The sequence below is a fragment of the Flavonifractor sp. AGMB03687 genome, from assembly GCF_017811815.1.
Lineage (GTDB): Bacteria > Bacillota > Clostridia > Oscillospirales > Oscillospiraceae > Flavonifractor.
Genome location: NZ_JADKZI010000003.1, coordinates 1 through 228,408 on the forward strand (window position 1 = coordinate 1; position 228,408 = coordinate 228,408).

Here is a 228,408-nt window from a genome sequence, read left to right on the forward strand (position 1 = left end):
AAATTAAATCAAGAGCCTTCTTTCAAGCTTTGCTTGTCAGAAGGACTTCTCGTCCTTTCTGGTGCTTCGTGTTTCTTTCACGTTGTTTAATTTACAAGGTACACGCTCCGTTCAGCCGATCGGCTGACGTGCTATTTATTTTAGCACTTCCGGATTCGTTTGTCAAGAACTTTTTTCAAGTTTTTTCAGAGCTTTTTAGCTCCAATCCCTTGATTTCAGTCCTTTTTAAACTCGTTCAGGCCTCTCGGCTCGAACTCGTTTATTTTATCACGCACACTCGCGATTGTCAAGCACTTTTTTCTAATCTTTTTCGTGAGGCCGTCCGGCGTTCCGCTCGGTTTCTCCCGTTTTTGATCAGATTTTCATGCCCTCTCGCAAGGCGCTCAGATAGGATACCACTCTAACCCCCACTTGTCAACATCTTTTTTCATTTTCCGCCGTCTTTTTTCTCAGACGTCAGATTCTGGACCGCGTCGGCCAGTTCCTCATAGGAAAACAGGGCGTTCAGAACCTCCAGCATGGCATTGGGCGACAGATGTTTGGGCAGCTTCAACTGCTCCATCAGCATCTGTCTACGGTCAGCCGCTCCCATACCGCCAGACAGTCCCAGCACCATCAGGTCTGCCTTGGTGATCGGCCGCCCCTGCCGTACCGGCGGAGCATTTTCATCCAGGAAGGTGGCTCCTGCCCGGCGGAGCGCCTGCTCCAGGATCTGAGGACGCATACCCTCCACACCCAGCTTACCCTCTTTCCCCGGAGTACGCTTCCGCCGTTCCTTCCCCAGGATATCGGGCACATAGGCGTGCTTTACCTGTTCCGGCGGAATGCTTCCCTTGAGGAAATTGCGGATGACAAAGCCCGCTCCGTCCGGATCGGTAAGGATAATGAGGCCCCGCTCCGCCGCCAGACGGCGGAACAGGGCCAGTTTTTCACTGTTTTTAAAGACGCCAAAACCGGCAGTCTCTACAATAATGGTATCTACCATCTGAGAGAGGGTATTTTTATCGTACCGCCCCTCCACTACAATTGCCTCTTTGATCCGCAGCATACTCAGCTCCAGTGCAAGCAGGCGTAGCCGGCGTACCAGCCGTCACCCAGGTTCTCGGTGTAGAGCACGCCAGGGCGGGCAGTGCCGTGCCAGGGCTGATGATAGACGTCCAGCCGGTCCAGAGGCTGATTGGACAGCCAGACCCGGGCCTGCCCATTGTACAGGCACACCGTCAGAGCACCCTCCTCCAACCGGACGGACTCCACCTCCAGCCCCTCCATGGGCTCTCCGCTGAGCGCATTGGTGGCCAGCTCATCGTTCTCCGCCGCCTTGCGCAGAGCCTGCAGCTCATCCCGCCGCACAGCCAGCATCCGCAGCAGCTGCTCCCGGATGGTTTCCACCTGATTCTTTCTGCGACTGGCAGTCAGATACCAGCCCACCGCACCGGCGGTTGCCGCCACAGCCATTCCAACGATCGTACGCTTTTTCATTGCCATCAGGCTCCTTTCTTCACGGCCAGCTCCATCAGCAGGCCAGTCAACAGTTCTTCTCCATCGGCTCCGGTGGACTTCATCGCCAGATCGGTCTCACCGCAGCGGATCACCGCTTTGCGGCACCAGGCCAGCGAAAACCGGCGAGCCGACTGCATGAGCCGCTCCGCCGGATAGGCGGAACGCATGCCCCACAGCTCCATCAGATAGCGGCTGCCCTTCCGATTTTCAATGGCCAGCCGGGCCGTATAAAGCTGCCGCAGCTGCTTGCCCAGAACGGCCAGCAGCTTGATGGGGGCCTCCTGCATGTGGTACAGATCCCCCAGCACGGAGGCCGCCTTGTCAAAGTCGCCGGAGGAAATGGCGTCCGTCATCTGGAACACCACCGCGTCCAGCTGCGGAGTGGCCACCGCGTCAATGTCTTCCCGGGTCACCCGACGGTGGGATGCATAGGCCCCGATCTTCCCAATCTCCGAGATCAGGGTATTCATTAAATCTCCGCACAGGAAGATCAGGTATTTGGCGTCCTCACTGCCGATGTCGTGATCCATGGCCCTGAAGCGGCGGGCGATCCAGTCCACCAGGTCCCCCTGCTCCTGCCGGTTGAAGGGGACCACGCTGCCCTTCTCTTTGATCACACCTGCCAGTTTGGTACGGGCATCCGACTTATATTCAATGAGGTCATAGACAAAGACCAGGCAAACATAGTCCGGCAGATCCTTCAGCAGAGCGGTCAGTCCGTCCTTGTCTCCTTTAAACAGATCGTAGTCATTGACCACGATGAGGGTGCGCTGGCTCATCATGGGCAGACAGTCCACCGTCTGGGACAAGGTCTTCAGATCAAACTCTTTGCCGTTGATGGTATGGTAGTTGAAGGCCTCCATCCCCGGCGGCAGCAGCTTTTTCTTCATCTCACCCAGATAGTAGTCCCGCAGGTAGGCCTCCTCTCCGTGGAAGATGTAGAGGCTGCCCAGCGTGCCGCTTTTCAGATCCTGTTTTAGTTTCTGATAGGCGGCGGTATCCGGTTTTCCCTTTGGCGGCATGATATCTTCTCCTTATTCGGCAGTAATGGTAACGGTCCCCGACCAGTCGGTGCGGTAAATATCGCACCCGTACCGAGCTAACCGGCCTAGAGTCTCCTCCGCCGGGTGACCGTAGGTATTATATCCAACAGAAATGACAGCCAACTCCGGCTGGATGGCCTGGAGCAGCTCCTCCGAAGCAGCATATCGGGAGCCGTGGTGGCCCACCACCAGCAGCTCCGTGTCCGGTAGATTACCGTACTTGACCAGCCTGCCCTCCACGGTGGTATCCATATCTCCTGTCACCAGGAAATCAAAGTCCCCGGCGCTGCCCAGCACCGACAGCCCTTCCTCGTTGCTGTCGCCGCTGCCCAGAGGGGGATAGATGGTCAGCTCCACCTCTCCCAACTGAGCCGTGGCGCCGTCGGTGACCAGCAAGGTCTCCACACCGGCAGCCTGAGCCGCCTTCTGGATCTCCGCCCGCAGGGCGCTGTCCGGCTCCACGTCCGGCAGAACCAGCAGACCTACATCCATCCGCTCCAGCAGTTGGGGAATCCCGGCGGCATGATCGTCATGGTAGTGGGTCAGGATCACCAGATCGATGTGGCTCAGGCCCATGGACTGAAAGTGATCCGCAGCCGTATTCCCGGCATCGTAACCGCCGCAGTCGATGAGGGCAGTCTGTCCCTTGGAGTAGAGCGCCACGCTGAGCCCCTGCCCCACATCCAGCACCGAGACGGTAAGGCTTCCGCCGGTCAGGGCAGCGGTCTGGAGGATCAGGGCCCCACACAAAGTAGAGGTGCTGAGGCAAACCGGTACCACTACCCTTCCTTTTGGTCCCCGCCACAGCACCCACAGAGCGATGAGTCCATAGGTCAGCGCCATGCACAGGATGAGATAGATAGAGTGGACAGACACCGACGCAAAGGGCAGGCCAGCCAGAGCGGCACTCACCCATTGCAGGTACCATACAGGCAGCGCCGCCACCCAGGCCAGAAGCCCGGCCAAGGCAGGCAGAAATACACCCAGCACCGCGACCGCCAGACCGCCCAGGAAGGCCAGCGATACCGCCCACAGCGCCAGCAGATTGGCAAGGGGTGATATAAGGGAGATGCTGTCAAAATAGAGGGTCATCAGGGGCGTGGTGAATACAATGGCGCCCAGAGTGGTGGCCACACTGTCGATCACCACCCGAGCCGTCCGGCAGCCCAGCTTGATCCAGAAGCTCTTGGGCTTGCGGGGCAGCTTCCGCCCCCACTTCTCACACAGTGGGCCAGTAAAGAGGAAAATACCCGCCACAGCGGCAAAGGACAGCTGAAGGGATACGCTGGCCGCGGCATATGGGTTAACCACCAACAGCACCATCAGCACCGTACTGAGGGCGGTGGGCGGATCGTTCTCCCGGTCGGCCAGAGGCGCAATGAGCAGCATGGCCTGCATAAAGGCAGCCCGCTGCACCGATGGTGTATTACCCGCCACGGCAGCGAAAAAGAAGAGCAGGCAGATGCCCACCACCGCCGACAGCCGTCTCCGGCGGCCCAGCAGCGTGGTAATCAGTCCCGCCAGGAAGGAGACATGAAGGCCGGAGACGGCGATCACATGGGCCAGCCCCGACCGCCGGAGGGCACTGTAGACCCCATCCGGCAGTTGGGTTTTGTCTCCGGTAATAAGGGCAGTAACCAAGGGCGCGGCGCTGTCCCGAAAGGCCCGGGCAACACTGTCCTTTAAAACTCTGCTCACCATGGCGGGCCAGTATTTCACAGGCACCCGTTCCGGCCGCTCCACGGTCCACTCCTCACAGCTGCCCATGAGAAGAATCCCTTTGGCGTAATAGTAGTCGGTCTCCTCCCCCGCCATGGTGTCCGCCATACGGAAGGAGGCCGTTATCGTCAGCCGGTCGCCGGGACGGAGGTCGTCCGCCCCTTCCCCACTGAGATAAAGCAGTGTTTTGACCGTGCCGCCCTTCTCTGTCCAAATCTCTGCCAACACGGAAGTGCTGTAGTGGTTCTCCTGAGGCCAGTCAGCCACCACAGCCTCCACCTGGGTCTCTGTGTCTGCCAGCTGGAGGGCAGGGGCTCGCACGATTCCGCTGTATGCCCCTGTCCAGCACAGTCCGGCCGCCAGGCCGAAGCAGACCAACAGCATCCGCAGGCGGGCCTTTCCCCGCAGCAGCAGCCCGGTCAGGGCCGCTAGGGCGCAAACGGCCCCGGCCGGCACCAGAATTTGCTCCGGCAGCAGATAGACTGCCAGAAAAACCGCCAGGGAAAAGGCGGCGGCAAACCAGGCCAGCTTACGCATAGGGCATCCCAGCCAGGCAGCGGATGGACGGAACATACATGGTCATCACCTTTTTTATGATACCAAACTGAGCCATACAGCGCAAGACAGGACTCCATGCACGGCCGCAAAAAATAGAGAACAGCCCCCGCCCATCCGGGCAGGGGCTGTGGTTTGGTTGAAGTCTTATTTCTTCCGCAGGAAGGAAAACTTGGTCTCGGAGCAGATCACGCCCAGGAAGATGAGGCCAAAGCCCACCAGCATCAGAGCGGTAGGCTGCTCGCTGGCAAAGATCATGGAGAAGAGCACGCCGAAGGGGGCTTCCAGAGAGAGCAGCACAGCGGCGGTGGAGGGGGCGGTATATTTTTGGCCGATATTCTGGAAAAGCAGGGCGCCGCAGGAGGCGAAAACCACCAGATAGGCCAGACCGAAGATCAGATCTCCGGTAAATACCTCAGGGGAAACCGTGGTCTGGGTCACCAGCACGCCGATCCAGGAGAAAATAGCAAAGCTGGCAAACTGGAGGGTGGTCAGGATAAAGATATCCCGCCCCTCGGAGAACTTGGACACCGCCACGATGTGGGCGGCAAAGAAGAAACCACCGATGAGGGTGAGCACGTCGCCCATGTTGAAAGCGGAGGCGTTCTTGCCGGTGGCCGACACCAGGCCGATGCCGATGATACACAGCAGGGCGGCAATGACGTTGAACTTGTCCGGCCGGCGCTTGGCCACGATCCAGTACAGGAAGGGCACGATGACGCAGTAGACCGCGGTGAGGAAGGCGTTCTTGCCGGGGGTGGTCTGCTCCAGGCCGTAGGTCTGGAATGCGTAGGCCACAAACAGGCAGAAGCCCATTACGGTGCCGCCGATGAGATAGTGGCGGTCCAGTACCTTCCACCGTTTGATGAAGACGATGGCCAGCACCAGGGCCGCGAAGCTGAACCGGATGGCCAGCAGCCAGAAGGTTGGCAGCACATCCACGCTGTTCTTCATCACCACGAAGGAGCTGCCCCAGATGATGGTGGCGAGGATGATCAGCGGGGTCGCGAACTTGGCCAGGACACTGTTTTCTTTGGTTTGGCTCATGGTTGTACCTCTCCTTTACCTATGGTAAAATGTGATTTGATCCCGACAAAGGGGGGTATCCTTATGAAAAAGCTGGAACGGCAATTCTTTGACCGGGACACCCTGGAGGTGGCCCGGGACCTGCTGGGAAAATATCTGGTGCGCATGTGGCAGGGGCAGGCGCTGGTGGGGCGCATCACCGAGACTGAGGCCTACATCGGCCGGTGCGACAAGGCCTGTCACGCCTACGGCTACCGGCGTACCGCCCGGACCGAGACGCTGTTTGCCCCGCCGGGCACCGCCTATATCTACCTGATCTACGGGATGTACCACTGTCTCAACTTCGTCACCGAGGCGGAAGGGGAACCTGCCGCCGTGCTGCTGCGGGGCTTGGAGCCGGTGGATGGGTTGGTCCCCATGAGCCTCAACCGGTTCGGCAAGACGCCCGGGGAGCTTACCCCCTATCAAAAGAAACATTTTCTGGACGGCCCCGGCAAGGTGTGCAAGGCGCTGGCCCTCACCCGCGCCCAGAACGGGCTGGACCTGTGCGGGGAGGAGCTCTTCCTCTGTGACGGCGGCGAAGCGCCGCCAACCTTCCACACCGGTCCCCGGGTGGGCATTGACTACGCCCAGGAGGCCGTCCACTTCCCCTGGAGGTTTTATGTATGATTCTGTTTGACTTTGACGGTACCCTGGTGGACTCCAACGGCGTGTGGGAGGTGGTGGACAACACCTTTCTGGCCCGCCGGGGTCTGACGCCCACTCAGGAGTACAGCGAGACGGTGGGGCACTCCATCTTCCCCCTGGCCGCCCAGTTCACCATTGATTACTACCATCTGGACATGGAGCCCCAGGCCATCATGGACGAGTGGACCCAGCTGGGCCGGGAGGCCTATCTGTCCCAGGTCCCCGCCAAGCCGGGAGCACTGGCTTTTCTGGAGCAGTGCCGGCAGCAGAGGCAGACCATGGTCCTGCTCACCGCCTGCGTGCCCGAGTTCTGCCGGGCCGCCCTGAAGCGGCTGCACATGGAGGAATACTTCTCCAAGCTCATCTTCGTCCAGGAGCTGGGTATGCTGAAAAAGGACCCGGCCACCTTCGCCCACGTGCTGAAGGAGCTGGGGGCCACTCCTGAGGAAAGCACCCTGTACGAGGACTCCCCCGGCGCCTGCGCCGCCGCCAAGGAGGCGGGACTCACCGTGGTAGGGGTGTACGACCCCTTCTACGCCCGGTTCGAGGACGAATTAAAGGGACTGTGCCACCAATACATTTACAGTTTTACGGAATTGCTCCAGCCATAGCATCTCTCCGGGCCGCCTTTCGGCGGCCCGGTTTTCTTATACCTTGGTCATATACTGGGAGGCCGATTTCAGCATCAGCTTCTTGGTGCCCACGCTGTCGAAGGCGATCTCCACCAGGGCGTCGCCCCCCATGGGGGTCACCTTGGTGATGAGGCCCTGACCGAAGGCCTTGTGACGCACCATGTCGCCCATGCGGAATCCTCCGCCGGCGGGGGCAGCCTGTCCCTCAGCCGAGGGGGCAGAGGCCGCCGGGGCGGAATGGCCCAGAGAGAAGCCGGGGTCGAAGAGGCGGCGCACCGGGGCGGTCTTGCGGGCGGGCCGCTCTCCCTCACCCCGCTCGCCATAGGGCAGACGGCCGGACTTCTCCACCAGCTCCGGCGGGATCTCGCCCAGGAAGCGGGAGGGGCGGTTGGAGTTGGTGCGGCCGAAGAGCATGCGCTGGGAGGCGCAGGTCATATACAGCTTCTCCTTGGCACGGGTCATGGCCACATAGCACAGGCGGCGCTCCTCCTCCATCTCCTCCGGCTCGCCGATGGCCCGGATGCCGGGGAAGATGCCCTCTTCCACGCCCACCACAAAGACCACCGGGAACTCCAGGCCCTTGGCGGAGTGCATGGTCATCATCACCGCGCAGTCCTCGCTGGGGTCGTGGCTGTCAATGTCGGTGTACAGGGCAATCTCATCCAGGAAGCCGGACAGGGAGGTCTCCTCCACTGCGTTGTCCAGATAGTTCTGGATGGAGGTGGCCAGCTCCTTTACGTTCTCCAGGCGGGTGCGGTCCTCTACCGTCTTCTTCTGCTCCAGCATAACGGCGTAGCCGGTACGGGCCACTACCTCTTCATAAAACTCGGGCAGCGGCAGCTCCCGGGACAGCTTGCGCAGATCGTCCATCAGTTCGGTGAACTGGCCCAGCTTGGGAGCCGCCTTCTGCAGCTCCGGCCAGTCCCTGGCGTGGCTGATCACGTCCCACAGGGAGCGACCCTCCGCCTGAGCGATGCTCTGGGCCCGGTCCACGGTGGTGGCGCCGATGCCCCGGGGCGGGTTGTTGATAATGCGGGAGAGGCGCAGATCGTCGCCAGGATTGTTCACGGCGCTCAGATAGGCCAGCATGTCCTTGACCTCAGCGCGGTCAAAGAAGCGGATGCCGCCGATGATGCGGTAGGGGATGCCGTTGCGCTTGAAGGCTTGCTCAATCTGGTTGGACTGGGCGTTCATGCGGTAGAGCACCGCGTGGTCCTTCCAGCTGCGCCCGGCGGAATAGCCCGCCAGGATCTGGGCCGCCACATACTGGGCCTCGTCGTGCTCGTTCATGGCGGTGTAGCACTGGACCTTGTCCCCCTCCTCGTGCTGGGTCCACAGTTCCTTGCCCTTGCGGCCCTCGTTGTTCTTGATGACCGCGTTGGAAGCCTCCAGAATGTTCTTGGTGGAGCGATAGTTCTGCTCCAGCCGGATCACCCGGGCCCCCTTGTACTGGTTTTCAAAGGAGAGGATGTTCTCGATGGTGGCGCCCCGGAAGCGGTAGATGGACTGATCGTCGTCACCCACCACACAGATGTTCTCATAGCCCCCCGCCAGGGTGGCGGCCAGCTGATACTGCAGGTTGTTGGTGTCCTGATACTCGTCGATGAGGACGTAGCGGAACTTCTTCTGGTAGTAGGTCCGCACCTCCTCAAACTGCTGAAGCAGGCGCACGGTGTCCAGAATGATGTCGTCGAAGTCCAGGGCGTTGGCCTCCTTCAGCCGCCGCTCGTACTCCACATAGATCTTGGCGATCTTCACCAGGCGGAAGTCTCCCGCCTTCTCGCACTGGGCCAGATAGTCCGCCCCCGACTGCATGGCGTCCTTGGCCCGGGACAGGTAGCCCAGCACCGTGCGGGCGGAGAAGGTCTTGTCGTCCAGATTAAAGTCCTTCACAATGTCCTTAATGACCCGCTCGGAGTCGGCGGTGTCATAGATGGTGAAGGAGCTGGTGAAACCCAGCCGGTCGATGTCCCGCCGCAGGATGCGTACGCAGGCGGAGTGGAAGGTGGAGGCCCACACGTCATTGGCGGCGGGGCCCAGCATCCGCTCCAGCCGCTCCTTCAGCTCGCCGGCGGCCTTGTTGGTAAACGTGATAGCCAGAATGGACCAGGGCACCGCCGGGTCCAGGCGGCACAGCCGCTCCTGCTCACTCTTTTTCTCCGGGTCGGGGTTGGCCACGTAGTTTTCCAGGAAGGCCAGATCCTCCGGCGTGACCCAGGCGGGCACCTCGTCGGAATCCGCCCCCCGGCCGTACTTCATCAGGTTGGCAATGCGGTGGATGAGCACCGTGGTCTTTCCGCTGCCCGCGCCCGCCAGCAGCAGCAGGGGGCCTTCAGTGGCCAGGGCGGCCTTCCGCTGCTCCGGATTCAGATTGCCGAACTCCAGCTCAATGGCGGCCCGCCGGGCTTTACAAAAGCGCAGTTCCTCTTGGGTGTTCAACATAGGTTCTCATTTCTCCCTTGGCAATGGGAGAGCCGCCCACAGGTGGACGGCTCCCTTTCTGGTATCCTTATTGTATCGAAAAGCGGCGGCAAGGTCAACCACCGGGAGGGGATTCTTTTTGCCCCTCCTGTGCTCTTTAAAGTGCTACAACTTCATAGTGCAAAAGCCGCCGGGATGTGCTATAATGTGCCACGCATGCAGATGTGAGAGGAGTGAGCGCCATGCGCCGTTTTGTTTTTCGCTCCCCCAGACTGGTCTTTCTTGCCGCTGATCCCGCCCTGGCCGACGCGGCAGCCGCCTTTTATCGCCGCAACCGGGAGGCCTTCGCCCCCTTTGACCCCATCCAGCCGGAGGAGTTCTTTACCACGGAGGGACAGGAGGAACGGCTCACCTGGGATCTGGAGCAGGCCGAAGCGGGCCGCAGCTTCCGTTTCCTGCTGGTCCAGCCCCGGCACCCCGGCAAAATCATCGGACTGGCAGGCCTTAACGAGATCATCGGCGGCGCCTTCCACTCCTGCTTTATCTCCTATAAAATCGACCATACCCTGTGGGGCAGGGGCTACGGCTCCGAGGCTATCGATGCCCTGACCCAGTGGGGCTTCCGCAACCTGGGGCTCCACCGGGTGGAGGCCAATATCATGCCCCGCAACCTGGCCTCCCGCCGGGCGGCGGCCAAGGCCGGTTTTGAGGAGGAGGGACTGGCCAGGCGCTACCTGAAGATCAACGGCGTCTGGGAGGATCATCTGCACATGGTGCGCAGAAACGACGAGGAGGATCTCTGAATGGAACACAACAAATCCGGCGGTAAATTTACCAGCTCGCTGGGCTTCGTGCTGGCGGCGGTAGGCTCCGCCGTAGGTATGGGCAACATCTGGCTCTTCCCCTACCGAGTGGGACAGTACGGCGGCGGCGCCTTTCTGATTCCCTATTTTATTTTCGTGGCCCTGTTCAGCTACGTGGGTCTGTCCGGCGAGTTCGCCCTGGGCCGGCTCACCGGCACCGGCGCCATGGGCTCCCTGGACTACGTGCTCAAGTCCCGGGGCAAGAAGGGCGGCAAGCTGTTGGGCATCATCCCCCTGCTGGGCGTGCTGGGCATCGCCATCGGCTACTCCGTAGTGGTGGGCTGGGTGCTACGCTACACCGCCGGCTCCATCACCGGCTCCATCCTGGCCGGCGACTCCCAGAGCTTCTTTGACGCTCTGGCCGTGAACTTCGGCTCCATCCCCTGGCATCTGGCAGCGGTGGCCCTGACGGTGGTCATCCTGATCTTCGGCGTGGCCGCCGGCATCGAGAAGCTGAGCAAATTCATGATGCCCGCCTTCTTTATTCTGTTTCTCATCATCGCCGTCCGGGTGGCTTTCCTGCCCGGCGCGGTGGAGGGCTACCTCTACCTGCTCCAACCCGACTGGAGCTACCTGCTCAAGCCGGAGACCTGGGTCATGGCCATGGGGCAGGCCTTCTTCTCCCTGTCCATCAACGGCGCGGGCATGCTGATCTACGGCAGCTATATGAAGAAGAGCGAGAGCATCCTGCGCCACGCGGGCACCACCGCTCTGCTGGACACGCTGGCCGCTCTGCTAGCGGGCTTCGCCATCATCCCCGCCGTCTTTGCCTTCGGCATCGACCCCACCAGCGGCCCGTCCCTCATGTTCGTCACTCTTCCCCAGGTGTTCCAGCAGATGCCCGGCGGACAGATTTTCGCCTTCCTGTTTTTCCTGTCGGTGTTCTTCGCGGGCATCACCTCCCTGATGAACATGCTGGAGGCCTGCGGCGAGGCCCTCAGCTCCACCGTCAAGTTGTCCCGCCGCACCGCCACCCTGATCATGGGCGTGGTGGCCTTTGTGCCCGGCCTGTTCCTGGAGTCCCTGGCCGGTATGGGCAGCTGGATGGATCTCATCACCATCTATGTGTCCCCCTTCGGCGCCCTGCTGGTGGCTGTTTGCATCTACTTTGTTCTGCGCATGGACACCATCAAGGACGAGCTGGCTCTGGGCGGCAACGGCCGGCCCGGCAAGTTCTTCACCGTCACCGCCCGGTTCTATGTACTGGTGGCGGCGGCCGTTTGGGTGCTGGGCATCTACTACGGCGGCATCGGCTGATTTTCCTGCAAAAGGCAGGTCCGGTTCTTTCCCGGACCTGCCTTTTTATGTGCCGCTGAGCCAGTGCTGGAATTCCTCCCACAGCTCGATGGCCTTGAATTTGACCACATAGCCCTGGTCCTCTCCGGTAATGAGAGACACCTGATCCTGAGAAAAGCCGCCGCTGAGGGCCGTCTGGGCGGCGGTCTCACTAACCGAGCCCAGACACAGGGGCGGGAACACCACGCACCACCAGTTCTGACCGCCTCCCTCGCCGATGACCACCCGCAGGGCGGTGTAGTTGCCGGCGGGCAGGGCAAAGTCTGTGTACTCCTTGGTGGGAAACCAGTAGTTGTCCTCCAGCGAAACCGTCACCGGATACCGGTACCCCTCCTCCGCCACCTGGTCGGCGGCGGCAGCGGCCAGGTCGGCCAGATGGTCTGTCAGGGTCTCCCTGGTCTCCTCCAGGGTGGCACCCGGCACGAAATACTCCGAGGCCTCCCCCAGCACCCGGTCCCGCACCTTCAGCTTCAGGGCCTGGTCGGTCTCCGAGTCTGAGTTGGCCAGTACATGCAGCCGGATCACCTGGTCGGAGAGGGCCGCCTGACTTCGGTCCAGCCACACCCCGGCCAGGGCGGCAATGGCCACCCCCAGCAGGAGGGCCAGCTCCCACCGGCGCAGGGTCTTGCTCTGTGTCATAAAAAATCACCGTCCACAATGGTTTGGCTCCATTGTGGACGGTGTTTGGTTCTTTTATACCTGCTCCAGCAGATTTCCCATGCTCTCCGCCAGGAAGGTCTCCGGATACTGCTCCTTCAGCGCCGTCCAGGCACCCTGGGCCGCTTCCCGCTGGATGAACAGGCCGAATACCGTGGGGCCGGTGCCGCTCATGGAGGCCCCCAGTGCTCCATGTTGGATCATCACGTTCTTGATGGCGTCGATCTCCTGAGCCCGGCGGGCCGGGAGGGCATCCTCAAAGACGTTGTACATCCGCCGGGCCACGCCGGGCAGATCGCCGCTCTCCAGGGCGGCCAGCAGGCCGGCGGTGTCGGGCCGCCGGCGGATGCGGCAGCCGTCCAGGCTGCGGAACAGCTCCGGTGTGGACACCGAAAAGGCGGGCTTGCACAGCACCACCAGGCAGTCGGGCAGAGGGGGCAGGTCAGTGAGGATCTCCCCCCGCCCCTCCGCCAGGGCGGTGCCGCCCCGGACGCAGTAGGGCACGTCGGAACCCACCAGGGCCCCGATCTCCTCCAGCCGCTCCCCGGGCAGTCCCAGGTCCAGCAGCTTGTTCAGCCCCCGGAGTACGGCAGCAGCGTCGGCACTGCCCCCCGCCAGCCCGGCGCACACCGGGATGGTCTTCTCCAGGTCGATGGACAGCCCGCCGGCGTCCACTCCCGTGGCCTCGCACAGCCGCAGGGCGGCGGCGGCAGCCAGGTTGCTCTCGTTGGCTGGCAAAAAGCCCAGATTGCTCCCCATATGCAGGGGCTGTCCGGTGCCGATCTCCAGACGGATGGCGTCGGTCAGGTTCACGGTCTGCATCACCATGCGCATGTCATGGTAGCCGTCAGGCCGCTTTCCCAGCACATCCAGGGACAGATTCAGTTTGGCATAGGCCTTGACCTCCAGGACCGCCATGGGACCCCTCCTTATCGGATCTTGCGTGCCTCCAGGTAGAAGCGCTTGTCATGGGCCTCGCCCATGGAGAAGGTCTTGCGGGGCAGCGCGCCGTCGTGGATCACCGTGGGGAAGAGCTGGTCCTTCCCCATGGCAGGCAGCAGGAAGGCCAGATTCCCCGGCCGGGCTGCCAGCGCGCGGGCCACGTCCGCCCCGTGGATGTAGTCGATGCGTCCGCCGTGCTCCTTCACATAGGCGTCCAGGAAGGGCTGGAGGGTACCCACCTCCAGCTGGGCGGTGGGATGGGGCACCGTCACGGCTCCCTGCCCGTCGGCGGAAAGGTAGCGCAGGACATGGCCGTCCCCCTCGCCCCGGAAGGCGTCGGGGAAGGCCCTCAGCAGAGCCTCCACTACCTGCTCCGGCTCCACGCCGAAGAGCACCCGGTGGATGGCCTCAAACTCCATGGCCGGGTCGTGGAGGTTCACCAGTTCGCACAGGGCAAAGCGGGCGGGCAGGCTGTCCCAGTGCTCCTTGGGGGTCAGCTTCTTCTGCCGCTCGTAGCACTCCTTGGCGGTGGCCAGGGAGTGGTTGCCGTCGCCCACGGCGAAGGCCATCACGTTGTCCGAGCCGTATTTGGCGCGGAAGGCATCAGGCTGGGCCAGGGCGGACAGGGCGTCGGCCACCAGGGCCATGCTCTCCTCGTCCAGCAGCCAGCCGGCAATGTGTCCGCCCCGCTCCATCAGATCAAAGTCATAGACCTTCTGCATCTTGTCCTTGCGGGCAGCCAGAGGCTCGATCACCGTCTTGCCGGGATCGTCGGCCAGCAGCATCACGTGGGGCAGCTCCAGGGGGGCGTTCTTGCGCACCGCCACCCGGGGCGGGATGCGGGACATGACCGTCCCCTCGGTGGCACGCACAGCGGCGCCGGAGCCCGGCTCATAGTCATACTGCTCCAGATCCACCATGCCCACCAGGCCCCGGCGCACCTTCAGGTTGTCCAGCCGTCGCTCCACATAGATGAGGGCGTTGGGGTACTCCTCAAAGCGCTCCTCCCGCAGGTAGCGGGTCATGGTGTTGTTCACATCCATGATGTCGGTCTCCACATTGGGGCCGTCCAGGCAGCTCTCCGGCAGGATGAGCCGCAGAGATGAGGGGGCGGAGCCCACATACTCCTCCACCCGCTGCCAGTAATCCGGCTGGGAGGTATACTGATCGCAGGCTACCACCGACCACTTGCGGTATTCGCAGTCCCGGGGCAGCAGGATATCCGCCGGTCGAAAGGCCAGATCGTCAAATTGCCGCAGCATATCGCTCACTCTTTTCAGGCATGAAGTTGGGGATGCGCTTAGTCCATCGCCTTGCGGATGGCGGCCAGCAGGTCGCCGAACTCCTCATAGGCGGGCAGTTCCGGGTGGTCGGCCTTGATCTGGGCGGTGCTCTTAAACAGGAAGCCCGCCTTGCTGGCCTGGATCATGCCCAGGTCGTTGAAGCTGTCCCCGGCGGCAATGGTGTCATAGCCGATGGACTGAAGGGCCTTTACCGTGGTCAGCTTGGACTGGGGGCAGCGCATCTTGAAACCGGTGATGGTTCCGTCGTCGGCCACCTCCAGGGTGTTGCAGAACAGGGTGGGCCAGCCCAGCTTCTTCATCAGGGGCTGGGCAAACTGCTCAAAGGTATCGCTGAGGATGATCACCTGGCTGAAAGAGCGCAGCTCGTCCAGAAATTCCTTGGCCCCGGGCAGGGGATCGATGCCCGCGATGGTCTGCTGGATCTCCTTCAGGCCCAGGCCGTGCTCCTTCAGGATGCCCAGGCGGAAATTCATCAGCTTGTTGTAATCAGGCTCATCCCGGGTGGTGCGCTTCAGCTCCGGGATGCCGGTGGCTTCTGCAAAGGCGATCCAGATCTCAGGGACCAGGACGCCCTCCATGTCCAGACAGGTGATGTACATATCCTCTCCTCCTTAGTCTTCCTGAGCTCTGCCCTGCTTCTTGCGCAGGTTGGTCAGGAAGTTATCCATACGGGTGAGTGCCTCGGCAATATCCTTCATGGAGGTGGCGTAGCAGCAGCGGACGAAGCCCTCGCCGCCGGGGCCGAAGGCGGAACCGGCAATGACGGCCACCTTCTCCTCCATCAGGAAGCGCTCGCAGAACTCGTCGGAGCTCAGGCCGGTGCCCCGGATGTCGGGGAACACATAGAAGGCGCCTCTGGGCTCAAAGCAGGGCAGGCCGATGCGGCGCAGGCCCTCCACCAGGTAGCGGCGGCGGCCGTCGTACTCGTCCCGCATGTGCTCGATGTCCTTGTCGCCGTTGCGCATGGCCTCGATGGCGGCGTACTGGCTGACGGTGGGGGCGGACATGATGCCGAACTGGTGCAGCTTGAGCATCTGCTTGATGATGGGGGCGGGCCCGCAGACGTAGCCCATACGCCAGCCGGTCATGGCATGGCTCTTAGAGAAGCCGTTGACCACCACGGTGCGCTCATACATGTCGGGCAGATTGGCCATGGACACGTGGTGCTGTCCGTAGGTCAGCTCGGCGTAGATCTCGTCGGAGAGCACCATGATGTTGGTACCCCGCAGCACCTCGGCAATGGCCTCCAGGTCCTCCCGGCCCATGATGCCGCCGGTGGGGTTGGAGGGGAAGGGCAGCACCAGCACCTTGGTGCGGGGGGTGATGGCGGCCTTCAGCTGCTCGGGGGTGAGGCGGAACTCGTTCTCCGCCTTCAGCTCCACATAGACGGGGGTGCCGCCGGCCATGGAGGCCAGGGGCCCGTAGCACACGAAGGACGGCACGGGGATGATGACCTCGTCGCCGGGGTTGAGCAGGCAGCGCAGGGTCAGGTCGATGGCCTCACTGCCGCCCACGGTGACCACGATCTGGCTGGCGAAATCATAGTGCAGATCAAAGCGGCGGGCCAGATAGGCGGCGATCTCACGCCGCAGCTCCGCCATACCGGCGTTGCCGGTGTACTTGGTGAAGCCCTTCTCCAGGGAGTAGATGCCGGCGTCCCGGATGTGCCAGGGGGTAACGAAGTCGGGCTCGCCGATGCCCAGGGAGATGGCGTCCTTCATCTCCTCCAGAATGTCAAAAAAGCGCCGGATGCCGGAGGGCTTTACATCCACGATGCGCTTACACAGTATCTCGTCGTAGTTCATGAGAAAATCCACTCCTTCGGCTGCTTCTCCTGCTTTTCAAAGATCAGGTGCTTTTCCTTATATTTATGCAGGATAAAATGGGTCGCGGTGCCGGTCACGTCCTCCAGAGTGGACAGGCGCTCACCCACGAACTGGGCCACTTCCTTCAGAGTACGGCCAGAGATGATGACGGTCAGGTCAAAGGCGCCGCTCATCAGGTAGACGCTCTCCACCTCGTCATACTGGTAGATCCGCTCGGCCACCCGGTCAAAGCCCTCGCCCCGCTGGGGGGTCACCTTGACCTCGATGAGGGCGGTGACCGCCTCACGGTCGGTGCGGTCCCAGTCTACGATAGCCTTGTAGCCCAGAATGATCTTCTCATCCTCATAGCGCTTAATGGCAGCCTTGACTTCTTCCACGGTCATATCTGCCATGGAGGCCAGCTGCTCCGGAGTCAGGGTACAATCTTGTTCCAAAAGCTGGAGCAATTTCATAGCTGTGCTCCCTCCTTTATAGATTCAGCAATTCACACAGGTCTGTAAAAAAGGCCTATTATAAAGTATTATATACTTGCAGGTTCCGAAATACAAGAGTGGATACATATTCTTCCCCTCCCTGCCGTCTTCAGAAACTTGAAAGAGTTTTGCCGGGATTTCGACAGCCCGGCGAAAGGAAAAGGAAAAACAGTGTGCGCCCTGTTCTGATACCATTGGGTCATCAGAACAAGGCGCTTTGCCTTTTGGGAGGATTTTGGTATGAAAACAATTCTGGTTCTTTTCGGCGGACGCTCCACGGAATACGGCGTCTCCCTGCAATCGGCCCACGCGGTCCTGTCCAACCTGGACCGGTCCCGCTACCGCCCCCTGATGGTGGGCATCACCCGGGAGGGCCGCTGGCTCCACTACTCCGGTCCTCTGGACCGGCTGGAGGATGATACCTGGCATCAGGAGCACTGCGTCAGCTGCGCTCTGTCCCCGGACTTCGGTACGCCCCAGCTTCTGCTGCTGGACGGCTCCAACCGGCGGCTGGACTTTGACGCCGCCTTCCCGGTGCTCCACGGCAAAAATGGGGAGGACGGCACGGTCCAGGGCCTGCTGGAGCTGACCGGCGCCCCTCTCATCGGCTGCGGCTGTCTGTCCAGCGCCCTGTGCATGGACAAGGACCGGGCCCACAAGCTGGCCCAGCTGGCCGGTGTTTCCGTCCCCCGCAGCGCACTCTTCCGCCAGGGCGCGCCCCTGAGCGCCATCGAGGAGGCCGCCGCCGGGCTGGGCTACCCCCTCTTTGTCAAGCCGGTGCGGGCAGGCTCCTCCTTCGGCGTCACCCGGGTCACCGCCCCGGAGCAGTTGGCCAATGCAGTGGCCGACGCCTTTGCCAATGACCGGGAGCTGCTGCTGGAGGAGGCCATCGACGGTTTTGAGGTGGGCTGCGCGGTTCTGGGGGATGAAGTCCTCACCGTAGGTCTGGTGGACGAGATCGAGCTGACCCAGGGCTTTTTCGACTTTGAGGAAAAATATACCCTGAAAACCTCAGCCATCCATTGCCCCGCCCGCATCACACCGGAGCAGGCCGCCCGCATCCAGGAGACCGCCCGCACCATCTACCGGGCCCTGGACTGCCGGGTCTTTGCCCGGGTGGACCTGTTCCTTACCCCCGAAGGCAAGGTGGTATTCAACGAGGTCAACACCATCCCCGGCTTCACCTCCCACAGCCGCTACCCCAATATGATGAAGGGCATCGGCCTGGATTTTCCCACCCTGCTCACCCGGATCATTGAGACGGGGGTGGGGGCATGAGGACGGTTACCCTCCACCCCGACCAGATCTACACCGGTCCCCTGATCCTGGTCAACGCCCGGCACCCCCTCCGTGATCCGGTCCAGCCCTACCTGGTCCCCCCGGACTCCCGCTATCCTCAGATCACCATGGAGCGGCAGGCCGCCCGTCTACTGTCCGCCGCCCTCCAGGCGGCTGACCCTGACGGCGCCATCGTGCCGGTCTCCGGCTGGCGCAGTCAGGCCCAGCAGCAGGCCATCTGGGATGATACCCTAAAGACCGAGGGAGAGGTATTTACCCGGCAGTATGTGGCCCTTCCCGGATGCAGCGAGCACCAGACCGGCCTGGCCATGGATCTGGCCCTCGCCGCCCCCGAGATCGACTTCATCCGCCCCCACTTTCCCCAGGACGGCGTATGCGGCCTCTTCCGGCAGCTGGCCGCCCGGTACGGCTTTGTCCAGCGCTACCGGCGGCACAAGGAACCCCTTACCGGTATCGCCGAGGAGCCCTGGCATTTCCGCTATGTGGGGGTGCCCCACGCCCGCCTGATGGAGGAAAATGACCTCTGTCTGGAGGAGTATCGGGATTTTGTCCGGGGAAATCGTCCGGTGTGCCGCCTGGAAAACGGGCAGACCGCCCAGGTCACCTATCTGCTCTGCCCCCAGGAGCCCTGGGATATCCCCCTGCCTGATGGCCGCTGCCAGATCTCCGGCGACAATGTAGCAGGCTTTTTCCTGACCGTCTGGAGGGATATACCGTGAAGACCTGCCTGCGCGGGCCGGTGCTGGACCGCTTCCGCCTGATCGCCGCCCTTCTTGTAGTGTGCATCCACACCTCGCCCCTGGATTCGATCTCGCCTCTGGGGGATTTTGTGCTCACCCGCATCTTCTGCCGGGTGGCCGTTCCCTTCTTTCTCATGATCAGCGGCCACTTTCTGGCGGCAGGCCAGTGGCGCTCCCTGGGCCGCTTCTGGCGCAAAACCCTGCTGCTCTATGGCCTGGCCATCCTGCTCTACCTGCCTCTGAACTGGTACACCGGCAGTCCCTCGGGCTGGGGATGGATCAAAGCCCTGCTCACCGACGGCACTTTTTACCACCTGTGGTACTTCCCCGCCCTGCTGCTGGGGGTACTCCTGGCCCGCCTGCTGGCCCGGCTGGGTATGCCCGCCGCCCTGACCCTGGCCGGTGTGCTCTATCTGATCGGCCTGGGAGGAGACAGCTATTACGGACTGACCGCTCAGGTCCCCGCCTTGGCGCAGTGCTACGACGGCCTGTTTGTCCTCAGCTCCTACACTCGAAACGGCCTGTTTTTCGTCCCCCTCTTTGTGCTGCTGGGGGTGGTGGATATGCGTCTGAGCCGCCGGACCGCCGTGGTTGGCTTCCTGCTCTCCCTGGCCGCCATGACGGCGGAGGGGCTGCTGCTCCACACTCTGGGTACTCAACGCCACGACAGCATGTACCTGACCCTGCCCTTCTGCATCCTCTTCCTCTTTAGCCTTTTGCAGTCGGCCAATCAAGGCCGGGACCTGCGGGCCCGGCAGCTCTCCCTGCTGATCTACCTGCTCCACCCCTGGTCCATCGTGGCAGTGCGGGGCGAAGCGGAGCTGCTCCATCTGGAGAGCCTGCTGATCCATAACAGCGTGGGCCATTTTTGCGCCGTGGTTGTGGTCACCCTCTGCGCCGCACTGGTGCTGGACCGGCTGCGCCCCCTGCGCCCATCTCCCACCGCCCGTGCCTGGCGGGAGGTGGATCGAAACGCCCTGATCCACAACGCCCAGGTGCTGAGGCAGGCTCTGCCCCCCGGCTGCTCGTTGATGGCGGTGGTGAAAGCGGAAGCCTACGGCCACGGTGGAGCCAGCACCGCCCGCATCCTACGGCGGGCCGGGGTGGGCGCCTTTGCGGTGGCCTGCCTTGCAGAGGGGATCGCCCTGCGCCGCCACGGGGTGAGCGGTACCATCCTGATTTTGGGCTATACCCCGCCGGAGGAGGCGCCCCTGCTCCGCCGCTGGCGGCTGACCCAGACGGTGGCAGACGAGGCCCACGGCCTGGCCCTGGCTGCCCAGGGAGTACCGGTGCGGGTCCACCTGGCACTGGACACCGGCATGCACCGTCTGGGCATCCCCGCCGAGGATCACGAAGCCATCGCCCGGCTGTACGCCCTGCCCATCCTCCGCATCGGTGGTGTGTTCTCCCACCTGTGTGTCTCCGACAGTCCCGCCCCGGCGGACATTGCCTTCACCCAGGGGCAACTGGACCGCTTCTATGCCGCCGTCGGCTGGATGAAGGAGCAGGGCTACGACCCCGGTGCCATCCACATCCAGGCCAGCTACGGCCTCTGGAATCTGCCGCCCCAGCCCTGCCGCTATGTCCGGGCGGGCATTGCCCTCTACGGCGTGTCCAGTGATCAAAACCCCGTTCTCCACCCCCTGGATCTCCGTCCCGCCCTTTCTCTACGGGCCAAGGTGGCCTCGGTGCGCACCATCCCCGCCGGCCAGGGAGCAGGCTATGGTCTGGCTTTTCGCGCAGAGCAAGACACCCGCCTGGCAGTAGTCACCATCGGCTATGCCGACGGGCTGCCCCGGTCCCTCTCCCAGCAGGGCGGCCGGGTCATCATCCGGGGCGTGTCCTGTCCCATGGTAGGCCGGATGTGCATGGACCAGCTGCTGGTGGACGTCACCCACCTGCCCCAGGCCGTTCCCGGTGATATGGTCACCCTCATCGGTACCGACGGGGAGGCCGTCCTGAAGGCAGAGGAAGTAGCCGTCCAGAGCGGCACCATCGCCAATGAGCTGCTCTCCCGGCTGGGCTCCCGATTACCTGTTGTTCGAACATAAAACGCACGCCGCAGAGCTCTGCGGCGTGCGTTTTTTCTTTAAACATTTTCCGTTGTCTTTCCCTTGCGTTTGATCTTAAACTCAGACAAGAACAGGCCGCCCAGGGTCAGCAGAGCGCCCACACCGGTGGCCCAGGTCAGGGGCTCGTGGAGGATGAGCACCGAGGCCACCACGGTGATGACAGGCACCATGTAGATGTACACGCTGGTCTTCACCGGCCCCAGCATCTTCACCGCAAAATTCCAGGTCACAAAGCAGAGAGCGCATGCCCCCAGCCCCAGGAACAGGAAGTTGCCCAGATACACCGGATTGGCAAAGCGCTCTGGGGCCCACTGCAGGTCAAAGAAGAAAAGGGCGGGCACCATAAAGAGGATGCCATACAGGAAGATGCGCCGGGTGACCAGCACCGTGGGGTAGCCGTAGCCGCCGATCTTCTGCATCAGGATGGAGTAGAACGCCCAGATGATGGAGGCCAGCAGGGCCAGTAGATCGCCCACCGGGCTGATGTGGACCTCCGCCCCGCCGGTGCTGATCAGGAAGATACCAGCCATAGCCAGCACGAAGCCCAGGAAGAAGTTGACCCGCAGCTTCTCCTGCCCCTTAAACACGATATGGGATAGAAGAGCAATAAAGAAGGGAGCCACCGAGACGATTACGCTGACATTGGAGGCCAACGTCTGGGTTAATGCAATATTTTCCAGCAGGTAGTAGAGACACACGCCGCACAGGCCCGCCGCCGCGAAGGTCAGCTCCTGTTTGCCTGTCGTCCCCTTCAGCCGCCGGGGATATACCACACAGAGCGCCAGCAGACCCATGACAAACCGGTAGAACAAAATCTCCACCGGCTCAAAATCCACCAGCAGCACCTTGGTTGAAATAAAGGTCGTACCCCAGATCACGATGGTGAGCAGCGCCGCCAGATGCCCTGCGCTCTCCTTCCGTTCCATCTTGTCCGCCTCCCATCTCTTCTTTTTCTCTCTCATTTTACCGTAAAAAAGAGGCAGGCTAATAGCTTACCTCTCCCCGCCCTTCCTTTGCTCCACACCACGCATCGGAACGGCTTTGTGGATATGATAGTACATCACACCCGATTCCGTCAAATAGAAATTGCATGCCCGAGCCTACACATACAGACAGACCGGGCGGATCCATCCGAATCCGCCCGGTCTGTCTCTTTTTATGCTTTCTTACAGGTCCAGAGTCGCCGCCACCTGCTTCAGGGTCTCAGCCGAGCGCTGGAGCTGCTCCCGCTCCTCCTCATCCAGTACGATGGGCACGTGGGTCTCCACGCCCTCCAGGCCCACGATGGCGGGCATGCTCAGGGCAATGCCCTCAATGCCGTACTCGCCGTGCATCATGGTGGACACCGGCAGGATGGACTTCTCATTGCGGACGATGACCTCACAGATCCGCTTCACCGACATGGCGATACCGTAGTAGGTGGCGTGCTTCTTGGCAATGATCTCGTAGGCGCTGGTCTTCACCTGCTCGGCGATCTTCTTCATGGAGGCCACATGGTCGTAGTGGCCCCGCATCTCGCAGAAGTCGTTGAGAGGGATGCCCGACACGTTGGAGCTGCTCCACACGGCGATCTCGCTGTCGCCGTGCTCGCCGATGATGAAGGCGTGGACACTTCGGCTGTCCACACTCAAGTGCTGCCCCAGCTGATACTTGAGGCGGGCGGTATCCAGCACGGTACCCGAGCCGATAACCCGGTTCTCCGGCAGGCCACTGAGCTTGAGGGCGGCGTAGGTCAGGATATCCACCGGGTTGGACACGATGAGCAGGATCCCCTGAAAATTGCGCTTGGCAATCTCCGGGATAATGCTCTTGAAAATATCCACATTCTTGTGGACCAGGTCCAGCCGGGTCTCGTTGGGCTTCTGGTTGGCGCCCGCCGTCACAATGACCACGGCGGCGTCCGCTACATCGTCATAGGTACCGGCGTAGACCTTCATGGCCCCGGCAAAGGGAATGCCGTGGGCGATATCCTTGGCCTCGCCGTCGGCCTTGTCAAAATTCACGTCCAGCAGCACCAGCTCGGAAAAGAGATGGCTCTGCATCAGGGCAAACGCGGTAGTCGAGCCTACAAAGCCGCAGCCTACCACCACTGCCTTACGGGGATTGATGATGGGAGTCGTCATAACATTCACCTCTTATTTCTCCGTGGGAAAGACCACGGTCAGCAGCATTTTAAAATTCTCCGGCGCGTAGACCGCATGGGGCTTCTTGGCCGGCATCACCAAGCTCTCTCCGGCCTGGAGCACATAGTCCCGGCCATCCACGGTAAACCGGCCGGTACCCTCCAGCACCAACACCATGGCATCCCCCTCCGAGTCGTGGGTGCCGATCTCCTCGCCCTTGGCAAAAGCAAAGAGCGTCACACTTACATAGGGATTTTGAGCCAGGGTACGGCTCACGATCTGTCCGGGATTCACACTCACCTGACCGGCCAGGCTGACCACCTGTTCCGGTTCCATATTTTTAATATAAGCCATGGTTTTCTCCTTTCCGGCTATGCCGCAGCGGCGGCTCTTGCACCTCTGCCGCGGCTTCCTTTCCTTTTGTGTTTATATCATAGCATTTTTATAGGTTTTTGTCTGTTGCTTTTGCAACGTATCGGCATATTTTTTATCTGTTATGGGCAATTCTTAAAATTTTTTAAGGCCCTGATTTTTTGCATCGGCAGCCTTTTCCACCGGTCTGTCCTCTGATACAATAAGGTCTATGAAAGAAGTATCAAAGGAGGGATAACCCATGACGCCTCTGATCCTCATTGCGGAGGATGACGCCGACATCCGTGGCCTGCTGCGGCTCTATCTGGAGGGGGACGGCTTCAAGGTCCTGGAGGCGGAGGACGGTGCCAAAGCGCTGGAGCTGGCCCGGACCCACAGCCCGGACATGGCCATTCTGGACATCATGATGCCCGGCCTCAACGGCTTTGAGCTGACCCGGGCCCTGCGCCAGTACAGCGAGCTGCCCATTCTCATTCTGTCCGCCAAGAGCCAGGATAACGACAAGATCCTGGGCCTCAATCTGGGGGCTGACGACTATATCGCCAAGCCCTTCAACCCGGTGGAGATCGTGGCCCGGGTAAAGGCCCAGCTGCGCCGGGTGGGGCGGACAGGCCGGGACGTGCTGTCCGTCCGGGACCTGAATCTGGACACCGTCACCTGCCAGCTCACCAAGCGAGGGGTCTCTATCCCCCTGACTCCCATGGAGTACAAGATCCTGGCCCTGCTCATGCGCTCCCCCGGCCGCATTTTTACCAAGATCCAGCTGTACGAGGGGGCGGTTGGCCCCTATTTTGAGGGTGACGACAACACGATGATGGTCCACATCTCCAAGCTGCGGGACAAGCTGGAGGCCGACCCGAAGAACCCCCGCTATATCATTACCGTGAGAGGACTGGGGTATAAGCTTGAAAAGTAAACCGGTTCCCGGCAGTCTGTTCGGCCTGCTGGTGCGCAACTACCTGCTCTTCACCCTCACCCTGCTGCTCATTGCCGGCGGGATCTTCCTGCTGTGGAACACCTGGCTGGACCGGCTTTTCCGTCCGGCGGACTGGTCCGGCCTGATGGCCGACCCGGCCCTGGCCGCCGGGAGCTATGAGCGTCTGGACCGCTATACCGGCAATACCGGCAGTGCCTTCGCCGTCTATGACGGGGACTCCATGCTGATCTACACCTCCGCTTCCGGTTTTGATCCCATCTGCACCGCCGACGAGCTGGCCTGCGTTCCCGCCTGGGATGAAGACACCATGGTCAGCACCTTTGAGCAGACCGGAGTCGACGGCACGCCCCGCTACCTGGTGCTCCGGCAATCCATATCCACCGGCAAGGTGGAAACCGTGGTGCTGGACGAGTATTATCAAGTGATTTTCGGCGAGCCCGCCGACGGAAGGATGGACTATACTCCTCGGGAGTTTGCCTACCTGTCCGGGCGGCGGTTTCCCGGCTGCACCCTCTTCCGGGGAAGCTATCTCAGCCAGGACGGCACACCCATGACCGTGCTGATGCGGGAGGCCTCCCTCAGCGACGCCGACTACACCCGGCGGCTGCAAAGCTCCTGGCGGATCTGGCTGCTCTTTCTGCCGCTGTATCTGCTCAGCGCCGGGCTGTTCATCACCTGGCTGAGCCGCCGGATCGGCCGTCCCCTGCAGCGGCTCAACGAGGCGGTAGTCTCCCAGTCGGAGGGCCGCATGGTCCGGGTGGGGGATTGCGGCGGCACCCGGGAGATCCGCCGCATCGGCGAGAGCTTTGACCGCTTCTCCGACCGGCTGGCGGAGAGCGAGGCGGAGCGGCGGCGGCTGGATCAGGGCCGCCAGAAGCTGATCGCCGACATCTCCCACGACCTCAAGACCCCCATCACCGTCATCGCCGGGTACATCGATGCCATTCAGGATGGAAAGGTGCCGCCCGAGGAGCAGGGACGCTACCTGCAGGCCATCCAGGGCAAGGCAGCCGCCCTCACCGAGCTGGTCAACGCCTTCCACGAGTACAGCAAGGTGGAGCATCCGGAGTTCGTGCTCCACACCCAGCCCACCGACCTGTGTGAGTTCCTGCGGGCCTATCTGGCGGAAAAATACGATGAGATCGATCTGGCAGGCTTTGGCCTAGACATCGACCTGCCCGACCACCCCCTGCGCTGTGAGCTGGATCCGCTGCAATTCCGCCGGGTGCTGGACAATCTGCTGTCCAACGCCCTGCGTCACAACCGGCTGGGCACCATGCTCTTCTTTACCGTGACTGCCCGGGAGGACCAGGCGGTCCTCACCGTGGCAGACAACGGGACCGGCATCCCGCCCCAGCGGGCCAAGGATATCTTTGAGCCCTTTGTGGTGGGCAGCGACGCCCGCTCCGGCCAGGGCAGCGGCCTGGGACTGGCCATCACCCGCCGTATCCTGGAGCTCCACGGCGGGGCCATCATTCTCTCCCCCCGTCCCGCCCGGGGCACCGGTACTGAATTTGTCCTCACTCTGCCCCTGTGCCACCCCGACTCCTCCGATTGAGCCAAGACGCTCCGGACCCTTTGGTCCAGAGCGTCTTTTTTCTTTCTTCTGTCTTTAGGAATCTTAACAAAACGCACACGGGGAATAAAGTTTCCCCCGATATACTCTCCCTTCGAAAGGGGGCAACACCTATGAATGGGCCTGACCTGCGCAGCCGCCCCATTATTGAAGTTAAAGACGTCCGCAAGGAGTACCCCATCGGCGACGAGACGGTGGTGGCGCTCAAGCGCATCAATCTCAATGTATCCCGAGGGGAGATCTGCTGTATCTTCGGCACCTCCGGCTCGGGCAAAAGTACCCTGCTCAACCAGTTGGCGGGCATGGAAAAGCCCACCCGGGGAGAGGTCCGCATCGGCGGCGTACCCATCTCCCGGCTGAACGAAAACCAGCTGGCCGCTTTCCGGCAGCGGCACCCAGGCTTTGTGTTCCAGTCCTACAACCTGCTGCCCAACCTGACCGCCACCGAAAACGTGGCCCTTCCCCTGATGTTCCGGGGGGTCCCCAAGGCCCAGCGGGAGGCAGCAGCCCGCAAGCTGCTCACCCGGGTAGGCCTGGCCCACCGGCTGGACCACTTTCCCCGGCAGATGTCGGGCGGCCAGCAGCAGCGGGCGGGCATTGCCCGGGCCTTCATCGCCCGGCCAGACGTGGTCTTTGCCGATGAGCCCACCGGCAACCTGGACTCCAAAACCACGGTGGAGATCATGGACATGATCTGTACCTTCGCCCGGGACTACCATCAGACCATCATTCTGGTCACCCACGATCCGGAGATGGCCTCTTACGCCCACCGGATCGTCACCCTCATCGACGGCGAGATCGTAAGCAACGAAGTCAATCAAAAGGAGAGATTTCCCCATGAAGCATAGCATACTGCGCACAGGCCTGTCTGTGCTCCTGCTGCTGGCCATACTGGCAGCCAGCCTGCCGGCGGTCTTTGCCGCCGAGGGCAGCAACCTGTATATCACCGGCTACCGGGTAACCAACTCCGCCGGCACCACGGTCTACAGCATCACCAAAGGCAGCGTGGTGGACATCACGGTCTCCATCAAGGACACCGGCGACGGCACCGGCCAAAACGACCCCAAGGCCCTGGACATCACCAAGCTGGACGACAGCTTCACCGGCGGCGTGCTGTTTGTGGAGAAGACCTCCGCACCTGACGCCCCCCTGGTGTACGCCGTCCACCTCACCGGTCTGACCTACAAGGGCGTGGGCCAGAATCTGAAGCTCCAGGTGGGCACCGCCGGTCAGCCGGACAGCTACCAGACCCTGGAGCTCACCATCACCGAGGCGGTGGTGTACGAGGCCCCCCAACCCACCCCCGAGCCAGTCCCCACACCGCCGGAACCCATCCCCGCCCCCACCGTGCTGGTGTCCCGCAGCGCCATGGACAAGCCCATCGAGGCCGGCCAGTCCATTCCGGTTACGATCATCTTTGAAAATCTGAGCCGCACCCGTCTCACCTCCCCGGTGGTCACCTTCACCCCCACCGACGGCATCAGCATCGCCGGAGGATCTTCCTCCTTCCCTCTGCCCGATATCGCCGGGAAAAAGAGCGTCAGCCTGACCGTCATGGTGCAGGCCTCCAGTACCATCCCCTCCCCCGCCCAGTCCCTGGGTGTGGACCTGAAGTTCAACTACTTCAATAACGTCTCCACCGTGCAGGGCACCATGACCGACAAGATCAACATCCCCGCCCTGGGCCGGGACAGCGTGCCCCAGCCGGTGGTCCTCATCACCCGCTCGCCGCTGGAGCGCCCTCTGGCCCCTGAGGAGAGCGCCACCATCACCATGCAGTTCCAGAACACCAGCTCCACCCGTCTGGTGAAGCCGGTGGTGGCCATCACCCCCTCTGAGTCCCTGATGGTGCTCAACGACGCCGCCACCTTCCTGCTGCCCGACATCGACCCCGGCAAGACGGTCAGCATCGCCGTGCGGGTCCAGGCGGCCCGTGGCAACACCACCACCAGCCAGTCCCTCAGCGCCGAGCTGAAATTCGGCTATGACAACGGCGGCATGCTGACCCAGGCCACCTCCTCCGACAAGGTCAACCTGTCCACCAACGTACCCTCCAAGGCGGACGCCTCGGTGCCCAATGTGGTAGTGCGCAGCTTCTCCTTCGGAGAGGGCTCCGTAGCTGCCGGCAGCGCCTTCCCCCTGGGCATTACCTTTGAGAACACCGGCGCCGTGCGCATTGAGAATGTGGTACTCACCGTGGACGGCGGAGACACCTTCACCATGGACGCGGGCACCAATACCTTCTTCTACAAGGCCATCGGCCCCGGCGGCAATCAGGCTCAGACCATCCCCATGCGGGTCATTCCCACCGGAAAAACCGGCGCCCAGAGCATCTCCCTCTCCTTCAAGTATGAGTATATGGACGGCGAGAAGCGGTCCCAGACCACCTCCGACATCAAGCTGTCCCTGCCCGTCTATCAGCCCGACCGTTTCCAGATCAATGCCCCTGCCGTCCCCGAGTCGGTGAACGTGGGTGAGGAGACCGAGCTGCTGCTGGCCTATGTCAACAAGGGCAAGGACGACCTGGCCAACCTGGAGGCCACCGTGGTGGGTGACGACGTGGAGACCCCCGCCCGCACCCAGTACCTGGGCAATGTCACCGCCGGTGCCAACGGCAACATCGGCTTTGCCCTCACCCCCATGACCGAGGGCGACATCAACGTGGTTCTGAAGATCAGCTACGAGAACGCCGACCAGCAGGTCCAGACCCGGGAATTCCCCGTCACTCTTCATGTGACCGCTGCTCCTCCTCCGGAGGATTTCCCAGACGACTTCGATCCCGCTGCCGAGGAGGGTGGCTTCCCCTGGCTGCCGGTGGGTCTGGCTGCCGGCGGCGCGGTCCTGGCCGGCGGAGCCGGCTTCCTGATCTGGAAGAAGAAGCGGGACAGCAAAGCTGCCGGTACCGACAGCTGGGACGACTGGGACGACACTTCCTCCAACGGGGAGGCCTGAGCCATGAAGCGGAAGGATATGCTGCGCATCTGCCTGCAAAACCTGATGCGCCGGAAATCCCGTACCTTTCTCACCGTGCTGGGCGTGCTCATCGGCTGCTGTTCCATCGTGATTATGGTGTCTCTGGGCATCGGCATGAAGGAGGCCCAGGAACGCACCTTGGCCCAGATGGGCGACCTGACCATCATCACCGTCAATGCCCCCCAGGGCGGCCGGGGCAAGGTCAAGCTGGACGACCCGCTGCTGCGGCGCATCCGGAGTCTCCCCGGTGTGGAGGCTCTCACCCCCAAGCTGAACCTGGAGGCCGAGTCCATTTCCCTCATCGCGGGAGCCGGCAGGCGCTATGTGGCCGACTGGACCTCCGTGGTGGGCGTGGATACCAACGCCCTGGAGCAGATGGGCTACCGCCTGGTGGAGGGCACCCCGCCCAAGCGGGAGGGCGAGGTGCTCATCGGCCAGTATCTGGCCTACAACTTCAAGGATACCCTGCGCCCCGAGGGCCGCAATACCATCGACCGCTGGAGCGCCGAATTTGACGACAGCGGCAAACCCGTAGAACTGCCCCCACCCTACTTCAATCCCCTGAAGGGTCAGCTGACCATGGAAGTGGAGACCCAGAACGGCAAGGTCACCCTCCCCCTCACCCCGGTTGGGGTGGTGAAGGAGGACTACTCCAAGGGCAGCGAGACCTCCGAGGGCCTGCTCTTCAACATGACCGACCTGCAGAAGCTGATCGAAAAGACCCAGGGCCGCAAGGGCAAGAAGCCCGCCTATGAGTCCATCATGGTCAAGGTCAAAGGCATTGAACAGGTAGAGCCGGTGGAGCGGGAGATCAAGGCCATGGGCTACCCCACCGAATCCATGGAGAGCATCCGCAAGCCCATGGAGAAGGAGGCCCGGCAGAAGCAGCTGATGCTGGGCGGCCTGGGCGCCATCTCCCTCTTTGTTGCCGCCCTGGGCATCACCAACACCATGATCATGTCCATCTCTGAGCGCACCCGGGAGATCGGCATCATGAAGTCCCTGGGCTGTTATGTCAGCGATATCCGCATCATGTTCCTGTCCGAGGCAGGGGCCATCGGCCTCATCGGCGGGCTCATCGGCTGCGTCATCAGTTTCGGGGCCATGATCGCCATCAACCTGGTCTCACTGGGGCCATCCATCGAAAATCTGATCCCCGCCATTGTAGGCGGCGAGTCGGTGACCCGGGTCTCCATCATTCCGCCCTGGCTGCTGCTCTTCGCCGTGGCCTTCTCCATCCTCATCGGCCTGGGCTCGGGCTACTACCCTGCCAATAAGGCGGTGCGCATTCCCGCTCTGGAGGCCATCAAAAGCGAATAACACCCGTCGCCGCATATTTTTTCTTCCCCGGCATATGCTATCCCCGGGTGATTTCAGATGAAAGAACGCAAATGGATTCCCTATGTTCTGTGGATCCTCTTTACCGAGGCGGTGGGCTTTCTGTCCGGATGGCTGACCCGACAGGGTTCTGAGCTTTACAGTGAGACCATCGTAAAGCCGCCCCTCTCCCCGCCCGCCATGGTCTTTCCCATCGTCTGGGGCATCCTCTTTGTCCTGATGGGCATTGGGGCGGCCCGGATCTATCTGGCGGAGTCATCCCCCGCCCGCACCAGAAGTCTGCGCATCTTTCTGCTCCAGCTGGCCTTCAACTTCTTCTGGAGCATCCTGTTCTTCAACTTCTAGGCCTTCGGCCTCGCGCTGATCTGGCTGCTCATCCTGTGGGGGCTGATCCTGTGGATGATCTTCTCCTTCCGGCAGGTGGACCCACCCGCCGCCTGGCTGCAGGTTCCCTATCTGCTGTGGGTGACCTTCGCCGCCTATCTGAATTTCGGTGTGTGGCGGCTCAACTGAACAAGAAAACGGACCGGCAGGGTTTCCTGCCGGTCCGTTTGTTGTTTAAGCCTGCTCGCCGAAGAAGAGCTTCATGTCCTCCTCCACGGTGCCGATCCCGGCAATGCCGAAGTTGTCCACCAGCACCTTGGCCACGTTGGGGCTGAGGAAGGCGGGGAGGGTGGGACCCAGATGGATGTTCTTCACCCCCAGGTAGAGTAGAGCCAGCAGCACGATGACTGCCTTCTGCTCATACCAGGCGATGTTGTATACGATGGGCAGGTCGTTGATGTCCTCCAGGCCGAAGACCTCCTTCAGCTTGAGGGCAATGACCGCCAGAGAGTAGGAGTCGTTGCACTGACCGGCGTCCAGCACCCGGGGAATGCCGCCGATATCGCCCAGATCCAGCTTGTTGTACTTATACTTGGCGCAGCCGGCGGTGAGGATCACCGCATCCTTGGGCAGGGCCTTGGCAAACTCGGTGTAGTAGTCCCGGCTCTTGGCACGGCCGTCGCAGCCCGCCATGACCACAAACTTCTTGATGGCGCCGGATTTCACCGCCTCCACCACCTGGTCGGCCAGGGCCAGCACCTGGGCATGGGCAAAGCCGCCGATGATCTCGCCGGTCTCGATCTCCTGAGGCGGGGCACAGTGCTTTGCATGCTCGATGAGGGCGGAGAAGTCCTTCTTCTCCCCGATCTCACCGGGGATGTGCTTGCAGCCGGGGAAACCCGCCGCACCGGTGGTATACAGCCGGTCCTTGTAGCTGTCCTTTGGGGGCACGATGCAATTGGTGGTCATGAGGATGGGACCATGGAAGGACTCGAACTCCTCCTTCTGCTTCCACCAGGCGTTGCCGTAGTTACCCACAAAATTGGGGTACTTCTTAAAAGCGGGGTAGTAGTGGGCGGGCAACATCTCGGAGTGGGTGTACACGTCCACGCCGGTTCCCTGGGTCTGCTCCAGCAGCTGCTCCAGATCCCGCAGGTCGTGGCCGGACACCAGGATGCCGGGGTTCTTGCCCACACCGATGTTGACCTTGGTGATCTCCGGGTTGCCGTAGGCGCCGGTGTTGGCCTTGTCCAGCAGGGCCATGCCGGAGACACCGTACTTGCCGGTCTCCAGGGTGAGGGCCACCAGGTCGTCGGCGGTGAGGCTGTCGTCCAGGGTGGCAGCCAGGGCTTTCTGGAGGAAGGCATCCACCTCGCCGTCGTCCTGCAACAGGGCGTTGGCGTGCTTGGAGTAGGCGGACAGGCCCTTGAGGCCATAGGTGATGAGCTCCCGCAGGGAGCGGATATCCTCATTCTCAGTGGAGAGCACGCCCACGGTCTTGGCCTTGGCCTCCCAGTCGCCGGAGCCGTCCCACAGGGCGGCCTCAGGCAGGCCGGCGGTGTCGCTGATCTGACCCAGCAGCTCCTTCTTGGTATCCAGCGTCATGCGAATACGTTCTTCGATGGCGGCCTTGTCAAAATTGGCGTTGGTGATGGTGGTAAACAGATTGAGGGTGATCAGGTGGTTGACCGCCGTCTCCACCGCCTTGCCCTGAGCCCGCAGAGCGGTGGTAACCGCGGACAGGCCCTTCGTCACATAAACCAGCAGATCCTGCATGGCAGCCACATCGGGCCCCTTGCCGCATACGCCCACCCGGGTGCAGCCCTTGCAGCCGGCGGTCTCCTGGCACTGATAGCAAAACATGTTGTGTTCCATGGGTGTTCCTCCTTGGGGATGGGGTGTTTGTCGTTCTGGCCGTAGTATACGACACCTGCCCCACACTATTCCGTTGCAGAAGCAACAGAATTCGGAGGTTTTTCGCCACAAATTAAAAGAGGTTCGGCTGCTCTACCAGGTAATGGTGGATCAGATCAATGAACCAGCGCACTGCCGGGTTGTCCGACTGCCTGCGCCAGGCCACCCCCACCTCAATGACGGGGCTGGTGCCATCCAGCGGCAAAAAAACCAGATCGGTATGCATGTACTCCCGGATGTGGTAGGGCAGGATAGCCAGGGCCTGTCCGCACTCCACTGCAAACAGCACGTCCTCCATGGCCGGGTACTCCGCCGCCACCCGCGGGGTGAAGCCCATGTCCCGGCAGATATCCCGGAACTGCTTGTACATATAGCTGCCGCCCTCCCGGGAGAGGCAGACAAAGGGCTCGGTAGCCAGCCTGCCGTAGTCAATGGCGGTGTTGTCCAGGCAGGAGTGATTCGGTGGGCACACCAGGCAGTAAAAGTCGGCCACCAACCGGCGGCAGTGGTACTGGCTCATGCCCTGCAAATCGGACAGTACAGAGAAGGCCACGTCATAGGCCGCCTCCTCACAGCCCTTCTGCAGATCCTCCGCCACGCCGCGCACCAGCTCCACCCGCACCTGGGGATAGCGGCTGCGGTACTCCCGCATTAGCTTGGGCAGAAAATGGCGGCAGGGGCTGTTGAGGTAGCCGATCTTCAGGGATAGGTTGTCTGTCTGCTCCGCCTGGCGCAGACGGTCCATAGCCCGCTCCTCCAGGTCCAGCATCCGCTTGGCGTCCTCCAGAAAGAGCTCTCCCGCCCGGGTCAGGGACACGTTCCGGGTGGTGCGCAGGAAGAGCTTGGCCCCCAGCTCCCGCTCCAGGGCGGAAATCTGATGGGTAATGGCGGGCTGGGTCATGTAAAACTCTCTGGCCGCCTCGGTAAAGTTCCGGTGGCGGGCTACGGAGAGAAAATAGCGCAGCTGCTCCAAATGCATGGCGGTATCCGCTCCTTTCCGGATTCCATTATATATTGATAAAAGTATTTTATCAATGGTCCAGAAAACCTGAATTTCTCTTTTTTGCACCAAGGTGTTACCATATTCAGCGTAAATTATTGTATGAAGGAGCAAGAAACATGGGTTTTCAAGTCATGGGCGTTACTGCCGGCCGTAAAGACAGCAACTGCGAGATCCTGCTCAAGGAGGCCCTGCTGGCCTGTCAGGAGATGGGCGCCGAGGTCCGTATGATCAACCTGAAGGACTACGAGCTGCTGGACTGCAACGGCTGCACCTCCTGTACCATCGGTATGTCTATGGGAAAGAATACCGGCTGCTCTCTGGCGGACAAAGATGACAAGCAGAAGATCATGGACGTGATGCTGGAGCAGGACGCGGTGATCTTCTCCGCCCCCACCTACGATCTGATGCCTTCCTCCCTGTTCCTCAAGTTCATGCACCGCAACCTGGCCTATGAATCGGCCTTCCTGACCAAGATCGGCGCCATTGCCCCCCGGGATCGGGTAGGCGGCCTGATCGCGGTGGGCGGCTCCACCCGCTCCTGGCAGTCCATGGCCCTGGAGTGCATGCAGGCCACCACCTTCACCAACAGCTTCAAGATCGTGGACATGTACATGGCTACCCAGGTCCCCGCTCCCGCCCAGGTGCTTCTCTATGAGGAGAAGCTGGCCCGGGCCCATGAGATGGGCCAGAACATCATGAAGGCCCTGAACACCCCCGTTGCCGAGCGCAAGTGGCTGGGCGATCCCGACTACGGCTGGTGCCCCAACTGCCACTCCAATGCCCTCTGCCTGGGCGAGCCCCAGTGGAAGGGCCTGCACTACCCCATCGAGTGCGTGGTGTGCGGCGCCGGCGGCACTCTGGAGCAGACCGAGGACGGCCGCTGGAAGTTCGTCATCGCGGAAAACGGTCTGGAGCGCGACCGCACCACTGAGGAGGGCCGCGGCGTCCACTGCGATGAGATCGCCGAGACCCAGGGTGGCTTTTTCATGGACCCCGCCAAGCGCCAGCTGGTGGCCGAGCGTCTGCCCAAGTACAGAAACATCCAGTTTCCCGGTATTTAACGAAAGGAGTCCTGTTTCCATGAAATTCGAGCATCTGTTTGCCCCCATGCAGGTGGGCAAGGTAACCTACCGTAACCGCATCGTCAGCGCCCCCATGGCCTTCGGCCTCATCGTCCAGAATCCCGAGGCCCGGGACTTCACCTACCGCAAGCTGGAGGCCAGCGCCAAGGGCGGCAACGGCTGCGTCATCGTGGGTGAGACCGACGTCAATTTCACCGACGCCGTCCGCATCCCCGGCTTCCGCCCCTTCGACTTCGCCAAGCCCGAGGAGGACATGGAGACCTTCAACGCCGTGGGTGAGTACGCCCGCCGCATCAAGCGCCACGGTGCTGTTGCTCTGGCCGAGCTGGTCCACTGCGGCAAGGAGAAGGTGCCCTTCGGCCCCGGACAGGAGGCCATTGGCCCCATCGAGACCACCAACCTGGCCGGTGTGAAGGTCCGTCCCATGAACGAGGACGACATGGCCCGCATCGCCAACGACTTTGCGATTGCCGCCACCTACATGCAGAAGGCCGGCTTTGACGGCATCCTGATCCACGGCGGCCACGGCTTCATCTTCACCCAGTTCCTCTCCCCCCTGATGAACACCCGTACCGACAACTACGGCGGCTCTCTGGAGAACCGCGCCCGCTTCCCCCTCCAGATCCTGAAGGCCGTCCGCGAGGCGGTGGGCCCCGACTTCCTGGTGGAGCTGCGCATCGACGGCACCGACCATCAGCCCGGCGGCATCACCCCCGAGGAGACCGGCGAGTTCATCGCTATGGCCGAGCCCTACATCACCTCCGTCCATGTGACCTGCGGCATCTATGAGGAGTCCGTCAAGTCCGGCACCGAGAGCTCCATGTTCCACGCCCACGGTCTGAACATCGACAACGCCGCCATCATCAAGAAGTATACCAAGCTGCCCGTGGGCGCCGTGGGTGGCATCAACTCCCCCGAGATGTGCGACCAGGCCATCGCCGAGGGCAAGATCAACTTCGCTATCCTGGGCCGCCAGATGCTGGCCGACCCCGAGTTTGCCAACAAGGCCCGTGAGGGCAAGGAGGATCAGATCCGCCGCTGCCTGCGCTGCTACAAGTGCTTCCCCGGCTCCCCCGAGGAGGGCTACGACGATCTGCCCTTCACCAGCGAGGAGCTGGCCCTCTACGTGGGCCACTGCACCATCAACCCCCTGGCTCACCTGCCCTTCGACCCCGACGCTCTGGCTCCCGCCTCCAAGTGTGAGACCGTTCTCATCGTGGGCGGCGGCGTGGCCGGTATGCAGGCCGCCATCACCGCCTGTGACCGGGGCCAGAAGGTGATCCTGGCTGAGCAGGCCGACTATCTGGGCGGTCTGCTGCGGTTCACCGACGTGGACACCGACAAGCCCGACCTGCACAACTTCAAGGATCTGCTGGTCCGCGAGGTGGAGCGCCGCGACATCGACGTGCGCTTTAACACCACCGTCACCGCCGACAACATCGGCTCCTTCGGCGCCGACGGCGTCATCTTCGCCACCGGCTCCCTGCCCACCTGTCCTCCCGTGCCCGGCATCGAGCACGCCCACAAGGCCATGGACATGTACGACGGCAAAGTGAAGCCCGGCCACAAGATCGTCATGGTGGGCGGCGGCCTGGTGGGCTGCGAGGCCGGCCTGTTCCTCCAGAAGACCGGTCACGAGGTCACTGTGGTGGAGATGCTGGACCGGCTAGCCAATGAGTCCTTCGGTATGTACCGTGAGGCCCTCATCCTGGAGATGGAGAAGTGCGGCATGGGCATGATGCCCAAGACCCGCTGCCTGGAGATCACCCCCACCAGCGTGAAGGTGGAGAACGCCGACGGCGTCCAGACTCTGGAGGCCGACACCGTCCTCTTCGCCCTGGGCATGAAGAGCGTGGACATCTCCGCCCTGAAGGAGGCCGCCGAGGCCAAGGGTATGAAGACCTGGGTCATCGGCGACGCCATCCAGCCCGGCAAGGTGGATCAGGCCACCCGCAGCGGCTATCTGGCCGGTATCGAAGTCGGCAAGTAATTTCTCTTATCATCTTGTTTTCCCTTGAAAGGCAAGCCTTTCAAGGGAAAACCTTTTATCCTGTATTCCAAGAAAGGAAGCGATCATTATGCCTGAACGCGCCCCGCTGACCGCGGAAGAGCGGGCTCTGCCCTATTCCAAATTCTATGATCTGCCCATCACCCCCATCCCGGAGGAGAAGCTGGCCGTGCTGGCCGGCGGTCCCATTGACCCCTCCCTGGCCCTGAAGATCGAGGACCGCAACGACCTGTTCCTCCCCGGCGATCTGCCCTGCGAGATTGGCTACTGTGTGATGGAGAACGGCGCCGGTTTCCTGGCCAACAGCACCTTCATGCCCGGAGTCACTCCCGAGATGTTTGACTGGTGGTTCGCCTGGCACAGCCTGGAGGACCTGCGCTATCGGATCTGGGATCCCGAGGACCACTTCTACGCCCGTCAGCAGAACCGGGAAAAGACCCTGGACCAGTCCCTCCCCATGCGGGAGCGCACCTGGGGCACCCAGCACGTGGTGCTGGAGGACATCGGCGGCGGTCCTGATCCCCTGATCCTCAACTTCCGCTACCCACACGAGATGGGCTACGATGAGTCCAAGGTGGGCACCGAGGCCTGCGCCACCATGATGTGCGCCAACGGGCACGGCCCCGTCCCCGGTGAAGGTGTGGCCGCCATCATGACTCACTTCGTCCGCGAGGTGGAGGGCGGCATCGTGCTCCGCTCCCGGTTCTGGATCGGCTACGGCCTGGTGGACGGCCAGCTGGTGAAGCTGGTGCCCGACGGCGTGTCCGTCCCCCTGGAGATCGTCCAGGGCCTGTTCGCCCACAACCTGAAGGAGTTCGGCCATCTGGCCGCCATCCTGCCTCAGGTCTACGCCGAGAACAAGGACAACTGGTAATCACAAAGGGCGTGCTGCCATGCAGCACGCCCTTTCTTTATTCTGCCATCAACGCAGCCATATCCCCCGGCAGGGGTACCTGCCAGTGCATGGGCTCCCCTGTGATGGGATGGGTCAGGAACAGCTCCGCCGAATGGAGTGCGGGCCGACCGATCAGGTTTTTGTCCTCTCGCCCATAGAGGAAATCCCCGGTCAGGGGACAGCCCAGATGGGCCATGTGGACCCGGATCTGGTGGGTGCGCCCGGTCTCCAGCTCCAGTTCCACCAGAGCCCGGCCATCGGCGGTCTGGACCACCCGGTAGCGGGTAGCGGCCTGCTGCCCCGCCGGGTCCACCTGCCGCTCCACCAGAGAGCCCGGCACACGGCCGATAGGGGCGTCCACCCGCCCCTGCCGCGGCTGGGGTACCCCGTCACACACTGCCAGATAGATCCGCCGGAATTGGGGGGTGTGGAGCTGCCCCTTCAGCTTCTCCTGGGCCACCGGATGCTTGGCGATCACCAGCAGACCGGAGGTCCCCTTGTCCAGCCGCTGCACCGGGTGGACACCGCTGCTGTCCCCCCGCTGCTGAAGATACCAGGCGATGTGGTTGCACAGGGTATCCGTCCCGTTGCCCGGCCCCGGATGGACCAGCACACCAGGGACCTTGTTGACCACCAGCAGATCCCCGTCCTCATAGACTACATCCACCGGTCCCAGTGTGGGGGTGGGCCGCTCTGTGTGCGCCGGGTCGGCCACCCGGACGGTGAGGGTCTGGCCCGCCGTCACCCGCTGGCCGGTAATGGCCCGGACGCCGTCCAGCAGGATGCCGTCCTCCAGCCACTTGATCCGCTTGATGACGGTGCCCGACAACCCCAGCTCCCGCCGCAGCAGGGTGTCGATCTTTTCGCCCTCCCACGCCGCTGCTACCGTCAGCGTCAGCCGTCTGCCCTCTTTTCCGGTCATAGTCCGCCCTCCTTTTCTGTTTTTCAGTATAGCATGGCCATCTGTGCTTTTCAAACCACGGATTTTGTTGTATAATAAGGGTTACTGTTTTAGCTGAGGCTCAATCGCGGATGCCTTTGTATCCCGATTGCCGTACCCTTCAGGAAGCGAGGCACCGTCTATGGCAGATAAGCTGGGCATCTACATCCACATTCCCTTTTGCCGCAGCAAGTGCGACTACTGCGACTTTTACTCTCTGGCCGGTCAGGAGGGGCGGATGGACGACTACCAGAAGGCCTTAATCACCCACATGAAGGAAACCGCCCCCCAGACCCGGGGCTTGCAGATCGACACCGTCTATTTCGGCGGCGGTACCCCCAGCTTCTATGGGGAGAAGCGTTTGCGGGAGCTGCTGCGGCTCATTTCCAAGCGGTTTGATCTGGCCAAGGACGCTGAGATCACCGTGGAGTGCAACCCGGACAGCGTGGACCTGAAAATGCTCCAGGCCCTCCGGCGGGCGGGTGTGAACCGGCTGTCCCTGGGAGTCCAGTCGGCCTGCGACCAGGAGCTGCAGTGCCTGCACCGGCCCCATACCTTTGAACAGGCCGTGGAGGCGGTAAAGGCCGCCCGGGCGGCCAAGTTCCAGAACATCAGCCTGGATCTGATCTACGGCCTGCCCGGCCAGACCATGGAGGGCTGGCAGAACACGGTAGAGCAGGTGCTGGCCCTAAAGCCGGAGCACCTGAGCTGCTATGGGCTGAAGGTGGAGCCGGGCACACTCCTGGACTACCGGGTCTCCCGGGGCGAGCAACTGCCTGACGACGACGACCAGGCCGACATGTACCTGTGGACGGTGGACCGCCTGGCCCAGGAGGGCTACCGCCAGTATGAGATCTCCAATTTCGCCCGCTCGGGCTTCCAGTCCCGCCACAACCTGAAATACTGGATGGGGCACCCCTATATCAGCTTCGGCCCCGGGGCCCACTCCGACTTCGGCGGCCGCCGTTACTCTTTTGTCCAGGACCTGGAGGGCTATATCTCCGGCGTGCTGGGAGGCGGCGCCGTCATCGACGCTTCCGACCTGATCCCCAGCCGGGAGCGGGGCAGCGAATATCTGATGCTCCGCCTGCGCACCACCCGCGGCATCGAGGAGTGGGAATACCGGCGGGAGTTCTTCCTCAACTTTGACCCCATCGAGCAGAAGCTGGAGGAATATGAGCGCCAGGGCTGGGCGGAGCGGCACGACCGCCGCTGGCACCTGACCCCCAAGGGCTTCCTGGTGTCCAATCAGCTCATCGGAGATCTGCTTGCCATTCAGGAGGAGGCCACGCTGGAAAAGACCCTGCCCCGTCTGCGGCAGGGCCGCCCGGAAGAAGCCTAATCATTGCTGTATCCACAGGAAAAGCCGCCGCTGGTTTACAAGCGGCGGCTTTTGTGTTAACATAACGTATGTATCTACCCGTAAACCGACTTGACTTCAGGAGGACGATCATGAAGCATTTTATCCGGCGAGGCGCCGCACTGGGTCTGGCTCTGGCCCTGACCGTTACCGCGGCGTCCGCCTCCTATGCCCTGGGCTGGGACGTGCACACCGGCCAGGTCCCGCTGTCTCAGGGCGCCACCCTGGGCAAAAATATTTTCTGGAGTGACAGCTACTCCGATTTGCGCCATGAGTACTACATATCCTACAGCCCCAATGAGAATGTGGTACCTACTGTGGCCTACGGCGACAAGGTACTCAACCGCCAGTCCCTGTCTACCATGGCCAAGAGCCTGGAAAATCAGGGCAAGCGGGTGGTCTCCGGCATCAACGGCGACTGGTATGTGCTGAGCACCGGCTCCACCGTGGGCCTGCTGGTCACCGACGGCGTGGTGCGGGCCACCCCCTACTACAACAACGCCTGGGCTGTGGGTTTCAATGAGGACGGCACCGCCTTCATCGGCCAGCCCGCCCTCTCCACCACCGTCACCTTCGGCGGCCAGACCTTCAAGCTCAGCGGCGCCATCAACAAGGTGCGCAAGACCACCGCCAGCGATGCCAGCGGCGGTTTGACCCTGCTCACCTCCGACTTTGCCACCACCACCCAGAACACCGAAGCCGGTGTGGACGTGATCCTGGCCCCGGTGGACGACGGGGTCAGCGCCACCCAGCCCACCATCGGTCAGCAGGTCCAGTACCAGGTGGAGCAGGTGCTGGAATCCACCGGCAGCATCGCCATTCCCGAGGGGAAGGCGGTGCTCACCATGAACGCCAAGGATAACGCCGACACTCTGGCTAAGCTCCGGGCACTCCAGCCCGGCGACACCGTGACCCTGTCCATCACCAGCACCGACGAGCGCTGGAACAACGTGGACCAGGCCATCGGCGGCACCTACAAGATCGTCTCTGACGGCCAAGTCAACTCCGGCCTGCCCTCAGAGCGTACCGCCTGGACAGCGGTGGGCGTCAAAGCTGACAGCTCCGCCATCTTCTACACCATCGACGGCAAGCAGTCCGGCTACAGCGTGGGCTGCACCCTGACCCAGGTGGCCCAGCGGCTCATTGAGTTGGGCTGTGTGGATGCGGTGGCCATGGACGGCGGCGGCTCCACCACCATCGGCGTCACCTATCCGGAGACCGACGGCATGCAGGTCATCAACCGCCCCTCCGATGGTTCCCAGCGGGCCAACAGCACCGCCATCTTCCTGACCACCACCCTCCAGCCCACCGGCCAGCTGGACAGCTACTATGTGACGCCCACCGACTCCATGCTGCTCTCCGGCGCCACCGTCCAGCTCTCCGCTTCCGGTCTGGACACCAGCTACTACCCCACCACCGGCAATGAGGTCACCTGGTCCGTATCGGAGGGCGGCGGCACCGTGGATCAGAACGGTCTGTTCACCGCCGGCAGCCAGAGCGGCTTCTCCCAGGTCACCGCTTCCGACAGCAGAGCCTCGGGCACCGCCTACCTGACCACCGTCTCCACCCCGGACTCCATTACCATCACCAACGAGTCCACCGGAGCCAAGGTAAGCTCCCTCAGCCTGGACCCCGGCCAGCAGATCAATCTGAAGGCCACCGCCATCTACCGCTCTCTGTCCCTCTCCGCCCAGGATACCTGCTTCACCTGGTCCCTGGACCCCTCTCTGGGCACTGTGGACGCCAACGGCGTGCTCACCGCCGCCTCCACCAGCGGCAGCGGCACCCTGACCGTGTCCGCCGGCGGCAAGAGCGTCTCCATCCCCGTGACCATCGCCGGTCACGTCAAGACTCTGGACAACTGCGAGGGCAATCTGTCCGCCTTCACCAGCACGTCTACCGCCACCGTCTCCGGGGAGACCTCCTCCGACTACATCCACAACGGCAAGCAGAGCCTGAAGCTGTCCTATAACGCCGCCAGCGGCACCGCCTCCCTGTCCACCTCCCTGTCCATCCCCTCCGGCGAGAGCTGGCTGGGCATGTGGGTATACGGCGACGGCTCGGGCAACACCCTGATGGCCAGCACCCTGGATTCCAGCTACCAGGTCCAGCAGTTCCTGCTCACCAGCCTGGACTTCACCGGCTGGAAATACGTGATGGTCCAGCTGCCCACCGGCGCCACCTCCCTGCTGAGCCTGGATGTGATCTACGGCGGCAGCAAGACCTCCGGCGCCATCTGGCTGGATCAGCTGGTCACCGCCAACCAGAAGGTCACCGACACCACCGCTTCCACGGTGAAGGTCTCCGTGAAGGGCACCCAGCTCACCGCCACCGTGCAGGATGATGTGGACGCCACCATTCCCCAGAGCCAGGTGACTCTCACCTACGACGGCACCGTCATCACCGGCTCCTGGAATGAGGCCGCCGGTACCCTGACCGCCACCCTCCCTTCCGCTGACAACGGCTATCACCGTGCCACCGTCACCGTCTCCGACGCCAGCGGCAACCTGGGCCGGGCCTCGGCGGACATCAAGCCCGCCTCCAGCCGGACCAGCCCCTTCGCCGACATGACCGGCCACTGGGCAGAGCCCTACGCCACCTTCCTGTACGATCAGGGCGTGTCCCAGGGTACCGGCGGTTCCACTCCTCTGTATCAGCCAGACAAGAACATCACCCGGGCCGAGTTCTTCGCCCTGGTGGCCCGGTGGATGGACCTGGACCTGGCCAATTACGCCAGCGTGCAGCTGCCCTTCGCCGACACCGCCAGCATCCCCTCCTGGGCTCTGACCGAGGTCAAGGCTATGTACAGCCTGGGCATCCTCCAGGGTGCTTCCAGCGGCGGCCAGCTGCTGGCCAACCCCTCGGCCACCATTACCCGTGCCGAGGCCATGACCATCCTGGGCCGCACCCAGGCCAAGGGCTTCGCCCAGACCGATCTGACCTTCAGCGACGCCGGGCAGGTGCCCTCCTGGTCCCTCCCCTACGTCAAGACCCTGGTGGCCCAGGGCGTGGTCAGCGGCAACAACAACCAGATCCGCCCCTCCGACTCCATCACCCGCGGCGAGGTAGCCAAGCTGCTGTACGCCATGCTGTGAGTTGAATTTGAGTAAGAAAAAAGTGCGCCTTCCGCTACTCCTGATAGGGGTATCTTGAGGCGTGTCCTCGGATTAGGCAGGCAGTGCAGTTGCACTGTCTGCCTTTTCTGTTGTCTCTCCGCGGAGAATCACATCGTCTGTCTCGTTAAGGTTGAAGTCCCGGAAACAGATTTGGATTTTCTGCGGTGCGTGCTTGGAGTATTTGACCTCTTTTTCATACACGATGATCTTCGCTACGAAGGTACGGAGCAATTCCGGGGTCAGTTCTGTCATGTCGGTAAACTTTCTGGCTTTGGCGATGAAGTTCTTGGCATTGGCCATGCTGCTGCGTAGTTTCTCCAAGCACTCCTCCGTGTCAGGGATGGTTTCGGCCAGCTGCGCTTTCTCCTTGGAGTATGCCTCAGACAGCAAGCGGAACTGCTCATTGCTCACCCGTCCCAGGGCACTGTCCTCGTACATTCGCTTGAACACCATATCCAGTTCCCCATCCCGTTTCCGCATGGCGGACAGCTCTCGCTCTAAGCCCCGGATCTCCTTTGCCACCTCAGTGGATTGTTTCTGCTGGATGTAGGCTGCAAACCGCTCCGGATCGCTCCGGGCAAACTGTGTGGCTCTGCGGATCGTTTCCAGCACGATTTCCTTCAGTGCCACTTCCCGGACATAGTGAGCACTGCATACATCAGACCCATCCTTCTTGTAGGTGCGGCAGGTGAAATTGTTCTGTTCCGGCTTCATGGTGTGCGCCCGGTGCAGCACCATGGGCATACCGCAGTCCGCACAGTACACTAATCCAGAGAACATATTCTGCTCATCCATATTTGTCCGGCGGCGTTTATGGGATCGTACCTCCTGTACGATATCCCAGGTTTCCTGATCCACCAGCGCTTCATGCGTGTGCTCAAAGATCAGCCACTCGGATTTGGGGCGTTCGTACCTCTTTTTGTCCTTGTAGGACTTGGTGCTGTAGCGGAGGTTGACCGTGTGTCCAAGGTAGACCATGTTCTGAAGCATATCCGCCACCATGTCGCCGGTCCAGTTATAGGGACGCTCCGTATTCAGCCCGGAATGGGATGTGCCGAATTTCGTATAGGCGTACATGGATGGACTGTAGATATGCTCTTTCTTAAGCTGCTTTGCGATCTGGGACGGTCCCATTCCACCGGCGCACATGGCGAAAATGCGTTTGACGACAGCTGCCGCTTCCTCGTCCACCAGCAGAGAAGAGTCTTTTGTTGCGCCCTTACGGTAGCCATAGGGAGCTCGTGTCCCTACCCGGATTCCCCTCTGTGCCTTGGCATTCACCACATTCCGCACCTTGCGGCTGCAGTCTCGCACATGCCACTCGTTGAACAAATTCTTGAAGGGCATTAGTTCGTTGCTGTTTTCATACTTGGTGTCCACATTGTCGTTGACAGCGATGTAGCGCACATCGTTGGATGGGAAGATCTCCTCAATATAAAGACCGGTGTGAAGCTGGTTTCTGCCAAGACGAGAGAGATCCTTTGTGATGATGACGGCGATGTCGCCGTTGTTCATATCATCCATCATCTGCTCAAAGGCCGGGCGATTGAAGCTTGCTCCGGAATAGCCATCGTCCACATAAAATCTGGTATTCTGGAATCCATTCTCATCTGCGTACTTCTGCAGGATGAGTTTTTGGTTCTGGATGCTATTAGAGTCGCCCTCCAGATTATCGTCTCGGGACAGACGGCAATAGAGTGCCGTGATCTTTTGGTTTGGCTGTAACACATTGACCTCCTTCATAAAATGCCAAACCGATTGAGAGATTGCAACCATACAATACCCTCAATCGGTTTGTTTGTCTATGGGAACACACTTTTCAGGCGGAAATATTTTTTGCGTCTTCTTCCAGATCAATGACTTGCTTCAGAAGTTCGACCGTAGACTGCGTTCCTCCGAAACCAAATTCCGCAAGCACAATGTACTCTCTTCCGCACACACTTTGCCGGCGGCTTTTTATGATCTTGCCGTCTCTTTCTTCCACTGCGGTATCCCGCACCGCCTTGGCGGAGGGAATGTCCTCAACCCCTTGCAGTTCCTCATGATCGAAGTGGGGACGCTCGTTGTATTTGAATTGATACTCCATATCGTTCCTTTCTCCTGACCTGCGGTCAGGCAACAAAAATAGCAGACCGTTACATGGTCTGCTGCCAAGTCTGTTCTTCTTCGTGGTCGTCCTCCTTGTGACCGAGGGCGATTTTTATTTGCCGTTCCCGACGGAGCGTTTTTCGGTCCGTGTGTTGGTGCATGGTTGTGGCATCCCTTATGGGATCAGCAGCTTGATCACGCTCCAGAGAGCGGCCAAGCCGGACCAGATCACCTGCAAGACCACCATCCCCACCATAGTCCCCAGCAAAATCAGAGCCAGCCATACTATGACCGATATTGCCGTTCCCAGACTGGGCGGAGAAACAGAAATCTCTTTCTTCTTCCCAGCCTGTTGCAGCAGCCGCTGTACTTCCGCCACATCCCGCGTCAGTGCCTCCATCTGCGCCTGGGTGGGGCACGGCTCCCTCCAGCTGGAAGCCTCCCGCAGAAGGGATGTGTGTGCCGCTGTGTGCCGCTCCAGCTCGTCCAGCCGATGGAGCAGCTCCTGCCACTCCTCCTTGCCGGGACAGTTTTGCGGTATCATAGTCTGCGGAGCATTCCTCCGCTTCAATTCCTCCATGGGCAAGCGCTGCCCGGATTCTGAACTCATGTTCCATAACCTCCTTTGCGTACTTTTCCTCGTGGAGCCGGTCGTCCCGACACTTCATTCCCTTGGGTGTGGTGTAGGTGATGTTCTTCCGGCTGTCCGTCCAGCGCACCTGATACCCCTCGCTCTCCATCAGAGAGATGAATTCCTCCTTGCTGGCAGCGTACCGCATGCACTGGTCAATGGTGTTCATGAGGCGGAACTTCCAGCTCTCGCCCTTCGCGGCGGAGCGGTACTCTCTGGTGCTCATCCGCTTTTGCTTGACCTGCTTCTGCGGTGGCGGAAGGATCTCCAGACCGTGGGCAACGCAGATTTCATCGTTGGCTATCCGGTGGGTCTGCAGGTCGGCGGCACTTTGATGGAGTTTCTTGCCGCTCTGGAAGCTCACACTGTTCACCACCAGGTGATTGTGGAGATGCTCTGTGTCCATATGGGTGGCCACTAACACCTCAAAGTTTGGAAACTCACGCTGGGCTAGTTCCAGCCCAATAGCGTGAACTTCCTGTGGGGACAGGTCATCCTGCTTGTCAAAGGACTGCACGAAATGATAGTACTGTCTGCCATCTGTCTTATGGAACCGCTCCTTGGTGAGCTGCATTTCGGAGCAGACACTTTGGGCGGTGCAGTTCCAGCCGGAGACCAGCCGACGATCTTCCCATGTGGTTTTCTCTTCCTGCTGGACATAGCGCAGCACACCACCCAGAGCACCTCTGCCACCGCCACGATTTTTGATTGCGGTGAAGGTTGCCATCTCAAGTCACCTCCCGTAACAGCTCTCGGAGCTGTTCATAGATTTTTCCATAGTTTTCTGCCAGCGTTTCACCTTTGACTACAGATACTCTCCCCATGTTGGCCAGGGTGGTGAGCTGATTTAGATTTCTCCCCTGGGCTTTCAGTTCAGACAGCACCTGTTCTAACCCTTCCACCCGCACGATCTCTTTTCCCAGTCCGCTGTAGCACAGGTAATCGGTGACCGTCAGGCCAGCGGCCTTGGCTCGTTCCCGGATAGCTTCTTTCACACGGGGCGTCACCCGCAGGGTGATGATCTCACTCTTTTTTACTCTCTGCATTGCTCCTCCTCCCCCTCAGGGGCCGGGTACGGGGCAGCGCCCCGAAACTGTGCGCGGCGTATAGCCGGGCGCGATGCTTGCCCTCCCCGAAGGGAGGAATCCGTCTCCACGGCCCCCGCCGCGCCCTCTCCAGACGGTTGGTCAACGGCAGCAGGGTCGATAGGGACGATTTCTCCGGCACCCTCCAAATCGACACTATCGGCACGATTCAGCTCAATTACACGCTTGCCGTTGCTTCGGCGGACCACTGCAGCAATTCCGTTCTTCCTTAGGGCCTCAACGCTTTGCAGGATCAGTCTTGAAATCTTTTTGGGCGTTACTCCTTCGGCCTTATCAGGGTCGATCTTTTCGGAGAGCTCCGTGGGAGTGCCGATAAATACTGTTCTGGTGCTCATAAATGCAGAGAGGAGAACGACGATCCGATCCTCATGAAACACGGGTTCTTCTCTGCTGTCTGAAACCAACTCCCACACATTTTCCTCGCCGCGTCGAAGCTCCAGCTCGCGGTATTCGATGTCCCGGCCCACGCAGGTCAGTCTGGCCCTGCCGCTGCCCCGCTTTTCTTCCACCAGCGTGAAGCTGGAATCCACCGCGCCGCTGATGGCAGTGGTCCCGGAGATCCGGTGGAACACATCTTCCGCCTTTTCTTTCCGCAGGTGGTGGATGAGCAGGATGGCAATGCCATGCTTGTCCGCCAACCGCTTGAGCACAGACAGATCCCGGTAGTCGTTGGCGTAGGTGGCGTCGTGGATCGGACGGATCATCTGCAGGGTGTCGATGATGACCAGCACGGTATCGGGGTGGGCGTTGAGGAATGTTTCCACCTGTTCCTCCAGTCCCTGACCGATGAGGTCGCACTCGGTGCAGAAGTGGACGCTGCTTGGTGCGTCCTCCGTGATCTCAAACAGCCGATTCTGGATACGGAGGACGGAATCTTCCAGACAGAGATAGAGGGTGGTGCCCTGCCTGGTGGTCATGTTCCACACCGGTTCTCCCTTGGCCACTGTCACGGCCAGCCACAGAGCCAGCCAGGATTTGCCCACCTTCGGGGAGCCTGCCAGGATGTGCAGGCCCTGCGCAAGCAGGGTGTCCACCACAAAATTGGGCGAGTGCAATGGCTGGCTCATCAAGGTTGCTCCATCCACTGTGCGGAGCGGTGCGTTGTTTTTTCTCACGGTCAATTCCTCCTTATTTTGAATATGAAAAGCGCCCACCTCAGTGAGCGCTTCCGGGAAAGGTATTTTTCCTTTCACTTGATTATTCTGGGAGTTTTGATAAAATGAGAATATCACAAGACAGGGCCAAAATGGATATAGGACAGGAGGGGGACACATGCCGCTGGGGATCAAGCAGAACAACAACCTGCTGTACCTCACACTGGACGTGTGGCAGGATTTAGTTTTTCTGAACGAGCAAGCCTATCCCGCCGGATATTTTGCGGCCAATATCATGAATCAGGATCAGGCAACCCTTCAGGCTCTGATCCATTACGGCGGTGCCATCAGCAAAGAGGCGGAAGCACTCCTGGACGCAGATCGGGACACCTTTGCCCGTCTGCTCCCACAGGTGCGCTCGGATGTCTCCGCCCTGCTGGATGTGCTGTGGACATACCCGCCCTTCTGCTTCCTGGACAAGTCTGGAGAACTGGAGGTGCTGGACCAATATTGCCGCGAGAGCATGGTGGATGCCCTGATGTCGACCGAGGCCCCGTATCGGGATTTTTTCTTGCACTACCTGGCCGCCGCGTTTGCCATCCCCCTGGGGATTTATCATTTTGTTTTAGCGGCGGACTACTTTGAGCGGGGATACCTCTACCGGCTCAAGGAGCGGAACGAGACCTTCTTTGCCATTGCCGCCCACGACTGTTTTACCAGCGACGATTTCTGGCATGTGATGGACGCCCTCCCCTTGCCGGATATTGAAAAATTTACGGTGTCCCCAGTCATGGAGTCCACATATATCTTTGCAAGGAACCCTACCCAGAAAGAAAAGATGGTGTTTGTCCAGCGCGTCCGTTTTCACAGGATCATGTCGTTTTACTGCTTCGACCTGATGAACGGGCTGCATCATGGCCACGCTCCCTGCGTGTGTCAGAACTGTGAGCGGTATTTTCTTACCCGCAGCGGACATAAACCAAAATACTGCAGCGGCGTGGCCCCCCAGGACAGCCGCCTGACCTGCCGACAGTACGGTGCCATGATGCACCAGAAGGAGCAGAACAAGCAGCATCCCGTCTACCGCCTGTTCAATACCCGCACCAACACCATCCGCAAGCATCATCAGAGAGGAAAAATCTCCGACGAGTTGCGGCGGGAAGCGCTGTATCTCGCGGAGACCTATCGGGACCGGGCACTTATGGACAACGACTACGCTGCTGGAGACTACGCCCACGACATGGAGCAGGAGACGCTTTATGCTCAGGCGAGAGCACGCCTTGCCCAGGAGGACAAGCCATGAGTATGTACCTCTGTGACACACCCTGTCCCAGCAACGAGCAACTTGCCCAGCGCATACAGGACGGTGATCCAGAGGCCGCTTCGTGTCTGCTTTCCCAGAACGAGGGATACCTGACCATGCTGGCCGCAAGCTACTGCGAACAATTTTCTCAAGATTTTCTGGTGGACGATTTGAAGCAAGAGGGTGCGCTGGCACTGCTGGACGCGGCACAGCGGTTCGATGTGTCCATGGGAACCAGGCTGCTGACCTACGCCACGCCCGCCATTGAAACGGCCATGAAGGACTGTGCCGCCCAAAGTTCTTTTTCTCTGTCCCTCCCGCTGGATCGCTACTACCAGCTGCGCCAGGTGGCGTTCCTCTATGCCGCACACGAGCAGGACACCGAAGCAAATCTTCTGACCGCCATTCAAGCCAAGTTGGAAGTCTCCGCCAAAGTAGCCAAGCGTCTGCTGGAGGAATACCGCACCGTGTTCCAGATTGAGTCCCTGGGTGAGCGTGTCTTTGATATTAGTTTTGGCGGTGATCCCGCCAAGGCCTATGACCGTTTTATGCGCCGGACGCTGCTTCTCCAGCTCATGGAGGAGGTACTCAAGCCCAGAGAGTTGAACTTGGTGCGCTGTTATCTGGGGATTGGCCAGCCCAATGAGCAGGGCATGACCTTTCAGGAACTGGCCATCCGTCTCAACTACAACGGCCCCAGCGGAGCGGAGAAGGCGTATAAGAGCGCCATCCGGAAGCTGAGAAAGCAACGAAACGGCGGCGTTTACGGTCATTGGCTCTCCATCCAGAAAGCGATTCAAGCCGCACGCCGGGAGGCCAGCACAGAGACAGGATACAGTTCACCCCAGTCCACATGGCTGGATGAACAGGAGTTGATTCGGGGATTTTTGCGTAAGACAGCGGCTTTGCGTCATGTGTATCATATTCTGCACACAGCAAGTGTGGAGGACCAAAAAGGGTAGTCTAAAATATAGTATGGGGCAAGTGACAACGTTTCCACTGTCACTTGCCCCGTATTTTTGTATCCGTGCAACTAAAATTCCAGGTTGTGATCGTCTCCCTTGGAAAACAGGTGTACCACATTGCCGCCAAAGGTAAACGAAATGGGAGTGCCGCTTTCCATAGGGACATGTCTGACCCCCTCCATACCGGAGGTCTGGGCAATAATAATGCTGTCCCGGCCATAGGCGTCCACATGGAGATGAACGGCGCTGCCCATCATCTCTGTGACCTCCACCTTGCCCTGCAGCCCTGGTTCGCCATGCTCCAGCAGCATGATATGCTCAGGCCGGACACCGAGGATGATCGCCTGGGGCCCCACACCCGCTTTGCGCAGCCGTTCCTGCTTTTCGTCGGTCGGAACCACACGAATGCCATTCATCATAACGGCATATGTACCGTCTTTGTCAAGCACCAACTCCGCATCGTAGAAGTTCATCTGGGGGACCCCGATGAAGCCCGCCACAAAGAGGTTGGCCGGGTGGTCAAAGACCTCCTGGGGCGTTCCGATCTGCTGGATCACACCGTCTTTCATGATAACGATGCGGTCGCCCAGGGTCATGGCCTCGGTCTGGTCATGGGTGACATAGATAAAGGTGGTGTTGATGCGCTGACGCAGTTTGATGATCTCGGCGCGCATCTGGTTGCGCAGCTTGGCATCCAGGTTGGACAGCGGTTCGTCCATCAAAAGCACCTTGGGTTCCCGGACAATGGCACGGCCAATGGCCACGCGCTGCCGCTGGCCGCCGGACAGCGCCTTGGGCTTGCGATCCAGATATTCCGTGATTCCCAGTATCTCCGCCGCCTGGTTCACCCGGCGCTCAATCTCATCTTTCGGCATCTTGCGGAGCTTCAGGGGGAACTCCATATTCCCCCGCACCGTCATGTGGGGATAGAGGGCGTAACTTTGGAACACCATGGCAATGTCCCGGTCCTTGGGCTCCACATCGTTGACCAGCTTCCCGTCGATATAGAGCTCACCCCGGGTGATCTCCTCCAGGCCGGCCACCATCCGCAGGGTGGTGGATTTTCCGCAGCCGGAGGGGCCGACCAGAACGATGAATTCCCGGTCACGGATGTCCAGATTGAAGTCCTGCACCGCCAGGACGCCTTCGTCCGTCACCTTGAGATTGCTCTTCTTTTTGCCGCTGTGCGGATATACTTTTTCAATATGCTGTAAACTGACTTCAGACATAATAATCACACCTTTCTGTCACGGCACTATTTCAAATGCCAGATGTCCCGGTTATATTCCGTGATGGTGCGGTCGGAGGAGAAGAAGCCGGAGCGGGCAATGTTGACCAGCATCCTGCGGCTCCAGGCAGCCCGGTCCTCATAGTCAGCCAGGCACCGCTCCTTCACCGCGATGTAGTCCTCCAGATCCAGCAGCGCCATAAAGTAGTCCTTGGCGATGAAATCCTTATAGAGTCGGCTCAGGCTCCCGGCATCGCCGAGGGCCAGCAGTTCCGGACTGAGAATGAAGTCCACAAGCCGCTCCAGTTCCGGCTTCTGCCAGTAATCACTGCTGTGATAGGCGCCGTTTTGGTAGAGGGAAATGACCTCGTCGGCCGAGCGGCCGAACAAATAGATGTTTTCCTCCCCCACCAGCCGAGCAATCTCCACATTTGCCCCGTCCAGAGTGCCCAAGGTGACGGCGCCGTTGGCCATCAGCTTCATGTTTCCGGTGCCGCTGGCTTCTTTGGAAGCCAGGGAGATCTGCTCGGAGATGTCGCAGGCAGGGACCAGCCGCTCGGCGGCGGAGACATTGTAGTTCTCCACCATCACCAGCTTCAGCCAAGGGAAGACCTGCGGGTCCCGTTCGATCAGTTTGCTCAGACACAGGAGCAGATGGATGGTGTCCTTGGCCAGGGTATAGGCCGGGGCCGCCTTGGCGCCGAATACCATGGTCACTGGCCGGGGCGGGATGTGCCCCTCCTTGATTTGAAAATACTTCCAAACGGCGTACAGAGCATTCATCTGCTGACGCTTATACTGGTGCAGCCGCTTGATCTGGATGTCCAATACGCTGTTGGGATTGATGGTCGTCCCCCGTTCCTCCAGCCACTGGGCCAGCACGGACTTGTTTTCCGCTTTGACATCCAGCAGCTTTTCCAGGAATGCGCTGTCATCCTTATGGTCCAGCAGTCTTTCCAACTGCCCGGCATCCCGTTTCCAATCAGAGCCAATGGTCTGCGTGATCAGGTCGGTCAAAGCGGGGTTGCAGCCCATCAGCCACCGGCGGAAGGTAATGCCGTTGGTCTTGTTGTTGAACTTCTCTGGATACAGCACATAAAAGGGGTGCAGCTCGGTGTTCTTCAGGATCTCCGTGTGCAGCTCCGCCACACCGTTGACCTTTGCGCTGCTGTGGATGTCCATATGGGCCATATGGATCACATCATGTTCATCCCAGATAGCCGTGTTCGGGTCGTCACAGCGCTGCCGCGCCCGCTGATCCAGCGCGCGAATAAACGGAAGCAGCTGGGGCGCCACCCGTTCCAAGTAGGCGGCGGGCCACTTTTCCAGTGCTTCTGCCAGAATGGTATGGTTGGTGTAGGCACAGGTACGCTCCACCAGGTCCATGGCCTGCTCCAACTCCACGCCCCGTCCAGTCAGCAACCGGAGCAGCTCGGGGATCACCATGGAAGGATGGGTGTCGTTGATGTGGACCACGGCATATTTGTCCAGTTCCAGTAGAGAATGGCCCTGCTCCTCCAATTCCCGCAGAATCAGTTGAGCGCCGGCCGAGACCATGAAATACTGCTGATAGAGCCGCAGCAGACGGCCGGCCTCGTCACTGTCATCAGGATATAAGAAGAAGGTCAGGTGACCGGCGATGTCTGTTTTATCAAATCGGATACCGTCCGTGGGAGCATCTGCCGGCCGCTCCACATCAAAAAGATGCAGCCGGTTGCATTTGTCGTTCTCATAGCCGGGGATCTCCAGGTCGTACTGTTTGGCCCTCAGGGAGAAACCGCCGAAGTCCACCTGGTAAGAGAATCCCGTATCCAGCAGCCAGGACTCCGGGGCAATCCAGGGGTCCGGCTCCTCCGTCTGCCGCCCGGTGTCCAGCCGCTGGCGGAACAGGCCGTAGTGGTAGTTAAGACCCACGCCGTCCCCATTGAGGCCCAGGGAGGCGATAGAATCCAGGAAGCAGGCGGCCAGCCGGCCCAGGCCGCCGTTCCCCAGGGAGGGTTCCGGCTCCTGATCTTCGATCTGAGCCAGGGAGCGGCCGTGGGCGGCCAGAAAAGCCTCCACTTCTTCCAACAGCCCTAGGTTGATCAAATTGGCCCGGAGCAACCGCCCTACCAAAAATTCTGCGGAGAAGTAATACAGTTTGCGCTTCCCCTGAGCGTGGGACATGGGCTGTTGCAGTTCCCGTACCGCGGCGGTCAAGGCATACATCAATTCCTGATCAGAACTGGTATCCAAATCAATGCCGCGGTGCGACAGAAATGTCTCCAAATAAGGCTGAATGCTCATACCTGTTCTCCCTTCCTGCCCTGAGGCAGCCGTTCATAGAGTTCCATCTGCCGCCGCAGCCGCTTTGCCAGAGCCGGGCTGTCAAAGTCGGGCAAGGCCCGCCACTTCCAGTTTCCTCCCAGCGTGGAGGGGGTATTCATCCGCCCCTCTGTCCCCAGGCCCAGCAGATCCTGCATCTGAACGATGGCGCAGTCAGCAGTGCTGCTCCAAATGGCCCGCATCATGCCCCAGTTTTCGCCTTCAGCAGCGTCCAGGTGCAGATACTCCCGCGCCAAAGCGACATCTTCCGGGGCGGCGGTACTGAGCCAGCCCAGTGCAGTATCGTTATCGTGGGTACCCACATATGCCACGCAGTTGGTGGGGTAATTGTGGGGCTGATACACCCGCCCCCCACCGTCCCGGCTGTCGAAGGCGAATTCCAATACCTTCATGCCGGGATAGCCGGTGTCTGCCAGGAGCTGCTGAACAGAAGGGGTAAGAAAGCCCAGGTCCTCCGCGATAATGGAACGCCGTCCCACCGCCTGTTCCATTGCCCGGAAAAAGGCCAGGCCGGGGCCGGGTTCCCATGTTCCGTCCTTGGCATTTTCTGCCGAAGCGGAAATGGCGTAATAGGCGTCAAAGCCCCGGAAGTGGTCGATGCGAAGTACATCATAAAACCGGAACTGGAATGAAATGCGGCGCATCCACCAGCGATAGCCGTCCGTTCGCATCCGCTCCCAGTGAAAGAGCGGATTGCCCCACAACTGCCCATCCGCAGAAAAGCCATCCGGCGGACAGCCTGCCACCCGGATGGGATGCAGATCGTCGTCCATCTGGAACTGCTCCGGATGGGCCCACACATCGGCGCTGTCCTCCGCCACATAGATGGGGAGATCCCCAATGATAGAGACACCCTTTTCCACCGCCAGGCGTTTCAGACGATCCCACTGCTCAAAGAACAGGAACTGGACCCCCTTCCAGAACTGAATGTCGTGCTCCAGTTGATTACGGGTCCGTTCCAATGCTTTTGTTTGTCGGCGGCGCAGGTCGTCGGGCCAATCCTGCCACGGTTTTCCGTTAAAATGATCCTTCAGGGACATAAAGAGAGCGTAGTCATCCAGCCAATCCTTTTCTTTTTCACAAAAAGACTGTACGCTTTTTTCCTCCCTGGCCCAGAGGCGAGCCACTGCTCTTTCAAGGACCTGAAACCTGCTTTGATAGAGCAGCCCATAGTCCACACAAGCGGGGTCCTCACTCCAGTCCAAGTTCTGATATTCCTCAGGCAGCAGCAGTCCCATCTTGGCCAAATCATCAAAATCAATAAAATAAGGGTTCCCAGCATAGGAGGAGAAAGGCTGGTATGGGGAGTCGCCGTAGCCGGTGGGGCCAATGGGCAGCAACTGCCAGTAGGTCTGGCCGCTCTCCACCAAAAAATCCAAAAACGATCTGGCGGACATACCAAGTGTCCCTATGCCCCACGGTGAGGGCAGCGCGGCGATCGGCATCAGAATACCGGCACTTCGCATATAAAACACCAGCCTTTCTGCTGTGAATATTACTGAGATTCTACTGAGCGGACGCTCTCAAGTTCCATAAGTTCAAATCCTATGGTTTCGTAAATCGGGGGATTTTTATAGTGAATGGCCTGGAGCAGCGTCTGAACGCCGCGCGTCGCCAGTTGGGCCACGTCCTGCCGGATGGTCGTCAGCCGGGGAATACAGAAATGGGCGGCAGCAAGTCCGTCATATCCGACAACTGAGACGTCATTGGGCACATGCAGTCCCAAATCACAGATCGCCCGCATCGCTCCAAGGGCGATCACATCGCCAAGTGCGAAAATCGCGGTCAGGTCAGGTTCCCGCTCCAACAGTGTCCTTGCTGCATCGTAGCCGTCCCCCATGGAGAAACGGCATGGGACATGATGGGTCTTGGTGTCAAATGGCAGCCCCAACTCTCTCATGCTGCGCTGGGCGCCCTGAAGCCGCTTGAAACTGATCTGCTCGCTGGCAAGATTACCGCCCAGTATTCCGATCTTTCGGTGCCCGTGACGGTAGAGATACTCGATCACAGCACTTGCTGCCGCGGTGTCATCCGTGGTAAAGCTGGACAGGTTCCCGAAGCCCAGGGACTTGGCATCGTTGGTCAGCAGAACGCAAGGAGCCGTGATCTGCTGAAACTCGCTCCGGAAACATTCCAGGTCGCCGCCCAGAAAGAGAAATCCCTTTGGACGGCGGAGCTTGACCAACTGAACGGCATACTGTACCTCGTCGGCATCTTCATCCAGGTAAGCGACATAAACCTCTTCGCCGCTTTCCTGCAGCAGGGCCTGCACCCGCTCCAAAATATCTGCAAATAGCAGGTTCTGCGTGCCCTTCACCAAAACGGCAATGGCCGACTGCGCTTGCATTTTCAGGAGTTTTGCGTTGGCGTTTGGCTCAAAGCCCTGCTCCTGCACCACCGCCATGACCCGTTCCCGGGCCTTGTCACTGACATCCGGGTGGTTGTTCAACACCCGGGATACCGTGCCCAGGCTGTATCCGGACAGGCGGGCAATATCCTTGATCGTCATCGTCTCACTTCCAATACCTCATGGGATAGGATCAGTTTAACCCTTGACGGCGCCGGCGGCAACACCCTTGATGATGTACTTCTGACAGCTCAGGTAGAAGACGACCACAGGGATCACGGCCATGATGAGGGCGGCCATGATTGCGCCCATATCCACCCGGCCGTAGGAGCCCTTCATATACTGAATGACAATGGAGATGGTCTTGTACTTCTTGATGTCCAGGGTCAGATAGGGCAGCAGGAAGTCGTTCCAGATCCACATGGTCTCCAGAATGCCCACCGAGATATAGGTTGGCTTCATGATGGGCAGCACCACAGAAAAAAACATCCTCAGTGGGGAGCATCCGTCAATGAGGGCTGCCTCTTCGATCTCGATTGGGATGGATTTGACAAATCCGCAGAACATGAACACTGCCAGCCCGGCGCCAAAGCCCAGATAGATGATGATCAGGCCCCAGGGAGTGCCAAGGCCCAGCCGGTCGGTGACCAGGGACAAGGTAAACATGACCATCTGGAAGGGCACCACCATAGAGAACACACACAGCAGATAGATGCCTTTTGTAAAACGGTTCTGGACCCGGGTAATAAACCAGGCGCACATGGAGGTGCAGATCAGTATGACCAGAACGGAACCCACGGTGATGAACACCGTCCAGCCCACCGCCTCCAGGAAGCCGTACTGGTCGATGGCAGTGGTATAGTTGTCCAGGCCGGTAAGCGTGGTACTGTCCGGCAGCTTAAAAGGTTCCAGATTGATGTAGGACTTCTTCTTGAAGGAGTTGAACAGTACCACCACAATGGGCAGCACATAGAAAATGCTGATGAAGGTGAACAGTCCGGTTCCCAGCTTGCTCAGATGTTCTTTCCGTTTCATTACTGCTGCACCTCCTTGGAACGAGTAGCTCTCAGCTGGAACAGGCCGATGATGACCACCAGCACAAAGAAAATGACTGCCTTGGCCTGGCCCACGCCCTCCCAGCCGGTGCGGCCGTAAAAGGTGTTGTAGATGTTCAATGCCAGCATCTCAGACATCTTGGAGGGCTCGCCGGCGGTAAGGGACAGGTTCTGGTCGAAGAGTTTGAAGCCGTTGACCACGGACAGGAAGGTGCAGATGGTGATGGAGGGCATCATCATAGGGATGGTGACCTTGAACAAACGCTGGGGACCAGTGGCTCCATCAATGGCGGCGGCCTCCATCACATCACCTGGAATAGATTGTAGTCCGGCGATGTAAATGATCATCATATAGCCGATCTGCTGCCAGGATACCAGGATCACCAGCCCGGCAAAGCCGTACCACTCGTTGAGGTTTAGGGCGGTGGAGTAGGCGGCCAGAATGCCGTTGAAAATGAGCTGCCAGATGTAGCCCAGCACGATGCCGCCGATCAGATTGGGCATGAAGAACACCGTACGGAAGATGTTGGTACCCCGCATCTTCTGGGTAAGAGCCAGGGCAATGGAAAAGGCGATGATGTTGATGACCACCAGGGATACCACCGCAAACAGTGCCGTATACCAGAAGGCGTGGCGGAAGATGGTATCCTCCAATGCCTTGACATAGTTGCTCAGGCCGGTAAAGGTGGCATCCGTAACGGTAGTAAAGTCACAGAAAGACAGCCAGATTCCCATGAGAAATGGCACAACGAAACCGATCATAAAAGCCGCAAGAGTGGGGAGCAGAAAAATGGGGAAATATCGCTTGATGGCTTTTTCCATAGAGATAACCTCCTTTCTCGGAGTTCCAATAAAAAGAGGCAGCGGGCGGGCGCTCTGCCCGCCCGCTACTCAGGTCAGCGTTTCTTAAATCTGATTTAACCGTTGACAGCAGCAGCCTCGGAGGCCCAGCCGTCCACGAAAGCGGTCACCACGGCGTTCCAGTTGGCGTTACTCTGATCGGCGGCATAGGTGGTGAGGGCGGAGCCCACGCCGTTCTTCCACTCCTCGGAGGGCATGGTGGAGAAGTTCCAGGACACAGACTCATAGCCGTCAGCCACATACTGGTTGCCGATATTTACCAGCAGGTTGCTGGACTCCAGGTTGCCCTTGAAGGGGATCACGAAGCCCATGCCGGCGTTGCCGGAAGGCATGGCGCCCTCGCCGCCGCACATAGCCTTGGTGCCGGTCTCGGAAGTCACGCACCAATACATGAAGTCCAGGGTGGCCTGGATATCGGCCTCGGAGGCCTTGGCGTTAACGCACCAATAGTTCTCAGTACCGGTGCACAGGCCCTGCTTTTCCTCGCCGTCCACGCCGATGTAGATGGGCAGCATACCCAGGTTCTCGTCGCCCAGCTCAGCCACGTCGTTATAGGCCCAGGTGCCGTTTTGATAGAACACGGCCTTACCGGTCACAAACTCGGCCACAGCGTCATCGCCCGTCTTGGTGGACAGCAGGCTGGGCTCACAGGTGGCGTTGTTGATGTAGAGATCCCAAATCTGGCGATAGTTGTCCAGATAGGTGCCCTTGATGGCGTCGGTGTTGTCGATGCCGTCGGCCTTGTACTCATAGTAGATGGGCAGGTTGGCCAGGTGGGTCTTGAAGCGCCAGTCGGAGGAACCATCCATACCGGCGGAGGTGAAGGCGGAGAAGCCCAGCTCGTCCTTGCGGGCGGTGATGTCCTCAGCCACCTTCTTCAGGTCGGCAAAGCTCTTGATGTCATCGGCGGAATAACCGGCCTTATCCAGAAGAGCCTTGTTGTAGATGATGCCATAGGTCTCCAGCACATAGCCGATACCGGCCATCTTGTCTCCGTCCATCAGAGCGAACTCGTCGCTGGTCAGCTCACCAGCCACTTTGGAGCCGGACAGATCATAGCAGTAATCCTTCCAGGAAGCCAAACCCACCGGGCCGTTCACCTGGAACAGAGTGGGGGCGTCGGTCTTGGCCATCTCGGACTTCAGGGTAGTCTCGTAGTTGCCGGAGGCGGCGGTCAGCACGGTGACCTCCACACCGGTCTCCTTCGTGTAGATCTCCGCCAGTTCCTGCCACTGGGCATCGGACTCGGGCTTGAAGTTCATGAAATAGACCTTGCCGCCGGAAGGCGTGTCGCCGTTGCCGGAAGGAGTAGAACCGCCGGGATTGGTAGTGTTTCCGCCGCAGCCGCTCAAAAGGGACAGGGACAGGGCTGCTGCCAGGCCGAGCGCAAAGAGCTTCCGTTTCATTTCCAATGACCTCCTAAATTTTATATTTCGTCTGTTCTTGGAAACGTTACTGGAAACGTTTCCGGTTTTGACGATGTTATTATACATTTTTTGTGTAATAATAGCAATACTGATTTTTATTTATCTGTATTTTTTGTATAAATGCTAAAATTACAATTTCGATATTTGTTTATAATAAACATACTGCATCGTAATTTTCGATATTCCAGAAATCATCTTTTCTGTTTTATATTACTTAATAAATTTTTACACTTAGATTTGTTCCTGTGCTCATTGATAATTCTTTTAAGAGGCTTTCCCATTAGAACTATATCGCCACCGAAAGACGATTCAGAAGTCCAGAGAATGTTGCTGCTCAAAATGGAGAAGATCAGAGATGAAGAAATTGCAATACGCCCAAAAGCATTGTACGCCTGACCGCATAAAAATCAGGCATCTCTCTCCGCTTCTTCCGCTGGAAAGGGATGCCTGTCCGTTTCAAAGTGATTCAGTTCGTATGCCAGTTCCCATGCCAATTTGAACCTGCAGAAAAAACTGTCCATGGAGCGTCCTTCCGCAATCAGACTCTGGTTATCCATGATCCGCAGCACCAATTTTCTCTCTGTCTTTTCCAACCGCTCGATGAGCTTGCTTGTGACAATCTTCAATTTTCTGCTCAGCCTCTGTCATGGGAAGTGGCGTGTAAAATCTGTTGTAGAGCTGTTTCAGAGTGTCGTTCATGTGTCCTGCCTCCTTTATAGCAAGACACCATACCACAGGTTAGTTGAAAAAGCCACTAAAATATTTGAATGGTTCCTAATCGTTTGGACGCTTTGAAACATAGACATAAAAATAGCCGCAAGCCACTTTTCGTGGCCTGCGGCTATTTCCCCATTTTCGTCTGGGGTGACACCCCAGGGCCTCTCTCAATCGGTCATTCTTGGGTTCATCGCAAGATGTCCTTATAAGGAGTAGCCCTTACGGCGCACTTTTTTCTTGTCTGTTATTTTGGTATGGTTTTCAACAATTCCAGCAGCTTCTCCCTCCGGTTATCCTCTGGATGGGCCAGCACGTGGAGGGCCAGTCTGCGCTGAGCGGCGCCGATCTCCCTCCCCTGCAGCCCCATGGCCGCCAGTTCTCCACCGGACAGGGCCAGACGGTGCAAAACTTCCTCCTCCGGATGGCGCACCCCCCGGCGGAGGGCCCGCTCCACCGGCAGCTTTTCCAGCGGAAAGCCCGTTTCCTCACAAAAAGCCCGCCACCGGGGGATAGGCTCAGGAGATACGGACCTTAATTTGTCCAGATTTGGACAATCCGTCACCGGCCACAGGTGGGTCAGCAGACCCCAACGGATCAGATCCCCCGCCCGCTCTGGGTGGGGAGACAGCAGGGTCTTCTCCAGCTCCGCCTTGATCCGCTCTCCGGACACCTGGCTCAGCCGTCCGGCGTTTCGCCGGATGGCCTGCTCGGTCTCCGACTCGATGGCAAAACCCAGCTGGGCGGCAAACCGTACCGCCCGCAGCATCCGCAGGGCGTCCTCGGCAAAGCGCCGGTCAGGTTCCCCCACGCACCGGATCAGCCCGGCCTTCAGGTCCTCCTGCCCGCCGAAACGATCGATAACTGCCCCGTCCGCCCCAAGCGCCATGGCATTGATGGTAAAATCCCGGCGGGCCAGGTCCTCGCTCAGCCCCACGTCAAAGGTCACCGCGTCGGGGTGCCGGCCGTCGGCATAGCCCCCCTCCCGGCGGAAGGTGGTCACCTCCACCGGCCCGTCCTCGGTCAGGACGGTAACCATTCCATGCTGGATCCCGGTGGGGATGGCGCGCTCAAACAGGGCCATGACCTGCTCCGGCCGGGCGGAGGTACACACGTCATAATCCCCCGGCGTCCGCCCCAGCAGTAGGTCCCGGACACAACCTCCCACCGGATGGGCGGCCTGTCCCGCCTGACGCAGAACCACCAGACAGCGGGCTACCCCCGCCGGTATGGGCCATTTCCCCATTTTCTCCACCTCCTCCGGTATGTTTGGCTTGCCATTTACCTATAATGGATTATAATATAGTGTTGACCTTTTATCATTATAATCTGTAGAAAAGGGTGTGTAAACCCATGAGCAATCCCAATATTCACGACTATCTGACTCCCGGCCATACCGCCCATCTGGTGGGCATCGGCGGCGTCTCCATGTCGCCCCTGGCTGAAGTACTCCACAAGATGGGGGTCACCATCACCGGCTCCGATATGAACGACAGCGCCACCGTGGAGCATCTCCGCTCCCTGGGTATCCCCGTGGCCATCGGCCACCGGGCCGAGAACGTCCAGGGCGCCGACCTGATCATCCGCACCGCCGCCGTCCACGACGATAACCCTGAGATCGCCCAGGCTCACGCCCAGGGCATCCCCGTTTTTGAGCGCGCCCAGGCCTGGGGCTCCATCATGCGGGGCTATAAAAACGCCCTGTGCATCTCGGGCACCCACGGCAAGACCACGACTACCTCCATGTGCACCCACATCATCATGGCGGCCCAGATGGACCCCACCGTTATGATCGGCGGCACCCTGCCCCTGCTGGGCTCCGGCTACCGGGTGGGCCACGGGGACACCATCATTCTGGAGAGCTGCGAGTACTGCAACTCCTTCCTCTCCTTCTTCCCCACGGTGGCCGTCATCCTCAACATTGAGGCCGACCACCTGGACTTCTTCAAGGACCTGGACGACGTGGAGCATTCCTTCCGTGCCTTCGCCGACCGGGTGCCGGAAAACGGCGTGATCGTGGCCAACGCTGACGACGCCAACACCATGCACACCCTGGAGGGAGAGACCCGGCCGGTCCTCACCTTCGGTCTGGAGGAGGGCGACGTCCACGCCGCCAACCTGACCTGGAACCGGGGTCTGCCCACCTTCGATATCATCTACCGGGGCGAGGTCTTCACCCGGGTGGGCCTGCGGGTCCCCGGCGAGCACAATGTGAAAAACGCTCTGGCTGCCGCCGCTGCCGCCATCTCCCTGGCGGTCTCCCCCAAGGCAGTGAGCGAGGGCCTCAATGCCTTCCGGGGCGCCGGCCGCCGCTTCGAGCACAAGGGCACCTACAACGGCGCCGAGGTCTTTGACGACTACGCCCACCATCCCGGCGAGCTCCAGGCCCTGCTGTCCGCCGCCCGCACTCTGGGCTATGAGCGGATCATCTGCGCCTTCCAGCCCCACACCTATACCCGCACCAAGGCCCTGTTCGACGACTTCGTCAAGGTCCTCCGCCAGCCCGACATCACCCTGCTGGCCGAGATCTACGCCGCCCGTGAGACCGATAATCTGGGCATCTCCTCGCAGAATCTGGCCGACCAGATCCCCGGCAGCATCTACTGCCCCACCCTGGAGGATGTGACCGCCAGACTGAAGGAGCTGGCCCAGCCCGGCGATCTGATCCTCACCGTTGGCGCAGGCAACATCTATACCGCCGGCGAGGCTCTGCTTCGGAAGTAACGCTCTCTTTCTCTCGCTAAAGCGAAAGAGAAAGTTATACCACAAATTTCCGCTGTTGACAAGGCTGTTAAATCGACGTACAATGTCTATAGTATCCTGTCCCTTTTGTCCTCTTTTCACAAATATGAACAAGGAGTGGAATCGACATGGAAGAGAAGAAGTACACCTCGATGATCCGCCTGCGGATGTCCGCCAAGGACGCTCACTACGGCGGAAACCTGGTGGATGGCGCCCATATGGTACATCTGTTTGGCGACGTGGCCACCGAGCTGCTGATCCAGTGTGACGGCGACGAGGGCCTGTTCTGCGCCTACAACAACATTGAGTTCAAGGCGCCTGTTTACGCCGGCGATTTTATCGAGGCGTATGGTGAGATCACTCACATCGGCAACACCTCCCGCAAGATGAAGTTCGAGGCCCGCAAGGTGGCGGTGCCCCGCCCCGACATCAGCGACTCCGCTGCCGATTTCCTGGATGAGCCCATCGTGGTGGCCATCGCTGAGGGCACCTGCGTGACCCCCAAGAAGTGCCAGCGCAAGGAGCATTGATTCCTTTCTCAAGGCAAAAAAAGTCCGCCGTGAAGCGTTGCTTCACGGCGGACTTTCTTTTTCTTTATTGGGCCGCGGGCGTCCCGCTCCGCTCCGCCAGAATCCGTGGGAAGAATCGGAGGAACAGGATGGTGGTAACGGTGGCCGCTACCGCGTCGGCAATGGGCTCGGACAGGAAGGTGGCTTCCGCCGACACCAGGGCGGGCAGCAGCAGCAGACAGGCCAGAAAAACGGTTTTGCGGAACAGGGAACAGAACAGGGCCAGCCGCACATGGCCCAGGGCAGTGGTCTCATCCACCAGGGGGTACTGGATGGCCAGGGGCAGAATCATGGCGGTAAAGACCTTGATATACCGCACCGACCGGTCAATGAGCTCCGGATTCTGGGTGAACAGCCCCACAAACACCGGCGACAGGGTGTAGGTAAACACCGTCATCAGGCCGCAGAAGGTGAGGCACAGCCCCACAATGGACTTCATGGCCCGCTTGATGCGGGCGGCGTTGCCGGCGCCGTAGTTGAAGCTGATCACCGGCTGGGTGCCCAAGGTCAGGCCGCCCATGGGCATGGTGATGAGCAGCAGATAGCTCTGTACAATGGTGGCGCAGGTCACCAGGGTGTCGCCCAGCTCCGGGCCGCCGTAGCGCTGGAGCACGGTGTTGAGCACGATGAGCAGCACACTGTCGGTGGCGATGATCAGGAAGGGCGACAGGCCGAAGGCCACAATGCGCATCATGATGCGCTTGTCAAAGCCGCCCCACTTCAGGCGCACCGGCATCTTTTTGCGCAGCAGCGAGCAGAGCACAAAGGCACAGGAGGCCATCTGGGAGATCACCGTGGCCAGAGCGGCTCCGGCCACGTCCAGCTCCAGGACAAAGATAAAGATGGGGTCCAGTACAATGTTGAGCACCGCGCCCAGCATAACGGTGGCCATGCCCAATCCGGAAAAGCCCTGGGCAATCAAAAAGCTGTTCATACCGGTGGCCATCAGGGCAAAGAAGGTACCGGCGGTGTAGATGGTCAAATAGGTATCGGCGTAGCCGAAGGTGGCCGGGCTGGCGCCGAACCACTGGAGCAAATGCCCCTTCAGCAGCAGGAACAGCCCCGTCAGCCCCACCGACAGCACCAGCAGCATGAAAAAGCTGTTGGACAGGACCCGGCTGGCCTCCTTCCGGTTGCCCTCTCCCATACGCATGGCCAGAATGGGCGAACCGCCCAGGCCTACCAGGGAAGCAAAGGAGCTGAGCAGGGTGACAATGGGGCCGCACACGCCCACGCCTGCCAGAGCCAGATCCCCGATCTCCGGGATATTTCCGATGTAAATGCGGTCGACGATGCTGTACAATACGCTGACCAGCTGGGCCAGCATGGTGGGAATGGCCAGCTTGCATACCAGGCGAAAAACCGGATCATTCCCCAAATCGTTGGTCCGTTTCATGTCTCTCCTCCTCCAGGCAGTCCACGGCATTATACCTCTTTTTTCCCCGCTCGTAAAGGGGGTGAACGCAGGGGATCTCTCCCTGACGCGAAGGGTTTAGCACTCTCATAAGATGAGTGCTAAAAATTCACACTCCGTTCATGATTTTTGGGTTGCAGGGGACTATACTGAGGACAAACAAAAAGCTGCCCCTTGAAAGGAGTGTTTTTTATGAATGCACAGAAATATACCCAGAAGTCTCTGGAGGCCGTTCAGACCGCCCAGAGCCTGGCTACCGAATATGGCAACCAGCAGATCGAGCAGCCCCATCTGCTGCTGGCCCTGCTCAGCGACGAATCCGGCCTGATCCCCCAGCTGCTGGGGAACATGGGCCTCACCGTCCCCTCCTTCACCGCCGCCACCAAGGCGGAGGTGGAGAAGCTGCCCCGGGTCTCCGGCTCCGGCCGTGAGCAGGGCAAGATCTATGTGGCCCAGGATGTGGACAAGTGCCTGAACACCGCAGAGTCCATCGCCTCCTCCATGAAGGACGAGTATGTCTCGGTGGAGCACCTGCTGCTCTCCCTCATCGACACCGCCAACCGGGAGCTGAAGGAGCTCTTCCGCACCTACAACGTCACCAAGGAGGGCGTGCTTCAGGCCCTCACCGCCGTGCGCGGCAACCAGCGAGTCACCTCCGACAACCCCGAGGAGACCTACAACGCCCTGAAGAAGTACGGCTCCGACCTGGTGGAGCGGGCCCGTCAGAACAAGCTGGACCCGGTCATCGGCCGTGACGACGAGATCCGCAACGTGATCCGTATTCTGAGCCGCAAGAGCAAGAACAACCCCGTCCTCATCGGCGAGCCCGGTGTCGGTAAAACCGCCATTGCCGAGGGCCTAGCCCAGCGGATCGTCAAGGGCGATGTGCCCGGCTCCCTGAAGGACAAGACCATTTTCGCTCTGGATATGGGCTCCCTGATCGCGGGCGCCAAGTACCGGGGCGAGTTTGAGGAGCGTCTGAAGGCCGTCCTCAACGAGGTCAAGAAGAGCGAGGGCCGCATCATCCTCTTCATCGATGAGCTGCACACCATCGTGGGCGCCGGCAAGACCGAGGGCGCCATGGATGCCGGCAACCTGCTGAAACCCATGCTGGCCCGTGGTGAGCTGCACTGCATCGGCGCCACCACCCTCAACGAGTACCGCCAGTATATCGAGAAGGACGCCGCTCTGGAGCGGCGGTTCCAGCCCGTCATGGTCAACGAGCCCACGGTGGAGGACACCATTGCCATCCTCCGTGGCCTGAAGGAGCGCTATGAGGTGTTCCACGGCGTGAAGATCCAGGACGGTGCCATCATCGCCGCCGCCACCCTGTCTGACCGCTATATCACCGACCGTTTCCTGCCCGACAAGGCCATCGACCTCATCGACGAGGCCTGTGCCATGATCCGCACCGAGATCGACTCCATGCCCACCGAGCTGGACATTATCCAGCGTAAGATCATCCAGCACGAGATCGAGGAGGCTGCCCTGAAGAAGGAGGACGACGCCCTGTCCCGTGAGCATCTGGCCGAGATCCAGAAGGAACTGGCTGAGATGCGGGACGAGTTCAACGCCAAGAAGGCCCAGTGGGAGAACGAGAAGAACGCCATCGGCAAGGTCCAGAAGCTGCGTGAGGACCTGGAGGCCGCCAACGCCGAGCTGGAGAAGGCCCAGCGGCAGTACGACCTGAATAAGGCCGCCGAGCTGCAGTACGGCCGCATCCCCGAGCTGCGCAAGCAGCTGGAGGCGGAGGAGGCCATCGCCAACGAGAGCAAGGCCCGCTCCCTGCTGCGGGATAAGGTCACCGAGGAGGAGATCGCCCGCATCATTGAGCGCTGGACCGGCATCCCCGTGGCCAAGCTGATGGAGGGCGAGCGCGAGAAGCTGCTCCACCTGGAGGACATTCTCCACCAGCGTGTGGTGGGCCAGGACGAGGCCGTGCGCCTTGTCAGTGAGGCCATCCTGCGCAGCCGGGCCGGCATTGCCGATCCCGACCGGCCCATCGGCTCCTTCCTGTTCCTGGGCCCCACCGGCGTGGGCAAGACCGAGCTGGCCAAGACCCTGGCCGAGGCCCTGTTCGACAGCGAGAAAAATATGGTACGCATCGACATGAGCGAATACATGGAGAAGTTCTCCGTGTCCCGCCTCATCGGCGCCCCTCCGGGATATGTGGGCTATGAGGAGGGCGGTCAGCTTACCGAGGCCGTCCGCCGTCACCCCTACTCCGTGGTCCTCTTCGATGAGGTGGAGAAAGCCCATCCCGACGTGTTCAACATCCTGCTCCAGGTGCTGGACGATGGCCGCATCACCGACAGCCAGGGCCGCACCGTGGACTTCAAGAACACCATTATCATCCTGACCTCCAACCTGGGCTCCCAGTACCTGCTGGACGGTATCGACGCTAATGGCGAGATCACCGAGGAGGCCAAGAGCTCCGTGCAGGAGCTGCTGCGCCACTCCTTCCGGCCCGAGTTCCTCAACCGCCTGGACGAGATCGTGTTCTACAAGCCCCTGACGAAGGACAACATCACCCACATCATCGACCTGCTGGTGGAGGAGCTGAACCGCCGCCTGTCTGAAAAGCAGCTGAAGGTGGTGCTAACCGAGCAGGCCAAGCGCTTCATCATCGACAGCGCCTATGACCCCGCCTTCGGCGCCCGGCCCCTGCGCCGCTTCGTGCAGCACAGCGTGGAGACCCTCATCAGCCGGAAGATCATCGCCGACCAGGTCCAGCCCGGCGACACCCTCACCGTGGACTGCGTCAATGGCGAGCTGACCGTGGAGGCCAAGAGCGTCCTCGCCGGCCAGGTGGTTGACCAGGCGTAAGCATAATAAAAAGCCGGGGCCGTGCAAAAGCACGGCCCCGGCTTTTTTGTACTCACAGCAGCGCCAGTCCGTTGATCACCAGCTTGAACTGCAGTCCCAGATATTCCGCCGCCCGGCGGCACAGGAGCATCCGCTCCAGAAAGATCTCAAAGTAATCCATCACCGCACAGAACTCGGTGTTGATGGTGAGCGTCAGGGTAATGGTCCCGGCGGCCCGGTCCAGGGCCAGGTCGGAGCGCTCGGCGGCGTAATTGACCCGGTCATGGATGTCAAAGCTCTGGTGTTCCTTGTTGCGCACCCGGCTGCGGCGCACGTCGGTCTTGTCCGCCAGGATGAGGGCAGCGGCCACCGGATTCACCGGGAAGGCGGTGGAGTCGTCGTGGTGGCCAATGGCGGTAATGACAGCGGCTACGTCGGCGGGCTCCATGCCCATGTTGTCCAGAATGCGGAAGGCCATGGTGGCCCCGCTGATGGCGTGGTCATGTCGGTTGACCACATTGCCGATGTCGTGCATGAAACCGGCGATCCGCGCCAGCTCCTGCTGATGGGCGTCATAGTCCAGCTGATCCAGAATATCCGCGGCCACTTGGGCGCAGCGGGTCACATGGGCAAAGCTGTGTTCGGTAAAACCCAGGGCCAGCAGGGACTGGTCAGCCTGGGTGATATAGGTGCGGATCTCCTCGGACTCCCGCACCATTGAAAACGTAACGTGCATTCTTTCCCGCTCCTTTCCGGCGGCGTTACCGCCTGTTTCATCATAGCCAAGGCGCCGCCCCTTTGCAAGTACCCCACCATGAATTTCTTTTTTATTCTTTGTAAAAAAGCGTTGACAAACCCGTTTTCATGTGCTACTATATTCTGGCTGACGTACTTAGTGGTGGTCAGCGCCCATGCGGGTGTAGTTCAATGGTAGAATCCCAGCCTTCCAAGCTGGTCGCGTGGGTTCGATTCCCATCACCCGCTCCATACGCGCCTGTAGCTCAGGTGGATAGAGCAACTGCCTTCTAAGCAGTGGGTCAGGGGTTCGAGTCCCTTCAGGCGTGCCATCGTCTTCCTGTGTGAGACGCAAATCAGTTCTATGGTGGATGTAGTTCAGTTGGTAGAGCATCGGATTGTGGTTCCGAGTGTCGCGGGTTCGAGTCCCGTCATCCACCCCATAAAACGCATGGCGGAAGGGCCGGAGCGTCCGCTCCGGCCCCTTTGCTATTAACCAGCTATGTTGGGGTGTAGCCAAGTGGTAAGGCACGGGACTTTGACTCCCGCATTCGCTGGTTCGAGCCCAGCCATCCCAGCCATATGACTCGTTAGCTCAGTCGGCAGAGCAACTGCCTTTTAAGCAGTGGGTCCGGGGTTCGAATCCCCGACGGGTCACCAAATGAACGAGGGCCGACTTTTGGAACAGATTTTTTGGACTGTCCCAAAAGTCGGCCCTTGTTTTATCCTCAAAGCCTTGCTATTCAAGGGGTTTGCCGAGACAAGCTGCTCGTAAGAATCTGGACATTAAAATCCAAACAGCTGAAAATGGCGGCAGAAGCAGTGGAAAATCGAAGATCCGAACCCCTCTTTCCAGAAACAGAACTTTTATTGTGTCCTAAAAAATGCGTCCTCATATTGCTCTGGCGTTTGAAGGTTCAGAGTAGTATGCGGGCGCTTTTGATTATAGAAAGCAATATATTCGTCGATCTTCTTTCGCAGCTCAGCTTCGGAGCGGTAGTGATTGCGATAAAACGCCTCCTTCTTGAACACAGCGAAGAACGATTCCATCACAGCGTTGTCGTGCGGCGTTCCCGCGTTGGAAAACGACTGTGCGATCCTTAATTTTTTCAGCAGCTGACGGAACGCATGGGAAGTGTATTGACTGCCCTGGTCGCTGTGGAAGATCAAATTTTCTCCCGGCGTTCGGGTGTCGTAGGCCATTCTGAGCGTCGCTGTAATCAGCTGTGTACTATTGCGTGTGGATACTTTATGGGCAATCACTTTCCTGGAATATAAATCTACAATGGCGCAGAGGTAATAATATCGATCCTTCAGTTTCATGCAGGTAACATCGCTGACCCAAACACAGTTCGGAGCTTCTGCATGAAATTGCCGCTATAAAATGTTCGACTTCCGCTCGTAGCTGTTTGATTTTTTCCACAGTCGTTTAGAGGTGGTGGATACGCTGCTCAGCCCCATCTCGCTCATAAGTTCCCGCACCAATGTTGTACCAGCGCGGTAGCCTCGCTCATGAAGCACAGCACAGATCTTCTCGCTTCCAAATGTCTGCCGGCTTTCCTCAAAGATTTCCTGAATTGCTGCTCGCAATTCTTCCCGATGTTTGGCATAGGAACTGTTATCCCGTTTGTTCCGCTTGATGTGGTTGTAAAAGGTTCCCCTCGGAACATCTAAGGCTTCACAGAGAACATGGACACTAAACTGGCCATAAAATGGCTCCAATACAGCAAGCTTCTCCTGCGTTGTCGCGTTGGCAATCGCAGGAATAGATTTTAGAACCGCAATGATTTGTTCCTGTTTTTCACAGCGGCGGAGAAGGCTGTCGAAATCTTTGGGGGTAACTGTACGGGCGCTGTTCTTGGATTCAACAGGCCGATAGGTCTGAATCCACGTGTAGAAGGTACTTCTGGAAATCTGATGCTCCTGGCAAATCGCAGAAACAGTTTTGCCGTTCACGGCAATTTAAGTGTATAGGGAGTTCACAAAGCACGGCAATGATTCTTTTAGCTTAACCCCGCATTAACCTGTCTAAGTTTCGATATACGGTATATCAGAAGCGTGCACCTTGTTCACCAAATAACTCATTTGGTTTTTTTCCAAAAAATATTTTATGCTGTCTATGGTTTTAGATTGTTTTAGTCCAGGGCCAACGACAATTTCACAAATCGGTATTTTTGATAGCGGCTTGCAATTGAGATCCATTAGTTTATATTTTACATATGGAAGCACGATCCCTCCTCTGTTTCGGTAATGAATTCTGTATGCCTCATCAGATCTTTTAACAGAATTATCTACAAAACGGCATTCTGCTTCCCCACTAAACCCACGATGTTTTAACTGTGGGTTCAATCTAAATATTAAATCGGACAGGAAATCTGATGCAGCTATAGTTGCAATTTCGGCTGAACTCTTCGCTTGATTATTGAAACATGTGAGACCCATATCAATTGCTTGCTCGACTAATTCAAGTTTTTTCTTGTCTTCATAGAGCACTGAAATTGGAAAAAAGTGATGCTCATATTTAGGGCAAACATTTTCGGGTATATTATTATATTTTTCTAATAGTTTTTCATACATTTCTTTCCTTATTAGACACATACCAGGAAGTGAATGGCATTGAGAAAAATCAAAGCCAATAGCTACTCCGCTTTCTTTCCCGTATCCACGCCACATTTCCAGTGAGTCCCTATTATATGAAAAGCTGATAGAAAAAACATCTTTACTGGATATCGGAAAAACCCCATCGGATATTTCCTTATCCAGGCTTTTGATAATATTTTGAAGGACTTGTTTCTCTGGTTCTGAAACATTAGCAATTCTTTGCAGTATACGCTCTCTGAACAACTCTTTGCCATGCAAATACTCTGATTTATCATTCATGAATGCAATATGGGACGCCCACAGCTCATGGTTTTCCATGATACTAATAAATCCTGATATATCTGTATAATGGTACACATTGTTAATTTTCAATAGTCCAAATTGTCTTCCTAATACGCTCATTCCACTTATTGGGTTACCAGAAAATTCTGCGCTGAATTTTAGCATACTTTCAAAATCAACTGGGTGATTCGACACATCCATTTTAAGTACTCCTCAAAATTTTTTGTGTGAGTTTTATAAGCTTTTTACATTATATCATCTAAAAATATGGTTTTCAATTTTGGCATCTATAGTGTTGCGATGTTCCAAAAAGAAGGACATCCGAAAGGATGTCCTTCTTTTTGGTTTCGCCGCCCGAAGGGCGGCTTCCCCTGTTTGATTGAAATGCTCGGGGCAACTGAATTGCCCCTGCGCCAAGGTTTTGGACCGCTGGTCCAAAACACTTGTACGGCGCAAAAGCGCCGCCCCATTGTGTGGGGCCCAGTGGCTTGTGTATCTTTCTTTTTGCTTCAATGAGGGGCGCGACAAAGTCACGCCCCTCGTTTCCATTTCTTTACCGCTTGCTCAGCCGGAGCACCAGTGCCGTGCGGTCGTCCGCTGTCTCGGCCTGATGCTCGCTCTCATCAATAAGGGCCTGGGCCAGCTCCCGAGGGCTGGTCCCGTCAAAGGCGGCCAGCTTGTCCCGCACCCACTGGTCGGGCTGACCGCCGGTCACCCCGTCAGTGACCAACAGCACACAGTCCCCCGCCTCCAGCTTCAGATGGGTCACGTCGGGGGAGCCGCCCTCCCCGCCCGCCAGTCCGGCGGGCAGCGCACAGCCGGTGACCCGGCTGACGGCGGTCCCCTTCTTCACATAGCTGGGGGCGGCGCCGTACTTGTAGATGTCCCCCTCGCCGGTGAACAGATCCACCCGCAGCAGGTCGATGGTGGTGAAACCGATCTCCTCCTCCCCCCGGAGAGCCAGGGCTGCGCTGAGGGTACGCAGGGCGTTTTCCGGCCGCACACCGGCCCGGAGGAATTGCTCCAGCAGCCGCACCGCCAGGGTGCTCTCCCGCTCGGCCAATCGGCCGGAGCCCATACCGTCACACAGCAGCACATAGAGGGCCCCGTCGTTGTGCTTGAACCAGGCCCCCGTGTCTCCCGACACCGTCTGCCCATCCTTTTTCCGGGCGGCCACACCGGCCACCGCCATCAGGGGTTCGCTCTGTACCAGCACCAGCTTGTCTCGCCGGTCCCCCTCCACCAGCCGCAGAGGGAAGTTCATCAGCTTGGACAGCTTTTCCACCTGGGCACTCTGCCGCAGGGGGGACAGGCCCGCACCCTCCAGCTCCAGCCGCAGGTGGCCCGCCTCGTCGTAGTAGACCGCCAGCTCACACTCGATGCCCTGGGCGGTGAGGTACTGGCGCAGCCGTTTCTCCCGCACCGGGTCGGGGATCAGTTCCGCACTGAGCTCGGCGGCCGCCGCCCCCAGTACCTCCGCCAGCTCCCCATACTGGCGGCACACCGCCGCCCGGTTCTCCTTCAGCCGGTTCTGGTACTGCCGCCGGTAGAGCAGGGCCGCCAGCTCCTCATTGACGGCGGTAAGCAGCTCAGGGAATTTCATGCAGCGATTGGAGAAGTAGGCGGGAAAATCTCCCCCCTCCCCCCTGCCCCGCTCCAGCATGGCGGGCAGGGCATCGTTGAGGGCGTTGTAGGTGGATACATAGTCCCGCTGCCAGCAGGAGGTGTTGAGAGGGCAGCGCTTGCACACCCGGTCCGCCGCCCGGTCAAAGACGGAGGCGGCATCGTTGTCGTTGGGTCCCGTGGGGCGTAGAGTCCCCCGCATAGACTCGTACAGGCTTTTGAAGGCGGCCGCCGTGTCCTCCATCCGGCCTTTTACGTAGGCCATGGCCCGCTCCTGGGTGCCGTGCCTGGGCTCCCGGGCCACCAGGGCCCCCACCTGCCGCAGCAGTTTGTCGGGCAGCAACATAAAGACCACCGAGGCGGCAAAGACCTCGTAGAGCAGGGGAATGTAGAGGCCGTCCTTCCAGTTCCATAGCACCGCCATGGCGTTGGCCAGCACATAGGCCAGGGTGGCCGCCAGTTTGCTCTGCCGGTGGAACACCCCGGTCATCACACCCGCCAGGGCGTAGGCCATAGCGTAGAAGGGCATCCCGCCGGTGGACAGGTCCATGCCCAAACCCACCGCCACACCGGCGGTGGCGCCCGCGCTGACACCCCCCTTGTAGGCCACCGCCATTACCGCCACGGCGGCGGCAAACCGGCCCACCGACAAATCTCCCAGCAGGGTCAGCTTGGACAGGGTGAGCAGCAGGGTGCCCAGTAGCAGAAGCAGGCTGATGGTCTGCCGGGCAGTAAGCCCCTCCTCCTCCCGCTTCTCTGTCCAGGGGGTAAAGGCGATGCGGTAGAAGTACACTGATGCGCCGCACAGCAGCAGTTCGGTGGCGAAAAAGACCAGACTCTCCGGTGTCCAGCCCTGATCGGAGAGGTAGACGAAACCGGTGACCCCGTCGATGGCGGCGGCGGCCAGGGGCATGAACCAGCTCTTCCGGTAGGCCTTCACATCAAAGAAGGCAAAAGCCACCGAAAAGACCAGCACGCTGGCCGCCACATACCGCAGCCCCTCGATCAGCCCCTCCATGGTGAGGTAGCCAAAGCAGGCCCCCATCAGGGCGCAGAAGCCGTCCAGCCCTGAGCCGGAGGCCCCCACTAGCCCCAGTCCGAAGGGGGCATAGCCCCCAAAGATCTCCGCTCCCGCCAGCAGGGCCCCCAGCAGGAAGCGGATGACGCACTCGGCAAAGCGCACCAGCGCCGGGGCCCGGAATACCACCTTTCCCGTCTCCCGGGCCTCCTCCCGCAGGCGCGCCGCCTTGGTTTTCAGCTTTTCCTTTGTGGCCATGGTCCCTGTCTCCTTTGCTCCCGGGGCTTATCCCCCGGCGTGTCAGAGACAGTATAAACCATATATTGGAAAAATCAGGTCGGATTGCGCCAATCCCGCCCGACTTTCCGCCAGATGCTGCAAACAGGTCCCAGGCCGTTGGCCTGGGACCTGTTTCTGCTTATTTCACCACAATATCCACATAGGCGGAGGTGGTGGCATCCAGCACCGCCATATAGCCGCACCGGAACTCCAACCAGTCCCCCACCTGCACCTGCCCGCCGCAGTCCTCCACGTCCACGATCAGGTGGTCCGAGCTGGCTCCGATCATCTGGGCACCCGGCAGGATGGGGGTGAGGGCAGCCCAGGCTACATCCTGCTTGCCGGCGGCGCAGATGGCCCGCAGGCGCACGCCCCGGTCGGGGTACTCCGGTGTGTCTCCCTTGCCGTCCCGGCCCAGTTCCCCGATGGGCACCGAGGGCTTGCGCCGCAGCTCCACCACCTGGGCCTTGAATCGGAAGGCGTCCTGATGGAGCCCCTCCAGAAACCGGTTGCCGGTGGTGTCCTCGCCGTAGAGCACCGCCTCCCCCATCCGCAGTTGGTTGACCCCGGCGGGCATCACGCCCTCCTCCAGCAGCTTGAGGGCGCAGGTACCGCCCGCCGACACCACCGAGATGGAAAAGCCGTAGGTTTCGTTGAGATACTCCCGCAGCTCCACCAATATGGCGGTGTTTTCCACCGAGGGCAGCACGCTGCCGTAGCACCCCACGTTGGTGCCCAGGCCTACCAGCTCCACCCCGGCACACTCCTTGATCTGGGGAGCGATCTGGTCCAGCTGCTCCCGGCCAAACACCCCCTCCCGCAGGTCTCCCACATCGATCATCAGAATGATCGGGTGGACCTTGCCCTGCCGGAGGGCGGCTTCCGATACCGCCCGGATCACCTCGATCTGGCTCTGCATGCTCCAGTCCGCCCAGCGGACCACGTCCTCTGCCTCCGGGATGGCGGGGATGCGAATGAGCAGGTATTTCAGGCCGGGAATGGCCTCCTTGGCAGCCCGGATGTTGCGCAGACGGCTGTCGGCAAAGGAGGTGATCCCTCCTGCCATGGCCGCCCGGATCACCTCGGGCCGGGCGGAAAAACCTTTGGTGGCAAAGGCCAGCTCCACCCCCCGCTGGGTGCAGAAGTCGTTGAGTTTTTGGGCGTTTTCCGTTACTTTCTGGGTGTCGATTTCCAGGATAGGCGCATACATGACACGTTCCTCCTTTATCGATCGATCCTTTAAGCTCATCATACCTCCTATTGAGCGCTCTGGCAAGAAAATGTTTCCTGCCCCTTGACAACCGTGTATATCTGTGTTATTACTGTATATGTCAAGTATATACAGTATGACAACGAGGTGCACCATGGATATCATCATCAGCAATTCCGGCGGCGTGCCCATTTATGACCAGATCACTCGGCAGATGAAGGGCCTCATCCTCCGGGGAGAGCTGCGTGAGGGGGAGGCCCTTCCCTCCATGCGGCTGCTGGCCAAGGAGCTGCGCATTTCCGTCATCACCACCAAACGAGCCTATGAAGAGCTGGAGCGGGACGGGTTCATCACCACGGTACCGGGCAAGGGGTGCTTTGTGGCCCCCCGAAACCTGGAGCTGGTCCACGAGGAGACCCTCCGCCGGGCGGAGGAGCATCTGTCCCAGGCGGTGGATATCGCCAAGACCGGCGGGATCACCCTGGCCGAGCTGACCGAGACCCTCAGCCTTCTGTATGGAGAGGAAACGTATGAATAACGCATTGGAAGTATCCCATCTCACCAAGGATTACGGCTCCTTCAAGCTGGACGACGTGTCCTTCACCGTGCCCGGCGGCACCATTATGGGCCTCATCGGGGAAAACGGGGCGGGCAAGTCCACCACCATCAAGTGCGTCCTGAACATGGTCCACCGGGACGGGGGCAAAATCTCCGTGTTCGGTCTGGATGCCGTCGCCGATGAGCAGGCAGTAAAGTCTCAGCTGGGGGTGGTGCTGGACGACTGCGGCTATTACAACCCCTTTACCCCCGCCCAGCTAGACCGCATCCAGAAAGGCATCTACCCCCAGTGGGACAGCGGGCTTTTCAGGCAGTATCTGTCCAAGTTTTCTCTTTCCGAGAAAAAAGTCATCAAGGATTTTTCCAAAGGTATGCGCATGAAACTGGCTCTGGCCGCCGCCTTTGCCGTACGCCCCAAGCTGCTGATCCTGGATGAGGCCACCTCCGGCCTGGACCCGGTGGTGCGGGATGAGATCCTGGATGAATTTCTGGAGTTTATTCAGGATGAAGACCACTCCATCCTCATCTCCAGCCACATTACCAGCGACCTGGAGAAGGTGGCAGACTATGTGACCTACCTCCACAAGGGTAAGGTGGCCCTCACCGGGGCCAAGGATGAGCTGCTGGACACCTACGGCAAGCTGGTGTGCAGCCGTGCAGACCTGGAACAGGTGGACCCAGATCTGTTGGGTGGGTGCCGGATCGGCCAGTTTGGCTGTGAGGCGCTGGTCAAGGACCGGCACGGTTTCCGCCTCCGGTACCCCGATCTGACCGTGGAGCCCGCCAATCTGGAGGACATTATGATCTTCACCGTAAAGGGGGATGCGCAATGAAGGGCCTGGTTTACAAAGATATCCTGGCTATGCGAAGGCTAGCAGGCACGTATCTGCTCTTCTTCCTGGTCTATGGCGGCCTGTCCGTGGCAGGCGTGTTCGACATCAGTGTGCTGGGCGGGATGGTGGTGCTTCTGGGGGCCATGGTCCCCATGTCCTCCATCAGTATGGACGACGCCAGCGGCTGGGCACGCTTTGCGGTGGCCTCTCCCACTGGGCGGCGGGGCATTGTCAGCGGAAAGTATCTCTTCACCCTTCTGGCTCTGGTGGTCAGCACCGTTCTGGTAGGCCTGCTGCTGATGGGCTTCTCTCTCTTGGGCATCAGTGAGAATCGCCCCATAGACTGTCTGCTGATCACCCTCTGCTGCACTGGAGTGGCCCTGCTGATAGACGCTGTGCTCCTGCCTCTGACCTTTCAGTTCGGTGCGGAAAAGGCCCGCATCCTCAATACGATCCTGTTTGCCGCAGTATTCGGCAGCATCGTGTTGCTAGGCGGCGCGGTCAGCAACGAACTGTCTCTCCCCGCCCCCCCTGCCTGGCTGATCTCCGCCCTTCCTGTGCTTCTCGGCCTGGCTGCTATCATCGGCTTTTTCATCTCCTACTGCATCTCCCAGGGCATTTATGCCAAAAAAGAGTTCTAAATCTGAAAAAACAGCCCCGGAGCATGGCTCCGGGGCTGTTTTTATGCTTACTGGATATGCACGTGGTTGTGGATGTGCTCCGAGCAGTAGCAGTAATAGCCGTTGCACTTGGAGCAGTACCGGAACTCCTCGTCCGGGTAATCGGTATCGGTCTTGCCGCACACCGCGCACTTGTGGATATAGCCCTTGGTCTGCTGGGCGTGCTTAGTCGCCTGCTTGAAGTTGACGGTCTGCCGGGAAGTCCGGTGGGCGGTCTGCCGCTTTACCCGGCCCATGGTAGCCATCAGATCATCCCAGAAGAAGATCAGGTAGTTCAGGATGGCCACGATGGGGGCCACCACGCCCACCAGGGCGAACATACCGATGGTGGGGATCTGCAGCAGGCTGCGGATGATGTCAAAGGCAAAGAGGGCGGCATCAAACCAGGCCAGCCACTTGACCTTGATGGGGATCACAAAGAAAAGCAGCACCTGCATGTCCCCATACAGGGTGGCAAAGGAGAAGAACAGGGACAGGTTCACATAGTACATGGAGATGGTAGCCACCGGGTAGGGCAGAATCAGATAGATGATAAAGCCCGCGATGATGTTGAGCACCAGTCCCAGCAGGTAGAACACAGTAAACTTGGTGGTGCCCCACTGCCGCTCCAGAATGGAGCCGATCCAGTAGTAGAAATACAGCGAGATGGCCAGGAAAAACAGGCTGTTGTTTTCCGGCACAAAGATAAAGGTGACCAGCCGCCACACCTCGCCCCGCAGAATGTAGTAGGGAACAAAGGACAGAGCGGAGGACAGGGAAAAGCCCATGCTGAACTGGTCCAGCAGCCACACCAGCGCATTGCCGATGACCACCACCATCATCAGATTGGGGATACCGAACCGGGGATGCTTGTAGCAGAACCGATCCAGCCAGTTTTGAATGAATCTCAAAGAATACTACCTCCCGCGGGGCAGCGCACCGCCCCATTTTCCATGTGCCCCAGTGTAGCAGGGCCGCGGGGAAAATTCCCAAACAAATTGTAAATTTTCCATCCGTTATTTCAGAATCTTGCGGATCTTCTCCTTCATGCCGGGGGTGAGCATCTTGGCCGCCGCACGGTAGGGCAGGGGCGGCGTGGTGAGATACTTCTGCTCCACCTGATCGAAGGGCATAGCGGCGAAAGCGGCGAAAAAGGCTCCCCGCTTGGCGTTGTGGGTCAGGGGGAAGGCCAGCCGGGGATTGCCGGCCACCGCCTCGGCCAGAGGCCGCTCCATCTGTCCCAGCTTGTCCGCCAGGGTGTCAAACACCTTCTGGCCCTTGGCGCTGTTGACCAGCACCAGGGACACGCCCTTCTCCCGGTCAGTGGGCAGGTTCAGCTTGGGGTCCAGCCCCCAGAAATCGCCCAGGGTCAGGTCCGCCGGGCGGCTGGTGCTGGTATACCGGCACTTGGAACACACCGGCCGCAGAAAGAGCTGCATGCCGAAGCCCCGGCCGAAGGTGGTGCGGTGGAGGGGCGTGGTAGTGGTGCCGCCGTCGGCAAAGCGGACGGTCATGTGGGAGTGGGACCAGCCGTGGGCCTTGTCCCGGAATCGCAGGCCGGTGACCGGCGCGCCGTGCTCTGTACCCAGCTTCTTCAGGTAAGCCTGAAACACCGCAGGAGAGGGCACGCCGTTGCACACCAGGTCGCAGGTCAGCAGATTGTCGTAATCCCGGCCCAGATAGTGCTTCAGGCCGTCCACCTGGCAGGCCAGGCCGGTGAAGAGCACCTGCTTGCCCGCCTCCAGCTGTTCCTTCACCTGATGGAAGGTTTCCCCAAGATCGCTCTGAACATACTTGGAGCCCCGCATGGCCGCCAGTTCCTTCTCATTGGAGGCGCAGGTATGCCGCACAGTCATATAGCCATCAAAGGCGGCACCATACACCACGCCGCCCTGATTCAGCACATGGCCGGCCAGCAGGGAGAACACACCGCCGGAGGAGCTGCCCGCCCGGACGGTATCGTCCCGGTTCCACACCGCGTGGGCGCAGTTGGGATCGGGGCCCTTCACCGGCTGGGTGAGGGCGGGGCAGGCCTTTTCACACTTGCGGCAGAGGATGCAGCTCTCCCCTACCACCGGACGCAGGAAGCCCTCGTGGTCGGGCTTCATTTGAATGGCGCCCACCGGACAGACGGCGGCACAGGCGGTACAGCCGGTGCAGTCCTCCGCCTTGCACAGGTCGGGTCCGTTGGTTCCCTGGGGAACGCTCTTCTCCTCCGGCAGGGCAGTCCCCTCCACCGCCGCCTTCAGGTAGGCCAGGCAGTCGGCCCGTTCGGCCTCCAGACGCTCATAGACCTGGTCGTAGTCCATTTTGGCGTCGATGGGCGCGGTGGTGTCCAGGCCGATGATGCGGTCGGCGCATCCCAGCCGGGAGAGCAGGCTGTAAATGCGGGAGAAGGTGGGCTCCCGCCGCTCCTTGGGGGACATGGAGGTAAAGAAATCCTTCTTGAACTGGAGGGAGAAGGCAGCGCCGTGGAAGGAGTTGGTCACCACGGCGGCGGCATGCTGGAACAGGCCCAAGAACTCCCGGGGGCCCGCATCAAAGACGATCTCCTTGGCGCCGTCGATCTTCCGCCGGGCGCCCGCCAGCTGGACGATGGGCCAGCCGGTCCGCCGGGACAGGGCCAGGGCGTAGGGGGCCGCCTCGCCGGGATCGGAGACGAAGTAGCACAGAATGTAGGGGCCCTGGTGCTGGGGGGCCGCCGCCAGCTTGCCCCAGTCGTCGCCGTTGAGCAGCAGGGTGGGATCCAGCACCACCTTGGCCTCCCGGCCCGCCGCCTCCCGGACCAGCACCTGTCCCCGCTTCTCCCGGACGGAGAGGGCGGAGAAGGGCTCCAGGAACCGCTTGAGCTGGGCTTCCTTATCCTCCGGCAGCTGGGGCACACCCAGGCTGGGGGCGTAGGCAATGCGGCGGCCCTCCTTCACAAAGTCCAGCAGGAAGGCGGGGTCAAACTGCTTGTCCTGGAAGATATAGGGGTTCCAGATCTGGTCGCTGCCCGACACGTACACGTCGTATGCAGGGGGCTGCTCCCGCAGCTGTTCAAAGGAGGTGTAGCGCTGGGGAGACAGATCCATCTCCTGGGCCACAAACGCCTCAAAGCGCTGGAACCGCCGCTGGAAGGCGGCGTAGTGGAGGGCGGTGTGGGCATCAGACGCCATATCCCGCACCGACCGGCTCTTCTTGAAGATCTGGTTGGTGCGGGTGGTATGGGGCAGACGATAATCAATGATCTGGCACTCGTGGCCCAGACCCTGGATGGCCTTCATGGTGGCCAGGGCCTGAAGCTGTGCGCCGTAATGATGGGCAAAGTGGAATGTAATGAGTCCGGTGCGCATAGGCTCACTCCTCGTTTGTCAGCGGATGATTTAGATTCTATTTAGTATACCACAGGTCCGCCCCGTTGTATATCGCCGGATTAGACATTCCGTTTATTCTGTCCGAAATACAGACAGCATTTTCTTTTTGTCTATGGCATTGCGGGCTAGAACCCGGTATGATATGATTATCTTATTCTGGATTGCCTCTGCATTTGGCGGAAGCAGGCCCGGCTTTTAAAGAAAGCTGTGAAAGGAGGGTGTACATCTATGAGCATACCGGCCCGGCTCAAGGCTTTTGGCATGGCAAGAGCCCTGGACTATCTGGAGCGGGATCCGGACGCCAACCTTCCAAGGCTGATGGAGTGGGTGGACAGATACGCGGGGGAACGGCTGCCCCTTCCCTATCGGGATCTGTTTCATCAGGTGATGACCGACCCGGACAACAACTGGCATCGGCTGATCCGTAGTATGTATACCGACATTGACAATCGTGTTCTGAAAAAGATCTTTGAAAATTTTGTGATCCACGGCGAGGTACTGGATTGGCCCGCCAAAAAGGAGCAGGGTCTGCTGAACCAGGACCAATCCCCCTGGTCAGTGATCATCTCCCCCTCCTTCCCCTGCAACATGGACTGTACCGGCTGCGGCGCGTCCATTTTCGGCGTACGCCCCTCCATGGAGTTTGACAGTCTGGACCAGGAGCTGGAGGCCCGCAAAGTCCGGGGCTGCCACCTGTTTATCTTCAGCGCCGGCAACCCCCTGTCCCAGCAGGAGGAGATTATCGCCCTGTGCAACAAGCACTCCGACTGCGTCTTTGCCGCCTTCACCCCGCCCGGCGATATCACCCCCTCTCTGTGCGCCGACCTGCTGCGGGTGGGCAACCTGTTCCCCGCCATCCAGGTGGATGTGGATCCGGTGGACGCCCAGCGGGCCTCCGACCTGCTGAAGTCGTACAAGCTGCCCTTCGGCGTGGCCTGCCGCTGCACGGCGGACAACTGGGAGCGGGTGGCCACCGAAGAGTATTATGACCGGGTCATCGACAGCGGCGCCAAGTTCTGCTGGTTCTTTACCTGCCCGGCCTACGGCGGCCCAGCCTCCCCCTCCCAGGAGCAGCTGGTGGATCTCCACCGCCGCATCCAGGCCTTCCGCAAGACCAAGCCCCTGCTTACTTTAGATTTCTGGGACGGGCCCAGCCCTTCGGCAGCCCCCCAAGGAGGTTCATGATTATGAGTATTGTAAAAGACCCCTCTCTGGCCCCCTCCGGGCGGCGGAAAATCAGCTGGGTGCGGGATTTCATGCCCGCCCTGGGCAGCATCGAGGCTCGCTTTGAGAAGGAGCAGCCCTTCGCCGGTCTGCGGGTAGCGGTTTCCGTCCACCTGGAGGCCAAGACCGCCAATCTGGGCTATGTGCTCTCCAAGGGCGGCGCGGAGGTCCGGCTCACCGGCTCCAATCCCCTGTCCACCCAGGACGACGTAGCCGCCGGCCTAGCCGATCTGGGTGTGGAGACCTTCGGCATCCACGGCGCCACCGCCGAGGAGTACGAGAGCCATCTGATCGAGACCCTGAAATTCAAGCCCCACCTCATCGTGGACGACGGCGGCGACCTGGTCCACCTGCTGGGTGGCAAGTGTGCCGACCTGGGCGAAAACCTCATCGGCGGCTGCGAGGAGACCACCACCGGCATCCTGCGGCTGAAGGCCCGGGAGAGGGAGGGTATCCTGCCCTGCGCCATGATGGCGGTCAACGACGCCAAGGCCAAGCACTACTATGACAACAAGTACGGCACCGGCCAGTCCGTGTGGGACGCCATCATGCACACCTCCAACCTGGTGGTGGCCGGCAAGACCGTGGTGGTGGCCGGCTACGGCTGGTGCGGCAAGGGCGTGGCCATGCGGGCCAGCGGCATGGGCGCCAACGTGATCGTCACCGAGGTGGACCCCTTCAAGGCTCTGGACGCCACCATGAACGGCTTCCGGGTCATGCCCATGGACGAGGCCGCCAAGTACGGCGACATCTTTGTCACCGTCACCGGCTGTAAGGATGTCATCACCCCCCGTCACTTCGCTGTCATGAAGAACAACGCCATTCTCACCAACGCCGGCCATTTCGACTGCGAGGTGGACGTGAAGAGCCTGGCCGAGATGGCCGTCAAGCGTGAAATTCGCCGGGACAACATCGAGGGCTTCACCCTGCCCGACGGCAAGGTGCTCAACGTCATCGGCGAGGGCCGTCTGGTCAACCTGGCCGCCGGTAACGGCCACCCCGCCGAGATCATGGACATGTCCTTCTCCGTCCAGGCCCTGGCTCTGGAGTGGCTGGTCAAGCACCAGGATTCCCTGGAAAAGAAGCTCTACCAGGTGCCTGCCGAGATCGACGACGAGATCGGCCGGGTGAAGCTGGCCGCCATGGGCTTCGCCATCGACAAGCTGACCGACGAGCAGGAGGAATACCTCAACGGTTGGAAGGCCTGATCAAAAAGGTCCTTTGGCTCTATACAGATTCGTCCATTTGTCTATTGAAAAAGTGGGAAAAACCCGCTAAAATAGCCACAGTCAATTGAATATGCCTTATCGAGAGTGGTGGAGGGAACGGCCCGATGAAGCCCGGCAACCTGCGTACAGCGCAAGGTGCCAAATCCGGCGAGGAAATCGAAAGATGAGGATGGAAGAGCCCTACGCGCTCCGCCGTCCGGCGGAGCGCGTTTTTGCTCCAGTTTAGAAAGGAAGGTATAACTATGGCAAACCGTCTGTTTACCTCGGAGTCCGTTACCGAGGGTCACCCCGACAAAGTATGCGACCAGATCTCTGACGCCGTCCTGGACGACATCCTGGCCGCCGACCCCACTGCCCACGTGGCCTGTGAGACCTTCACCACCACCGGTATCGTCACCGTCATGGGCGAGATCACCACTTGCCACTACACCGACATTCCCTCCATCGTCCGCCGCACCGTGCAGCGCATCGGCTATACCGATCCCGCCTACGGCTTCGACTACCGCTCCTGCGCGGTGATGACCGCCATTGACGAGCAGTCCCCCGACATCGCCATGGGCGTCAACCAGTCCTTCGAGCACCAGGAGGGCGGCACCGACGCCGCCGACCTGATCGGCGCCGGTGACCAGGGCATGATGTTCGGCTACGCCTGCGATGAGACTCCCGAGCTGATGCCCGCCCCCATCTCCATGGCCCACAAGCTGTCCCGCCAGCTCACCGACGTGCGCAAGGCCGGCAAGCTGAAGTGGCTGCGCCCCGACGGCAAGAGCCAGGTCACCGTGGAGTATGACGAGAACGGCAAGGTGCTCTCCTGCCCCGCCATCGTGGTTTCCACCCAGCACGATCCCGACATCGCCCTGAAGGACCTGCGTGAGGCCGTGGTGGAGGAGATTATCAAGCCCATCATCCCCGCCCAGTACATCACCAAGGACACCAAGTTCTACGTCAACCCCACCGGCCGCTTCGTGGTTGGCGGCCCCGTGGGCGACACCGGCCTCACCGGCCGTAAGATCATCGTGGACACCTACGGCGGCTCCGCTGCCCACGGCGGCGGCTGCTTCTCCGGCAAGGACCCCACCAAGGTGGACCGTTCTGCCGCCTACATGGCCCGCTACATTGCCAAGAACCTGGTGGCTGCCGGCCTGTGCCGCAAGTGCCAGATCGAGCTGGCCTACGCCATCGGCGTGGCTCACCCCGTCTCCGTGCTGGTGGACACCTACGGCACCGGCACCCTGCCCGAGGAGAAGCTGTCCGCCATCGTCAACGAGTGCTTCGATATGCGTCCGGCCAAGATCATCGAGAAGCTGGACCTGCGCCGTCCCATCTACGAGCAGACTGCCGCCTACGGTCACTTCGGCCGTACCGACATTGACCTGCCCTGGGAGCACCTGGACATGGTGGAGAAGCTGAAGAGCTATCTGTAAAAATCGGTCTATTTAAAAAAAGCCTGCCGTGTGTGTTTCCACACGGCAGGCTCTTTTTGTGGAAAACCCATACGGCCCTGTGGTATGATATCTACGTATGATCAATGGAAAGCTCAGGTGTTGCATGATGCAGGCAAAGACGGGCTCCGCCCAGGAAACGGTATTTCAGGATCTTCCCATCCCCTCCGCACTTCGTAAAATGATCATTCCGGCGGTCACCAGTCAGCTGATCGTCCTGATCTACAACATGGCGGACACCTTTTTCGTGGGACAGACCAACAACCCCTATATGGTGGCTGCCACCTCGCTGATCCTGCCCGTGTTCAACATCACCCTCTGTCTGGCGGGACTGGCCGGTATCGGCGGCGGCTCCCTGATCTCCCGGCTGCTGGGCCAAGGCCGACCCGATGAGGCCCGGCGGGTCAGCGCCTTTTCCCTCTGGCTGGGGCTGTGCATCGCGGCCCTTTTCGCGGCAGGAATCGGCCTTTTTATGGACCCCGTCCTTCGGCTGCTGGGCGCCGGTGAAAACACCTACGCCTATGCCAGACAGTACGCCCTGTGCGTCATCGTGGTTGGCGGCATCCCGACGGTGCTATCCAACGTGCTGTCCAACCTGATCCGCAGCATCGGCCGCTCCAAGGCGGCCAGCGCCGGTATCATTCTGGGCGGTGTACTGAACATCGCCCTGGACCCTCTGTTTATGTTCGTACTGCTGCCGGAAGGCCATGAGGTGCTGGGCGCTGGTCTTGCCACCTGCCTGTCCAACTGCATCGCCTTTCTCTTCTTTGTGTCCGTGCTGCTGCGGATGGGCAAAAACTCCACCATTACTTTTCTCCCCAAGGGAGGCCTGCCCGGCTGGGACAGCATCCTGGCCGTGTTCGGCGTGGGCATTCCCTCCGCCATCGCTACCTTCCTGTTTGATCTGGATTACGTCATCATCGACAAGCTGATGGTCTCCTATCACGATCTGGCCCTGGCCGCCATCGGCATCGTGCTGAAGGTGGAGCGTTTCCCACTGAATGTGGGCATCGGCATCTGTCAGGGCATGCTGCCCCTGGTGGCCTACAACTACTCCGCCGGCAATGAGCAGCGCATGAACGATACCATCCGGCTCTCCTGCCGACTGGGTCTGACCATCGCCGGGATCAGCATCGTGCTGTATGAGATCTTTGCGGTCCAGTTCTCACACCTGTTCATCTCCGATCCCCAGACGGTGGAGCTGGCCTCCCAGTTCCTGCGCATCCGGGTACTGGCCACCCCGCTGATGTTTTTGAGCTTCTTTACCGTCTATCTGTTCCAGGCCTTCGGCAAGGGCAGGATCTCCCTCTTCCTTGGTGTGACCAGGTGGCTGGGCTTCAATATCCCCATGCTTTTCCTTCTGAACGCCCTCTTCGGCATGTTCGGCATCGTCTGGTCCCAGGTGACCGCCGATATCCTGACCGTTCTCCTGTCCTTCTATGTCTACCGCAGATACAAGCCTTCGGCGCAAAAAAGCGCTCCCCTGACTCCTCCTTGCGCCACCCCATGAATTATGCTATCATCCAACCCAGGAGGGATCACCGTGGCCGACTCCAATATCACCAAAAAGGCGCTGGCAGAAGCGTTGAAAGCCCTTATGCGGGAAATGCCCATCGAGAAGATCAACGTAGCCTACATCTGCGAGCGATGCGGCATGAAACGGCAGAGCTTTTACTATCACTTCCGGGATAAATATGACCTGCTCAACTGGATCTTTGACAGCGAGACGGATACCTTGCTTGGAGACGGACCCTCTGTTTCCCAGGAGGGGCCCTGGGATAGGTTTGAATTGCTATGCCGTTATTTTTACGACAACCGTAACTTCTACCGCTCGGCTCTGCAGATCCATGGGCAGGACTCCTTTATGGTCCATTTCCAGCAGCGTATCTTTCCTGTTTTCAAGCGCGCCCTTTCTTTTATGCCCGGGAATCAGAAACAGGATGAGTTTTCTGCCAACTTTTTTGCTTATGCCCTTGTATGTGCCATTGCCCGCTGGCTCATGTCCCGCAACGGCATGGAGCCGGAAGAATTCATCCGTAATATTAAGCAGCTGGGCGAAGTCATCCGCCGCGCTGCAAGGATGAATGGCACTCCGGAGACGGTACCGCCCACTTCAGAACAATAATTCATACTGTACAAAAACGCGATTTGTCAAAAAATTTGACAAATCGCGTTTTTGTACAATGACAGGCCGAACAGTTCCAACTATAATGACAACAAAATTTGATGGAACACAGAAAGGATGACTCCCATGGGCAATCCCATCAAGGACACCATGCAGCGTTTTGGCATCAAGCAGATCCTGCACTATCTGGAAGGCAATCCGGAGGAAAACATCCCCAAACTTATGGACCTGTTTGATAAGTTTACCCCTGCCAACTGGTACAGGCCGCAGCGGGAGGCCTTTCGCCGCGCCATTCAGGAGGAGATCAGCCAGCGCGAAGACTGTAACGTCCCCTGGGCCATTCTGCTGGACCCAACCTCTGCCTGTAACATGCACTGCACCGGCTGCTGGGCAGCAGAATATGGCCGCCAGCTTAACCTGAGCCTAGAAGACCTGGACTCCATCGTCATCCAGGGCAAAAAGTTGGGTACTTATATGTACATCTATACCGGCGGCGAACCGCTGGTGCGAAAAGAGGATGTGCTCCGCATCTGCGAGATGCATCCCGACTGCATGTTCCTCGCCTTCACCAACGGCACCCTCATTGACGAAGCCTTTTGTCAGAATATGCTGCGGGTCAAAAACTTTGTTCCCGCCATTTCTCTGGAAGGTTTTGAGGCGGCCAATGACTCCCGCCGGGGAGCCGGGGTCTATCAGAAGGTCCACCAAGTCATGGCTCTGCTGAAGTCACACAACCTTCCCTTTGGCATCTCCACCTGCTATACCAGCCACAATGTTGATGACGTGAGCAGCGAAAAATACTTCGACCAGCTGATTGACTGCGGCGCCCTGTTTGCCTGGTTTTTCCACTATATGCCCGTGGGTAACGACGCCGCCGTGGATCTGCTGCCCACACCGGAACAGCGCGTCAAAATGTACAACGCCATCCGCACTTATCGTACCACCAAGGCTATTTTCACCCTGGATTTTCAGAATGACGGCGAGTATGTTGGCGGATGCATTGCCGGCGGCCGGCGCTATCTTCACATCAACGCCAAGGGCGATGTGGAGCCCTGTGTGTTCATCCATTACTCCAACGTGAACATCCATAACACAAGCCTGCTGGATGCACTGAAGTCCCCCCTCTTCATGGCCTATCACCACTCCCAGCCTTTCAATGAAAACATGCTCCGTCCCTGCCCCATGTTGGAAAACCCGGAATTTCTGCCCAAAATGGTGGAAGATACAGGCGCTGTCAATACTGACTACCAAAGTCCGGAGAGTGCCCGGCACCTGTGCGAAAAAACCGCGCCTTACGCAGAGCGGTGGAAACCGGTGGCCGACGCTCTGTGGCAGCAGTCCCATCCCGGCAAAAACGCATGAATAAAAAAGTAAAAGCCTCCGGCGTTTCGCCGGAGGCTTCCACTTTATGCAAATTGCGGACCTGTGAGGGTTCAGGCCAGCCCCGGGAACAGGGTGAGGAGCAGGGTCACCACCACAGTAGCGATGGTGGTATTCACCACAGTACACACACCCACGTACTTGTAGGAGTCCTTGGCCTCGGACTTGGCCAGGCCGGAGGCGGCGATGAAGCCGGCGTTGGTGGGCAGGGTGTCCAGTGTGGTGGCGGAGAAGGCCGCGATACGGTGGACAGCGCTCATGCTCACGCCCATGCTGACGAAAGTGTCATAGAACATGGGCAGGGACGCGCCGATGGCAGCGGGGCCGGAACCGCAGATGGCGGTGACCAGCATGATGGCGATCATGACGATGAACAGCGGGGGGCCCTGGATGTTGGTGAGGGCAGTGCTGAACTGACCAAAGGTCTCGGTGGCCTGCACCACGGTGCCGAAGCCGGCCAGAGCGCCGCTGGACAGGCAGAGCACGCAGGCAGCGGCCACGCCCTTACCCAGCACGTTCATGACGGCCTTCACGCCGCTGAGGTACTTCCAGAAGCACACCAGGGCAGCCAGGATGCCGATGATGATGGAGAAGCCGATATAGAGCTTCAGGAAGTTGAACAGAGCAAAGGTAACGATGAGGGGGATCAGGGAGATGATGGGATTGGGCAGAGCATCGCCCTTCTGCACCTTCATGGATTCGTCAAACTCTGCATCCACATACACACGGCCGGCGGCGATCTCCTTCTTGGCCGCGTGGTTGAGGTAGGCAATGTTGAGGATGATGACCACGGCGCCGCCGATAAAGCCGGGGATGGCAGCAGCCATAGAGGTGGTGCCCAGGTACTGGATGGGGCCGGAGTTCTGGATCTGGGGGCTGCCAGGCATAGCCAGAGCAGCGGTAGCCAGGGCACCCAGCAGGATGCCGGGGGCCATGTAGCGGGGGATGCGGCTCTCCTTGATGATCTCCAGGGTCAGGGGCATCAGAACCATCATCAGCACGATGCCGCTGATGCCGCCGTAGGACATGAGCACGCCGGCCACAAAGATGATCAGGATACTGGTGAGCACGCTGGTGTGCTCCTTGTTGCCTTTAAACAGGCGGGAAATACCGTGCGCGATGGACCGGGCGGCGCCGCTGGCGTTATAAAGCTCGCCGAAAATGCCGCCCCACAGGTAGATGGCCAGGTTGGAGACCACAAAGCCTCCCACGCCGCCCAGGTAGGTCACGCTGTAGCCTTCCACAGCGCCCAGTCCGTTGCTGACCGCTACGATGAGGGCAGCCACGGTACCGGCAATCAGGACGTGGAGTCCCTTGTACACCATGACGATCAGTGCAACCAGAGCGACCACGATGCCGATCAAACCGACTACGTTCATTCACACTCTCTCCTTACTTCTTTCTTTTTATCCTCAGGCGGCTCAGATGCCGTCCTTCAGGCGCAGGATGTACATACCGTCGTGCCAGGTATCCATGTAGATATAGCCGCGGTCGTCCACCACGCAGTCCTCGGTGGTGGCGATCATGGGGCCGGGCACGGGCACGTCAAAGAGCAGCTTCTCCGGGTTGGGCGGGATGAAGTAGGCCAGCTCCTTGATGTAGTAGGGGTCGGACACATCAAAGACCCGCATACCGGCGTGGAAGTAGCAGCAGTACACCTTGTTGGGGTCGTCCTGCAGCCAGCTCTTGCCCATGGGCTCGTGGATGTTGTGGGGGCCGAAGGGGCCGGGGGCGCCGATGCCGCAGTCATTGAAGTTGGGATAGGGGAAGTTCTCGGGCACCTCGGGATAAGGGAACTCGGCCACCAGGGTGGGATCGGCGGGATCGGACACGTCGATCATGTGCAGGTTGTTCATGGGCTGGGCACCCTTGTGGACACCGTTGAGGATCTTGTCCTTGGTGAAGAAGGGGAAGCGCTCGCCCTCGTTGGTGAGTACGGCGAAGTTCCGGCCGGTGAGGCGCATGTAGGTGTGGCACTGAGCGCCGTCGAACTTGCCGGCAAAGGGAGGCTGCACCATCAGCTGGGAGATCAGCTTGGGACGGGTGGGATCAGAGATGTTCAGGATAATACCGCCGCCGCCGAAGTAGCCCATGTACAGCTGGTCGGGATGATCGGGGCAGATGTTGCAGGCGTGGCACATGCCCCAGAACTTCTCGGCATCATGGCCCACGGCGTAGGTGCCCTCCACCATGCCGTCCTTGAACTGCTTGGGCAGCCACCAGCGGCCGGCCTCCACGGGGTTGCGGGGATCGGAGATGTCCAGGATACGGACGATGAAGCCCACGAAGCCCGGGCACTCGGCGGGCATGTACACATACTTGCCGCCGTTGTAGGCAAAGCGGTGGACGCCCATGCCGTTGGGCACGCCGGTATCCCAGTGGGAGAGCAGCTCGGGATGGAGGGGGTCCTTCTTCAGATCATAGATCTGCAGGCCGCCCAGAGCAGGATCGCCGGGCTTGATGCCGTGGAGGAAGGTCACGCCGCCGCCCAGAGCCACGATGAGCAGGCCGTCGGCCACCTGGACCTTGGGGGTGGACTGGGCGAAGTAGATGTTGGGGTCGCTGACGTAGACGATGCCGGCCACCACAGGGTTGGCGGGATCGGTGACGTCCACGATGTTGACGCCGTTGCCCTTGAAGGAGCCGCAGTACATGTAGTACTTGCCGTCGTCGGTCTTATAGAGGGCCATCTGGAAGGCGTTGATGCCGTTCAGGTCGGAAAAGCCCACGACCTCCATGTTCTTGATGTAGCCCTGATTGTTCGGGCTCTTGGCGTAAAAAGGTACGGACAATAGAAAGACCTCCTTCAAGATTAAGGAACACCTTAACCTTGATAATGTTTATGGCAATTAAGGGATTGTATAATCAGATAATTGTCATAGTTTCATCTTAAGGATATAAACACCATCATGGAATGTATCCATATAGATATATCCTCTATCATCTACGACACAATCCTCTGCTGTTCCCAACAGGGGCCCGGGCCGAGGAACATCAAACAGCGGTTTCTCTGGATTTGGAGGAATAAAGTAAGCAATTTCCTTGATGTAATACGGATCTGATACGTCATATACTCGCATCCCCGCATGAAAATAACAGCAATATACTCGATTGGGGTCATCCTCAAGCCAAGGCTTATCCATAGGCTCATGCAGATTATGAGGTCCAAACGGTCCCTGGCACCCAAGTCCACAATCATTAAAATTGGGATATGGAAAATCTTTTGGCACCTCGGGATACGGAAACTCAGCAATTAGAGTGGGATCTGATGGATCAGATACATCAATCATATGGAGGTTGTTCATAGGTTGAGCTCCACCATTTTTTGTGTCTTGCTTTTTATCAAAGCTCTCCTTGCTGAAACTCATAAACCGGTCTCCCTCGTTAGTAAGAACAGCTAATCCACGTCCTTTCAACGGGAGAAACGTATGACAGCGAGCACCTGCCCGCTTGCCAGAAAAGGGGGGTTGGGTGTGAATCTCACCCAGTAGCTTGGGGCGTGTTACATCCTTCATATCCAGTAAGACACCGCCCCCTGCCCAGTAGCCACAATAGGCAATTCCATCCTGCACATAGGCCGGTCCATGAAGATGAGGCCAATCTTTCTCATCCATATGGCCCACAGGATAGGTCCCCGCTACCTGACCATCTGCATACTGCTCTGGCTTCCACCATCGTCCAATTTCTTTAGGGTTTCTTGGATCAGAAATATCCAAAATACGAAGAATTTCTGCGATATACCCCGGACAATCTGCAGTCAGATACAGATAAGGTCCACCATTATACATAAAGCGGTGAACTCCCATTCCCCCTTCATAACCGGTCTCCCAGTGAGAGAGGAGTTCTGGATGGAGCGGATCTTTGAGGCTATATATGTTAATTCCGCTAATATTTTTATCTTCCCATTTCACACCATGCAGATAGGGAATCCCTCCACCCAGAGCAGCAACCATTAAATCGTCTGCGATCTGAATTTTGGGTACGCTCTGTTTTTTGTAGATATTTACGTCGCAAACCTCAAAATAATCCTTCCACTCAGGCTTATAGGGGTCCGTGACATCCAAAATGGTGATACCTGCTCCCTTAAATGATCCACAGTACAAATAGTACCAGCCTTCTTTTGTCTTGTGGAGCGCCATCTGAAATGCCATAACCTGATTTAAGCCATGATAACCAACCACTTCCATATTCTTTATGTAACCTTGGTTCTCAGCGCTTTTCGCGTAAAAGGGAATCGCCAATTGGAATACCTCCTCTACAAAATTTTTGTCGCATATCTGCTTTTTTTGTGCTCATTGCTCAATTAGACTATAACAATCTTCTATGAAATCTATATGGAACTAAAGTGAAATCTGGATGCTCCTTTTGTGAAAATTAGGTGAACGCATATAAAAAAGGAGTACTTCCGCAGCAACGCTGCGAAAATACTCCTTTTCCCCAAGCATTCACTTCTCCTGTTTCACAGGTGTATCTTCTTCAAACACAAAAAGGACGTAATCCTTAATCTTCTCTCCATCTTTCCAATAAAATGTGCTCTGGATACCCTGCACCTCCGGAGAATTATAGAACCATTGGGCCACCTGTTCCCGCTGGACGGTTTGGTTATTCCCGTTTCCGGTAATATTAAGTTCCTCACAGCACTGCTTCAATGCCATAATGGCATCATACAAATCTACTACAATGGTATTCAACGGAATCGCTCCCCCGTGCTCTTCTTGGTATACTAGAGACAACTCCGCCCACTGGCTACTCTCTTCATATGGGTTGAACTTACTCCAGATATAAGTCCCATCCAAATTATCTCCCGCTAGGTCAATCATGTCTTGGGTAAATCCGGTAAAGGACGAGATAATCCTCCGACCCTCTTCCACTCCTCGCTGGCGCAGCTGGAGCAGGATGTTAGCGTACCCATTATCATCAAGTAAAGACAGATATCCTTCTGGCTTTCGATTCAAAGCCTGAATAGCCGCCTGCATATATTGGCGCTGATTAGAGTCCATAGGCACGTCCACCACCTCCAGCACTTCAATGCCCAGCTGGGGCAGGTACTCCTGGAGCGCCGCCGCGCTCTCCTGCTTGGAGGAGTCCGCCTGATCGCTGAAAATCACGATGGAGTGTATGTCGGGGTTGCACGCCGCCCAGGCGGTGACCCCGGCAATCTCCCCCTTGACGGACTGGCTCATATAGGCCGCCCCGTAGGGAGCCGCCTGCTCCAGAGCACCCTGAAAGGAGTAGGTGCCGATATCCAGCAGCCCATACTGGGCCACGTCCTCGGCCACCGCGGCAGTCTCCGGCGCGTTCACTGGTCCCAGTACACAGAGCAGCTGGGACTGGACGTCCTCCAGAAGCCGTTGGGCGCTGTCCGGCGAGGAGCCGGTGTCCGCCACAATGAGCCGCACCGGCGTTCCGTTGATGCCACCGGTCTGGTTGATTTGATCCACCGCATATTGGGCCGTCCAGGCCGCATCGGTACCCACGTACTGATAACTGCCCGTCATGGAGCTGAGGAGCACCAGGGGAAGGCAGCCCTCCTCCTTGGCCTGCCTGACCTGCTGCTCCAGTTCGCTCTCCCGAGAGAGTGCCCCGTACACAAACAGAGAGGCCAGGGCCGCCACAAAGGCCACGATCCCTACAATCACCCAGATTTTGTTCTTCTTAGGTTGCTTCATGCTCAGCCTCCCGCAGTCGGAACCAGATGGTGGTTCCCTCCCCCACCTGGCTTACAACACCATGGGGCGCATCGTGGAGCAGCAGGATCTGGTGGACAATGTTCAGGCCCATACCTGCACCCACCTTGTCCCTGCAGTAGGGCTCCACCTGGTAATAGCGCTCCCAGATCAGGTTCTGCTTGTCCTGGGCGATACCGATCCCATAGTCGGTCACCGAGATCTCGGCCGTCTTCTCGCCCTCCACCCGGCAGATGGACAGCAGCACCCGCTGTTCCTCTCCGCAGAACTTCACCGCGTTGTTCAGCAGGTTCTGCAGCACCCGGCAGATGAGCGTCTGGTCGGCCATCACCTGTATGTCCTCTTTGCACTGCAATTCAAAGGTAAATCCGGCCAGCTTGGGCTGAATGCGGAACTCCTCCAGCACCGTTTCGGCGGTCTTTTGGATGGAAAAGGCCGCCGGATGAAGGGTGAGGGTCCCCGACTGCAGCTTGGTCAGCTCCACCACCGTATTCATCAGGGCGGTCAGGCGGTCAGTTTCCTGCAAAATAATCCGCAGGTGCTCCTCCCGCTTCTCCGGAATCTCGCCGGAATAGGAGAGCAGCAGCTCCGCATAGGCCTGAATGGCCGCCACCGGGGTCTTCATGTCGTGGTTGATGTTGGCAATAAAGTCCCGCTGGAGGGTCTCGGTTTCCTGCAGCTGGTCCCTGGCTCTGGCCAGGCTGTTGGACAGCTGCACGATCTCCAGGGGACCCTCCTCCGGAAAATCCACCTGCAGATCTCCGTCCGCCAGGTCCAGGGCCTTCCGGTTCAAGGCACGGATGGGTCTGAGGTAGGATTTGGCCTGAAACATGGCCAGCAGGGCGGCGATCATCACCACCAGCACAATGACTACCGCCACCAGCTGGAGGAGTACCGTGGTCAGGGCGTCGATGTTGGCCATGCTCTTGCTGACCACCAGCACCTGCCGGTTTCCTCCAAAGCTGGCCAACACCACCGCCCACACCGCCCATTGGGTGTTGTGGGCGGTATCAGGCACATAGTAGAAGAGGTAGCCGTCAGACTGGTCTAGCTGCTGAAAGAGGTCCTGAGGCACCAGGTCCTCCTGCTGGGGTTCGGACCGGTCTCCCTGGTTGTCCAGGGAGAGCAGAGGTGTCTGGCCGCCCTCCTCCACTACCTGGGCAAACAGGCCGTTGGTCTTGCACAGGGCCCCGAAGGTGGTCTCGGCATCTTCCTGAATGAAGCGCTCCGTCATGTTCCACACGCTCTGCTCCAGGCTGTCCAGCTCCCGGCTCCGGTACTGATTGCGCATAAAGCCCAGCAAAATGATCCAGGTGAGGGCAATGATAACCAGGGCAAACACCATGAAGTTAATCCACAGGCTGGTGGACATTTTCCACAGCCGCCCTGTTCTGGCTGCCAGCGCGAGTTCCAGTTTCTGCGTCTTCTTCATGGCTCAGTCCGTCTCAAATTTGTAGCCCGCGCCCCGGAGGGTCACAAGGAACCGGCGGTACTCCCCCAGATCGTGGCGCAGCATTTTGATGTGGGCGTCCACGGTACGGTCGTCTCCTCCATAGTCGTACCCCCACACCCGTTCCAGCAACGCCTCCCGGGAGAACACCCGGTTGCGGTTCTGAGCCAGGAAAAAGAGCAGGTCGTACTCCTTGGGCCGCAGTTCCACCCGCTGTCCGTCCACCAGCACCCGCCGGGCGGGCAGATTGAGCTCCAGCCCGTCAAAGCGCAGGACCTCCTCCCCGCCGGGCTGGGGCGCGGCGGCGGGCTGATGCCGGCTGATGATCACATTGACCCGGGCCATCAGTTCCTTCAGAGAGAAGGGCTTGACCACATAGTCGTCGATCCCTAGCTGGAAGCCGTACAGCTTGTCGTACTCCTGATCCTTGGAGGAGAGGATGAGCACCGGGATGTCCCGGATCTTTTTGATCTCCTGGTAGGCGGTAAAGCCGTCCAGCCTGGGCATCATAACGTCCATGATGATGATATCAAAATCCTGGGTCTTGCACAGATTCAGCGCCTCTATGCCGTCCCCGGCCTCCACAACCTGGTAGCCCTGAAATTCCGCAAATTCCCGAATGGCTGTGCGCAGGTTAACCTCGTCGTCTGCCAGCAGGATCTTCGCCGTTCCAAAACCGCCTCCCATCCAAATCTGGTCATTTTGTTTTTTATGATAGCATTCCCCCATCAAAAAGGCAATGCCGACCCCAAAACAGCCGCCCATCCCCTAAAGAGGATGGGCGGCTGTACCTTTATTCTGTCTGCCGTTTCACTAAATAGCACTCCTGCTCTCCCCGCAGGAAGCCCTGCTCCAGCAGATCGTGGAGCTCATCGGTCAAAATGCCCGGCACCACATTGGTATACTCCAGACCGCCGCCGGTGCGGAAGGGGCAGTGGTAATTGCCTCCCTCCCCCGGCTCCATCCGCTGGGTACGTCCCTGGCTGGAGCCGTTGTGGTCGGTCTGTACCGTGGCCATGGTGGCGGGATTGAGCAGCAGCAGACGGGTGATCAGCTCCCGCACCGTAGGCACCGCCCCGCTCTCCGTCAGTTCCGCCAGCAGCTGCAGCTTCAAGGGGGACCAGAAGGGCTCCCGCATGGCCTCGCACACCACCAGGTGGACCCCCTCCCGGCCCGCTCGGCTGACGCAGTCGTCATACCAGGCCGCCGTGCTCTGGGCCAGTTCTCCGTCCCCCTCTTCCTCCTGGAACAGGGCATGGAGCATCTCAGGCAGCGAGGGCCATGGCTCCTGCCCCAGGTCTTGGTAGAGCTGCAGCAGCTGCCGGTAGCAGCCGGTGTAGTAGTCCCGGTAGGGCTGGTCCAGCTTTTGAAAGAGCTCCTCTCCGCAGCCCGGCCGTTCCTCCTCGCACAGGGCCAGGAAGAGCATGGCGCCCAGAGCCGGGGCGATCTCCTGCCCTGCTCCATAGCTGTTGCACAGGGCGGCCGAGAGAAAGTCCACCGCCAGATTGAACAGCCGCCCGGGGGAGAGGCCCAGCTTATGGCTGCCCATAAGCTGGGTCAGCGCCGTGGAAGCCAGCTTCCGGACCAGATTCCACTCGGTGGCCGGATAGATGGAGATGAGCCGCGGCGGCTGCTCCCCCTCCCGGCGGTAGGTAAAGGTATACTTCTCCCATCGGCTGCCGTGGAGCTTGTCCGGCACCAGAAGAGAGTGGTTCTCCGTCCAGGCGGAAAAGCGGCCGCAGTCCTCCAGAGTATAGCGGGTCACCAGCTGGGGCAGGGCCAGGGAGGCCTCCAGAATGCGGGTCTTTTTCCAGCTCCGGATAGCCTCGGTCTCTATGCCGCTGACCTCGGAGATGTAGGGGACAGGAAGATCGTGGAGCAGCGCCCGGTCCACCGCGTTTCCCAGAGCAAAGCTGCACAGGGCAGTGTGGTCCAGTCCGGGATAGGCCCCGGCCATGTCCCGCAGGGCCTGAGGCCGTCTGCCCTTTGGGTGCCACAGCTCCACTGTCAGCGGGCGGCCCCACAGGCGCAGGTCGTGGATGTACACAGCCTCCCATGCCGCTTTTTTCCGCCGGCCCCCGCCCTGCCACTCAAATACCGCCCGGAAGCGGTCGGCAAACTCGTAGCAGCAGGCGGGTTTTCGTCCCGCCATCTCCTCATAGCAGGGGCAGCTGCTCCGGCAAAGTTCCTCCCGGGCCTCATCCTGCTCCCGTCCCAGGTGGATCAGTTTGGCGGGCAGCTTCTCATAGGGCTCCAGGCAGCGCTGCCGTACCCCGTTATAGTCAGGCTCCTGCCCAGGCTCCACTTGAGCATACTCAAAACGGGGACAGAGAAACAGCCTGCCCTCCCCGCTGCCCGGCGCGGCCCAGGAGTAGGGGTCCCCTTGCATCTCAAACAGGCCCACATTCCTGCGCTCCGCCGGGGGCAGCAGGCTCCACCGGTCATAGGCCATGGCCCGGCTTTGACTGCAGTATCCCGCTCCCCCGGGCTTTTCATCCTTTCTCGCCATACACTCTCCAGCCTTTCCGCCGCCTACGGTCCTTTTCCTCCATTGTACGCACAAACCGCTTCCCGGGCAAGCAGAAGTTTACTCCTTCATGCGGTACAGCCGGCAGGGCCGGCCGCCGGTATCGTAGTTGACAATGCTGAAGGCCTCCCCCCGCTCCACCAGATAGTTGGCGTAGCGGCGCACCGTCACCACCGACAGATTGGTCTGGCGGGAAATGGCCTCACTGGGCAGGCCCTGCTCCGGCGCGGCATGGAGGCACTCCCGGATGCGCTGCAGGGTGCTCTCCTGCAGGCCCTTGGGCACGGCGTGCTCCCCCGTTTCCGGCGGGGCAAACAGCTTGTCCAGCTCCCCCTGGGTCACCGCCTGCCCGGTAACCGCCTCCCGGTGCCGGCAAAAGGTGTCCAGGGCCTGCTGGAAGCGTTCAAAGGTGAAGGGCTTGACCAGATAGTCCACCACGCCCATCTTCAGCAGCTGGTCCACGGTGGCCACATCGTTGGCAGCGGTGACCATGATAGCATCCACCGCCACAGCCCGCTCCCGGAGGGCCCGGAGCAACTCCACCCCGGTGAACAGCGGCATGTATACGTCCAGCACCACCAGGTCCGCCGGGTTCTGGCACAGCCACTCCAGGGCGGAGCGGCCGTCCTGGAAGGTTTGAACCACCCGAAAGCGGGTATCCTTTTCGGTGAAGGTACGGTCCAGCAGAGAGACCATGGGATCGTCCTCCACGATCACAACACGATACATGCCAATCACTCCTTGTCCGCCGGGGCATCCTCCCGGCAAAAGCTAAGGAAGAACGACGTGCCCACGCCGCTCTCCGATTCCACCCGGATCTCTCCGTGGTAGGCCTCCACCACCTCATGGACCAGGGACAGTCCGGTGCCCCGGCTGCGTCCCTTGGTGGACACCCCGCGCTGGAACATGGTCCGGCGCAGCTGGGGGGAAATGCCCGGTCCGGTATCCTCCACGCAGAGCAGCAGACTGTCCTCCCCCTCCCGGATGCTCACCGAGATCTCCTTGGTGGTACAGCGGGACTGGTTAAGTACCTCAATGGCGTTTTCGATCAGATTGCCCAGGATGGTCACATAGGCCTCCGGCGGCAGCCAGGGGCTCTCCTCGCTGAGGGTGCTCTCCCGGTCCAGCCGCAGCCGGATGCCCAGCTCGTTGGCCCGGCTGGTCTTGCCCACCAGCAGCGCCGCCACCGAGGGCTGGCGGATCTGGCTCATGATGCGGCTCACCGCCTCCCGCTGGGTGCGGGTGGTGTCCATGATATACTGCTGGGCCTTGTCCGGCTCGCCGATCTGGAGCAGGCCCAAAATCACGTGGAGCTTGTTCATAAATTCATGGGTGTAGGCCCGCATGGCCTCCACCATATGCTGCACTCCCGTCAGGTCGTCCGCCATGCGGGTGAGCTCAGTACGGTTGCGGAAAATGCTCACCGCGCCGGTCAGCGTTCCGTTTTGATAGAGGGGCAGGCGGTCGGCCAGCACCCGGATATCCTTCAGCGACTGCATGCTGACATTATACTCTGCCTGACCGGTGCGCAGCACCCGGTCCAGGGTGGAACGGGGATAGACCTCATGCAGCGGATGGCCCAGGGCGGTCTTCCGGTCCATGGAGAGCATCTCCGCCGCAGCGGCATTGAGGTAGATCACCTTCTCTTCCCCATCGATAGCCAGGATACCCTCCTCCAGCGCATCCAGAATATCCTCCCGCTGGTGGAACTGCCGGGCGAAGGCGTCTGGCTCATAGCCGTTCAGGGAGCGTTTGATACTGCGGGACAGCTGCATGGCCAGCAGGCTGCCAAGCACCGCCGCCACCACGCCCACTGCCAGCAGCCGCAGGGCGGTACCCAGCCCCACCATGGCCATACTGCGGAAGTAGACGCCCACAATAACAAAGCCGATGACCGCTCCATCCTCATCCCGCACGGGGGCATAGGCGGAGTGGTCCGAGCCCATGGGGCCGGTCTCATTAAAGGTATAGGGGGCAGCTCCCGCCAGGGCGCCGGCCTGGGCGGTACCCGAGTAGGGCGTGCCGATCAGGCTCCGGTCGGGCACATAGAGCAGAGTGGACTGGGTGTCCCCCACCAGGATCAGGTCGATGTCCGATGTACGCTCCGTGGTCTCATCCAGATAGTCGGCCAGCTCCTCCGCCGTACATGTCCCCTGCAGGGCCTCCCGAAGCATGGGTACCCGGGAGAGGATGGAGGCGGAGTTGAGCAGATTGTTGTCCAGAGCCCGCTGCTCACTGCGCAGGGTGAAATAGAGGGTACCTGCCAGAGAGAGGGCAATGGACACGATAACAACAATCAGATTCATCCGCATCAGCCGGGCGCGGATGGAAGTCGGGGCCTGTGTGGGCATGAAGATCCGCCTCCTTTGCTATCAGTATAGGAAAAACCGCAGGTCCTGTCAAACGCGCCCACCCGTTCCCCTCAGGCTCTCTGCGCCCAATATACTGTTACACTTTCTTTTCGGTAAGCTGTAAAAAGGTGGATTTCTGTCAATTTTCAATACTTTTTTTACTTTCAAAAGACTTACGAAAAATTTGCTTCGGTAGTAAGATAGCCCCTGCGAAAACGAGGTGATGTGTTTGGAGGCATTCAAGGAATCCCTGGTGGAAGAGCTGGGGAACCGCACCGCGTTCACGATCCCGCTGTTCGGAGGTATTCCGGTGGCGGATTCCGTCGTGGTGACGTGGATCGTCATGGTGGCGCTGCTGGTGGCGGCGCTGCTGCTGACCCGGAACCTGAGCGTTCGCAATCCGGGTAAGGTGCAGATCGCCCTGGAGAGCGCCGTGCAGTTCCTCAACGGCTTCGTCAAGACCAACATCGGTGCCCACTGGCGGCCCTTCGCTCCCTGGCTGGGAACGGTGGCGCTGTACATCGGCTTTGCCAATATCATCGGCATCTTTGGTCTGACGCCCCCCACGAAGGACATCAGCGTGACCACGGCGCTGGCTCTGATGAGCATGCTGCTCATCTACGGCGCACAGTTCCGGTACAACGGGTTGCTTGGCGGACTGAAAAAATTCGCCGCACCCATGCCGCTGCTGCTGCCCATCAACCTGATGGAGGTTATCATCCGGCCCCTGGCGCTGTGTATGCGTCTGTTCGGCAATGTGCTGGGCGCCTTCATCATCATGGAGATGCTCAAGTTCGTAGCCCCGGTGATCCTGCCGGCGGTGTTCAGCATCTACTTCGACCTGTTTGACGGGTTGATCCAAATGGTCGTCTTTGTGTTCCTGACCACGCTGTTCACCGGCGAGGGCATCAAAGAGGAAGAGTAATCCAAAAAACATTTGATTGACTGGAGGAAATTATCATGTCTATGGCTATCATTGCTGCTGCTGTCGCAGTCTTCACCGGCATCGGCGCCGGTATCGGCATCGGTTTCGCCACCGGCAAGGCCAGCGAGGCCATTGCCCGTCAGCCCGAGGCTTCCGGCAAGATCAACAGTGCCCTGCTGCTGGGCTGTGCTCTGGCAGAAGGTACCGCCATCTTCGGCTTCATCACCGCTCTGCTCATCATCTTCGTCGGTTAAAGGGGGCGTCCCCAATGCTGGAGTTCCATCTTTCCACCATTCTCTTTACCATCGTCAACCTGCTGGTGCTCTTCCTGCTGATGAAGAAGTTCCTCTTCGCCCGGGTCAATGCCGTGCTGGAGCAGCGGGCTGCCCTGGTCAAGCAGGAGATCTCCTCTGCCGAGGACAACAACCGCCAGGCTCAGGAGCTGAAGGCCCAGTATGAGGGCAAGCTGACCGACGCCCGGCACGAGGCTGCCAAGATCGTAGCCGAGGCCCAGAACCGGGCCCAGCGGGTGTACGAGGGCAAGATGGCCGAGGCCGAGACCGACGCCAAGCGGCTGCGCAGCGAGGCGGAGGCCCAGATCCTCACCGAGCGGGACGCCATGCTGCGGGGCGCCCGCAATGAGGTGGCCTCCCTGGCCCTGCTGGCCGCCGCCAAGGTGGCCCAGCGGTCCATGGACAGCGACGACGACAAGGCCCTGGTAGATACATTCCTGTCGGAAGTGGGTGAGCAGGCATGAACGAGCTGGCTCGCCGCTATGCGGAGGCGCTCTACCAGGTCTCGCCCAATGAGGAGGCCCTGCGCACCACCGCCCAGGCGCTGATGGAGGACGCCGCTCTGTGGGAGTCCCTCCGCTCTCCCGCCATCCAGGCCTGGGAGAAGGAGCGGGTGCTGGCCCGACTGCCCCAGCTGGACGGCCACGGCCTGCTACTGCGCTTCTACTGCCTGCTGGCCCGGAAGGGCCGCATGGCCCTTCTGCCCGACATTCTGGAGGCCTTTCATGACAAGGCCCTGGCCCAGCGCGGGGCGGCCCGCTGCCGCCTGACCTGCGTCCGTGCCCCCGGCGCGGAGGAGCTGGAGAAGCTGAAAAAGGCCCTGTGCCGGCTCCATCACAAGCAGGACGTGGTCTTTGACGTGCATACCGACCCAGCTTTGCTGGGCGGCTTCACGCTGGAGATCGAAGGCGTGACCTATGACAAGAGCGTCCGCGGGGCGCTGGCCGGCCTGACCCGGCAACTGGAAGAGAGGCGAATGGCATGAAAACCAAACCCGAAGAGATCGTCTCCATCCTGCGGGAGGAGATTCAAGCATATGATACCCGCGTCCGGCGGGACGAGACCGGCACCGTGCTGGAGGTTGGCGACGGCATCGCCACCGTTTACGGTCTGGACAAGGCGGTGTACGGCGAGCTGGTGGAGCTGGACACCGGCGTGAAGGGCATGGTCATGAACCTGGCCCGGGACAGCGTGGGCGTGGTTCTGCTGGGCAGCGACGCCGGCGTCCGGGAGGGCACCGTGGTGCGCCGCACCGGTCATCCCGCCGATGTGCCCGTGGGCGACGGCCTGGTGGGCCGCGTGGTGGACGTGCTGGGCCAGCCCATCGACGGTCTGGGCCCCATCAACGCCACTGAGACCCGTCCCATCGAGCATGAGGCCAGCAGCGTAGTCAGCCGTGAGCCCGTCAACGTGCCCCTGCAGACCGGCATTCTGGCCATCGACGCCATGGTGCCCATCGGCCGTGGCCAGCGTGAGCTCATCATCGGCGACCGGCAGACCGGCAAGACCGCCATTGCCGTGGATGCCATCCTGAACCAGAAGGGCCAGGACGTGATCTGCATCTACGTGGCCATCGGCCAGAAGGCCTCCACCGTGGCCCGCATCCAGGACACCCTGAAGAAGCACGGCGCCATGGATTACTCCATCATCGTGTCCTCAACCGCCAGTGAGTCCGCCCCCCTGCAGTACATCGCCCCCTACTCCGGCGCCGCCATGGGCGAGTACTTCATGAGTAAGGGCAAGGATGTGCTCATCGTCTACGACGATCTGAGCAAGCACGCGGTGGCTTACCGTACCCTGTCTCTGCTGCTCAAGCGGTCCCCCGGCCGTGAGGCCTACCCCGGCGACGTGTTCTACCTGCACTCCCGTCTGCTGGAGCGTGCCTGCCGCCTTACCAAGGAGTACGGCGGCGGCTCCATGACCGCTCTGCCCATCATCGAGACCCAGGCCGGCGACGTGTCGGCCTACATCCCCACCAACGTCATTTCCATCACCGACGGCCAGATCTATCTGGAAAACGACCTGTTCTTCTCCGGCCAGCGCCCCGCCGTCAACGTGGGCCTGTCGGTGTCCCGTGTGGGCGGCTCCGCCCAGACCCGGGCCATCAAGAAGACCGCCGGTACCCTGCGTATTGATCTGGCCCGGTTCCGGGAGCTGGAGGTGTTCACCCAGTTCGCCTCCGATCTGGACCCCGCCACTCAGCAGGCCCTGGACCACGGCCGCCGTCTGCTGGAGCTGCTCAAGCAGCCCCTGTACCACCCCATGCCGGTGAGCCGCCAGGCTATGATCCTCTACGTGGCCACCAACGGTCTGGTGGACGACGTGCCGCTGGACAAGGTCCGCTCCTTCGTGCTGGACTTCGCCCAGGAGATGGAGCAGGAGCACGCCGATGTGGTGGATGAGATCGAATCCACCGGAAACCTCAGCGGTCCCGCCATCGAGACCATTCGCTCGGTGCTGGAGGACGCCAAGAAGCGGGTGAGTGCCACATGGCAAGCATAAAGGAGATCCGTACCCACATCAAGAGCGTGGAGCAGACCCTGAAGATCACCAACGCCATGTATCTCATCTCCTCCTCCAACCTGCGGAAGGCCCGCAAGCAGCTCACCGATGTGGAACCCTACTTCATGAAGATCGAGGCTACCATCTCCGACATCCTGCACCACTCCCCGGAGATCAGCCACGTCTTCTTTGACAAGCGCCCCGGCGTGCAGCCGGAGGACCGCAAGATCGGCTACATCGTCATCACCGGCGACAAGGGTCTGGCCGGTGCCTACAACCACAACATTCTAAAGCTGGCCGAGCAGAAGATGAGCCAGAGCGCCCACACCAGCCTGTTTGTGGTGGGCCAGGTGGGCCGCTCTTACTTTCAGGAGCACGGGGTGCCCATCGACGTGGAGTTCCTCTACACTGCCCAGGACCCCAACATGGGCCGTGCCCGGGACATGGCCGAGCTGATGATCGACCTCTATCTGGAGGAACAGCTGGACGAGGTCTACATCATCTTCACCAAGATGGTCAACTCCTTCCAGATGGAGCCCACCATTCACAAGCTGCTCCCCCTGGATCCCGATGTGTTTCCGGAGTACGATAAGAATCGGGATACCTACAACCGGGACGTGGCCTATGTGCCCTCCGTCAAGGCGGTCATGGACCGTCTGGTCCCCGGTTACGTCAAGGGCGACATCTTCGGCGCGCTGGTGGAATCCTACTGCTCCGAGCAGAATTCCCGCATGACCGCCATGAAGTCCTCCAGCGACAACGCCCGGGCCATGCTGCAGACCCTGAATCTGTCCTACAACCGGGCCCGGCAGGCCGCTATCACCCAGGAGATCACCGAGGTGGTGGGCGGCGCTCAGGCCGCTCTATGAGCGCCATTTTAACGTAAGTGTATGAACGCCCGAAAGGGGATTGCAATATGAACGAAAACAAAGGAACCATCGTACAGGTCATGGGACCTGTGGTAGACGTGGCCTTCCAGGGTGGCGCCCTGCCCGAGATCAAGGAAGCCCTTGAGGTCGAGCTGGGCGGCAAGCGCCAGGTAATGGAGGTGGCCCAGCACGTGGGCGGCGACACCGTGCGCTGCATCATGCTCTCCCCCAGCGAGGGTCTGGGCCGGGGCATGGAGGTAACCGCCACCGGCGCTCCCATCTCCGTGCCTGTGGGCGAGGGCGTACTGGGCCGTATGTTCAACGTCCTGGGCGACGCCATCGACGAGAAGGGTCCCGTGAAGGCCCCGGAGAAGTGGTCCATCCACCGTCAGCCCCCCGCCTTCGAGAACCAGCGCCCTGTGGTGGACATCTTCGAGACCGGCATCAAGGTTATCGACCTGCTGGCCCCCTACGCCAAGGGCGGCAAGATCGGCCTGTTCGGCGGCGCCGGCGTGGGCAAGACCGTGCTCATCCAGGAGCTGATCCACAACATCGCCACCGAGCACGGCGGCTACTCCATCTTCACCGGCGTGGGCGAACGTACCCGCGAGGGCAACGACCTGTGGCGCGAGATGACCGAGTCCGGCGTCATTGAGAAGACCGCCCTGGTCTTCGGTCAGATGAACGAGCCCCCCGGAGCCCGTATGCGCGTAGCCCTCACCGGCCTGACCATGGCCGAGTACTTCCGGGACCAGGAAAAGCAGAACGTGCTGCTCTTCATCGACAACATCTTCCGTTACGTCCAGGCCGGCTCCGAGGTATCCGCCCTCATGGGCCGCATGCCCTCCGCCGTGGGCTATCAGCCCACCCTGGCCAACGAGCTGGGCGCCCTGCAGGAGCGTATCACCTCCACCAAGGACGGCTCCATCACCTCCGTGCAGGCGGTCTACGTCCCCGCCGACGACCTGACCGACCCCGCTCCCGCCACCACCTTTGCCCACCTGGACGCCACCACCGTCCTCTCCCGTAAGATCGTGGAGCAGGGCATCTACCCCGCCGTGGACCCCCTGGAGTCCACCTCCCGCATTCTGGAGCCCGATGTGGTGGGTGAGCGCCACTACAAGATCGCCCGCAGCACCCAGGAGCTGCTGCAGCGCTATCGTGAGCTCCAAGACATCATCGCCATTCTGGGCATGGAGGAGCTGAGCGAGGAGGACCGCCGCACCGTGGAGCGGGCCCGCCGCATCCAGCAGTTCTTCTCCCAGCCCTTCTCGGTAGCTGAGCAGTTTACCGGCCTGGAGGGCCGCTATGTGAAGCTGGAGGACACCCTTCGCTCCTTCGAGACCATCCTGGGCGGCGAGCTGGACAAATATCCCGAAGCTGCCTTCAGCAACGTGGGCAACGTGGACGAAGTCATCGCCAAAGCCAAGAAGATGGAGGCGGTGTAAATGGCCGAGACCAGCACCTTCTACCTGGAGATCATCACCCCCGAGCGCCAGTTTTACATCGGTCCCGCCGAGGCCCTGGTGCTCCCCGCTGTGGATGGTGAAATGGGGATCTATCCCGGCCATGAGCCGGTGGTCACTGCCATCGAGCCCGGCGAGCTGCGCTACAAGGTGGATGGCAAGTGGGAGCCCGCCGCGGTGGGCTCCGGCTTTGCCGAGATCAAGCCGGATTACGTGATCCTGCTGGTGGGCTTTGCCGAACACCCCGAGGAGATCGACGAGAAACGGGCCGAGGCTGCCAAAAAGCGGGCCGAGGAACGCCTGCGTCAGAAGCAGAGCATCCACGAGTACTACCACTCCAAGGCCGCCCTGGCCCGGGCCATGGCCCGCCTCAAAACCCGCCGTTAATCCTAAGAAAAATGCCCAACTCCGTGTGGAGTTGGGCGTTTTTGTTGTTATAGGCTCAGCTGGCCTCGCTCTCTTCAAACTGGGCATTGTACAGTCCGGCGTAGAAGCCGCCCTTGTCCAGCAGCTCCTGATGGGTGCCCTGCTCCACAATGTCGCCGTCCTTCATCACCAGGATGAGGTCGGCCTCCTTGATGGTAGACAGCCGGTGGGCGATCACAAAGGAGGTGCGCCCCTTCATCAGGTTGTTCATGGCGGCCTGGATCAGGTGCTCGGTACGGGTATCCACCGAAGAGGTGGCTTCGTCCAGGATCAGAATCCGGTTGTCCGCCAGAATGGCCCGGGCGATGGTCAGCAGCTGCTTCTGGCCCTGGGACACGTTGGAGGCGTCCTCATTTAGCTCCATCTGGTAGCCACCGGGCAGAGTCTGGATGAAGTGGTGAACGTGGGCCGCCTTGGCGGCGGCGATGACCTCTTCATCGGTGGCATCCAGCCGTCCGTAGCGGATGTTCTCCATGATGGTGCCCTTGAACAGCCAGGTGTCCTGGAGCACCATGCCGAAGGCCTCCCGCAGCTTGGTGCGGTTGAATTCCCGCACGTCGTGGCCGTCCACCCGGATAGCGCCGCCGTCCACGTCGTAGAACCGCATGAGCAGCTTGACCATGGTGGTCTTGCCCGCGCCGGTGGGGCCCACGATGGCCACCATCTGGCCCGGCTTCACCTGGGCGGAGAAGTCGTGGATGATGGTCTTTTCCGGCACATAGCCGAACTTCACGTGCTCAAACTCCACCGCGCCGGTCAGCTGGTCGGCGGTAACGGGGCAGGCGTCGGTCTGGCTTTCCTCCTCCTCGGCCAGGAACTCAAAGACCCGCTCGGCGGCGGCGGCCATGGACTGGAGCATATTGGACACCTGGGCGATCTGGGTCACCGGCTGGGTGAACTGCCGCAGGTACTGAATGAAAGCCTGGATGTCGCCCACCGTGATGGCGCCGGTCACCGCCAGCATGGAGCCCACCACCGCCACGGCCACATAGCCCAGGTTGCCTACGAAGGTCATGATGGGCTGCATCATACCGGAGAGGAACTGGCTCAGCCAGGCCGACTTGAAGAGGACGGCGTTGGTCTGGTCAAACTCCCTGACCACTTCCTCCTCCCGGTTGAAGGCCCGCACCACACTGTGGCCGGAGTAGGTCTCCTCCACCTGGCCGTTGATCTTGCCCAGATACTTCTGCTGGGCCACAAAGTACTTCTGGCTGTGCTTGACCACCAGCATCACCAGGCCTGCCGACACCGGAAGGATGACCAGGGCGATGAGGGTCATCAGCGGGGAGATGGTAAGCATCATCACCAGCACGCCGATGAGAGTGGTCACCGAGGTAATGAGGGTAGTCACCGACTGGTTCAGGCTCTGTCCCAGGGTATCCACATCGTTGGTGATACGGGAGAGAACCTCGCCCACGGTACGGGACTCAAAATACTTCATGGGCATGCGGTGGATTTTCTCCGAGATATCACGCCGCAGGCCGTAGCAGGTCTTCTGGGTGACCCCGCTCATGATCCAGCCCTGGAGCAGAGAGAAGCCCGCGCTGATCAGGTAGAGGATGATGAGCATCAACAAAATCTGCCCGATCTTGCCAAAGTCGATACCGCCGCTTCCCTGGACCTTGGACACTAAGCCGGTAAAGATCTCGGTGGTGGCCTGAGACAAAACCTTGGGTCCTACAATATTGAAAATGGTAGAGCATATGGCGAAGATGCCCACCAGAGCCAGCTGAAGCTTGAACCGGCCCATATGGGAGAACAGTTTCTTCACCGTACCCTTGAAATCCTTGGCCTTCTCACCGGGTACGCCCGGGCCTCTGTGGCCCATGGGCCCCCGGGGACGGGCCGCAGTATGCCGCTCACTCATGCGCCGACACCTCCCAATTCCGCTTCCGACAGCTGGCTGCGGGCAATCTCCTGATAGGTGGGACAACTAGCCATCAGCTCCTCATGGGTGCCGATGCCCGCCACCTTGCCCTCGTCCAACACAATGATCTGCTGGGCATGGAGGATGGTGGAGATCCGCTGGGCCACGATGATGACGGCAGCGTCCTTGACCTGCTCACTGAGGGCCCGGCGCAGAGCCGCGTCGGTCTTGTAATCCAGGGCGGAGAAGGAGTCGTCAAACAGGTAGACCTTGGGGTCCTTGGCAATGGCCCGGGCGATGGACAGCCGCTGCTTCTGGCCGCCGGACACGTTGGTGCCGCCCTGGGCAATGGGGGACTCGTAGCCCTCCGGCTTGGCGTCGATGAAGTCGTCGGCCTGGGCAATGACCGCCGCCTGCCGCATGGCCTCGTCGGTGATAGCTTCCCCGCCGAACTTCAGGTTGCTCTCGATGGTACCCGAGAAGAGCACCCCCTTCTGGGGCACGTATCCCAGCAGGCTGTGGAGCTTGTGGAGGGACAGGTTCCGGATGTCCACCCCGTCGATGGTAATACGGCCGTAGCTCACATCGAAGAACCGGGGGATCAGGTTGAGCAGAGTGGATTTGCCGCTGCCGGTGGAACCGATGATGGCCGTAGTCTCCCCCGGCCGTGCGGTGAAGGAGATGTGCTCCAGCACGTCGGCCTGGGCATCGGGGTAGCGGAAGGACACGTCCTCGAAGCACACCTCGCCCCGCCAGTTCTCCTTGCTCTCATCCTTGTTCTTGCCGGGCTCCGGGTCGCGGACCGATACCTTTGTATCCAGCACCTCCTGGATTCGCTTGGCGGACACGCCTGCCCGGGGCAGCATGATGGACACCACCGAGATCATCAGGAAGGCCATGACGATCTGCATGGTGTAGGTAATGAAGGCGATCATATCGCCCACCTGCATGGTGCCCAGGTCCACCCCATGGGCGCCCGCCCACACGATGAGCACCGAGATGCCGTTCATGATGAGCATCATAATGGGCATCATCATGGACATGGTACGGTTGGTGAAGAGCTGGGTACCCATCAGGTCCCGATTGGCCTTGTCAAAGCGCTTTTCCTCATATGCCTCCCGGCTGAAGGCGCGGATCACGGGCAGGCCGGTGAGAATCTCACGGGACACCAGGTTCACCCGGTCGATCAGTGTCTGCATCTTCTTGAACTTGGGCATGGCCACCGTCATCAGCACCACGATGAGGGCCAGCAGCACACCTACCGCTACGCCGATGATCCAGCCCATGCCGGTGCGGGTGCTGGCCACCCGCACAATGCCGCCGATGCCGATGATGGGTGCGTAGAGCACCAGCCGCAGCAGCATGACCACCACCATCTGGATCTGCTGAATGTCGTTGGTGGACCGGGTGATGAGGGATGCGGTGGAAAATTTGTCAATCTCGGCATTGCCGAAGGAGACCACTTTGCGGAACACCTTACCACGCAGCTCCATGCCCACGCTGGCCGCCACCCGGGAGGCCAGCATACCCGCTGTAATGGCGGCAGCCACCATCAGCAGGGTGAGGGCCAGCATCTTGCCGCCGGTGGTCAGCAAATAGCTGCGCTGCATGGCGTTCAGATCCATTCCCATGGTCTCATACTCCTGCCGGACAAACAGGATGGCCATCTGGTCGGTGAGCATATCGGCGGTGGCGCCGTACTGGTCGGCCATGGCCTCCATCTGCTCCATCAGGCCGGCCTTGAAGGTCTCCCGGCCCGCCTGCTCCGCTTGAGCCGTCAGCATAGCCGGGTCCATGCCCTGCTGCTCCATCTGATAAAGAGCCACCATGGGCAGGCCCAGCATCTGGTCCAGCTGGTCCAGAGTCTTTTTGTCCCTGACCGTCAGGGTATAGGTTCCATCCTCTGCGGCGGTATAGGCCGCCCGGAGGGCGGCCTCATCCTCGTCACTTAAAAAGAGGGTAAGGGCCTCCATGGTGGTTCCCCGCATCTGCTGCGGGGTAACCCGCTCCACACCGCTCTGCTGGATACCCACATCCACAATGTCCGACGTGTACTTGGGCAGCGTCAGGTCACAGTAGGCCTGTACGCACAGCAGTGCCAGGATGAGCACCACCATGCCCCCGTGTTTCTTCAAATACTTCAGAATATTCAGCATGTCATTGCTCCTTATTCCACAGACATCTTCTGTCCTTCCTCCTGAACGGCCTGGGTCAGCCGGTCCAGCTGGTCCACCAGAGACTGAAGCTCTTCGGCGCCCAGCCGGTCCACCACCCGTCCGGCCAGCTTCGCCATCTGCTGCTGGCAGGCGGTCAGCAGGCTGCGCCCCTCCTCCGTCAGCACCACATAGGTGGTCCGCCGGTCCTGAGGATCGGTTTTACGCTCCAGCAGCCCCTTCTCCTCCAGCCGGCGCAGCATCCGGGATACCGCCGGCTGGGATACATACGCGCACTGGTTCAGCTCAGAGACATAGATTCCTTTGGCCTCCGGCCGCTCCTCCTGCCAGCGCTGGATCCGCTGGAGCATCATAAATTCGCCCATGGGCAGGCCGCCCATAGGCAGACTGTAACGTGTTTGGATGAGCCGCCGCAGCGCGCCGCTCAACTCGGTCATCAATCTATCTTCCATTCCATCACCGCCTTAATTCTTAACTATGTTATATAATTGTGCGTGAAGTATCATACTTCGTTAGCCCTCGGAAGTCAAGGGCTTTGCCCTCCTGAATTGTAAACACTCTGTGAATCTCTTTCCGATCTTTCCATCATACCCGCTTCTACTTTTATACAAACACTATGCTGGCAGGCTATTGTATTGGCAAAAAGGAGTCGATAAGATGATAATAGTACGAAAAAGGAAGGAATAGATCCTCTTCCCTCAAAAAAGGATCCGGCATCAGTTGTATAAGGAGGATTGGATATGAGAACGATCAAGGAAATGATGGCAATGGCCGATGAGTATCAGTCCACCGCGGCGGGACTCATGCGTACCAACAACAAGAAGCTGCCGTTCCAGATGATCCTGGACAGCCTGGCTCCGGATGAGGATGTGCTGCTGGCGGTGGGCGCCAATGCCGGCACCGTTGGAAAGACCGCCTATCAGATGGTGGCTGTGGCCTTTACCAACACCCGGCTGCTGATCGCAGGCAAGCCCAACTCCCTGATTGGTACCTTTATGAGCGCAGGCGCAAAGTCCATCAAGCTGGATAAAGTGAACTCCATCGGTGTATTCGGCATGAACATCCGCCTGGATACCATTGGGGACGAAGATGTGGTTTTGGGCTCCTACTCCCCTGAGATCCGTCAAAAACTTTCTGCCGAGATCCAGAAGATCGTCAATCAGTACCAGAGTGAAAAGGCATCCCAGGGCAACGCCACCGTGATCCAGCAGGCCTCTGCCGCTGATGAGCTGAAAAAGTTCAAGGAACTGCTGGACATGGGCGTGATCACCCAGGAGGAGTTCGACGCCAAGAAAAAACAGCTGCTGGGCCTGTAAGCCCTGTATCCTATAAGAAGGCGGGGCCCAGCCCCGCCTTTTCCTATCGCTATAGTATATCTAAATATGGGTGCAAGTGTGTCAAATACAGCATGAATAAGCAAAAAAGTTCCCCGGCCCATTGGACCGGGGAACCCTTGCTTTATCGATTAGCCGAAGTAACGCTTCAGCAGGCCCTCGAAAGCCTTGCCGTGACGGGCGATCCCATGGGACAAGTCCCATGGGGACCCCGATGATTTCATCTGCTCGGGCGGAGTGAATCCGCCCGGCATCGAGGTTTTAGCTTCGCCAAAACGCTCGGTAACGAGGCCCGCCACGACAAAAAAGTTCCCCGGTCCATTGGACCGGGGAACCCTTGCTTTATCGATTAGCCGAAGTAACGCTTCAGCAGGCCCTCGAAAGCCTTGCCGTGACGGGCCTCGTCGCGAGCCATCTCGTGAACGGTGTCGTGGATGGCGTCCAGGTTGTGCTGCTTGGCCAGCTTAGCCAGGTCAGTCTTACCCTGGGTAGCGCCGTTCTCGGCGTCCACACGCATCTCCAGGTTCTTCTTGGTGGAGTCGGTCACGACCTCGCCCAGCAGCTCGGCGAACTTGGCAGCGTGCTCAGCCTCCTCGTAGGCGGCCTTCTCCCAGTACAGGCCGATCTCGGGATAACCCTCGCGGTGAGCCACGCGGGCCATGGCCAGGTACATACCAACCTCAGAGCACTCGCCCTGGAAGTTCTCGCGCAGGCCCTGGATGATCTCCTCGGGAGCGCCCTTAGCTACGCCGACCACATGCTCGGAAGCCCAGGTCTTGTCGCCGCCCTGGAGCACAAACTTCTCCTTGGGAGCCTTGCAGATGGGGCAGAAATCAGGGGCGGAATCCCCCTCGTGAACGTAACCGCAAACAGAGCAGACCCACTTTTTCATGTGATTTTCCTCCTATAATTGTAATTTCATTTTATTTGATCTAGGTTTAGCGGAAGTGCTAATCAGTAATGATTATCATTTCTGATATAAAGATAGCACAACTTAACTTTCTCGTCAAGTCTTTTTTTGCATTTGCGAAAAGTTTTTTTAGCCGCCTTCCAGCCCTGCCAAACCCTCCACAATCAGCGGCCGCAAAGGCCTCTAAACGCAAACCCATCATAACACACAGGATCATATGGATTCAAGCGATCCCACGGTAAAGTTTTGACAGAAAAAGCGCCCGCCGCTGCTGCGGCGGGCGCTTTCCGTACCGTTTTACTCGATGGCGATGGTGTGGTTGACAGGCAGCTGCTGCACCGCCTTAGGCAGAGTGATCTTCAGGATACCATCCTCAAACTTGGCGGACACATCCTTGGGCTCCACCTGCTCACCCACATAGAAGCTGCGGCTGCACTGACCGGCGTAGCGCTCCCGGCGCAGATAACGGCCGTTCTTCTCCTCTTCGTCCTTATCCAGGCCCTTGGCGGCGCTGATGGTCAGACAACCGTCCTTCAGTTCCAGCTGAACCTCATCCTTCTTGAAGCCGGGCAGGTCCACATCCAGCTCATAGGCATTCTCGGTCTCCCGCACATCGGTCTTCATCAGGTTCTTGCCGTGCTTACCGTACAGCGGGTTGTGGGCAAACATGTCGGGCATTCTGTCAAAGGGATCCTGGAAAAAGTCGTCAAACAGATTTTCACCAAACAGGCTAGGTAACATAAGTCATACCTCCATTCATCTTCGACGGCTCGTAGCTGGGGGGAAGTGAACCCTCGCGGTGGCGAGCTTCTGTTACCTGTTCCGGACGGTGGTGTACCGGCCGGACGTTTCGGTTCTTTTCAATCCCCGGATGGGCTCTCATTGGGCCCCTCTCTCAAGGACACCCTTATTATAACACCAGAATTAGCACTGTCAATAGGAGAGTGCTAATGTTCACACAAGAAGCAATTTTTGTTCACAATTTATCCGATTTTTGCCCGCAAAAAAGCTGTACCCGCTGCGGTGCAGCGGGTACAGCCCTTATATCTCATTTACGGAGCCTTGGTAATGGCCTCAGCGGCCGCGCGGATGACCGCCACGGCGGCGTCAATGCCGATGCGGCTGTTGACACACAGGTCATACTCCCGGCTCTGGCCCCAGCGGCCGGTGGCGAAGTAGTTGTAATAGGAGGCTCTGGCCTTGTCCTGACGGATGACGAAGCTCTCCAGGTTGGCTTCCTGCACACCGTACTCCTCCCGGGCCCGGCGAATGCGCTGATCCAGAGGGGCGTTGACAAACACCTTCAGGCAGTTGGGCTGATCCCGGAGGATGTAGTCGGCGCAGCGGCCCACAATGACGCAGGACTCCCGTGCAGCGGCCTCCTTGATGACCTTGGCCTGCGCGATAAACACCTGGTCGGGGACCGAGGGGGTCTGGACGCTGGTGTAGAGGTCATAGAGGAAGCTGTTGGTGGGGCGCTGATGCTCGGCATTACGGATAAAGTGCTCAGAAAAGCCGGTCTTCTTTGCCACGTCGGAGATCAGCTGCTTGTCGTAGAACGTGATGCCCATATCCTCGGACAGCTTCTTTGCGATGAGCCGCCCGCCGGAGCCGTATTCACGACCAATGGTAATGACGATGTGTTTCATAAGGACACCTCCTATCCTGATTTTAGTATAATACAGTTGGAGGCATTCGTCAAAGCACTTTTTACTGGCGGATCCCGGTGCTGCCGGAATAGCGGGAGGGCAGCACCTGCTGGATGGAGAGTCCGTCAATGACGCCGTCCTCCCACATCTGAAGCAATGCCGAGGGCTGAGCGTACACCAGCGCACCATAGATCTCTACCCCATTCTCCTCCACATAGTCCCGGATGGACGCGAAATCATACGATACCACAGGCCCCGCCAGGGCCTCTACCGCCTCCGGCCGGTCTGCCAGATAGCTGAGCAGGGTGATAAAATGCTCCTTAGCGGCGCTACCCTCAAACTGGGCCCTGCTTTTTTCCGTAAAACTGCGCCCCACCATCTCCTCCCACATCTGGGTGTAAGAGAACATGGGGTATCGCTCCTGGTCCGGCGCGGCATCCAGATAAGGGCAGTCCTCAGTCTGATAGCCGATGAGCTGATTTTCCTCCGCCGTCCGCACCGCGGCCCACCGAAAGGAGAGGATACCCTGAGCGCAATAGCCATCATATGCGGCCTCCAGCTGCGCAAAGCCGATGGGATTGAGCCGCTCCGGGAAATGGACCCACACCGCCAGATAGGAGGTCTCAGGCAGCTGAGACAGGTAATCCACCGTCTCCTGGCTGTAACCGCTTACCGCCAAATCTCTTCCCCCATCCACGATGGCCTCCATGGTCAGCAGATCAAAACCATTTTGCATGGAGGCGGTGATCCACGCTCCCGTTCCATATTCGCCAGGATTCATGGTCCTGCTGACCTGGTTTCTCTCCCCGGTGAGCCAATCTCCTGTGGTGTAGGTTAAGGCATATCTTCCAAAGCCCAGGGGCTCGGTCTGGACACTGGTTATGGTCTGCCCCGGCATCAGAAGGCTGTATAGGGCGGTCAGATCAACGGTGGCATCGCTGTACTGCGTCTGCCCCACCGTCTGCGCGTTGGGCTGATAATAGAAGGAGGACACTAGGGGATTCACCACAAACTGTACCACCAGCACCACTGCCAGCACGATGGCCGCCGCCCACAGGGCGGTGCGGCGCAGCCTGCGATTCACCGTCCGTTTTACCTTCTTTACCTCGGCATTGGAGCTAGACTGGGCCTCTCCCCCCTCCTCCAGCGCCTCCAAGCCCTCCGCCAGATAGTCGGCGATGGCCTCGCTCTTCTCCAGCTCTGCCTCCACCAGGGCCCGCTCGTCCTCGGTGGCAGTGCCGTTCTTGTATTTCTCCAGTAATTCCCGGAATGTCATAGCGCTCCCTCCAATCTGGTCTTGAGCTTCCTGCGGGCCCGGCACAGCATGGTCCGGGCCGCGCCGGGGCTGATCCCCATGGCCGCCCCCACTTCTTTCAGCGACAACTCTCCATAATAATATAAGGTAATGATCTCCCGATCCAGCGGGGAGAGCTCCTGCACCGCCCGATAGACCGCCCGCCGGGTCTCCTCCCGGATCAGGTCCTCCAGCAGGTCGTCCTCCCCCGTCAGCCGCTCCGGGTCAGGCGGCTCCCCGGTCAGGTGCTTGCGGCGGCGGCACTGGTCCAGCCACAGGTTGCGGCACACCTTGAACAGCCAGCCCTTCCAGCCGTCCTCCTCCCCCTCCAGGGAGAGAAGGGCCCGGCAGAAGGCCTCGCTCATCAGGTCCTGGGCCTGGGACCAATCCTGACAGAGGGCAAAGGCATAGAGGTACAGCTCACCGGCATACTTGTGATAGAGCCCCTCCAGCGTCTTTGGCTCCACGCTCCTCCCCCCTTTCACCTAAAGAACGCACCAGCGCAAAATATGTTACATCTCGTCATTCCGTTGCACGCTAAAGTATAGATTAGTGCAATACTTGCCAGTTTTCACGAAAGTACTCGGCGGTTTTTGCAACTTTATAATTTTTCCTTGCATTTTCTGGGATGACGCATTATAATAGCACCAACATGTTGGAATGTGTGTCTTTGGACCACATTCCCAGTGTATCAAAATCCGGTAGGTCCGTCCATCATGGGCCGCCAGGCAAAGGGGTTTGGCAATATGGCATTTACGATCACCAATTCTTACCTTCAGAACGTATATGACGGCGTCTGCAAGAAGAACGCCCATGAGCCCGAGTTCCTCCAGGCCGTGGGTGAGGTTATGGAGTCCCTTCAGCCCGTGTTCAACCAGAAGCCCGAGCTGGCCAAGATGGGCATTATGGACCGCATGGTAGAGCCCGAGCGCAGCCTGCTGTTCCGCGTGTCCTGGGTGGACGATCACGGCCAGGTCCAGGTGAACCGCGGCTACCGCGTGCAGTTCTCCACCGCCATCGGCCCCTCCAAGGGCGGCCTGCGCTTCCACCCCTCCGTCAACCTGTCCATCATCAAGTTCCTGGGCTTCGAGCAGGTGTTCAAGAACTCCCTGACCGGCCTGCCCATGGGCGGCGGCAAGGGCGGCTCCGACTTCGATCCCAAGGGCAAGAGCAGCAACGAGGTCATGCGTTTCTGCCAGTCCTTCATGACTGAGCTGCAGCGCCACATCGGCCCCGACACCGACGTGCCCGCCGGCGACATCGGCGTGGGCGCCCGTGAGATTGGCTACCTGTTCGGCCAGTATAAGCGTATCCGCAACGAGTTCAACGGTGTTCTCACCGGCAAGGGCCTGACCTACGGCGGCTCCCTGGCCCGTACCGAGGCTACCGGCTACGGCCTGTGCTACTTCACCAACGAGATGCTCAAGGCTGCCGGCAAGTCCTTCCAGGGCCAGAGCGTGGTCATCTCCGGTTCGGGCAACGTGGCCATCTACGCCAACCAGAAGGCCACCCAGCTGGGCGCCAAGGTCATCGCCATGAGCGACTCCAACGGCTACATCGTGGACGAGAACGGCATCGACTACAAGGTCATCAAGGAGATCAAGGAGGTCAAGCGCGACCGCATCAAGACCTACCTGGATTACGTTCCCACCGCCAAGTACTACGAGGGCTGCCAGGGCATCTGGACCGTTCCCTGCAACATCGCGCTTCCCTGCGCCACTCAGAACGAGCTGCCCCTGGAGGGCGCCAAGGCTCTGGTGGAGCACGGCTGCTTCGCCGTGGCTGAGGGCGCCAACATGCCCTCCACTCCCGAGGCTGTGGCTTGGTTCCAGTCTCATGGTGTTCTGTTTGCTCCCGCCAAGGCTTCCAACGCCGGCGGCGTGGCCACCTCCGGTCTGGAGATGAGCCAGAACTCCATGCGCCTGAGCTGGACCTTTGAGGAAGTGGACCAGAAGCTCCACGACATCATGACCAACATCTATCACAACGCCGCCAAGGCCGCCGAGGAGTACGGCATGCCCGGCAACCTGGTGGCGGGCGCCAACATCGCCGGCTTTATGAAGGTGGCCGACGCCATGATCTGGCAGGGCGTGTCCTACTAATCTTGAAACAAAAATGGCATCCATCCTTTACAACGGATGGATGCCATTTTTCTTTTGTGCTTCTTCCATACCCAATACGCACATATACGCCGCTTCCTGTGTGCGGCAATATGCTTCCACACGGCAGAACAGCTTCCAGAGCATAAACATCTCTTCACTATAGGATTTCATGACCCGTTCCACGCTCTTGCGTGCCTCCGCTGCCATTCTCTGCCCAGCTACCAACTCACCCTCCGGCTGATTATCAAGGACTGTGCCGCATTCCATGGCACATCCCCAATTATAGTGTCTGTTGTATTGTTCCTCCCTCTGCCTTTCCAACTGCACAAGATATGTTTGAAAATCCTCCGATATGGGGCCTTCGTTGCAAAAGAGATCTGCCAGTTCATCGTACAACTTCCAACAGATGCGGTATGTATGATTTTCACGGCTCATTTTTTCCTTGTACTCTTCCCGCATTTCCTGTATCATAGCATCACCCCAATCATAATAGGTCAATTTCACCATAATTTCAATAGGTCAAATCACCCATAATTATCTGGGGTGATTTTATGTCTCGTCTCAAAGACCTTCGTGAAAAACGTGGTTATACCCAGATTTATATGCAAATGAAAACCGGAATTAACCAAAGCGATTTCTCTAAGATTGAAAATGGAAAGCGCTATTATACCTTTGAACAGTGCAAGCGCATTGCACTTGCTTTAAATACCAGCATGGATTATCTAGCTGGCCTGACTGATGTGGAGGACCCCTATCCCCGCGCAGAATAAACGTCGCCCGCATCCCCATCCTTTCTTACGAGGTACTGTACTATGCTCCGTATTCAAAATATTCCCCTGCCCATCGACGGCGGGCTGGGCCATCTGAAAAAGAAAGCCGCCCGCATTCTGGGCGTTAAGCCGGACGCCATCGTGGGCCTGTCCCTGGCACGGCAGTCCATCGACGCCCGTAAAAAGAACGACGTCCATTACGTCTGCACCGTGGACGTGACCGTGGCCGATGAGGGCAGAGTGATGGCCCGGTGCCGGGACAAAAACGTCTCTCTCCACCAGAGCACCCCCTATGTCTTTCCACCGGTACGGCGCACCTCTTCCCTGCCCCCGGTGGTGGTGGGCATGGGCCCCGCCGGGCTCTTTGCCGCCCTCTTCCTGGCCCGGAACGGCCTGGCTCCCATCATGCTGGAGCGGGGCCGCCCGGTGGAGGAGCGCACCGCCGACGTGGAGCGGTTCTGGTCCACCGGCGTGCTGGACCCCTCCTCCAATGTTCAGTTCGGTGAGGGCGGCGCTGGCACCTTCTCCGACGGCAAGCTGACCACCGGCACCCACGATCCCCGCATCTCCACCGTGTTCCGCACCCTGGTGGAGGCGGGCGCTCCGGCAGACATCCTGTACCAGCACAAGCCCCACATCGGCACCGACGTGCTGCGGGACGTGGTGAAGACCATCCGGCAGGAGCTGATCCGCTTGGGCTGCGACGTGCGCTTCGGCCATCAGCTCACCGGCCTGACGCTCCGGGACGGGGCGGTGGCCGGTCTGACGGTAACAGGCCCCCAGGGGGCCTACGACCTGCCCTGTGACCCCCTGATTCTCTCCCCCGGCCACTCCGCCCGGGACACCTTCCAGATGCTGCTGGAGGCCGGGGTGCCCATGGAGCAGAAGCCCTTTGCCATCGGCGTGCGCATCGAGCATCCCCAGAGCGCCGTATCCCTGGCTCAGTTTGGCCCTGCCTGGGAGAAGCTGCCCGCCGCCGACTACAAGCTGGCCTGTCACCTGCCCAACGGCCGCTCCGCCTTTACCTTCTGTGTCTGCCCCGGCGGCCAGGTGGTGGCCGCCGCCTCGGAGGAGGGGCGGCTGGTGACCAACGGCATGAGCCACCGGGCCAGAGACGGCAAGAACATCAACGGAGGCTTCCTGGTGGGGGTCAATCCCGCCGACTTCGGCTCGGACCATCCTCTGGCCGGTGTGGCTTTCCAGCGCCGTTGGGAGGAAGCCGCCTTCACCCTGGGAGGCGGAAATTACCACGCCCCGGCCCAGACCGTGAAGGATTTCCTGGCCCGGCAGCCCTCCAAGGCTCTGGGGGCAGTGGAGCCCACCTACCGGCCCGGTGTCACCCCCACTGACCTGGACCGCTGCCTGCCCGACTACGTCACCGACACCCTGCGGGGAGCGCTGCCCGTCTTTGACCGGAAGCTCCACGGCTTTGCCGCGCCGGATACCCTGCTCACCGGCGTGGAGACCCGCTCCTCCTCCCCAGTCCGTATCCTCCGGGGGGAGGACTACCAGTCCGCCGTCCGGGGCCTCTACCCCTGCGGCGAGGGGGCCGGTTACGCCGGCGGTATCACCTCCGCCGCCGTGGACGGCATCCGGGTAGCCGAAGCGGTAGCCGCACAACCCTAAAAGTAAAGTTCGCCGCCGCATTGCTGCGGCGGCGAATTTTTTCTTTTCCGATGCAATCATTTGCCCGGCTCAGGTGTGTACAGGGCAGAAAGGAGAGAGCGCCATGGCCATGCAGCTCCAGGGGGACGCCCCCTTCTCCTACGCAATGGAACACCATCTGGACACCGTATACCGGGCAGCCTGCCACAATGCCCCCACCCCACAGGACGCGGAGGATGTGACGCAGGAGGTCTTTGAGGCCCTGCTGCGCAGCGGCAAGGGCTTTCAGGACGGAGAACATCTGAAAGCCTGGCTGCTGCGGGTGACCATCAACAAGTGCAAAAATCTCCGCCGGGCCAGGCGCAGCGGCGAGGTGCCGCTGTCCGAACAGTTCCCCGCTCCAACCGGGACAGACGGCTCGGTACTGGACGAGGTGCGTGCCCTGCCGGAGCCCTACCGCAACACCATCTATCTGCACTATTTTGAGGGCTACACCGCCGCCGAGATCGGGGAGATTTTGGGTGCCAAGCGGAATACGGTACTGTCCTGGCTCTCCCGGGGGCGGCAGGCCCTGCGGGAACGGATGATCGGAGGCTTTGAGGATGAATAAGACGGATTATCTGGCCCAGGTCAAGGACCTCCACGCCTCTCAGCAGCTGCGGGAGCGGATCGCCGCTCTTCCCGCCACCCGTAGGCGATCCCGGCGATTCAAGCCCTGGATGGGGGTTTGTGCCGGTCTGGCGGTGGTGGTACTGGGCGGGTTCTGGCTGCTGCCCCGGATGGGAGGCAGCAGCGGCGGAGGCGGGGGCGGTCACGACGAGGCCTCCACCTTCATGTCCTACGCCGGGCCCATTTTTCCCCTGACCACGCTGGAAGATGCCGACCTGACCGCCCGGCGGCACATTACGCTGGACTTTGCCCCCTGGCAGGACGGAAACAGCACCGACATCCAGGTAAAAGACTCCTATGTGCTTACCAACCCCACCGACACCGACCAGATCGTTACCCTGGCCTATCCCTTTGCCGGGAGTTTCTATGAGCTCTATCCTGTTACCCTGACGGCGGACGGTACGGAGCTGGAGACCACCATCTACCCCGGCGTGGGTGGAAGCCAGAGCATAGGCTCCTGGGAGGAATATGCGGCGATTGTCGAGGACGGAGATCTGATGGCCGCCCACCAGGAGGCCCCCACCCTGGACACGCCGGTTACGGTCTATTCCTTCACCGATTTTGTCCTGCCGGAGAGCGATGCCGTTGCCCCCACTCTGGCCGTGACCTACCCCTGGTCGGAGGACACCCCCGCCGTCATGACCTACGGCTTCAACGGCGGCGCGATTGACCGGGAGGCAGGCTGGGCCCAGCGCAGCTTTTTCCTGCCCCAGCCCGACTCTCCCCAGGCCGAAGACCCCTGTCTGCTCATCGTAGTGGGAGACCCACTGGAAGAATATACTCTTCAGGGCTACCGGGACGGCGGCTGTGACCCTGGGGAAGAGCTGGCAGGCGTTACCGCCACCGTGACCCAGTACCAGTCCACGCTGGGAGAGGTGCTGGACGCCCTCTGCCAAGCTCCGGACACCCTGGCCCAGAAGTACGGCGAGGAAATTGATCTTATGTCCTTGCCCAGAGAGACCTTTTTTGACGCCCTCTGTAAAAGTCTGGGTACCTCCATTCCGTCCAACATGACCAGGCTGGAGGATGTGTTCTCCTGGTGCAACGTACAGGAGCGTATTTTCTACGCAGAGGCCACCCTCACCATCCCCGCCGGGGAGAGCGTCACGGTGGAGGCCGCCTTTACCAAAGAAGGCAGCTATGACTTTACGTGTGCCCACACGGAGAACCGGGGTATCTATGGCTATGATCTTCTCACACAGTTGGGCTCCAATCTGAGCTGTACCCAGCAGACCGCCACCCTGGAGGACCGGGGCTTCATCCAGATCGTCCGGCAGAATTTCGGCTTTGACCTGGAAGCGGGCGTGAACACCGTCACTCTGGACCCGGCGTCGGAGCACTACTACCTGGAGGTCAAACGTATTGCAGAATAAAAGAGAGCCGCCCACAAGGGCGGCTCTTTTGTTGTCGTTCAGCGCTGTTCCATGGGCACATAATCGGTGTGGGTGCCCACATACTTATAGGCGGGACGGATGATCTTGCCCATATTGATGAGCTCTTCAATGCGGTGGGCGGACCAGCCGGCGATACGGGCCATGGCGAAGATGGGGGTGTACAGCTCCAGGGGCAGGTCCAGCATGTGATACACAAAGCCGGAGTAGAAGTCCACGTTGGCAGACACACCCTTGTACATCTTCCGCTCCCCGGCAATGACCTCGGGACCCAGCCGCTCCACCAGGGAGTAGAGCTCGTACTCCTCGTTGCGTCCCTTCTCCCGGGACAGCTTCTCCACAAAAGAGTGAAGCAGGTTGGCACGGGGGTCGGACAGGGAGTAGACGGCGTGACCCATGCCGTAGATCAGGCCCGCCTTGTCGAAGGCCTCCTTGTTGAGCAGGGCCTGGAGGTAATGGCGCACCTCGTCCTCGTCCTTCCAGTCCCGTACGTTCTCCTTCATGTCCTCAAACATCTGCACCACCTTGATGTTGGCGCCGCCGTGCCGGGGGCCCTTCAGGGAGGCCAGAGCCGCCGCCATGCAGGAGTAGGTGTCGGTGCCGGAGGAGGTGACCACGTGGGTAGTGAAGGTAGAGTTGTTGCCGCCGCCGTGCTCAGCATGGAGGGTCAGACAGATATCCAGCACATGGGCCTCCCAGAAGGAGTAGGAGGAATCGGCACGCAGCAGAGTAAGGATGTTCTCCGCCGTGGACAGCTCGGGCCGGGGGGCATGGATATACAGGCTGCTGCCGCTCTTGTAGTTCCAGGCCTGGTAGCCGTAGACACTGAGCATGGGGAAGAGGGAGATGAGCTGGACGCACTGGCGCATCACGTTGGGCAGGGAGATGTCGTCCGCCCGGTCGTCATAGGAGGCCAGGTTGAGCACACTGCGAGCCAGGGAGTTCATAATGTCGTGGCTGGGAGCCTTGAGGATGATATCCCGCACAAAGTTGTTGGGCAGGGAGCGGTAGTAGGCCAGCTGCTTGGTGAAGCCGTCCAGCTCCTCCTTGGTGGGCAGCTTGCCCAGCAGCAGCAGGTAGGCGGTCTCCTCAAAGCCGAAACGGCCCTCCTTCAGGGCGCCGGCCACCAGATCCTCCACATCCACGCCCCGGTAGTACAGCTTGCCCTCACAGGGCAGTTCCTGGCCGTCCACCACCTTCTTGGCCACGATATCAGAGACTTCGGTAAGACCGGCAAGCACGCCCTTGCCGTTCAGGTCGCGCAGGCCCCGCTTGACATCATACTTTACGTAATCGCCAGGATCGATCCGGCTGTTTTCCTTGGACATGCCCGCCAGGGCCTCGATCTCAGGCGTAATGTTGCAATAGTTGGGATTGCTTGCCATAAAAAACCTCCATTCTCTTCTCGTGCCGGGGAAACTGCCCCCTTGTCGTTCGGTTCATTGCTAACCATTATGCCATGTAATTGTTACCACAATATGAATCGGGCTTTATTTTCTCCTGCAAAATTTTGCGCTCGAAATGCAAAAGACCCGCCGCTCCGGAAAGAGCGGCGGGTCCTGGATTCAAAACAGATCCTTTTTCTTCAGGATGATGCCGGTCACTACGATCACGCCCAGGGAGAGTACCAGCGGGAACCACCAGAACTGGTCCAGGGGCAGGTTCGCTACGTTCATGCCGTAGAAGCTGAAGAAAATGTTGGGGATGGTGAGCAGAATGGTGATGGAGGTCAGCACCTTCATGATCACGTTCAGGTTGTTGGAGATGACGGAGGCGAAGGCGTCCATCATGCCCGAGATGATGGAGGAGTAGATGTTGGCCATCTCGATGGCCTGGCGCACCTCGATGAGCACGTCCTCCAGCAGGTCATGGTCCTCCTCATAAAGGGTAATGATGCGGCCCCGGAGGATCTTCTCCAGGGTGACCTCATTGGCCTTCAGGGAGGTATTGAAGTAGACCAGCGATTTCTCCAGGTCCAGCAGCTGGATGAGCTCCTTGTTCCGCTGGGACTTGTAGAGCTGGCGCTCCATATAGTTGTAGATCTTGTCGATCTGCTTCAGGTACTGCAGGAAGCGCTTGGCCACCTGGAGCAGCATATACAGGATGAACTGGGTCCGCTTCTGGGTGTCGGCATTGCGCACCAGCCCGTCCTGGAAATCCTTCAGAATGGAGGTCTCCTTCAGGCAGACAGTGATGATGTGTTTCTCCGTCACGATGATACCCAGAGGCAGGGTGGAGTACACCACCGCGTCGTCCTTCTCCACCGAGGGGGCATCGATGATGATCAGGGTCTGGCCCTCTTCGGTGTCGATACGGGAGGTCTCCTCCTCGTCCAGGGCGGCCCGCAGGAAGGAGGGCTCCACACCCAGGGTCACGGCCACAGTATTGAGTTCATCCTCACTGGGATAGGTCAGGTTTACCCAGCAGCCGTCCTGAACGGAATCCAGCCGGGTCATTTTTCCATTGATGGTCTTATGGATCGAAAGCAATCAGATCACGCCTTTCCGGGCGCAGGGGCCAAAAAGGCATAAAAATCCCCGCACACCTATTGTCTCGTAGGTCCGCCCTTCCTATACAGGGGACCCCAAAAAGGGCACAGGCGTGCGGGTGCTTACCGGCAGAACCGGTCACACACGGAGCAGATACGCCGTGCCAGATTCGCTGCATTCTCGACTCAGAGGGTCACCGCTCACGGCGCATATCACTCCCTTAAAATGTGGTTTATTTTGCCAAAATGCCGGTTTTGCTCTCTTTCCGCACATTTTGGCCGCTCCTTATTATATGCCTTTTCCCGATGGATTGCAAGCCCGGAGAGAAGCAAAAAGGAGCCGCCGCAAAGCGGCGGCTCCTGAACGCTTACTCAGCGGTTCCGGTTAAAGATCTTGAAGATATCCTCAAAGGGATCGTCCTCAGCGGGAGCGGCAGGCTGGGCCTGGCCGTTGGCGGCAGGAGCCTGGGCCTGCTGCTGGGCGCCCGCCTTCTTCTCGGCCGCGGCGGTGAAGGGCTTGTTGGGCATGGCGCCCTCCAGCTCCTCAAAGCCGGTGGCGATGACGGTAACGCGGATCTCGTCCTCCAGGGTGTCGTCGAAGGCGGCACCGAAGATGATGAGGGCATCGGGATGGGCGGCCTGCTGCACCAGGTTGGCAGCGGTTTCCACTTCCTCCAGACCGATATCCACGGAGCCGGTGACGTTGACCAGAACGCCCTTGGCGCCGTTGATGGAGGTCTCCAGCAGGGGGCTGGAAATGGCCATCTTGGCGGCCTCCTCGGCCTTGTTCTTCCCAGCGGCCCGGCCAACACCCATGTGGGCCATGCCGGCATTCTGCATGACGGCGGTCACGTCGGCGAAGTCCAGGTTGATGAAGCCGGTATTCTTGATCAGGTCGGAGATGGACTGCACCGCCTGGCGCAGCACATCATCGGCGATCTCAAACGCATTCTGGAAGGTGATCTTCTGATCGGTGGCGAACTTCAGGCGCTCGTTGGGGATGATCACCAGGCTGTCCACCCGGGTGCGCAGCTCCTCGATACCCTTTTCCGCCTGCATCATACGGCGGCGGCCCTCAAAGTTGAAGGGCTTGGTGACCACACCAACAGTGAGGATGCCCATCTCCTTGGCGATGTCAGCCACGATGGGAGCCGCACCGGTGCCGGTGCCGCCGCCCATACCGGCGGTGATGAACACCATGTCGGCGTCCTCCAGGGCCTTGGAGACCGCGTTGCGGCTCTCCTCGGCGGACTTGCGGCCCACTTCGGGATCGCTGCCCGCACCCTGGCCGCCGGTGAGCTTCTCACCGATCTGAATCTTCAAAGTAGCGCTGGAAACGGCAAGCGCCTGCTTGTCCGTATTCACAGCGATAAAATCAACACCCTTTGTACCGGTCTTCACCATCCGGTTGACTACGTTGTTGCCGCCGCCGCCAACGCCGATCACCTTAATGGTAACGACATTATCCGGCCCGGTGTCCAGTCCAAACGCCATAACTGCTCCTCCTATGTAGAACGTATTCGTGAAAATAGCACGTAGAAAAGGAAGGCCCTCTTATCTTTGGTCCTCCTGCTGGGAAGATACTATATCTAGTTGATTTATTGTATCTCTCTTTTGCTTCGAGGTCAATAGTTCCCGCCGGATTTTAGCAAAGTTTTGGAACATGCGGGTGCCGAAAACCACCACTGCCGCAAGGTACAGCGGGATTCCCAATTTCTGGCCGAGCCAGGTGAGAAAAGCAGCAATGGCTGCGTTTCCAATGGTGCCCGAAAGGAATACGGACAGATGGAATTCCCCTTTGATCCGGGCGCAGTATCCGCCCAGGGCGGAGTCCAGAGCCGCCAGCAGTCCGGCGGCCACATACAGAGAATACTGGCTGGGAATGGTCCAGGGCACCAGGATGCCCATCACAACGCCTGCCAGCAGGCCGATCAGTTCCAGCATTTACTCTCCCCCCTCTTGCCGCTCCGCCGCATCGGACGTTACCGTATGGGCGTACTGGTAGTTGATGGTGCCATTGTACTTGGGGATGAGCAGCAGATCGCTGGCCGTCACCTGCACCGAGATCCCCCACTGGCTCAGCACATCCACCACGCCGTTGCGCATGGTGAGGGCGCTGTACAGGGTATCGGGATCGCCGATGGCGAAGATCACGTAGGGGGCGGCATACCGTCGGCCGTTCACCGTCACCACCGCGCCGGTGCAGCGGATCTCGCTGTTGGCCAGCAGCCGCTCACCGTTGAGGGAGATGGCCTCCGCTCCGGCGGAGCGCAGCTCGTTGACCACGGACAGAAGGTCATTGTCGTGGATCAGGTAATCGGCCTCGTCGCCGGTCACATTGGTCTGGGTGGAATCCTGCAGGATCACCGTCACGCCGGGGCCCTCCACGTCGGTACGTCCGGCGGCGATCTCCAGCTGCTCCACCTCTTTGCGCAGGGCCTCGCTGCCCTCGGTGCCCGAGGCGGCCTGGTCCCGGTAGATGCTCAGCTCATCCTGAAGCTGGGCCACCTGGTCCTCCAGGGCGTCGTTCTGCTTGGTCTGCTCGTTGTAGAGCTCCTGCAGGGTCTCAAGGCGGCTGGCATTGGTGGCGTCCGCCGCACCGGTGAGCTGTACGCTGCGCAGCTGGGCTGCCAGCAGATAGCCCACGATGATGCACACTACCACCACCGCAAACTCGCCTCTCTTGCGTCGTTTCTTCTCTGCCATGAAATTCTCCTTGTTGTTACTCCGCCTGCTCCGGTGCCTGCTCGGGCACCATGGGCGTATGGGAGGGGTCCGGGGATGCCGGGGTCTCCGAGGTTTCCGGCGCCGCCGTACTCTCATCGGTCACAGTTCCCTCTGTCTCCCCGCCGGAGGCCTCCGGCTGCTGGGTGGGCTCGGTGGGTTCAACGGGAGCCTCCACAGGGCTCCACCCCTCGGGCATCCAGCGCTCCGGCAGCAGATGGACCTCCCGGCTCTCGTAGTTGAGATCCAGGGTACCGGTGCGGGTGATGCCTCGCTCATCCATGGTATCCAGGGTACGCTTAAGCTCGTAGGTGGCGTCGTTAAAATCCCCGTTCATGGGGAACACCACCGTCAGGTTGGCGCCGTAGCCGAACCGGATCTCGTTGTCGGCGGTGAGATCAATGAAGGCGCTGAGGCTGCCTGTCATCACCCGGGCCTGGATGGCCTGGAGGAAGGCCTGGAGCCGCTCCAGCTTGGCTTGCTGCTCCGGGGCCACGGTCAGGGTATTGCCCACCGTGGGATTCTCCGGCGTGATGCCCAGCAGCTGGGGCTTGCCCTGGACCAGGGAGGCGTCTCCCACCTCCAGCACCTTGCAGTTGTTGTTAATGAGCCAGTAGGAGCCGCCGCTCTCCACCCAGGCCACACCGGTGCTCTCCGCCACCTCAAAGATGAGGGTGTCGGGCAGCTTGCGGCTGATGGTCACATCGTCCACATAGGGCAGCTGGGTAAGGATGCGGTCGGCGATTTGATACTTGTTCAGGGTAAACAGGTTGTCCCCATGCTCCACGCCGGCGGCGGCGATGATCTCCTCCTGGGTATAGCGTGAGTTGCCCGTCACAACCATGGTGTTCACCCGGAAAAAGATGATACAGCCAACCAAAATGGCGGCAAAGATGAGCAGAATGGACAGCAGCTTATAGAGGCCGCCAAAGCGCCCTCTGTTCCGCCGCCGTCCTCTTCTGTTCCGTCTTGCCGCCATTGCGTCGATCTCCTGTTCTTTTTTCTCTATCCTCGCATGGAATGGTTGAATCTTTGCTAAGAAATTCTTACGATTTTCTCAAACTTACCCTACATCCGCCGGATGCTGGCCCCCAGGCACTGCAAATCGTACTCCAGGGACTGATAGCCCCGGTCTATATGGTGCAGGCCGGTAACGGTGCTGGTCCCCTCGGCTCCCAGGGCGGCCACCACCAGGGCGGCCCCGCCCCGCAGGTCGGTGGCCATCACCGGCGCGCCGTGGAGCCGGGAGACGCCGTACACCACGGCCACCCGGCCTTCCACCCGGATATCCGCCCCCATGCGGATCAGCTCATCCACATGGCGGTAGCGGCTCTCAAACATGTTTTCCACAAAGACGGTGCAGCCGGTCCCCCCTGCCAGTGCCGCCATCAGAGGGGCCTGTGCATCGGTAGGAAAGCCGGGATAGGGGGCGGTGCGCACCGGGCGCACCCCTTTCAGGGGGCCCTCTGTCCGGAGAAAGATCCGGTCCGCGCCGCTGGCGACCTGACAGCCGGCCTCCTTCAGCACCGCCGTCACCGTGGACAGAGTGCGCCAGTCCACACCAGTGACCTCCACACTGCCCCCTGCCGCCGCAGCGGCGGTGAGGTAAGTAGCGGCCACGATCCGGTCCCCCATCACCCGGTAGGACCCACCGTGGAGCGGAATACCTCCCTCCACAGTGATGACCGAGCTGCCCGCCCCCCGGACATTGGCCCCCAGAGCCTGCAAAAAGCCCTGGAGATCCACGATCTCCGGTTCCCGGGCGGCGTTGGTAATGGTTGTGGTGCCCTGGGCACACACCGCCGCCAGCATGGCATTCTCGGTGGCCCCTACGCTGGGCAGGGAGAGCACGATGTCCGCGCCCCGGAGCTGTCCATGGCACAGCAGACTGCCGCCCTGCTCCTCCACCGTGCCCCCCAGGGCCCGGATGGCGGCCAGATGCAGATCAATGGGCCGGGGCCCCAGCTCGCAGCCGCCGGGGGCACACAGCCGTGCCTGTCCCATCCGTCCCAGGATGGCCCCCAGGAAGATAACGGAGGAGCGCATCTCCCGCATCAGCCGGTCGGGCACGTCAAACCGGGTGGGAGCGGACGCGTCCACCACCACCGCCTCCCCCTGCCGCTCCGCCCGGCAGCCCAGGTGGCGCAAAATGGCCAGGGAGGCCTCCACATCGGAGAGGCGGGGGCAATTCTGGATCACACAGGCCCCCGGGGCCAGTAAACAGGCCGCCAGAATGGGCAGCACGCTGTTTTTGGCTCCGTGGATCTGCACGGAGCCGTCCAGCGCCCGTCCGCCTTCTATCACATATGCACTCATAGCTTCCATCCTCCGCATTCAGGATTTATGTACGTCATCCTATGCGTTTGATGGAAGGCCGGTTCATTTTGCCCGCTTTTCCAGCAATTCCTTCAGGGTCTGGTAAATTTTCTCGGCCGCGTCGGGAGAGCCCATCTCCCGCAGGGCGCGGCCCATGTTCTCCCGGCGGTCCGGGTCGGCCAGCAGCTGGCCCACCAGTTCATGGAGCTTCTCACCGCTGGACTCGCTCTCAGGCAGCAGCACCGCACCGCCGGCGTTGGCCAGCACTCTGGCGTTTTGGGTCTGGTGGTCGGCCACCACATTGGGGGAGGGCACCAGCACCGCAGGCCGGGCAATGGCGGTAAGCTCTGCGATGGTGGAGGCACCCGCCCGGCAGAGCACCAGGTCGGCCGCCGCCATCACCAGAGGCATGTCGTAAATGTACTGCCGCACCTCCACACCAGGATACTGGGCCAGGTCGATGCCCTGCTCCTTCAGACCGGCCAGCACCTGCTCGTAGTTGCGGCCCGCACCGTGGATGTGCCGCCAGGGGGCGCCCGCCCGGCACTCCTGGACGATGCAGTCGGTGATCTGCTCGTTCATCACCTTGGCGCCCAAGCTGCCCCACACAGACACCACCAAGGGCCGGTCGTCGGTAAAGCCCAGCTTCTCCCGGGCCTCCTTCCGGTTGTAGCGGAAGAAATCCTCCCGCACCGGGGTACCGGTGACCACCACCTTGGAGGGGTCGTCGTAGTGGTTCCGGCTCTCCTCAAAGCCCACCATCACCACGTCCACCACCTTGGACAGGGTCTTGGTGGTCAGGCCGGGGACGGCGTTGGACTCGTGGACGGCGGTAGGAATGCCCCGGGCGGCCGCCGCGTTGACCACAGGGTAGGAGGCGTAGCCGCCGGTACCCACCACCAGGTCGGGCCGGAACCGGTCCAGAATGGCGTTGGCCTGCTTCTTGGACTTGTTCATATTCAGCAGGGTTTTCACGTTGTGGACGATGGCCGCCGGGGTGAGCGACCGCTGGAAATTGGTGATGGTCACCGTCTGGATCTCATAGCCCTCCTTGGGCACCAGGCGGGTCTCCATGCCGCCGTCGGCTCCCACAAAGAGCACCTGGCAGCCCGGATTGCGGGCCTGGAACATCTGGGCCAGGGCCACCGCCGGATTCACATGTCCCGCGGTGCCGCCGCAGGTAAAGAGGATTTTCATTTACCCATTTCCCTCCTGCATCACACTATTCTTGTTTGGGTGCGGGTATTTGTCGTGACACTGATAGTACCATGCCCATCTCGCCCAGCTGGATCATCAATGCCGTGCCGCCGTAGCTGAAGAAGGGCAGCGAGATACCGGTGGAGGGGATCAGGTTGGTAACCACGGCGATGTTCAGGAAGACCTGCACCGCCGTCAGGGTGGTGATACCCACCACCAGCAGGGAGCCGAACCGGTCCCGGGCATGGACGGCAATCCAGTAGCCCCGGATGATGAGCAGCACAAAGAGCAGGATGATGATCGCCGCCCCGATAAAGCCCAGCTCCTCACAGACGATGGAGAAGATGTAGTCGTTCTCCGACTCGGGCAGGTAGAGGAATTTCTGGCGGCTCTTGCCCAGGCCCACGCCCAGCAGGCCGCCGGAGCCGATGGCATACAGGGACTGGATGGTCTGGAAGCCGCTGCCCCGGCCGTTCATACCGTCGTTCCAGGGGTCCTTCCAGATGGCCAGACGGGTGGCCATGTAGCTGGTCTGGGTCATGATGAAGAACAGGCCGGCTGCCGCGGCGGTACCGCCGCCGATGAACCAGTACAGCCGGATGCCGGCGGCAAAGAGCACCGACGCGCCGCCCATCAGTACCAGAATGGTGCCGGACATGTGGGGCTCCATCAGCATGAGGATGGCCACCAGGCCCAGAACCACAAAGTACGGGATGGGCTCCAGCACGCCCTTCTCATCCAGCCAGGCATAGAGGCCGCTGAGGGGGTGCCGGGGAGGCAGCCGCTTGTGCTTTTGGGTGTTGCGCTTGGACAGGCGGGCGGCAAAATACATGATGACGCCCACCTTGGCGATCTCCGAGGGCTGGAAGCCGCCGATGATGGGCAGGCTGATCCAACGCTGGGCACCTACGGTACTCCGGCCATAGCCGAAGGGGATGACCAGCACCAGCAGGATGATGGAGATGGCCAGTACGAAGACGGACAGGCCGCGGAAGGTCTGGTAGTTGATCTTGGAGATCAGATACATGGCTGCCAGACCAACGCCGCCGAAGGTGGCCTGCTTGAAGAAGTAGTTGGTGGGGCTGAGCCCCTCGTTCATGGCGGTGGGATAGGAGGCGGAGAACACCATGATGACACCGATGACGGTCAAAATCACCACCAGCATCAGAAAGGGAATATCAATGGGGCCACGGGCCAGCTGCTGCATGACCGTCAGGTCCCGTCTGCGTTTTTTCATGGCAGCGTCACCTCCTTACCGGGTTATGCTCGTTCTCAGCGGTACATGACCCCCCAGAACGCCAGCACGCACATCACCAGGGTAATCCCGGTGAAGACACAGAACAGCTTCACCTCACTCCAGCCGCCCATCTCCAGGTGGTGATGGAGGGGAGCCATGCGGAAGATCCGCTTGCCGTGGGTGAGCTTGAAGTATCCAACCTGTATAATATCAGACATAGTCTCCGCAATGTAGATGATTCCCACCAGGATGAGCACCAGGGGGATATCCAGGGCAAAAGCCAGGCCGCATACCGCGCCGCCCAGGAAGAGGGAGCCGGTGTCGCCCATAAACACCTTGGCCGGGTGGAAGTTGTAGATCAAAAATCCGGCCAGGCCGCCCAGCAGGGCGGCGGAGAAGATGCCCAGCTCATAGTGACCCCACCAGCAGGCCACGGCGGTGAAAAAGAGCATCACCGGCATAGTGACGCCGCTGGCCAGGCCGTCGATGCCGTCGGTGATGTTGACGGCGTTGACGCAGCCCACCATCACAAAGGCGGCAAAGACCATGTACAGGGGCCAGGGCACCGACAGGGTCACATTGAAGAAGGGAATGTACAGATCAGGGGTCAGGTAGCCAAAATTGCGCATGAGCACGGTGAACAGGATGGCCGCCGCAAGCTGAAGGATAAACTTCTGGGGGGCGGTCAGGCCGGTGTTCTCATGCTTCTTTACCTTAAAATAGTCGTCAATGTAGCCGATCACGCCGAATACCAGGGCAAACACCAGAACAAAGCCGCCGCCGAATTTTCCGGCGGCAAAGTCCTGCCAGCTCAGGGCAGCCACCGCCACAAGGACGGCGATGATGAACATGAGTCCGCCCATGGTGGGGGTACCCTGTTTGGACATATGCCAGGTGGGGCCGATCTCCTTAATGGACTGGCCGGCCTTCATGCTCCGCAGCACGGGGATCAGGATCCGCCCCGCCAGGGCGGCCACCACGAACCCGATCAGGCAGCTGATGACGATCCTCAACATCTCTTTTGAACCTCCAAAGCCTCTTACAGCTCAATTTTTGTCCGAACAAATGGACCAACGTGGTATTTTATCACAGACTGTCCCGGGTTTCCACTCTAAAATGCAACAAACTTGCTCCCCGCTTTTGCAAAAAAGGCCGCCACTTCCTCCCGTTCGTCCAGGTGATGCTCCACTCCGTTGATCTCCTGGTAGGTCTCGTGGCCCTTGCCCGCCAGCACCACCGTGTCTCCCGTCCGGGCCAGGGAGAGGGCCAGGGCAATGGCGCGCCGTCGGTCGGGCTCCGCATGACACTGAGCCTGGGTGCCCTCCATACCCGCCAGGATATCCCGAATAATGGCCTCCGGCTCCTCGGTACGGGGATTGTCGGAGGTGACCACCGCCACGTCAGCCAGCTGTCCGGCAATGGCCCCCATCTGGGGCCGCTTGGACCGGTCCCGGTCGCCGCCGCAGCCGAAGAGGCAAATTACACGCCCTTTGGTAAAGTCACGGACGGTGGTAAGGATGTTTTCCAGGGCGTCCGGAGTGTGGGCGTAGTCGATGAGCACGGTGTAGTCCGCCGGAACGGGGACCACCTCAATGCGGCCCTTCACCCCCCTGGCCTTGGCCAGAGAGGATGCGATCTGTCCCAGGGGCAGCCCCAGGGTCAGGCCGCAGGCGATGACACCCAGGGCGTTGTAGATGGTGAACCCACCGGGGATAGGCAGGCGGACCCGGGCGATGGCATCCATGGTCACCGCCTCGAACTCCACCCGGTCTGGAAAGAGCCGGAGATTTTTGGCGGTCAGATCGGCCTCGTTCCGGCACTCAGAATAGGTAAAGGACGGACAGGGCACTGTCTGGGCATAGTACCGTCCCGCCTCGTCGTCCAGGTTAAGTACCGCCGTACCGCACTGGCGGAACAGCAGTCCCTTGGCCTGACGGTAGGCCTCCATGGTGCGGTGGAAATCCAGATGGTCCTGGGTCAGGTTGGTAAAGATACCGGCGGCAAAATGGATACCGTCCAGGCGGTGGAGAACCAGAGCGTGGGAGGAAGCCTCCATTACCACATGGCTGCATCCCGCATCCGCCATCTGCCGCAGCAGATGCTGCACCTCCCAGGATTCCGGGGTGGTGCGGTGGGCGGGCAGGATCTCTTCCCCGATCATATTCTGGTTGGTACCAATGAGGCCCACCTTGGCCCCCAGCACCCCCTCCAGCATGGCTTTGAGGAGGTAGGTGGTGGTGGTTTTACCGTTGGTGCCGGTGACCGCCAGCACCGTCAGTTCCTCCGCCGGATGGCCGAACCAGTTGGCGGAGGCCGCCGCCAGCGCCGCCCTGGGATCGGGAGTGGTCAGCCAGGGCCCCTCCCCCTCCGGGGGGCGGCGGCAGAGCACTGCCGCCGCCCCCCGTTCCAGAGCCGTTTGAATAAATTTGTGTCCGTCGGTCTTGTAGCCCGGCAGCGCCACAAAGAGACAGCCGGGGATCATCGTTCGGGTGTCGTAGCATACGCCGGTAATTTCCACGTCCTGGATGTCCCCAGACGTGATGGCCACGCCTGAGAGTACATCATTCAGCTTCATGCACACACCCCGCTTTCTGGTTGTTACAGGCCTGCGCCGCTGGCCGTGGAGTCGGTAAAGCGCACCTCAATGGTGGTACCCCGGTCCACACTGGTACCGGCGGCAATGGACTGGTCGTAGGCCACCAGGTTGGCACCATACTCAGTGGCGCCGGTGGCCTTCAGGTAGAGGCCCAGGGCCGACAGCTTCTGCTTGGCCTGATCCATACTCAGGCCGTCCAGGTTGGGTACCGTGACCTGATCGGTGGGTACCTCGGCCCCCATGTAGACCACCACTTCGCTGCCGCCGGGGATGGAGGCGCCGTTGGCCGGGATCTGGCCGGTGACGGTATCGCCGTCGCCCACCACCCGGATGGACAGATTGTTTTTCTTCAGGGCAGAAGTGGCATCCGCCAGATTGAGGCCGGTCAGGTTAGGCACCATCACGTCGGCAGTCTCGGAGTAGCTCTTCTCCACGCCCAGATAGTCCAGAATCTTCTCCAGCAGCTCACCGGCCTTGATGGCGGCCATGTTACCGCCGCTGATGTACCAGCCGTCCGCCGTGGTGTTGGCACCGGGGTAGGCGGGCTTTGGATTGTCGTAAGCCAGCAGGATGACCACCTGGGGATCGTCCGCCGGGGCAAAGCCCAGGAAGGAGACGATGGTGTGGTCGTCCTCGGTGGTCTCGGAGGAGCCGGTCTTGCCGCCGATGCGGTAGCCCTCCACGGCGGCGTTCTTACCGGTGCCGCCGTCCACCACCTTTTCCAGGATCGCACGGCAGCGCTCGCTGGTTTTCTCGCTGATGACCTGGCGTACCTCGGTGGGCTCGGTATGCTGGAGCACGTTGCCGTCAGCGTCGGTGATCTGGCTCACCACGTAGGGCTGCATCAGATGGCCGCCGTTGACCACGGAGGAGGCAGCGGTGATAAGCTGCAGGGGGGTGACCTGGAAGCGCTGACCAAAGGAGGCGGTAGCCAGGTTCACGTTGCTGAAGTTCTCCCGGCTCCAAATGATCTGGCCGCCGCCGGTAGGCTCGCCCTGCATGTCGATGTTGGTGGGCTCCAGGAAGCCGAAGTCCTCCAGATAATCGTAGAATTTCTCCGCACCCAGCTTCTGGCCGATGGCGATGAAGGCCGGGTTACAGGAGTTGGCCACAGCCTCGGCCAGCGTTTGATCCTTGTGTCCCGGTTTATAGGAACAGCTGATGGGTCTGGACCAGCCTTCCACCGTGGCGCTGCCGGAGCAGTAGAAGTGGTCGCTCTCGCTGACCACGCCCTCCTCCAGAGCGGCAGCCAGCACAATGGACTTAAAGGTAGAACCGGGCTCGTAGGACAGGCGCACGGCGCGGTTGGTCCACTGGGTGGTGAGGACCTCGGTCTCCGCCGCACTCACTGCCGCCTCATAGGCCTCGTCGGTGGAAGCGCCCTCTGCCAAGGCCTTCTCGTAAGCCTCCTCCTTGGTGTACTCCCCACTCTTGATATCCTCCAGGTACTGGAGAAGCACCGGGTCGCTGACGTCCCAGGGATCATTGGGATCAAAGCCAGGGGAGTTGGCCCAGCCCAGGATGGCGCCGGTGTTGGGGTCCATGGCGATACAGAAGCCGCCGTTCTGGACGTCGAACTGCTCCACGCCCTCCTGGAGGATGCTCTCACAGTAGGACTGGATGGTAGAATCAATGGTGAGGGTCAGATTGCTGCCGTCGGTGGCATCGTAGTAGTCCTCAAACCGGTAGAGCAGCTCGGTGCCCACGCCGTCCTTGGCGGTAACCACTCGGCCGGTCTGGCCGGAGAGGATGCTCTCAAACTGGGCCTCCAGGCCGTAGGCGCCCTGATTGTCCAGGTTGGGGTTGACCCAGCCGATCACCTGGGCGGCCAGGCTGCCCTTGGGGTAGTACCGCTTGCTGGTGGGCATCAGATAAATGCCGTGGGACAGGTGATTCTCGGTGATAAATTCCTGGACCGCCTCCGACTCCTCCGGCTCGATCTTCTTTTTGATGATCTCGTACTGGGAGTCTTTGTTCTGCAAATGATCCAGAATGTCATCCACTTCCAGATCCAGAATGGCCGCCAGGTTCTCGGCGATGAACTGGTCGGTGGGCTCCGGATAGTCGGGCAGCTTGCCGCCATTCTCCTGGGCATCTTCCACCTTCTCCTGGTAGGTCTCCAGGGTCTCCTGCAGGTCCCGGGGGGAGAGCTGCACATCATACACCGTGGCGCTCATGGCCAGCACTTCGCCCTTGCTGTCATAGATGGTGCCCCGGTTGGCGGTAACGGTGCTGTCCCGGGTCTGCTGCTTGACCGCCAGGTCCTGATAGTAGTCGTGCTGGCTGATCTGAAGCTGCCACAGCTTGACAAACAGTGGAATAAAGGCCACCAGGCCAAAAATCGCCATCAAAAACAGGCTGCGGACCAGAATGGTACGGTTGGCGCGCCGGTCCGGCCGCTGCCGGATCACTCGATTGCCCTTTTTTCTTTCTGCCATACGCGGCTCACCTCGCTTGGGAAAAAATAAACAGTTCGTATCCGGAGATACCGGACAATATCGCAGGAGGGCGTAAGAAAATCTCTTTTCTTACGCCCTCTCTTTACACTACTCTTTCCGGGGCAGCCGTATGGGCAGCCCGTTTCTGTCTCTATTGTCTGCCGATGCAGTATATGGCGCGGCTCATCTGAAATATTCCACGATCTCCGTGATAATGGACCGGACGCCCTCCACAGCTCCCTCCAGGCCGGTGGCTGTGTTCTCTTCCTCAAAGTAAGTAACGGTATCCGGCTCGGACAGGTCCACATAGATAACCTGGCCGTTCTGAGGCTTGACCATGCTGTTGTCAGCAGTCAGATTGCTCTCGATGGTGTCCAGATCGTAGGCCAGCTCGTACTGGGCCCGCAGCTTGGCCTCCTCGGTCTTGAGGCTGGTCAGGTCGGACCGCAGGCTCACCACCTGGTCGGAGATCACCGCCAACTGTACATAGCTGAACAGCAGCAGAACGGCGAAAACCGCCACCGCCAGGAAACCCACCACGGCGAAGGGGGAAACGGCTCCCGCCTCCCGCACACGGACCTTGGGGCGGACAACCGCGCGCTCTCTGGGGCGAACCAGCGGGCGGGGCTGAAGGACTTCCTCCTGCTGAAGCTGCCGTGCCGCAGAACCGTCATACACGTCAAAGGGGATGGTATCATATTTGGAATATCTTCTGCGCTTTACGGCAGTTGCCATGGCTGCTCCACTCCATTCTCATTCGTAAGTCTGCCGTTATCTCTCTCTCAGCTTTTCCGCCACCCGCAGCTTGGCGCTGCGGGCCCGGGGATTCTCTTCCAGCTCTTCGGAACCGGAGACAATGGGTTTCCGATTCACCAGCTTGATCTGAGGCTTTTTCCCGCACACACACACCGGGAAATCCGGCGGGCAGGTACAGCCCTTGGCGTATTCCGCCAGCCCGTTCTTGACAATGCGGTCCTCCAGCGAGTGGAAGGAGATGATCGCCAGCCGTCCGCCGGGATTGAGGCGGGGCACCGCCGAGCGCACCATCTTGTCCACTGAGCCCAGCTCGTCGTTGACCGCGATGCGGATGGCCTGGAAGGACCGCTTGGCCGGGTGCTGCTTCTCCCGCAGGGCAGCGGCCGGCATGGCGCTCTTGATGATGTCCACCAGCTCCAGGGTGGTCTCCACCGGCTTGTTCTCCCGGGCGCGGACAATGGCCCCGGCGATGGCGGAGGAATAGCGCTCCTCGCCGTACTGCCACAGGATGCGCCGCAGCTCCTCCTGAGGCCACTCGTTCACCACCGTGCGGGCGGTGAGGGCATCGGACTTGTCCATCCGCATGTCCAGCGGGGCGTCCGCCATGTAGGAGAAGCCTCGGGCGGCATCGTCCAACTGGGGGGAGGATACCCCCAGATCAAAAAGCATACCGTCCACACCGGACAGGCCCAGCCCGTCCAGAATGGCGTCCAGTTCACAGAAATTGCTGTGCACCAAAGTGACCCGCTCCATCCAGGGAGCCAGCCGCTCCTGAGCGGCGTCCAGGGCTGCCTGGTCCCGGTCCACACAGATCAGCCGGCCGGTGGTCAGCTTCTTTGCGATCTCCCGGCTGTGGCCCGCTCGGCCCAGGGTACCGTCCAGATAGATACCGTCCGACCGGATGTTCAGGGCCTCGATACATTCTGCCAGCAAAACCGGCTTGTGGGAAAAACCTGCTTCACTCATCTCAGAACCCCAACATCTCCATACAAGCGGACATCTTCTCCGGCGTCATCTCTTCCTCTTCCTGAGCCTGCCAGGCATCGGCGCTCCAGATCTCAGCCCGATCGTTGACGCCGATGATGACCACGTCCTTGCCCAGACCGGCGTATTTGCGCAGCTTCTGGGGTACCACGATACGGCCCTGACTGTCCAGCTCGCACTTGGCGGCGTTGGCAAAGAGGGGCCGCATGGCCTTGGACTGGCTCATGGGGAGAGAAGCAAACTTTTCTGTAAACCTGTCCCAGGTGGACTGGGGATAGATGGCCAGGCATGCGTCCACGCCCATGGCCAGATAGAAGGTAACCCCCAACTCCTCCCGGAGTTTTGCAGGAATGAACAGGCGTCCCTTGCCGTCGATGCTATGCTCGTAGGTGCCGGTCACGCCCTTCACTCCCCTCCACTTTGGTGGTTTTGAGCGGGGTTTTCCCCCATTTCGCTCCACCGTCCCCTTCAGTATAAATGGTCTGTAACGGAATTGCAATAGTTTTTTACTCTTTTTTAACCACAAAACTCCCGCATTTTCCTGTGAAACTCGTGCTTTTCTGCATCAAAAACAAATGTTCGAATTGTTTTCGTTTCCGTTCCGCAAAAAAAAGCACCATACCTGGTGGTATGGTGCTAAAAAAGTCACAATTTTATTGTGTTATGTAAATATGTTAAAAGCTCTTCCTGCCGCCGGATTTTCAGTTCCCGCCCGTGCTGTCCAGCTGCCAGGGAAACTCGCTGGCAAAGGAGACAAACACCCGACTGGCCTCGTTGGGGGAGTCGCTCCGCCACAGCAGGTCCAGGGAGATGGCGGGCGCTTCGGTCAGCGGGATGCACACCACGCCGGTGAGGCCCTGGAGAGGGGCAAAGGAGGACAGAAGGGACACACCCGCCCCGGCCTGGACCATCATGACCACGGTCTCCACATTGGGGTAGACCGCGGCCACCCGGGGCGTAAAGCCCGCCTCCCGGCACAGCCGCATGGCATGGTCGTGGGGGATGGAGGACTCGGCCTTGTCCAGGAAGAGAAAGGGATCGTCCTTCAGCTGGCTCAGGGAGATCCTGCGCTCCCCTGCCAGGGGATGCCCGGCGGGCAGTACGGCGGCCACCCGGTCCTCCCGCAGCACCCGCCGGGCGATGTGCTCCGGATAGGTTTCACAGGAGGAGAGCTTCAGCCCCACATCGCAGGCCCCCGACTCCACCGCATCATAGACCAGATTCCAGTTCAGCCGCTTGGTCTGGACACTGATCTGGGGATAGCGCTGGTGGAACTGGGACAGCAGATCGGGGATCCGATAGGCCGCCCCGATGCCCATAAAGGCCAGGGACAGACTGCCCGCCTCGGGGGTGGCCGCCGAGCGCACCTTGCGGTAAAGGTTCTCCTCCCCGTCAAAGATGCGGCGGCACTCGTCCCGCAGCACCTCCCCCGCCTGGGTCAGCAGCAGGTTGCGGTTGGTGCGAATGAAGAGGGGTACCCCAAAGTCCCGCTCCAGGTCGGCAATGTGCTTGCTGAGGGCGGGCTGGCTGATGTAGAGGTTTTGGGCGGCGCGGGTCAGGTTCAGCGTACAGCTGACCTCATAAAAATAGCGCAGCTTGTTGTAGTTCAAGCAGGGCTCCTTTCCAGATATCACTTAAAGTTATGACAGACATAATTATAATGTATTTTGTACCACTGTCAAGAGATGTTACAATTCCAAACAAGCAATAGTTCACAAAAAATAACATCAGGAAGGAGTATCCACATGAATCCCTATCCCCATGTATTCTCCCCTCTGACCATCCGAGGCAAGACCTACAAAAACCGGCTGATCGCCGCCCCCACCATGTTCGCCCACTCCATTTTCACCATCCCTGAAATGAAGGAAAATGTCTACCGCATGGTGGAGGACCGGGCCAAGGGCGGCTTTGCCTGCGTGTCCACCGGTGAGCACCCGGTCAACGCCGAGGAGGGCACCGCCCTGTTCTACGTACATCCCATGGACTTCACCAAGTATGAGGGCCCCGACTTTGAGGCCATGAAGGAGTACGCCGACCGCATTAAGAAGCACGGGGCTCTGTGCTACCTGGAGTTCTGCCATGAGGGCGCCCGGGCTGAGCACAATCCGCCCTACAGCCCCTGGGGCCCCGACGCCTACGTCCGGGAGGACGGCGTGGAGGTCAAGGCCCTGGATCGGCCCATGATGGAGAAGATCTGCAAGGACTACTACAACATCGCCCGGTACGCCCGGGAGTGCGGCTTTGACGGCGTGCTGGTCCACGGCGGCCACGGCTTCAACATGCAGCAGTTCATCTCCCCCTGGACCAACCACCGCACCGACGAATTCGGCGGCTCCATGGAGAACCGGGCCCGCTTCCCCATCATGCTGCTGGACGCCGTCCGGGAGGGTATCAGGGAGGACATGGTGCTGGAGCTGCGCTTCTCCGCCGAGGACGGCGTGCCCGGCGGCATGACCATTGAGGACACCGTGGAGTTCTGCAAGTGCATCGACGGCAAGGCGGACATCATCCACATCTCCAACGGCCTCAAGTGGGCGGGCAGCCAGACCCACACCTTTACCTCCTTCCTGGAGCCCCACGGCTACAACGTGGAGTTCGCCGCCAAGGTGAAGGCGGCGGTCACCAAGTCCAAGGTGGCGGTCATCGGCGGCTTCAACAGCCCCGAACTGTGCGAGCAGGTGCTGGCCGAGGGCAAGGCCGACTTCATCGAGCTGGGCCGCCAGGGCTTTGCCGACCCCGAGTTCCCCAACAAGGCCCTCAACGGCCAGGCCGACCACATCCGCCGGTGCGTGCGCTGCTTCCAGTGCTATCCCGGCTTCTGCGAGCACAAGACCGACGTGCCCCTGTGGGAGAAGGGTATGACCAAGGAGCAGGTGGATGAAATCTACTCCCCCGCCTCCATGGGCCGCTGCGCCATCAATCCCAACACCGGTTTCCTCTTCCACCCCGAGCAGATGCCCAAGCCCCAGGCCAGCCGGAAGGTGCTCATCGTGGGCGGCGGCCCCGGCGGACTTCAGGCCGCCATCACCTGCGCCCAGCGGGGCCACAAGGCGGTGCTGGTGGAGCAGACCGGTGTGCTGGGCGGCACCATGAACTTCACCGACACCGACGGCGACAAGGAGGATCTGCGCAACTTCAAGAATCTGCTGATCCTGGAGGCCAAGGAGGCCGGCACCGATATCCGGCTCAACACCACCGTGACCCAGGCGCTGCTGGATGAGGTCAAGCCCGACGTGATCCTCATCGCCGTGGGCGGCCACCCCTTCACGCCCCCCATTCCTGGCATCGAGAGCGCCATGGACGCCCTGTCGGTCTACCACAACATGGACAAGATCGGCCACAAGGTGGTGCTGGTGGGCGGCGGCCTGGTGGGCTGTGAGGTGGGCCTCCACCTGGCCTCTGCCGGTCATGACGTCACCGTGGTGGAGATGCAGAAGATGATGGCCGCCGAGACCTTCGGCTACTACCGCAACGCGCTGCTGGAGACTATGGACCAGCGGGGCATCCACCAGCTGCTGGGCGCCAAGTGCCTGGGCTTTGAGGGCGGTGGCGTACGGGTGGAGGTGGACGGCCAGGAGCGCTTCCTAAACGCCGACACCTGCGTCTACTCCATGGGCATGAAGCCCAACAGCGACGCCGTGGAGGCTATCAAGGCTCTGGCCGGCAGCATCCCGGTGCGTACCCTGGGCGACTGCGACCACGTGGCCAAGATGGGCGACGCGGTGCGGGCAGGCCACATGGCCGCACTGGAGATCCTGTAACCCCTGTTTTTGCAAAAAAGATCCCCTGCCGTAAGGCAGGGGATCTTTTTTATGCTCTTATTCGTCCGCCTCAGCGTCATAGGGCTGGCGGCTGTTCTGGGGCACACCGCCACCACCGGCCACCGCCCGGAACCGGGCACGTGACTTCTTGATCTCGTCGTAAGCCTCGGCCACCGCCTCCTCGGTGCGGCGGAGGGCATCCTCACAGTAGTCGTTGGCCGCCTTGCGCAGGTCACGGCTGCGCTCCTCGGCGGTGCGCATCATCTCGTTGGCCTTCTGCTTGGTCTGGGCCAGCAACTCGTTCTCCGACACCATCTGCCGGGCCTGCTCCTCCGCCTGCTTGCGGATGAGCTCGGCCTCCCGCTTGGCGGAGTTGATATAGTCGGTGCGGGCTGCAATGAGCTTCTTGGCCTCATTGAGCTCCATGGGGAACTGGCCCCGCACCTCGTCCAGCAGGTCCAGTGCCTTGTCCCGCTCCAGAATACATTTATCGCTGCTCAGCGGCATATTTTTCGCTTCTTCGATCATCTCATAGAGCATATCCAGCAGTTCTTCCACACCGGTAGCCATCAGCGATCCCTCCCGCTTTCGATTTTTTGCCGGACGTCCTCGATGATCTCGCGGGGCACAAAGTCCGACAGATCCGCCCCGTAGCGGGCCATTTCCTTGACCACGCTGGAGCTGACATAGGTATATTTGGCGCTGGAGGGCAAAAACATGGTCTCCAGCCTGGGATTGAGTTTCCGGTTGATGAGGGCCATCTGCAGCTCGTTCTCATAGTCGGACACCGCACGCAGGCCCTTCACCAGGGTACACGCCTTTTTCTGCCGGGCGTACTCCGCCAGCAGCGTGGAGGAACAGTCCACCTCCACATTGGGCAGCTTGGCCACCACCTTGCGGATGAGCTCGGTCCGCTCCTCCGGGGTGAACAGGCCCCGGTTCACCTTTTCCGAATTCACCATGACGCAGACGATGAGCCGGTCAAAGCAGACCGCCGCCCGCTTGATAATATTGAGGTGCCCCAGCGTAATGGGATCAAAGCTGCCGGGGTAGATCGCAGTCTTCATAAAGGTCTCACATCCTGTTGCCGTTGACGCGGTGGTAAAGGGTGAGCTTGATCTTGCCGTAGCGGTACTCCCGGCCCTTCTCATAGGGGGCCTCCAGCTCCGGCAACACCGCTTCGGCGGCGCTTTCGCAGACTATTATACCATTTTCCGTCATGATGTCAATCTTGGCGATGGTCTCCAGGGCCTTTTCCAACAATCCCTTGTTGTAGGGCGGATCCAGGAAGACCAGGTCAAATTTTTCCCGGCAGCCGGTGAGGAAGGCCATATAATCCCCCTGGATGACCTTGGCGCTCTCCGCCAGCTTGGTGTGGGCCAGGTTCTCCCGCACCACCGCGGCGGCCTCCTTGCGCAGGTCCACGAAGGTGCAGAAGGCCGCGCCCCGGGACAGGGCCTCAATGCCCATCTGGCCGGTACCGGCGAACAGGTCCAGCACCTGCCGCCCCTCAATATCAAACTGGACGATGTTGAACACCGACTCCTTCACCTTGTCGGTGGTGGGCCGGGTCTCCAGACCGGGCAGCTCCTTCAGCTTCCGGCCACGGGCGATTCCGGTGATCACTCTCATGTGGGCTGTTCCCCTTTCGGATGAAAATAGTCGTAAACCGCCTGGGCGGTGTTTTTCGGGACCACCTCCGCCAGCTGGGCCTGGGTGGCTTCCTTGATCTTCTTGATGCTCTTAAAGTGCTTGAGCAGGTCGCTCCGCCGCTTCTCTCCCACCCCGGGGATCTGATCCAGCACGGAGCCTTTGACCCGCTGGTTCTGCTGCTGGCGGTGAAACTCAATGGCAAAGCGGTGGGTCTCCTCCTGGATCTGGCCGATGAGGGAGAAGATAGCCTGGTTGCCCTGGATGCCGATCTCCCGGCCCTCCGGGGTAATCAGCGCCCGGGTGCGGTGGCGGTCGTCCTTCACCATGCCAAAGATGGGAATGGATAGTCCCAGCTCCTCCAGCACCTTCACCGCCACCTTGGCGTGGTTCTCGCCGCCGTCGATGAGCAGCAGGTCGGGCTTGTCCGCAAATTTCTCGTCCCCGTCCAGGTAGCGCCTGAACCGCCGCGTCAGCACCTGTTCCATGGAGGCGTAGTCGTCGGGGCCGTCCATGTCCTTCAGCTTGAAGTGGCGGTAATCCCGCTTCAGGGGCCGGGCGTTCACATACACCACCATGGAGGCTACAATGTCGTCGGCGCCCTGGTTGGAGATGTCGTAGGACTCGATGCGCCGGGGCGGCCCCTCCAGGTCCAGCATCTTGCCCAGCAGCTCCATCAGCTTGCTCTGCCGCTCCTCCCGGGTGGTCCAGCGCTCCACTTCCTCCACCGCGTTCTTGTTGGCCAGACGGATCAGGTCCATTTTGGCTCCCCGCTGGGGGGTGACCAGCTCCACCTTGCGGCCTGCATCCTCGGACAGCATCCGCATCAGGGGCACCTCGTCCTCCAGCTCGCAGGGCAGCAGGATCTGCCGGGGCAGGTTGCCCCGACCGCCGTAATACTGGCGCACCAGGGCGGACAGAATGTCCGCAGTTTCCTCCTCCATGGGGGTGTCGATCAGGTCCCAGTCCTTGGCGGCCAGCTCGCCCTCCACAAAGTGGAGCACCACAAAGCAGCTCTTGGTGGCCTCCCCCTTGTGGAAGCCCACCACGTCGGTGTCGGCCAGGGAGCCCGCCACCACCTTCTGCCGCTTGCCCAGCAGCTCGATGGCCTTATAGCGGTCCCGCAGCTCAGCGGCCTTTTCAAAGCGCAGTTCCTCGGCGGCCAGCTCCATCTCCGCCTTCAGCTCGTCCCCCACCTCCTGGAACTTGCCCTCCAGCAGGCGGACAGCCTGGTCGATGGCCTCCCGGTAGCGGCTCTGGTCCATGTCCTTCCGGCAGTAGCCGTCGCACTGGCCCATGTGGTAATTGAGGCAGGGCCGCTCCTTGCCGATGTCCCGGGGGAACTTCTTGTTGCAGGAGGGCAGTTTCAAGGCTACCCGCAGGGCGTCGATGATATTCTGGGTATTGCCCCGGCTGCCGTAGGGTCCGAAGTACCGGGCTCCGTCCTCCGCCGCCTTGTTGGCCAGGGAGAACTTGGGGTACTCCTCCTTCACCGTCAGACGGATGTAGGGATAGCCCTTGTCGTCCTTCAGCAAGATGTTGTACCGGGGCTGGTGCCGCTTGATGAGGGAGTTTTCCAGCACCAGGGCCTCAAACTCGGAATCGGCCACAATGACGTCAAAGTGGTCGATCTGGCTCACCATGGCACGGGTCTTTTCCGTGTGGGAGGCCAGGTTGGCAAAGTACTGGCTCACCCGGTTCTTCAGGGCCTTGGCCTTGCCCACGTAGATGACCACATTTTTGGCGTCCTGCATGATATACACGCCCGGCTTCAGCGGCAGGGCATGGGCTTTTTCTTTTAGTTCGTCGAAGGTCATAACAGAAGCAACATACCCTCCTCTTTGCCAGACTTATGATGCCCTGCCGCTGGGAGCGGCAGCGACCCGGCGCTCTGCGCCGTCCGAGTGTTTGGCCAACGGCCAAACCTCGCCGCAGGGGCAATTCACTTGCCCCGAGGATGTCAAATCATCCCCTGGGGGTCCCCAAAAGCGCCCCGCGCTTTTGGGGGGATGGGGCATGGGCTTTTTCTTTCAGTTCATCGAAGGTCATAGAGGGGCGTCATGCCCTCCTTTCCGCCGTGGTCTCCGGGGTATTGCCGGGCAGCATGGGGTCATACATCATCATGGCGTGGTTTTCCACCACATATTCGTCCGCCAGCAGTTCTCCCGTCCGCGTGTAACACCTGCGGTACAGGGTGTTGTGCCGGGTAAAACCGCCCCAGTACTCCCCCTGGATATAGTGCTCCTTTTCGTACACCTCATACCTGCGGTCGCAGGGGACGTCGGCCCGCCACTCCCCTTCCAGATGGGTGTCGGTAAGGCGGAGCGAAAGCCGCCAGGTATACTCCGTGTCGTTGCGCACCATCAGATCCATATAGTTATAAAAGCAGGTGGCTCCGCTGCCGAAGGGCTGGGTACGGCTGCAGTCAGGGAAGACATCATAGCCGTGCCGCCACCGCTCGGTCACCGTCAGGGGTGTATGGAGGGTCATCCAGTAGATCAGATTGGTCATCTGGCACATGCCGCCGCCTACACCGGCAGCCACCTGGCCGTTGCGCAGGATCATTCCCTCCACATAGCCCTTCCGCCGGGTGGGCTTGCCCACCGCCCGCCAGAAGGACAGAGTCTCCCCCGGCAAAAGAGTCAGGCCGTCCAGCCTGGCCAGGGCCAGCCGGAGATTGGTGAGCTTGTTGCGCTGCAGGGCCATCTCCTCCCCTCGCAGGGGACGAAACAGCGGGGTGCGGTGCTCCGCCCACAGGTGGGGCAGCTCCAGTTCTGGTCTGGACCGCGCAAAGCGGAGACCTCCGGTGTACCAGAAGACCCGCCGCCGCAGGCAGAACAGGGTGGTCCCCAGGCGCATGCGCAGATCGCTTCGTCTCTGTGGCTTGGGCGTCACGGATGGTTTCACGGTCCACACCCCCCATTATCAAAAAAAGCGCCGCTGATGCGGCGCTTTTTTCTCTCGCGTTGGTCGCTTACTCGGAGAAGTTGGAAGAGATCAGCTCAATCAGAGCCTCAACGGCTTCCTTCTCATCGGGGCCGTCTGCAATGAGGTTGATGGAAGTCCCCTTGACGATTCCCAGAGAAAGCACACCCAGCAGGCTCTTGGCGTTGACTCTCCGCTCGTCCTTCTCCACCCAAATAGAGCTCTTGAACTCATTGGCTTTCTGAATGAAGAACGTAGCCGGTCTCGCGTGCAGGCCGACCTGGTTGTTCACAACTGCCTCTTTCATATACATAGCGATTCCCCCCAAGATGCATTCGCATACTTCGTATAATAGGATAGCAAATTTATCCCAAACCGTCAATGACAAAATGCACAAAATCCGCGCAAGAATCTGTTTTGAATGACGAACAGCCTGTCTTTGCTTCTATTCCCGAAGGAAAGCCCCGTCAGCGCAGTTCGGCAATGGTCACACCGTCCTCGCCCTCGCCGTAGCGGCCGGGGCGGAAGGACTTCACATAGCGGCTGCGCTTGAGATGCTCCCGCACCGCCTTGCGCACCGCGCCGGTGCCCTTGCCGTGGATGATGCGCACCTCGTTGAGCTTGCCCAGCACTGCGTTGTCCAGGAAGAGGTCCAGGGCACCGATGGCCTCGTCGGTCATCATGCCCCGCAGGTCCACCTCGGGAGAGGCACCCAGAGAGCGCAGCTTGTGCTCGGCCCGGGCCACCACCTTCTTGGCGGCCTTGACGCTCTCGCCCTCCACCACCCGGACCTCGTCCTGCTTGGCGGTGATCTTCAGGATGCCGGCCTGGAGCTGGAGAGAGCCGTCCTTGTTGACAGAGAGCACCGTAGCCTGAGTACCCATCTTCACCAGCTCCACCGTGTCGCCCTTCTGGGCGGGACGGGTGGGCGGCGGCACAGGAGCCTCGGGCCGCTGACCCAACTTGCCCTCCGCCTCGTTGAGGCGGTGGCGCAGGCCCGCCCGCTCGTCGTTGATCCGCTGCCAGTCCTCTTCCTTCCGCTGGCGGCGGCGCATCTCGTTCAGCTCCTTGAACACCTGGTCGGCGGTGTCTCTGGCCTCGTCCAGGATGGCACGGGCCTCCGCCTGGGCCTTCTCTACCGCCTTCTGGCGCTGCTGGTCCATCTGGGCCTTGTACTCCCGGGAGGCCTTGGCGGTCTCCTCCATCTCCCGACGCAGCTTGGCGGCAGCCTCTTTTTCCCGCTCCATCTCCTGGCGCTGCTCGTCCAGCTGGGTGAGCACGTCCTCAAAGCGGACATTCTCCGCGTCAATGCGGGCGGCGGCCTTCTGGATGATGGACTTGGGCAGGCCCAGCCGCTCCGAGATAGCGAAGGCGTTGGACTTGCCGGGGATGCCGATGAGCAGCCGATAGGTGGGCGCCAGGGAGTCCACATTGAACTCGCAGGAGGCGTTCTCCACCCCCGGGGTGGTCATGGCATACACCTTCAGCTCGGCATAGTGGGTGGTGGCGGCCACCAGAGCCCCCATCTCCCGGGCGGATTCGATAATGGCGGCGGCCAGAGCGGCGCCCTCGATGGGGTCGGTGCCCGCCCCCAGCTCATCGAAGAGGATGAGGGTGCGGTCGTCCGCCTCGTTCAAAATCCCAACAATGTTCACCATGTGGGATGAAAATGTGGATAAGTTCTGGGCAATGGACTGTTCATCGCCGATGTCGGACAGCACCCGGTCAAAGACTTTTACACAGCTGTCGTCCCCCACGGGGATGTGGAGGCCACACTGGGCCATCAGGGTCAGCAGACCGATGGTCTTGAGGGTGACCGTCTTACCGCCGGTGTTGGGGCCGGTGATGACCAGAGTGTCGAAGTTCTCTCCCAGCATCAGGTCGTTGGCCACCGCCTTGTCCGGGTCCAGCAGGGGGTGGCGGGCCTTGCGCAGGTAGAGGCCCTGATCGGACAGGCGGGGGGCGGCGGCCCGCATGCGGTAGGCCAGCCGGGCCCGGGCAAAGATCACGTCCAGGATGACCAGCAGGTCGTAGTCCTGACTGATGTCCTCCTTGTACTGGGCGCACTGGGCGGACAGCTCCGCCAGGATGCGCTCGATCTCCTTCTCCTCCTTGGCCTGGAGCTCCCGCAGCTCGTTGTTGGCCTTCACCACTCCCATGGGCTCGATGAAGAAGGTGGAGCCGGAGGAGGACACATCGTGGACCAGACCAGGTACGTCGTTCTTGTGCTCCGACTTGACGGGCACCACGTAGCGGTCGTTGCGCTGGGTGATGATGGACTCCTGGAGGTACTTGGACTGGTTGGAGGAGATCAGCCGGTTCAGGATATCCCGCACCTTGGAGGCGGTGGCCCGGATGTGCCGCCGGATGGAGGCCAGCTCCGGGCTGGCGGCATCGGCGATCTCATCCTCTCCCACGATGGCGCCGGTGATGCGCTCCTCCAGGAAGCGGTTGGAGGTGAGGGAGCGGAACAGGTGGTCAATGCAGCTCTTGGACCGGTCCCCCTCGCCCTCGCCGTACTCCTTGGCGGAGCGGGCCGCCCGCAGGACGGCAGCGATGTCCAGCAGCTCCCGGGTATTGAGGGCGCCCCCCATATTGGCCCGCTGGAGGGAGGCCCCCACCGGCCGCACGCCGGAGAAGGAGGGGGAGCCCCGCAGGGTGGTCATGTTCACCGCGGCGGTGGTCTCATCCAGGGCCCGCTGCACGTCGTCCCGATCGGTCATGGGCCGCAGGGCCAGGCAGCGCTCCTTGCCCTCCTCGGTCACCGCCTGGTCGGCCAGACGCTCCAGCACCCGGGGCAGCTCCAGGGTCTGAATGGATTTTTCAAATAAATCGGTCATTTAGGTTCTCCAAATCGTATCATATGCACGGGGTCGGACACCTGGCCGGCCCCGTCTGTTTTATCCCATCAGTTCACATTTCAGGGTGATGAGGGCCCGGCCTCCCACCCGTACCTTCACACCACCGTTATCCTCGGTGATGCGGCTCAGGATCTCGGAGGGCTTGCCCATCTTCTCCCCCTGAACAAAGCGGTTGTCCGCCCCGGCCTGGATCAGGCCCCGGCGGAACAGGTAGTAGGTCAGCGCTCCGTTGGAGGTGCCGGTGGCCGCCTCCTCCGGAATGGCGTACAGGGGCGCAAAGTTCCGGCAGTGGGCAAAGGCGTCCGGAGTGTTAGGGCAGAACATATGCACGCCCACCACATCGTAGTGCTCCGACAGGCGGGTGACCTCAGCCTCGTTCTGGACCGCCCGGTCCAGGGTCTCCAGGTCACGCACCGGCAGCAGGATATCCATAAGGCCGGTGCTCACCGCCTGGGGCTCCAGCCCCTCCGGCCGATCGGCCAGGGACAGGCCATAGGCGGCATACAGCGCCTGCTGCTCCTCCTCCGAGAAGGTGCGTCCGTCGGTGGGCGGGGCCATATCCATCCACACCGCGTCCGCTCCCACCCCGATCTCCAGATCTCCGGAGCGGGTATGGAGGGCATAATCCCCAGGGACAATGGCCCCGGTATCCCGCAGGACGGTGAAGGCGGCGATGGTGGCGTGGCCGCACAGGTCCACCTCCTCCGCCGGGGTGAAATAGCGGATATGGAAGGCCTTGTCCCCGGTCCGGCGGACAAAGGCGGTCTCAGAGTGCTTCAGCTCTCCGGCCAGAGCCCGCATCAGGGATTCTTCCGGAAAGTCCCCCTCCCCCAGGAGAGCCACGCCGGCCTGGTTGCCGGAAAAGCGCACGGTGGTAAAGGCGTCTGCCACATACAGTTCCATCTTACATCCCCGCTTTCAGTTCATGATAAAAATCCAGGGTGCGGAACCCCCGGTCCAGCTGGGTGCGCAGGAAGCCCTCGCACACCCGGGCCAGGCAATCCAGCCCCTTTTGATCCAGTTGAAAGGAGAAAAGTCGCTTGGGGTCGCCGTAAAGGATGTGCCGCAGGGCAGCCAGAGCCCCCTCAGTCAGGGGCATAGAGGGGCCCTCCCCCACCTCCTCCTTGCAGGAGGCGCAGTGGAGCACGCCCTCCGCCAGGTGGAGCATGGGCTTTTCCGGGTCGGGCCTGCCGCATACGGCACAGGCGTCTGCCAGGGGCTCATAGCCCTCCAGGCACATGAGTTTCATCTCGTAGGTCGCCTTCACCAGCACCTGGGGCTTGTTCAGCTTGTCCAGGGCGTGGAGGCTGTTCAGAATCAGGGACATGGCGGCCGGGTCGGGCCGTCCCTCCACCGATACCGTCTCCATCACCTCGGCAAAGTAGGAGGCCAGGGCCAGCAGCTCCACGTCAGATTTGACGTGCCAGAACTGCCGGATGGACTCGGCCTCGTTGAGGGTAATCCGGTCCTGGTAGAGGAACAGGGTCATGTCGGAGTAGACCAGCAGCTGGGCGGAGGCCGCCAGGGGGCTGTTCTTCTTCCGGCAGCCCCGGGCCTTGACGGTGCGCTTGCCCCCCTCGGCGGTGAGGACGGTAAGGATCTTGTCGGACTCCTTGTAGTTGACCTCCCGCAGCACCAGGCCCTGTGTGGCTATGTGCATCTTACTCGTCCCGGTAGCCGAAGTTGTGGATGAGATTCAGGTTGTCTCTCCAGCCCTCCTTGACCTTCACCCAGGTCTGGAGGAACACCTTGGTGCCCATAAAGGCCTCAATGTCGGTGCGGGCCAGGGTGGAGATCTTCTTGAGCATGGCGCCCCCCTTGCCGATGATGATGCCCTTGTGGCTGGCCTTCTCACAATAGATGGTGGCATCCAGGTCGATGATCTCGTTGTCCCGCTCAGAGAAGCGGGTGATCTCCACGGCGGTGCCGTGGGGGATCTCCTTGTCCAGGCACAGGAGCAGCTTCTCCCGGATGATCTCGGCGCACACCTGCCGCTCGGGCTGGTCGGTGACCATGTCGTCGGGGAAGAGCTGGGGGCCCTCGGGCAGGAACTCGGCCAGCAGATCCAGCAGCTCACTTACGCCCTCGTTCTGCTTGGCGGAGATGGGCAGGATGGCGTTGAAGTCGTGGGCCTGGCCGTAGGTCTGCATCACCGCCAGCAGGTCGGACTTCTCCACCGTGTCCATCTTGTTGATGACCAGGATGGAGGGCACGCCCAGCTGCTTGATGCGGGCGATGAGCTCGGCCTCGGGGCCGCCGATGTGGGGGATGGGCTCCACCAGCAGCAGGATGGCGTCCACATCGGCCACGCTCTCCTTGACCACCTTCACCATGTAGTCGCCCAGCCGGGTGCGGGCCTTGTGAAGGCCGGGGGTGTCCAAAAAGACATACTGGCACTCCCCCCGGTTGACCACAGCGCTGATGCGGTTGCGGGTGGTCTGAGGCTTGTTGGAGACGATGGCGATCTTTTCGCCCACCAGGGCGTTGGTCAGGGTGGACTTGCCCACGTTGGGCCGTCCCACAATGCTGATCATTCCGGATTTTTTGATTTCCATAGGTAATCCTCAACTTTCTTGAGCAATTTAATTTACATGCGGTCTTTTTTCACATTCCGCATAATTTACGGTTTGTCCTGCTTTTCCAGCAGGGCGCGAATGGCGGAGAGCTCCGCTTTCAGCTCGGCGTGCTCTTTCGCAAGCTTTTCCCGCTCGGCCGCAGCGGCACCCACAACGATGCCCGGCAGAGCCATGAGGATAGACATCATGACCAGTTCAAGCAGGCCGTTTCCTCCGCCCAGGCCGCTCAGCACCATAAGGATGAGATAAAAGAGGGCGATGGAGAGAATTCCTCCACCGACAATATAGCCGAACCGCATGGTTACCCCTCCAGTTCTCTGGTGATCCCCAACTGCTCCAGAATGGCCTCCTCACGCGCCCGCATCTGGGCCTTCATGGGGCCCTCGTCCATATGGTCGTATCCCAGCAGATGGAGCACCGAGTGGACGGCCAGGTAGGCCACCTCCCGGCGGGTGCCGTGGCCGAACTCCTCCCCCTGGGCCTTTGCCCGCTCCAGGGAAATCACCATATCTCCCAGAGGCACCAGGTCGGCGCCGGGGTCGGCGTCCTCCCGGGTGGGGTGCTCCCCGGGCTGAAGGTCAAACATGGGGAAGGAGAGCACGTCGGTGGGCCGGTCCACCTCACGCTGCTCCAGGTTGATCTGGTGGATACCCTCGTCGTCGGTGAACAGCACGTCCACCTCGCAGGGCACGTCCACTCCCTCGGCAGCCAGGGCAGTGGGAATCACCTGCCGCAGCAGGTCGGCGTACTCCTCCGCTCCGTCTACCTCGGTCTCAATGATGATCTCGTGGTTCATGCTTTCTTCTCCTTCTTAGCCCGGCGGTTCTCATCGGCCTCGTAGGCCTTGATGATCCGCTGAACGATGACGTGGCGCACCACGTCGGACTCGTTGAGCTTGCAGATGGCGATATCCTCCACCCCGTCCAGCACCCGCATGGCCTCCTTCAGGCCGGACACGGTGTCCCGGGGCAGGTCGATCTGGGTGATATCGCCGGTAATGACGATCTTGGAGCCGAAGCCCAGACGGGTCAGGAACATCTTCATCTGCTCCCGGCTGGTGTTCTGGGCCTCGTCCAGAATGATGAAGGAGTCGTCCAGGGTACGGCCTCTCATATAGGCCAGCGGGGCCACCTCGATGTTGCCCCGCTCCAGGTACTTCTGGTAGGTCTCAGGGCCCAGCATCTCAAAGAGGGCGTCGTACAGGGGCCGCAGGTAGGGGTCTACCTTGCTCTGCAAATCGCCGGGCAGGAAGCCCAGCCGCTCACCCGCCTCCACAGCGGGCCGGGTCAGGATGATGCGGTTGACCTGCTTGTCCCGGAAGGCAGCCACGGCGGCGGCCACCGCCAGATAGGTCTTGCCGGTGCCCGCCGGGCCGATGCCCAAAGTGATGGTATTCTTCTTGATGGCGTCCACATACCGCTTCTGGCCCAGGGTCTTTGCCTTGATGGGCTTGCCCTTGGCGGTGACGCACAGGACGTCCCGGGCGATGTCGTTGATGTGGGACTCGTTGCCCGCCTTCACCAGATTGATGATGTAGCGGACGTTCTGCTCGGTGATGGTCTCCTTCCGGCCCGCCAGGCCCAGCAGGCCCTCGATGGCTTTGACGGCGTGCATCACGTTCTCCGCCTCGCCGGAGACCTTCAGCTGGTCGTCCCGGCTCACCACCGTCACGTCCAGCTCATGCTCCACCAGCTTGATATTCTCGTCAAAGGATCCAAAGACGTCTACCACGTCCTCCATCCGCTCGATATTGATGGTCTGTTCTATCATGGATCGGCCTCGTTTTCTTGTGTAGTGGGATCGGGCACGAATTTCCCGATCTCTTCCCGGCACTCTGCCTGGAGGGTCATGGTCAGCATCCCGTCTTTCTGCTCCACGGTATAATCGGTGCTGACGATCTCGCCCTCCCCCACTGCTTCTTCCAGCGCCTCCAGCAGGCGCTCCTTCAGCATGGCCTGAGCCGCGTCCGGCTCCACCGCCAGGGTCTCGGTCTCATAGGCCCGGCAGGTCTCCCGCTGCACGGCCAGGGGCATCTCCCGGCCGCCGGGCAGGGTCAGGGTCCAGGTACGGCTTATTTTATCATACCTGTTAAAAGAAATTCCACCCTTTCCGAAAAATTCGAGCCGCCGCCCCAGCACCGTCACCGACCACACACTGTCCTCCTCCCCGGTGTACTGCTTGACCTGGGCCTCCAGGGGAAGCTGAGCAGCAAAGGTGCGCCAGGTACGGGCATACACCCGGCCGGAGGCCCGGGTCTGGATCTGGCCGATCTCCGGGGTCTCGCTGTAGGCCGGGCCCTCCAGGTGGATGGTACCCGAGATGAGGGGCTCCCCCTCCAGCACCGTGTCCCCCACCTTCACCACCGCCTCACCGGTGAGGGCCTCCACCTTGGTGATGATCCCCGAGGCCCGGGCCACCACGCTGCCGTACTCACTGGCATCCACCACCTCCGGGGCCTTCACCGCCTCCCGTACCAGCACCTCCGCCCGGGTACCGTAGAGGTTGATGGACAGCCAGGACAGCTCCGGGATCTGGAGCAACACCTTGTTGCCCACCGTCCGCTCGTCCAGGCCGGGGCCGAAGGTACCGATGCTCAGCCCCTGCCGCCGCAGCTCGGTGAGAATCTGAGCGGTGGACACGGTGGTGTTTCCCTTCACCTCAATGGTGAGGATGAAGGTAGAGAGAACGCACACCGCCGCCAGGGACAGGGCCAGCCCCACCCAGAAGGCGTACCGGGTTCTGAACCGGGCCAGAAAAAAGGGGACCCCCGACCGGGCCGCCGGGGTGACGGTACACAGCACCCGCTCCCCCAGCTCCATGGCCTGCCGGCTGCCCAGGCGGGTGACGGTGAGCCGCAGCCGGGTGGTCTCCAGCCACTCCACATTCCAGAACAAAATGCCCCGCTGGGCACACAGATTGAGAAACCGCTCGGGAAAGGCGCCCTCCACCTCCAGGCGCACATTGCCCCGTAGGACATTGACCAACCGCCGCAGCATCCCTCCACCTCCTCTCTCAGTTCAGTTCAATGGCGGCAATGTCGCCGGTGATGAGCAGCTGGCTGGCGTTCATGGCCTTCAATTCCAGGTCGGTACCCCGCACCTTGACCACCATCTTGCCGCCGGAGATGTGGATCTCCTCGCTGCCGTAGGCCAGAATGCCCTTGTGGTTCTCCATCCGCAGCTCCCGGCTGCCGGTGAGCTCCAGCAGGGGCAGACCGGCCACCACGTCCCCCGGCAGATCCAGCACCTCCGCCGTCTTTTCCAGCAGTCCCTCCCGTTTTCGGTTGCGCTCCATGGCCTCGACCTCCCTTGTGTGTATGCTTATGCGGGGAGGTTGTCCCATTTGACAGGAAAAGGGGCGGGCCATTGGCCCGCCCCTTTGGGACGCAGATTTCTTAAACGCCAGTGAGATCGAAGGGCGGGATATATTCCGCCTGGGCGGCCTCCGTCCCCTGGGTAAAGCCCTCCAGGCCCAGGTCCGCCATATAGGCCTCCGCCGCCCGCACCTCTGAGGGGCGAACCCGGCGGTTGATCTCCGGATAGTCCGCCGCCCGCCCCCAGGGGATGTACTGGCTCATGAAGGAGAAGAGCACCTGGCCCGGCTCGAAATGCTCCGCCACCCAGTCCATCACCCGCTTGGCCTCGGCCAGCTTGCCGGGGAGCAGCAGGTGGCGGATGACCACTCCCTGCTTCAGCAGCCCGTCCTCATAGCGGACGGGGCCGGTCTGGCGGAACATCTCCAGAATGGCGGCCTCCGCCGCCTCCGGATAGTCGGGGGCATCGGAGTAGCGCCCGGCGTAGTCACTGGTGCGGTATTTGTAGTCGGGCAGGTAGATCTGGATCTTCCCCTCCAGGGCTTTCAGGGTCTCCACCCGGTCATAGCCGCCAGAATTGTACACCACCGGCACCGGCAGAGGCTCCTCAAGAGCCGAGCGCACCACATGGGCGTAGTGGGTGGGATTCACCAGATTGATGTTGTGGGCGCCCTGGTCGATGAGCTCAAAGAAGATGGCCCGCAGCCGGTCTACCGTGATGGGCTTCCCGAAGTCCTGGTGGCTGATCTGCTCGTTCTGGCAGAAGACGCACCCCAGGGAGCAGCCGGAGAAAAACACGGTACCCGAGCCCTTTGTGCCCGAGATGGGGGGCTCCTCCCACATATGGAGGGCCGCCCGGGCCACCACCGGAGCCTCTGGCATCCGGCAGCGGCCCTCCCCCCGGTCGGCCGTACGCACCGCCCCGCACTTCCGGGGGCAGAGATTACAGATCATTTCCATGGTTCCTTTCCGCTTTTCTTGGACTTACTTCTGCTTGGGGCCCAGATTGCCCTCTTTCCAGTGCTTGCGGCACAGGCCGATGTACTGGTCGTTGGCCCCCAGCACCACCTGCTCGCCCTCCTTGAGTACATTTCCGTGTTCATCAAAGCGGGCGTTGCACAGGGCCTTTTTGCCGCACCAGCAGATGGTCTTGACCTCCTCGATCACATCGGCGCTGGCCAGCAGCTCCGCCGAGCCGGGGAACAGGTCCCCCTTGAAGTCGGTACGCAGACCGTAGCAGATCACCGGGATATTCCAATCGTCCACCAGGTCGGTGAGGTAGCGCACCTCATCCCGGGTAAGGAACTGGGCCTCATCCACGATGATGCAGGCGTAGGGCTTCAGCTCCCGGGGAGTCATCTCCATCAGATCGGAAAAATAGATGCAGTCGTGGCTCAGCCCCGCCCGGGAGGCCACGAACCGGGCCCCGTCCCGCTGGTCGATGGCAGGCTTCACCAACAGGGCGTCCTGGCCCCGCTCCTCGTAGTTGTAGCGCACCATCAGGGCGTTGGCGGTCTTGCTGGAGCCCATCACTCCATACCGGAAATACAGCTTTGCCATGGTTCCTCTCCTTCTCCTTTGAGCCGCCCCTCCACCGCAGGCTGAAAGGCCTGAAAGGCGTTGGGCACGGCGTAATCCCGGTCCAGTTCCTCCAGGGTGGCCCACACCCAGCCCTCGGGCAGGGTGTCGTCGGCCGCCTGGACCAGCACGGCCTTCATATGCCATTCAATATGGGAAAAAATGTGCTTGCCGGAAGGTCCCTGCTCCAGGGAGAGGGCCTCCACCGGACAGGGGGCGGGGGACAGCTCGTTGGGGTACTCCCACAGCCCCGCCAGCAGGCCTCGGCTCTTTCGCCGCCGGAGGGCCACCGCCTTGTCCCGGAAAATGAGGAACACCGTCCGCTCCTCCACCCGCCGGGCCTTTTTGGCCGCCTTTACTGGCAGCTCTCCGGTGCGCTCCGTCAAACGGGCCGCGCAGAACTCTTTGGCGGGACACTGGTCGCACAGAGGGGCGCCGTTGGGCAGGCATACGGTGGCGCCCAGCTCCATCAGGGCCTGGTTGAAGTCCCCGGGGGCATCCACCGGCATCACCCGTTTCAGGGCCTGACCCATCCGGGCCTTGGTGTCCGGCTTCATAATGTCGCTATTATCCCCGGTGATGCGGGCCACCACTCGCAGCACGTTGCCGTCCACCGCCGGCTCGGGCAGGCCGAAGGCGATGGATGAGATGGCTCCGGCGGTATAGTCGCCGATGCCTGCCAGGTCGTGGATGGACTCATAGGTGTCGGGAAAGATGCCGCCGTGATCCTCCATGATCTGGCGGGCCGCTTTTTGCAGGTTGCGGGCCCGGTTGTAATAGCCCAGCCCCTGCCACAGCTTCATGAGCTTGTCCTCCTCCACCGCCGCCAGATCGGCCACGGTGGGCAGTTGCTCCAGGAAGCGGCGGTAGTACTCCAGCACCGCCGCCACCCGGGTCTGTTGAAGCATGATCTCGCTGATCCACACGTGGTAGGGGGTGGGATCGCTGCGCCAGGGCAGTACCCGGGCGTTTTCCCGGTACCATTGCAGCAGCGGGATGGGGAGCTGTTCCAGGGGATCCAAGGGCATACCTCCAAAGTTTGATTATGATCCCGCTCATTATATAATGGCCGCCCTTCTTTTTCAATTCCCACGGTTCTACAAAATTTTCTCCCGCCCCTTGCGCTTACCACCAGGTTACCCCTATAATGTTAGATAAGCAATCAATTTCGACTGGGGGCGTGTGTTTTGGCCGTGGGTCCCGGCATCAAGGGCTTCCCGGCGCTGTTCTGGCGCCGGTGGAAGGGGGCCTTTTCCACCATATTGTTCTACGTGGTCCAGTTCCTGCTGGTGACCTGGATCTTCGGCAGCACCTACGCCATGGTGGTCTCCTGCTCCACCACCCTGTTCCAGCTGCGCCGGAAGGAGGCCAACCGGCTGGAGGACTATGTGGCCATGTGCCTCATGTCCCTGCTGCTGTGTCTGCTGGCCTTCGCCGCCTCCCTCACCGTGTGGCTGTGCGCCATTCTGAACTTCGTCGTCCCCTTCTTCCTGGTATTCTGGAAATGCAGCCAGTTTACCCCCAAGGGCCATATGGGCTACGCCATGACCTTCGTCTTTCTGGAGCTGCGGCCCCCCACGCTGGAGCAGCTGCCCACCCAGCTGGTGGCGGTTGGCTTCTGCTGCGCCCTGCTGGTGATCGCCCTGCTCATCAATGCCAAGTTGACCCACATCGCCTCCGATCCGGCGGGACAGATCTCCTCCAGCCTGCTGCGACTGGCCGACCTGCTGGACGGTCTGGCCGACGACGGGGACGAGAAAGCCGCCGGGAAGGATCTCTACGACCTGGCCCGCACCTTCCACCGGAAGGGCTACGACCGGCGGCACCTGCTCCAGCTGCCCGACCAGCAGAAGCGGTGCTACCATCTGCTGGCCCTGCTCTTCCAGCGGGCCTCCTATCTGGTGGCCGACGGTCCCTCCTGGCAGGATGCCAAAAACACTCCGGCTTTCCCCCACACCATGCACACCCTGGCCGACGTGGTACGGCAGCTGCAAAGCGCGTGGGAGCCTGCCGCCCGGCAGCGGCTGGCCAATCGCATCCAGGTACTTCTGGATCAAACCGACCTGCCCCAGGGACGGCTGCGCATTTTCTACCGCAGCGTGCTCCACACCCTGCTGCTCCTGTGCCGGGAGTCTTTCCACGCCCAGCACGACCCACTCTTCCGAAAAGTGCCCTGGCGGGCGACCTGGAGCAGCCTGTGCCAGCGGTTCTCCCCCGCCCGGTTCGAGTTCCGCTTCGCCCTGCGGCTGGCAGTGGTCATGACCATCAGCACCACCGTCAGCTTTCTGTGGGAGTTTGAACATACCTACTGGTTCCCCCTCCACGCCTTTCTGCTCCTCCAGCCCAGCTATGAGGAGAGCGCCCACCGGATGGTCACCCGCCCTGTGGGTACCGCCATCGGCTGCGTGGTGGTTCACCTGGTCTACCCCTGGCTGCCCGGCCTGCCGGGGATCTTCGTGTTCTCCCTCATTATGATCTCCCTGATGTACTGCTGCACCCCAGGCACCTGGGTCCATCCCATCTTCTCCACCTCCTTCGCCCTCACCATGGCCACTTTGACGGTGCAGGAGACAGAGGCCATCGGCCTGCGGCTCATGTATCTGGCCATGGCGGTTGCCCTGGTACTGGTGGTCAACACCTTCCTGCTGCCCAACCGGAAGGAGCCCCAGTTCCGCCGGAATTTCCAGGAACTCTACCGGCTCCAGGCGTACTACTGGGAGGTCATCCGCCGCAGCCTCCGCCAGCCGGTAGACCCGGCCCTGTTCAGCGAGCTGCTCTCCCAGTTCCACATGGTGTACCATGAGGCCGCCCAGTTCACCCAGCATCAGTCCCCGGAGGAGGCCGACTACCACCGGAAGCGGCTGGTGATCCTGTGGAATATGTTCTCCGAGCTGGAACAGACCGAAAGCCTCATCCAGTCCGGCGGAGTAAGCCAGGAGGAGGCCGACGCTCTGGACCCCCTGGCCCAGGCCATGGGGCAGCGGATCTGCCCCCTCACCGACTTCCGGGACCTGTCGCCGGAGAGCCTGCCCAAGGGGGAGCTCTACTACGTGGTCCAGCGCTATCTCCAAAACGCTCAGGCTCTGGTGAACGCATGACAACAGCCGCGCCGCAAATGATTTCTGCGGCGCGGCTGATTTTTTCGCGGCGCGCAATGAAAAGGGCCCGCCAAATACTCTAACAGGCAGAAAGGGGGGCGCCACCCTTGACCGAACAGGAATTTGCAACCCGTACCGAGGCCCTGAAGCCTCGGCTGTACCGCACCGCCTATCTCTACCTGGGCAGCGAGGCCTACGCCCTGGACGCGGTGGACGAGGCCATCTATCTGGGGCTGCTGCACTATAAGCGGCTGCGCCAGCCGGAACATTTCAATACCTGGCTCACCCGCATCCTCATCAACGCCTGCAACGCCGAACTGCGCCGCCGCAAACGGGAGCTGGCGGTGGAGGAGCTGCCCGAGACTCCGGCAGAGGCCTATGACAACCTGCCGCTGAAGGAGGCCATCCGCCGCCTGCCCCACGACCTGCGGGCGGTCATCATCCTGCGCTACTTCCAGGGCCTCACCCTGGCGGAGACGGCAGAGGCCCTGGAGATCCCGCCGGGCACCGTCTCCACCCGGCAGCGCAAAGCCCTGTCCCTGCTGAAACTGGAACTGAGCGAGGAGGCTTAGATCATGGACCGTATGGAAGAATACCGCCTGCTCCTGGACGAGCTGGAGCAGACGCCCCCCAAGCTGGAGTCCGCCCTGCCCCGGGCCAGGGCCAGACGCCGGCGCCGCCGGTTGAGCCGCTGGATCGCCGCCCCTGCGGGCAGCGTGGCCGCCATGTTTGCCGTCTTTGTGCTGCTGGTCAACGTGGCCACCCCCTTTGCCATGGCCTGCTCCAACATTCCCATTCTGAAGGGCCTTACCGCCGCCGTGGCCTTTTCCCCCAGCCTGAAGGCAGCCATTGAGCACGAATACGTCCAGCGGGTGGTACAGAGCCAGACCGACGGCGGCGTGACCATGTCGGTGGAATATCTCATCGTGGACCAGAAGCAGGTCAATGTCTTTTTCTCCCTGAGCAGCGACCGCTATTCCCAGCTAGATGGCTCCGGGGATGTCTATACGGCCGACGGCCAGCAGGCCCAGGCCAGTCTCTCCTTCCCCCAGACTCCCAGCGACCCCAAGGAGCTGCGGCGAATCTCCATTGACTTCCAGGAGGAAGACGTGCCTGATACCCTGATCCTGGACTACAAGGTGTGGGCGGAAGACGATACCGAAGCCGCCGCTCCATCGGCGGACTCCGGCCTGTGGGCCGATGCCCCCGCCGAGCCGGACGCGGTGGCCACCTTCTCCTTCACCCTGCGCTTTGATCCCAACTATACCAGCCAGGGCAGCCAGATTACCCTGGACCAGCCCTTCACCCTGGACGGCCAGCAGCTGAAGGTGGTGGGGCTGGAGGTCTACCCCACCCACGTCCGGGTGGACATCCAGGAGGACGAAGCCAACACCGCCCAGCTCCACAGCCTGGACTGCTGGCTGGAGGACGACAAGGGGGTGCGCTACGACCGGCCCCGGGGGCTCATCGCCCACGGCGACGGCGGTACCCCCCGGGTCACCTCCTACCGCTTCGAGAGCAGCTATTTTGAGGACGCCCAGCACCTGACCCTCCACATCGAAGGGGCCATCTGGCAAGACAAGGAGGAGCACTGGGTCACGGTGGATCTGACCACCGGCCGCACCGACCCCCTGCCCGACGGCACTACCCTGGCCCGCATCGAGGAGATCGACGGCATCCCCACCCTCACCTTCCGGGCTCCCACCCTGGCAGACGGCATGGTGTTCCGCCAGGTGGTAGGCCCCATCTACCGCTCCCCCGACGGGAGCGAGCACCACTTCAGCATGGCATCCCACACCATTGCCCTGGACGAAAACGGGGATGAGATAGAGGGCATCTTTGAGGAGTCCGTTCCCCTGAAAGATTATCCCTTCGACCAGGTGGAGCTGGAGATCCTGGATTATCACACCTCCACGTTGGACACCCCCATCACGCTCACGCTGAACTAAACCACAAAAAGGGGCCCGGCCTGTTTCACAGGCCGGGCCCCTTTTTGCGTACTTACTTTTTCTCCAGCTGTTCCTCCAGCAGCTCCACCGCCTCGTATACCATCCGGTCGCAGTGACACTTGCGCTCCTCGCCCCGCTCAGACGCCAGACGCAGCAGGGTGGCGCAGTCCAGGGCCTGATTGTTGGCCCGGAACCGGCGCATCAGCTCCAGAGCGGCGTCGTTGTCGGCTCCCGCCATGCCCAGGGCCATGAGAGCCCCGGTCACCGCGCCGCAGGTGCCGCCATGCTTCATGCCGGCCCCGAAGTGGGCGCCCAGCTGATAGGCCGCTTCCTTGCTCATTCCGCACTGGTCAGCAAAAGGCACCAGCACCGATTGGCAGCAGTTGAAGTGAATATCGGTCCGCCCACGCAGACCCTTGGTTTCTTCCATGCGATTCATATGGTTTCGTCAACTTCCTTTTCAAAGATCAAATCGATCTGCACGATCTCGCCGCCTGTCCCAATGTGTGCAGGCACCCAACCCACATACCGCCAGCCCTGGGCGGCACGGCGGTCGATCAGTTCTCGGTGCTCCTTGAACTTGGTGGCTGCGATGCCTTCGCCGGTCACACTCACATACTCGTATCGATACATGGCGTTCCTTCCTTTCAGTTGAACACATCGCCCTGCTCAGAGAAGAGCTTCTTCACCCGGGCCAGCAGCCTGGTGTGCTCCGGCTCAGTCAGACCGGGATCGGCCCGGAGCAGCTCCTCGGCGGCATTCTGGGCCTCCTTGAGCACCCGCATATCCCCCGCCAGATCGGCAATGCCAAGCTGGGGCAGGCCGTGCTGCCGGGAACCGAAGAAGTCGCCGGGACCCCGGAGCCGCAGATCTTCTTCCGCGATTTTAAACCCATCGTTGGTTTTTGACAAGACCCGAAGCCGCTCCCGGCTGTCCTGACTGCGGGTGGAGGTCACCAGCACGCAGTAGGACTGGTGCTTGCCCCGGCCCACCCGCCCCCGCAGCTGGTGGAGCTGGGAAAGGCCGAACCGGTCGGCGTTCTCCACGATCATCAGGGCGGCATTGGGTACGTCCACACCCACCTCAATAACGGTGGTGGACACCAGCACATCCAGGTCCCCGGCAGCAAAGGCGGTCATGACCGTGTCCTTCTCCTTGCTCTTCATCTTGCCGTGGACCAGCCCCACCCGCAGGTCGGGAAAGACCTGGGTCTGGAGGGTCTGGGCGTAGGTGACGGCGGCCTTCAGATCGGCCGCCGGGTTTCCTCCCGGGTTATCCCCGTCGGTCTCCCCCTCCTCCACGGCGGGGCAGACGATGTAGGCCTGACGGCCCTCCCCCACCAGCTTGCGGACAAAGTTGTACATCCGCTGCCGCTTGTCCTCTCCCACCACGTAGGTCTCCACCGGAGAGCGGCCGGGGGGCAGTTCATCCACCACCGACACGTCCAGATCGCCGTAGATGATAAGGGCCAAGGTGCGGGGAATGGGAGTGGCCGACATGACCAGCACGTGGGGGGTACCGTCGGCCTTGGCCGCCAGGGTGGCCCGCTGGCCTACGCCGAAGCGGTGCTGCTCGTCGGTAACCACCAGTCCCAGTCGGGCAAAGGTCACCCCTTCGCTCAAAAGGGCGTGGGTGCCGATGACCAGATCCAGCTCGCCGCTCTCCAGGGCAGCGTATACCGTCTTGCGGGCCTTGCCCTTCACCGCGCCGGTGAGCAGCCCCACCCGCAGCCCTGCCTGCTCCAGCAGTGGAGCGAGAGAACGGTAGTGCTGCTCGGCCAGCAGCTCAGTGGGGGCCATCAGGGCACATTGGTACCCGTTTTTGGCCGCCAGCCAGGCTCCGTAGGCCGCCAGCATGGTTTTGCCCGAGCCCACGTCGCCCTGGACCAGCCGGTTCATGGGGCCGCCGGAGGTGAGGTCGGCGGTCATCTCCCCGATCACCCGCCGCTGGGCGCCGGTGAGGGCAAAGGGCAGCAGGTTCAGAAAATCCTCCTCTGGAAAAGGCCGGAAGAGCAGCCCCGCCGCCTTGTCCCGCCGAGTACGCAGCAAGGCCATACCGCAGGTGAGATAGAACAGCTCTTCAAAAATGAGCCGCCGCCGGGCCACCGCCAGGGCGTCCTCATCGGCGGGAAAGTGGACGTTGCGGATGGCAAACTCCGCCTCGGCCAACTGGTGAGCCTGCCGCAGGTCCTGAGGCAGGCACTCCTCCGCCTGGTCGGCGCACTCCTCCACACACCGGAGGGTGAGCCCCGCCAACAGGTTATTGGATACCCCGTGGGTCAGGGGGTACACCGGCAGAATGCGGCCGGTGAAGCGCACCCGGTCGGCCCGCTCGCACACCGGATTGGTCATCTGCCGCCGTCCGGGAGGGCCCTCCACCTTGCCGAAGCAGATGTAAGTCTCCCCCGTCCGCAGGGCATCTTTCAGATAGCCCTGGTTAAAAAAAGTGGCGGTGAGGCTGCCGGTGTCGTCCACCAGGCGCACCTTCACCAGCTCTAGCCCCTTGCGGATGCGGGACAGCCGTGGTGGCTCCGCCACCATCAGCGTCAGGCACACGGGCAGATCCTCCGGAGCCGAGGCGATAAAGGCGCTCTTCCGCCGGTCCTCATAGTCCCTGGGATAGTAGTTCAGCAGGTCCCCCACGGTGGTCAGGCCCAGCCGGGCCAGGGCCTTGGCCCGGGCCGGACCCACCCCCGGCAGCGCCTCCACACCGGTCTTTAATGTCAGCGACATGATCTCACCTCTTTTGCATTATTCAGTTTAGCATATTTCCTATTTCCCGACAAGCGGCCGGGAGGATTCCTGTAGTTCCCGCCAAGATTTGCAATTTTAAAGAAAAGTGATTGCAAATACTTTAGCGTATAAGATATAATGTTCCTACTGGTATAATATCATAGGGAATATGCCCGGAACGGACCGGGCTCCGAAGCCCCGGCACGAAGGAGTGACCGGGGATTGCTTGCACAATAAGAGATCTTTTCAGAAAGGACGGACAGCATGGCGGAATGTAAGTTCAACAAGGTCCTGGTTGCAAACCGGGGCGAGATTGCCATCCGGGTATTCCGGGCCTGCTACGACCTGGGCCTGCACACGGTGGCCATGTACTCCAACGAGGATACCTTCGCTCTCTTCCGCACCAAGGCGGACGAGGCCTACCTCATCGGCGAGAACAAGTCCCCCCTGGGGGCCTACCTGGACATTCCCTCCATCATCGATCTAGCCAAGCGCCGCAACGTGGACGCCATCCACCCCGGCTATGGCTTCCTGAGCGAGAACGCCGACTTTGCCAAGGCCTGCGAGGACGCGGGCATCACTTTCATCGGCCCCTCCTCCACCATTCTGGGCCAGATGGGTGACAAGCTGACGGCCAAAGCCATCGCCAAGGCCTGCAACGTGCCCACCATCCCCGGCTCCTCTGAGCCTCTGAAGGACGGCGAAGAGGCTCTGGAGAAGGCTATCTCCTACGGCTTCCCCATCATTTTGAAGGCGGCCGGCGGCGGCGGCGGCCGCGGCATGCGCCGCTGCGACACCGCCGAGGAGGTCATTCCCGCCTTCAATCTGGTGAAGAGCGAGGCCAAGAAGGCCTTCGGCAACGAGGACATCTTCATTGAGAAGTACCTGGTGGAGCCCAAGCACATCGAGGTACAGATCCTGGGCGACAAGCACGGCAACGTGGTCCACCTGGGCGAGCGTGACTGCTCCCTCCAGCGCCGCTACCAGAAGGTGGTGGAGTTCGCCCCCGCCTTCAGCGTGCCCGAGGCCACCCGCCAGAAGCTGTACGAGGACGCCGTCAAGGTCGCCAAGCACGTGGGCTACGTGTCCGCAGGTACCGTGGAGTTCCTGGTGGACAAGGACGGCAACCACTACTTCATCGAGATGAACCCCCGCATCCAGGTGGAGCACACCGTCACCGAGATGGTCACCGGCATCGACCTGGTGCGGGCCCAGATCCTCATCGCCGAGGGTCACCCCCTGTCCACTCCCGAGATCGGCATCCCCAGCCAGGACGCCGTCCACATGAACGGCTACGCCCTTCAGTGCCGGGTGACCACCGAGGACCCGGCCAACAACTTCGCCCCCGACACCGGCAAGATCACTGCCTACCGTTCCGGCGGCGGCTTCGGCGTCCGTCTGGACGGCGGCAACGCCTACACCGGCGCTGAGATCTCCCCCTACTACGACTCTCTGCTGGTTAAGGTCACCTCCTGGGACAACACCTTTGAGGGCGTGTGCCGCAAGGCCATGCGCGCCATCAGCGAGGAGCACGTCCGCGGCGTCAAGACCAACATCCCCTTCGTCACCAACATTCTTGCCCACCCCACCTTCCGGGCCGGCAAGTGCCACACCAAGTTCATCGACGAGACCCCCGAGCTCTTCGACATCGACACCGGGCGGGACCGCGCCACCAAGGTGCTCAAGTATATCGCCCAGATCCAGGTGGACTCCCCCTCTGCCGAGCGGCAGCAGCTGGATATCCCCCGCTTCCCGCCCTACGAGAACACCCCGCCCAAGTGCACCGGCCTCAAGCAGCTGCTGGACACCAAGGGCCCCGAGGCGGTGCGGGACTGGGTACTGGATCAGAAGAAGCTGCTCATCACCGACACCACCATGCGGGACGCCCACCAGTCTCTGCTGTCCACCCGGGTGCGTACCCGCGACATGCTGAAGGCCTCCGAGGGCACCGCCGAGATCCTCAACGACTGCTTCTCCCTGGAGATGTGGGGCGGCGCCACCTTCGACGTGGCCTACCGCTTCCTCCACGAGTCCCCCTGGGAGCGCCTGCGCCTGCTGCGTGAAAAGATCCCCAATATCCCCTTCCAGATGCTGCTGCGGGGCGCCAACGCCGTGGGCTACACCAACTACCCCGATAACCTGATCCGCGCCTTCATCAAGGAGGCCTGCATCGGCGGTATCGACGTGTTCCGTATCTTCGACTCCCTGAACTGGATCCCCGGCATGGAAGTGGCCATGGACGAGGTGCTCAAGCAGGGCAAGCTGTGCGAGGCCACCATCTGCTACACCGGCGACATCCTGGATCCCAAGCGGGACAAGTACACTCTGGAGTACTATGTCAACATGGCCAAGGAGTTGGAGAAGCGGGGCGCCCACCTGCTGTGCATCAAGGACATGTCCGGCCTGCTGAAGCCCTACGCCGCCAAGAAGCTGGTGTCCACCCTGAAGCAGGAGATCGGCATCCCCATCCACCTGCACACCCACGACACCTCCGGCAACCAGGTGGCCGCCTATCTGATGGCCGCCGAGGCCGGCGTGGACATTGTGGACTGCGCCATCGACTCCATGTCCTCCATGACCAGCCAGCCCTCCATGAACGCGGTGGTCACCGCCCTGCAGGGTCAGGAGCGGGATACCGGCCTGGATCCCGAGAAGCTGCAGAAGCTGTCCGACTACTGGGCCGACGTGCGCCTGCGCTACAGCAAGTTTGAGGCGGGCATCAAGAACCCCTCCACCGACATCTACCGCTACGAGATGCCTGGCGGCCAGTACACCAACCTGAAGAGCCAGGTGGAGAGCATCGGCCTGGGCCACCAGTTCGAGGCGGTCAAGGAGATGTACAAGACCGTCAACCACATGCTGGGCGACATCGTAAAGGTGACCCCCTCCTCCAAGATGGTGGGCGATCTGGCCATCTTCATGGTGCAGAACAACCTCACTCCCGAGAACATCTTGGAGCGGGGCGAGGCCCTCACCTTCCCCGACTCCGTAGTCAGCTACTTCAAGGGCATGATGGGCCAGCCCGCCTGGGGCTTCCCCGAGGACCTGCAGAAGGTGGTCCTCAAGGGCGAGGAGCCCATCACCTGCCGTCCCGGCGAGCTGCTGGAGCCCATCGACTTTGAGAAGGCCCGGGAGGAGGTCCGCAAGTTCTATCCCGACGCCTCCGACCACAACGTCATCTCCTGGTGCCTCTATCCCAAGGTGGTGGAGGACTTCTACCGCCACCGTCAGGAGTACGGCTATGTCATGCGCATGGGCAGCCATGTGTTCTTCAACGGCATGGCCCTGGGCGAGACCAACAAGATCAACATCGAGGACGGCAAGACCCTGGTCATCAAGTACGTGGGTCTGGGCGACCTGAACGAGGACGGCACCCGCAATGTGCAGTTCGAGCTCAACGGCATGCGCCGCGAGGTGGCCGTGCCTGACAAGAGCGCTACCGCTCAGGTCCGCAAGGTCAATCTGGCCGATCCCTCCGACAAGAGCCAGGTGGGCGCTTCCATCCCCGGCATGGTGTCCAAGGTGAACGTGAAGCCCGGCGACCAGGTGGAGGAGAACCAGGTCCTGGCCGTCATCGAGGCTATGAAGATGGAGACCTCCGTGGTAGCCCGCATGGCGGGCACCGTGGATCAGGTGCTCATCAAGGAAGGCGGCTCTGTCAAGGCCGGCGAGCTGCTCATCACCATCAAATAATGCAAAGGGGGCCGGTCACAGGACCGGCTCCCTTTTTGATATCATTCACATCTGGAGGCTTATCCTATGGAAACCATTCTCCACCTGCTTCCTCTCACTCCCGGCGAACAGGACCGTTTCCGCACCGCCGCTCCCAACGAGGAACACCTCTTCCTCCCCACCAGTGACCGCCGTGGGGCGGCCGCCATCCCCCAGGACTGGCGGGAACGCACTACCATTCTCATGGGCTTTGTCCCCCCGGAAGATTTAAAGACCTTTCCCAACCTGAAGTGGGTCCAGAGCTGGAACGCCGGCGTGGACCCCTACCTGGCCCCCGGCGTACTGCGGGAAGGGGTAGTCCTCACCTGCGCTGCCGGAGCCTACGGCCCCGCCGTGTCCGAGCATATGCTGGCCATGCTGCTGGCTATCTACAAGCGGCTGCCCGCCTACCAGGATCAGCAGAACTCCCACACCTGGACCGACCTGGGCCACGTCCGCTCCCTACGGGGAGAAACCGTGCTCGTGGGAGGCACCGGCGATATCAGCCGCCACTTTGCCCGGCTGTGCCGGGCATTGGGAGCCAAAACCATTATCGGCCTCCACCGCTCCGATGCTCCCGTGGAGGACTTTGACCAAACCTTTCCCCTGTCCGCCATCGACAGCCTGTTGCCCCAGGCCGATGTGGTGGCCCTGGCCCTCCCCCACAACGAGGATACCACCGGTCTGCTGGACCGCCGCCGCCTGCTGCTGATGAAGCCGGATGCCGTGCTGCTCAATGCCGGTCGGGGTTCCGCCATTGACTGCGCCGCCCTGGCGGAGGTGCTGAACCAGGGTCATCTGCTGGGGGCCGGACTGGACGTCACCAATCCGGAGCCCCTCCCCCCGGATCATCCCCTCTGGGACGCTCCCGGCGCCCTCATCACCCCCCATACCGCTGGGGGCTACAACCACATGCAGGTCACCCTGGACCAGCTTCAGGCCCTGTTTCTGGACAACCTAAACCGCTATTTGTCGGGCCAGCCCCTCCGCAGCCGCATGCGATAAAGGCTCTGTTGACATACCTCGAGTTTCTAGGTATAATGTACCTAGAAACTCGAGGTATTGTTTTTTCACATGAAAGGAGGTTTCCCCATGAAGGCGGATAAATCCCTGCTGTCCGGCAGCACCACTCTGTTGGTGCTCTCCCTCCTGTCCAACGAGGACAAGTACGGCTACCAGATGATCGCCGAACTGGAGGCCAAAAGCGACAACACCTTTTCCATGAAGGAGGGCACCCTCTACCCCATTCTTCACACCCTGGAGAAGGAGGGGGCTGTGCAGTCCTACGAGAAGGAGGCCCCCACCGGCCGTACCCGTAAGTATTACCACATCACCAAGAAGGGTCTTCGCCTGCTGGACGAGAAGAAGAAGGAGTGGACCACCTTCTCCCAGGCTGTCAACGCCGTGCTGGCCGGGTCCGCCCCGGCCATGGCCTGATGGACGCCCCAGACACCTCCCGGCCCGCCATCGAAGCGTTCTGCAAAGTGGTGTGCGGCTTTGTCCGCTTCTGGCCGGACCACGCAGCCATCACCGCCGAGCTCACCGCCCACCTGGAGGACCATCGGGACGCCTTGCTGGACCTTCACCCCGATCTGACCCCGGAGGAAGCCGAGGAGGCAGCTGTCCAGGCCATGGGCGACCCAGAGGCGCTGGGCCGGGCCCTGAATGATAGCCACAGCCCTCGGTTTGGCTGGTTTCAGATTTTGTTTCGGGTATCGGTGCGGACCAGCCTGGTCCTTCTGCTGCTCTTCTGCTTCATGCCTATGGGCTTTGACGCCCTGGCCACATTACGGAACCCACCCCTTTACAACGACGGCACCAACGCCATTATAGAGGCCTACGACCAGACGGAAATACTGGCGGACTATCATCCGGAGGATGCCGTCTGCTATCTGGATCACTATACTTTCACGGTGGAGCGGGTACTGGTCACCCCTCGTCCCCACACTTTCACCGGAGAACCCACCCTTTGGGTGAGCATCCTGCTAAAGGCTGTCAACCTGGATCCCCGGCTGCGCCTACCCCGGGTCTACAACTGGCTGTGGACGGAAGATGACCTTGGCAACCGTTATCCCGGCATGTATCAGTACAAAACCGCACAAGTGCTTTACGATCTGTACCCGGAACAGGCCCCTACCCCTCAACTCTGTAACACCATGGGTGGCCCCTCTCTCATCACCCCATTCGTCACCTATTATGATTTAAACGTTATGGATGTGGACCCGGACGCCACACGGCTCACCCTCCGTTTCGACCGGTATGGGAGTGCCCAGCTCTCCTTCCCCCTGTCCCTGAAAGGAGGCGTGGAAAATGGCTAAAGGTCCTGCTACTCCCACCACCCGCCGTCAACGGCTGGCGGTGGATCTGCTGCTCTTTCTGGTGCTGCTGGCCCTGCTCGCCTTCCTCTTCCTGTCCAGTGAAAATCCCTATCTGACCGAAAAGCAGGCCCTGAAAGGCACACGGTCCGTCAGTCTCTACGGTCCCGGCAAAACCCTGGCCAGGGCTGAATACGACTCCCATATCGTCTATTTGCTCCGGGACGGCAACAGCTACGCCTTGTGCCGCCTGTCCCGCCCCGACCCGCTCTTCTGGTCCAATGGCTACCTGGAAGCCGTAATTAATGACCCGGACTACCCAATGATGCCTCTCATCAACGTCGATAGTCTGCTGGTCATCTGCAATGACCCGGAGATTGCCCAAGTGGAGCTGGTCTACTACATCTATGGCGGCGGCGAGGATGGCGGCTTTCACGTTCTGCGCCAGTCCGAGCCTCTGGTGGAAAACTGCTGGCTCTTTCCCTGCCATGGAAGTGTGGCCACCGGCACCATTGACGATGACGGTTTTCTGCTCCGCGGCTACGATGCCAATGGGACCCTGATCCATGAGACCGCTGTCCCGGAGGTATGGACCGATTTTTGGGATCTGACCATTCCCGAAGCGAGGTGATTCCATACCATGCCATCCCATCCCTTCGTCGTTTTCTGCGATCAGGTGTGCAAATCCATCCGCTGGCCACCTGCCCAGCGTCTGGCCCGGGAGGAGCTGACCGCCCACCTGGAGGACCATGCCGCCGCGCTGGAGGAACAGGGCGTCCCGCCTGAGGAGGCCGCCATTCAGGCCGTGGAGGCCATGGGTGACCCCAAGGAGATCGGCCAACAGCTGAACCGCTGCCACAGTCCGTTTATCCCAAGGCTGTCCCAATTCTTTGCCTATTGTGCCTGTGTCCTGTTCCTTTTCGGCTTTTGTATCGGTGTGCTCCATGGGACCGGATTGTTCCGGTATGATACCTTTTTGCTGCCCGCCTCCACCCTCCCCGGCTGGGACGATGGTGAACTGCTCTGTGAGGGAAGCGCTCAGGGCGGCGGCCATGTGGGTGGCTATGCCATCCAGGCAAAAGACGCCGCTCTGGTCAACCGCCCCAGCACCAAATACCGCCCCTCCAAACTGGAGATCCAGGCCGCTGTCACGGTCTCTCACTGGAAGCCCTGGCTGGACCACCTGACTACCTCCATCCCTGCCGTCTGGACGGATCCTCATGGGGCCTCCGGTACCGTCTCCTGTGTTTCGGTGGACTCCACCATCCTGGCTCAAAACTGGATCCTGTGCCTGGAAGAGCCCACCCCCGGCTGCCGTTGGTTTACCATCACCCTGGGCAGGCCAGGCGACCAGTGTATGTTAGAGATCACCCTGGATGAGGAGGTGCCCCCAGCATGAAGCACTTTCGCTATTACGTCCTGCCCCGCCTCCTGCTGGCCCTCAGCATCGTCGCCGCTCTGCTCTGTCTCTTCTTTCTGTGGCTCTCACTGGATGCCCCGCTTCCCTCCCCAGCCGCCATCTGTGCCCGAATGGACAAGGAAAACTACAGCTCCGGCGGAGAGATCGTGGCCTCCGGTCCCATCGATATGACCGAGGAAGGAATCATCATCAAAAGCGATTATACCGACCGGGACTGCTGGTGGTTCGTGCGCCGCAGCGGCAACCGGTTCCAGCTCCATCTCCTGGAGCGGATAGCCGGCTTCCTGTGGCGGCCATTGGACAGCCACGTTAACGAGCCTTATTATCAGCTCTCCTCCCAGGAGCAACCCATTGGATACACTTTTGACATTGTCCAAATGACCGCCGTCAACGTGCCGACAGGCATGGACGCCTCTAAGGTCATCCCAATCCTGTTCTGCGTCGACCCCTCCGTGGTGCGGGTGGAAGCTCAGCTTCTCTATCTGATGCCAAATGAGTGGGACGATCCTCAGGCCGCCATCGACAGCCGAGCCGTCTCTCCTGAATTCACGAAGGCAGGGGATGGAGTGTGGGTAGGTCCTTCTCCTTATGTTGTGGTCCCCTGGGCATACTCTTTCAACAGCGGCCATCTCGTTGCCTTCTGCCAGGGCTACGACGCCGCCGGCAATCTAGTCTGCTCCTACGATCCCACCGAACATCTGGAATGAGGTGATTCTTCCTTGTGCCAGCCCTTTGAACAATTTTGCAATCAGGTGTGCTCTGTGATCCGCCAGCCCCTGGCCAAGCGCCTGGCCAGGGAGGAACTCACCGCCCACTTGGAGGACCACGCCGCCGCGCTGGAGGAGCAGGGCATCCCGCCTAAGGAGGCCTCCATCCAGGCTGTGGAGGCCATGGGTGACCCCTACCAGATCGGCCGTCAGCTGGACCGCTGCCACAGTTCCCTGTTTCCCGGTCTGACCGCTCTGTTCACCGTGCTGGGGATCATGCTTCTTCTGGTCAGCACGGTAGCTAGCGGTCTGCACCACACCGGTCTCTTCGCCCATAGTTCTCTTCTCCCTCCTGTCTGTACCCTTCCTTTCCAGGAAAACGAAACTCTGGTGGTCTCCGGCTCAGTTTCCGGCGGCGGAACCATCGGCGGCTACAGAGTCGCCGCCAAAGACGCCGCTCTCGTCCGCACTCCGGATGATCCGGACGCCCCATCCCATCTGGAGCTTCAGGTCACCCTTTCCACTTCCCACTGGCAGCTGTGGCTGGACAACCTGGACCTGTATGAGGTACCGGGTACCTGGATCGACTCTACCGGAGCCACCGGTACCGCCACCTGCTACTCCTGGCTGGATTCTCCTCTGACCGGCACAGGGTATCTTAAGATCCAGGATCCCACCCCAGGTGCTCAGTGGTTCACCATTACATTGGGCCGTCCCGGCGACCAGATCATGCTCCGCATCGACCTGGAGGAGGAGGTGCCTGCGTCATGACCCATTTCCGTTATTATATCCTCCCCCGCATCCGCCGGGCTCTCAGCATCCTGCTGCTGTGCCTGGGGCTGCTCTCCGTATGGCTGGCCCTGGATACCCCCCTTCCCTCATCCGCCGCCGTGTGTGGGCGCCTGAATCAGGAGCATTATGTGACGGACAGCACCATCCTGGCCTCCGGTTCCATCCAATACCAAGAAATTCAGGGCGATTATGTACCCAAAAACACCTGGTGGTTTGTGGGACGCCAGGGGGACACCGTGCAATTCTATACCCTTCAAAAACTGGCCGGATCTCTGTGGCGGCCCACGCCCTCTACCCTGCCCTTTTGGCAGCTGGACCTCTCCCAAAACGGCGCTCCTATCTACTGCAATCTGTTCGGCTGCCGCCCCGGCTTTGACCTTAGCTACGAGGCCACTCCGGTGGTAATCTGTACCGACCCCAATGTGGTGCGGGTAGAAGCTCAGCTGATTTCTCTGGGTGACAGCGAACGCTCCAACCCCCAGGCCGCGATCAACAGCCATGGCGTCTCTCCCACCTTCACCCAGGTAGCCGACGGCGTATGGGTAGCCCCATCCACTTGGGTTCCCGGCCCACCCGAGGACAGCGGTTCTATCTGGCTGGCCTGGTGCCAGGGCTACGATGAAAACGGCAACCTGATCTGCCAGGATCAGCCCCGTCAGTAAATCTGCCAAAAGGCGGCCTGCATGATGCAGGCCGCCTTTTACTTCACCATCTTCTCCAGCTCTTCCCAGGTAGGCCCGATAGCTTCGATATCCCCCCAGGTGTCGAACTTCTCCTCCATCAGCGCCCAGGTGATGTACCAGTACACATACTCGATGCCCACATGGGCAGGGAGAATGCTCTCGATGATCTCCCGCATCTCCTCAAACCCGTCCGGGATACCGGGCACATCAGGGAAGCGCACCTCCACATGGCCCGGCTTCCCGGTCTCGCTGGCCACCGCGTTCAGTCCGCAGCCCTTCAAGTTGTCATTGATGGCCGCCAGGGTAAAGCTGTCCCCGCCGATGCGGAGCAGGGCGGCCAGCGCCGCCCGCCGCATCTCCAGATCGTCTGTCACCGGCCGCCGGACCAGCAGGCACTCGATGGCCTCCAGTCCCCGATCCTCCGCCGTGGAAATCAGCATCTCCCGCTGGATTTCCTCCAGCACCGCCTCTACGCCATCCAGAGCCTGGCCCTGAACCTCCAGCTCGGCGCCGTTGGCGGTACCCTCCAGCTCATAGACCCGCAGGGGCCGCAGCAATTCCTTTAGATATCCGGCGTAACCGCTCATGCGTCCCCTCCTGTCCGGGTGACCGACAGGGTCTTCAGCATGGGCAGCACATCGCTCTCCACCGTCACATCGGCGGCAGGGGCGGTAAGAACGTAGTTTTCCACCCCGTCCACCTCAAAGATCAGCTGGCCCAGCCTGGCCCGCAGGATGCTCTGCCCCAGCTGCCGCCCGTCAAACCAGCTGCGCACCGCCTGCTCCACCGCCTGCCGTACCGTCTCGCTATCCCGGTTGGTTGCCGTCTGGATCTGGATGGTCACATCCACATCCTGCACCTCCGGGGCCCGCACCAGCACATCCACGGCGATCTCCCGCCGCTCCTCAAAGTAGGCCCGCAATTCCTCCAGCAGCTCGCTGTCCGGCACACCTGCGGCGGTGGACACCACCACATCCACCGAGCCCACCCCTCTGGGGCGGGACACCACCGCGGCGGCCGCCACCTGGGGGAAGGACATAGCGCTCTGCTCATAAAAGGCGGCATTGGCTCCGTTTGGCATCCGCTGAAAGGTCTCCAGCACCCGCTCCCGCAGCTCCTCGTCGCTCTCCTCGTCCAATCCGCCGGAAAAGCCGTCCGGGTTGGTGCACCGGCTGACCCCCACCGGAGCCACCGCCATGGCCCGGATGGTCCCCGCCGCCACATTGCCCGACGCGCCGGGCTCCACCGCCGCAGCCGTGGTCTCCACCATGGTTTCCCCCGCCTGGAGCACCGCCTCCTGGGTGGTCTCAAACCGCACCAGCCCCGCCGTCATGCACACCGTGCCCGCCGGGATGGTCAAGTCGGTACTGGGGGCCTGATCGGTCTCAAAGCGCAGGATACCCTCCGCCGCCACCGCCGCCCGCCGCTCCAGTCCCCGCAGCTGGGCGTGCTTGTCCAGATAGTCCCCCTGGGCCGTTTGGGGAAAGCACTGCCGGTTCACCCAGTCCGTCTGAACATAGAGGGCGTAGATCTGGGCAGCCACGGCATAGAGCCGTACCGCCATATCTCCGTCCCCGGCCAGGGTGACGCCGGTCTCCTGCTGGAAGGCCTCCACCATCTGTCCATAGATTTCGTCTATCGTCATACCATCAGCTCCCTCCCGTCTCCACGGTCACCACCAGGGACTCGCCCTGCCAGTCCAGCGCCACCTCCATGGTGCCGTCCTCCTCCAGCGTTACCCCGGTGACCGTCAGATTGGGCTCGTCGGCCAGAGCCTGGGCCACGTACTGCCGGGCCAGCCCTTCCCGCTGAGAGGGACTGCTGCGGCCCAGCCGGTACAGCTCACTGCCCAGCTGGGGCAGGAAGGGAAAGCTGCCTCTTGGGATGGACAGCTTCCACAGTACCCGCTGCAGCAGCTCTTCCCCTCCCTGAGCCCGCCGGTAGCTCCCCTGGCCGTCGGGCAGATAGTCTCCGTCCCGTACCATCAGTTCCATCTGCTCATCACTCCGTCACCACTGTTTTGCCGTTGACCAGCACGGTCCCCTCCATGGAAATCACCCCCCGGCTCAGCCGGATAGAGGCGTTTTTGCTGTAGATGAGCACTTCGCCCTCTCCCAGCTCTTCCTCCGCCTCATTCCGCTTCCCCGCAATGCAGGGGGCTTCGCCGTCGCTGCCGGTCTTGATCACCAGCACCTGATCCTCCCGGGCGGGCCGCCAGAGGTACCCCCCCGGTCCGAAGACCGGCAGATCCCGACGCTCGCCGTCCAGACACACCCCCGCCGGGTCGCCCCCCAGGGTAACACTGCCGATCTGAGAGCCGTCTCCCGGCCTGCGCCGCTTGTGCTGCTCCGCCATCCACATGTTTGTTTCCTCCGTTCTATTTCAGGGCGTCGGGCAGACCCAGCACCAGCCGGGTGTAGGTTCCGTTTTCATCCATGCCGCTGACCGCCTCGGCCACCCGCCAGATCCCCCGGCTCACCGGCTTGGACAGCCGTACTTCCACCAGATCTCCCGGCCAGGCCAGAAAGGCCCCCGGCAGCTCCAGCTCCAGCTGCCGTAGCTCCTCCGCGGACCGCTCCAGCTGATAGCTGCCCGAGTAGCGCATAGCCTGATAGCTGCTCTTGCCCGGCATGGTCAGCACCCGGCGGCACCGTCCGCCCCGCCTGAGAAAATCTCCGTTGTCCACCGTCTGCACCGCGCCGGTGGTCTTGTCCCGCACCAGAATCTGAGACAGAACGCCGTACCGCTGGTCCCGCAGGGTGAGGGCGGTCACCGCCGCATCCTCCCCCAGCACCAGCCGTTTTCCTTCCTCCCAGGGGGTGGCCACCAGCCGCCCCAGCCGGTCGAACCGGGGCGTGATGCCGCCGTAGTACCGGCAAAACTCGTAGACCACCTGCCACTCGCTGCTGCCCACCGCCACCGAAAAGCCGGGTACGGCAGGCAGCCCGCTCCCCACAGTCTGTACCCCATAGGGAGCCACGTGGTCCCGCACGATATCCTGCCAAGTGGCCACCTGATAGTCCATGCCCAGCGCCTCGTTATCCAGCAGCCGGGCCGCCATGCTGCGGCCGGATACGGTAAGGAAGCCCCCCTTTCCGTCCCAGCCCCGCTCGCACTCGTCCACCACCCCGGTGAATACCGTCTCCCCCTGCTCCACGGCGGTAAAGGTCACCGCCTCCGCCAGAAGATCCTCCTCCGGCTCCCACAGGCAGGTGAGGGAGAAGCTGTCGCAAGGGGTCCCCCGTCCATACTGAAAGGCCCATTCAGTAACCTGAGGCAGGGTGATCTTCGTCCCGTCCCAGCATGTCAGTGTCCCCTCCATCACGCCACCCGCACTTTCTGTCCCGCATAGATCAGGTTGGGATTCTTGATCTGAGGATTGAGGGAAATCAGCTTGGTCAGCTCCACCCCATATCGCCGTGCGATCCCCCACAGGGTGTCTCCCCCCACCACGGTGTACCACTGACCTGTCCCGGTGCTCTCCTGGGTGCTCTCCCCACTGCCGGCATTGCTGCCGCCGGTGGTCACCGTGGTGCCGGTGCTGTGTCCGCCGTACTCCTCCCAGAAGGCAAAGGTGTACTTCACATAGTCCGCTCTGGGCTCCTGGCTGAGGGAGAGCTCCACAAAGTAGGCGTTGGCCGTCTGCCATACCGGGTGGACCAGCAGTCCCGGTCCCTCGTTGTAAAAGACGGTGGCAAGCTTTTTGAATTCGTCATAGGCCCCTTGGCCCACGAACTCCCCCTCCCCCCGCATGATGCGGTAGGAGGGTCCCAGGTCCTGCAAGCTGTAATGACCAAAGGGCACTTCTCTGGCCCCCACCTTCCGTTTGTAGGAAATGGTGTATACCCTGGGGTTGTGGGGCCACACATAATCCTTGTAGCGCATTGCCGCCAATCTCACAGCAGTTGAAACCCCCCGTCAAATCTTCGTGCGTCCCGCCGCACCAGCCGGTCCAGCCGCCGCAGCTCCAGCCGCCGGGCGCTCTGGTCCGCCGTCCCCGGCTCCAGAGTCACCACCTTGGGCTCCTGCTCCGGTTGGGGCAGCCCCTCCAGGCTGACCCGTACCGCCCGGTCCAGCCACCCTGCACCGCTGACCGCCGCTGATTGGCCGGATGCTTCTTCTCCGCCCACCGTGGAACTGCCCGCCCGGACAGACATTTCTTCCACCTGCCCGCCAAGCTGAATCTGCTCTGTGGGCTCTGCTGTCCGCAGGCCCGCCTGGACTGCCTCCAGTTCCCCCGCCGCCCAGCGGCGGGCCGTCCAGTCCAGGCTGTCTGGCCGGTCCGGCTCGGAAGCAGCTGCTTCTGTCTCATTGGCCGCCCGGGCCGCCTGCCGGGCCATCTGAGAAAGTCCATCTTTCCCAGCCGGCTCCCAGTCCTCTTCCGTCTCCTCTTCCCGCCGAGGGATGGGGACCCGTACCGCTCCGGTCTCCCAGGTCCCCGTCTCCGTCCGGTCCTTCTCTTCCTCCCGCTGCTCCTCCAGCAGCAGCGCCAGATAATCGGTCATACCTGTTCCCCCCTCATCAGCCGCTCAAACCGCTCCTGATCGAAGGAGGCGTTCTGGCTCCCTGCGGTCTCCCCCGCCGGCGCGCCGCACACCGGGCACCGCTCCTCCTCTGCTTTCTGCCGGCAGGAGGGGCATAGCTGGTCCAGCAGCTCCTCCCGGTCCAGCATCAGGTTGAGGGCGCACCACAGGTAGTCTCTGGCCTTCATGTCCTTGGCCCGCGCTTCCGTGGGGAGCGCCCCAAAGGTCTTGAGCACACGCCAGCGAAGGCGCTCATAAGGCGTGTGCTCCAGGCTTTTTTTATGGCCCGGACCGCCTCCTCCCCATCCTCGGGGGATGGATTCTCCGCCCGGTCCAGCTTGTCCCACTGTTTGGCCAGCCGGGCCACCTCCCGGGCGCTGAGGTGCTCCAGCACCTCCCGCCCGGAGGCAAAGACCGGTTCACCTTTTTCCTCCAGTGCCCGGGCCAGCAGGCAGGCGTTGGCGCACAGGGCCCGCTCACCGTCGCCCTGGGCCAGTTCCTCCGCCTCCCGCCGGGCCTCCAGCACCTCCTGGGCGGAGAGGAGCCGCAGCTGGGTGCCGTCCTCCAGCGTCAGCCGGTCTCTCCGGCTCAACAGCGATTCCATATCCCTCTCCCCTTATACCGCGGTCTCGATGCGCTTGGTAGCCACCACCGTGATCTTCTCCACCACCATGGCCCCCAGCGCACCGGTCTCGCCGATGGAGCTCCACTGGCAGCCGGAATAGATGATCTTCCGGTCCGGCTTGCAGATGACCAGACTGAAGTCGGTCAGGTCGTGGAAGTTAATGCCGTCCCGAATGGCCTCGTCGGTGGCGTACAGCCGGGTCAGCTCAATGACATGGCTGCGGGGACCGGGGATGGTAGCCACCGGCTCGTCCTCGCCAAAGGCCTCCACATTCTGGCTGGACCGGGTGGTCTTGGCGGTGTAGCTCTGCACCACCGCCACCTTTTTCCCCTCGATCTCCAGATAGATGTCACTGCTGGTGGGAAATCCCGAAACAAGCATGCTCTCCCCTCCTTATACCGTAATGTGGGCGCTGAGCCAGATCTGGTTGAGGCCGTGGGCCACCGTGAAGGTGAAGTCCACCAGACAGACGGTGGGATTCTCCTCGTCGGCCTGCACCGTCACCTGGTCGTAGCCGGTGATGATCTCCCGGCTCAGCTTGTTCTCCAGCTCCAGCACCACCTGGGAGCGGATGGCCCCCCGGGTCTGTTCCGTGTTCTTGGTTCTGCGGAACCGGGCCCGCAGGGAGTTGCGGATGGTGGGGATCACATCGTCCACAATGCGGATGGTGGTCAGCTCCCGCCAGGTGGCGTCCTCCGCCTCGCCGGTCTTGGTGCGGGTGGTCACGCCCCGCACCACGCTGACCACGCCCCCCACATTCTCCAGGGGGGTGACGCCGCCCCGCACCAGGGTGTCGATCTCAGTGTCGGCGTACCGGGCCTCCAGGCCGTCCAGGCCCTTCAGTTCCGCACCGCCCAGGGGCACGGCGGGGTCACTCTCCGCCGCAATAGCTCCGGCCACGGCAGCAGCGGCCAGACCGGTGCCGTCGCCAGGGGCAATGAGCACCACCCGCTCGCTGTTGATCTCCCCCGCCCGCTGGACCAGGGCCTCCACATTTTCACCCTCAGCGCCGCCTACCACCGCAATGCGCTCCCGCCGGGCCTCGGAGGCCTCGCATACGCTCTGCCGCAGAGCCTGCTGCACCGTCAGTTCGGTACTGTCGCACACCACGATAGAGATATCCTCCTCCGCCGCCAGCAGGTCAAAGGCCGCCTGATAGTCCTCCTGGCCGCCCACCGGCACCGCCAACACCTTGGCCGCGCCGTTGCGGAACAGCACCTGGACCAGCTTGGTCAGGTTCTCCCCGTCGCCAAACCGGGTGGCTCCGTCCTCATAGCGGTTGAGGGTAACCAGCTTCCCGGTCTCTCCCTCGGTCAGTACGCCTACCAGGCCCACCGTCCGGCCACTGCCGCTGCCGCTGATTACGGTGGAGGCGTCATAGCTGGAGTACACCCCCGGCCGTTCATGGATCGTCATACTCAAATCCGGCTCTCTCCTCTCACAATAAAGTCCAGGAAGGTGCCGCCCTCGTCGGCCACCGCATACAGGTAGCCCTGGCATACCGCCTCCACCTTCCGGTGGTAGAGGCCGGCCCCCTGGTCAAATTCCGTCTCTCCGCAGGAGAGCTCCTGCAAGCTGAGCCCGGGCGGACCCTCCCGCCGCAGGGCCTCCGCCATGCGGTCGAAGGCCTCCTGGATGCCCGCCGCGCCGCAGCCCTGGGGGGCGTACAGGTCCAGCCCGAAGGTCAGTGTGATCTTCCTGCCATATAACTCCTGCCACTGGCCGCTCTCCTGGTCATACCGTTCGCCCAGGTAATCCCGGAACCCCTCCGGACCTCCCTGGCAGGCCCGGAGGGACACGGCAGCCACCGCCCCGCCTCTCCGGACCCGTCCCATCTCCGGGTAGGCGCACTGGGCGTCAATGCCCTGCCCCTGCAGATAGTCCGCCATCCGCTCCCGGATCGTTCCAAAGTCCATTGCTCTCCCCCGCTTCCCGTCTCTGTTTCCCTTTCTCTGGCGTAGGGGCCGATGCCCTCATCGGCCCGTTCCTTCCCCGTAGGGGCGACCTTCATGGTCGCCCGCAAAACCGTACCGGCTTACGCCTGCTCTCTCACCGCCAGCAGCCCCCACCAGTACACCAGTTCCTCCCCCAGGTACACCGGCTGGGCGCTGCGGACGGTAAAGGTCTCACCGCCCCAGGCAATGTACCCGTCCCCCAGCTGGTCCAGGGTCATGTCCGGCCCGCCCAGGCAGATCCACCGGTCCCGGCGCACCAGCCCCAGGGGGGTGGGCAGCTGCTGAAAGAAATCCGCGCTCTGCTCCATCACCGGCTGGAGGAAGGCCCGGCACACCGTGCCTTCCTCCCCATCCTGCCGGTAGAGGGTGATGTTCTGACCATATTTGGACAAAATCTGCTGCCACTGACCGGTCATCCCTCCACCCCCTGAAAGAGGAACCCCCGATCCTTCAGATAGGGCCCCAGCACGGTCTCCGCCTGGAGGCGGAGGGCGGCGGCCCGCTCCCGGCCCTGACCACTCTCCTCCTCCCGGATGGTGACGCTTCCGGCGGTAAAGGAGGATACGCCGCCGTATTGTCCTCCCGCCAGGCCGGACAGGGCCAGCCAGGCGCAGCCCAGCACAAAGGCGGGGCCGCAGTCCTCCGGACTTACCCCATCCCGCAGGCGGCCGGTCATCTCGGCCTCCGCCGCCCGGCACAGGGCCTCCAGGGCCGCCTGCTGGCCGTCGCTCACCGTGCCCAGACTCTGGGCCATGGCCATGATTTCCTCCATCATTTCAGCTTCAGCACCTTTGCCGCATCGGTAAACAGCTTGGCAAAGCCGGAGATGGAAGTGATGGCAGCCCGCTCCAACTGGCGGTCGATGAGCTTGTCATACTCCACCATCACGTCGGAACCCTGCACCATCTCCAGGGCGTAGTTCTTGTCCAGACCGATGAGCTTGCCGCTCTCCAGGGCGGAGGTGCGCAGCAGGGTGGCGCCCAGGGGGGTGGCCAGCTTGCCGGTACCCTGGAAATTGAGACCGGTGAGGGGATTCTGGAACTCATCCATCTTGAGCATCTGGCGCATCATGTCGCCGGACACCAGCAGAGTATTCATCTCGTAGGGCTCAAACTGGGCCCAGAAGTCCACCAGATCGTCGTAGGTCAGGCTGCCGGCAGCGCCGCCGATGGGGTCGGTGCCCACGGTAAACTCCTGAGCGGGGTTCTCGTTGCCGTCGCCGTTGAGCAGCACGTCAATGGCGTCCTCCAGATGCATCCGGTTGATGTGGGCGCCGATCTGCCGCAGGGTAACGGAGAACAGATCCAGCTTCTGATAGCGGATGGCCTCGTAGGAGGCCACCAGCATCCGGCCCCGCTTGTGGAGCTTCACCAGGTTCTCCTGGGTCTTCACCTCCGTCTGGGGGATGGCAGCGCCCTCCTCCACCCGGCGCAGAGCCTTCTGGTCGTCCTCCGGCACAGAGGCGATGGAGCGGTAGTCCATGCCGTCAAACCGGGTGACGGCTGCGGTAATGTGGGGCAGCAGGTCAGCCTCCTCCATGCCCTGGCGCACAGATCGGGCGATGTACTCGGGGAAGAGCACGGCGGACTGGCTGGTGGAGAAGAACTTTTCCACCACGTCGCTGCCGGCGCCCTTCACCTTGATGTCGAAGCGCTTGAGCTGGCGCTGATAGGCGTCCAGGCCCTCCAGGGCCGTGCCCTTGTACTGCTCAGAGGGGTCCTCACGCTCCAGCACCTGGGTAAAGGTGCGGCCCGCCTCGTTGTACATACCCTTTTCCAGTCTCAGATTGTCAAAGCGATAGCTCATATTCCCATCCTCCCTTTCTTACAGACAGATCACGGCGGCGTCCGTCTCCACCCGCACTACCAGGTACTCGGTACCGGCAGAGGTGTCCAGCTTCATGCCGCCGGTACCGTCGGCGGACAGCTTGCACCAGCCGTGGGTAATGCTGCCGCCGCTGGTGGGTACCTTGACCAAGCCGCCCAGCTGCACAGCGGCGTAGCCGTCCTCCGCGGACAGAGCCACCCCGCAGATCTTCTCCCCGGCGGAGCAGGAGCCCACTGTGCCGTCCGCGGTCACCTTCACCGCCTGACCGGCAACCACACCCTCGCCGCAGATAAAGGTGGCCACCACTTCGCCGATGCCCTCAAAAGAAATCTTGCTGCTCATCTCATCTTCTCCCTTCTTTATTCCGCACTTTTCTCGCGGGGCGCGCCGCCCCTGAATACGCTCAGATCAAAAAAGCCCCATCTCTGCTCTCGGTCGGAATGGGCTGCTCCCAGGCGGGCAGCTGGGTCTCCACGCCCCAGGCCTTGTCCACCTGCACCTCAAAGGCCTTCTTCAAAGCGTCCAGTTCAGGCTCCTCCAACCGCTGCACGATGCTTTTCAGGGTAGCCTGCTCCAGGGCCAGACCGGCCACGCCGCCCAGGCGCACCACCTCGTCCTTCAGCTGCTGCAAGTACTTGCGTCCCAGGGCAGCCTCCCGCTCCAGCTGTGCCATGTCCATTCTCATGCTCTTCATCACCCCCGCGTTTTTCTGGGCCGGCACCGCCACAAAGGACCACTCGTAGGCGTCGGTGGCGTGGACCAGATCGGCCCAGCACAGCTTCCCGCCGTACTCCCGGCCCTTCTCATGGGCGCACCGGCTCCGGTCATGGATGTTCTCCCCGCAGATGGAGCACCGGGCCTCCTCCACCGCGCAGCCCACGCTCACCTCCTTTTTGATGCCGCCCTCGATCTCGGCGATCAGGTCCTTGTTGCCCTCGGTGCGCAGCATGTAGGCGTAGCCCTTCAGGTAACACAGGGGATCCCCCGCCGCCGTGAGGACACTCTCATCCCGCACCAGCTCGGTGCGATAGATGCGGGCGGTCTGTCCGGCGGCGCTCCACTGGTGGTCAAAGATGCCGCTCTTTCCCACAAAGAGGGGGGCCAGTTCCTCCAGGGTCTCCGCCGGGAACCGCTCCCCGTCCCGGTCCACCTCGTTGTCGCACAGCCGCACGGCGAAGGTGTAGACCTCCTCCCCGGTCAGCTTCTTGCGGCTCATGGCGTTGATGAGCCCCAGCTCGGTCTGGTCCAGGGCGTTACCCTGGTCCACCCCCGCCTGCTTGTTGATGTTCATCCCGTCTCTCCCTTCTCTCTGGCTTCATTGTCCATCTCCACCGTTCTGGCCTGCTGCCGGTAGAGCTCCGCCCTGGCCTCCTCCACCAGGTCCTGGAGATTCACGTCCTCCCAATCCACATTTACCTTGGGCCGGTAGCCGTGAAGCCGGAGCCACAGTTCGCAGATCCGCTCCACCACCGGCTCCAGGCTCCGGCGGATGGCGGTGATCTCACTGGTCATCATGTCGGCCTGCTGGGTGCTCATCCGCTCGGTGGAGGACCAGGACAGGCCCAGCAGGAAGGGCGGGATGCCGGTGCGGGCCACCAGCTGCTCCAGGATCTGCCGCACCGGCACCTCGCTGTCCAACACCTGGTTGTCCGCCCCAATGACCTTGATGTCCACATCGCCCACCGCCACAAAGTCCCGGACGCTGCCGTTCTTGCCCGCCTGCATAGCGGCGGACCACTCCCGGGCGATCTGGCGGCTGCGCTCCTGTACCATGCTCTGGTCCAGAGGACTGTCCCCCGGCTTGTACACTACTGCGAAGCGCACGTTGCCCATTCGCTCCCAGTTCATGCCCATGGCCTGGTAGATTTTCAGCAGAATTTCTGTGAGAAAGGGCATGGACCGCAGCATGCTCACCCCGTAGGGACTGTCGGTCTCAGGCTGGAAGGGGGTGAAGAGAAGCAGTTCCTGCCGGGGCAGCTGCCGCATCCTTCCGTCCTCGCCCCGCCCCCAGATGGCAAACTCCATGGGGGTGGCCCCTTCTTTGATCTCGATATCGGCCACATTGCCGCACAGCAGGGCGGCGATGTTCTGCCGCCTCCGGTCAGGGACGATCTCGCCCACCGCCCGGCCACAGGTCAGCATGGAGTCCAGATAGCAGTCCAGGAAGGACTGGATGCCCCGCTGGCCCCGACCGGTGTCCACGTGCTGGAGGAACCAGTCCAGCTCCCTCTGGGCCCGCCCGTCCTCGCACTGGACCACCACCCCGCCCGCCAGGCGGATCAGCTTCCAGATGGCGGCATCCACAATGGGTACCGCCTCCCGGATGCTGCGGTAGAGGTCGATCTCCCCGTGCCGCAGGGGCACGTAGCCGTCCAGCATGCCGAAGGGGTGCCTGCCCCCCTCCCGGATCTGGACGGCCAGTCCGCCGCCCGGCTCCTTTTTCTTATGGAACAGTCCCATAACCACACTCCTTTTCCCATTAAAACCGTCCCCGCTCCACCCACAGGCCGCCGAAATAGTCACTCTCTTCCCCTGCCGCCACCGTTGCGGCAAAGTACCGGATGTCGTCCATGGCATGGTCGTGAATTTTCTGCACCTTGTCCCCCACCGCCTTCTCGTCCCAGCGGTAGAGGGAAAACTCCCGGATGGCGTCGGTGCAGGGTGCGCAGATCACCAGCTTTCCCTGCCGCAGCAGCTCAGCGGTGGTGCGGATGCCGGCCAGCACGTCGTTATCCGCTTTCTCCACCCGCCATCCCTTCCGGCGCAGCAGCTCGATGAAGCTGGCAGCGGAGGGGTCCACCACCACCCGCTGAATGGGCCGGCCCGCCGCCAGCCGCTCCAGGGCCTCGGCGTACTCGCCGTCGGTCTTCTGCCGTCCCTCCAGCCGGGAATCATAGTAGTACTCCCGTACCCGGTACCACACCCCGTCCCGCAGGCCCCACAGGCCGAAGGAGGCGGGATTCACCGTGCCGTAATCGCAGGAGATGCACCACTGCTCCATCTCTCCCTCCGGTACCGGCCGCACCCAGTTCTCGTCGAAGAAGTCGTAGACCCGTCCCTCCGCCGCCACCCACTCTCCCAGCACGAACCGCCGGTAAAAGCTGCCGCTGAAATTGCGGGTGTACCGCCGGATCACCTGGGGCGAGAGGGCGGGGTTGTCCTGCATGGTGAAGTGGAGGTAGAGGGCGTTGCGCTCCTCACTCTTCTGGATCCACTCCTTGTAGAACCAGTGCTCCGGCCCCTCCGGGTTGCAGGAGAACCACATCCGGCTTCCCTCCACCGAGCATCGGGCGCAGGCCTGTTCCACAAAGGACCGGGGCATCAGGGCCACCTCGTCCAGCAGCACCCCCGCCAGGGTGATGCCCTGGATAAGGGCGGCGCTGCCCTCGTCCTTGCCTCCGAAGAGATAGAAGGTGTTCTCCCGCCCGCCGAAGCGGACGGTAAGCAGATTTTTGGACACCTTCTCCTCCCATTGGAAGCCCAGTTCCTTCAGCACCGGCAGCAAAGAGCCCAGCAGATTGCGCCGCAGTCCCGTGACCGTCTTGCCGCACAGGCCGAAGGCCTGCCCCTGGAAGGTCCGCATGGCCCAGCAGAAGAAGGACAGCCCCATGCACATGGTCTTGCCGCTGCGCACCGCCCCGTCGCAGATCAGTGCCTCCCGATCCCGTACCGCCGGGTCGCACCACCAGGTCAGCACCTGCTTCTGTTTGGGGGAAAAGCTGCGAAACCTCATGTCTCCTCCTGTTCTCCCGTTTGCTTCTCCCAAGCTCTAAAGAATTCTGCCGCCTGCTGTTCCTCCTGCTCAGCTGACAGTTCCGCCAATAGCCTGAAAACCTCCAAGCGGTCTACCAGTTGGATTTCTACACTGCCCTTTTCGTTGCGTTTGACGGCTGCGAGAGCGGTCAAATCCAGTTTATCAATCCAATCAGCCCTCTCATCCCGGTAAAAGACCAGCTTGATTGCATCATTGACCCTGCACCGGGCCAACTTTTCCAACTGCTTTAAAAGCCTGCTCCGTTCCTTGTCCACCAAACTCCCTCCTCTACCCTTGGTGTTCCAGGGCCAAAAGTTGGATGTTTTCGTACACCGAAGGCGAAAAAAAGTCAAAAAAATTTTGGGACTGCCCCGGTTACCCGGTAGCAGTCCCAAATATCGGACTATTATTCTGTTAATTTCTGTCTGCTCAGTCGTCCCAATCGGCGTCCCAGTCGATGATCACGCCGGTAACCGCGTTGATGTCGCACTCATACTCCATGTTGCCGCTGCGCATCTCGATTTCGTACACATACCGGCCGTCGTCCCGGTCCAGCTTGCACTTGACCACCGTAGCGCCGGAGGGAGCCTTGGCCAGGGCGATCTGCTTGGCCTTGGCCTCACCAATCAGGCCATCCTGGGTAGCGGTACCGCTGCTGCCGTTGCCCTTCAGGGAGAAGTCATCCCACTCCCGGTCGTAGGACAGCACCGCGCCGCTTACCGCGTCGATGTCGTAGTCATACTCGGTGTTGCCGGCGTAGAACTCCACCTCATAGTGCACCTTGCCGTCGTCCCAGTCCAGACCGGCCTTGACAAAGATGGCGTCGCTGGCGTTGACGCCGGCGTGCTTGAGAGCCGCGCTCTTGGCCTGTTCTGCGGTAATATAGTTGGAGGCGCCGGGGGTGGAGGCCACATACTGATCCTGCGTGGTCAGCACGGCGGTGTAGGTGGCGGAATCGTAGTCCACCTTCAGACCGGCGGCCTCGCAGATGGCCCGCACAGGAGCGTAGGTGGTGCCGTCGTAGGAGAAGAGGGGCACCTCCTTGCCGTCCGCATCCTTGGGGGTAAAATTGGCGCCGTTCAGGGTGACCCGAATGTCATCTTCAACCTTGATGGTGCGGGTGGCCGCCAGAGCGGTCACGCTCAGACCCACCACCAGCGTAACAGCCAGAGCACCTGCGAAGAAACCTTTTCCAAACCCTCTTTTCATGATGAAAACTCCTTTACAATCAAATTTGATATCGTTTATTCCGGGGCCTCGCCGCCCCGTCTGCCTATACAATGGTGCAGCCCGCCCAAATATTGCACAGAATCTGAACGTTTTTTATTTTTTATTTTCCCGCGAAAAAATCTTGACTTTTTCCAAATATCTTATATAATGATAGGGCTTGTTTGTGACAAGCCATCCTTGCTCCCGCAAAGGGCGGGGGCCATATGTCCATAAGGAGGTGCAAAGAAAATGGCAAAACTCAGCGGTAACTACGAGGTGGTCTACATCCTCAATCCCAACCTGGGTGAGGAGGCCACTGCTGCCATGGTGGAGAAGTTCAAGACTCTGGTGGAGCAGAACGGCACCCTGGCTGAGGTTGACGAGTGGGGCAAGCGCCACCTGGCCTATCCCATCAACGACCTGACTGAGGGCTACTACGTGCTGATGACTTTCAAGTCCAAGCCCGAGTTCCCCCGCGAGCTGGATCGTATCCTGCGGATCACTGACGGCGTGATGCGTTCCCTCATCGTCTGCAAGGACGAGTAAGAGAGGAGAAGCTCCATGCTGAACCGTATTATTCTCATGGGTCGTCTGACCCGTGACCCCGAGCTCCGGCACACCCAGACCGGGACGGCTGTTGCCTCCTTCTCTCTGGCTGTCGACCGGGATTTCAAGGACAGAACCACCGGCGAAAAGTCCACCGACTTCATTGATGTCGTGGCTTGGCGCCAGACGGCGGAATTTGTCTCCCGTTTCTTCACCAAGGGCCGCATGGCCGTGGTAGAGGGCCGGCTCCAGCTGCGTGACTGGACCGACCGGGACGGCAACAAGCGCCGCTCTGCCGAGGTGGTTGCCGACAACGTGTATTTTGGCGACTCCAAGCGGGACGCTGAGGGCGGCGGCTATGGCGCTCCCTCCGGCGGTTACGGCGCGCCCGGCGGCTATGCGCCTCCCGCGGCCCCTGCCAGCGGCGGCTATTCCGCCCCTGCCGGCGGCGACCAGTTTGCCGAACTCACCGAGGACGACGGCGAGCTGCCCTTCTAAACCGAACACAGCGGCGGACGCCGCATCATAAAACAAGCCGGACTATAGGCCCGGAAAAAGGGAGGTTTTCCAGTTATGGCTATGGATAGAGAGCGCCCCCGCGGCCGCAAGCGCCGCAAGGTCTGCACCTTCTGTGTGGACAAGGTGGAACACATCGACTATAAGGACGCCGTGAAGCTGCGTCGGTTCCTGTCCGAGCGGAGCAAGATCCTGCCCCGCCGCACCACCGGCACCTGCGCCATGCATCAGCGTCAGCTCACCGAGGCCATCAAGCGTGCTCGTCAGATCGCGCTGCTGCCCTTCGTGACCGACTAATTGCGTCTTTTCAAAAGCCGGGCCTTTGGCCCGGCTTTTTCTTTTTGTGCCGGCCCCTGACGGGCCCTCCTCCCTTCGAAACACCTTGACAGTCCGTCCCGGTTGTCATAGAATATTCCCGATGCAAACATCCCGGTGTTTTGTCAAAACCGGAGGTATTACATACAAATCAGACGAAGGAGAACAGACCTGTGATTGAATTAAAACACATCTCCAAGGTCTTTCCCACGGCGGACGGGGACTTTGAAGCCCTGTCGGATATCAACCTGACCATCGGGGACGGGGATATCTTTGGTATCGTCGGCATGAGCGGCGCGGGCAAATCCACCCTGGTGCGCTGCATCAACCTGCTGGAGCGGCCCACCCGAGGAGAGGTCCTGATTGACGGGGAGAACCTGATGGAGCTCTCTCCCGCCCGGCTGCGCCAGACCCGCCGTTCCATCAGCATGATCTTCCAGCAGTTCAACCTGCTGATGCAGCGGACCTGCCTGAAGAATATCTGCTTCCCCATGGAGATCGCCGGCGTTCCCGCCGCCGAGGCCAAGAAGCGCGCCCTGGAGTACCTGGATATCGTGGGCCTGCCCGATAAGGCCAATGCCTACCCCGCCCAGCTCTCCGGCGGTCAGAAGCAGCGTATCGCCATCGCCCGCGCCCTGGCCTCCAACCCCAAGGTGCTGCTGTGCGACGAGGCCACCTCTGCTCTGGACCCCACCACCACCCGCTCCATCCTGAAGCTGATCCAGGACATCAATAAGCGCCTGGGCATCACCGTGGTGGTCATCACCCATGAGATGGCGGTGGTGGAGGAGATCTGCACCCATGTGGCCATCCTGGACCACGGCCATATGGTGGAGACCGGCACCGTGGAGGAGGTCTTCTCCAACCCCAAGACCGAGGCCGGCCGCAAGCTGGTCTTCCCCGAGGGTGCCCATATCGACCAGTTCCCCGTGGCCAACGTGGTGCGGGTGGTGTTCAACGGCGGCTCCTCCTACGAGCCTCTCATCGCCTCCCTGGCCATCGACTGCGGCGTGAAGGTCAACATCCTGGGTGCCGATACCCGCAACGTAAACGGCAAGGCCTTCGGCTCCATGCTGCTGGGCCTGCCCGAGGACAAGAACGAGGCCGCCAAGGCCATGAGCTATCTGCGCGCCCAGAAGGACGTCACTGTGGAGGAGGTGCCCGATTACCATGGCTGATCTGCTGCAAAATGAAGAGGTCCTCCGCCTGCTGGAGATGAGTAAGGACGGCCTGCTCTTTGCCATCTGGGAGACCCTGTATCTGACGGTGATCTCCACCTTCTTCTCCTATGTCATCGGCCTGCCCCTGGGCGTCATCACCGTGGTGGGTGAGCGCGGCGGCGTGCTGCCTCTGCCCCGCCCCGTTATGGCGGTGCTGAACTTCGTCATCAATATCCTGCGTTCGGTGCCCTTCCTGATCCTGATGGTGGTGGTCATTCCCCTGTCCCGGCTGATCCTGGGTACCTCCATCGGTACCGTGGCCACCATCGTACCCCTCATTGTGGCCGCCTTCCCCTTCGTGGCCCGTCTGGTGGAGTCCTCCCTCCGTGAGGTGGACAGCGGCGTAGTGGAAGCCGCCCAGTCCATGGGCTGCTCCCCCTTCCAGATCATCACCAAGGTGATGATCCCCGAGAGCCGTCCTTCTCTGATCTCCGGCTTTACCACCGCCTTCATCACCATCCTCAGCTACGGCGCCATGGCCGGTGCCATCGGCGGCGGCGGTCTGGGCTCCATGGCCCTCAACCTGGGCTACCAGCGCCGCATGACCATCATCCTGTGGGTGTCGGTGATCACCCTGGTCATCCTAGTGCAGATCTTCCAGTCCATCGGTACCCGCGCCTCCGTCCGGCTGGATAAGCGGATCCGCAGCACCGACCGGAAGAAGAAGGTCAAATCCAACCGTGCCGAGAAATCCGGCATCCAATAATCGCCTGTCTTGGACGGGGTGTGCAAACTAAACGGTCTGCACACCCCGTTCTTTTGTCAAATCTGACCACTTGACGAATAGGTGAGGGAGGCATATACTAAATGCAACCCAAAGGGAACTGAATAACGCCCCTCAAACGCAATGAAGAGAAGAGTAACCAGAAAGATACGGCACAGAGAGCCCGGTATGGTGGGAACGGGTACGGAAGGTTTTGGTGAAGATGGTCTCGGAGCGGCGCACCGACTACCGCAAGGTATAGGCTGCGACGGGTGCGCCCGTCAACGCGCAGGAGTATGGCTGTACTCCATAAGGCCCCTGTCGTGAGGCAGTGGTGAAACAAGGTGGTACCACGAAGCGGAAAGCTCTCGTCCTTGAAATTGTTTCAAGGGCGTTTTTTTGTGCTCCGATTTGGGGAACACCTGTCAAAATGAAAAGGAGAAATGTATCATGAAGAAGCTTGTCTCTCTGCTCCTGACCGGCGCTCTGTCCTTCGGCCTGCTGGCCGGCTGCGGCGGCGGCAACACCGGCACCGCCAACACCCCCGCCGGTAACTCCGAGACCCCCGCGGTGGAGAACACCACCTCTCTGGAGGGCACCACCATCAAGGTGGGCGCTTCCCCCGCTCCCCACGCTGAGATCCTGGAGGTGGCCAAGGAGATCCTGGCCGAGCAGGGCATCACCCTGGAGATCGTGGAGTTCAACGACTACATTCAGCCCAACACCGCCGTGGAGAATGAGGAGCTGGACGCCAACTACTTCCAGCACATCACCTACATGAACGACTTCAACGAGAGCGACGGCACCCACCTGGTCAGCGCCGCCGAGATCCACTACGAGCCCTTCGGCCTGTACGCCGGCAAGACCGCCAGCCTGGATGAGCTGGCCGACGGTGCCCAGATCGCCGTGCCCAACGACGCCACCAACGAGGGCCGCGCTCTGCTGCTGCTCCAGCAGGAGGGCCTGATCACCCTGAAGGAGGGTGCCGGCCTCACCGCCACCAAGGCTGACATCGCCGAGAACCCCAAGAACCTGGAGATCGTTGAGCTGGAGGCCAGCCAGCTGCCCGTCCGTCTGGGCGATGTGGACATGGCCGTTATCAACGGCAACTACGCCATCGACGCCGGTCTGAAGGTTTCCGACGCTCTGGCCGTTGAGGCTTCCGACGGCGAGGCTGCCCAGGCCTACGTCAACGTCCTGGCCGTCAAGGAGGGCCACGAGAACGATCCCGCCATCCAGGCTCTGGTTGCCGCTCTGAAGAGCGACAAGGTCAAGACCTTCATGGAGGAGACCTACGAGGGCGCCGTCGTCCCCATGTTCTAAGATCAACTCCCAGCACACCAAAAGGCCCGCCATCCGGCGGGCCTTTTTGATTCTGAAAAAATAGTTTCCCCCAATCAAAACCACCCGGTACTCCGTCTAATGGGCAGAAAGGAGGGGATGGATCTTGACCGAGCTGGAATATCTGGAGCGGGCGGAGGAAGCCCGCGGCAAACTCTACCGGGCCGCCCTGCTCACCCTGGGCAGCGAGTCGGCGGCAGTAGACGCGGTGGATGAGGCGGTGTACAAGGGCTATTTGAGCTATCAAAAGCTGCGTGAGCCCCAGTACCTGGAGACCTGGCTGGTACGTATCCTCATCAACGTCTGCCGGGACGAGCTACGCCGCCGCAAGCGGGAACTGGCGGTGGAGGAGCTGCCCGAGACCGCCCAGGAGGCCTATGATTCCCTCCCCCTGAAGGAGGCCGTCCGCCGCCTGCCCGCCCAGCTGCGGGACGTGATTGTCCTGCGCTACTTCACCGGCCTGACTCTGGAGGAGACCGCCGCCGCCCTGGATCTGCCCCGGGGCACCGTGTCCACCCGGCAGCGCAGGGCGCTTGCTCTTTTGAAGCTGGAACTGACCACGGAGGAGGGAGCATCATGAACCGACAGCAGGAATATTGGGATCTGATGGGGCAGCTGGCCCAGCCTCCCACCGCTCTGGACGGCACCGCCCTGCGAGCCAGGGACCGTGCCCGACGCCATCGCCGCGGAAAACGCTGGGGAATCTCCCTGGGAAGCGCGGCCGGCGTGTGCGCCGCCTTTGTGGTGGCCGTCAATGCCCTCCCCACTTTTGCGCTGGCCTGTGCCAAAATCCCCGTGCTGCGGGAGCTGGCCGCAGCGGTCGCCTTTTCCCCCAGCCTGTCCGCCGCAGTGGAGCACGACTATGTGCAGTATGTAGGCCAGAGCCAGACCTTTGACGGCACCACCCTCACCCTGGACTATGTCATCGCCGACCAGCAGCAGATGGTGGTCTTTTACCGCACCGACGGCGATTTCCCCTCTTACAGTGCCTCCTGCGACCTGAAGGATGCAAGCGGTGCTCCCCTGTTCGGATATTCGGTGAGCAGTACCACCAGTTCGGAGGAGCTGAAACAGTTTGAGATCCACTTCAAGGAGCTGGAGGAGATCCCCCAGGCCCTCACCCTGGACGTGACGCTGTGGGGGGGCGATGTGAAGGGGCAGGAGCAGAGGCTGGACCATACCTTCACCTTCCAAATCACTCTAGACCCGTCCAAAACCGCCCCGGCGGTGGAGATTCCTGTGGAGCGGTGGGTGGAGGTGGACGGCCAGCGGCTGCTGGTGGATCACCTGGAACTCACCCCCACCAAAACCACCCTCTGCCTGGAGGAGGACCCGGCCAACACCGCCTGGCTCCAGCGCCTGGAGTTCCATTTCACCGGTCCCGAAGGCCGGCGCTATGAGACCATCGACAGTTCCCTCTCCGCCAGCGGGTCAGCAGACCACCCCGGCTTTTACACCTACTATTTTCAGAGCCTGTACTTCGTGGACAATGTCTCCCGCCTCACCCTCCACCTGGACGGAGCCGTGTGGCTGGACAAGGAATCCCAACCGGTGACCGTGGACCTCACCAACAATACCTGGACCGGCAGCCTGCCGGAGGGGGTGACCGGCCTTCAGGCGGAGCCCCTCAGCAGCCAGGGCACGGATGAGGGGTGGACTCTGACGGTAAGCTGCATCACCGACCGGGCCCCCTTTGAACTGGACTACCGGGACCCGGAGGGCGGTACCTACCATACAGGGGGCTACAGCCGCCGGGGCGACCAGGAGCATCCCGGCAACTATGTGTATGTGTATCCTTTGGAACACTACCCCTGGAACCAGGCAACGTTTACCCTTACCTATACCAGTACCTCCTCCCTGTCGGAGTCTGTACCACTTTTCCCGGAATAAATCATCTCAGAAATTCCTATTGATTTTGTGGGATTTATGTGGTATGCTGGTACCAACCTAGGAAAGAACAACAGGAGGTCCCATCCTATGAAAATCGCCCACTCCATTCCCGAACTGATCGGCAGCACTCCCCTGCTCTGTCTGGAGCGTTTTGCCCCCGGCGGCGGCATTCTGGGCAAGCTGGAGAGCTTCAATCCCCTCTCCTCTGCCAAGGACCGGGCCGGCCTGTATATGATCCGGGCCGCTGAGGAAGCCGGTCTGCTGAAGCCCGGCGCCACCATTGTGGAACCCACCAGCGGCAATACCGGCGTGGCTCTGGCCTACATCGGCCGCCAGCGGGGCTATAAGGTGGTGCTCACCATGCCCGAGACCATGAGCCAGGAGCGCCGCTCTCTGCTGTCCGCCCTGGGGGCCGAGCTGGTGCTCACCGAAGGTGCCAAGGGTATGAGCGGCGCCATCGCCAAGGCCAAGGAACTGCTGGAGTCCGACCCCGCCGCCTGGATGCCCGACCAGTTCAACAACCCCGCCAACGCCCAGGCCCACTATGAGACCACCGGCCCGGAGATCTGGCGGGATACTGACGGCGCGGTGGATGTGCTGGTGGCCGGCGTTGGTTCCGGCGGCACCATCACCGGCGCAGGCCGCTATCTGAAGGAGCAGAACCCCAACATCAAGGTGGTGGCGGTGGAGCCCGCCGAATCCCCCGTCCTGTCCGGCGGCAAGCCCGGCCCCCACAAGATCCAGGGCATCGGCGCCGGCTTTGTCCCCGGCACCCTGGATATGAGCGTGGTGGACCAGGTGCTGACTGTCCCCGGTGAGGCCGCCATGGCCTCCGCCAAGGAGCTGGCCCGTGCGGAAGGCATCCTGGTGGGCATCTCCTCCGGCGCTGCCGCCTGGGCCGCCCGGGAGCTGTCCAAGCACCCCGACTTTCAGGGCAAGACCATCGTGGCCGTACTGCCCGATACCGGCGAGCGCTATCTCTCCACCGGCATCTACGCATAAAAAAGAAAGGACGCTGCTCACGCAGCGTCCTTTTTTCTCTCAGCGTTTCGGAAATCGGAACAGCCACAGGGCCACACCCAAAACGGTATAGACCTGAGGATATAATACATTGAGCATCAGCAGACGACTCGCCAGCCATGCAAACACCAGGTTCTGAGGTACTTCCGCCAAGTCCTCATAGGGCACACCCAGACCATCCTGGATCACCTGGACCAGTCCCACCACCAGCACAGGAAGAAAGAGCACCCCATTTACCACCAGGAAGAGCAGCACACCCCGCCGGGTCCAGGTGGTCCACACCCGCTCTTCCAGAGGGCGCGCCACCCGAAGCAGGCCCAGCCCCTGAAGCGCACACCAGCCCGATAGCAGCCATAAGGCAGGCTTCATCAGGCAGGTAAGGGCCATAACCAGGTCCGCCCCCACATAGCGCCGCTGAATGATCTTATTCATCAGCGGCGCAGGAATGGTCATCAACAGAAAGATGGCTACCAGGATCAGGCAGCCCACAATCAGCCGCCTGACCTCTCTCTTCCGGTCCTGCTCCGGAGGCAGCCCGTACAGCACCTGATTCACGTCAGTCTCCAGCACCTGGGCGATCCGGACCAGCATATCAATGTCCGGCCGGCTTTTCCCGGACTCCCATAGTTAAGGTTATTGCTTCCCCTGCGTACCGCATCCCGACACGCAGGGAGTTTCATTTAATCAATCTTTCCGATAAAGCGGTAGTAGATGTCTACCTTTTGTTTTCGGCAGCCATCCGGGCTTTTTACAGCTTCATGCACCACGATTTTTTCAATCAGGGAGTTTAAAAGCTCAGTGGTCAGTTCCGTGGGATTTGAGTACTGCTTAATCAGTTCCACCCACTTCTCTGCATCACTTTCCGTCTGCTCCATGGAGCTTAAGGCTTCCTGTAATTCCCGGATTTTGGTTTCCAGTTCCTGTTGCTCCGTCTGAAACCGTTCCGAAAGCATGGTAAAGTTGTATTCGGTTATCTTTCCCCAAGACCAGTCCTCGTACAGCTTTGTAAACAGCCCGTCTACCTCGGATTTTCTCTTTATGGCTTTTTTCAGTTCCACGGCTCTTTGTCTCTTTGCGGCACTGCGTTCCTTATTCCCGGCACTTAATAACTGCTGTAACAGCTTCTCATCGTCCCGGTGCACCTGCTCCGACCAGTATTGCAGTCTGGAAAGCACATATCCGTAAAGTACATCATAGCGGATGTAGTGCATGGAGCATTGTCCAAGACCCTGTCCATTTTTCCCGCAGTGGTAGTAGCCGTAAGGTGTTTTGTTCTGCCGGTTTTCCGCATAAGAAAGGGTCCATCCGCAGTCGGCACACTTGATAAGTCCGGCAAATATCTGGGTCTGACCGTTTTTGCATACCCTCCGGCGACCGGCTATCTGCTCCTGTACCTGTAAAAACATTTCCTTTGTGATGATGGCTTCATGGGTATTCTCTACCCGGAACCATTCCGACTCTGGCTTCCGTACCACCTTCTTGCTTTTAAAGGAGACGGTGGACTGGCGGTTGTGCACGCTGTTCCCGATGTAGTTTTCATCATTTAGAATGCTTTTTACCTGTGAAATCGTCCACTGATACCGTTTGGATTCGTCTGCTCCCTCAAATACATGGGCGAAGGTGCCGTTTCTCCGGAAATTTATCCACGCCGGTGTGGAAACCTTTTCCTCCATCAGTATCCGTGTGATTTTCGCCGCTCCTGCACCGTGCAGGGCAAGTTCAAATATCCTTTCGATAATCCACTTGGTATCCGGGTCAATCAGAAGGTGTCCCGTCTGTTCCGGGTCCTTTCGATACCCTAGGGGTGCATAGGCTCCGTAGTGGGCTCCGTTTGCAAACCGGGTACGGAAGGCTGCCTTGACCTTCTTGCTGGTCTGTCTGGCGTGCATCTCATTCAAGATGTTTAAAAACGGTGCAAGCTCGTTGTCACCGTTTAAGGTGTCCACGTTGTCATTGATGGCGATGTAGCGTACTCCCTTGCTTGGGAAATAGAGCTCTGTGTACTGCCCGGTCAGAATGTAGTTTCTGCCAAGGCGTGACAGGTCCTTTGTCACAACACAGTTGATTCTGCCATCCTCAATGTCATCAATCATCCGTTGGAACTCCGGGCGGTCAAAGTTGGTGCCGGACCATCCGTCATCAATGTATTCTCCCACCACGTTCAAACCATGCTCATGGGCGTATTCCCGGAGCATCATCCGTTGGGTGCGGATACTTCCGCTTTCTCCCTGAAGCTCGTCGTCCCGGCTCAGACGAAGGTAAAGTGCCGTGTTATAAATGGTTGTATTGTTTGGTTGTTTCATTAAAATCCTCCTTTTTGAAACAACCCACGCTTACAATACTGCCTGTAAAAATATTATATCGTAAGCATGGGTGATAATCAATGTATTTAAGCAGAAATCTTACCTTCCGCAGTGTATAGCATTACATCCGTCAGCAGGTCATCCAGTTTCTTACCGTTTGTGGCAAAGTGTTCGGATATCTCGATGTGGTTTTTCCCACACACGAAATACCATTTTCCGTCCTCTGCCATAAGGACCTTTCCTGCCGGTAATTCCGTACCTCTTCGGTTCTTCCCCATAGGCATCCTCCTTTCTTCGTTTCCAGACATCCGCAGATGCCGGCTATCGGTTTTTGTCTTCCTTTTTTACTTCCTGTCTAAGCTCTGCTAAAAGCTCCGGTGGTATCCGTTCCATAAGCCGGTGCAGCTCTCTTAATTCGCTTTCCTGCTTCGCCCGTTCCATCGCATTCTTTATCTTTCCGTTTTCCCCGGCTTTTGCCCGGGCTTCCAGTTCTTGGTTTTGGGAAATCAAATCGTCGATGGTAACCTGATACTTCTTTAGCTGTCCGAGGAAATTCTCCATCTGAGGAAACCACTTCCGTAAAAGCTGTAATGCTTCCTCCTTCTGTTTTCCGGCGTTAAACACGGTGATACTATCCAATGTCTGCACGATTTTCTTCCCCTGTTTGGTAAGGCTGACCGCCTGCTTAAAGAGCCTTGTGGGGATATGCTTTCTTCCCGTAGTTCTGGCACTTTCCCCACGTTCCAAGTCAGGGTACTTCTCTGCCATGTAAGCATGGAAATCATCCTGCCATTTGGTAAGGCTTGCCCGGTTCCCGATAACCTCCTTGGCACAGAGACGGTTATCCTTCGTAAGCGGAACAAAGGTCAGGTGCAGATGAGGCGTTTTCTCGTCCATGTGTACCACCGCAGAAATGATGTTTTCCCTGCCGACCCGGTCCGCAAGAAACTCCGTAGCCCATTTAAAGTAGGCTGCCGTTTCCTGTGTGGATTTCCCTTTGAAAAACTCCGGGCTTGCGGTAACTAACGTATCCACAAACCTTGTGCTGTCCTTTCTTGTACGACAGCCGGATTCTTCAATTCGATGCTTGATAAAGCGTGAATACCGCTCCTTCGGCTTGATGGTGTGGAAGTTGTATTTACTGCGTTCCGTATCAATGTCGGGATTACTGGCATACCGTTCCTTTTTCCGTTCGTGGTGGGCTTCCAAAGCCCCGGACGGACAGCCCTTGTGCTTCGCAAATCGTAAAATAGCGTATTGTGGCATATAACTCCTTTCCGTCCACAAAAGAGTGGATATTTCTTTATTTTCGAGGTACGGCTCATCGATGAACGTAAGGAAAGTCTACACTTTTTCTGAGGGCTGTGCCGTATATCCGAAAGGTAGGATTTTTAGGTTTTAGAACGGGGATTTCCGTTTTCTCGGAAATGTGATAGAATGAAGAAAAAAGATATAGGAGAAAACGCCATGGCATTAACCATACAGGAACGCTTAAAAGATCTACGGGTAGAATGGGGACTGACCTTGGAACAGCTTGCGAACGAAACCGGGCTGTCAAAATCTGCCCTCGGAAGCTATGAATCGGAGGATTACAAGGATATCAGCCATCATGCTATCAACCGGCTGGCTGACTTTTACGGTGTGACTGCCGATTATCTGCTTGCCCGGACAGAAACAAAAAGCCACCCGAATGCAGAGCTTTCTGACCTGCATCTGAGTGACGAAATGATAGAGCTATTAAAGAGTAAACGGGTGGATACGGCACTGTTTTGTGAACTGGCAACCCACCCGGATTTCACAAAGCTTCTTGCTGACATACAGATATATGTGGAAGGGATTGCATCCATGCAAATACAGAACCTAAACGCATGGGTGGATGTGGCAAGGGCTGAAATCATGGAAAAGTACCAGCCGACGGAACAGGACAAAACCATGTATCTGTTGCAGTCGGCTCATGTGGAGGAAGGTGACTATTTCCGTAGCCGGGTACATAAGGATATGGGCAGCATCCTGGAAGATATCAGAAAAGCCCACATCGGAAGGAGTGACGGAGCACCGAAGACCTCTGTGGCAGAAGAACTGCGGCAGGACTTGGAGGAAGTGGCTGCCTTTGCAGGAAGTCGGGCAGAACAACTTCTGATGGTGTTCTGTAAGCAGACCAAACTCCGTTACAATAAGCTGACGGAGGATGAAAAACAGGCACTGATACGGATAATGCAAAAGTCGGAGTTGATGAAAAGTCCTGTTTCTCAGAGGGGGAGAAAGAAATAAAATGTGTATACTTAAAGATGCTTTGAGAGGTAACATTTATGGGATTTCGTACACTTGAAATTAGTCATGCAGCAGAAATACACATAAAAGAAGGGCAATTGGAAATCGCAACAGACGATGGAATTGCAGTTGTGCCGATAGAGGACTTGAATCAGATTATGGTACATGGTGCTAATATACGACTTTCTACAATGGATTTATCTATCTTAAGTCAAAATAAGGTGGCACTGATGACGCTGGATGACAGATATTTACCGACAGCCATTGTGTTGCCCTTTGAAGGTCATGCAAGGCAGTCTAAATTAATGCATGCACAGGTAAATACTACACATGAAAAATATATGGAGTTATGGATTGATATTATAAAACAAAAGATAAGTAATCAATCCAGAGCTTTGTCTATTATGGGTTTGGATGGTGCGGAAAGAATTGCAGAGTATGTGGCAACTGTAGATGAGGAAAATGTGGATTACTGCGAATCATTAGCTGCTAAAGAATATTTTTCATATTATCATGAGGGATTTAACAGAAGAAGTGAGGACCCTATAAATAGCAGACTGAATTACGGCTATGCTGTTGTAAGAAGTGCAATTGCAAGAAAACTGGTGGCAACGGGTTTTCATCCAACTTTTGGAATACATCATGACAATCAATTGAATGCATTTAATCTGGCCGATGATTTGATAGAACCGTATCGTGCAATAGTTGATTTAGTAGTACATAACAATATAGCGTCAAATATTCAGTTGACAAAATCAGAAAGAAGAGAATTAGCATATGTATTACATAATGCCTGTATCGTCGATGGAGTCAAGGTTAATATAATGTCGGCGATTGATATTATGGTAGAAAGTTTAAAGAGGATTATTTTAGATGCTTCGACAGAAAAACTGAAGTTACCAATGATTCTGCCGATTGAAAGTATGGAGGGAATTACGGAATGAGATTACTTGTTATTCTTAGTCCAACAGATAGATGGGGAACTAAAACAGAGTATACGAGGCTTCGAAAGTTTTTACATAAAGATGGCTATTTGCGAATAGCACCGGAAGTGTATATGCGGATAGTGCAAAATAGGAAAGCGTCCGAAAAACATTACAGACGAATTGAAGAGTACGCACCTAAAACCGGAATAGTGAGACTTTTACGTTTGACAGAGAAGCAATATAATAATATTTATATGGTAGCAGGTGAACCAGATTATCAAGAAAAAGTAGTTGGCACAAACAGTCATATTATGTTATAATGAGACTTGTAACAGACTAATTATCTATATTTGGGGAGTTAATAAAACTTTTTACTAAATATAGTGGTTGAATGACCCGCCAAAAATGGTGCATCGTTCAACCAAATTATACCCTCTCCCTGCTAATCAAAGAGCTTTACTTCTGTGACTGACACGGGCACAGAAGCAAAGCTCTTTTTGTCTGCTTCAAAACCGACGACCAGAATCCCAGTCCCCGACCTTTCGCAAACCCGCAGATATAGGGTATAACACACTAGACTTTGCAAGCAAAGTCCGTGTGCCAAAAAGGGGCGTTGCCCCCTTTGGATTCCCCCATCATTTCCGTTTCTCGGATACAAAACCGACCTTGCCGGTTTTACATCCTTGCCCCGGAAATCTAAAAAAGCACCGTCGCCATCTTCAAAGGGGATGTTGACAGTGCTTCTTTATATTTATCCAAAAGTTGTTTTCTTGCAATACTGCGTAAGCGTGGGTTGTGGTGTAGTATCTTTAACTTAGGGAACCTCCTGTCTCATAATTGGACACCGTCTGCCGAGTGACGAACAGGGCCTGCGCCAGTTCCTCCTGGGTCAGGCCCCGTCTCTCCCGCAGCGTGCGGATGTTTTTTCCAATGTCACGCATACCTCTCACCTCGCCTATACCATAGGCCATGGTGATCCAATTGTCACGCAAAGATCCTTTTACACCGGGATTTTGGGGCTATTTCTCAGGCTTCGGCCCCGTCCCCCGGGCACTTCTCATGATGCCGGCGCACCAGGTCCGCCAGCGTCACATGGTCCACCACACCGGACACCGCGGCCTGGATCTCCCGCCAGATCTCCACGGTAACACACTGGTCCGCCCGGCCGCAGCGGCACACATCGTCTGCGTCGGCGCAGCTCACCGGCGCCAGATTGCCTTCCAGTACCCGCAGGATCTCACCCACGGTGTACTCCTCCGGTTCCCGGGTCAGCAGATAGCCGCCGCCCGCGCCGCGTACCGAGCGCACCAGCCCGGCCCGGGACAGCTGGGTGACAATCTGCTCCAGATATTTGTCAGAAATATCCTGCCGCTGGGCCACATCCCGCAGAGGCACCGCAGTGCCGTGGCTGTGGAGGGCCACGTCCAGCATCAGCCGCAGGGCATACCGACCCTTGGTAGAAATTTTCATACGATCCCTCCTGACTTTGGAGATATAATACCATAATACTGGTAGGATTTCAAGTGAAATTTCCTCTTGACTTTCGCACCAAAAAGTGCTAAAGTCCATGGTAAGAAAGGAGCGTGCCCGTCATGCTGAAGCGTACCGGTTATGGATACGGCTATTACCGCTGCTATTATTTCAGCGGTGTTTTTGCCTGCCCATAACCGGCTGATCCGGGTATCGTTCCACATCGAATCGTGGGAGATCCGCAGTCGCCTTTGGGCGGGTGCGGATCTTTTGTATTTTGAAAGGAGTTTCCGTTATGGTCGTCATTATGAAGCGGGGCTTTACCCCTGAGGAACTGGAAAAAGCCATCCACACCATGGAGGAGGGCGGCGTCAAGGTCATGGTCTCCAAGGGCTCCGAGACCACCATTCTGGGCGCCGAGGGCAATGCCGACGGCATCGACCAGGAGAAGCTGTCCCTGCTGCCCGGCGTGGACCGGGTCATGCGGGTCACTGAGCCCTACAAGAAGGCCAACCGGAAATACCACCCGGAGGACAGCAAAATTGACCTGGGCAACGGCGCCGTAGTGGGCGGCGACCAGCTGGCAGTCATTGCCGGTCCCTGCTCGGTGGAGAGCGAGGCCCAGATCGTGGAGGTAGCCCAGGCGGTCAAGGCCGCCGGAGCGGCAGCCCTCCGGGGCGGTGCCTTCAAGCCCCGCACCTCTCCCTACTCCTTCCAGGGCATGGGCAACGACGGCATCCGCCTGCTGCAGGAGGCCAAGGCAGTCACCGGTCTGCCCATCGTCACCGAGATCATGTCCACCGACAACGTGGAGATGTTCGAGATGTGCGTGGATGTGATCCAGGTGGGCGCCCGCAATATGCAGAACTTTGACCTGCTCAAGCAGCTGGGCAAGACCACAAAGCCCATCCTGCTGAAGCGTGGCCTCAGCTCCACCATTGAGGAGTGGCTCATGAGCGCCGAGTACATCATGGCCGGCGGCAATGAGAAGGTCATCCTGTGTGAGCGGGGCATCCGCACCTTTGAGACCTTTACCCGCAATACCCTGGACCTGTCGGCGGTGCTGGCGGTGAAGCAGCTCTCCCATCTGCCGGTGGTGGTGGACCCCTCCCACGCCTGCGGCAAGGCCTGGATGGTGGAACGGATGAGTATGGCGGCTCTGGCCGCCGGTGCCGACGGTCTCATCATCGAGGTCCACAACGATCCTCCCCACGCCCTGTGTGACGGTGCCCAGTCCATCACCCCCGCCCAGTTCTCCGATCTGATGGACAAGCTGCGCACCCTGGCCCCCTGCGTGGGCCGCACTCTGTAAAAGGAGCGCTTCAACATGAAAAAGACACTTGTGATTGTCGGTCTTGGTTTGATTGGCGGCTCTCTGGCCCTGGCTCTGAAGGGCTTTGAGGACTACGAGATCGTAGGCGTGGATGTATCCCAGCCCACCCTCCGCTACGCCAGCGAGCACGGCGTGGGTGACCGGGTCACCGAACATGCCGACCAGGTGATCCCCCAGGCCGACGTGGTGGCGCTGGCCCTCCATCCCCAGGGCATCCTGGATTTCCTGCAGGCCCACCGGGACCACTTCAAGCCGGGCGCTCTGGTGTGGGACGTGTGCGGCGTCAAGTCCGCCATCCTGGAGGGTGCCGACTGCCTGCCCGATACCGTGGACTTCATCGGCTGCCACCCCATGGCGGGCACTGAGTTCTCCGGCGTGGAGCACGCCTTTGCTGAGCTGTTCCAGGGCTCCCACTTCCTCATTGTCCCCCGCCCCACCAGCCAGCCGGAGCACCTGGCCCTGCTGGAGCGCATGGCCAACTACATCGGCTGCTGGGACGTCCACCGCACCACCGCCCAGGCCCACGACGCCCTCATCGCCTATACCAGCCAGGTGATGCACATCATCGCCGTCTCCGTGTGTGACGACCCCACCCTTTTCGACTGCAAGGGCTACGAGGGCTCCTCCTTCCGCGGCTGCACCCGGGTAGCCGCCCTGGACGTGGGCCTGTGGACCCAGCTGTTCTCCCTCAACCAGCCCGCCCTGCTGGAGGTGCTGGACCGGCTCATCGGCAACCTCCAGTCCTACCGTGAGGTGCTGGCCACCGGCGACCGCACCGCCCTGGCGGAAAAGCTGGCTTACTCAGCCGCCCGCAAGCGGCAGATGGACCTCCCCGGTCCCGACCTGCTGGAATAAGAGAAAAAGGACGTGCCGCCGTGCGGCACGTCCTTTTTATCAATTATACTGGAAGATGTTCATGTCCTCCAGAGTCAGGTCCTCGGTATAGGGGTTGATGAGCTGGTTCACCGTCTCCAGGGTCTCCTCCGGGTAGAGCTGGTAACAGTACTTGCCCCAGCCGGGGTAGTAGGTGTTGCCGTCGCCGGTCAGGGTGGCGCTGGTCATGCCGTTCTCAAAGTCAAAGCTCAGAGCGGGCTCGGCAAACCACAGCATCTCGCCGAATTCCAGATCGGTGTTTACGTACTCCAGGAAGATCTCAATGTAGCTGTTGATCTTCTGGGGATTGGACAGGGCCTTTTTCAGAATGGCGGCAATCAGCTGCTGCTGAGTGCGGGTGCGGCCGATATCGTTGTCCGGATAGGCCGAGTAGATGTTGTCGGGGTAGGTGCCGGGACCATCGGAGTTCTTCCGGCAGCGAGCCACGTTGAGCACGTCCTGGCCGTCCAGATGCTGAAGGCCGGGCTCATAGTGGATGTGCAGGTCCTGGGTGGGATCATCGTAAGACATGTGGACCGGCACATTGAATTCAATGCCGCCCAGCTCATCCACCAGCACCTTGAAGCCATCCATATTGATGCCCACATAGAAGTCAATGGGAATACCCAGCATGTCGGAGATGGTATCCCGCAGGGTCTCGATGCCATCCTGATAGACCGCGTTGAGCTTTCCGCTCTCCACCAGGGTATCCCGGGGAATGGACACCATACCCACCGTCTGGTTCACCGTGTCATACATGCACACGATCATGGTGTCAGCGTTGCTGCCCACCTGATCCTTGGCCACCAGCAAAAAGGTATAGGTATATGGTTTGCGTCCGTTATCCTGCTGGGCGCTCTCCCCCGGCGCTGCCGGTGTGGCGGAAGGCTCCACCGCCATCTCGGGCTCCTTGCTCATCAGCTTGTAGGCGCAGAAGAGAATGACGATCAACGCAGAGATGGCTACCAAAATGCCATACAGTATTTTTGCCGCCCGCCGTCCCGGCGAGGAACGTCGGCGGCGCTTTTTCTTTCGTGTCTGGGCCACTGAGGCGCGCCCCTTTCTCCATTTACGTTATGTCAACAAACAAGAACAGTATAGTGGAGATTTGCCGCTCTGGCAAGAGTTTGACGCAAAAATTTATAGAGTTGTCATTTTCTCCAATCCCAGGGGAAACACGGTACCCGCCGTCAGCAGCTTGCCCGGCAGGTCGGCCCGGTAGTTCGGCTGACCGGGGTCAAGACTGTTGATCACCACCCCGTCGCTGCCCGCTCGGGCAGTGGAGTGGATGTACCGCCCCTCTCCCAGATAGAGGGCAATGTGCCCCGGGAAGTAGAGCAGGTCGCCGGGCCGGCACTGCTCCAGGGGGATAGCCCGGGCGGGATAGCCGGGTACCAGCTTGGCATCCCGGTACAGCAGCACCCCGCTGAAGAACCAGGACATAAAGGTGAGTCCGGAGCAGTCGATGCCCATGGGGGACTTCCCGCCCCACCGGTACTGCACTCCCAGATAGCTTTTGGCTCGCTCCACCACCCGGGCCCGCAGCTCCTCTTCCGGCAAATCCTCGGGATAGGCGCAATATTCCTCCAGGAAACTACATTTTGTATACCCTTTTTGCCCATCAGGCAGGTTCACCAGCCGCCAGCCCTCCGGGCAGGGCCCCTCCCCTGGGGTCACCAGCGCCCCCCGGGGCAGGGTGGCCAGAACCGGCAGCTCCACCTCCGGCCCACTGAGCACGTCGGCAAACAGGGCGTTCACCACTAGCTTTGGAGCCTCCGTCCACCCCCGGTCAGGCACCAGCTGATCCGGCTGTACCCAGCCGGTGTATCCATAGTGGGTGCGGATCTTCCACCAGCCCTCCGCCTCCTCCAGAGGTCCGGAGACCGGCCAGCCCATCAGGATCTCATCCACCCGTTCCTCTCCCCCACCCGGACCGACCCGGAGGGGACAGAGGGACTGCGCTGCAACATACATCATAGGCCCTCGCATTTCTGTCCCGTTTGTGCTATGCTGATAGTACAGTTTATGGGACACCAAATATGATACGCTTGCATGAAACACAGGAAAAGGAGGTCGCTTCCATGCCCAGAAGCCCCAACCAAAAACTGAAGCTGCTTTGCCTGTGCAAGCTCCTTTGGGAACAAACCGACGAGGAGCACACGCTGACCGTTCCTCAGATCATCGCCCACCTGGAGGCCTGGGACATCAAGGCCGAGCGCAAAAGCATCTATACCGACATGGAGGCTCTGCGCCAGTTCGGTCTGGATGTCCAGTGCCGGAAGGGCCGGGCCCCCGGCTGGTTTCTGGGGGAGCGTCCCTTCCAGCTGCCCGAGCTTAAGCTGCTGGTGGACGCGGTCCAGTCCTCCCGCTTCATTACCCAGCGGAAAAGCAGCGAGCTGATTCACAAGCTGGAATCACAGGCCAGCGTTCATCAGGCCCGCCAGCTCCAGCGGCAGGTGTATGTGGACCGCCGGGTCAAAACCATGAATGAGAGCATCTATTACACCATCGACAAGCTCCACACCGCCATTGCAAACCGCAAAACGGTCACCTTTCTCTACTTTGAGTATAACGTCCGCAAGGAAAAGGTGTACCGCCACGACGGCCGCCGCTATACCGTCTCCCCCGCCGGCCTCATCTGGGACAATGAGAACTACTATCTGGCCGGCTATGACCACCGCTCCAAGGAGATGCGCCACTACCGGGTGGACAAGATGGCCGATCTGGCCGTCACCTTCCTCCCCCTCACCGGGGTCCCCGAGCACTTTGACATGGCAGCCTATGCGGGAAAGCATTTCGGTATGTTCTCCGGCCGGGAGGGCCAGGTCACCCTCCGCTGCCGCAGCAGCCTGGTGGGTGTGGTGCTGGACCGGTTCGGCCTGGACGCCATTCTGATCCCCGACGGAGAAAGTCATTTTACCGTCACCGTGTCCGCCGTGGTAAGCCCTCAATTTCTGGGCTGGCTCTTCGGCCTGGGAGACGGGGTGCAGCTGCTCCGGCCCCAGTGGGCGGTGGAGGAGCTGCGCCGCCAGCTGTCCGCCGTGGCGGGGCTGTATCCTGAGGGATAGGGTTCAGCTCCAGCTCTCCCACACCTCAGGGCAGTAGCCCACGGTGGCCTGCTTGCCGTTGCGCACGATGGGGGTCTTGAGCAGCTTGGGGTTGTCCAGCAGCTTTTCCATCTTGTCGGCATCGTAGGCCAGGTAGTTGAGCAGGGCGGCATCGGGATGCTTCTGGTCGATGAGGTTTTCCAGTCCCACTGCATTGACCACGCTCTTCAGCTCTCCGGCGCTCATACCGTACTTGCCCAGGTCTACCGCCTGGAACTTGATGCGCCGCTCCTTGAACCAGCGCTCCGCCTTCTTGGTGTCAAAACATTTGCTCTTTCCAAAAATCTGAATATTCATTCTTTATTCTCCTATATAAGCAAACCGGGGGCCCTGATAGCCATCCCGCTCCACATATTCATTCCACATGGCCGCCGGCCGCACCCAGATCCCCTGCTCGCCGTACAGGGCCTGATAGACCACCATCGGTTCCAGCGTCTCTGAGTGCCGTGCTACATAGAGCAGCCGATACTCGTTGCCCTTGAAGTGGCGGTAGCGCCCGGGGCGCAGTTCCATATCGTCCATCCCGGCATCCTCCTTCGTATCCGTTTCCGGTATTGTACCATAGCCGCAAGTCCGCGGGGACTTGCGCGCCGCGGAGGCGGCGTAAAATCGGCCTCGCCGATTTTGGCTATGGTGCAACATCAACAGCAGGCGTTTTGTTCCCAAAACGCCTGAATACGCAGTATCCTGCCGCACATGTGCGGCAACTGCTGATATTGTACCATATCCGCCCCAGCGGAACAACCGGCGGGAAGCCTGTCGCAAAATAATGGTATACTTTTCCCCAGCTGCGTGGTATAATATAAATGCTAAATATGGCTTTATGCGCGATTTCGCGCTTTGAATAAGGCAAGGACATAGAATGGATAGAGGCGCCAGGCGGTGCATGGCCGTCCCCTTTTTCCGGCGAGGCAGGGTCGGAAAGAGCGGGAGTCCACCGCTTTTCTTTTGTGCGCTCAGATCCGGACCGTGCCCACTGATAAATACGGAAAACGGATTGATTGTAAAGGAGTGTAGTAAGACTTTTATGGCTGAAAAACTGAAAATCATTTCTCTGGGTGGTCTGAACGAGATCGGCAAAAACCTGACCGTCTATGAGTACGGCGGGGACATGATCATCGTGGACGTCGGTATGGGCTTCCCGGATGACGATATGTACGGCATTGACGTGGTCATCCCCGATTTCTCCTATCTCATCAAGAACAAGGACCGCATCCGGGGCATCTTCCTGACCCACGGTCATGAGGATCACATCGGCTCCATCCCCTACCTTCTGCGGGATGTGAATGTGCCCATCTACGCTACCCGGATGACCGCCGGCCTGGTGAAGCTGAAGCTGGAGGAGCACCGTCTGGTGAATAAGACCAAGCTCATCACCTGTGAGGCCGGAGAGACTGTGAAGGCGGGTAAGTTCTCGGTGGAGTTCATCCACGTGAACCACTCCATCGCCGACGCCTGCGGCTTTGCTATCAAGTGCGCCGTGGGTACCGTCATCCACACCGGCGACTTCAAGATCGACCCCACCCCCATCCAGGGCGGCATGATCGACCTGGGCCGTCTTGGTCAGCTGGGCAAGGAGGGTGTGCTGGCGCTGCTGGCCGACTCCACCAATGTGGAACGTCCCGGCTTTACCAAGAGCGAGCGCAGCGTAGGCGACTCCTTCGATGCTCTGTTCCGGGGCTGTGAGCAGCGCATCATCATTACCACCTTCGCCTCCAACGTGGACCGCATCCAGCAGATCATCGACGTAGCCGCCCGCTATGGCCGCAAGGTGGCGGTCACCGGCCGTTCTATGGAGAACGCCATGAAGGTGTCCACCGAGCTGGGCTATATGAAGATCCCCGATGGCGTGCTGGTGGATCTGGCTCATATCAAGAGCCTGCCCAAGAACAAGATCTGCATCATCACCACCGGCAGCCAGGGCGAGACCATGTCCGCCCTCACCCGTATGGCCTTCAATACCCACCGCCAGGTGGATATCCAGGCCGGCGACCGGGTGATCCTGTCCGCCTCCGCCATTCCCGGCAATGAGAACGCCATCGGAAGCGTCATCAACGAGCTCTACCGCAAGGACGCCGAGGTGGTCAATGAGCGTGACCGCGCCCTCCATGTGTCCGGCCACGCCTGCCAGGAGGAGCTGAAGATCATCCACGCTCTGGTGAAGCCCAAGTTCTTCATCCCCGTCCACGGCGAGCAGCGGATGCTCAAGACCCACGCCAAGCTGGCCCAGCAGATGGGCATGCCCCCCAAGAACATCATCATCAGCGACATCGGCAAGGTCATCGAGCTGACCCCCAACTCCGCCAAGATCAACGGTACCGTGCCCGCCGGCCGGGTGTTCGTGGACGGCTACGGCGTGGGCGACGTGGGCAGCGTGGTGCTGCGGGACCGCAAGCATCTGGCCGAGGACGGCATGATCGTGGTGGTGGTCTCCATGTCCGGGGAGGACGGTTCCGTGGTGTCCGGCCCCGATATCATCACCCGCGGCTTCGTCTACGTGAAGGAGTCCGAGGGCCTGATGGAGGAGCTGCGGAAGGTGGCCGTCAACGCGCTGGAGAACTGCCAGCGGGACAGCCTCACCGACTGGGCCGCCATCAAGTCGGAGATCAAAAACGCCATCTCCAGCTTCCTGTATAAGAAGACCAAGCGCAACCCCATGATCCTCCCGGTCATCATGGAGGTCTGATATTCAATCAAAAGCGGCTGCCGCATCTGCGGCAGCCGCTTTTATATGCCCTCCTGTAGGGGCCGATGCCCTCATCGGCCCGTTATTCTTGTCGCAACAGTTACAATAGAAAGGGGCCGCTGCCATTGGCAGCGGCCCCTTGAGGTTTCTTCTGTTGTCACGCTTCGCCTGTTCGCGACGAGCGGCTTCCCTCCGACTCGGGCTCAAAACAGGTCTGCTTGCGCAGCCCTTCGGTTTCTCGCCCTCGCTCCGGTCCATCCGCTCTACTCACGACGGCTCAGCGCTTCTGAATTACTTCAGGTTGAAGAAAGCGTCGTTGCCCAGGTACTCGGCCACATCGCCCAGCTCCTCCTCGATGCGGAGCAGCTGGTTGTACTTAGCCACACGGTCGGTACGGCTGGGAGCGCCGGTCTTGATCTGGCCGGCGTTGGTGGCCACCACGATGTCGGCAATGGTGGCATCCTCGGTCTCGCCGGAGCGGTGAGACACGACGGCGGTGTAGCCGGCGCGGTTGGCCATCTGGATGGCGTCCAGGGTCTCGGTCAGGGTGCCGATCTGGTTGACCTTGATCAGGATGGCGTTGGCGATCTTGTTCTCCAGGCCCATCTTCAGGCGCTCGGTGTTGGTAACGAACAGGTCGTCGCCCACCAGCTGGACGCGGTCGCCCAGAGCCTTGGTCAGCATCTGCCAGCCCTCGATGTCGTCCTCGCCCATGCAGTCCTCCATGGAGATGATGGGATAGTTGTCGGCGAACTTCTTCCACATGTTGACCATCTGCTGCTTGGTCATGGACTTCTTGGCCTTGGGCAGGTCGTAGCAGCCGGTCTCAGCGTTGTACCAGTCGGACACAGCGGCGTCGATGGCGATCTTGAAGTCCTCGCCGGGCTTGTAGCCGGCCTTCTCGATGGCAGCCACGATGCACTTGAAGGCGTCCTCGTCCTTCTTCAGGTTGGGAGCGTAGCCGCCCTCGTCGCCCACGCCGGCGGCGGGAGTGCCGTTCTCCTTCAGCACGCTCTTCAGGGTGTGGAACACCTCGGCGCACATACGCAGGGCCTCACGCCAGCAGCAGGCGCCCACAGGCATGATCATGAACTCCTGGATGTCCACGTTGTTGGTGGCGTGAGCGCCGCCGTTCAGGATGTTCATCATGGGCACGGGCAGAACCTTGGCGTTGACGCCGCCAATGTAGTTGTACAGGCTGGTGCCCAGGCTCTCAGCGGCAGCCTTAGCGCAGGCCAGGGAGGCGCCCAGGATGGCGTTGGCGCCCAGGCGGCTCTTGTTGGGGGTGCCGTCCAGAGCGATCAGGGCCTTGTCGATGGCGGTCTGATCCAGAACGTTCATGCCCACCAGGCACTCGGCGATCTCGGTGTTGACGTTCTTCACAGCGGTCAGAACGCCCTTGCCCAGGTAACGGCTCTTGTCGCCGTCACGCAGCTCGCAGGCCTCGTGCACGCCGGTGGAAGCGCCGGAGGGCACAGCAGCGCGGCCCATGGTGCCGTCTTCCAGATAGACCTCGACCTCAACAGTGGGGTTGCCGCGGCTGTCCAGGATCTCACGGCCCAGAACGTCAACGATCTCGATGATCTGCTTCATGGTAAAAAACTCCTTTCGTATTGGCGGCGGGGACTTCCCCGCCATACAGGGGTATCAGATTGTGGGGGGCGGGCATCCGGCCCGCCGGAACAATATTTGGTACGGCGGGGAATCCCGCCGGATACCGCTTAGTTGAGGATCAGGGTCTCCCCGTCCATCTCTGCGGGCTTTTCCAGGCCCATCAGGTCCAGCATGGTGGGGGCGATATCGGCCAGACGGCCGTCCCGCAGCTTCACATCGGCGCCCACGATGTAGAAGGGCACCAGATTGGTGGTGTGAGCGGTGTAGGGCGTAGTGCCGTCATCGTCCAGCATCCGGTCGGCGTTGCCGTGGTCGGCGGTGATGAGGGTCACGCCGCCCATCTTGGTGGTGGCCTCCACCACCTTGCCCACGCCGGTGTCCACAGCCTCCACGGCCTTCACAGCGGCGTCAAACACGCCGGTGTGACCCACCATGTCGCAGTTGGCGAAGTTGAGGATGATGACATCGTACTTGCCGCTCTCGATGCGCTTGACGGCCTCCTCGGTCACCTCGGGGGCGCTCATCTCGGGCTGCAGGTCGTAGGTAGCCACCTTGGGGGAGGGGATCAGGCACCGGTCCTCACCGGGGAAGACCTGCTCGGCACCGCCGTTGAAGAAGAAGGTCACATGGGCGTACTTCTCGGTCTCGGCGATGCGCAACTGGGTGTAGCCCTGGCGGGCAATGTACTCGCCAAAGATGTTCTCCAGCTCCCGGTGGGGGAAGGCAATGAGCACGTTGGGCATGGTAGCGTCGTACTCAGTGGTGCACACGTAGGTCACGGGGAAGTAGCCCTTCTTGCGCTCCACGTCGGTGAAGGCGGGGTCCACAAAGCAGCGGGTAATTTCCCGGGCCCGGTCGGGGCGGAAGTTCATAAAGATGATGGAGTCGCCCTCCTTCACCTTGCCCTCCTTGGTGCACACCACGGGCTCCACGAACTCGTCGGTGACGCCGGCGTCGTAGGACTTCTGCACGGCGTCCACCGGATCGGCGTTCTCAGTGCCCACGCCCAGCACGATGGCGTCATAGGCACGCTGCAGGCGGTCCCAGCGCTTGTCGCGGTCCATGGCGTAGAAGCGGCCCATAACGGTGGCCACCTGGCCCACGCCCAGCTCCTTGCACTTGTTCACCAGCTGCTCCACGTAATCCTTGCCGGAGGCGGGGGGCACGTCACGGCCGTCCAGGAAGCAGTGGACGAACACCTTGTGCAGGCCGCGCTTCTTTGCCATCTCCAGCAGGGCGAAGATGTGGGTGATGTGGCTGTGGACGCCGCCGTCGGACAGCAGGCCGAACACGTGCAGCGCGCCGTCCCGCTCCTTGCAGTCGTCCATGGCCTCGATATAGGCCTCATTCTCAAAGAAGGTGCCGTCCTGAATGGCCTTGGTGATCCGGGGCAGGTCCTGGAACACCACCCGGCCGGCGCCGATGTTGGTGTGACCCACCTCGGAGTTGCCCATCTGGCCCTCAGGCAGGCCCACGTCCATGCCGGAGGCCGCCAGCTTGCAGCCGGGGTTCTCAGCAAAGATCTTGTCCAGATTGGGGGTGTGGGCGGCGGCGATGGCGTTGCCGGTCTTGTCGTCCCGCAGGCCAAAACCATCCATAATAATGAGGGTAGTCGGTGTTTTACTCATAGTTTACCTCTGTTCTCTGTCAAAAACGCGATCTTATTCCTGGTTGGCGGCGTTGACCGCAGCGTCAAGAAAATTTGCCGGTGGCAAATTTTTAGCGCAGGCCCTGCCGGCTATGCCGGCAGGGTGGCACTCCGCAAGAAGCAATTACTCCTGGTTGGCAGCGTTGATAATCTCCACAAAGTCGGGAGCCTTCAGGGAGGCGCCGCCGATCAGGCCGCCGTCCACGTCGGGCTGAGCCAGCAGCTCGTGGGCGTTCTTGGCGTTCATGGAGCCGCCGTACTGGATGGTGACGGAGCGGGCCACGCGGGCGCCGTACAGCTTGCGGATGACGGCACGGATGGCCTCGCACACCTCGTTGGCCTGCTCGGCGGTGGCAGTCTTTCCGGTGCCGATGGCCCAGATGGGCTCGTAGGCAATAACCACGTGACGCATCTTGTCGGCGGGCACGCCGGACAGGGCGGCCTTCACCTGATAGGAGATCAGGTCCATGGTGACGCCCAGCTCACGCTGCTCCAGGCTCTCGCCCACACACACGATGGGGTACAGGCCGGCCTCCAGGGCGGCGTGGACCTTCTTGTTGACGGTGAAGTCGGTCTCATTGTAGTACTGACGGCGCTCGGAGTGGCCGATGATGACGTACTTCACGCCCAGCTCCTTGAGCATCTCGGGAGAAACCTCGCCGGTGAAGGCGCCGTGAGACTCATAGTGGCAGGTCTCAGCGCCGATGGCCACGCGGCTCTCCTTGAACAGGCGCACAGCGGCCTGGATGTTCACGGAGGGCACGCACAGCACCACCTCGCACCACTTGGGCTTGCCGATGAGGGGCTTGAGCTCCTCAGCAAAGGCGCGGGTCTCGGACAGGGTCTTGTTCATCTTCCAGTTGCCGGCGATGATGGTCTTGCGGTATCTTCTGTTCATGGGTAAAGGGGCCCCTTTCTTCCATTTTCTCTCTTGGGTTTTGATCCGGTTGGATCTGCGGCAGATCTTTCGCAGACTCAGTTGTGACGCTGAGGCGGTGTCTGTCTATTAAGCGTCCAGCAGGCAGGCCACGCCGGGCAGCTCCTTGCCCTCCATGAACTCGAGGGAAGCGCCGCCGCCGGTGGAGATGTGGGTCATCTTGTCGGCATAGCCCAGCTGCTGCACAGCGGCAGCGGAGTCGCCGCCGCCGATGATGGTGATGGCGTTGCTGTTGCTCAGAGCCTCGGCCACAGCCTGGGTGCCCTTGGCAAAGGCGGGGAACTCAAACACGCCCATGGGGCCGTTCCAGATCACAGTACCGGCATCCTTCACAGCGTCAGCATAAGCGGCAATGGCCTTGGGGCCGATGTCCATGCCCATGCAGTCGTCGGGGATGTTCATGCTGTCCACCAGGATGGGCTCGGCGTCGGCAGAGAACTCCTTGGCGCAGATGGTATCCTCGGGCAGGAGCAGCTTCACGCCCTTCTCCTTGGCCTTCTTCATCATGTCGTTGCAGTAGTCCAGCCAGTCGGCCTCCAGCAGGGACTTGCCCACGGAGCCGCCCTGAGCCTTGAGGAAGGTGTAGGTCATGCCGCCGCCGATGATGATGGTGTCGGCGATCTCCAGCAGGTTGTTGATGACGCCGATCTTGGAGGACACCTTGGAGCCGCCCAGGATGGCCACCAGGGGACGCTTGGGATTAGCCAGAGCGCCGCCGATGATCTCCAGCTCCTTCTGGATCAGGAAGCCGGACACGGCGGGCAGGTAGGCAGCCACACCGGCGGTGGAGGCGTGGGCACGGTGAACGGCGCCGAAGGCGTCGGACACATACACCTCAGCCATGTCAGCCATGGCCTTGGCCAGAGCGGGATCGTTCTTGGTCTCACCCTTCTCAAAGCGGGTGTTCTCCAGCAGCAGAACCTGGCCGGGCTTGAGGGCGGCGGCCTTGGCCTGGGCGTCGGGGCCAACCACATCGGCGGCCATGATGACCTCGCGGCCCAGCAGCTCGCTCAGGCGCTTGGCAACAGGGGCCAGAGACAGCTTGGCCAGGGACTTCTTCCACTCCTCCTCGGTGATGGAGGCGGGGTCCTTACCCTTCTCGGCCTGCTTCTTCACGTAGGAGTCAAAGGTAGCCACGGGCTTGCCCAGGTGAGAGCAAGCGATCACGGCGGCATTCTGATCCAGCAGGTACTGGATGGTGGGCAGGGCGGCACGGATGCGCTTATCGTCGGTGATGGCGCCGGTAGCCTTGTCCTGAGGCACGTTAAAGTCGCAGCGCAGCAGCACCTTCTTGCCGGCCACGTCGATGTCTTTTACGGTTTTCTTATTGTAGTTCATACTATACTAGCTCCTTTCATCTCGCCTTCCCCGGTCAATCCGGGAAAATCCAGTTGTCGCAGGGCTTCGTACGCTAGGATCGCCGCTGAGTTGGAAAGATTGAGGCACCGGGCCTCCGCCCGGATGGGGATACGGATGCACCGGTCGCTGAATTTCTGCCGGAACTCCTCTGGCAGTCCGGCGGTCTCCTTTCCAAAGATGAGGTAGCACTCATCCCGGAACTGAGCCTCGGTATACGGCCTGGGGGCCTTGGAGGTGGCCAGCCAGATATCCTGGGCGCCCGTCTTCCGGAAGAAGTCCTCCAGATTCTCATAGACCCGCAGATCCACCAGGTGCCAGTAGTCTAAGCCGGCCCTTTTGACCGCTTTGTCACTGATATCGAAGCCTAAAGGCTTGATCAGGTGGAGTCGTATACCGGTAACCGCGCAGGTACGGGCAATGTTGCCGGTGTTTTGTGGGATTTCCGGTTCGTAAAGCACGATATTCAGCATTTTAATTCCTCTTTACACCTCTATCACTGTTCAGCGCAGGCTATTGTACTCCAAAATCCCGTGGATTTCAACCGTAAAAGCGTGAAAAAGCGGTAAAACGTACAGTTTTCTTTGCACAAACAACCCATCCTTCCTTTACTGTACTAGAAAACTGTGGTATGATGCTCACATACGCGTGAATGATTAGGAGGATGAACGCTTTGCAGCGCGAACATAATGTACGCAGACTGGTAGTCAAGGTGGGTACTTCCACCCTGACCCGTGAGACGGGCAGTCTCAATCTTCAGAATATGGAGCGCCTGGCCCGGGTGCTCTCCGACCTGGAGGGCATGGGCTATCAGGTGGTGCTGGTTTCCTCGGGCGCCATCGGCATCGGCACCAAGAAACTGCGGCTGGACGCCCGCCCCACCGAGCTGCGGATGAAGCAGGCCACCGCCGCCGTGGGCCAGTGCATGATGATGCACATCTACGACAAGCTCTTTGCCGAGTACAACCGCACCGTGGCCCAGATCCTGCTCACCGGCGAGGACGTGGACGCCCCCATCCGCTCGGAGCACCTGCACAACACCTTTGAGGCCCTGCTGGAGCTGGGGGTCATCCCGGTCGTCAACGAAAATGACTCGGTGTCCTCGGCGGAGATCGAAACCGGCAAGTGCAAGGTCCTGGGCGACAACGATACCCTGTCCGCCATCGTAGCCCGGCTATGCGGCGCCGACCTACTGGTGCTGCTCAGCGATATTGACGGACTGTACGACGCCGATCCCCGTACTCATCCGGACGCCAAGCTGATCCACCGGGTAACCGCCATCACCCCGGAGCTGCGGGCCATGGCAGGCGGCGCCGGCACCTGGCGCGGCACCGGCGGCATGGCCACCAAGCTCAACGCCGCCCAGATCGCTCTGGACGCCGGTGTTGAAATGGTCATTGCCAACGGCAGCAACATCGAGGCCCTCTATGACATCGTGAACGGTGCCGACATCGGCACCCGCTTTACCGCCCCCTGAATTGCCCCTCAACCTTATACATAAAAGGAGTGACATCGTATGACACAGCTGGAAATGCAGGGTCTGGCCGCCAAGAATGCCAGTCGGGTGCTCTCCATTGCAGGCACCGCCAAGAAGAACGCCGCCCTGGAGGCCATCGCCTCCGCCCTGGAAGCCCGCCAAAGTGAAATTCTGGCCGCCAACCAGGAGGATATGACCGCCGCCAAAGCCGCCGGCATGCGCCCCTCCCTTCAGGACCGGCTGGCCCTGGACGCCGGCCGCATCGCCGGCATCGTGGACGGCGTGCGGCAGGTGGCCGCTCTCCCCGATCCCATCGGTGAGATCACCAAGATGTCCACCCGGCCCAACGGCCTGGTCATCGGCAAGCGCCGGGTACCCCTGGGTGTCATCGGCATCATCTATGAGGCCCGGCCCAATGTCACCGTGGACGCCGCCGCCCTCTGTCTGAAGTCGGGCAACACCGTCATTCTCCGGGGCGGCAAGGAGGCCTTCCACTCCAACCAGGCTTTCGTCTCCATCATGCGGGACGCTCTGGAGTCCGCCGGACTGCCCCGGGACTGCGTGGCCCTGGTCACCGATACCACCCGCCAGAGCGCCACGGAGCTGATGAACCTGACCGCCTACCTGGATGTGCTCATCCCCCGGGGCGGCGCCGGTCTCATCAAAAATGTGGTGGAGAATGCCAAGGTGCCGGTGATCCAGACCGGCGTGGGCGTGTGCCACGTGTACGTTCACGGGGAGGCCGACCTGGACATGGCCGCCCGCATCATCCACAACGCCAAGACCTCCCGCCCGTCGGTGTGCAACGCCGCCGAGTGCCTGCTGGTGGACCGGGCGGTGGCCCGGGATTTTCTGCCCATGGCCTGGCAGCTGCTCCAGACCAAGAACGTGGAGCTGCGAGGCTGCCCCGAAACCCGGGCTATCCTGGGCGACTTCGTGGTCCCCGCCACCGAAGAGGACTGGGACACCGAGTTCGGCGACTATATCCTGGCCGTCAAGGTGGTGGGCGGCTTCGACGAGGCGGTGGAGTTCATCCACGCCCACGGCACCGGCCACTCCGAGGCCATCGTCACCAACAACTACTTCGCCGCCCAGCAGTTCCTGGACCAGGTGGACGCGGCGGCGGTGTATGTTAACGCCTCCACCCGCTTCACCGACGGCAACGAGTTCGGCCTGGGCGCCGAGATCGGCATCTCCACCCAGAAGATGCACGCCCGGGGTCCCATGGGCCTGGAGGAGCTGACCTCCAGCAAATTCGTCATCTACGGCACCGGCCAGATCCGCTGAACATAGAATGGAGCGGCCCCATACAAGATTCTCACTACATACGGCGGGCAGCATGCCCGCCGTATGAATTTTGTAGGGGGTGCTTCCATGCTGGAACGCCAGATCAAGCCGGAGGGCGGCGTGGTGTACTGCGACCTGGGCAGGCTGTGCCTGGAGACTGGGCAGATCATCGACTGCTCCGTGACGCTGGCCGGGGTGCTGCCGGAGCGGCGGGTGGCCCTGGCGGCCGAGCTGATGGACGGGGATGCCTGTCTGGGGGCCCGGCTGTTCACCATCCCGCCCCACCATGAGCCGGCCGCTGCTGACCTGCGGCTCACCGGCCTGCGCTTCTACCTGCCTGAGGGGACCCAGCATCCCCTCACCCTGCGGGCCGACGCCCACTATGTGGACCGCAACGAGCGCTGTCTCCTTTAAAAACATACAGGGGCTGCTGCCTATGGCAGCGGCCCCTGTGTTTTTTATTGTTCGTCCATGACCTGGAAGATATAGAACTTCAGATAGAGGGACTGGTCCGCCCCCCACAGCACCGGATGATCGGCGGCCTGGGTGCGGTACTCCACCTGCCGCAGGCGGCGGTGGGCATCCCGGGCGGCCTCCCCAATGGTCTTGGCCAGCAGCTCGGGGGTCATGAAGTGGGAGCAGGAGCAGGTGGCCAGATATCCGCCGTTTTTCACCAGCTTGATGCCCCGCAGGTTGATCTCCCGGTAGCCGGTCACCGCCTTTTTGACGGAAGCCCGGGACTTGGTAAAGGCCGGCGGGTCCAGGATCACCAGGCCAAACTTCTCCCCCTGCTTCTCCAGGGCGGGCAGCAGCTCAAAGACGTCGTGGCACTCAAAGCGCACCCGGTCGCTCATGCCGTTGAGCTCCGCGTTGCGGGTGGCCTGATCCACGCCAAGCTGTGAGGCGTCCACGCCCAGCACCTCCTGGGCGCCGCCCTTGGCGGCGTTGAGGGCAAAGGCGCCGGTGTGGGTGAAGCAGTCCAGCACCCGACCGCCCTTGGCCAGAGGCTGGATGGCCAACCGGTTGTACTTCTGGTCCAGGAAGAAGCCGGTCTTCTGGCCCTCGGCCACGTCCACCTGGTAGCGGACCCCGTTTTCCACAATTTCCACCACCGGATCGAAGGGCTCAGACAGGAAACCCTTCACCCGCTCCATGCCCTCCTTCAGGCGCACCTTGGCGTCGCTGCGCTCATAGATGCCCCGGATGGCAATGCCGTCCTCGGCCAGAATATCCACAAGCAGCTTCAAAATGGTGGATTTCATCCGGTCAATACCCAGCGCCAGGGACTCCACCACCAGCACATCGGAGAACTTATCCACCACCAGGCCGGGCAGGAAGTCGGCCTCGCCGAAGATGATGCGGCAGGAGGAGGTGTCCACCGTGTCCTTGCGGTACTGCCATGCGGCCCGCACCCGCATCTCCAAAAACGCCTCGTCGATGATAGTGTCCGCTTTCCGGGACAGCACCCGCACCGTAATGGTGGAGGCCCGGTTGAGGAAGCCCACCCCCAGCGGGTAGCCGTTGTAGTCCTCGATGCGGATCACGTCGCCGTCGGCGGGCTGACCCACGATCTCACCGATCTCATTGTCATAGATCCAGGGGCCGCCGGCCTTGAATGAGCGGCCCTCTCCCCGCTTCAGGCGGATAGCAGGCATATCAGCCATATACAAAATCCTCTCCATTCAAAATGGGGCGGGGCTCTGCCCCGCCCCTATGGGTTTTCCTTCTCAGCTGTGGTCAGGTTACACGCCGTGCTTCACCCGGTCGTGCTCCTCGGCCCGTTTGGCGTTGTTGAAGCGGTCCAGGGTGCCCACCAGGTAGCCGGTGATCCGGCGGATGCGCTCAAAGGGCACGCCATCGGCCTCGGTTCGGCCGCAGCCGGGGCAGCGGTCCCCGATGATGCCGGAGAAGCCGCATACCGGGTCCCGGTCCACCGGGTGGTTAACGGAGCCGTAGCCGATGCCGCTCTCCTTCATGCAGCGGATGACCTTCTCAAAGGCCTCCAGGTTATCGGTGGGATCGCCGTCCATCTCAATGTAGCTGATGTGTCCGGCGTTGGTGAGGGCGTGGTAGGGCGCCTCGATCTTGATCTTGTCGTAGGCGGAGATGGGGTAGTACACCGGCACATGGAAGGAGTTGGTGTAGTAATCCCGGTCGGTGATGCCCTCCATGACGCCGAAGCGGGCCTTGTCCATCCGGACAAAGCGGCCGGACAATCCCTCGGCGGGGGTGGCCAGCAGGGAGAAGTTGAGGCCCCGCTTCTCGCTCTCAGCATCCATCCGGGCCCGCATGTGGGAGATGATCTCCTGGCCCAGTACCCGGGCCTTCTCGCTCTCGCCGTGGTGGACACCGATGAGGGCCTTCAGGGTCTCGGCCAGACCGATGAAGCCCACGGACAGGGTGCCGTGCTTGAGCACCTCCCGCACCTCGTCGTTCCAGTCCAGCTTCTCGCTGTCCAGCCACACCCCCTGTCCCATGAGGAAGGGGAAGTTGTACACGTGCTTGCGGCACTGGATCTCAAACCGCTCCAGCAACTGGTCCACGCACAGATCCATCATCCGGTCCAGGGACTCAAAGAAGGTGTTCAGGTCCCCCCGGGCCTTGATGGCCAGCCGGGGCAGGTTGATGGTGGTAAAGGACAGGTTGCCCCGGCCGTTGCAGATCTCCCGCTCCGGGTCGTACACGTTGCCGATGACCCGGGTGCGGCAGCCCATGTAGGCGATCTCGGTCTCGGGATGGCCGGGCTTGTAGTACTGCAGGTTGAAGGGGGCATCGATGAAGGAGAAGTTGGGGAACAGCCGCTTGGCGGAGCACCGCATGGCCAGCTGGAACAGGTCATAGTTGGGCTCGCCGGGGTTGTAGTTGACCCCTTCCTTCACCCGGAAGATCTGGATGGGGAAAATGGGGGTCTCTCCGCCGCCCAGGCCGGCCTCGGTGGCCAGCATCACGTTCTTCATCACCATGCGGCCCTCGGGGGTGGTGTCCATGCCATAGTTGATGGAGGAGAAGGGGGTCTGAGCCCCCGCCCGGGAGTGCATGGTGTTCAGGTTGTGGATCAGAGCCTCCATGGCCTGATAGGTGGCCCGGTCGGTCTCCTTCACCGCCCGCTGCTGGGCAAACTTCTGGGCCTTCTCCACGGTGGCCTCATCCCCGAACTTAGGCACCAGGGCGGCCCGCTCGGCGGCAAAGTATTCCTCGCTCCCCGCCAGGATGGGGCACAGACCGGTCTCCTTCTCCAGGTCGGCCATGATAACCTTCAGCTCCTGCTCGGGGTCGCTCTCATCTTCCAGCAGCATGAGGGCCCGGGCCAGGTTCTGCCGGTACAGCCGCTTGAAAGTCTTGCGCACGCCGTCGGCCATACCGTAGTCGAAGTTCACCACGCTCTGGCCGCCGTGCTGGTCGTTCTGGTTGGACTGGATGGCGATGCAGCACAGGGCGGCGTAGGAGGCGATGTCGTTGGGCTCCCGCAGGGTGCCGTGACCGGTGGAGAACCCGCCTTCAAACAGCTTCTTGATGTCAATCTGACAGCAGGTGGTGGTCAGGGTCAGGAAGTCCAGGTCGTGGATGTGGATATCACCCTCCCGGTGGGCTCGGGCGTGGTCAGGATTGAGGACGAACATATCGTAAAACTGCTTGGCGCCCTCAGAGCCAAACTTGAGCATGGAGCCCATGGCGGTGTCACCGTCGATGTTGGCGTTCTCCCGCTTGATATCGGAGTCCTTGGCGGCAGAGAAGGTGATGTCCTCATAGGTCTTCATCAGCCGGGTATTCATCTCCCGGGCCCGGCTGCGCTCCTCCCGGTACAGGATGTAGGCCCGGGCGGTCTGAATGTAGCCGTTGTCCATCAGTACCCGTTCCACCAGGTCTTGGATGTGCTCCACGTCAGGCTGCTTCTCCCCCTCTACCTCCAGGATGGAGAGCACCTCGTCGGCCAGCCGCTTGGCCTCCGCCTCCTTGCCCGGCTTGTAGGTGGCCCGGAAGGCCTTGTCGATGGCGCCGGCGATCTTTCCCTCGTTGAAATCCGCCAGCCGGCCGTCCCGCTTTCTGATTTTGGTGAGTGTCATTGCGATCCGTTCCTTTCCCGCTCCACTGTTGCAGGCGATTACCGCCCGTTATATTCCGACACAATATCTTGTGTTTTGGTTCCTTGCGCAACATCCATGATACAGTATCTTGATATCCGCCGTCAAGGCGCAAAACAAAAAGCCCGTCCCAAAAAGGGGACGTGCTTTTTGTCTGTTTCGCTGATTTTGTTTTCCGTTCCGAAGGGTTCTTGACAGAGGCTCCTTACAGCAGGACCAGACCGTACCGCTCCGCCATGCGCTGGAGGAAGTCCTCCTCCAGGTCGCCGGTGCCGTCCCAGAAGGCCCGGCCTTGGTAGAGCCGCAGGGCCTTTTCCAGCAGCTCAGGCACGTCGGACCACAGGCAGAGGGCGTCCTTCACCACATACTGGTTCTCGGCAAAGATGTCCAGGTCATCCTCCTCCAGGATGGCAATCTTCAGCGCGCCCTGGGGGGACTCCTCCTCCGCCTCCAGAATATCCTCCATCAGGTCGGGGGTGCACTCAATGGTCTCACCCACATCCACGTCGGGAGTGATGAACCGAGCCTCCTTCTCGCTGGCACAGGGGATCACGTCGGGGTCCCGCTCCACCGGCTGGAAGGCACTAAAATCTACCTGAGACATCGCCTGCCCCACAGCCGCAATATGGGTCTGCGTGGTACCGCAGCAGCCGCCAAAGATACGGGCGCCGGCGGCGGCATAGCGGGACACAAAGCCCGCCAACTCCTCGGGGGTACAGCAGGCCCCGGGCAGACCGGCGGAGGGTTTGGCGATCAGCGGTACCGAGGCATAGGGGGCCAGCCGCTCCAGCTGCTCCGCCGTGTCCTCGGGGTTGGTGCAGTTGAAGCCGAAGGCGGCCACACCCATGCCCTGCATGACGATGAGACCGGCCAGCACGTCGGTGCCGCCGGGGGTACGACCCTCGTCGTCGCAGGTGAAGGTGACCCACACCGGCTTGTCCGATACGCTCTTGCAGGCCAGCACCGCCGCCCGGGCCTCCGCCATGCCGGTCATGGTCTCCAGCACGAACAGATCCACACCGGCGGCCTCCAAAGCCGCGGCCTGCTCGGTGTATACCGCCACCATTTCCTCAAAATTACTCTCTCCAAAGGGGACCAAAGCCAGTCCGGCGGGGGCCAGATCGCCCGCCACCAGCACGCCCTCTCCCGCCGCCTGCCGGGTGAGCTCCACCAGCCGGCGGTTGTACTCGCCCACCTGGCCGGTAATGCCCCGACCCTCCAGGCCGACCCGATTGGCCCCAAAGGTGGGGGCCAGCAGAATCCGGCTTCCTGCCGCCACATAGCTCTGCTGCACCTCCAGCAGAACCTGGGGGTGCTCCAGCACCCACTGCTCGGTGCACACTCCGGCGGGCATCCCCCGCTTGAGCAGCTCGGTACCGGTGGCGCCGTCCATCAGAATGGGCGCGGACAAGGGAATGGTATCCATGATTGCTTTGTTCCTCCTGCATTGCACATTTGGATGGTATTATATCACAGTGGCCCGGCCGATTGCAACCCCGCCGGCCCCGGCAAAAAAAGGCCTGCCGCTTCCGCGGCAGGTCTTTTTAGGTACCATATGCTGTGTGTATCAGCTCACACCCACCCGCTTGGTGGCGGAGTGATAGATGGGCTTCCACTCCACCTTCTTCACCAGAGCGGCGATGGAGATGGGAATATAAGTAAACATGAAGATGGGGAAGGTAATCACGTAGCCCAGCTTGCACAGGGGGGACGCGTTGATGTGCTTCCACTCGGACAGCACGGTGAGCAGTCCGTACACGAAGAGGCCCACGTAGAAGTTCCACAGGGCGGAACCCATAAAGCCCAGGGTCACGTCCATAACGCGGGCGGCGATGTAGGCGGGCTGGGTCATGCAGGTGGCCAGGATGATGCCGTTGAACAGGATCATCACCAGGGTGAGCAGCATGCCGGGAGCCACGGTCACAAACATGTCGTAGCAGGAGGTGCCCAGCCGGCCGGGCCGGAAGCAGCCCTTCAGCAGGGGCACGGTGTAATCCCGGTCCACCTGATAGAAGCCCTTGGACCACCGCAGCCGCTGGTCCCAGGACTGGCGGAAGGTGGTGGGCTGCTCGTCGTACACCACGGCGGTGTCGCAGTAGCCGATCTTGCGGCCCTGGATGGCGCAGTCCACGGAGAACTGAATGTCCTCGGTGAGCAGGTGGAAGGGCCAGCCGCCGTTGTCCCGGATGACCTGAGCGGACACCAGGAAACCGGTGCCGGACACATGGCAGTTGGTGCCCAGCAGGGTGCGGGGGAAGTTGAGGAAGCGGGCCTCACGCAGGAACCAGATGGAGTAGCCGGCGGAGATCCAGTTGTCCCCAAAATTCTTGGAGTTGCGGTAGCAGGTAATGGCGTCGTACCCCTTGTCGAAGGTACGGTTCATCTCAGAAACAAAGTTGGGGTCCACCAGATTGTCGGCGTCAAAGACAAAATAGCCGTCGTAGACGTCCTTGCCCTCCTCCTCCAGGCGGTGGAAGAGGTAATCCATGGCATAGCCCTTGCCCTTCTTCTGCTGGTCGAAGCGCTCGTACACGAAAGCTCCGGCCCGGCGGGCCGCTCCGGCGGTGTCGTCGGTGCAGTTGTCCGCCACCACATAGAGGTCCAGCAGCTCTTTGGGGTAATTTTGCTTGTTTAAGCTGTCCAGCAGCTCTCCGATGACCCCCTCCTCGTTGCGGGCAGAGACCACCACCGCGAACCGGTGGAGCTTGGCGGGGACATGGTGCTCTTTCCAGCGGCGGCGCACCAGGCCAACCACCACATAGAAGCCCTGATAGAGGTAGAGCAGGGTGAAGAGTACCACCACGGCAAAATTCAGATTTTTCACAAGATGCAAAATTGTCATTCTATGATCCTCCGTCTGTCAGTCACTGAAGGAAGCCGCAGTACGACATTCGTCTGCGTGTAATGCATATCATACCACACCCTGAAAAGATTACAAGAGTGTTACATACCAATTAACAGAAGATTAAGGGAAAGTTTTTATTTCTTTTATACAAATGTAAGAAATTAGACCTCAGGTCTGTAAATGGATTCCATATAGGCATAACCCATCCATTTTCGAAACATTCTACTGCTTTTTCTTGTAGACATAACTTTTTCACAATTTAACAACAGATGTATGGACGAAAAAGAGCAAAAAAAGATCCCGTCTTTTTCAAAAAAGACGGGATCTTTTTTGATTGCTTACATCTTCTCAGGGGCGGTGACGCCAATGAGGGCCAAGCAGTTGGCAATGACGGACCGGACGGTGTCGGCCAGCTTGAGCCGGGCGGACAGCACGTCGGCCTCCTCGCCCTTGATGCGGCAGGCGTTGTAGAAGCGGTGGAAGTCGCCGGCCAGGGTGATGAGGTAGCGGTTGACGTGGGAGGGATCGTAGTCCCGGGCGGAGATGCGGATCACCTCGGGCAGCTGGGAGAGGGTCTTGATGAGGGCCTTCTCCTCGGCGGTGGTGAAGAGGGCGGCATCCACGGAAGCCGCGTCGGGCACCTGGGCGCCCTCCTCGGTGAGGCGGCTCACCAGGGAGCAGATGCGGGCGTGGGCGTACTGTACGTAGTACACCGGGTTATCGGAATCCTGCCGCACCGCCAGATCCAGATCGAAGTCCAGGGCGGAGGTGGAGGACCGGGAGTTGAAGAAGAAGCGGGCGGCGTCCACGCTGACCTCGTCCAGCAGGTCCCGCAGGGCGATGGCCTTGCCGGAGCGCTTGGACATACGGACGGGCTGACCGTCCTGCAGCAGGTTGACCAGCTGCATCAGCACTACCACCAGCCGGTGGGAGCCATCCAGGCCCAGGCCGTCCAGAGCGGCCTGCAGGCGGGCCACATGGCCGTGGTGGTCGGCGCCCCAGATGTTGATGGCCTTGGAGAAGCCCCGCTTCTCCAGCTTGTTGCGGTGATAGGCAATGTCGGCGGCAAAGTAGGTGTAGAAGCCGTTGGCCCGGCGGAGCACGTCGTCCTTCAGGTCCAGCTTGTCCACCTGCTCCTGGGTCTTGCCCTCGGCCATGAACTTCTGCTTGAGCAGGTCGGTGGTGTTGAGCCACAGAGCGCCGTCCTTCTCATAGGTCCAGCCCTTGTCGGCCAGCATGCCCACGGTCTCGGCCACATAGCCGGAGCTGTGGAGGCCGGACTCCAGGAACCACTCATCGTACTCGATCTGGTAGCGGCGCAGGTCCTCCTTCATCTTGGGGATGTTGACGGACAGGCCGTACTGAGCCATGGCCTCCTGGCGCTCCTCCACCGGCTTGTCCTTCCAGTCGGGACCGTGCTGATCGTAGAAGGCCTGG

The 228,408-nt window shown here is 60.6% G+C and carries 213 protein-coding genes, 5 tRNA genes, 2 pseudogenes, 1 riboswitch and 1 other annotated feature (1 of these 222 only partly in view); of the genes and pseudogenes, 83 read left to right on the forward strand and 137 right to left on the reverse strand.

The window, feature by feature from the left end; translation table 11 throughout:
* Window positions 1-427: 427 nt before the first annotated feature.
* The 5 genes from J9789_RS06425 to J9789_RS06445 form a co-directional block, all read right to left on the reverse strand.
* Window positions 428-1,048, reverse strand: a complete 621-nt coding sequence (locus tag J9789_RS06425; protein WP_209343775.1) for a DUF4093 domain-containing protein — start codon at window positions 1,046-1,048, stop codon at window positions 428-430.
* Between the two features lie 2 nt (window positions 1,049-1,050).
* The gene (locus J9789_RS06430; protein ID WP_209343777.1) at window positions 1,051-1,479 is read right to left on the reverse strand and encodes a toxin-antitoxin system antitoxin subunit; all 429 of its coding nucleotides are present in this window, start codon (window positions 1,477-1,479) and stop codon (window positions 1,051-1,053) included.
* A gap of 5 nt (window positions 1,480-1,484) precedes the next feature.
* Window positions 1,485-2,522: a DNA polymerase III subunit delta gene (gene holA / locus J9789_RS06435; protein ID WP_209343779.1), complete on the reverse strand. Its 1,038-nt coding sequence runs from the start codon at window positions 2,520-2,522 to the stop codon at window positions 1,485-1,487.
* Between the two features lie 12 nt (window positions 2,523-2,534).
* Entirely contained in the window at window positions 2,535-4,799 is a 2,265-nt protein-coding gene (locus tag J9789_RS06440; RefSeq protein ID WP_209343781.1) for a DNA internalization-related competence protein ComEC/Rec2, read from the reverse strand.
* Between the two features lie 165 nt (window positions 4,800-4,964).
* Window positions 4,965-5,864 carry a DMT family transporter gene (locus J9789_RS06445; RefSeq protein WP_209343783.1) on the reverse strand — a complete coding sequence of 300 codons (900 nt, stop codon included), beginning with the start codon at window positions 5,862-5,864 and terminating at the stop codon, window positions 4,965-4,967.
* 63 nt (window positions 5,865-5,927) lie between these two features.
* Between J9789_RS06445 and J9789_RS06450 the strand changes: the two genes are divergently transcribed.
* Together J9789_RS06450 and J9789_RS06455 are read left to right on the forward strand one after the other, a co-directional pair.
* On the forward strand, window positions 5,928-6,512 hold the full coding sequence (locus tag J9789_RS06450) for a DNA-3-methyladenine glycosylase (RefSeq protein ID WP_209343785.1): 585 nt from the start codon (window positions 5,928-5,930) through the stop codon (window positions 6,510-6,512).
* Window positions 6,509-7,141 carry an HAD family phosphatase gene (locus tag J9789_RS06455; RefSeq protein WP_209343787.1) on the forward strand — a complete coding sequence of 211 codons (633 nt, stop codon included), beginning with the start codon at window positions 6,509-6,511 and terminating at the stop codon, window positions 7,139-7,141. The genes J9789_RS06450 and J9789_RS06455 overlap by 4 nt, the downstream gene beginning before the upstream one ends.
* Window positions 7,142-7,177: 36 nt before the next feature.
* On the opposite strand, the gene J9789_RS06460 is transcribed toward J9789_RS06455, so the two are convergent.
* On the reverse strand, window positions 7,178-9,604 hold the full coding sequence (locus tag J9789_RS06460) for a UvrD-helicase domain-containing protein (protein WP_209343789.1): 2,427 nt from the start codon (window positions 9,602-9,604) through the stop codon (window positions 7,178-7,180).
* A gap of 221 nt (window positions 9,605-9,825) precedes the next feature.
* On the opposite strand from J9789_RS06460, the gene J9789_RS06465 reads away from it, so the two are divergent.
* Together J9789_RS06465 and J9789_RS06470 are read left to right on the forward strand one after the other, a co-directional pair.
* A complete protein-coding gene (locus J9789_RS06465) occupies window positions 9,826-10,386 on the forward strand; it encodes a GNAT family N-acetyltransferase (protein ID WP_209343791.1) in 561 nt (186 codons plus the stop codon).
* Window positions 10,387-11,703, forward strand: coding sequence for a sodium-dependent transporter (locus J9789_RS06470; protein WP_209343795.1), 1,317 nt, complete (start codon window positions 10,387-10,389; stop codon window positions 11,701-11,703). It begins immediately after the preceding gene.
* 45 nt (window positions 11,704-11,748) lie between these two features.
* Here J9789_RS06470 and spoIIR read toward each other — a convergent pair whose 3' ends face one another.
* From spoIIR to J9789_RS06500, 6 genes are read right to left on the reverse strand one after another with little or no spacing between them, the layout of a single operon-like run.
* Window positions 11,749-12,381: a stage II sporulation protein R gene (gene spoIIR, locus J9789_RS06475; RefSeq protein WP_209343797.1), complete on the reverse strand. Its 633-nt coding sequence runs from the start codon at window positions 12,379-12,381 to the stop codon at window positions 11,749-11,751.
* A 54-nt stretch (window positions 12,382-12,435) separates the two neighbouring features.
* Window positions 12,436-13,317 (reverse strand): 4-(cytidine 5'-diphospho)-2-C-methyl-D-erythritol kinase, encoded by an 882-nt coding sequence (gene ispE / locus J9789_RS06480; protein ID WP_209343799.1) that lies wholly within the window; start codon window positions 13,315-13,317, stop codon window positions 12,436-12,438.
* An 11-nt stretch (window positions 13,318-13,328) separates the two neighbouring features.
* Window positions 13,329-14,603 (reverse strand): DUF1015 domain-containing protein, encoded by a 1,275-nt coding sequence (locus J9789_RS06485; protein ID WP_209343801.1) that lies wholly within the window; start codon window positions 14,601-14,603, stop codon window positions 13,329-13,331.
* 38 nt (window positions 14,604-14,641) lie between these two features.
* Window positions 14,642-15,244, reverse strand: a complete 603-nt coding sequence (gene thrH, locus J9789_RS06490) for a bifunctional phosphoserine phosphatase/homoserine phosphotransferase ThrH (RefSeq protein WP_209343803.1) — start codon at window positions 15,242-15,244, stop codon at window positions 14,642-14,644.
* A 12-nt stretch (window positions 15,245-15,256) separates the two neighbouring features.
* A complete protein-coding gene (locus J9789_RS06495; protein ID WP_209343805.1) occupies window positions 15,257-16,450 on the reverse strand; it encodes an aminotransferase class I/II-fold pyridoxal phosphate-dependent enzyme in 1,194 nt (397 codons plus the stop codon).
* Entirely contained in the window at window positions 16,447-16,923 is a 477-nt protein-coding gene (locus tag J9789_RS06500; RefSeq protein WP_209343807.1) for an Lrp/AsnC family transcriptional regulator, read from the reverse strand. Before J9789_RS06500 ends, J9789_RS06495 begins: the two co-directional genes overlap by 4 nt.
* Before the next feature lie 261 nt (window positions 16,924-17,184).
* Between J9789_RS06500 and vanG the strand changes: the two genes are divergently transcribed.
* From vanG to vanT, 3 genes are read left to right on the forward strand one after another with little or no spacing between them, the layout of a single operon-like run.
* Window positions 17,185-18,222: a D-alanine--D-serine ligase VanG gene (vanG, locus tag J9789_RS06505; RefSeq protein WP_209343809.1), complete on the forward strand. Its 1,038-nt coding sequence runs from the start codon at window positions 17,185-17,187 to the stop codon at window positions 18,220-18,222.
* Window positions 18,219-18,962, forward strand: a complete 744-nt coding sequence (locus tag J9789_RS06510; RefSeq protein WP_209343811.1) for a M15 family metallopeptidase — start codon at window positions 18,219-18,221, stop codon at window positions 18,960-18,962. The genes vanG and J9789_RS06510 overlap by 4 nt, the downstream gene beginning before the upstream one ends.
* Entirely contained in the window at window positions 18,959-21,034 is a 2,076-nt protein-coding gene (vanT, locus tag J9789_RS06515; protein ID WP_209343813.1) for a serine racemase VanT catalytic subunit, read from the forward strand. The genes J9789_RS06510 and vanT overlap by 4 nt, the downstream gene beginning before the upstream one ends.
* A 38-nt stretch (window positions 21,035-21,072) precedes the next feature.
* Here vanT and J9789_RS06520 read toward each other — a convergent pair whose 3' ends face one another.
* The 3 genes from J9789_RS06520 to J9789_RS06530 all read right to left on the reverse strand — a co-directional run bounded on the left by J9789_RS06520 (window position 21,073) and on the right by J9789_RS06530 (window position 23,532).
* A complete protein-coding gene (locus tag J9789_RS06520; RefSeq protein WP_209343815.1) occupies window positions 21,073-21,981 on the reverse strand; it encodes a DMT family transporter in 909 nt (302 codons plus the stop codon).
* 240 nt (window positions 21,982-22,221) lie between these two features.
* On the reverse strand, window positions 22,222-23,178 hold the full coding sequence (locus J9789_RS06525; RefSeq protein ID WP_209343816.1) for an L-lactate dehydrogenase: 957 nt from the start codon (window positions 23,176-23,178) through the stop codon (window positions 22,222-22,224).
* Window positions 23,179-23,190: 12 nt separating this feature from the next.
* Window positions 23,191-23,532 carry a cupin domain-containing protein gene (locus J9789_RS06530; RefSeq protein ID WP_209343818.1) on the reverse strand — a complete coding sequence of 114 codons (342 nt, stop codon included), beginning with the start codon at window positions 23,530-23,532 and terminating at the stop codon, window positions 23,191-23,193.
* Window positions 23,533-23,791: 259 nt separating this feature from the next.
* Here J9789_RS06530 and J9789_RS06535 point away from each other — a divergent pair, with 259 nt between their 5' ends.
* The 6 genes and pseudogenes from J9789_RS06535 (at window position 23,792) to J9789_RS06560 (ending at window position 30,887) form a co-directional block, all read left to right on the forward strand.
* Window positions 23,792-24,466: a response regulator transcription factor gene (locus J9789_RS06535; protein WP_209343821.1), complete on the forward strand. Its 675-nt coding sequence runs from the start codon at window positions 23,792-23,794 to the stop codon at window positions 24,464-24,466.
* Complete coding sequence (locus tag J9789_RS06540; RefSeq protein WP_209343823.1) at window positions 24,456-26,045, forward strand: HAMP domain-containing sensor histidine kinase; 1,590 nt, start codon at window positions 24,456-24,458, stop codon at window positions 26,043-26,045. The genes J9789_RS06535 and J9789_RS06540 overlap by 11 nt, the downstream gene beginning before the upstream one ends.
* 131 nt (window positions 26,046-26,176) lie before the next feature.
* Complete coding sequence (locus J9789_RS06545) at window positions 26,177-26,911, forward strand: ABC transporter ATP-binding protein (RefSeq protein ID WP_209343825.1); 735 nt, start codon at window positions 26,177-26,179, stop codon at window positions 26,909-26,911.
* Complete coding sequence (locus tag J9789_RS06550) at window positions 26,901-29,015, forward strand: hypothetical protein (protein WP_209343827.1); 2,115 nt, start codon at window positions 26,901-26,903, stop codon at window positions 29,013-29,015. Before J9789_RS06545 ends, J9789_RS06550 begins: the two co-directional genes overlap by 11 nt.
* A 3-nt stretch (window positions 29,016-29,018) precedes the next feature.
* Window positions 29,019-30,356, forward strand: a complete 1,338-nt coding sequence (locus J9789_RS06555) for an FtsX-like permease family protein (protein ID WP_209343829.1) — start codon at window positions 29,019-29,021, stop codon at window positions 30,354-30,356.
* A 57-nt stretch (window positions 30,357-30,413) separates the two neighbouring features.
* Window positions 30,414-30,887: pseudogene (locus tag J9789_RS06560) on the forward strand (TspO/MBR family protein).
* Window positions 30,888-30,932: 45 nt separating this feature from the next.
* Here J9789_RS06560 and hcp read toward each other — a convergent pair.
* Together hcp and J9789_RS06570 are read right to left on the reverse strand one after the other, a co-directional pair.
* On the reverse strand, window positions 30,933-32,573 hold the full coding sequence (gene hcp, locus J9789_RS06565) for a hydroxylamine reductase (RefSeq protein WP_209343830.1): 1,641 nt from the start codon (window positions 32,571-32,573) through the stop codon (window positions 30,933-30,935).
* A 112-nt stretch (window positions 32,574-32,685) separates the two neighbouring features.
* Window positions 32,686-33,591, reverse strand: coding sequence for a LysR family transcriptional regulator (locus J9789_RS06570; protein WP_209343833.1), 906 nt, complete (start codon window positions 33,589-33,591; stop codon window positions 32,686-32,688).
* Window positions 33,592-33,731: 140 nt separating this feature from the next.
* Here J9789_RS06570 and J9789_RS06575 point away from each other — a divergent pair, with 140 nt between their 5' ends.
* From J9789_RS06575 to J9789_RS06585, 3 genes are all read left to right on the forward strand, one after another.
* Window positions 33,732-34,676: a flavodoxin family protein gene (locus J9789_RS06575; protein ID WP_209343835.1), complete on the forward strand. Its 945-nt coding sequence runs from the start codon at window positions 33,732-33,734 to the stop codon at window positions 34,674-34,676.
* Between the two features lie 19 nt (window positions 34,677-34,695).
* The gene (locus J9789_RS06580; RefSeq protein WP_209343837.1) at window positions 34,696-36,687 is read left to right on the forward strand and encodes an FAD-dependent oxidoreductase; all 1,992 of its coding nucleotides are present in this window, start codon (window positions 34,696-34,698) and stop codon (window positions 36,685-36,687) included.
* An 88-nt stretch (window positions 36,688-36,775) separates the two neighbouring features.
* Window positions 36,776-37,579 (forward strand): phloretin hydrolase, encoded by an 804-nt coding sequence (locus J9789_RS06585; protein WP_209343839.1) that lies wholly within the window; start codon window positions 36,776-36,778, stop codon window positions 37,577-37,579.
* A gap of 37 nt (window positions 37,580-37,616) precedes the next feature.
* On the opposite strand, the gene J9789_RS06590 is transcribed toward J9789_RS06585, so the two are convergent.
* A complete protein-coding gene (locus J9789_RS06590) occupies window positions 37,617-38,522 on the reverse strand; it encodes an RluA family pseudouridine synthase (protein WP_209343841.1) in 906 nt (301 codons plus the stop codon).
* Between the two features lie 160 nt (window positions 38,523-38,682).
* On the opposite strand from J9789_RS06590, the gene hemW reads away from it, so the two are divergent.
* Window positions 38,683-39,882, forward strand: a complete 1,200-nt coding sequence (gene hemW / locus J9789_RS06595; RefSeq protein ID WP_209343843.1) for a radical SAM family heme chaperone HemW — start codon at window positions 38,683-38,685, stop codon at window positions 39,880-39,882.
* 110 nt (window positions 39,883-39,992) lie between these two features.
* Window positions 39,993-42,995 carry an S-layer homology domain-containing protein gene (locus J9789_RS17270; RefSeq protein ID WP_209343845.1) on the forward strand — a complete coding sequence of 1,001 codons (3,003 nt, stop codon included), beginning with the start codon at window positions 39,993-39,995 and terminating at the stop codon, window positions 42,993-42,995.
* Window positions 42,996-43,067: 72 nt separating this feature from the next.
* On the opposite strand, the gene J9789_RS06605 is transcribed toward J9789_RS17270, so the two are convergent.
* The 5 genes from J9789_RS06605 to J9789_RS06625 all read right to left on the reverse strand — a co-directional run bounded on the left by J9789_RS06605 (window position 43,068) and on the right by J9789_RS06625 (window position 47,956).
* Window positions 43,068-44,744, reverse strand: a complete 1,677-nt coding sequence (locus J9789_RS06605; RefSeq protein WP_209343846.1) for a recombinase family protein — start codon at window positions 44,742-44,744, stop codon at window positions 43,068-43,070.
* Window positions 44,745-44,835: 91 nt separating this feature from the next.
* Complete coding sequence (locus tag J9789_RS06610) at window positions 44,836-45,102, reverse strand: hypothetical protein (protein ID WP_209343848.1); 267 nt, start codon at window positions 45,100-45,102, stop codon at window positions 44,836-44,838.
* 49 nt (window positions 45,103-45,151) lie between these two features.
* Window positions 45,152-46,462 (reverse strand): relaxase/mobilization nuclease domain-containing protein, encoded by a 1,311-nt coding sequence (locus J9789_RS06615; protein WP_209343850.1) that lies wholly within the window; start codon window positions 46,460-46,462, stop codon window positions 45,152-45,154.
* 1 nt (window position 46,463) lies between these two features.
* Window positions 46,464-46,781 (reverse strand): plasmid mobilization relaxosome protein MobC, encoded by a 318-nt coding sequence (locus J9789_RS06620; RefSeq protein ID WP_209343852.1) that lies wholly within the window; start codon window positions 46,779-46,781, stop codon window positions 46,464-46,466.
* Complete coding sequence (locus tag J9789_RS06625) at window positions 46,769-47,956, reverse strand: AAA family ATPase (RefSeq protein ID WP_348633647.1); 1,188 nt, start codon at window positions 47,954-47,956, stop codon at window positions 46,769-46,771. Before J9789_RS06625 ends, J9789_RS06620 begins: the two co-directional genes overlap by 13 nt.
* Window positions 47,957-48,113: 157 nt before the next feature.
* Between J9789_RS06625 and J9789_RS06630 the strand changes: the two genes are divergently transcribed.
* Window positions 48,114-49,238: a DUF6076 domain-containing protein gene (locus J9789_RS06630; RefSeq protein WP_209343854.1), complete on the forward strand. Its 1,125-nt coding sequence runs from the start codon at window positions 48,114-48,116 to the stop codon at window positions 49,236-49,238.
* Window positions 49,235-50,200, forward strand: coding sequence for a sigma factor (locus J9789_RS06635; protein ID WP_209343856.1), 966 nt, complete (start codon window positions 49,235-49,237; stop codon window positions 50,198-50,200). Before J9789_RS06630 ends, J9789_RS06635 begins: the two co-directional genes overlap by 4 nt.
* Before the next feature lie 71 nt (window positions 50,201-50,271).
* Here J9789_RS06635 and ugpC read toward each other — a convergent pair whose 3' ends face one another.
* The 9 genes from ugpC to J9789_RS06680 form a co-directional block, all read right to left on the reverse strand.
* Complete coding sequence (gene ugpC, locus J9789_RS06640) at window positions 50,272-51,432, reverse strand: sn-glycerol-3-phosphate ABC transporter ATP-binding protein UgpC (protein ID WP_209343858.1); 1,161 nt, start codon at window positions 51,430-51,432, stop codon at window positions 50,272-50,274.
* A 26-nt stretch (window positions 51,433-51,458) separates the two neighbouring features.
* The gene (locus J9789_RS06645) at window positions 51,459-53,717 is read right to left on the reverse strand and encodes a glycogen/starch/alpha-glucan phosphorylase (RefSeq protein WP_209343860.1); all 2,259 of its coding nucleotides are present in this window, start codon (window positions 53,715-53,717) and stop codon (window positions 51,459-51,461) included.
* Window positions 53,714-55,222 carry a 4-alpha-glucanotransferase gene (gene malQ / locus J9789_RS06650; RefSeq protein WP_209344617.1) on the reverse strand — a complete coding sequence of 503 codons (1,509 nt, stop codon included), beginning with the start codon at window positions 55,220-55,222 and terminating at the stop codon, window positions 53,714-53,716. Before malQ ends, J9789_RS06645 begins: the two co-directional genes overlap by 4 nt.
* Window positions 55,223-55,251: 29 nt before the next feature.
* A complete protein-coding gene (locus tag J9789_RS06655) occupies window positions 55,252-56,265 on the reverse strand; it encodes a LacI family DNA-binding transcriptional regulator (RefSeq protein WP_209343861.1) in 1,014 nt (337 codons plus the stop codon).
* A gap of 36 nt (window positions 56,266-56,301) precedes the next feature.
* Window positions 56,302-57,138: a carbohydrate ABC transporter permease gene (locus J9789_RS06660; protein WP_209343863.1), complete on the reverse strand. Its 837-nt coding sequence runs from the start codon at window positions 57,136-57,138 to the stop codon at window positions 56,302-56,304.
* Window positions 57,138-57,980, reverse strand: coding sequence for a sugar ABC transporter permease (locus tag J9789_RS06665; protein ID WP_209343865.1), 843 nt, complete (start codon window positions 57,978-57,980; stop codon window positions 57,138-57,140). Before J9789_RS06665 ends, J9789_RS06660 begins: the two co-directional genes overlap by 1 nt.
* 95 nt (window positions 57,981-58,075) lie before the next feature.
* Window positions 58,076-59,425: an ABC transporter substrate-binding protein gene (locus J9789_RS06670; RefSeq protein WP_209343867.1), complete on the reverse strand. Its 1,350-nt coding sequence runs from the start codon at window positions 59,423-59,425 to the stop codon at window positions 58,076-58,078.
* Between the two features lie 570 nt (window positions 59,426-59,995).
* The gene (locus J9789_RS17010) at window positions 59,996-60,145 is read right to left on the reverse strand and encodes a hypothetical protein (RefSeq protein WP_245185136.1); all 150 of its coding nucleotides are present in this window, start codon (window positions 60,143-60,145) and stop codon (window positions 59,996-59,998) included.
* Between the two features lie 262 nt (window positions 60,146-60,407).
* The gene (locus J9789_RS06680) at window positions 60,408-61,406 is read right to left on the reverse strand and encodes a tRNA nucleotidyltransferase (RefSeq protein ID WP_209343869.1); all 999 of its coding nucleotides are present in this window, start codon (window positions 61,404-61,406) and stop codon (window positions 60,408-60,410) included.
* Between the two features lie 107 nt (window positions 61,407-61,513).
* Between J9789_RS06680 and murC the strand changes: the two genes are divergently transcribed.
* Both murC and J9789_RS06690 read left to right on the forward strand, forming a co-directional pair.
* Window positions 61,514-62,884, forward strand: a complete 1,371-nt coding sequence (murC, locus tag J9789_RS06685) for a UDP-N-acetylmuramate--L-alanine ligase (RefSeq protein WP_209343871.1) — start codon at window positions 61,514-61,516, stop codon at window positions 62,882-62,884.
* A 146-nt stretch (window positions 62,885-63,030) separates the two neighbouring features.
* A complete protein-coding gene (locus J9789_RS06690) occupies window positions 63,031-63,432 on the forward strand; it encodes a hotdog fold domain-containing protein (RefSeq protein WP_087188213.1) in 402 nt (133 codons plus the stop codon).
* A 64-nt stretch (window positions 63,433-63,496) separates the two neighbouring features.
* Here the strand turns inward: J9789_RS06690 and J9789_RS06695 are convergent, their stop codons facing one another.
* On the reverse strand, window positions 63,497-64,867 hold the full coding sequence (locus tag J9789_RS06695; protein ID WP_209343874.1) for an MATE family efflux transporter: 1,371 nt from the start codon (window positions 64,865-64,867) through the stop codon (window positions 63,497-63,499).
* Between the two features lie 210 nt (window positions 64,868-65,077).
* Here J9789_RS06695 and clpB point away from each other — a divergent pair, with 210 nt between their 5' ends.
* Window positions 65,078-67,711: an ATP-dependent chaperone ClpB gene (gene clpB, locus J9789_RS06700; RefSeq protein WP_209343876.1), complete on the forward strand. Its 2,634-nt coding sequence runs from the start codon at window positions 65,078-65,080 to the stop codon at window positions 67,709-67,711.
* 52 nt (window positions 67,712-67,763) lie between these two features.
* Here the strand turns inward: clpB and J9789_RS06705 are convergent, their stop codons facing one another.
* Window positions 67,764-68,426 (reverse strand): HD domain-containing protein, encoded by a 663-nt coding sequence (locus J9789_RS06705; RefSeq protein ID WP_209343877.1) that lies wholly within the window; start codon window positions 68,424-68,426, stop codon window positions 67,764-67,766.
* Window positions 68,427-68,603: 177 nt separating this feature from the next.
* Between J9789_RS06705 and J9789_RS06710 the strand changes: the two genes are divergently transcribed.
* The 5 genes from J9789_RS06710 (at window position 68,604) to J9789_RS06730 (ending at window position 69,085) form a co-directional block, all read left to right on the forward strand.
* Window positions 68,604-68,677, forward strand: a tRNA-Gly gene (locus J9789_RS06710).
* A gap of 3 nt (window positions 68,678-68,680) precedes the next feature.
* Window positions 68,681-68,757, forward strand: a tRNA-Arg gene (locus tag J9789_RS06715).
* Between the two features lie 35 nt (window positions 68,758-68,792).
* Window positions 68,793-68,868, forward strand: a tRNA-His gene (locus tag J9789_RS06720).
* 63 nt (window positions 68,869-68,931) lie between these two features.
* Window positions 68,932-69,006, forward strand: a tRNA-Gln gene (locus tag J9789_RS06725).
* A 3-nt stretch (window positions 69,007-69,009) separates the two neighbouring features.
* Window positions 69,010-69,085: transfer RNA gene (locus J9789_RS06730), tRNA-Lys, on the forward strand.
* A 207-nt stretch (window positions 69,086-69,292) separates the two neighbouring features.
* Here J9789_RS06730 and J9789_RS17015 read toward each other — a convergent pair.
* The 5 genes and pseudogenes from J9789_RS17015 to J9789_RS06750 all read right to left on the reverse strand — a co-directional run.
* Window positions 69,293-69,790, reverse strand: a pseudogene (locus J9789_RS17015) (IS3 family transposase); the annotation flags it as partial.
* 12 nt (window positions 69,791-69,802) lie between these two features.
* On the reverse strand, window positions 69,803-70,381 hold the full coding sequence (locus J9789_RS17395; protein WP_348633648.1) for an IS3 family transposase: 579 nt from the start codon (window positions 70,379-70,381) through the stop codon (window positions 69,803-69,805).
* A 72-nt stretch (window positions 70,382-70,453) separates the two neighbouring features.
* A complete protein-coding gene (locus J9789_RS06740) occupies window positions 70,454-71,509 on the reverse strand; it encodes a DUF2971 domain-containing protein (protein ID WP_209343879.1) in 1,056 nt (351 codons plus the stop codon).
* A 352-nt stretch (window positions 71,510-71,861) separates the two neighbouring features.
* Window positions 71,862-74,207: a SpoIIE family protein phosphatase gene (locus tag J9789_RS06745; protein ID WP_209343881.1), complete on the reverse strand. Its 2,346-nt coding sequence runs from the start codon at window positions 74,205-74,207 to the stop codon at window positions 71,862-71,864.
* Window positions 74,208-74,367: 160 nt separating this feature from the next.
* Complete coding sequence (locus J9789_RS06750; RefSeq protein WP_209343883.1) at window positions 74,368-75,438, reverse strand: alanine/ornithine racemase family PLP-dependent enzyme; 1,071 nt, start codon at window positions 75,436-75,438, stop codon at window positions 74,368-74,370.
* A 154-nt stretch (window positions 75,439-75,592) separates the two neighbouring features.
* Here J9789_RS06750 and J9789_RS06755 point away from each other — a divergent pair, with 154 nt between their 5' ends.
* From J9789_RS06755 to J9789_RS06765, 3 genes are read left to right on the forward strand one after another with little or no spacing between them, the layout of a single operon-like run.
* Window positions 75,593-75,976, forward strand: coding sequence for a GntR family transcriptional regulator (locus J9789_RS06755; RefSeq protein ID WP_209343885.1), 384 nt, complete (start codon window positions 75,593-75,595; stop codon window positions 75,974-75,976).
* Entirely contained in the window at window positions 75,969-76,829 is an 861-nt protein-coding gene (locus tag J9789_RS06760) for an ABC transporter ATP-binding protein (protein ID WP_209343887.1), read from the forward strand. Before J9789_RS06755 ends, J9789_RS06760 begins: the two co-directional genes overlap by 8 nt.
* Entirely contained in the window at window positions 76,826-77,470 is a 645-nt protein-coding gene (locus tag J9789_RS06765; RefSeq protein ID WP_209343889.1) for an ABC-2 transporter permease, read from the forward strand. Before J9789_RS06760 ends, J9789_RS06765 begins: the two co-directional genes overlap by 4 nt.
* Before the next feature lie 47 nt (window positions 77,471-77,517).
* Here J9789_RS06765 and J9789_RS06770 read toward each other — a convergent pair whose 3' ends face one another.
* Both J9789_RS06770 and J9789_RS06775 read right to left on the reverse strand, forming a co-directional pair.
* Complete coding sequence (locus J9789_RS06770) at window positions 77,518-78,399, reverse strand: rhomboid family intramembrane serine protease (protein ID WP_245185138.1); 882 nt, start codon at window positions 78,397-78,399, stop codon at window positions 77,518-77,520.
* Window positions 78,400-78,504: 105 nt separating this feature from the next.
* Window positions 78,505-80,823 (reverse strand): polysaccharide pyruvyl transferase family protein, encoded by a 2,319-nt coding sequence (locus tag J9789_RS06775; protein WP_209343891.1) that lies wholly within the window; start codon window positions 80,821-80,823, stop codon window positions 78,505-78,507.
* 249 nt (window positions 80,824-81,072) lie between these two features.
* Between J9789_RS06775 and J9789_RS06780 the strand changes: the two genes are divergently transcribed.
* The 6 genes from J9789_RS06780 to J9789_RS06805 all read left to right on the forward strand — a co-directional run bounded on the left by J9789_RS06780 (window position 81,073) and on the right by J9789_RS06805 (window position 88,226).
* A complete protein-coding gene (locus J9789_RS06780) occupies window positions 81,073-82,029 on the forward strand; it encodes a radical SAM protein (protein WP_209343893.1) in 957 nt (318 codons plus the stop codon).
* Window positions 82,030-82,031: 2 nt separating this feature from the next.
* Window positions 82,032-83,276, forward strand: coding sequence for an adenosylhomocysteinase (locus tag J9789_RS06785; RefSeq protein WP_209343895.1), 1,245 nt, complete (start codon window positions 82,032-82,034; stop codon window positions 83,274-83,276).
* Window positions 83,277-83,369: 93 nt separating this feature from the next.
* A riboswitch (SAM riboswitch) is annotated at window positions 83,370-83,467 on the forward strand.
* A gap of 72 nt (window positions 83,468-83,539) precedes the next feature.
* Window positions 83,540-84,721 (forward strand): methionine adenosyltransferase, encoded by a 1,182-nt coding sequence (gene metK, locus J9789_RS06790; protein WP_209343897.1) that lies wholly within the window; start codon window positions 83,540-83,542, stop codon window positions 84,719-84,721.
* 127 nt (window positions 84,722-84,848) lie between these two features.
* Window positions 84,849-86,249 carry an MATE family efflux transporter gene (locus J9789_RS06795; RefSeq protein WP_245185139.1) on the forward strand — a complete coding sequence of 467 codons (1,401 nt, stop codon included), beginning with the start codon at window positions 84,849-84,851 and terminating at the stop codon, window positions 86,247-86,249.
* Between the two features lie 33 nt (window positions 86,250-86,282).
* On the forward strand, window positions 86,283-86,864 hold the full coding sequence (locus J9789_RS06800) for a TetR/AcrR family transcriptional regulator C-terminal domain-containing protein (protein WP_209343899.1): 582 nt from the start codon (window positions 86,283-86,285) through the stop codon (window positions 86,862-86,864).
* Window positions 86,865-86,990: 126 nt separating this feature from the next.
* Window positions 86,991-88,226, forward strand: coding sequence for a radical SAM protein (locus tag J9789_RS06805; protein ID WP_209343901.1), 1,236 nt, complete (start codon window positions 86,991-86,993; stop codon window positions 88,224-88,226).
* 71 nt (window positions 88,227-88,297) lie between these two features.
* Here the strand turns inward: J9789_RS06805 and J9789_RS06810 are convergent, their stop codons facing one another.
* The 9 genes from J9789_RS06810 to J9789_RS06850 all read right to left on the reverse strand — a co-directional run bounded on the left by J9789_RS06810 (window position 88,298) and on the right by J9789_RS06850 (window position 100,259).
* Window positions 88,298-89,623, reverse strand: coding sequence for a GntP family permease (locus J9789_RS06810; RefSeq protein WP_209343903.1), 1,326 nt, complete (start codon window positions 89,621-89,623; stop codon window positions 88,298-88,300).
* A gap of 42 nt (window positions 89,624-89,665) precedes the next feature.
* Window positions 89,666-91,036, reverse strand: coding sequence for a hypothetical protein (locus J9789_RS06815; protein WP_209343905.1), 1,371 nt, complete (start codon window positions 91,034-91,036; stop codon window positions 89,666-89,668).
* Window positions 91,037-91,120: 84 nt separating this feature from the next.
* Complete coding sequence (locus J9789_RS06820) at window positions 91,121-92,485, reverse strand: hypothetical protein (protein ID WP_209343907.1); 1,365 nt, start codon at window positions 92,483-92,485, stop codon at window positions 91,121-91,123.
* Between the two features lie 204 nt (window positions 92,486-92,689).
* Entirely contained in the window at window positions 92,690-93,913 is a 1,224-nt protein-coding gene (locus J9789_RS06825) for an ABC transporter substrate-binding protein (RefSeq protein ID WP_209343909.1), read from the reverse strand.
* Window positions 93,900-95,363 (reverse strand): HAMP domain-containing sensor histidine kinase, encoded by a 1,464-nt coding sequence (locus J9789_RS06830; protein WP_209343911.1) that lies wholly within the window; start codon window positions 95,361-95,363, stop codon window positions 93,900-93,902. The genes J9789_RS06825 and J9789_RS06830 overlap by 14 nt, the downstream gene beginning before the upstream one ends.
* 3 nt (window positions 95,364-95,366) lie before the next feature.
* Window positions 95,367-96,068 carry a response regulator transcription factor gene (locus J9789_RS06835; RefSeq protein WP_209343912.1) on the reverse strand — a complete coding sequence of 234 codons (702 nt, stop codon included), beginning with the start codon at window positions 96,066-96,068 and terminating at the stop codon, window positions 95,367-95,369.
* Window positions 96,069-96,174: 106 nt separating this feature from the next.
* A complete protein-coding gene (locus J9789_RS06840) occupies window positions 96,175-97,890 on the reverse strand; it encodes a hypothetical protein (protein WP_209343914.1) in 1,716 nt (571 codons plus the stop codon).
* Between the two features lie 78 nt (window positions 97,891-97,968).
* Window positions 97,969-98,637, reverse strand: a complete 669-nt coding sequence (locus tag J9789_RS06845) for a response regulator (RefSeq protein ID WP_209343916.1) — start codon at window positions 98,635-98,637, stop codon at window positions 97,969-97,971.
* Window positions 98,638-98,642: 5 nt separating this feature from the next.
* The gene (locus J9789_RS06850; protein ID WP_209343918.1) at window positions 98,643-100,259 is read right to left on the reverse strand and encodes a sensor histidine kinase; all 1,617 of its coding nucleotides are present in this window, start codon (window positions 100,257-100,259) and stop codon (window positions 98,643-98,645) included.
* Between the two features lie 223 nt (window positions 100,260-100,482).
* Between J9789_RS06850 and J9789_RS06855 the strand changes: the two genes are divergently transcribed.
* From J9789_RS06855 to atpC, 8 genes are read left to right on the forward strand one after another with little or no spacing between them, the layout of a single operon-like run.
* Window positions 100,483-101,184 carry a F0F1 ATP synthase subunit A gene (locus J9789_RS06855; protein ID WP_209343919.1) on the forward strand — a complete coding sequence of 234 codons (702 nt, stop codon included), beginning with the start codon at window positions 100,483-100,485 and terminating at the stop codon, window positions 101,182-101,184.
* A 35-nt stretch (window positions 101,185-101,219) separates the two neighbouring features.
* Window positions 101,220-101,438, forward strand: a complete 219-nt coding sequence (gene atpE / locus J9789_RS06860) for an ATP synthase F0 subunit C (RefSeq protein ID WP_207754525.1) — start codon at window positions 101,220-101,222, stop codon at window positions 101,436-101,438.
* 14 nt (window positions 101,439-101,452) lie between these two features.
* Window positions 101,453-101,941: a F0F1 ATP synthase subunit B gene (gene atpF, locus J9789_RS06865; protein WP_209343922.1), complete on the forward strand. Its 489-nt coding sequence runs from the start codon at window positions 101,453-101,455 to the stop codon at window positions 101,939-101,941.
* Entirely contained in the window at window positions 101,938-102,462 is a 525-nt protein-coding gene (atpH, locus tag J9789_RS06870; protein WP_209343923.1) for an ATP synthase F1 subunit delta, read from the forward strand. Before atpF ends, atpH begins: the two co-directional genes overlap by 4 nt.
* On the forward strand, window positions 102,459-103,979 hold the full coding sequence (atpA, locus tag J9789_RS06875; RefSeq protein WP_209343925.1) for a F0F1 ATP synthase subunit alpha: 1,521 nt from the start codon (window positions 102,459-102,461) through the stop codon (window positions 103,977-103,979). The genes atpH and atpA overlap by 4 nt, the downstream gene beginning before the upstream one ends.
* Window positions 103,967-104,848 carry an ATP synthase F1 subunit gamma gene (atpG, locus tag J9789_RS06880; protein ID WP_209343926.1) on the forward strand — a complete coding sequence of 294 codons (882 nt, stop codon included), beginning with the start codon at window positions 103,967-103,969 and terminating at the stop codon, window positions 104,846-104,848. Before atpA ends, atpG begins: the two co-directional genes overlap by 13 nt.
* A 47-nt stretch (window positions 104,849-104,895) precedes the next feature.
* On the forward strand, window positions 104,896-106,296 hold the full coding sequence (atpD, locus tag J9789_RS06885; protein ID WP_209343928.1) for a F0F1 ATP synthase subunit beta: 1,401 nt from the start codon (window positions 104,896-104,898) through the stop codon (window positions 106,294-106,296).
* Complete coding sequence (gene atpC, locus J9789_RS06890; RefSeq protein ID WP_209343930.1) at window positions 106,297-106,701, forward strand: ATP synthase F1 subunit epsilon; 405 nt, start codon at window positions 106,297-106,299, stop codon at window positions 106,699-106,701.
* 55 nt (window positions 106,702-106,756) lie between these two features.
* Here atpC and J9789_RS06895 read toward each other — a convergent pair whose 3' ends face one another.
* From J9789_RS06895 to J9789_RS06905, 3 genes are read right to left on the reverse strand one after another with little or no spacing between them, the layout of a single operon-like run.
* Complete coding sequence (locus J9789_RS06895) at window positions 106,757-108,607, reverse strand: ABC transporter ATP-binding protein (RefSeq protein WP_209343932.1); 1,851 nt, start codon at window positions 108,605-108,607, stop codon at window positions 106,757-106,759.
* Window positions 108,604-110,763 (reverse strand): ABC transporter ATP-binding protein, encoded by a 2,160-nt coding sequence (locus tag J9789_RS06900; protein ID WP_209343934.1) that lies wholly within the window; start codon window positions 110,761-110,763, stop codon window positions 108,604-108,606. Before J9789_RS06900 ends, J9789_RS06895 begins: the two co-directional genes overlap by 4 nt.
* 11 nt (window positions 110,764-110,774) lie before the next feature.
* Complete coding sequence (locus J9789_RS06905) at window positions 110,775-111,233, reverse strand: MarR family transcriptional regulator (RefSeq protein WP_209343936.1); 459 nt, start codon at window positions 111,231-111,233, stop codon at window positions 110,775-110,777.
* Between the two features lie 288 nt (window positions 111,234-111,521).
* Between J9789_RS06905 and J9789_RS06910 the strand changes: the two genes are divergently transcribed.
* Complete coding sequence (locus J9789_RS06910; RefSeq protein WP_245185140.1) at window positions 111,522-112,097, forward strand: SHOCT domain-containing protein; 576 nt, start codon at window positions 111,522-111,524, stop codon at window positions 112,095-112,097.
* Between the two features lie 367 nt (window positions 112,098-112,464).
* Here J9789_RS06910 and J9789_RS06915 read toward each other — a convergent pair whose 3' ends face one another.
* The 5 genes from J9789_RS06915 to J9789_RS06935 all read right to left on the reverse strand — a co-directional run bounded on the left by J9789_RS06915 (window position 112,465) and on the right by J9789_RS06935 (window position 116,435).
* The gene (locus tag J9789_RS06915) at window positions 112,465-113,007 is read right to left on the reverse strand and encodes an NADH peroxidase (RefSeq protein WP_087266976.1); all 543 of its coding nucleotides are present in this window, start codon (window positions 113,005-113,007) and stop codon (window positions 112,465-112,467) included.
* Between the two features lie 315 nt (window positions 113,008-113,322).
* Window positions 113,323-113,766 carry an Hsp20/alpha crystallin family protein gene (locus tag J9789_RS06920; RefSeq protein ID WP_209343938.1) on the reverse strand — a complete coding sequence of 148 codons (444 nt, stop codon included), beginning with the start codon at window positions 113,764-113,766 and terminating at the stop codon, window positions 113,323-113,325.
* A gap of 311 nt (window positions 113,767-114,077) precedes the next feature.
* On the reverse strand, window positions 114,078-114,674 hold the full coding sequence (locus J9789_RS06925; RefSeq protein ID WP_209343939.1) for a cytidylate kinase-like family protein: 597 nt from the start codon (window positions 114,672-114,674) through the stop codon (window positions 114,078-114,080).
* Window positions 114,675-114,735: 61 nt separating this feature from the next.
* Window positions 114,736-115,950, reverse strand: a complete 1,215-nt coding sequence (locus tag J9789_RS06930; RefSeq protein ID WP_209343941.1) for an anti sigma factor C-terminal domain-containing protein — start codon at window positions 115,948-115,950, stop codon at window positions 114,736-114,738.
* The gene (locus J9789_RS06935; RefSeq protein WP_209343943.1) at window positions 115,947-116,435 is read right to left on the reverse strand and encodes a sigma-70 family RNA polymerase sigma factor; all 489 of its coding nucleotides are present in this window, start codon (window positions 116,433-116,435) and stop codon (window positions 115,947-115,949) included. The genes J9789_RS06930 and J9789_RS06935 overlap by 4 nt, the downstream gene beginning before the upstream one ends.
* Window positions 116,436-116,714: 279 nt before the next feature.
* Between J9789_RS06935 and gdhA the strand changes: the two genes are divergently transcribed.
* Entirely contained in the window at window positions 116,715-118,070 is a 1,356-nt protein-coding gene (gene gdhA, locus J9789_RS06940; protein ID WP_209343945.1) for an NADP-specific glutamate dehydrogenase, read from the forward strand.
* Window positions 118,071-118,097: 27 nt separating this feature from the next.
* Here the strand turns inward: gdhA and J9789_RS06945 are convergent, their stop codons facing one another.
* Entirely contained in the window at window positions 118,098-118,541 is a 444-nt protein-coding gene (locus J9789_RS06945) for a hypothetical protein (protein WP_209343947.1), read from the reverse strand.
* Between the two features lie 80 nt (window positions 118,542-118,621).
* On the opposite strand from J9789_RS06945, the gene J9789_RS06950 reads away from it, so the two are divergent.
* From J9789_RS06950 to J9789_RS06965, 4 genes are all read left to right on the forward strand, one after another.
* A complete protein-coding gene (locus J9789_RS06950) occupies window positions 118,622-118,840 on the forward strand; it encodes a helix-turn-helix transcriptional regulator (protein WP_087334581.1) in 219 nt (72 codons plus the stop codon).
* A 42-nt stretch (window positions 118,841-118,882) separates the two neighbouring features.
* The gene (locus tag J9789_RS06955) at window positions 118,883-120,466 is read left to right on the forward strand and encodes an FAD-dependent protein (protein ID WP_209343949.1); all 1,584 of its coding nucleotides are present in this window, start codon (window positions 118,883-118,885) and stop codon (window positions 120,464-120,466) included.
* Between the two features lie 103 nt (window positions 120,467-120,569).
* On the forward strand, window positions 120,570-121,055 hold the full coding sequence (locus J9789_RS06960; protein WP_209343951.1) for an RNA polymerase sigma factor: 486 nt from the start codon (window positions 120,570-120,572) through the stop codon (window positions 121,053-121,055).
* Window positions 121,048-122,487, forward strand: coding sequence for a hypothetical protein (locus J9789_RS06965; protein ID WP_209343953.1), 1,440 nt, complete (start codon window positions 121,048-121,050; stop codon window positions 122,485-122,487). Before J9789_RS06960 ends, J9789_RS06965 begins: the two co-directional genes overlap by 8 nt.
* Window positions 122,488-122,525: 38 nt before the next feature.
* Here the strand turns inward: J9789_RS06965 and J9789_RS06970 are convergent, their stop codons facing one another.
* The 16 genes from J9789_RS06970 to J9789_RS07045 form a co-directional block, all read right to left on the reverse strand.
* Window positions 122,526-123,890: a citrate/2-methylcitrate synthase gene (locus tag J9789_RS06970; protein ID WP_209343954.1), complete on the reverse strand. Its 1,365-nt coding sequence runs from the start codon at window positions 123,888-123,890 to the stop codon at window positions 122,526-122,528.
* A gap of 180 nt (window positions 123,891-124,070) precedes the next feature.
* Entirely contained in the window at window positions 124,071-124,994 is a 924-nt protein-coding gene (locus J9789_RS06975; protein ID WP_209343957.1) for a magnesium transporter CorA family protein, read from the reverse strand.
* A gap of 371 nt (window positions 124,995-125,365) precedes the next feature.
* Entirely contained in the window at window positions 125,366-126,487 is a 1,122-nt protein-coding gene (ftsZ, locus tag J9789_RS06980) for a cell division protein FtsZ (RefSeq protein ID WP_209343959.1), read from the reverse strand.
* Window positions 126,488-126,547: 60 nt separating this feature from the next.
* On the reverse strand, window positions 126,548-126,937 hold the full coding sequence (locus J9789_RS06985) for a small basic family protein (protein WP_209343961.1): 390 nt from the start codon (window positions 126,935-126,937) through the stop codon (window positions 126,548-126,550).
* A complete protein-coding gene (locus tag J9789_RS06990) occupies window positions 126,938-127,699 on the reverse strand; it encodes a DUF881 domain-containing protein (protein ID WP_209343963.1) in 762 nt (253 codons plus the stop codon).
* Between the two features lie 16 nt (window positions 127,700-127,715).
* A complete protein-coding gene (locus tag J9789_RS06995) occupies window positions 127,716-128,696 on the reverse strand; it encodes an FtsQ-type POTRA domain-containing protein (RefSeq protein ID WP_209343965.1) in 981 nt (326 codons plus the stop codon).
* An 89-nt stretch (window positions 128,697-128,785) separates the two neighbouring features.
* Window positions 128,786-130,033, reverse strand: a complete 1,248-nt coding sequence (gene murA, locus J9789_RS07000) for a UDP-N-acetylglucosamine 1-carboxyvinyltransferase (RefSeq protein ID WP_209343967.1) — start codon at window positions 130,031-130,033, stop codon at window positions 128,786-128,788.
* A gap of 63 nt (window positions 130,034-130,096) precedes the next feature.
* A complete protein-coding gene (gene murG, locus J9789_RS07005; RefSeq protein WP_209343969.1) occupies window positions 130,097-131,230 on the reverse strand; it encodes an undecaprenyldiphospho-muramoylpentapeptide beta-N-acetylglucosaminyltransferase in 1,134 nt (377 codons plus the stop codon).
* A gap of 25 nt (window positions 131,231-131,255) precedes the next feature.
* Window positions 131,256-132,467, reverse strand: coding sequence for a putative peptidoglycan glycosyltransferase FtsW (locus J9789_RS07010; RefSeq protein WP_245185141.1), 1,212 nt, complete (start codon window positions 132,465-132,467; stop codon window positions 131,256-131,258).
* Between the two features lie 35 nt (window positions 132,468-132,502).
* The gene (gene mraY / locus J9789_RS07015; protein WP_209343971.1) at window positions 132,503-133,483 is read right to left on the reverse strand and encodes a phospho-N-acetylmuramoyl-pentapeptide-transferase; all 981 of its coding nucleotides are present in this window, start codon (window positions 133,481-133,483) and stop codon (window positions 132,503-132,505) included.
* Between the two features lie 95 nt (window positions 133,484-133,578).
* A complete protein-coding gene (locus tag J9789_RS07020; protein ID WP_209343973.1) occupies window positions 133,579-135,042 on the reverse strand; it encodes a UDP-N-acetylmuramoyl-L-alanyl-D-glutamate--2,6-diaminopimelate ligase in 1,464 nt (487 codons plus the stop codon).
* A 23-nt stretch (window positions 135,043-135,065) separates the two neighbouring features.
* Window positions 135,066-137,501 (reverse strand): penicillin-binding transpeptidase domain-containing protein, encoded by a 2,436-nt coding sequence (locus tag J9789_RS07025; RefSeq protein ID WP_209343975.1) that lies wholly within the window; start codon window positions 137,499-137,501, stop codon window positions 135,066-135,068.
* 183 nt (window positions 137,502-137,684) lie between these two features.
* On the reverse strand, window positions 137,685-138,236 hold the full coding sequence (locus J9789_RS07030) for a hypothetical protein (protein WP_209343977.1): 552 nt from the start codon (window positions 138,234-138,236) through the stop codon (window positions 137,685-137,687).
* 36 nt (window positions 138,237-138,272) lie between these two features.
* Complete coding sequence (gene rsmH / locus J9789_RS07035; protein ID WP_209343979.1) at window positions 138,273-139,223, reverse strand: 16S rRNA (cytosine(1402)-N(4))-methyltransferase RsmH; 951 nt, start codon at window positions 139,221-139,223, stop codon at window positions 138,273-138,275.
* Window position 139,224: 1 nt separating this feature from the next.
* Complete coding sequence (gene mraZ / locus J9789_RS07040; protein ID WP_209343981.1) at window positions 139,225-139,641, reverse strand: division/cell wall cluster transcriptional repressor MraZ; 417 nt, start codon at window positions 139,639-139,641, stop codon at window positions 139,225-139,227.
* 301 nt (window positions 139,642-139,942) lie between these two features.
* Window positions 139,943-140,851 carry a LysR substrate-binding domain-containing protein gene (locus J9789_RS07045; RefSeq protein ID WP_209343984.1) on the reverse strand — a complete coding sequence of 303 codons (909 nt, stop codon included), beginning with the start codon at window positions 140,849-140,851 and terminating at the stop codon, window positions 139,943-139,945.
* 135 nt (window positions 140,852-140,986) lie between these two features.
* Between J9789_RS07045 and J9789_RS07050 the strand changes: the two genes are divergently transcribed.
* Window positions 140,987-143,002 (forward strand): FAD-dependent oxidoreductase, encoded by a 2,016-nt coding sequence (locus J9789_RS07050; RefSeq protein ID WP_209343986.1) that lies wholly within the window; start codon window positions 140,987-140,989, stop codon window positions 143,000-143,002.
* 57 nt (window positions 143,003-143,059) lie between these two features.
* Here the strand turns inward: J9789_RS07050 and J9789_RS07055 are convergent, their stop codons facing one another.
* From J9789_RS07055 to mutY, 18 genes are all read right to left on the reverse strand, one after another.
* Entirely contained in the window at window positions 143,060-143,572 is a 513-nt protein-coding gene (locus J9789_RS07055; protein ID WP_087334532.1) for a hypothetical protein, read from the reverse strand.
* Window positions 143,572-144,069, reverse strand: coding sequence for a pantetheine-phosphate adenylyltransferase (gene coaD / locus J9789_RS07060; protein ID WP_209343988.1), 498 nt, complete (start codon window positions 144,067-144,069; stop codon window positions 143,572-143,574). Before coaD ends, J9789_RS07055 begins: the two co-directional genes overlap by 1 nt.
* 7 nt (window positions 144,070-144,076) lie before the next feature.
* The gene (gene rsmD / locus J9789_RS07065) at window positions 144,077-144,634 is read right to left on the reverse strand and encodes a 16S rRNA (guanine(966)-N(2))-methyltransferase RsmD (protein ID WP_209343991.1); all 558 of its coding nucleotides are present in this window, start codon (window positions 144,632-144,634) and stop codon (window positions 144,077-144,079) included.
* Window positions 144,631-146,469: an excinuclease ABC subunit UvrC gene (uvrC, locus tag J9789_RS07070; RefSeq protein WP_209343993.1), complete on the reverse strand. Its 1,839-nt coding sequence runs from the start codon at window positions 146,467-146,469 to the stop codon at window positions 144,631-144,633. The genes rsmD and uvrC overlap by 4 nt, the downstream gene beginning before the upstream one ends.
* Window positions 146,470-146,710: 241 nt before the next feature.
* Window positions 146,711-147,559, reverse strand: a complete 849-nt coding sequence (locus J9789_RS07075) for a VanW family protein (protein ID WP_348633651.1) — start codon at window positions 147,557-147,559, stop codon at window positions 146,711-146,713.
* 67 nt (window positions 147,560-147,626) lie between these two features.
* On the reverse strand, window positions 147,627-147,890 hold the full coding sequence (locus J9789_RS07080) for an HPr family phosphocarrier protein (protein ID WP_007495691.1): 264 nt from the start codon (window positions 147,888-147,890) through the stop codon (window positions 147,627-147,629).
* A gap of 154 nt (window positions 147,891-148,044) precedes the next feature.
* Complete coding sequence (locus tag J9789_RS07085; RefSeq protein WP_209343995.1) at window positions 148,045-150,417, reverse strand: endonuclease MutS2; 2,373 nt, start codon at window positions 150,415-150,417, stop codon at window positions 148,045-148,047.
* A 60-nt stretch (window positions 150,418-150,477) separates the two neighbouring features.
* Window positions 150,478-151,341, reverse strand: a complete 864-nt coding sequence (locus J9789_RS07090; protein WP_209343997.1) for a PhzF family phenazine biosynthesis protein — start codon at window positions 151,339-151,341, stop codon at window positions 150,478-150,480.
* Between the two features lies 1 nt (window position 151,342).
* The gene (gene recO / locus J9789_RS07095) at window positions 151,343-152,098 is read right to left on the reverse strand and encodes a DNA repair protein RecO (RefSeq protein ID WP_209343999.1); all 756 of its coding nucleotides are present in this window, start codon (window positions 152,096-152,098) and stop codon (window positions 151,343-151,345) included.
* A 1-nt stretch (window position 152,099) separates the two neighbouring features.
* Window positions 152,100-152,993, reverse strand: coding sequence for a GTPase Era (era, locus tag J9789_RS07100; protein WP_209344001.1), 894 nt, complete (start codon window positions 152,991-152,993; stop codon window positions 152,100-152,102).
* 65 nt (window positions 152,994-153,058) lie between these two features.
* Window positions 153,059-153,313 (reverse strand): hypothetical protein, encoded by a 255-nt coding sequence (locus J9789_RS07105; protein ID WP_209344003.1) that lies wholly within the window; start codon window positions 153,311-153,313, stop codon window positions 153,059-153,061.
* Between the two features lie 2 nt (window positions 153,314-153,315).
* Window positions 153,316-153,810, reverse strand: a complete 495-nt coding sequence (ybeY, locus tag J9789_RS07110; protein ID WP_209344005.1) for an rRNA maturation RNase YbeY — start codon at window positions 153,808-153,810, stop codon at window positions 153,316-153,318.
* Entirely contained in the window at window positions 153,807-154,784 is a 978-nt protein-coding gene (locus J9789_RS07115) for a PhoH family protein (RefSeq protein WP_209344007.1), read from the reverse strand. The genes ybeY and J9789_RS07115 overlap by 4 nt, the downstream gene beginning before the upstream one ends.
* Window positions 154,781-156,010 (reverse strand): sporulation protein YqfD, encoded by a 1,230-nt coding sequence (locus tag J9789_RS07120; RefSeq protein WP_209344009.1) that lies wholly within the window; start codon window positions 156,008-156,010, stop codon window positions 154,781-154,783. The genes J9789_RS07115 and J9789_RS07120 overlap by 4 nt, the downstream gene beginning before the upstream one ends.
* 16 nt (window positions 156,011-156,026) lie before the next feature.
* Window positions 156,027-156,308: a YabP/YqfC family sporulation protein gene (locus tag J9789_RS07125; protein ID WP_209344011.1), complete on the reverse strand. Its 282-nt coding sequence runs from the start codon at window positions 156,306-156,308 to the stop codon at window positions 156,027-156,029.
* A gap of 100 nt (window positions 156,309-156,408) precedes the next feature.
* Window positions 156,409-157,281: a 4Fe-4S cluster-binding domain-containing protein gene (locus J9789_RS07130; protein ID WP_209344013.1), complete on the reverse strand. Its 873-nt coding sequence runs from the start codon at window positions 157,279-157,281 to the stop codon at window positions 156,409-156,411.
* A gap of 30 nt (window positions 157,282-157,311) precedes the next feature.
* A complete protein-coding gene (locus tag J9789_RS07135; protein WP_209344015.1) occupies window positions 157,312-157,887 on the reverse strand; it encodes a thymidine kinase in 576 nt (191 codons plus the stop codon).
* Window positions 157,857-158,927: an A/G-specific adenine glycosylase gene (gene mutY / locus J9789_RS07140; protein WP_209344017.1), complete on the reverse strand. Its 1,071-nt coding sequence runs from the start codon at window positions 158,925-158,927 to the stop codon at window positions 157,857-157,859. Before mutY ends, J9789_RS07135 begins: the two co-directional genes overlap by 31 nt.
* A 171-nt stretch (window positions 158,928-159,098) precedes the next feature.
* Here mutY and J9789_RS07145 point away from each other — a divergent pair, with 171 nt between their 5' ends.
* From J9789_RS07145 to J9789_RS07155, 3 genes are all read left to right on the forward strand, one after another.
* Window positions 159,099-161,003 (forward strand): FUSC family protein, encoded by a 1,905-nt coding sequence (locus tag J9789_RS07145; protein WP_348633662.1) that lies wholly within the window; start codon window positions 159,099-159,101, stop codon window positions 161,001-161,003.
* Between the two features lie 107 nt (window positions 161,004-161,110).
* On the forward strand, window positions 161,111-161,575 hold the full coding sequence (locus J9789_RS07150) for a sigma-70 family RNA polymerase sigma factor (protein ID WP_209344019.1): 465 nt from the start codon (window positions 161,111-161,113) through the stop codon (window positions 161,573-161,575).
* Between the two features lie 3 nt (window positions 161,576-161,578).
* Entirely contained in the window at window positions 161,579-162,952 is a 1,374-nt protein-coding gene (locus J9789_RS07155; protein ID WP_209344022.1) for a DUF4179 domain-containing protein, read from the forward strand.
* Window positions 162,953-163,004: 52 nt separating this feature from the next.
* On the opposite strand, the gene J9789_RS07160 is transcribed toward J9789_RS07155, so the two are convergent.
* From J9789_RS07160 to recG, 3 genes are read right to left on the reverse strand one after another with little or no spacing between them, the layout of a single operon-like run.
* On the reverse strand, window positions 163,005-163,391 hold the full coding sequence (locus tag J9789_RS07160; protein ID WP_209344024.1) for a C-GCAxxG-C-C family protein: 387 nt from the start codon (window positions 163,389-163,391) through the stop codon (window positions 163,005-163,007).
* Window positions 163,388-163,585 carry a DUF4177 domain-containing protein gene (locus tag J9789_RS07165; RefSeq protein WP_209344026.1) on the reverse strand — a complete coding sequence of 66 codons (198 nt, stop codon included), beginning with the start codon at window positions 163,583-163,585 and terminating at the stop codon, window positions 163,388-163,390. The genes J9789_RS07160 and J9789_RS07165 overlap by 4 nt, the downstream gene beginning before the upstream one ends.
* Window positions 163,586-163,599: 14 nt before the next feature.
* Window positions 163,600-165,684, reverse strand: a complete 2,085-nt coding sequence (gene recG / locus J9789_RS07170; RefSeq protein WP_209344028.1) for an ATP-dependent DNA helicase RecG — start codon at window positions 165,682-165,684, stop codon at window positions 163,600-163,602.
* Between the two features lie 264 nt (window positions 165,685-165,948).
* On the opposite strand from recG, the gene J9789_RS07175 reads away from it, so the two are divergent.
* The 9 genes from J9789_RS07175 to J9789_RS07215 all read left to right on the forward strand — a co-directional run bounded on the left by J9789_RS07175 (window position 165,949) and on the right by J9789_RS07215 (window position 175,291).
* Entirely contained in the window at window positions 165,949-169,377 is a 3,429-nt protein-coding gene (locus tag J9789_RS07175; RefSeq protein ID WP_209344030.1) for a pyruvate carboxylase, read from the forward strand.
* A gap of 66 nt (window positions 169,378-169,443) precedes the next feature.
* Window positions 169,444-170,400, forward strand: a complete 957-nt coding sequence (locus tag J9789_RS07180) for a D-2-hydroxyacid dehydrogenase (RefSeq protein ID WP_209344032.1) — start codon at window positions 169,444-169,446, stop codon at window positions 170,398-170,400.
* 87 nt (window positions 170,401-170,487) lie between these two features.
* Window positions 170,488-170,832: a PadR family transcriptional regulator gene (locus J9789_RS07185; RefSeq protein ID WP_209344034.1), complete on the forward strand. Its 345-nt coding sequence runs from the start codon at window positions 170,488-170,490 to the stop codon at window positions 170,830-170,832.
* Window positions 170,769-171,713, forward strand: a complete 945-nt coding sequence (locus J9789_RS07190) for a permease prefix domain 1-containing protein (protein WP_209344035.1) — start codon at window positions 170,769-170,771, stop codon at window positions 171,711-171,713. Before J9789_RS07185 ends, J9789_RS07190 begins: the two co-directional genes overlap by 64 nt.
* Entirely contained in the window at window positions 171,706-172,341 is a 636-nt protein-coding gene (locus J9789_RS07195) for a DUF5044 domain-containing protein (RefSeq protein ID WP_209344037.1), read from the forward strand. Before J9789_RS07190 ends, J9789_RS07195 begins: the two co-directional genes overlap by 8 nt.
* Before the next feature lie 9 nt (window positions 172,342-172,350).
* Complete coding sequence (locus J9789_RS07200; RefSeq protein ID WP_209344039.1) at window positions 172,351-173,109, forward strand: permease prefix domain 1-containing protein; 759 nt, start codon at window positions 172,351-172,353, stop codon at window positions 173,107-173,109.
* Window positions 173,106-173,837 carry a hypothetical protein gene (locus J9789_RS07205; protein ID WP_209344041.1) on the forward strand — a complete coding sequence of 244 codons (732 nt, stop codon included), beginning with the start codon at window positions 173,106-173,108 and terminating at the stop codon, window positions 173,835-173,837. Before J9789_RS07200 ends, J9789_RS07205 begins: the two co-directional genes overlap by 4 nt.
* Before the next feature lie 54 nt (window positions 173,838-173,891).
* Window positions 173,892-174,608: a permease prefix domain 1-containing protein gene (locus J9789_RS07210; RefSeq protein WP_209344043.1), complete on the forward strand. Its 717-nt coding sequence runs from the start codon at window positions 173,892-173,894 to the stop codon at window positions 174,606-174,608.
* Complete coding sequence (locus J9789_RS07215; protein WP_209344045.1) at window positions 174,605-175,291, forward strand: hypothetical protein; 687 nt, start codon at window positions 174,605-174,607, stop codon at window positions 175,289-175,291. The genes J9789_RS07210 and J9789_RS07215 overlap by 4 nt, the downstream gene beginning before the upstream one ends.
* A 38-nt stretch (window positions 175,292-175,329) precedes the next feature.
* Here J9789_RS07215 and J9789_RS07220 read toward each other — a convergent pair whose 3' ends face one another.
* The 21 genes from J9789_RS07220 to J9789_RS07320 form a co-directional block, all read right to left on the reverse strand.
* The gene (locus tag J9789_RS07220) at window positions 175,330-175,899 is read right to left on the reverse strand and encodes a DUF2313 domain-containing protein (RefSeq protein ID WP_209344047.1); all 570 of its coding nucleotides are present in this window, start codon (window positions 175,897-175,899) and stop codon (window positions 175,330-175,332) included.
* The gene (locus J9789_RS07225; protein WP_209344050.1) at window positions 175,896-176,957 is read right to left on the reverse strand and encodes a baseplate J/gp47 family protein; all 1,062 of its coding nucleotides are present in this window, start codon (window positions 176,955-176,957) and stop codon (window positions 175,896-175,898) included. The genes J9789_RS07220 and J9789_RS07225 overlap by 4 nt, the downstream gene beginning before the upstream one ends.
* Before the next feature lie 4 nt (window positions 176,958-176,961).
* Window positions 176,962-177,306, reverse strand: a complete 345-nt coding sequence (locus J9789_RS07230) for a hypothetical protein (protein ID WP_209344053.1) — start codon at window positions 177,304-177,306, stop codon at window positions 176,962-176,964.
* A 7-nt stretch (window positions 177,307-177,313) separates the two neighbouring features.
* A complete protein-coding gene (locus tag J9789_RS07235) occupies window positions 177,314-177,673 on the reverse strand; it encodes a hypothetical protein (RefSeq protein WP_209344054.1) in 360 nt (119 codons plus the stop codon).
* Window positions 177,674-177,689: 16 nt separating this feature from the next.
* Window positions 177,690-178,634: a hypothetical protein gene (locus J9789_RS07240; protein ID WP_209344056.1), complete on the reverse strand. Its 945-nt coding sequence runs from the start codon at window positions 178,632-178,634 to the stop codon at window positions 177,690-177,692.
* Window positions 178,634-179,212 (reverse strand): LysM peptidoglycan-binding domain-containing protein, encoded by a 579-nt coding sequence (locus J9789_RS07245; protein ID WP_348633652.1) that lies wholly within the window; start codon window positions 179,210-179,212, stop codon window positions 178,634-178,636. Before J9789_RS07245 ends, J9789_RS07240 begins: the two co-directional genes overlap by 1 nt.
* Complete coding sequence (locus J9789_RS07250) at window positions 179,209-179,817, reverse strand: hypothetical protein (RefSeq protein ID WP_209344058.1); 609 nt, start codon at window positions 179,815-179,817, stop codon at window positions 179,209-179,211. Before J9789_RS07250 ends, J9789_RS07245 begins: the two co-directional genes overlap by 4 nt.
* Window positions 179,814-180,023, reverse strand: coding sequence for a molybdopterin oxidoreductase (locus tag J9789_RS07255; RefSeq protein WP_209344060.1), 210 nt, complete (start codon window positions 180,021-180,023; stop codon window positions 179,814-179,816). Before J9789_RS07255 ends, J9789_RS07250 begins: the two co-directional genes overlap by 4 nt.
* Entirely contained in the window at window positions 180,020-180,439 is a 420-nt protein-coding gene (locus tag J9789_RS07260; RefSeq protein WP_245185143.1) for a hypothetical protein, read from the reverse strand. Before J9789_RS07260 ends, J9789_RS07255 begins: the two co-directional genes overlap by 4 nt.
* Before the next feature lie 12 nt (window positions 180,440-180,451).
* Entirely contained in the window at window positions 180,452-180,841 is a 390-nt protein-coding gene (locus J9789_RS07265; RefSeq protein WP_209344062.1) for a hypothetical protein, read from the reverse strand.
* 12 nt (window positions 180,842-180,853) lie between these two features.
* Window positions 180,854-181,876: a phage tail sheath C-terminal domain-containing protein gene (locus tag J9789_RS07270; protein ID WP_245185163.1), complete on the reverse strand. Its 1,023-nt coding sequence runs from the start codon at window positions 181,874-181,876 to the stop codon at window positions 180,854-180,856.
* A 2-nt stretch (window positions 181,877-181,878) separates the two neighbouring features.
* The gene (locus J9789_RS07275; protein WP_209344067.1) at window positions 181,879-182,376 is read right to left on the reverse strand and encodes a hypothetical protein; all 498 of its coding nucleotides are present in this window, start codon (window positions 182,374-182,376) and stop codon (window positions 181,879-181,881) included.
* Between the two features lie 119 nt (window positions 182,377-182,495).
* A complete protein-coding gene (locus J9789_RS07280; protein WP_209344069.1) occupies window positions 182,496-182,831 on the reverse strand; it encodes a hypothetical protein in 336 nt (111 codons plus the stop codon).
* Window positions 182,828-183,190: a hypothetical protein gene (locus J9789_RS07285; protein WP_209344071.1), complete on the reverse strand. Its 363-nt coding sequence runs from the start codon at window positions 183,188-183,190 to the stop codon at window positions 182,828-182,830. Before J9789_RS07285 ends, J9789_RS07280 begins: the two co-directional genes overlap by 4 nt.
* Entirely contained in the window at window positions 183,187-184,221 is a 1,035-nt protein-coding gene (locus J9789_RS07290) for a phage major capsid protein (RefSeq protein WP_209344073.1), read from the reverse strand. Before J9789_RS07290 ends, J9789_RS07285 begins: the two co-directional genes overlap by 4 nt.
* An 18-nt stretch (window positions 184,222-184,239) precedes the next feature.
* The gene (locus J9789_RS07295) at window positions 184,240-184,584 is read right to left on the reverse strand and encodes a hypothetical protein (RefSeq protein WP_209344075.1); all 345 of its coding nucleotides are present in this window, start codon (window positions 184,582-184,584) and stop codon (window positions 184,240-184,242) included.
* A 61-nt stretch (window positions 184,585-184,645) separates the two neighbouring features.
* The gene (locus tag J9789_RS07300; RefSeq protein WP_209344077.1) at window positions 184,646-185,533 is read right to left on the reverse strand and encodes a hypothetical protein; all 888 of its coding nucleotides are present in this window, start codon (window positions 185,531-185,533) and stop codon (window positions 184,646-184,648) included.
* Window positions 185,530-186,702: a phage portal protein gene (locus tag J9789_RS07305; protein ID WP_209344079.1), complete on the reverse strand. Its 1,173-nt coding sequence runs from the start codon at window positions 186,700-186,702 to the stop codon at window positions 185,530-185,532. Before J9789_RS07305 ends, J9789_RS07300 begins: the two co-directional genes overlap by 4 nt.
* Window positions 186,703-186,721: 19 nt before the next feature.
* Window positions 186,722-187,975, reverse strand: a complete 1,254-nt coding sequence (locus J9789_RS07310; protein WP_209344081.1) for a PBSX family phage terminase large subunit — start codon at window positions 187,973-187,975, stop codon at window positions 186,722-186,724.
* Window positions 187,972-188,271: an XRE family transcriptional regulator gene (locus J9789_RS07315; protein ID WP_209344083.1), complete on the reverse strand. Its 300-nt coding sequence runs from the start codon at window positions 188,269-188,271 to the stop codon at window positions 187,972-187,974. Before J9789_RS07315 ends, J9789_RS07310 begins: the two co-directional genes overlap by 4 nt.
* 154 nt (window positions 188,272-188,425) lie before the next feature.
* Window positions 188,426-189,205 carry a PepSY domain-containing protein gene (locus J9789_RS07320; protein WP_245185144.1) on the reverse strand — a complete coding sequence of 260 codons (780 nt, stop codon included), beginning with the start codon at window positions 189,203-189,205 and terminating at the stop codon, window positions 188,426-188,428.
* A 249-nt stretch (window positions 189,206-189,454) separates the two neighbouring features.
* Between J9789_RS07320 and rpsF the strand changes: the two genes are divergently transcribed.
* The 9 genes from rpsF (at window position 189,455) to cysK (ending at window position 196,738) form a co-directional block, all read left to right on the forward strand.
* Window positions 189,455-189,751, forward strand: a complete 297-nt coding sequence (rpsF, locus tag J9789_RS07325) for a 30S ribosomal protein S6 (protein WP_209344085.1) — start codon at window positions 189,455-189,457, stop codon at window positions 189,749-189,751.
* A 15-nt stretch (window positions 189,752-189,766) separates the two neighbouring features.
* A complete protein-coding gene (locus tag J9789_RS07330) occupies window positions 189,767-190,249 on the forward strand; it encodes a single-stranded DNA-binding protein (protein WP_209344087.1) in 483 nt (160 codons plus the stop codon).
* Between the two features lie 75 nt (window positions 190,250-190,324).
* Window positions 190,325-190,564, forward strand: coding sequence for a 30S ribosomal protein S18 (rpsR, locus tag J9789_RS07335; protein WP_007490771.1), 240 nt, complete (start codon window positions 190,325-190,327; stop codon window positions 190,562-190,564).
* A 191-nt stretch (window positions 190,565-190,755) separates the two neighbouring features.
* Window positions 190,756-191,760, forward strand: coding sequence for an ATP-binding cassette domain-containing protein (locus tag J9789_RS07340; protein ID WP_209344089.1), 1,005 nt, complete (start codon window positions 190,756-190,758; stop codon window positions 191,758-191,760).
* Window positions 191,761-191,797: 37 nt separating this feature from the next.
* Window positions 191,798-192,508 carry a methionine ABC transporter permease gene (locus J9789_RS07345; protein ID WP_245185165.1) on the forward strand — a complete coding sequence of 237 codons (711 nt, stop codon included), beginning with the start codon at window positions 191,798-191,800 and terminating at the stop codon, window positions 192,506-192,508.
* A gap of 132 nt (window positions 192,509-192,640) precedes the next feature.
* Window positions 192,641-192,884: a binding site (T-box leader), on the forward strand.
* A gap of 71 nt (window positions 192,885-192,955) precedes the next feature.
* Window positions 192,956-193,828, forward strand: a complete 873-nt coding sequence (locus J9789_RS07350; RefSeq protein ID WP_209344093.1) for a MetQ/NlpA family ABC transporter substrate-binding protein — start codon at window positions 192,956-192,958, stop codon at window positions 193,826-193,828.
* Between the two features lie 124 nt (window positions 193,829-193,952).
* Window positions 193,953-194,426, forward strand: a complete 474-nt coding sequence (locus tag J9789_RS07355; RefSeq protein ID WP_209344095.1) for a sigma-70 family RNA polymerase sigma factor — start codon at window positions 193,953-193,955, stop codon at window positions 194,424-194,426.
* Window positions 194,423-195,736 (forward strand): DUF4179 domain-containing protein, encoded by a 1,314-nt coding sequence (locus J9789_RS07360; protein ID WP_209344097.1) that lies wholly within the window; start codon window positions 194,423-194,425, stop codon window positions 195,734-195,736. Before J9789_RS07355 ends, J9789_RS07360 begins: the two co-directional genes overlap by 4 nt.
* 87 nt (window positions 195,737-195,823) lie before the next feature.
* A complete protein-coding gene (cysK, locus tag J9789_RS07365; protein WP_209344100.1) occupies window positions 195,824-196,738 on the forward strand; it encodes a cysteine synthase A in 915 nt (304 codons plus the stop codon).
* Window positions 196,739-196,777: 39 nt separating this feature from the next.
* Here the strand turns inward: cysK and J9789_RS07370 are convergent, their stop codons facing one another.
* The 4 genes from J9789_RS07370 to mobV form a co-directional block, all read right to left on the reverse strand.
* Entirely contained in the window at window positions 196,778-197,347 is a 570-nt protein-coding gene (locus J9789_RS07370; protein ID WP_209344102.1) for a hypothetical protein, read from the reverse strand.
* 89 nt (window positions 197,348-197,436) lie between these two features.
* Complete coding sequence (locus J9789_RS07375; RefSeq protein WP_209344104.1) at window positions 197,437-199,059, reverse strand: recombinase family protein; 1,623 nt, start codon at window positions 199,057-199,059, stop codon at window positions 197,437-197,439.
* An 86-nt stretch (window positions 199,060-199,145) separates the two neighbouring features.
* Window positions 199,146-199,337, reverse strand: coding sequence for a hypothetical protein (locus tag J9789_RS07380; RefSeq protein WP_209344106.1), 192 nt, complete (start codon window positions 199,335-199,337; stop codon window positions 199,146-199,148).
* Window positions 199,338-199,380: 43 nt separating this feature from the next.
* A complete protein-coding gene (mobV, locus tag J9789_RS07385) occupies window positions 199,381-200,325 on the reverse strand; it encodes a MobV family relaxase (RefSeq protein ID WP_209344108.1) in 945 nt (314 codons plus the stop codon).
* Window positions 200,326-200,526: 201 nt separating this feature from the next.
* Between mobV and J9789_RS07390 the strand changes: the two genes are divergently transcribed.
* The 3 genes from J9789_RS07390 to cas2 are packed head-to-tail and all read left to right on the forward strand — an operon-like array spanning window position 200,527 to window position 202,576.
* The gene (locus J9789_RS07390) at window positions 200,527-201,330 is read left to right on the forward strand and encodes a helix-turn-helix transcriptional regulator (protein WP_198605610.1); all 804 of its coding nucleotides are present in this window, start codon (window positions 200,527-200,529) and stop codon (window positions 201,328-201,330) included.
* A gap of 38 nt (window positions 201,331-201,368) precedes the next feature.
* Complete coding sequence (cas1, locus tag J9789_RS07395) at window positions 201,369-202,274, forward strand: type II CRISPR-associated endonuclease Cas1 (RefSeq protein WP_198605604.1); 906 nt, start codon at window positions 201,369-201,371, stop codon at window positions 202,272-202,274.
* On the forward strand, window positions 202,271-202,576 hold the full coding sequence (gene cas2 / locus J9789_RS07400) for a CRISPR-associated endonuclease Cas2 (protein WP_198605605.1): 306 nt from the start codon (window positions 202,271-202,273) through the stop codon (window positions 202,574-202,576). Before cas1 ends, cas2 begins: the two co-directional genes overlap by 4 nt.
* Window positions 202,577-203,065: 489 nt before the next feature.
* On the opposite strand, the gene J9789_RS07405 is transcribed toward cas2, so the two are convergent.
* Together J9789_RS07405 and J9789_RS07410 are read right to left on the reverse strand one after the other, a co-directional pair.
* Complete coding sequence (locus J9789_RS07405) at window positions 203,066-203,197, reverse strand: helix-turn-helix transcriptional regulator (RefSeq protein ID WP_209344110.1); 132 nt, start codon at window positions 203,195-203,197, stop codon at window positions 203,066-203,068.
* 85 nt (window positions 203,198-203,282) lie between these two features.
* Window positions 203,283-203,726, reverse strand: coding sequence for an Rrf2 family transcriptional regulator (locus tag J9789_RS07410; RefSeq protein ID WP_209344112.1), 444 nt, complete (start codon window positions 203,724-203,726; stop codon window positions 203,283-203,285).
* 295 nt (window positions 203,727-204,021) lie between these two features.
* Between J9789_RS07410 and aroF the strand changes: the two genes are divergently transcribed.
* Together aroF and J9789_RS07420 are read left to right on the forward strand one after the other, a co-directional pair.
* The gene (aroF, locus tag J9789_RS07415) at window positions 204,022-205,038 is read left to right on the forward strand and encodes a 3-deoxy-7-phosphoheptulonate synthase (protein WP_209344114.1); all 1,017 of its coding nucleotides are present in this window, start codon (window positions 204,022-204,024) and stop codon (window positions 205,036-205,038) included.
* Window positions 205,039-205,053: 15 nt separating this feature from the next.
* A complete protein-coding gene (locus J9789_RS07420) occupies window positions 205,054-205,914 on the forward strand; it encodes a prephenate dehydrogenase/arogenate dehydrogenase family protein (RefSeq protein WP_209344116.1) in 861 nt (286 codons plus the stop codon).
* A 39-nt stretch (window positions 205,915-205,953) separates the two neighbouring features.
* Here the strand turns inward: J9789_RS07420 and J9789_RS07425 are convergent, their stop codons facing one another.
* Window positions 205,954-206,979, reverse strand: coding sequence for an LCP family protein (locus J9789_RS07425; protein ID WP_209344118.1), 1,026 nt, complete (start codon window positions 206,977-206,979; stop codon window positions 205,954-205,956).
* A gap of 93 nt (window positions 206,980-207,072) precedes the next feature.
* On the reverse strand, window positions 207,073-207,843 hold the full coding sequence (locus tag J9789_RS07430; protein ID WP_348633653.1) for an SH3 domain-containing C40 family peptidase: 771 nt from the start codon (window positions 207,841-207,843) through the stop codon (window positions 207,073-207,075).
* A gap of 170 nt (window positions 207,844-208,013) precedes the next feature.
* On the opposite strand from J9789_RS07430, the gene J9789_RS07435 reads away from it, so the two are divergent.
* Window positions 208,014-209,000: a WYL domain-containing protein gene (locus tag J9789_RS07435; RefSeq protein ID WP_209344122.1), complete on the forward strand. Its 987-nt coding sequence runs from the start codon at window positions 208,014-208,016 to the stop codon at window positions 208,998-209,000.
* 3 nt (window positions 209,001-209,003) lie between these two features.
* Here the strand turns inward: J9789_RS07435 and J9789_RS07440 are convergent, their stop codons facing one another.
* Together J9789_RS07440 and J9789_RS07445 are read right to left on the reverse strand one after the other, a co-directional pair.
* The gene (locus J9789_RS07440; RefSeq protein ID WP_209344124.1) at window positions 209,004-209,336 is read right to left on the reverse strand and encodes an arsenate reductase family protein; all 333 of its coding nucleotides are present in this window, start codon (window positions 209,334-209,336) and stop codon (window positions 209,004-209,006) included.
* Window positions 209,337-209,339: 3 nt separating this feature from the next.
* On the reverse strand, window positions 209,340-209,552 hold the full coding sequence (locus J9789_RS07445) for a DUF1653 domain-containing protein (protein ID WP_209344637.1): 213 nt from the start codon (window positions 209,550-209,552) through the stop codon (window positions 209,340-209,342).
* 514 nt (window positions 209,553-210,066) lie between these two features.
* On the opposite strand from J9789_RS07445, the gene J9789_RS07450 reads away from it, so the two are divergent.
* A complete protein-coding gene (locus J9789_RS07450) occupies window positions 210,067-211,725 on the forward strand; it encodes a ribonuclease J (RefSeq protein WP_209344127.1) in 1,659 nt (552 codons plus the stop codon).
* A gap of 291 nt (window positions 211,726-212,016) precedes the next feature.
* On the opposite strand, the gene eno is transcribed toward J9789_RS07450, so the two are convergent.
* From eno to J9789_RS07475, 5 genes are all read right to left on the reverse strand, one after another.
* Window positions 212,017-213,318, reverse strand: a complete 1,302-nt coding sequence (gene eno, locus J9789_RS07455) for a phosphopyruvate hydratase (protein WP_209344129.1) — start codon at window positions 213,316-213,318, stop codon at window positions 212,017-212,019.
* Window positions 213,319-213,446: 128 nt separating this feature from the next.
* Window positions 213,447-214,967 carry a 2,3-bisphosphoglycerate-independent phosphoglycerate mutase gene (gene gpmI, locus J9789_RS07460; protein WP_209344131.1) on the reverse strand — a complete coding sequence of 507 codons (1,521 nt, stop codon included), beginning with the start codon at window positions 214,965-214,967 and terminating at the stop codon, window positions 213,447-213,449.
* Window positions 214,968-215,111: 144 nt separating this feature from the next.
* Window positions 215,112-215,885: a triose-phosphate isomerase gene (tpiA, locus tag J9789_RS07465; RefSeq protein WP_087334406.1), complete on the reverse strand. Its 774-nt coding sequence runs from the start codon at window positions 215,883-215,885 to the stop codon at window positions 215,112-215,114.
* 108 nt (window positions 215,886-215,993) lie between these two features.
* A complete protein-coding gene (locus J9789_RS07470) occupies window positions 215,994-217,262 on the reverse strand; it encodes a phosphoglycerate kinase (RefSeq protein WP_209344132.1) in 1,269 nt (422 codons plus the stop codon).
* The gene (locus J9789_RS07475; protein ID WP_209344135.1) at window positions 217,259-217,753 is read right to left on the reverse strand and encodes a tRNA (cytidine(34)-2'-O)-methyltransferase; all 495 of its coding nucleotides are present in this window, start codon (window positions 217,751-217,753) and stop codon (window positions 217,259-217,261) included. Before J9789_RS07475 ends, J9789_RS07470 begins: the two co-directional genes overlap by 4 nt.
* Window positions 217,754-217,953: 200 nt before the next feature.
* On the opposite strand from J9789_RS07475, the gene proB reads away from it, so the two are divergent.
* The 3 genes from proB to J9789_RS07490 all read left to right on the forward strand — a co-directional run bounded on the left by proB (window position 217,954) and on the right by J9789_RS07490 (window position 220,458).
* Window positions 217,954-218,757: a glutamate 5-kinase gene (gene proB, locus J9789_RS07480; RefSeq protein ID WP_348633654.1), complete on the forward strand. Its 804-nt coding sequence runs from the start codon at window positions 217,954-217,956 to the stop codon at window positions 218,755-218,757.
* A gap of 39 nt (window positions 218,758-218,796) precedes the next feature.
* The gene (locus tag J9789_RS07485) at window positions 218,797-220,044 is read left to right on the forward strand and encodes a glutamate-5-semialdehyde dehydrogenase (protein WP_209344138.1); all 1,248 of its coding nucleotides are present in this window, start codon (window positions 218,797-218,799) and stop codon (window positions 220,042-220,044) included.
* Between the two features lie 87 nt (window positions 220,045-220,131).
* Window positions 220,132-220,458, forward strand: coding sequence for a hypothetical protein (locus tag J9789_RS07490; protein ID WP_209344140.1), 327 nt, complete (start codon window positions 220,132-220,134; stop codon window positions 220,456-220,458).
* 44 nt (window positions 220,459-220,502) lie between these two features.
* Here J9789_RS07490 and J9789_RS07495 read toward each other — a convergent pair whose 3' ends face one another.
* The 5 genes from J9789_RS07495 to argS form a co-directional block, all read right to left on the reverse strand.
* Window positions 220,503-221,708, reverse strand: coding sequence for a class I SAM-dependent rRNA methyltransferase (locus J9789_RS07495; protein ID WP_209344142.1), 1,206 nt, complete (start codon window positions 221,706-221,708; stop codon window positions 220,503-220,505).
* Between the two features lie 78 nt (window positions 221,709-221,786).
* Window positions 221,787-224,108: an anaerobic ribonucleoside triphosphate reductase gene (locus J9789_RS07500; protein WP_209344145.1), complete on the reverse strand. Its 2,322-nt coding sequence runs from the start codon at window positions 224,106-224,108 to the stop codon at window positions 221,787-221,789.
* Between the two features lie 223 nt (window positions 224,109-224,331).
* Window positions 224,332-225,552, reverse strand: coding sequence for a homocysteine S-methyltransferase family protein (locus J9789_RS07505; protein WP_209344146.1), 1,221 nt, complete (start codon window positions 225,550-225,552; stop codon window positions 224,332-224,334).
* Between the two features lie 141 nt (window positions 225,553-225,693).
* Window positions 225,694-226,968 carry a glycosyltransferase family 2 protein gene (locus J9789_RS07510; RefSeq protein WP_209344148.1) on the reverse strand — a complete coding sequence of 425 codons (1,275 nt, stop codon included), beginning with the start codon at window positions 226,966-226,968 and terminating at the stop codon, window positions 225,694-225,696.
* A 341-nt stretch (window positions 226,969-227,309) separates the two neighbouring features.
* Window positions 227,310-228,408, reverse strand: partial view of an arginine--tRNA ligase gene (gene argS / locus J9789_RS07515; protein WP_209344150.1) — the 3' portion only. The gene runs 650 nt beyond the window's last position; only the last 1,099 of its 1,749 coding nucleotides appear in the window; its start codon lies off the right edge, out of view — the gene reads right to left on this strand; the stop codon is at window positions 227,310-227,312.

Excerpts from the sequence above, each read along its gene's own strand:
- J9789_RS06810 (WP_209343903.1), bottom strand. The coding sequence starts at position 89,623 with ATGAACGTAGTCGGTTTGATCGGCATCGTGGTCGCTCTGGTTGCACTG.
- rsmH (WP_209343979.1), bottom strand. The coding sequence starts at position 139,223 with ATGAGTGAAGCAGGTTTTTCCCACAAGCCGGTTTTGCTGGCAGAATGT.
- mobV (WP_209344108.1), bottom strand. The coding sequence starts at position 200,325 with ATGCCACAATACGCTATTTTACGATTTGCGAAGCACAAGGGCTGTCCG.
- ugpC (WP_209343858.1), bottom strand. The coding sequence starts at position 51,432 with ATGTCTGAAGTCAGTTTACAGCATATTGAAAAAGTATATCCGCACAGC.
- J9789_RS07450 (WP_209344127.1), top strand. The coding sequence starts at position 210,067 with ATGGCTGAAAAACTGAAAATCATTTCTCTGGGTGGTCTGAACGAGATC.
- J9789_RS06855 (WP_209343919.1), top strand. The coding sequence starts at position 100,483 with ATGTGTTTGGAGGCATTCAAGGAATCCCTGGTGGAAGAGCTGGGGAAC.
- clpB (WP_209343876.1), top strand. The coding sequence starts at position 65,078 with ATGAATGCACAGAAATATACCCAGAAGTCTCTGGAGGCCGTTCAGACC.
- J9789_RS07345 (WP_245185165.1), top strand. The coding sequence starts at position 191,798 with ATGAGTAAGGACGGCCTGCTCTTTGCCATCTGGGAGACCCTGTATCTG.
- J9789_RS06550 (WP_209343827.1), top strand. The coding sequence starts at position 26,901 with ATGAAGCATAGCATACTGCGCACAGGCCTGTCTGTGCTCCTGCTGCTG.
- J9789_RS07235 (WP_209344054.1), bottom strand. The coding sequence starts at position 177,673 with ATGTGGATGGCGGAGCAGCACAAGCGGCGCAGGCCGGGAGACGGCTCT.
- J9789_RS06915 (WP_087266976.1), bottom strand. The coding sequence starts at position 113,007 with ATGAAAAAGTGGGTCTGCTCTGTTTGCGGTTACGTTCACGAGGGGGAT.
- J9789_RS06455 (WP_209343787.1), top strand. The coding sequence starts at position 6,509 with ATGATTCTGTTTGACTTTGACGGTACCCTGGTGGACTCCAACGGCGTG.
- J9789_RS06645 (WP_209343860.1), bottom strand. The coding sequence starts at position 53,717 with ATGAGCATTCAGCCTTATTTGGAGACATTTCTGTCGCACCGCGGCATT.
- J9789_RS07280 (WP_209344069.1), bottom strand. The coding sequence starts at position 182,831 with ATGACCGGTCAGTGGCAGCAGATTTTGTCCAAATATGGTCAGAACATC.
- J9789_RS06620 (WP_209343852.1), bottom strand. The coding sequence starts at position 46,781 with ATGCAGAGAGTAAAAAAGAGTGAGATCATCACCCTGCGGGTGACGCCC.
- ftsZ (WP_209343959.1), bottom strand. The coding sequence starts at position 126,487 with ATGGCGTTTGGACTGGACACCGGGCCGGATAATGTCGTTACCATTAAG.
- J9789_RS07495 (WP_209344142.1), bottom strand. The coding sequence starts at position 221,708 with ATGGCTGATATGCCTGCTATCCGCCTGAAGCGGGGAGAGGGCCGCTCA.
- J9789_RS06555 (WP_209343829.1), top strand. The coding sequence starts at position 29,019 with ATGAAGCGGAAGGATATGCTGCGCATCTGCCTGCAAAACCTGATGCGC.
- atpE (WP_207754525.1), top strand. The coding sequence starts at position 101,220 with ATGTCTATGGCTATCATTGCTGCTGCTGTCGCAGTCTTCACCGGCATC.
- J9789_RS07020 (WP_209343973.1), bottom strand. The coding sequence starts at position 135,042 with ATGAAGCTGAATGATGTACTCTCAGGCGTGGCCATCACGTCTGGGGAC.
- J9789_RS06785 (WP_209343895.1), top strand. The coding sequence starts at position 82,032 with ATGAGTATTGTAAAAGACCCCTCTCTGGCCCCCTCCGGGCGGCGGAAA.
- J9789_RS06765 (WP_209343889.1), top strand. The coding sequence starts at position 76,826 with ATGAAGGGCCTGGTTTACAAAGATATCCTGGCTATGCGAAGGCTAGCA.
- J9789_RS06745 (WP_209343881.1), bottom strand. The coding sequence starts at position 74,207 with ATGGCCACAAAGGAAAAGCTGAAAACCAAGGCGGCGCGCCTGCGGGAG.
- J9789_RS06635 (WP_209343856.1), top strand. The coding sequence starts at position 49,235 with ATGAGTATGTACCTCTGTGACACACCCTGTCCCAGCAACGAGCAACTT.
- J9789_RS07250 (WP_209344058.1), bottom strand. The coding sequence starts at position 179,817 with ATGACCGATTATCTGGCGCTGCTGCTGGAGGAGCAGCGGGAGGAAGAG.
- era (WP_209344001.1), bottom strand. The coding sequence starts at position 152,993 with ATGGAAATCAAAAAATCCGGAATGATCAGCATTGTGGGACGGCCCAAC.
- J9789_RS06570 (WP_209343833.1), bottom strand. The coding sequence starts at position 33,591 with ATGCATTTGGAGCAGCTGCGCTATTTTCTCTCCGTAGCCCGCCACCGG.
- coaD (WP_209343988.1), bottom strand. The coding sequence starts at position 144,069 with ATGAAGACTGCGATCTACCCCGGCAGCTTTGATCCCATTACGCTGGGG.
- J9789_RS06780 (WP_209343893.1), top strand. The coding sequence starts at position 81,073 with ATGAGCATACCGGCCCGGCTCAAGGCTTTTGGCATGGCAAGAGCCCTG.
- J9789_RS06590 (WP_209343841.1), bottom strand. The coding sequence starts at position 38,522 with ATGACCGGAAAAGAGGGCAGACGGCTGACGCTGACGGTAGCAGCGGCG.
- J9789_RS07030 (WP_209343977.1), bottom strand. The coding sequence starts at position 138,236 with ATGGCAACTGCCGTAAAGCGCAGAAGATATTCCAAATATGATACCATC.
- J9789_RS07285 (WP_209344071.1), bottom strand. The coding sequence starts at position 183,190 with ATGATGGAGGAAATCATGGCCATGGCCCAGAGTCTGGGCACGGTGAGC.
- J9789_RS06760 (WP_209343887.1), top strand. The coding sequence starts at position 75,969 with ATGAATAACGCATTGGAAGTATCCCATCTCACCAAGGATTACGGCTCC.
- J9789_RS07370 (WP_209344102.1), bottom strand. The coding sequence starts at position 197,347 with ATGCTGGTCCGGATCGCCCAGGTGCTGGAGACTGACGTGAATCAGGTG.
- J9789_RS06805 (WP_209343901.1), top strand. The coding sequence starts at position 86,991 with ATGGGCAATCCCATCAAGGACACCATGCAGCGTTTTGGCATCAAGCAG.
- J9789_RS06610 (WP_209343848.1), bottom strand. The coding sequence starts at position 45,102 with ATGGAGTATCAATTCAAATACAACGAGCGTCCCCACTTCGATCATGAG.
- J9789_RS06825 (WP_209343909.1), bottom strand. The coding sequence starts at position 93,913 with ATGAAGCAACCTAAGAAGAACAAAATCTGGGTGATTGTAGGGATCGTG.
- thrH (WP_209343803.1), bottom strand. The coding sequence starts at position 15,244 with ATGTACATCACCTGTCTGGACATGGAGGGCGTCCTGGTCCCTGAGATC.
- ispE (WP_209343799.1), bottom strand. The coding sequence starts at position 13,317 with ATGGCGGTCCTGGAGGTCAAGGCCTATGCCAAACTGAATCTGTCCCTG.
- J9789_RS07505 (WP_209344146.1), bottom strand. The coding sequence starts at position 225,552 with ATGGATACCATTCCCTTGTCCGCGCCCATTCTGATGGACGGCGCCACC.
- J9789_RS06970 (WP_209343954.1), bottom strand. The coding sequence starts at position 123,890 with ATGGCAAGCAATCCCAACTATTGCAACATTACGCCTGAGATCGAGGCC.
- J9789_RS07440 (WP_209344124.1), bottom strand. The coding sequence starts at position 209,336 with ATGAATATTCAGATTTTTGGAAAGAGCAAATGTTTTGACACCAAGAAG.
- J9789_RS06955 (WP_209343949.1), top strand. The coding sequence starts at position 118,883 with ATGCTCCGTATTCAAAATATTCCCCTGCCCATCGACGGCGGGCTGGGC.
- J9789_RS06905 (WP_209343936.1), bottom strand. The coding sequence starts at position 111,233 with ATGGAAGATAGATTGATGACCGAGTTGAGCGGCGCGCTGCGGCGGCTC.
- atpA (WP_209343925.1), top strand. The coding sequence starts at position 102,459 with ATGAAAACCAAACCCGAAGAGATCGTCTCCATCCTGCGGGAGGAGATT.
- J9789_RS06965 (WP_209343953.1), top strand. The coding sequence starts at position 121,048 with ATGAATAAGACGGATTATCTGGCCCAGGTCAAGGACCTCCACGCCTCT.
- J9789_RS07310 (WP_209344081.1), bottom strand. The coding sequence starts at position 187,975 with ATGAGGTTTCGCAGCTTTTCCCCCAAACAGAAGCAGGTGCTGACCTGG.
- J9789_RS07120 (WP_209344009.1), bottom strand. The coding sequence starts at position 156,010 with ATGCTGCGGCGGTTGGTCAATGTCCTACGGGGCAATGTGCGCCTGGAG.
- J9789_RS07300 (WP_209344077.1), bottom strand. The coding sequence starts at position 185,533 with ATGAACATCAACAAGCAGGCGGGGGTGGACCAGGGTAACGCCCTGGAC.
- tpiA (WP_087334406.1), bottom strand. The coding sequence starts at position 215,885 with ATGAACAGAAGATACCGCAAGACCATCATCGCCGGCAACTGGAAGATG.
- J9789_RS06520 (WP_209343815.1), bottom strand. The coding sequence starts at position 21,981 with ATGGAACGGAAGGAGAGCGCAGGGCATCTGGCGGCGCTGCTCACCATC.
- J9789_RS06695 (WP_209343874.1), bottom strand. The coding sequence starts at position 64,867 with ATGAAACGGACCAACGATTTGGGGAATGATCCGGTTTTTCGCCTGGTA.
- J9789_RS07090 (WP_209343997.1), bottom strand. The coding sequence starts at position 151,341 with ATGGAACTGTATGTGGCAGACGCCTTTACCACCGTGCGCTTTTCCGGC.
- J9789_RS06575 (WP_209343835.1), top strand. The coding sequence starts at position 33,732 with ATGGGTTTTCAAGTCATGGGCGTTACTGCCGGCCGTAAAGACAGCAAC.
- hemW (WP_209343843.1), top strand. The coding sequence starts at position 38,683 with ATGGCAGATAAGCTGGGCATCTACATCCACATTCCCTTTTGCCGCAGC.
- J9789_RS06950 (WP_087334581.1), top strand. The coding sequence starts at position 118,622 with ATGTCTCGTCTCAAAGACCTTCGTGAAAAACGTGGTTATACCCAGATT.
- J9789_RS07215 (WP_209344045.1), top strand. The coding sequence starts at position 174,605 with ATGACCCATTTCCGTTATTATATCCTCCCCCGCATCCGCCGGGCTCTC.
- J9789_RS06535 (WP_209343821.1), top strand. The coding sequence starts at position 23,792 with ATGACGCCTCTGATCCTCATTGCGGAGGATGACGCCGACATCCGTGGC.
- ybeY (WP_209344005.1), bottom strand. The coding sequence starts at position 153,810 with ATGAACCACGAGATCATCATTGAGACCGAGGTAGACGGAGCGGAGGAG.
- spoIIR (WP_209343797.1), bottom strand. The coding sequence starts at position 12,381 with ATGACACAGAGCAAGACCCTGCGCCGGTGGGAGCTGGCCCTCCTGCTG.
- J9789_RS06660 (WP_209343863.1), bottom strand. The coding sequence starts at position 57,138 with ATGAAACGGAAAGAACATCTGAGCAAGCTGGGAACCGGACTGTTCACC.
- J9789_RS07270 (WP_245185163.1), bottom strand. The coding sequence starts at position 181,876 with ATGACGATCCATGAACGGCCGGGGGTGTACTCCAGCTATGACGCCTCC.
- J9789_RS07260 (WP_245185143.1), bottom strand. The coding sequence starts at position 180,439 with ATGGAATCGCTGTTGAGCCGGAGAGACCGGCTGACGCTGGAGGACGGC.
- J9789_RS07410 (WP_209344112.1), bottom strand. The coding sequence starts at position 203,726 with ATGAAAATTTCTACCAAGGGTCGGTATGCCCTGCGGCTGATGCTGGAC.
- J9789_RS06750 (WP_209343883.1), bottom strand. The coding sequence starts at position 75,438 with ATGTATGCGCCTATCCTGGAAATCGACACCCAGAAAGTAACGGAAAAC.
- J9789_RS07510 (WP_209344148.1), bottom strand. The coding sequence starts at position 226,968 with ATGACAATTTTGCATCTTGTGAAAAATCTGAATTTTGCCGTGGTGGTA.
- J9789_RS07490 (WP_209344140.1), top strand. The coding sequence starts at position 220,132 with ATGCTGGAACGCCAGATCAAGCCGGAGGGCGGCGTGGTGTACTGCGAC.
- J9789_RS07290 (WP_209344073.1), bottom strand. The coding sequence starts at position 184,221 with ATGAGCTATCGCTTTGACAATCTGAGACTGGAAAAGGGTATGTACAAC.
- J9789_RS06655 (WP_209343861.1), bottom strand. The coding sequence starts at position 56,265 with ATGACGATCAAGGATATTGCCCGCCTGTCCGGATACAGCCTGGGCACG.
- atpD (WP_209343928.1), top strand. The coding sequence starts at position 104,896 with ATGAACGAAAACAAAGGAACCATCGTACAGGTCATGGGACCTGTGGTA.
- J9789_RS07080 (WP_007495691.1), bottom strand. The coding sequence starts at position 147,890 with ATGTATATGAAAGAGGCAGTTGTGAACAACCAGGTCGGCCTGCACGCG.
- cysK (WP_209344100.1), top strand. The coding sequence starts at position 195,824 with ATGAAAATCGCCCACTCCATTCCCGAACTGATCGGCAGCACTCCCCTG.
- J9789_RS07380 (WP_209344106.1), bottom strand. The coding sequence starts at position 199,337 with ATGGGGAAGAACCGAAGAGGTACGGAATTACCGGCAGGAAAGGTCCTT.
- J9789_RS06900 (WP_209343934.1), bottom strand. The coding sequence starts at position 110,763 with ATGCTGAATATTCTGAAGTATTTGAAGAAACACGGGGGCATGGTGGTG.
- gpmI (WP_209344131.1), bottom strand. The coding sequence starts at position 214,967 with ATGAGTAAAACACCGACTACCCTCATTATTATGGATGGTTTTGGCCTG.
- J9789_RS06495 (WP_209343805.1), bottom strand. The coding sequence starts at position 16,450 with ATGAACTACGACGAGATACTGTGTAAGCGCATCGTGGATGTAAAGCCC.
- aroF (WP_209344114.1), top strand. The coding sequence starts at position 204,022 with ATGGTCGTCATTATGAAGCGGGGCTTTACCCCTGAGGAACTGGAAAAA.
- J9789_RS07200 (WP_209344039.1), top strand. The coding sequence starts at position 172,351 with ATGCCATCCCATCCCTTCGTCGTTTTCTGCGATCAGGTGTGCAAATCC.
- J9789_RS07435 (WP_209344122.1), top strand. The coding sequence starts at position 208,014 with ATGCCCAGAAGCCCCAACCAAAAACTGAAGCTGCTTTGCCTGTGCAAG.
- rsmD (WP_209343991.1), bottom strand. The coding sequence starts at position 144,634 with ATGAGAGTGATCACCGGAATCGCCCGTGGCCGGAAGCTGAAGGAGCTG.
- recG (WP_209344028.1), bottom strand. The coding sequence starts at position 165,684 with ATGTCGCTGACATTAAAGACCGGTGTGGAGGCGCTGCCGGGGGTGGGT.
- J9789_RS06910 (WP_245185140.1), top strand. The coding sequence starts at position 111,522 with ATGAGAACGATCAAGGAAATGATGGCAATGGCCGATGAGTATCAGTCC.
- J9789_RS06775 (WP_209343891.1), bottom strand. The coding sequence starts at position 80,823 with ATGCGCACCGGACTCATTACATTCCACTTTGCCCATCATTACGGCGCA.
- murA (WP_209343967.1), bottom strand. The coding sequence starts at position 130,033 with ATGAGTGCATATGTGATAGAAGGCGGACGGGCGCTGGACGGCTCCGTG.
- J9789_RS07320 (WP_245185144.1), bottom strand. The coding sequence starts at position 189,205 with ATGAAAAGAGGGTTTGGAAAAGGTTTCTTCGCAGGTGCTCTGGCTGTT.
- hcp (WP_209343830.1), bottom strand. The coding sequence starts at position 32,573 with ATGGAACACAACATGTTTTGCTATCAGTGCCAGGAGACCGCCGGCTGC.
- J9789_RS06840 (WP_209343914.1), bottom strand. The coding sequence starts at position 97,890 with ATGGCGAGAAAGGATGAAAAGCCCGGGGGAGCGGGATACTGCAGTCAA.
- J9789_RS06755 (WP_209343885.1), top strand. The coding sequence starts at position 75,593 with ATGGATATCATCATCAGCAATTCCGGCGGCGTGCCCATTTATGACCAG.
- J9789_RS17010 (WP_245185136.1), bottom strand. The coding sequence starts at position 60,145 with ATGAACGACACTCTGAAACAGCTCTACAACAGATTTTACACGCCACTT.
- J9789_RS06630 (WP_209343854.1), top strand. The coding sequence starts at position 48,114 with ATGCCGCTGGGGATCAAGCAGAACAACAACCTGCTGTACCTCACACTG.
- gdhA (WP_209343945.1), top strand. The coding sequence starts at position 116,715 with ATGGCATTTACGATCACCAATTCTTACCTTCAGAACGTATATGACGGC.
- J9789_RS07220 (WP_209344047.1), bottom strand. The coding sequence starts at position 175,899 with ATGAGCGGTTACGCCGGATATCTAAAGGAATTGCTGCGGCCCCTGCGG.
- J9789_RS07050 (WP_209343986.1), top strand. The coding sequence starts at position 140,987 with ATGAATCCCTATCCCCATGTATTCTCCCCTCTGACCATCCGAGGCAAG.
- J9789_RS06960 (WP_209343951.1), top strand. The coding sequence starts at position 120,570 with ATGGCCATGCAGCTCCAGGGGGACGCCCCCTTCTCCTACGCAATGGAA.
- J9789_RS07265 (WP_209344062.1), bottom strand. The coding sequence starts at position 180,841 with ATGCTTGTTTCGGGATTTCCCACCAGCAGTGACATCTATCTGGAGATC.
- rpsR (WP_007490771.1), top strand. The coding sequence starts at position 190,325 with ATGGCTATGGATAGAGAGCGCCCCCGCGGCCGCAAGCGCCGCAAGGTC.
- holA (WP_209343779.1), bottom strand. The coding sequence starts at position 2,522 with ATGCCGCCAAAGGGAAAACCGGATACCGCCGCCTATCAGAAACTAAAA.
- J9789_RS07390 (WP_198605610.1), top strand. The coding sequence starts at position 200,527 with ATGGCATTAACCATACAGGAACGCTTAAAAGATCTACGGGTAGAATGG.
- J9789_RS07295 (WP_209344075.1), bottom strand. The coding sequence starts at position 184,584 with ATGAGCAGCAAGATTTCTTTTGAGGGCATCGGCGAAGTGGTGGCCACC.
- J9789_RS07180 (WP_209344032.1), top strand. The coding sequence starts at position 169,444 with ATGGAAACCATTCTCCACCTGCTTCCTCTCACTCCCGGCGAACAGGAC.
- J9789_RS06925 (WP_209343939.1), bottom strand. The coding sequence starts at position 114,674 with ATGAAACACATCGTCATTACCATTGGTCGTGAATACGGCTCCGGCGGG.
- J9789_RS07195 (WP_209344037.1), top strand. The coding sequence starts at position 171,706 with ATGGCTAAAGGTCCTGCTACTCCCACCACCCGCCGTCAACGGCTGGCG.
- J9789_RS06990 (WP_209343963.1), bottom strand. The coding sequence starts at position 127,699 with ATGGCAGAGAAGAAACGACGCAAGAGAGGCGAGTTTGCGGTGGTGGTA.
- J9789_RS07470 (WP_209344132.1), bottom strand. The coding sequence starts at position 217,262 with ATGAACTACAATAAGAAAACCGTAAAAGACATCGACGTGGCCGGCAAG.
- cas1 (WP_198605604.1), top strand. The coding sequence starts at position 201,369 with ATGGGATTTCGTACACTTGAAATTAGTCATGCAGCAGAAATACACATA.
- J9789_RS06510 (WP_209343811.1), top strand. The coding sequence starts at position 18,219 with ATGAGGACGGTTACCCTCCACCCCGACCAGATCTACACCGGTCCCCTG.
- J9789_RS07445 (WP_209344637.1), bottom strand. The coding sequence starts at position 209,552 with ATGGAACTGCGCCCCGGGCGCTACCGCCACTTCAAGGGCAACGAGTAT.
- murC (WP_209343871.1), top strand. The coding sequence starts at position 61,514 with ATGAGCAATCCCAATATTCACGACTATCTGACTCCCGGCCATACCGCC.
- J9789_RS06530 (WP_209343818.1), bottom strand. The coding sequence starts at position 23,532 with ATGGCTTATATTAAAAATATGGAACCGGAACAGGTGGTCAGCCTGGCC.
- malQ (WP_209344617.1), bottom strand. The coding sequence starts at position 55,222 with ATGCGAAGTGCCGGTATTCTGATGCCGATCGCCGCGCTGCCCTCACCG.
- J9789_RS06440 (WP_209343781.1), bottom strand. The coding sequence starts at position 4,799 with ATGCGTAAGCTGGCCTGGTTTGCCGCCGCCTTTTCCCTGGCGGTTTTT.
- J9789_RS06425 (WP_209343775.1), bottom strand. The coding sequence starts at position 1,048 with ATGCTGCGGATCAAAGAGGCAATTGTAGTGGAGGGGCGGTACGATAAA.
- J9789_RS07175 (WP_209344030.1), top strand. The coding sequence starts at position 165,949 with ATGGCGGAATGTAAGTTCAACAAGGTCCTGGTTGCAAACCGGGGCGAG.
- J9789_RS07475 (WP_209344135.1), bottom strand. The coding sequence starts at position 217,753 with ATGCTGAATATCGTGCTTTACGAACCGGAAATCCCACAAAACACCGGC.
- uvrC (WP_209343993.1), bottom strand. The coding sequence starts at position 146,469 with ATGACCTTCGACGAACTAAAAGAAAAAGCCCATGCCCTGCCGCTGAAG.
- J9789_RS07255 (WP_209344060.1), bottom strand. The coding sequence starts at position 180,023 with ATGAAGGCCAGAGACTACCTGTGGTGCGCCCTCAACCTGATGCTGGAC.
- J9789_RS06460 (WP_209343789.1), bottom strand. The coding sequence starts at position 9,604 with ATGTTGAACACCCAAGAGGAACTGCGCTTTTGTAAAGCCCGGCGGGCC.
- atpH (WP_209343923.1), top strand. The coding sequence starts at position 101,938 with ATGAACGAGCTGGCTCGCCGCTATGCGGAGGCGCTCTACCAGGTCTCG.
- J9789_RS07185 (WP_209344034.1), top strand. The coding sequence starts at position 170,488 with ATGAAGGCGGATAAATCCCTGCTGTCCGGCAGCACCACTCTGTTGGTG.
- J9789_RS06835 (WP_209343912.1), bottom strand. The coding sequence starts at position 96,068 with ATGGGAGGCGGTTTTGGAACGGCGAAGATCCTGCTGGCAGACGACGAG.
- cas2 (WP_198605605.1), top strand. The coding sequence starts at position 202,271 with ATGAGATTACTTGTTATTCTTAGTCCAACAGATAGATGGGGAACTAAA.
- J9789_RS07105 (WP_209344003.1), bottom strand. The coding sequence starts at position 153,313 with ATGCGGTTCGGCTATATTGTCGGTGGAGGAATTCTCTCCATCGCCCTC.
- J9789_RS07375 (WP_209344104.1), bottom strand. The coding sequence starts at position 199,059 with ATGAAACAACCAAACAATACAACCATTTATAACACGGCACTTTACCTT.
- J9789_RS06580 (WP_209343837.1), top strand. The coding sequence starts at position 34,696 with ATGAAATTCGAGCATCTGTTTGCCCCCATGCAGGTGGGCAAGGTAACC.
- murG (WP_209343969.1), bottom strand. The coding sequence starts at position 131,230 with ATGAAAATCCTCTTTACCTGCGGCGGCACCGCGGGACATGTGAATCCG.
- J9789_RS06665 (WP_209343865.1), bottom strand. The coding sequence starts at position 57,980 with ATGGAAAAAGCCATCAAGCGATATTTCCCCATTTTTCTGCTCCCCACT.
- J9789_RS06740 (WP_209343879.1), bottom strand. The coding sequence starts at position 71,509 with ATGGATGTGTCGAATCACCCAGTTGATTTTGAAAGTATGCTAAAATTC.
- J9789_RS07305 (WP_209344079.1), bottom strand. The coding sequence starts at position 186,702 with ATGGGACTGTTCCATAAGAAAAAGGAGCCGGGCGGCGGACTGGCCGTC.
- J9789_RS07055 (WP_087334532.1), bottom strand. The coding sequence starts at position 143,572 with ATGGCTACCGGTGTGGAAGAACTGCTGGATATGCTCTATGAGATGATC.
- J9789_RS06430 (WP_209343777.1), bottom strand. The coding sequence starts at position 1,479 with ATGAAAAAGCGTACGATCGTTGGAATGGCTGTGGCGGCAACCGCCGGT.
- J9789_RS06920 (WP_209343938.1), bottom strand. The coding sequence starts at position 113,766 with ATGTTACCTAGCCTGTTTGGTGAAAATCTGTTTGACGACTTTTTCCAG.
- mraY (WP_209343971.1), bottom strand. The coding sequence starts at position 133,483 with ATGTTGAGGATCGTCATCAGCTGCCTGATCGGGTTCGTGGTGGCCGCC.
- vanG (WP_209343809.1), top strand. The coding sequence starts at position 17,185 with ATGAAAACAATTCTGGTTCTTTTCGGCGGACGCTCCACGGAATACGGC.
- J9789_RS07225 (WP_209344050.1), bottom strand. The coding sequence starts at position 176,957 with ATGACGATAGACGAAATCTATGGACAGATGGTGGAGGCCTTCCAGCAG.
- J9789_RS07240 (WP_209344056.1), bottom strand. The coding sequence starts at position 178,634 with ATGGAGGGGACACTGACATGCTGGGACGGGACGAAGATCACCCTGCCT.
- atpC (WP_209343930.1), top strand. The coding sequence starts at position 106,297 with ATGGCCGAGACCAGCACCTTCTACCTGGAGATCATCACCCCCGAGCGC.
- J9789_RS07155 (WP_209344022.1), top strand. The coding sequence starts at position 161,579 with ATGGACCGTATGGAAGAATACCGCCTGCTCCTGGACGAGCTGGAGCAG.
- J9789_RS06545 (WP_209343825.1), top strand. The coding sequence starts at position 26,177 with ATGAATGGGCCTGACCTGCGCAGCCGCCCCATTATTGAAGTTAAAGAC.
- J9789_RS07025 (WP_209343975.1), bottom strand. The coding sequence starts at position 137,501 with ATGGCAGAAAGAAAAAAGGGCAATCGAGTGATCCGGCAGCGGCCGGAC.
- J9789_RS07165 (WP_209344026.1), bottom strand. The coding sequence starts at position 163,585 with ATGTATCGATACGAGTATGTGAGTGTGACCGGCGAAGGCATCGCAGCC.
- J9789_RS07230 (WP_209344053.1), bottom strand. The coding sequence starts at position 177,306 with ATGGAACTGATGGTACGGGACGGAGACTATCTGCCCGACGGCCAGGGG.
- J9789_RS06850 (WP_209343918.1), bottom strand. The coding sequence starts at position 100,259 with ATGCCCACACAGGCCCCGACTTCCATCCGCGCCCGGCTGATGCGGATG.
- J9789_RS17270 (WP_209343845.1), top strand. The coding sequence starts at position 39,993 with ATGAAGCATTTTATCCGGCGAGGCGCCGCACTGGGTCTGGCTCTGGCC.
- J9789_RS07500 (WP_209344145.1), bottom strand. The coding sequence starts at position 224,108 with ATGACACTCACCAAAATCAGAAAGCGGGACGGCCGGCTGGCGGATTTC.
- J9789_RS06485 (WP_209343801.1), bottom strand. The coding sequence starts at position 14,603 with ATGCTGCGGCAATTTGACGATCTGGCCTTTCGACCGGCGGATATCCTG.
- J9789_RS06930 (WP_209343941.1), bottom strand. The coding sequence starts at position 115,950 with ATGACATTCCGGGAATTACTGGAGAAATACAAGAACGGCACTGCCACC.
- atpG (WP_209343926.1), top strand. The coding sequence starts at position 103,967 with ATGGCAAGCATAAAGGAGATCCGTACCCACATCAAGAGCGTGGAGCAG.
- J9789_RS07130 (WP_209344013.1), bottom strand. The coding sequence starts at position 157,281 with ATGATCTGTAATCTCTGCCCCCGGAAGTGCGGGGCGGTGCGTACGGCC.
- J9789_RS07160 (WP_209344024.1), bottom strand. The coding sequence starts at position 163,391 with ATGAATCGCATGGAAGAAACCAAGGGTCTGCGTGGGCGGACCGATATT.
- J9789_RS06525 (WP_209343816.1), bottom strand. The coding sequence starts at position 23,178 with ATGACGACTCCCATCATCAATCCCCGTAAGGCAGTGGTGGTAGGCTGC.
- J9789_RS06995 (WP_209343965.1), bottom strand. The coding sequence starts at position 128,696 with ATGGCGGCAAGACGGAACAGAAGAGGACGGCGGCGGAACAGAGGGCGC.
- J9789_RS07135 (WP_209344015.1), bottom strand. The coding sequence starts at position 157,887 with ATGGCAAAGCTGTATTTCCGGTATGGAGTGATGGGCTCCAGCAAGACC.
- J9789_RS07115 (WP_209344007.1), bottom strand. The coding sequence starts at position 154,784 with ATGATAGAACAGACCATCAATATCGAGCGGATGGAGGACGTGGTAGAC.
- J9789_RS06585 (WP_209343839.1), top strand. The coding sequence starts at position 36,776 with ATGCCTGAACGCGCCCCGCTGACCGCGGAAGAGCGGGCTCTGCCCTAT.
- J9789_RS06470 (WP_209343795.1), top strand. The coding sequence starts at position 10,387 with ATGGAACACAACAAATCCGGCGGTAAATTTACCAGCTCGCTGGGCTTC.
- J9789_RS07010 (WP_245185141.1), bottom strand. The coding sequence starts at position 132,467 with ATGAAAAAACGCAGACGGGACCTGACGGTCATGCAGCAGCTGGCCCGT.
- J9789_RS07330 (WP_209344087.1), top strand. The coding sequence starts at position 189,767 with ATGCTGAACCGTATTATTCTCATGGGTCGTCTGACCCGTGACCCCGAG.
- recO (WP_209343999.1), bottom strand. The coding sequence starts at position 152,098 with ATGCACATAGCCACACAGGGCCTGGTGCTGCGGGAGGTCAACTACAAG.
- J9789_RS06680 (WP_209343869.1), bottom strand. The coding sequence starts at position 61,406 with ATGGGGAAATGGCCCATACCGGCGGGGGTAGCCCGCTGTCTGGTGGTT.
- J9789_RS07125 (WP_209344011.1), bottom strand. The coding sequence starts at position 156,308 with ATGGAGCGCAACCGAAAACGGGAGGGACTGCTGGAAAAGACGGCGGAG.
- J9789_RS06945 (WP_209343947.1), bottom strand. The coding sequence starts at position 118,541 with ATGATACAGGAAATGCGGGAAGAGTACAAGGAAAAAATGAGCCGTGAA.
- J9789_RS06985 (WP_209343961.1), bottom strand. The coding sequence starts at position 126,937 with ATGCTGGAACTGATCGGCCTGCTGGCAGGCGTTGTGATGGGCATCCTG.
- metK (WP_209343897.1), top strand. The coding sequence starts at position 83,540 with ATGGCAAACCGTCTGTTTACCTCGGAGTCCGTTACCGAGGGTCACCCC.
- J9789_RS06895 (WP_209343932.1), bottom strand. The coding sequence starts at position 108,607 with ATGAGTGAGCGGCATACTGCGGCCCGTCCCCGGGGGCCCATGGGCCAC.
- J9789_RS07485 (WP_209344138.1), top strand. The coding sequence starts at position 218,797 with ATGACACAGCTGGAAATGCAGGGTCTGGCCGCCAAGAATGCCAGTCGG.
- J9789_RS06500 (WP_209343807.1), bottom strand. The coding sequence starts at position 16,923 with ATGAAATTGCTCCAGCTTTTGGAACAAGATTGTACCCTGACTCCGGAG.
- J9789_RS07205 (WP_209344041.1), top strand. The coding sequence starts at position 173,106 with ATGAAGCACTTTCGCTATTACGTCCTGCCCCGCCTCCTGCTGGCCCTC.
- J9789_RS06830 (WP_209343911.1), bottom strand. The coding sequence starts at position 95,363 with ATGAAGAAGACGCAGAAACTGGAACTCGCGCTGGCAGCCAGAACAGGG.
- J9789_RS07085 (WP_209343995.1), bottom strand. The coding sequence starts at position 150,417 with ATGACCGATTTATTTGAAAAATCCATTCAGACCCTGGAGCTGCCCCGG.
- J9789_RS06445 (WP_209343783.1), bottom strand. The coding sequence starts at position 5,864 with ATGAGCCAAACCAAAGAAAACAGTGTCCTGGCCAAGTTCGCGACCCCG.
- J9789_RS06615 (WP_209343850.1), bottom strand. The coding sequence starts at position 46,462 with ATGGCAACCTTCACCGCAATCAAAAATCGTGGCGGTGGCAGAGGTGCT.
- atpF (WP_209343922.1), top strand. The coding sequence starts at position 101,453 with ATGCTGGAGTTCCATCTTTCCACCATTCTCTTTACCATCGTCAACCTG.
- J9789_RS07420 (WP_209344116.1), top strand. The coding sequence starts at position 205,054 with ATGAAAAAGACACTTGTGATTGTCGGTCTTGGTTTGATTGGCGGCTCT.
- J9789_RS06690 (WP_087188213.1), top strand. The coding sequence starts at position 63,031 with ATGGAAGAGAAGAAGTACACCTCGATGATCCGCCTGCGGATGTCCGCC.
- J9789_RS06845 (WP_209343916.1), bottom strand. The coding sequence starts at position 98,637 with ATGTATCGTGTTGTGATCGTGGAGGACGATCCCATGGTCTCTCTGCTG.
- J9789_RS06450 (WP_209343785.1), top strand. The coding sequence starts at position 5,928 with ATGAAAAAGCTGGAACGGCAATTCTTTGACCGGGACACCCTGGAGGTG.
- rpsF (WP_209344085.1), top strand. The coding sequence starts at position 189,455 with ATGGCAAAACTCAGCGGTAACTACGAGGTGGTCTACATCCTCAATCCC.
- J9789_RS06670 (WP_209343867.1), bottom strand. The coding sequence starts at position 59,425 with ATGAAACGGAAGCTCTTTGCGCTCGGCCTGGCAGCAGCCCTGTCCCTG.
- J9789_RS07360 (WP_209344097.1), top strand. The coding sequence starts at position 194,423 with ATGAACCGACAGCAGGAATATTGGGATCTGATGGGGCAGCTGGCCCAG.
- J9789_RS07275 (WP_209344067.1), bottom strand. The coding sequence starts at position 182,376 with ATGGACTTTGGAACGATCCGGGAGCGGATGGCGGACTATCTGCAGGGG.
- J9789_RS06795 (WP_245185139.1), top strand. The coding sequence starts at position 84,849 with ATGCAGGCAAAGACGGGCTCCGCCCAGGAAACGGTATTTCAGGATCTT.
- eno (WP_209344129.1), bottom strand. The coding sequence starts at position 213,318 with ATGAAGCAGATCATCGAGATCGTTGACGTTCTGGGCCGTGAGATCCTG.
- J9789_RS07350 (WP_209344093.1), top strand. The coding sequence starts at position 192,956 with ATGAAGAAGCTTGTCTCTCTGCTCCTGACCGGCGCTCTGTCCTTCGGC.
- J9789_RS06465 (WP_209343791.1), top strand. The coding sequence starts at position 9,826 with ATGCGCCGTTTTGTTTTTCGCTCCCCCAGACTGGTCTTTCTTGCCGCT.
- J9789_RS07405 (WP_209344110.1), bottom strand. The coding sequence starts at position 203,197 with ATGCGTGACATTGGAAAAAACATCCGCACGCTGCGGGAGAGACGGGGC.
- J9789_RS06705 (WP_209343877.1), bottom strand. The coding sequence starts at position 68,426 with ATGCACGTTACGTTTTCAATGGTGCGGGAGTCCGAGGAGATCCGCACC.